Genomic DNA, 190,770 nt, shown 5'->3' on the forward strand with positions numbered 1-190,770 from the left:
CTGGTTGTTCCACTGATTCACCATATCCAGAAGCTGACTGAAAGAGTTGATGAACTTGAGTCAGAATTAAAGTTGTTATCCGTTTCCCGAAGCGATATCGGATAAAGGAGGAGTAATGGATATAACACCTTTCCTTCATGCACTTTGTGCTGTGGCTGCGCAGGTACTGATTGGCCTTTTTACCGGAAACTGGGTTTACGGTGCGATAGCTGGTTGTACGTTCTTCATTGCGCGGGAACACACCCAGGCAGAATATCGCTGGATTGAAATGTTCGGGTATGGCAAGCGCATGAATATGCCGTGGTGGGGCGGTTTTGATCCACGCGTGTGGGATGTGGGAAGTTTGTTGGATTTTTCTTTCCCAATTATCGGATGCTTATTGGTATGGATTCTTGCATCGTAGCGAACACATAATTACCGATGAGACAAAACTGAGGCACACAAATCTTTGCACTGGATTGCAAGGCTTTGTGCTTCTCTGGAGTGCGACATGTTTGATAACAAAAAATTAGCGCAAGAAGACAAAAATCACCTTGCGCTAATGCTCTGTCTCAGGTCACTAATACTATCTAAGTAGTTGATTCATAGTGACTGGATATGTTGTGTTTTGTAGCATCATGTAGTCTATTTTTTAGACTAAAGATATTGTAACACATTGATATTAATGGTTTTTAATGTTTCGCGTTCAGCTTTTTTATACTAACTTGAGCGAAACGGGAAGGTAAAAAGACAAAAAGTTGTTTTTAATACCTTTAAGTGATACCAGATGGCATAGCGCCATCTGGCAGAGTGATTAACTAAACATCGCAGTAATCGAGGCGCTTGCCAGAGAATGGAAATGGACGTTAAACCCGACCATCGCGCCGCTGGCACCTTCATCGACATCAATACGTTCTACATCCAGCGCGTGAACGGTAAAAATGTAGCGATGGGTTTCGCCTTTCGGCGGCGCTGCACCATCGTACCCGGTTTTACCAAAGTCGGTACGCGTCTGCAAAACGCCGTCTGGCATTGCTACCAGACCAGAGCCAAACCCTTGCGGTAATACGCGGGTATCCGCGGGTAAATTAACAACTACCCAGTGCCACCAGCCGGAGCCAGTTGGCGCATCCGGGTCGTAGCAGGTGACAACAAAACTTTTCGTTCCCACAGGAACATCATCCCACGCCAGATGCGGTGAAATATTATCGCCATCGTAACCCATGCCGTTAAAGACATGACGATGCGGCAACTTATCGCCATCGCGCAGATCATTACTGATGAGTTTCATGAACCCTCCTTTCTAGTTTGCAGAAAGTGTAGCCAGAAACCCTCACGCTGACTTCCCGTTATTGGCATAAAAATGTTTCATCCTGCACCGCACGATTAACCGCTGCGGTCAGACGCTGCAACTGTTGCGGGAGAATAATATAGGGCGGCATCAGGTAAATCAGTTTGCCAAAAGGCCGGATCCAGACACCCTGTTCGACAAAGAATTTTTGCAGCGCTGCCATATTCACCGGACGAGTGGTTTCGACCACGCCGATTGCCCCCAGTACGCGCACATCGGCAACCATTTCGGCGTCACAGGCGGGGGCAAGTTGCTCGCGTAGCTGCCCTTCAATAGCCGCCACCTGATGCTGCCAGTCGCCAGATTCGAGAATCGCCAGGCTGGCGTTTGCTGCTGCGCAGGCCAGCGGATTGCCCATAAAAGTTGGCCCATGCATAAAGCAGCCGGCTTCGCCGTTACTGATGGTTTCCGCAACCTCGCGCGTGGTGAGCGTGGCGGAAAGGGTCATTGTGCCGCCGGTTAAGGCTTTACCGAGACATAAAATATCCGGCGCGATTTCTGCATGTTCACAGGCAAACAGTTTGCCGGTACGACCAAATCCGGTGGCGATCTCGTCGGCAATCAGCAAGATACCTTCGCGATCGCACATTTTGCGGATTCGTTTTAACCATTCCGGATGGTACATGCGCATCCCGCCTGCGCCCTGGACAATCGGTTCAATGATCACCGCCGCGATTTCATGACGATGCGCCGCCATCAGGCGGGCAAAGCCCACCATATCGCGCTCATCCCATTCGCCATCCATGCGGCTTTGCGGGGCGGGAGCAAACAAGTTTTCTGGCAGATAGCCTTTCCACAGGCTGTGCATTGAGTTGTCCGGATCGCACACCGACATCGCGCCAAAGGTATCGCCATGATAACCATTGCGGAAGGTCAGAAAACGCTGGCGCGCTTCGCCTTTGGCCTGCCAGTACTGCAACGCCATTTTCATCGCCACTTCTACCGCTACGGAGCCGGAGTCCGCGAGAAAAACGCATTCCAGCGGTTGCGGCGTCATCGCCACCAGTTTGCGGCACAGCTCAATGGCTGGCGCATGAGTGATACCGCCAAACATCACATGCGACATGGCATCAATTTGCGACTTCATCGCCGCATTAAGCTGCGGGTGATTGTAACCGTGGATCGCCGCCCACCAGGACGACATACCGTCAACCAGGCGTCTGCCGTCAGACAAAATTAGCTCGCAACCTTCGGCGCTCGCCACCGGATAAACCGGTAGCGGGGAGGTCATGGATGTGTATGGGTGCCAGATATGGCGTTGGTCAAAGGCAAGATCGTCCGTTGTCATAATCGACTTGTAAACCAAATTGAAAAGATTTAGGTTTACGAGTCTACACCGAATTAACAACAAAAAACACGTTTTGGAGAAGCCCCATGGCTCACCGCCCACGCTGGACATTGTCGCAAGTCACAGAATTATTTGAAAAACCGTTGCTGGATCTGCTGTTTGAAGCGCAGCAGGTGCATCGTCAGCATTTCGATCCACGTCAGGTGCAGGTCAGCACGTTGCTGTCAATTAAGACCGGAGCTTGTCCGGAAGATTGCAAATACTGCCCGCAAAGCTCGCGCTACAAAACCGGGCTGGAAGCCGAGCGGTTGATGGAAGTTGAACAGGTGCTGGAGTCGGCGCGCAAAGCGAAAGCGGCGGGATCGACGCGTTTCTGTATGGGCGCGGCGTGGAAGAATCCCCACGAACGCGATATGCCGTACCTGGAACAAATGGTGCAGGGAGTAAAAGCGATGGGGCTGGAGGCGTGTATGACGCTGGGTACGTTGAGTGAATCTCAGGCGCAGCGCCTTGCGAATGCCGGGCTGGATTACTACAACCATAACCTCGACACCTCGCCGGAGTTTTACGGCAATATCATCACCACACGTACTTATCAGGAACGCCTTGATACGCTGGAAAAAGTGCGCGATGCCGGGATCAAAGTCTGCTCAGGTGGCATTGTGGGTTTAGGCGAAACGGTAAAAGATCGCGCCGGATTATTACTGCAACTGGCAAACCTGCCGACGCCGCCGGAAAGCGTGCCAATCAACATGCTCGTGAAGGTGAAAGGTACTCCACTGGCAGATAACGATGATGTCGATGCCTTTGATTTTATTCGCACCATTGCCGTAGCGCGGATCATGATGCCGACCTCTTACGTGCGCCTTTCTGCCGGACGCGAGCAGATGAACGAACAGACTCAGGCGATGTGCTTTATGGCCGGGGCTAACTCAATTTTCTACGGTTGCAAACTGCTAACCACGCCGAATCCGGAAGAAGATAAAGACCTGCAACTGTTCCGCAAACTGGGGCTAAATCCGCAGCAAACTGCCGTGCTGGCAGGGGATAACGAACAACAGCAGCGTCTGGAGCAGGCACTGATGACCCCGGACACTGACGAATATTACAACGCGGCAGCGCTATGAGCTGGCAGGATAAAATCAACGCGGCGCTCGATGCGCGGCGTGCTGCCGACGCCCTGCGTCGCCGTTATCCAGTGGCGCAAGGAGCCGGACGCTGGCTGGTGGCGGACGATCGCCAGTATCTGAACTTTTCCAGTAACGATTATTTAGGTTTAAGCCATCATCCGCAAATTATCCGTGCCTGGAAGCAGAGTGCGGAGCAATTTGGCGTCGGTAGCGGCGGCTCCGGTCACGTCAGCGGTTATAGCGTGGCACATCAGGCGCTGGAAGAAGAACTGGCCGAGTGGCTGGGCTATTCGCGGGCACTGCTGTTTATCTCTGGTTTTGCCGCTAATCAGGCAGTCATTGCCGCGATGATGGCGAAAGAGGACCGTATTGTTGCCGATCGGCTGAGTCACGCCTCATTGCTGGAAGCTGCCAGTTTAAGCCCGGCGCAGCTTCGCCGTTTTACCCATAACGATGTCACTCATCTGGCGCGACTGCTTGCTTCCCCCTGTCCGGGGCAGCAACTGGTGGTGACAGAAGGCGTGTTCAGCATGGACGGCGATAGTGCGCCACTGGCGGAAATCCAGAAAGTAACGCAACAGCACAATGGCTGGTTGATGGTCGATGATGCCCACGGCACGGGCGTTATCGGGGAGCAGGGGCGTGGCAGCTGCTGGCTGCAAAAGGTAAAACCAGAATTGCTGGTGGTGACTTTTGGCAAAGGATTTGGCGTCAGTGGGGCAGCGGTGCTTTGCTCCGATACGGTGGCGGATTATCTGCTGCAATTCGCCCGCCATCTTATCTACAGCACCAGTATGCCGCCCGCTCAGGCGCAGGCATTACGTGCATCGCTGGCGGTCATTCGCAGTGATGAGGGTGATGCACGGCGCGAAAAACTGGCGGCACTCATTACGCGTTTTCGTGCCGGAGTACAGGATTTGCCGTTTACGCTGGCTGATTCATGCAGCGCCATCCAGCCATTGATTGTTGGTGATAACAGCCGTGCGTTACAACTGGCAGAAAAACTGCGCCAGCAAGGCTGCTGGGTCACGGCGATTCGCCCGCCAACCGTACCTGCTGGTACTGCGCGACTGCGCTTAACACTAACCGCCGCGCATGAAATGCAGGATATCGACCGTCTGCTGGAGGTGCTGCATGGCAACGGTTAATAAACAAGCCATTGCAGCGGCATTTGGTCGGGCAGCCGCGCACTATGAGCAACATGCGGATCTACAGCGCCAGAGTGCTGACGTCTTACTGGCAATGCTCCCACAGCGTAAATACACCCACGTACTGGACGCGGGTTGTGGACCTGGCTGGATGAGCCGCCACTGGCGGGAACGTCACGCGCAGGTGACGGCGTTAGATCTCTCGCCGCCAATGCTTGTTCAGGCACGCCAGAAGGATGCCGCAGACCATTATCTGGCGGGAGATATCGAATCCCTGCCGTTAGCGACTGCAACCTTCGATCTTGCATGGAGCAATCTCGCGGTACAGTGGTGCGGTAATTTATCCACGGCACTCCGCGAGCTATACAGGGTGGTGCGCCCCGGAGGCGTGGTCGCGTTTACCACGCTGGTGCAGGGATCGCTCTCTGAATTACATCAGGCGTGGCAGGCGGTGGACGAGCGCCCGCATGCTAATCGCTTTTTACCGCCAGATGAAATCGAACAGTCGCTGAACGGCGTGCATTATCAACATCATATTCAGCCCATCACGCTGTGGTTTGATGATGCGCTCAGTGCCATGCGTTCGCTGAAAGGCATCGGTGCCACGCATCTTCATGAAGGGCGCGACCCGCGAATATTAACGCGTTCGCAGTTGCAGCGATTACAACTGGCCTGGCCGCAACAACAGGGGCGATATCCTCTGACGTATCATCTTTTTTTGGGAGTAATTGCTCGTGAGTAAACGTTATTTTGTCACCGGAACGGATACCGAAGTGGGGAAAACTGTCGCCAGTTGTGCACTTTTACAAGCCGCGAAGGCAGCAGGTTATCGGACGGCAGGTTATAAACCGGTCGCCTCTGGCAGCGAAAAGACCCCGGAAGGCTTACGTAATAGTGACGCGCTGGCGTTACAGCACAACAGCAGCCTGCAGCTGGATTACGCAACGGTAAATCCTTACACCTTCGCAGAACCCACTTCGCCGCACATCATCAGCGCACAAGAGGGCAGGCCGATAGAATCATTGGTAATGAGTGCCGGATTACGCGCGCTTGAACAACAGGCTGACTGGGTGTTAGTGGAAGGTGCTGGCGGCTGGTTTACGCCGCTTTCTGACACTTTCACTTTTGCGGATTGGGTAACACAGGAACAACTGCCGGTGATACTGGTAGTTGGTGTGAAACTCGGCTGTATTAATCACGCGATGTTGACGGCACAGGCAATACAACACGCCGGACTGACTCTGGCGGGTTGGGTGGCGAATGATGTCACGCCTCCTGGAAAACGTCACGCTGAATATATGACCACGCTCACCCGCATGATTCCCGCGCCGCTGGTGGGCGAAATTCCCTGGCTTGCAGAAAATCCAGAAAATGCGGCAACCGGAAAGTACATAAACCTTGCCTTGTTGTAGCCATCCTGTATTTGGTTAAATTGCGAGCGAGATCGCGTCTTCGATTGACTGCAATTTAACCAATTAAATTCTAAAATAATCACGAAAAAAATTTTACTTCCGCATCATGCGATGAATGTGGGAATTGCCCAGGCGGCGGGGGATAGGGGCTGCAGACAGTTATCCACTATTCCTGTGGATAACCATGTGTATTAGAGTTAGAAAACACGAGGCAAGCGAGAGAATACGCGGCTTGCACGCGAATTGGCGTTAAAGACGGCTCAAAGAAATATCTTTTATTTTTTAACTGGTTAGATAATTGCAATGGCAGTCACTGAAGAGGCATCTCTTGCCATAAAACTGTCATCACTCATCTTGACAAATGTTAAAAAAGCCGTTGCTTTGGGGATAACCCGGTAAGGCCGGAGTTTTATCTCGCCACAGAGTAAATTTTGCTCATGATTGACAGCGGAGTTTACGCTGTAACAGAAATATTATGGTGAGGAACTGTTTTTTTATCCAGTATAATTTGTTGGCATAATTAAGTACGACGAGTAAAATTACATACCTGCCCGCCCAACTCCTTCAGGTAGCGACTCATGAATAAACCGTTCAAACTGAATTCCGCTTTTAAACCTTCTGGCGATCAGCCAGAGGCGATTCGACGTCTCGAAGAGGGGCTGGAAGATGGCCTGGCGCACCAGACGTTACTTGGCGTGACTGGCTCCGGGAAAACCTTCACCATTGCCAATGTCATTGCTGACCTTCAGCGCCCAACCATGGTACTTGCGCCCAACAAAACTCTGGCGGCCCAGCTGTATGGCGAAATGAAAGAGTTCTTCCCGGAAAACGCGGTGGAGTATTTCGTCTCCTACTACGACTACTATCAGCCGGAAGCCTATGTACCGAGTTCCGACACCTTCATTGAGAAAGATGCCTCGGTTAACGAACATATTGAGCAGATGCGTTTGTCCGCTACCAAAGCGATGCTGGAGCGGCGTGATGTGGTTGTGGTGGCGTCTGTTTCCGCGATTTATGGTCTGGGCGATCCTGATTTATATCTCAAAATGATGCTCCATCTCACGGTCGGTATGATTATCGATCAGCGCGCGATCCTGCGCCGACTGGCGGAGCTGCAATACGCTCGTAATGATCAAGCATTCCAGCGTGGTACTTTCCGCGTTCGTGGTGAGGTGATTGATATCTTCCCGGCAGAATCGGATGACATTGCACTTCGCGTGGAGCTGTTTGACGAGGAAGTGGAACGATTGTCGTTATTTGACCCGCTCACCGGGCAGATTGTTTCCACTATTCCACGTTTTACCATCTATCCGAAAACGCACTACGTCACGCCGCGCGAGCGCATCGTACAGGCGATGGAAGAGATCAAAGAAGAACTGGCCGCCAGACGCAAAGTGCTGTTGGAGAATAACAAACTGCTGGAAGAGCAGCGGCTGACCCAGCGTACCCAGTTTGATCTGGAGATGATGAACGAGCTGGGCTACTGTTCCGGGATTGAGAATTACTCGCGCTTCCTCTCCGGTCGTGGACCGGGTGAGCCACCGCCGACGCTGTTTGATTACCTGCCTGCCGATGGGCTGCTGGTGGTTGATGAATCTCACGTTACCATTCCGCAAATTGGCGGCATGTATCGCGGTGACCGGGCGCGTAAAGAGACGCTGGTGGAGTACGGCTTCCGCCTGCCATCAGCGCTGGATAACCGTCCGCTGAAATTTGAAGAGTTCGAAGCATTAGCGCCGCAAACCATCTATGTTTCGGCGACGCCGGGTAATTACGAGCTGGAAAAATCCGGCGGCGATGTGGTGGATCAGGTGGTGCGTCCAACCGGATTGCTTGATCCGATTATCGAAGTGCGGCCAGTGGCGACACAGGTCGATGATCTTCTATCGGAGATTCGTCAGCGAGCGGCAATTAACGAACGCGTACTGGTCACCACACTGACCAAGCGAATGGCGGAAGATCTCACGGAATATCTCGAAGAACACGGCGAGCGCGTGCGTTATCTTCACTCAGATATCGACACCGTCGAACGTATGGAGATTATCCGCGACTTGCGTCTGGGCGAGTTCGACGTGCTGGTGGGGATCAACTTACTGCGCGAAGGTCTGGATATGCCGGAAGTGTCGCTGGTGGCGATCCTCGACGCTGACAAAGAAGGCTTCCTGCGTTCCGAACGTTCGTTGATCCAGACTATTGGTCGTGCGGCGCGTAACGTTAACGGTAAAGCGATTCTCTACGGCGATAAGATCACCCCGTCAATGGCGAAAGCGATTGGCGAAACCGAACGTCGTCGCGAGAAACAGCAGAAGTACAACGAGGAACACGGTATTACGCCGCAAGGCTTGAACAAGAAAGTGGTCGATATCCTGGCGCTGGGGCAGAACATTGCTAAAACCAAAGCGAAGGGCAGAGGAAAATCGCGCCCGATTGTTGAGCCGGATAATGTGCCGATGGATATGTCGCCTAAAGCGTTGCAGCAGAAGATCCATGAACTCGAAGGGTTGATGATGCAACACGCGCAGAATCTGGAGTTCGAAGAAGCGGCACAAATTCGTGACCAGTTGCATCAGCTGCGTGAGCTGTTTATTGCCGCGTCGTGACAAGATGAAAAAGCCGGAATGTTCTTCCGGTTCAGATTAACGATCAAGTCAAAAAAGTGCTCGAACGTTCCCCTCGCCCCTCCGGGGAGAGGGTGAGGGGAACAGGTCGCATTGCACCAGAAGCCTGGTCAGCAATCTCGGCCACATTAACCCAGTGCCTGTAACGCCTTTTCCAGTGCGTTATGTAACAACTGGCGATCATGACGATACGGAATATCGCTGGCCTCCAGTACCTCCTGAATCACAATCCGCTCTTTAACCGCCGAGACATCCACTTTTGGCCCGACGATGACCGCATCAATGACCTTTTTACCGACATACTGCTCCATAATTGCCAGCTTGCTTTCCAGCTTCAAATTAGCCGCAGGTAAACTCAACTCACGCCCCAGATTGCCGATATAGACCATCGGCGCTGGCGTGCGGCGTAATGCCTGTGCGATTTCCTTCAGCAGCAGAATTGGCATCAGGCTGGTGTAAAAACTGCCAGGCCCAATAATGATGAGATCCGCTTCACTGATAGCGTGAACCGCCTCACGCGTTGCGGGTACATTCGGCGTTAACAGTAACTCCTGAATCGGCGTAGTTAACTGGTCGATATTGACCTCGCCGTAAACTTCATGCCCCTGATCGTCAATCGCCATCAGATCAACAGGATGCTCCGACATCGGAATCAAATGTGCGTCCACTTTCAGCAGATTGCGAATCAGATTGATCGCTTCAAGAGGTCGCACGCTAAGGTGATCCAGTGCCTTCAACATCAGGTTTCCAAGGTTATGCCCGGAAAGTTCGCCATTACCGCCGAAACGATATTCAAACATTGCGGAAGCGACGCTGGGTTCAGTTATCAGCTGGTTGAGGCAGTTTCGCATATCGCCCCAGGCAATGCCGCCTTCTGAGCGGCGAATACGCCCCGTCGATCCGCCATTATCCGTGGTGGTGACGATACCCGTTAAACGAGAACCCAAAGACGAAAGTGATGAGAGAACGCGTCCCAGTCCATGCCCTCCGCCGAGAGCAACGACACGATCAAGATCAGCCAGCGTACGATTGCGCATATAGTTTCCTGGAGTCAGATTATCCGCGCTACAGTAGCGCAAATTGCGGGGAAACAGCAATTAACCTGCCAATATTGAGGATACAAACTATTTTCTTCTACCTCTAAAGGACGATGTACGCTATGCCTCTCTGATGATGTATATCAAAGTAAAACCGCCATTTTCCCTTATTCTGTAGCGAAATAGCACGATCATGACGCTATATACATGATTACATAGCGAAAGTGTGGATGGTAAAAATCTCATTTACACGCTAGTATCGGCTTAACCACTAAACACTCTAGCCTCTGCACCTGGGTCAACTGATACGGTGCTTTGGCCGTGACAATGCTCGTAAAGATTGCCACCAGGGCGAAGAAAGAAATGACTTCGCCTCCCGTATCTGGAAAGGTGTACATGGCTTCACAACTGACTGATGCATTTGCGCGTAAGTTTTACTACTTGCGCCTGTCGATTACCGATGTGTGTAACTTTCGTTGCACCTACTGCCTGCCGGATGGCTACAAACCGAGCGGCGTCACCAATAAAGGCTTTCTTACCGTCGATGAAATTCGCCGGGTTACGCGCGCCTTCGCCAGTCTGGGCACCGAAAAAGTCCGTCTGACGGGCGGTGAGCCATCTTTACGCCGCGACTTTACCGATATCATCGCCGCTGTGCGGGAAAACGACGCTATCCGCCAGATTGCGGTCACCACCAATGGTTACCGTCTGGAACGCGATGTGGCGAACTGGCGCGATGCGGGACTTACTGGCATCAACGTCAGCGTTGATAGCCTTGACGCTCGCCAGTTTCATGCCATTACCGGGCAGGATAAATTCAACCAGGTCATGGCAGGGATCGATGCTGCATTTGAGGCCGGTTTTGAGAAGGTCAAAGTCAATACCGTGCTGATGCGTGATGTTAATCATCATCAGCTCGACACCTTTCTGAACTGGATCCAGCATCGCCCTATCCAGCTGCGTTTCATCGAATTGATGGAAACGGGTGAGGGCAGCGAGCTCTTCCGTAAGCATCACATCTCTGGTCAGGTTCTGCGTGACGAGCTACTGCGTCGCGGCTGGATCCACCAATTACGTCAACGCAGCGACGGTCCCGCGCAAGTCTTTTGTCATCCGGATTACGCCGGAGAGATTGGCCTTATCATGCCGTATGAAAAAGACTTCTGCGCCACTTGCAACCGCCTGCGCGTTTCCTCCATTGGTAAACTCCATCTCTGCCTGTTTGGTGAAGGCGGCGTTAACCTGCGCGATCTGCTGGAAGACGATACCCAGCAACAGGCGCTGGAAGCGCGTATTTCAGCGGCGCTGCGGGAGAAGAAACAGACCCATTTCCTGCATCAAAACAACACCGGTATTACGCAAAACTTATCGTACATTGGCGGCTAAAACGTCAAAAGGAGAGATCAGATGAGTCAGGTAAGCACTGAATTTATCCCGACCCGTATTGCTATTCTTACGGTTTCTAATCGTCGTGGTGAAGAAGACGATACCTCCGGTCACTATCTGCGCGATTCGGCGCAGGAAGCGGGCCATCACGTTGTCGATAAAGCCATTGTGAAAGAAAACCGCTACGCTATTCGCGCTCAGGTATCTGCGTGGATCGCCAGCGACGATGTACAAGTGGTATTGATTACGGGGGGTACTGGCCTGACGGAAGGTGATCAGGCTCCCGAAGCGCTGCTACCGTTGTTCGACCGTGAAGTTGAAGGTTTTGGTGAAGTGTTCCGGATGTTGTCGTTTGAAGAGATTGGCACCTCAACGTTGCAATCTCGTGCGGTAGCGGGCGTCGCTAACAAAACGCTGATTTTCGCCATGCCGGGTTCGACCAAAGCGTGCCGCACCGCGTGGGAAAATATCATCGCGCCGCAGCTCGATGCCCGTACACGTCCATGCAATTTCCATCCACATTTGAAGAAATAAGTATGTCGCAACTGACCCATATCAACGCCGCTGGCGAAGCACACATGGTGGATGTCTCCGCCAAAGCGGAAACCGTGCGTGAAGCGCGGGCGGAAGCCTTTGTCACCATGCGCAGCGAGACGCTGGCGATGATTATTGATGGTCGCCACCACAAAGGCGACGTATTTGCCACTGCGCGTATCGCCGGTATTCAGGCGGCAAAACGCACCTGGGATCTGATCCCGCTCTGTCACCCGCTGATGCTCAGCAAAGTTGAAGTCAATTTACAGGCCGAGCCGGAGCACAATCGGGTACGTATAGAAACCTTATGCCGCCTGACCGGGAAAACCGGTGTCGAAATGGAAGCGTTAACCGCGGCCTCCGTGGCGGCGCTGACCATTTATGACATGTGCAAAGCGGTGCAAAAAGATATGGTAATTGGTCCGGTACGTTTGCTGGCGAAGAGCGGCGGCAAGTCGGGTGACTTTAAGGTGGAAGCGGATGATTAAAGTTCTTTTTTTCGCCCAGGTGCGCGAGTTGGTGGGAACAGATGCAACCGAAGTGGCTGCGGATTTCCCAACCGTTGAAGCGTTACGCCAGCACCTGGCTGCGCAGAGCGATCGCTGGGCGCTGGCGCTGGAAGATGGCAAATTGCTGGCTGCCGTCAACCAGACGCTGGTGAGTCTTGACCATCCGCTGACTGACGGCGACGAAGTGGCTTTCTTCCCGCCGGTAACCGGAGGTTAAGATGGCAGAAACCAAAATTGTTGTCGGCCCGCAGCCATTCAGCGTAGGAGAAGAGTATCCGTGGCTGGCGGAGCGTGATGAAGACGGTGCGGTAGTCACCTTTACCGGTAAGGTGCGCAACCATAACCTTGGCGACAGCGTCAAAGCATTAACCCTCGAACACTATCCGGGGATGACTGAAAAAGCACTGGCAGAAATTGTCGATGAAGCGCGTAACCGCTGGCCGCTGGGGCGCGTCACGGTGATTCACCGCATCGGGGAATTATGGCCGGGAGATGAAATCGTTTTTGTCGGTGTCACCAGTGCGCATCGCAGCAGTGCGTTTGAAGCCGGGCAGTTTATTATGGATTATCTCAAAACCCGCGCACCGTTCTGGAAGCGTGAAGCCACGCCGGAAGGCGACCGCTGGGTTGAAGCTCGGGAGAGCGATCAGCAGGCGGCAAAACGCTGGTAGTTTTTTGTTAGCCGGATAAGGCACCGCTGCGTCCGGCAATTTCACCGCTCAGTACATGCGTTTACGCTGCGTCGATGCACAGCCTCATCATTTTGCAGTATCCTTAAGATATTCCTTATATCTTCAGGAGATCGTCATGGACAGATTCCCACGTTCTGATTCAATTGTACACCCCCGGGCTGGCTTGCAAACTTATATGGCGCAAGTCTATGGCTGGATGACCGTTGGCTTGTTGCTGACCGCATTTGTTGCCTGGTATGCGGCTAATTCCGCGGCCGTGATGGAGCTGTTGTTCACTAACCGTGTCTTTTTAATCGGTCTGATCATCGCGCAATTAGCATTGGTTATTGTGTTATCAGCGATGATTCAAAAGCTGAGCGCAGGTGTAACGACGATGCTCTTTATGCTTTATTCGGCGCTGACGGGTCTTACGCTTTCCAGTATTTTCATTGTCTATACCGCTGCTTCTATCGCCAGTACTTTCGTCGTTACTGCCGGGATGTTTGGCGCAATGAGCCTGTACGGTTACACCACGAAGCGCGATCTAAGCGGCTTTGGCAATATGCTGTTTATGGCGTTAATCGGCATTGTGCTGGCATCGCTGGTCAACTTCTGGCTGAAAAGCGAAGCATTGATGTGGGCAGTTACCTACATCGGCGTGATTGTCTTTGTCGGATTGACGGCGTATGACACTCAGAAATTGAAAAATATGGGTGAGCAGATTGATACCCGCGACACGTCGAACCTGCGCAAATATTCCATTCTTGGCGCGTTAACCTTGTATCTGGACTTCATCAACTTGTTCCTGATGTTGTTGCGGATCTTCGGCAACCGCCGTTAATTCTTTTTCACCATCAATATCCCGGCCATGTGTCGGGATTTTTTTCTTACTAAAAACGACACTTAACAAGTACCAGGTATAAAATATGCCTTATGGCCGAGCGGAAGTGTTTTCCGTATCCATAAATACAAAAATATTTTGTATGCGTGGTTTTAAATTTATTGATGGTGAATATTAATATTTTTTCTAAGGACAACTAAAAGAATGGAATCATACTCGCAAAACAGCAATAAATTAGATTTTCAGCACGAGGCCAGGATATTAAACGGTATATGGCTCATTACCGCTTTGGGTATGGTGGCAACCGCAGAGCTGGCCCTGGTGATCATCATGGATGCCGCATTAATGAGTGAACGACCCGTTTGGGTAATAAGTTGCTTAATGATTGTGTTATGGTCAGGCATTATCTCGCATGGACGAAATAAGCTCCTTGAACTGGCAGGAAAATGCCATAGCGAAGAGTTGTGGAGTCCGGTTCGTTGCGCTTTTACAGGTGCATTAACACTCTATTACTATTTTATCGGCTTCTTTGGGATACTTGCCGCGATAGCTATAACGCTTGTCTGGCAAAGGCATACGCGTTTTTTTCATTAGTCGTAAATGCACATACTAAAGAACTTAACTAAACTTCACATCGCCGCTTCATTTTTCGCTCGTAGCTTCTTCGCCTGGCTTTCCAGTAGCAGGTAACAGATCAGCGCCAGCAGCAGTGGGATAAAGTAATACAGCACACGGTAAGCGAGTAGGGCGGCGATAATTGTACCTTTGGAGGTATGCTCCCCAGCCAGTAGCGCGATAAATACCGCTTCCAGCACACCAATTCCCGCCGGAATATGCACGATGACGCCAGCAATACTACTAACCAGTAACACGCCCAGTACAAAGAAATAGTTTACGCTTTGACCGAGTAACAGCCAGATAATCGCTCCCATTACCATCCAGTTAACGCTGGAAATCAGCATCTGGGCGAGGGCAAATTTCCATGAAGGCAGCACCAGTTTTTGTCCTTTGATGGTCATATGGCGGTGCTTCGCGAAAGCGCAAAACCACAAATAAACCGCGATAATCATCAGTAAGCCAATGCCGAGAATGCGCAGCGTGGTTTGATCGACATACCAGTGGTCCGGCAGCTCCACCACGCCTGCGGTAAAGATAATCCCGGCCAGCAAAATATAGCCCAGCCAGTTGGTGGTAATACTGAGCGAGAAAATCCGCGTAATAGTGCTGCCCGGTAACCCTAGCCGGGAGTACAAACGATAGCGCATACCAATGCCGCCGACCCAGGTACTAAGCGTCAGGTTGAAGGCGTAGCAGATAAACGACACCAGCATCACCTGGCGCTTCGCCAGTTTGTGACCGCAGTAAAAGCGGGCGAGCAGATCATAGCAGCCGTAAATCAGATAACTGACGACCACCAGCCCGACCGCACTGAGCAACGCAACGCGATTGTAGTCGCGGATGACCTTCCAGACCTCTTCCCAGTCCACCTTTTTGGCGTAGACCACCAGCAACACTATCACCGCGATAAAAAACAGCCAGGTGAGGATCTTCTTTGCTAAGCGCCAGCGTGGGTGTGATTTACTCATCAGGGTTTTACCCCCGTGTTTTCAGTTTCTACCCGATCCTGCGTTTCCATTGTCGGCTGAGCGGGCGGGTCAACCTGCGCCAGACGTGGCGTGTGTGCCGGAAGCCAGCCGACCAGCGCCGGGAAGTGGCGTAAAAAGTGGAAGGCCAGCACGCTTTTGGTCAGATTCCACCAGGTGCGTTTGGGCAGCATGGTTTCATCCACCTGCTGGCAGTCTGCGGCGATAATGCCGTTTAGATTATCGCGCAGCGTCTGGTTAAAATGACGATCGTGGATGATGACATTTGCTTCGAGATTCAGTGACAAACTGAGCGGATCGAGATTACTGGACCCTACTGTCGCCCAGTGATCGTCCATCAATGCTACTTTGCCGTGGAGCGGGCGGCGGCGGTACTCAAAAACCTGAACGCCACCTTTAACCAGATAGTTATACAGCAAGCGTGCACCGACTCTGACAATCGGCATATCCGGTTCGCCCTGAATGATCAGTTTGATCCGCACCCCGCGCCGTGCCGCTTTACGCAAGGCGTGTAAAAATCGATAGCCGGGGAAGAAGTAGGCGTTGGCGATAATCACTTCCCGCCGCGCCTGAGTGAGCATTTTCAGATAGTGGCGTTCGATATCATCGCGATGTTCTTCGTTATCGCGCCAGACCAGCAATACCTGCGCTTCTCCCGGCTGGCGATTTTCTTCCGCTTTGTGATGACGTCGCCACCAGCGTCGCGCCGCGCTCTGTCCTGGCAGGTTTTCCAGCTCAAACTGGAGAATATCTTCGACAATCGGCCCTTCGAGGCGTACCGCGTAATCCTGTTTGGCCTCCGGGCCGTAGCTGGACATATGCTCGGCGGAGTAATTCAGCCCGCCAATAAAGGCGATACGCGCGTCGATCACCACAATTTTGCGATGCATCCGGCGAAACACATTGGTGCGCATACCAAAAAGGCGAGGGCGGGGATCGTAGTAGCGAAATACCACGCCAGCTGCCGTCAATTCATTGACAAACTCATCGCTGAGATCCGGCGAACCGTAGCCATCCAGCAAGACTTCCGCTTTCACCCCGCGTTGCGCTGCTGCCAGTAGTGCCGCATGCAGTTGTTTGCCGACGTCATCCTCAAACCAGATAAACGTTTCAAGAATGATGCGTTCTTGTGCCTCGCCAATCGCCTTAAACACCGCGGGATAATATTGCTCGCCGTTTTCCAGCAACTGGATCTTATTGCCTTCGCGCCAGCTACATTTCATAAATGAATCTCCGCACTTAAAGGGGCATGATCAGAAAGGTGTCGCCATGTCCGCAGCGGCAACGCGGTTGGCGCGCTGGCGCTGGCATTTTTGACGTAGATCCTGTCCAGTCGTAGTAGAGGAAATTGCACCGGAAACGTGCGCGCCGGGCGTCCGTGGGCGCGGGTAAATATCTCATCCAGCCCGGCCTGCACTTTTAACGGATGATTAGCTTTTTGCCGCCAGTCATTGAAATCACCCGCCACCAATACCGGTTCGCCGTCCGGTAGCTCATTCACCCATTCGGCGAGCATCGCAAGCTGCGCCTGACGGTGCGCCTCACGCAGGCCCAGATGTACGCACATCACATGAATCGCTTTTCCGGTCATCGGCGGCACAATGCGGCAGTAGAGCACGCCGCGCTTTTCCGCACCATCGACCGAAACATCGCGATTCTCATAATGTTCAATGGGATAACGTGAAAGAACCGCGTTACCGTGATGCCCTTCCGGGTATACGGCATTGCGACCGTAGGCAAAATCGCTCCACATCGTGTCGGCGAGAAACTCGTAGTGCGAAGTATCTGGCCAGTTTTCCACATGCAGCGGATGAACTTCGTGCGCGCCCATCACTTCCTGCAGGCAAACAATATCGGCGCTGACGGTACGCACGGCGTCGCGAAGTTCCGGCAAAATGAAGCGTCGGTTAAACGCGGTAAAGCCTTTGTGAATATTGATGGTGAGCACCTTGAACGAAAATTGTTGTGTTTGATCGGGCATAATTTTCCTGTATTTGCCTCTTATCTCATTGAAATAGTGTAGTCGGCGTCACAAAAAGGTGCGGTCTTACGGAATTTTCCGTAAAGTTCGGTACTCTGAGTAAGTAGAGATAAATTCTTCAGGAGAGAAGCCATGAAGTGGCAACAACGTGTTCGTGTCGCAACTGGTCTAAGTTGCTGGCAGATTATGTTGCATTTACTGGTAGTGGCGCTGCTGGTGGTGGGCTGGATGAGTAAGACTCTGGTTCACGTCGGCGTGGGATTATGCGCACTGTATTGTGTCACGGTAGTGATGATGCTGGTGTTTCAGCGCCACCCCGAGCAACGCTGGCGTGAGGTGGCAGACGTCCTGGAAGAGCTGACCACGACCTGGTATTTTGGCGCAGCGCTGATTGTGCTGTGGCTATTGTCCCGTGTACTGGAAAACAACTTTTTGCTGGCAATTGCAGGGCTGGCAATCCTTGCCGGCCCGGCGGTAGTGTCTTTGCTGGCGAAAGATAAGAAGTTACATCACCTTACGTCTAAACATCGCGTACGCCGCTGACCCTGTCGTGGCCGTTATCACCAGTAGCGGCCACAAACTATTCCACACAATATCCAGACTCGCATCCTTCAAATAAATCTGCTTGGTAATGTCCGTAAAGTGGCGAATAGGGTTAATCCACGTCAGGTTTTGCAGCCATACTGGCATGTTTTCCACCGGCGAAACGTAACCGGAAAGGAGAATGGCGGGCATCATAAAAACAAACACGCCGATAAACGCCTGCTGTTGTGTCGAGCAGAGTGATGAAATCAACAGACCGAATCCCACCAGCGATAAACCGTAAATCACCATCGTAAAGTAGAACAGCGCCAGCGATCCGGCGAAGGGGATTTGATACGCCCAGATACCAATCGCCAGCACAATGGTGGCCTGGAAGGTGGCGACAATTAATGCCGGTACGGCCTTGCCGATGAATATCTGCCAGGTTGTGAGCGGCGAAACCAGTAACTGATCGAGCGTACCTTGTTCACGTTCGCGGGCAACAGAAAGTGAAGTGACGATCATCACGCCAATAGTGGTGATCATGGCGATCAGCGACGGCACCACAAACCATTTGTAGTCGAGATTCGGGTTATACCAGTTGCGTACCACCAGCTCGCTGTTGTTGGGTTTCGGTTTTCCTTCCAGCAGCTCCTGTTGATAATTTTTGACGATCTGTTGCAGGTAGTTGGCGGCGATTTGCGCACTGTTGGAGTTACGCCCGTCGAGGATCAACTGCAACGGCGCGGTCTGGAAGGTATCCAGTTTGCGCGAGAAGTCAGCCGGGAAACGCACCAGGAGTAACGCCTTTTGTGTGTCGATGGTTGGGCGGATCTCCTGCGGGCTTTTCAGCAGCAGCACATGGGTAAAGGCGCTGGCGCGGGCAAAACGTTGGGTCAGCTCCACCGAATGCTCGCCGTTATCTTCATCGTAGATGGCGATGGTGGCGTTGGTCACTTCCAGCGTGGCGGCGAACGGGAACAGGATCACCTGAATCAGCACGGGTAAAATCAGAATCGCGCGGGTTTGCGGTTCGCGCAGCAGCGACTGCAACTCTTTGCGGATTAACGTCCATAAGCGATGAAACATGCTCTTCTCCCTAATCCAGCCGACGTTTGGTTTTCAGCCACGTCAGGCCGATAAACATCACCGCCGAAGCGATCAAAAACAGTACGTTCACCACCAGCACTACTGGAATATTCCCGGCGAGGAACAGGCTTTGCAGGGTGCTGACGAAATAACGTGCGGGAATAATGTACGTCACCGCGCGGATCACCGCGGGCATACTGTCTATCTGAAATATAAAGCCGGAAAGCATAATCGACGGCAGAAAAGCCGCGTTCAGAGCGACCTGAGCGGCATTGAACTGGTTGCGGGTAATCGTGGAAATCAGTAGCCCCATCCCCAGGGTACTGAGTAAAAACAGGCTGGAGATAAAAAACAGAATCAGCAGTGACCCGCGATACGGCACGCCGAGAATAAACACTGACACCAGCATACACAGCAGCATCGCCAGCATCCCGAGAAAATAATAAGGGATCAGCTTACACAGTAGCAGTTCCGTGCGGGTAATCTCCGTAGAGAGCAGAGCCTCCATGGTGCCGCGTTCCCATTCTCGCGCCACCACCAGCGAGGTGAGAATCGCGCCGATGACCGTCATGATAATGGTCACCGCACCGGGGATAATAAAGTGCTGGCTAATCGCCGCCGGGTTAAACCAGTAGCGGGTTTGTACATCAATAAGCGGTTCAAAAGTCTGCCCGTTATCCTCCGCTCGCTGCATTTGCCAGATCTGCCAGATCCCTTCGACATACCCCTGCACAAAGTTAGCGGTATTCGGCTCACTGCCGTCGGTGATCACCTGAATCGGTGCGGTGGCGTTGGCGCGCTCCATCTGTTCGGCGAAATCCACCGGAATAACCACCAGACCGCGAATTTTCCCCGCCTGCATTTTGGCGATCAGTTCCTGACGGTTATCGCTGATGGTGGCGTCGATGTAGGGCGAACCGGTCATAGTGTGGGTGAAATCCAGCGCCGCTTCGCTACGCTGTTCCAGCAATATCCCGACCCGCAGCTTGCTGGAGTCGAGGTTAATGCCGTAACCAAAAATAAACAGCAGTAGCAGTGGGATCACTACCGCAATCAGCCAGCTACTCGGATCGCGAACGATCTGCCGTGTCTCTTTGACGCACAGCGCCCGCACGCGACGCCAGGACAGGATCGGATTACTCATTGCCATGCTCCTTATCCCAGTCGTGGATCAACTGAATAAAGGCTTGCTCCATGGTGGGATCGGGTTGCTCATCGTTGGCCGACTGCGCTTTCAAATCGTCTGGTGTGCCGCTGGCGATTAATTTCCCACGGTACACCAGGCCGATGCGGTCGCAATATTCCGCTTCATCCATAAAGTGGGTGGTGACCATCACCGTGACGCCTTTCTCTACCATGCTATTGATGTGCAGCCAGAATTCACGGCGGGTGAGGGGATCAACGCCGGACGTCGGTTCGTCGAGAAACAGAATGTCCGGTTCATGCATCAGCGAGCAGGCCAGCGCCAGCCGCTGTTTAAAACCTAATGGCAGTTCATCGGTCGCGTGGGAGGCGATACTTTTCAGGCCGAACGCCTCGCTCATACGGGAGATTTTTTCGTTCTGCGCCCGACCGCGTAAGCCATACACGCCAGAGAAAAAGCGTAAATTCTGTTCGACCGTCAGGTTGCCGTAGAGCGAAAATTTTTGCGCCATATAGCCGAGATGCTGGCGCGCTTTCCCAGAACTCTCTTTCAGATCCATCCCCAGCACCAGCGCCTGGCCGGAAGTCGGCACCAGCAAACCGCACATCATCTTAAAGGTGGTCGATTTGCCCGCGCCGTTTGGCCCCAGCAAACCAAAAATCTCCCCGCGTTTGACGGCAAAGTTGACGTGATCGGTGGCGGCAAAATCACCAAATTTCTTGGTCAGTTCTTTCGCTTCGATCACCGTCTCGCCAGGTGTACCTTCCACCGTATGCAATATTGCACCCAGCGGCGATTCTGAGGTTCCGGCACCGCCCAGCAAATCAATAAACGCATCTTCAAAACGCGGCGTAGTTTCGTTGATGTTGATTTCCGGCATCCCGTCCGCATGGCGAATATCGTCTGGTGTGGCCTCTTTTTTGAGGATCAGACGTACCGATTTCCCCTGAATCATGCCGTCGCTGACCTGCGGTAGTTTCAATGCCCGTTGCAACAGTTTGCGGTTGCCCTCGTGTGGACTGGTCATCAGAAAGCTGCGTCCGGCCATGGTTTGTGTCAGGGCCGTCGGTTCTCCCTGGTACAACAATTCGCCTTCGTTCATCAGTAACACGTCACGGCACTGCTCGGCTTCGTCGAGATACGATGTGCTCCAGAGGATTAACATCCCTTCGCCCGCCAGCTCATGCACCATCTGCCACAGTTCGCGCCGTGAGATAGGGTCAACACCGACGCCGGGTTCATCGAGCAGCAACACTTTCGGTTCGCCCACCAGGGTACAGGCCAGGCCAAGTTTTTGTTTCATCCCACCGGAGAGCTTGCCCGCCAGGCGTCCGGTAAACGGGCCAAGAGACGTAAACTCCAGCAGGCGAGCAAAAGTTTGCTTCCGTGCCTCGCCGGTGACGCTGCGCAAATCTGCGTACAGATTGAGATTCTCCATCACCGTGAGATCTTCATACAGACCGAATTTCTGCGGCATATAGCCGAGCACGGCGTGCAGCGCGCCGTCGTTTTTGATCGGATCAAAGCCAATCACCGTGGCATTGCCGCTGTCGGGTTTCAGTAATCCCGCCAGCATCCGCATTAGCGTGGTTTTACCTGCACCATCCGGCCCCACCAGCCCCGTCACATAACCGGCGTGAATGGTGCAGTCGAGCGGTGCGACGGCGGGCTTGTCCATGCCCGGAAAGCGTTTTTCCAGGCCGTTCAGCGTGATAACGGCATCATTCATGTCCTGCCTCGTCACCGAATTGCACCGTTACCGGCATTCCCTGGCGTAACGCATCATCGGCGTCGGTCACCACAATACGCAGGCGATAGACGAGGTCGGTACGCAGATCCGGTGTTTCGACGGTTTTCGGGGTAAATTCAGCAGTCGGCGAAACGAAACCAATCTGCCCGTGATACGGCTTGTCCGGGCGACCATCGGTATAAAGCAACACTTTGCGCCCCGGCTGGGCCTGGTCAAGATTACGTTCATCAACATAAGCGCGCACCCACACCGGACGCGTTAGTGAAACGGTAAACACTGTGCCACCTTCATTGAGAACCGTGCCTGGCTCCACCGCGCGCGTTAACAGCGTGCCATCAGACGGTGCTATCAACGTTGAGTCCTGTAAATTCAGCTCCGCCTGCGCCAGTTGCGCCTGCGCCTGTTCGAGGCTGGCTTTCGCCTGAGCGATGTCCTGTTCACGGTTACCGGAACGGTACTGACGCAATTTATCCTGTGCTGATTTCAGCGTTGCCTGTGCCTGGTCGCGCGAGGAGCGGGCATTTTCCAGGTCATTTGCCGAAATGGTGCGGCTTTTCCACAGTCCTTGCTGGCGGTTATAGAAGTTCTGCGCATAGTCATAGGCAGCTTGCGCCTGTTTCACCGCTGCGGCGGCCTGAGCGATTTCTTCATCGCGATACCCGGCAAGCATCAGGTCATACTGCGCCTGCGCCACCGAAACACCCGCTTTCGCCTGCATCAGGGCAATCTCATACGGCTTGTGATCCAGTTCGCCCAGTACCTGGCCCGCTTTGATCGCATCACCTTCGTCCACCGCCAGCGACTCAACGCGCCCCCCAACACGGAAACTAAGATTCACCGTACGAATATCCACGTTGCCATACAGCGTCAGGCCGTTATCCTGGCGGCTTTGATACCACCAGTAGCCTCCGGCAACCACGGCGGCAAGTACCACTACCGCCAGTCCGATCACGACAGGTTTTTTCATCACTACAAACTCCTTTGCGATAATCCTTGCAAAATCAGGTCAATATGACAGGTCACCGTCTGGTTGATCAGTTCGGTCTTTTCTTCATCGAACGCGGTCCAGCCGGTACGTAACAAAATGGTTTCTTTGCCAAGACGAAACGCCAGAATCTCACCAATCAACGCATGGGTATGAAGGATCATGCGGGTATCGCTAGCGTCGCAGCCGGTCCAGGCGGCAATCAGGCGTGTAAGGTGGCTGTGTAGCGGACTAATCACCTGTTCGTGCACCAGGTGGTAGGCTGCCGTGGGAGAGAGCTGCTCACGGGAGATAAATTTGCTGAGGTTGACGGTGTCATCCTGGGTGAGCAGCTTAATCATGTTTCTGCAGGCGCGAAGGATCAGTTCACGGATGGCAGCCCGATCTGGCTGTGGTTGTGCGAACAAGCGTTCGGCCTCTTCGGCGTGCGGACGGAACTGCTCGCCAATAAAATCGGCAATCCACTGGGCGCAGGCGAGGTACAAATCCTCTTTCGAACCGAAGTAGTAGGTGATGGCTGCGATATTCTGCCCGGCCTGGGCGGCTATCTCGCGGGTGGTGGCGTTCATTCCATATTCACCAAACTGCGCCAGTGCGGCAGCAATCAGCTGTTTTTTCGCCTGTTCACCCTTGATTGTCATGGCAGGATTATTCATCGCACAGTCCATTCTTAATCAAATGATTGATTAAGATTATGACTCCATATGGGAGTTGTCCAGTATGACCAGGAATTTTAGCAACGCCAGTCACAGGGATAATTTATGCGCTGCGTCACAAAAACTGCTACACTCCGCTCCCTCATGACATTGTGGTTTTTGTCATTTTCCTTTTCAGTATCTCCCTGAAAACTACACCGGTAACGGTCGGGGCGGTTCGGAGTAGTTATGTCTTTCGATTCTTTGGGTTTAAGCCCTGATATCCTGCGCGCCGTTGCCGAGCAGGGTTACCGTGAACCCACCCCTATTCAGCAGCAGGCGATCCCTGCGGTGCTGGAAGGCCGCGACCTGATGGCCAGTGCCCAGACCGGCACCGGAAAAACAGCGGGCTTTACGCTGCCGCTGTTGCAACACCTGATCACTCGCCAGCCGCACGCCAAAGGGCGTCGTCCGGTACGTGCGCTCATTCTTACCCCGACCCGTGAACTGGCGGCGCAGATTGGCGAAAACGTCCGTGATTACAGCAAATACCTGAACATTCGTTCGCTGGTGGTGTTTGGCGGTGTCAGCATTAACCCGCAGATGATGAAGCTGCGCGGCGGCGTTGATGTGCTGGTGGCAACGCCGGGACGTCTGCTGGACCTGGAACATCAGAACGCGGTGAAGCTGGATCAGGTTGAAATCCTCGTCCTCGATGAAGCTGACCGCATGCTCGACATGGGCTTTATCCACGATATCCGTCGCGTGTTAACAAAACTACCTGCGAAGCGCCAGAACCTGTTGTTCTCCGCGACCTTCTCTGACGATATTAAAGCTCTGGCGGAAAAACTGTTGCACAACCCGCTGGAAATCGAAGTGGCACGCCGCAATACCGCGTCTGATCAGGTGACCCAGCATGTTCACTTTGTTGATAAGAAACGCAAACGCGAATTGCTGTCGCATATGATTGGGAAAGGGAACTGGCAGCAGGTGCTGGTGTTTACCCGTACCAAACATGGCGCTAACCATCTGGCTGAACAGCTCAATAAAGATGGCATCCGCAGTGCGGCGATCCACGGGAATAAATCGCAAGGTGCGCGTACCCGTGCGCTGGCTGATTTTAAATCGGGTGACATTCGCGTACTGGTGGCGACCGATATCGCTGCGCGCGGTCTGGATATCGAAGAGTTGCCGCACGTCGTCAACTATGAACTGCCAAATGTACCGGAAGATTATGTCCACCGTATCGGGCGTACCGGTCGTGCGGCTGCTACCGGTGAAGCGTTGTCGCTGGTGTGTGTTGATGAACACAAACTGCTGCGTGATATCGAAAAACTGCTGAAAAAAGAGATCCCGCGCATTGCGATTCCGGGCTATGAGCCGGACCCGTCAATCAAAGCCGAACCGATCCAGAACGGTCGCCAGCAACGTGGCGGCGGCGGTCGTGGGCAAGGTGGTGGTCGCGGTCAACAGCAACCACGCCGTGGGGAAGGTGGCGCAAAATCTGCAAGCGCGAAACCTGCAGAAAAACCGTCTCGCCGCCTCGGCGATGCCAAACCGGCAGGCGAACAACAACGTCGCCGCCGTCCGCGTAAACCTGCTGCTGCGCAGTAATACCATGTAAGGGCAAAAGAGTATCACAGGCTTTTGCCCATTATTCAGGTAACACGGTCAGACATGCATGACATGTCTGATTTTATTGTTTTAATAAATTTGCTTTATGATCTATCTAGTGTATCTAAAATGGCAATGAAATTATTTCTTCTTGCAATCTGAATTATTGTTAATAACATTGGTTGATATTCATAAACAAATTCTGGGAAAGTCTGGAATAAACATGCTATTGCATAAAGAGTTTGTTCATCATCTGGGAAATTATTATGAGATATGTGATTCAGTATTAGCTTGATTCTGTCCCTGATTTTATTATTTTCATTGTCTATAGTGTATCCGACTATCTCCCTAAGCAAAATAAAGTGTGCAGTCGTTTCATTACCGTATATTTTTAGTAGTTCTAATAAACTATCAAATTCTGACGCCTGAATATTTTTGGCACATAACTTTAACACTTTATCGAGTAACTCCAGATGCCCCGGTTCATAAACTGTTTTTTGTAGAATATTAAGCAATGTTGGCAATGATGAATATGCATAAGGAATATCTGTATTCAATAACAATTTCAAAGATTGAGCGGCAATTTTAGGTTGATACAAATGCCGGGATTCAATTCTGCTAATTAAAAAAGCAGTTGTATTCTTTTTAGTTTCATTATCAGTAATCTCTATCATCTCAAAAAGTCTGCTAAAATATCCTCTCAGATCGTACTGAGTAACAATAGAAATACAATCCGTGAATAAGTCATTACATTCAGTGATTAAATTTGGATAGCTATCAAAAAGTGTATAACACATCTCCATATAATTATGCAGTTTTAATATTTGCGAAGAGGTTTTAATTGTCGTGTCGTTAATGCTGGTTGTTTTTATCGATTCAATAGCGAAAATAAGTGGGCTGATACATTTCGATAAATCATCATGTTGTAACTTCAACACTAAAACTATATCTTTTATCCATTTTATTTTTAAGTCAATATCTGTTTGTTTTGAGATGATGTTAATCAGTGCGTGTTGGACGCAGCGATGCCTGATTAAACTATGTTGATTTAAATATCCTCTGTAAACGGAGTTATGTGCAATATCCAGTATAGCATCAAAGAGCAAACCATCAGGATTTGAATTTGTGGATGTAAAGATGTTCGTTATAAGATAATTTAATATCAATATTTTATTTCCGTCGTTATTTATATAGCGTAGTGGTGCCACTAACTTGTTATAGAATTCTTTCTTTTCCGCAGTTTTGTATTTGCTATTTGCCTCATTAATATGATTAAGAAATTTAACCAAAAGGATGATTATTTTGTTCTTATAATCGAGTAAATCTGGCTGAACATGATACGTCGAGAGGTATCCCTGGGTATCAAAAATAGAAGATGCATCGGGACTATCAAAAATCATTAAATCTTCCGGAGTATTTATATCGAAAAGTTCGATATTTTTTATAAATAATTGTGAAAAAAACAAAATGCTTTCTTTATGAAATACGTCAGAGTTATCATATAAAATATTAATTATTGGTAAGGCTATCTGCTCATTCGAGATTTTTTGCGGTTCTAAATGATAAGGATTGTTTAATACCTTGTTATTATATAAGGTTGATGTTAAATGCTGAATGAACATTTGCTTTTGTTCATGGTTCGTGGTTTTTTTAATAACATCTAACAGTTTTTTGGCATTGTTATCGAACCAGAAAACCATATCTGTAATAGATAAGTTGTCAGGGAAATAGTTGGAATTGCCTGGTGTGTTAGGTTTAAATAATGGCCACTGCTCAAACAAATTATGCATATTAACTCCTTTAATACGTCAAATTGAAATTGATAAAAATAATAAGTAATCATTATGTGCAAGCTATAGATAATCAAAGTATTACAATGAAGTAATTTAAATTAACTATCAAAAATCGCTCATTTCTGCTTATTGATAGAAAGATTGATTGCCAGCCTGTTTAGATCCGTACAGCAGCAGACTTTCATAACCCGGTTGATCCTGAGCTTGCAGTACGAAAAGTTAAAAATGAGCGATTTCTGTAAGATTCCCCATTTTGCCAGGCTTATGATTCGCAGATCATTCAAGTGCAAAGGAGCGGTGTATGGATTGTTCAAAATGCAATGGTTATGCGACGATGTTATTAAATATGGTGCAGGGTTCTGACCCGGTTAATTTACTGGAATTACATGGTTTCCTTGAACATTTCGCATATTATGTTTCATTTGGCAAATTTAATGCTGGCCACCAGCGCTATAATGCATTTAAAAAATTCGTCAGTGAGATTTCGGAGATCAGCGCAAACGATATCAATATGACGATTAAAACCGGGCAATCCAGACATGAAAATGTTATCTCTATAAATATGAATGATGCAATTCCTCATGATGAAAAAGGGATCACCGTCCGAATAGATAATATTAATGGAAAGAAAAGCAACTCTACTTTGTCAGATGTTTTTATTCCCTATGTAAATACATTTTCCGATCTCAAAAATAAAATACTCAGGATGAAAATTGAACTGACTGAAGGTAGTGGTTTTTCTAAAAGTCTTTCTGACAGTCAGATTGAGATGCATATTCTGAGGAATGTTAATTCGCTAAACGTTGGCGAGAAATTGAATGATGATAATCTTGTATATCATTCTATATTCACTAACGAATTCTCTGTTATTATTCCGCCATCCTATTATGATGCGACTTCTGCAGTAAACGCCAATAATGGTGTGAGAGAAAAACTATTTGAAAGTGATAGTAAAGTTAAAGATATCGTCGATGAAATGTCTAATCATGATGTGGAGAGCGAAAAAGATATATTTGTTATCGGAGGAATGATAGAAAAACTGGATTCTCTGGTAGACGAATCTTTCAATGAAAATACTGATAACATACAAACAGTAAAAGATTTGTTAACGCAATTAACTGATGGCATGGAACTCTTCGCGCTGCGGGACATAGTGGCATTCCCATCGTCCATAATAGCAAAATTATTAAAATCCCCACTTAATAGCGATCATGAACTTGTTATGCGCGCATTGGATACGTATCTGTGCTACTTCAGAAATAAAAATCTGAGTAACGATGCGGAAATAATTAACTTTTTCCATGCTCTCTTTTTAAAGAAACCAGAGTTGATGGTTTCTGAAAATTATAGATTTATTCAATTTATTGATTTGCTTTTTGAAAACGGAAGTGTTGAAGAGAAAAACTTAGCATTTGACCTTTATCACAATTATCTTGTATTACCTGAAATAAAACAATTCGTTACTGAAGAAATAAAATTGAATTTCAATGAGCAGCAAGGATTGTTAGACAAAGATAATAAATGTTATATCCTGTTATCATCCGATAACTCTGGGCGAGTAATGCGCTTATCGCACCAGGCGTTAATCTCAATGCTTGAGCCAGAGGTTAAGAAAAAGACTATCTGGAATAATTACTCTATATATCCATCTTTGCAGGATACCCATGAAGATGTCAGAGATGATCCAGAAACGATTTGTACGCGTGCATTTCCTTTATTTGCAAAAGGATGGGAATATGCGCAGAAAAATAAGAAACACCAATTGATTCTCAATGCTCTTGGATTGAAAGGTTATATTCGTGATGTATTTATGTCAGCAATAATGCGAAAAACAGACTTTGTGCCAGAATCGGATAATCAACCGACAGAATTTAAATCATTATTTTCCTCTTTGATGACCGATTCAGACCAATGGCAAAAGCATACTCTGAAAGATAAACATTACGCTAATCTATTAACGATGCTGGATCTCAAAGAGGCCAGTGAAAGTGATAAGTCTAAAATATTTTTCTGCCTGTCTGCCGTATTTGCAAATATTTCTCACAGTAATGTCTTTAACGGTATTCCTGATGCGTCAAAAACTTTAAAACGTTATGCATTTTCTTTATTGGCGAAAGCTCATTCTTTAGATGAAAGTATGATAAGCAGTCAAACTTTTAATACATACAAAGCGGTGTTGCTTGATTTCAATAATCTGTCTAATGAAGAGGCCAACCAGTTGCGTATAAGTTCGTTATATCGTGATATGGTCCGCTACGCACAATATCGTTTTTCTAAAGTTTTATCCGAGTGGACGCCAGACGCATGGCTGTAAAGATCGCAACTGAATAATGGCATTGAGGGTCCTGGCTCAGGCCATGGCGGGCAATACCGGTCCCTGCGAAGCGATGACGGCAGCAAGTGTAACCACGAAATGCGGTATCACTTGCTGTTTTCTGCCCTGAATACTGGCGCTCACCGTGCCGTCGAACTTTCAATCAAATATATTGCGAGAGGGCGTGTTTGCGAGCCGCTTTCCAGAAACAGAAAAACCATTACCCCTGAAAACCGAAAAATGCCACAATATTGGCTGTTTATACAGTATTTCAGGTTTTCTCATGGCATTAACCGCCGCGCTTAAAGCGCAAATTGCCGCCTGGTATAAGGCGCTTCAGGAACAGATCCCCGACTTTATTCCCCGTGCGCCGCAGCGGCAGATGATTGCGGACGTCGCCAAAACGCTGGCCGGAGAAGAAGGGCGGCATCTGGCGATTGAAGCACCCACCGGCGTTGGGAAAACGCTCTCCTATTTGATTCCCGGCATCGCCATTGCCCGCGAAGAGCAAAAAACGTTGGTGGTGAGTACCGCCAACGTGGCGTTGCAGGATCAGATCTACAGCAAAGATTTACCATTGCTGAAAAAGATCATTCCCGATCTTAAATTCACCGCTGCTTTTGGGCGTGGGCGCTACGTTTGCCCGCGTAATCTGACAGCGCTTGCCAGTACTGAACCCACGCAACAGGATCTGCTGGCGTTTCTTGACGACGAGCTGACGCCGAACAATCAGGAAGAGCAAAAGCGTTGTGCAAAGTTGAAGGGCGATCTCGACACTTATAAATGGGATGGTCTGCGCGATCATACGGATATCGCCATTGATGATGATCTCTGGCGTCGGTTGAGTACCGACAAAGCCAGCTGCCTCAACCGCAACTGTTATTACTATCGCGAATGCCCGTTTTTTGTCGCTCGTCGGGAAATTCAGGAAGCGGAAGTGGTGGTGGCAAACCATGCGCTGGTGATGGCGGCGATGGAAAGCGAAGCCGTATTGCCTGACCCGAAAAATTTACTGCTGGTGCTGGACGAAGGTCATCACCTGCCAGATGTGGCGCGGGATGCGCTGGAGATGAGCGCCGAAATCACCGCGCCCTGGTATCGGCTACAGCTGGACTTGTTCACGAAACTGGTCGCTACCTGTATGGAGCAGTTTCGCCCGAAGACCATCCCACCGCTGGCGATCCCCGAGCGTTTAAATGCCCATTGTGAAGAGTTGTATGAGCTTATCGCCTCGTTAAACAACATTCTCAACCTCTACATGCCTGCCGGGCAGGAGGCAGAGCACCGTTTTGCGATGGGCGAACTGCCTGATGAAGTGCTGGAGATCTGCCAGCGGCTGGCAAAACTCACCGAGATGCTGCGTGGTCTGGCGGAGTTATTTCTTAACGATTTAAGTGAGAAAACCGGCAGCCATGACATTGTACGCCTGCATCGGTTGATTTTGCAGATGAACCGCGCGTTGGGGATGTTCGAGGCGCAAAGCAAACTCTGGCGGCTGGCGTCTCTGGCGCAATCTTCCGGTGCGCCGGTGACCAAATGGGCGACGCGGGAAGAGCGCGAAGGGCAGCTGCATCTCTGGTTTCACTGCGTGGGAATACGTGTCAGCGATCAGCTGGAAAGGCTGCTGTGGCGCAGTATTCCGCACATTATTGTCACCTCCGCAACCTTGCGTTCGCTGAACAGTTTTTCGCGTTTGCAGGAGATGAGCGGGCTGAAAGAGAAAGCGGGCGACCGTTTTGTGGCGCTGGATTCCCCCTTCAACCATTGCGAACAGGGCAAAATTGTTATTCCCCGGATGCGCTTTGAGCCTTCCATCGACAACGAAGAGCAGCATATTGCCGAAATGGCGGCCTTTTTCCGTGAGCAGGTGGAGAGCAAAAAACATCTCGGTATGTTGGTACTGTTTGCCAGCGGACGGGCGATGCAGCGCTTTCTCGATTATGTGACGGATTTACGTCTGATGTTGCTGGTGCAGGGCGATCAGCCGCGTTACCGTTTAGTTGAACTGCACCGCAAACGCGTCGCCAACGGTGAGCGCAGCGTGCTGGTGGGCTTACAGTCATTTGCCGAAGGGCTTGATCTGAAAGGCGATCTGCTCAGCCAGGTGCATATCCACAAAATCGCTTTTCCGCCCATCGACAGCCCGGTGGTGATCACCGAAGGGGAATGGCTGAAAAGCCTCAACCGCTATCCGTTTGAGGTGCAAAGCCTGCCGAGCGCCTCGTTTAACCTGATTCAGCAGGTTGGGCGACTGATTCGAAGCCACGGTTGCTGGGGCGAAGTGGTGATTTACGATAAACGCTTGCTCACCAAAAACTACGGCAAGCGGCTACTGGATGCATTACCGGTATTTCCGATAGAGCAACCGGAAGTCCCTGAAGGTATAGTTAAAAAGAAAGAAAAAACGAAATCCCCACGCCGTCGGCGGCGTTAATGATGTGAGTCAGGTAAGGAGTCGTAAATGGACTATCGCAAAATCATTAAAGAGATCGGGCGCGGGAAAAACCACGCGCGCGATTTAGACCGGGATACTGCGCGCGGTCTGTATGCCCATATGCTCAATGGTGAAGTCCCTGACCTTGAGTTGGGCGGCGTATTGATTGCGCTGCGTATCAAAGGGGAAGGGGAAGCAGAGATGCTCGGCTTTTACGAAGCCATGCAAAATCACACCATCAAGCTGACGCCGCCTGCAGACAAGCCGATGCCGATTGTCATCCCCAGTTACAACGGCGCGCGTAAACAGGCCAACCTGACGCCGTTGTTGGCGATTCTCCTGCATAAACTCGGTTTTCCTGTGGTGGTTCACGGGGTTAGCGAAGATCCAACCCGCGTGCTGACAGAAACCATTTTCGAACTGATGGGTATTACGCCAACGTTGCACGGCGGGCAGGCGCAGGCGAAGCTCGACGAACATCAACCGGTGTTTATGCCTGTCGGCGCGTTTTGCCCGCCGCTGGAAAAACAACTGGCGATGCGCTGGCGGATGGGCGTGCGTAACAGTGCACATACCCTGGCGAAACTGGCGACGCCATTTGCCGAAGGTGAGGCACTGCGTCTTTCCAGCGTTTCGCATCCGGAATACATTGGACGCGTCGCGAAGTTCTTTAGCGATATCGGCGGGCGGGCGCTACTAATGCATGGTACTGAAGGCGAAGTGTATGCTAATCCGCAGCGCTGCCCGCAGATCAATCTCATTGACCGTGAAGGGATGCGGGTGCTGTATGAAAAACAGGACCCTGCTGGTAGCGAGTTACTGCCACAAGCAAAAGACCCAGAAACCACGGCGCAGTGGATTGAGCGTTGCCTTGCTGGCTGCGAACCGATTCCCGAATCGCTGAAAATCCAGATGGCTTGCTGCCTGGTGGCTACGGGTGAAGCGGCAACTATCAGCGACGGCCTGGCGCGCGTTAATCAGGCATTTTAATTTTCATCTCAGCCGGATGAGCCATGTCATCCGGCTTTTACCCCACCGCAATATGAAATTCCTGCATCTTTATTGACCTTCCCGCGCCCGGCGTGCAGCATAAAAAAACAACAAACACATAACATAAACAGGAGTTAACCATGGAAAGTGGTCATCGCTTTGATGCTCAGACGCTGCACAGTTTTATTCAGGCTGTATTTCGTCAGATGGGTAGCGAGGAACAAGAAGCGAAATTAGTTGCCGATCATTTAATCGCGGCAAACCTGGCAGGGCATGATTCACATGGTATTGGCATGATCCCAAGCTATGTGCGTTCCTGGAGTCAGGGGCATCTGCAAATTAACCACCATGCCAAAATCGTTAAAGAAGCGGGCGCGGTGGTTACGCTTGATGGCGATCGCGCATTTGGTCAGGTCGCGGCACACGAAGCGATGGCGCTGGGGATTGAGAAAGCGCATCAGCACGGTATTGCTGCCGTGGCGCTACATAACTCGCATCATATCGGCCGTATCGGTTACTGGGCGGAGCAGTGTGCAGCGGCGGGGTTTGTCTCTATCCACTTTGTTAGCGTGGTCGGTATTCCAATGGTCGCGCCGTTCCACGGTCGCGACAGCCGCTTTGGCACCAATCCGTTCTGTGTGGTTTTCCCTCGTAAAGATAATTTCCCGCTGTTGCTTGATTACGCCACCAGCGCCATCGCATTTGGCAAAACCCGCGTCGCCTGGCATAAAGGTATCCCCGTGCCGCCAGGTTGCCTGATTGACGTTAACGGCGTGCCGACGACCAATCCGGCGGTAATGCAGGAGTCGCCGTTGGGTTCGCTGTTGACCTTTGCCGAACATAAAGGCTACGCCCTTGCAGCAATGTGTGAAATTCTTGGTGGGGCGCTTTCTGGCGGTAAAACGACGCATCAGGAAACGTTACAAACCAGTCCCGATGCCATTCTTAACTGCATGACCACTATCATCATCAACCCGGAACTGTTCGGCGCGCCGGATTGTAGCGCGCAGACCGAAGCCTTTGCCGAGTGGGTGAAAGCCTCGCCGCATGATGACGATAAGCCGATTTTGCTACCGGGCGAGTGGGAAGTTAACACGCGTCGCGAACGGCAGGAGCAGGGGATTCCATTGGATGCGGGAAGCTGGCAGGCCATTTGTGATGCGGCGCGGCAGATTGGTATGCCGGAAGAGACGTTGCAGGCTTTCTGTCAGCAGTTAGCCAGCTAAAAAAAAGCCCGTCCAGTGGCGGACGGGCAAACAAGGGTAACATAGGATCAATGAGGGTTAGAGCATATGCGTCTGTCGGCAAACAGACAGGGAAATACTTGTGCTGGACGTAGCGTAAACGCCTGATCCGGCTTACGAATTACTTATAAATTACCGCAGTACCGCTTAATTTATTGTTGTTGGTGGCAGAAGTGATGCTGTATCCACTCGCCCCAGCTGCCGCAGCTTTCTCAGCCAGTTTCGCTTCCAGGGCATCGAGGGTGGATGCACCATCGGCAGAAACCACGCCGATTTTATTCATGTTCTGTGCCTGGGATGCCGTTACCGGTTCCGCGGCAAACACACCAAATGACAGAGTTGAAAGAGCCATAGCAGCAACAACAGTATTGATAGTTTTCATAATTAATCTCTCGCAGGTGATTTTTGTATAAGTGACGTTGTTTCGTCGATGTGATGAGTATCACGTTTTTTTTCGAGAGATAAAATCGAAGAGAATTGACCGCCTTGTTCAAATAAATTGATTGATATCTAACATACTGATAATCCATTTATTTGTTGAACTTATGGACTTGTTTTATGCAGCGTGGCAGTCACGACAGCGTTAAAGGCACGGAATGCCACGCAAAATACAAATTATACTCGCTATACATCCCGCCAGTTGTAGTTAACGTAACTGGCTGTCTTTCGAACCTCTGCGATTATATCCTGTATAAGCTGGTTTTTGTAAATCTTTCTCCTGCTGACAATGAATGCATAAGCGCACGCCAGGAATGGCTTCCCGACGGGCCTGCGGGATGGGGGCTCCGCACTCTTCACATTCATACAGGCTTTCACCACGCGGAATTTCACCCCGAGCGCGGGCAATCGCATCTTCAATTGTACTGTTGATCTGTTCGTTGACGGCGTCATCGTTAGCCCAACCGGATGCCATATCGTCCTCCCCATATCAATACTTGTACAGTTAAGTGTAGCTAATATAGGGACGAACTCGGGCAGTTCAAGCGTCAGATCTCCGACCATTCCCGCAGCAGATTATGATAAAGATTGAGCAGCGACAGGATCTCTTCACTTTCGCCGTAGCGGCTTTTCAGCGACTGAATATTGTTGTCCAGTTCAAACAGCATGGCGCGCTTTTTATCATCACGGATCATCGACTGGATCCACATAAATGATGCCACTCGTACGCCGCGGGTTACGGGTGTCACGCAATGCAAGCTGCTGGAGGGATACAACACCAGATCGCCTGCCGGGAGTTTTACCCGATGTTGTCCGAAGGTGTCATTAACGACCAGTTCGCCGCCGTCGTAGCTTTGTGGATCGCTTAAAAACAGCGTGGCAGAAAGGTCAGTGCGCATCCAGCCGTTTTGTGGGTGACTGCGTACTGCGCCATCCACATGAAAACCATAGGTTTCATTGTTCTGATAGCGATTAAACAGCGGCGTGGAAAGGGTACGCGGCAAGGCCGCGGCAAAGAACAAAGCATGTTGGTTAACCGCGTTCAGCACCTCATTTTGCAGGGCGGCGTATAACGTGCTGCGGGTGTCTACCTGTTGATTGTTCTTAACTTGCGCACCTTGTGCGCCGGTGGTGACGCGTCCATCCACCCATTCGGCTTGTTCCAGTTGTTCGCGAAAACGGGCGACGTCCTTTGGCGATAGCACGCCGGGAATGTGGTACATCATACAAGTTCTCCAAAAAGTGGGGCCTGCGCCCCACATCTGAATCAGAAATGCATATTGGCCGTGAGCAAGAAGGTTCTTGGCTCGCCCGGGTGATAACGGTAGCCGCTCTTGTTGATTGAGGCGACGTAATCGGTATCAAACAGGTTGTAGACGTTTAGCTGGAAGTCGAGATTGCGATTAACCCGATACCCCAGTTTAGCGTCGGCGACCCAATAACCTTCGGTAAACGCTGGCGTTCCCACCGCGCCGTCAGAACCTTTATGCATACTGCCGATATAGCGTGCGCCCGCACCAACGGAAATATCATCGGTTGCCTGATACTGGCTCCATAAGGTAAAGGCGTGCTCCGGGGTATACGGCAGCGATGAGGAACCATCCTGGGCAACATCTTTGCCGTTTTTGATGGTTGCTTTTTGCTGGGTATAGCCGCCAATCACCTGCCACGCGGGAGTGATATTCCCGGCCACGGATATCTCATAGCCTTCGACGCGTTTCTTACCGTATTGCGAGTAAGTTCCGTCATCATTTTGCTCAACTTCATTTTCGATATCAGTACGGAACAGCGCGGCGGTGAGCAACAGGCGTTTATCCAGAACCTGCCATTTGGTGCCAATCTCGCTGGTGTTGGCTTTTTGCGGTTTAAAATCGGTGCGGTTGGCACTGTTACCGCTGCCAGACTGCGCAAGGGCGAAGTTGTTGCCGCCCGGAGGCTGCTGGGAAACGGCATAGTTAATATAGACATTGCCGTTTTCCGTCAGGTGATACAGCGCCCCGGCTTTCCAGTTCACCAGATTGCCCGACTTGGCGGTGTCGACGGTGGTGACCGGAGAACCTTTTGCCACGCCAGCAGGGCAGGTGATGGCACCGCGCCCGCTGCCGCCGCAGGCGGTGGCACTGTCATATTCAGTATGATAATTATCCAGACGGATCCCGCCGTTCAGCTCAAAATCACGGGTGATTTGCAGCGTATCGAAGGCGTAAATTGCGAAGGTATCCGTCTGACCATTGGCGTTTGCGCCGTTGCGCGTCAGGCCGCCGGGATGAATGCTGCTGTCAGGATGATAAATATTTACCGCAGGTAACGTCACCGGATTAACGCCGTAGTTAGTCTGCGTTTCACGGGTAAATTCCACGCCGGTACTGACATCATGACCGATAGAACCGGTATAGAACGTCGAGGTCAGGTTGGTCTGGTTGGTGAGAATTTTATTACTTACATCTTTAGTATTCGCCGTGCGTGACCAGGTCCAGCTATTCACATCGCTGGTGGGCTGGGTAATATTCGACGCCCCGCCCATAATCGCCGTCATCAGGTAATCCTGCTTCACGCGCGACCAACGAGTAGTATTGCGAATGGTGGTGTTATCGTTGATGTCGTGCTCAAAACGCATGGTAGCGGTGTCGGTGGTCGAATCGTCGTAATCGGAATCCGTGCCGTAAAAGTGATGAGTATCAACTTTTCCGGAATGATTCAGGGCCGCCGTTCCCGCAGATGGGGCAGAATAACCCGGTAAACCGATAGTCGGAATGCCACCGTCTGGCGTGTTGTGCTGGGTGACATGCAGATAATTAAGATACAAACGATTCGCTGTACCAAGGCCAAAAGCGACAGAAGGGGCGACGCCGTAACGCTCATTTTTGACTTTGTCGCGTCCGGCATCGTGCGTTTTTTCGCCCATTACATTCAGGCGCACCGCAGTGGTATCACCAATGACCTGATTGACGTCCAGCGTGCCGCGGCGGAACCAGGCGCTGCCAATACTGGCGGAGGCGTCAATGCCCGAATCATTGCGCGGCTGTTTGCTGATCATATTGATCGAGCCTGTCGGCGCGCTGCGCCCGTAGTCGGTGCCGGACGGCCCTTTAATTACTTCGACCTGCTCGGTATTGAAGGTGTCGCGCGAGACGCTGCCGATATCGCGAATGCCATCAATATAAATACTGTTAGAGGTATCGGCACCACGCATATAAATGGCGTCGCCAGTGGTGGAGTTACCGTTCTCACCCGCAAAAAACGCACCCACGCCGGGGACGTTTTTGAGCGCGTCGGTAAGGTTGGTTGCGCCCTGATCTTTAATCACTTGTTCAGAAATCACCGTCATCGTGCGGGTAGTATCCGCTACCGGACGCGAGAATTTCGGATCAGCAGATTGTTGTGGCGCATAAAGCGAAGGCGTTGATGCTTCGACAACCAGCGTGTCATCCGCGTTAGCTTGCCCTTCGGCGGCGAGTGCCTGTGCCACAGGCGTAATACCAATACAAAGACCGGCAAAGAACGTGAGCGAATGAAATTGTCTGGCAGGGAAATTGCGATTGTTTTCCATTTTGCAGGTGACTTTTTCTTATATGTTGAAATTTTCACTGCCACGAGAAAGCATCTCTGCGGATGCGATGCCACTGTTAATCCCGTGATAGCGTTCGTGCAAGTGATAATAATTTTGATAAGCATTATCACTTGGCGCGATTTTCTATCACCCATTGCGCGAAAAAGAAATACATTTATTTACATTGCGTTCATATTTGATGTTTTTTGATTACAAAACAGGCGAAAACTGCATCCAGAGGCGAATGCAGTTACGTTGGTGGGGTTATTTGTAGATGGTTGCAGTACCGAACATCTGGTCATTTCCGCCTGCGGAATTAATGACATAACCTTTCGCGCCTTGTTCGCGCGCTTTTTCTGCCAGTTTATCCTCCAGATCGCTTAGGTTTGATGCGCCAGTTGCCGAAACGGTACCGGCGGGCCGTAGCTGACCGCTGTCCAGGTTACTCATCGGTTGCGCGGCATAAGCCGTGAGAGAGATTCCGCTCAGGACGGTGGCAATCAGTAGTGTGAGGCACTTTTTCATAATGACATCCTCATAAATACAACGGGTAGTGCCTGATAAGTGTAGGTCGCCTGGACGATGAAAATGACGCAAAAAATTGACAGAGATGTGCTTGTTTTTTGAACGATATATTTTTACAAAATAAGACAAATCAATAACATGCATGATGATGATTTTTATGATGAATTGCCATAAACCATAGCCATGTGAAGGTTTATAGAAATGATAAACGCAGCCAGATATTTACCCTGTCGCGTTATGCGGGTATCTTACGCCGCTGCTTAAAGGAGAATGCTATGTCCGCCCAGAAACCGGGGTTGCATCCGCGCAACCGTCATCACAGCCGCTACGATCTCGCCACGCTTTGTCAGGTCAATCCTGAACTCAGTCAATTCCTCACGCTTACACCCGCCGGGGAGCAAAGCGTAGACTTTGCCAATCCGCTGGCGGTGAAGGCGCTCAATAAGGCGTTGCTGGCCCATTTTTACGCCGTAGCGAACTGGGATATCCCGGACGGTTTTCTCTGCCCGCCAGTACCGGGCCGGGCGGATTATATTCATCACCTTGCCGATTTACTGGCTGAAGCAAGCGGAACAATTCCAGCGAATGCCAGCATTCTGGATATCGGCGTTGGTGCGAACTGTATTTATCCGCTGATTGGCGTACATGAATATGGCTGGCGTTTTACTGGTAGTGAAACCAGCAGCCAGGCGTTAAGCAGTGCGCAGGCGATCATCAGTGCTAATCCGGGGCTTAACCGCGCCATTCGTCTGCGTCGGCAAAAAGAGAGTGGGGCGATTTTTAACGGCATCATCCATAAAAACGAGCAATACGACGCGACCTTGTGTAACCCGCCATTCCACGATTCCGCCGCTGCGGCACGGGCAGGTAGTGAACGTAAACGCCGTAACTTGGGGCTGAACAAAGACGATGTACTGAACTTTGGTGGTCAGCAACAGGAGTTGTGGTGTGAAGGCGGTGAAGTCGCTTTTATCAAAAAGATGATTGAAGAGAGCAAAGGCTTCGCGAAGCAGGTGATGTGGTTTACCTCGCTGGTATCTCGTGGCGAAAACTTGCCGCCGTTGTATCGTGCTCTGACGGACGTGGGCGCGGTGAAAGTGGTTAAAAAAGAGATGGCCCAGGGGCAAAAGCAGAGTCGCTTTATTGCCTGGACCTTTATGAACGACGAGCAGCGCCGCCGTTTTGTCAATCGCCAGCGTTAAAGCGTTGGCTCCCCCGGCGGCAGCGGTTCAGCCGGGGCCGCGCCCGGAGCAGGCAGCACCTGATAAGTCTGTACCGGCGCGCGAACGCCCGCCAGGTCGAAATGTTTTTTCACCTGGCTGTCGAGGGCAAAGCGTACCGTCCACTGTTTGAGTGGCAGCGTGGTGAACGAAACACGCAGTGTAAACGCGGTATTGCTTAAGCCGACAATCCCGGCAAAATTCGGTTCACCAATAATCAGCCCACGAATTTCTTCGTTTTCCATTAATTCCGCTACCGCATCTTTCAGTGCCTGATTGGCTTTATCAGCATCTTCATGGCGATCAACATCATAATTTGCCACTACCGAACCAATGCCGCGGACAAAGTTAGCAAAGGTGGTTATCGAAGACCACGGAATGATGTGATACGCCCCGGTATCCTGGCGTACGCCCACGGAGCGAATCGACATCCGTTCCACAGTGCCGGTCAACGGCCCGATAGTCACCAAATCTCCAGTGTTCATGCCGTTTTCAAACTGAATAAATACCCCGGTGATAATATCTTTCACCAGCGTTTGCGAACCAAAAGAGATAGCCAGACCTAATGCCCCGGCACCTGCCAGCAATGGCGCGATATTAACGCCGATTTCCGACAACACAATCATGATGGTGATGGTACTGATAATCACCGCCAGCGCGTTACGAAACAGCGTCAGCAGGGTACGCGTACGGGCGCTGGGTAGCGGGCGGCCATGAATATCCGAAGCCAGCCGGTTTTCGATCAAACTGGCGAGCACTGTCCAGCCAACCGCCGAGAAGAAAAGAATGAGTGCGATACGGATCAGGATATCTACGGTTTTCTGCCCCGCACCGTTTTGCAGCCAGTTCCAGAAATCGAACAATCCCCATGCGCTCAACAGCAGCATTACCGCCACGCAGACTGTCAGAATACGCGCCGTTTTCAGCGCCGCCGACAGCCAGCCATTCAACCGTTTTTGTAGCTCCGGATAGTTACGCTGAGTATGTGGCGAGAGGGTGATGGTTTTCGCCAGCCAGCGGGAAAACATACCGGAAACAAATGCTGCGATACCAATAATCGCCAGGCTGCGCACCGTTGCACCCATCATAAATTTCAGGCTGTTGCCCGGATCGAACAACGAAAAGAAAAACAGCACGATAAAATAGGCACTTGCCAGCCAGTGCCACACCAGCGCAAAGGCGCGGATAAACAGGCTGAAAAAGGCCAGCGAATGCTCCGCGAAGTTGAGCAAATGCTGGGTAATCTCTTTTTTATTACGAAAGATCAGGTACAACGCCCAGACGGTCATGCACAGCATAATGATGACGTTCGCCAGCGCACCTATCTGTACATTCACCTGATTAGAGATAATCGGCACGGCGACAATCAGGCCATAGCCAATCAGGCTGCTTAACCAGCTCAGGCGACGACTCCAGTAACGGGCGGTCTCGTCATGAATCGTGAACGGGCGCAGTTCCGCCACGTTTGGGCAAAAAATCAGGCGTAGTACGGCTTTGAAAAATTCAATCAGGGCAAAGGCGCTGAGAAACAAACTTTGTTGGAAAGCGATGGTGCGACTGCCCGCATTCAGGTTGTCGCTTAAAACCTGACCGACAAATAATGTCAGTGCCAGTAATAGCAGGTCGATAATAAACGCCCCGATAATCATCGCCGGAAGCTGCAACCAGTTACTGCGCTCACGATTTTTTTGCCGCGCCCACTGGCCCATTTTGCGATACAGCGGAAGTGCGCACAGGCGAATCAGCCAGTAAAAACCAAACACTAATACCGCTAACATTGAAAAATGGGTCAACGCATTGCTGAAGGTTTGTGGATTAAACGGCTTATGCGGGGAGCCGGTGATATTGCGATAAAGTTGTCCGAAGCGGGCGGAAAGGGCTTCACCATAATGGCGGCTGACTTCGGTGACTTTTTGCAGCACGGTTTGCTCTTCAACCAGCGTCGGCGGCACGATCTTCGGTACGGGTTCCGCAGGGGGCGTCGCGGCGACGGTGCGCAACTGGTCGATCAACTCTTTACGCGAGGTGTCATTATCCAGCACATCCGCCAGTGCGCCATAGGCCGCTTTTTTTTGTTCGATATCCGGTTCCGGGGCCGGTTCAGTCGTTGAGTCCGTTGTCGTTGTGGTTGTAACGCCGGGTATGGATACCGCGTGGGCAGGTGCGCCCAGCAGGCAGAAGAGGATGAACAGGATCCACCGCATGACTCCTCCAGTGAGAAAACAGAGCAAAAAGATAAGTATAGATGCTGGGGGAGGGGCGATTTTAAATGAGAGGAATCTGGTGTGCCTCCCTTTCGGGGGAAAGGGAGGCTGAGAAGTTAAGAGACGTGCTGCAAAAATTCCTGCAAGCGCTGGCTCGGTGGGTTCTTGATCAACACCTGCGGATCGCCATCTTCCGCAATCCGGCCTTTGTCGATAAAGATCAGGCGCGAAGCTACTTTCTCGGCAAAACCGATTTCGTGTGTCACGATCACCATCGTCATCCCTTCTTCAGCCAGATCCTGCATAACCTTCAGCACTTCATGGCGCAGTTCCGGGTCAAGAGCGGAAGTCGGTTCATCAAACAGCATCATTTTCGGCTTCACCGCCAGCGCGCGGGCGATGGCCACACGCTGCTGTTGACCACCAGAAAGTTCGGAAGGGTAGTGATGTGCACGTTCTGCCAGACCGACTTTCGCCAGCAGCTCACGTGCCAGTTTTTCCGCCTCTTCTTTGTTCGCGCCACGCACGCGTAGCGGACCAAACATGACGTTTTCCAGCGCCGTCAGATGCGGGAAGAGGTAAAACTGCTGGAACACCATACCTGCTTCCTGGCGAATCAGGCGCTCGTCAACTTTCGGATCGTTAACCTTCAGGCCATCGACAATCAGATCGCCGGAGGTGATTTCTTCCAGTTTGTTGATGCAGCGCAGCAGGGTCGATTTACCGGAACCGGACGGCCCGATAATCACCACGACTTCGCCCTGAGCAATGTTCAAATCGATATTGTGCAGCACCTGGGTTGGACCAAAATGCTTGGAGACGTTTTTAAATTCAATCACAGGATTTTCATCCTTCTTTCCAGACGACGCAGAATAAAGCTCAGCACCAGGGTAATAATCAGATAGAACACCGCCACGGCGCTCCAGATCTCAAGGGCGCGGAAGTTACCGGCAATAATTTCTTGCCCCTGACGGGTCAGTTCCGCCACGCCGATAACAATAAACAGCGAGGTGTCTTTAATGCTGATGATCCACTGGTTACCCAGCGGCGGCAGCATACGACGCAGTGCCAGCGGTAAAATGACGTAGCGAATGGTTTCCCAACGTGAAAGACCGAGCGCCAGTCCTGCTTCACGAAAACCTTTGTGAATAGACAGCACCGCACCACGCGTGATTTCCGCAATGTACGCGCCGGAGTTGATCATGATGGTGACCACCGCCGCAGTAAACGGGTCGATGCGTAAGTCGTTAAACGCCATCGGCAGGGCGAAATAGATAAACATCACCTGGACGACGATAGGTGTGCCGCGGATCACTTCAATAAAGACCAGCGCGACGTGGTTGGCTATCCAACCACCGAAGGTGCGTGCAAAACCTGCCAGCAATCCGATCACCAGACCGCCAGCCAAACCGAGGACCGAAATCCACAGGGTCATTTTGGCACCTTCAATCAGAAGCGGAATGGCAGGCCAGATGGCACTCCAGTCAAACTGCATATGTTGTTCCTGTTACCGTGGTGTAAATAATCAAATTCAGGGTAATTAATGGCCTCGGAGCGGGTTTGCGCCCCTCACCCTAATCCTCTCCCCGGCGGGGAGAGGGAACTGCCAGTGCGCTTTACAGGCGTAGCGTTATTATTTCGGTTCAGTACCGAACCATTTTTTGTAGATTTCGTTGTAAGTTCCGTTCTCGCGCAGGGTTTTCAACGCGCCGTTGACTTTGTCACGCAGCTCGTCGCTACCTTTCGGGAACGCAATACCGTATTGCTGTGCTTCCAGAGAGTCACCTACCGCTTTGAACTGACCGTTACCGGCGGTTTTGATGAAGTACAGAATGTTTGGCGTATCGTGCAGAACGGCATCTGCGCGGTTGGTGCCCAGTTCCATATAGGCGTTATCAATGTTCGGGAACTGACGCAGATCTTTAGTTTTGATGTTTGCTTTCGCGTAATCAACGGAGCCAGTGCCGCTCTTCACTGCAACCACTTTCCCGTCGAGATCTTTCACGCTTTTCACATCGTTATTGTTAGCTTTCACCATCACTAACAGGCCGCTTTTGTAGTAGCCGTCAGAGAAATCGATCGCTTTTTTACGCTCGTCGGTAATGGTGATGCCCGCCAGCGCCAGATCGACGTTTTTGGTTTGCAGTGCCGGAATGATCCCACTGAAATCCATCGGCTTCAGTTCGTAATCCAGCTTCAGCTCTTTAGCGATGGCAGCCCACAGATCAACGTCAAAGCCCACGTATTTATCGCCCTGTTTAAATTCAAACGGAACGAAGGCGGTATCCGTCGCGACAACTAATTTTTTATCCGCGGCATGAGAAGAAACCGCAAAAGCCAGGGTCAGTGCAGCCAGTGAAACTTTTAATACAGACTTCATAGCATTTCCTTTTTTCTATCCACGGGACGATCCCCTGCGTGACATTCACATATATGAAAAAATCGTGCCAGTTTTGCAACTCATTGATTTATCGAGATGCGGTAAAAACGTGATGCACGATTTATAGGGCAATACCCTGAAGATGCACCATTCTGGGGCACCAAACTGGTGCGCTAAAATTGTGCACTCAACACAGTGATTATTTAGCGTAAAACCTGATGAAAAAACAATCTTTATGTAACGATTGTGTGATGATGTGGATACAAAAAATTTACTTAATCAGCTGGAGATAGCAGATGGATGCACTAAATAAGTGCGTTGAGGCGGGCTGCAAAACAAAACGGCCTCCTGTCAGGAAGCCGCTTTTATCGGGTACTAAAGTTCTGCACCATCAGCGATGGATTTATTCGATGTTAGACTCGATAAACCACAGGAATTTATCCAGGTCGCGAGACGCGGCGGTCAGGATATCTGCGGTGTCGTCATCTTTCGCTTCGCCAATCGCTTTGCGTACGTCATTAGCGACGATTGCGTAACGGTCAGCCAGCTCTTTCAGGTGATCCTGAACGTTGTGGATGTCCAGCGGGTAACTTTTCAGCGGAGTTTTGCTGTTGATAACTTGAGTGGTCCCCAGAGCTACACCGCCCAGCTGCACTGCACGTTCTGCCATGGTATCCAGATGATCGATCAGTGCGGTGCGGAAGCCATCCAGCATTTCATGTACGGCAATGAAGTTAGCGCCGCGCATGTTCCAGTGCGCTTGTTTGGTAATCAAAGAAAGATCAATAAACTGGATAACCTGGCGATTCAGCAACTCTACTGTTGCTTTTTTCTCGCTGTCGGAGACATCGTTGCGGGTATAAAGCAGATTGGTCGCTTTTGATTTAACTAATTTAGCGGTACTCATAATTTCATATCCTCTTGATGTTATGTCCCAGTAATTAACGAGACTAAGTATAGCACCGGCTATGTGTTCCGCTATTCTGGCTGTTCCTATCACACTAATAGTGGTAACAAGCGTGAAAAACAAAACTAATAAAAATTCAATGGGTTAGTTATATTGATAAGAACAATTCTTATTTATTGGCTCGCCAGGAATTTTCGGAATAAATATGCTTTTGCATAATTCGATATATAAAGACGGTGTAGAGGAAAAGTAGCGAGAAATTCTGCATGGTTATGCATAACCATGCAGAAATGTAAATTTAATTAATGTCTAATTCTTTTATTTTGCTCTCTTTGCGTACTGTCAGCGTAGACCCCATTGAAGCGGCGATGATAGCGCCGAGCGCCAGCAGCTGTATGGGTGTCAGTGTTTCTCCGAGGAAAATCATCCCGGAAACGGCAGCCAGCGCCGGTTCCATGCTCATCAGCGTACCAAATGTCCGTGTTGGCAAACGGGTGAGGGCAATCATTTCCAGCGAATAAGGCAGAGCGGTCGAGAGAATAGCGACCGCCAGACCCAATGGAATAACCGACCAGTGCCAGAGTGCTTCACCAGCCTGAAGCGCTCCAATTGGCACGAAAATTAACGCTGCAATCAACGAACCAATTGCCACCGTCGCAGGGCCATGTTCCGCTCCTGCGCGTTGCCCACTTAAAATGTAAATAGCCCAACAAGCCCCGGCCCCCAGAGCCAGCGCACAGCCGGTTAAATCGACATGGGAAACGTCTTGCCCCAGCGGTAGCAGGAACCACAGACCAAGAACCGCCAGAACAACCCAGACGAAATCTACCGGGCGACGAGAAGAGAACAGCGCCACCGCCAGTGGTCCGGTGAACTCCAGCGCCACCGCAATACCCAGCGGTACCGTCTGAATAGAAAGATAAAAAAGATAATTCATCCCCCCCAGCGAAACGCCGTAAAACAATAGCGGTAACCGCTGCTCTTTGGCAAAGCGCAGTCGCCATGGCTTAAAGAACGCGATGAGGATCAGCGTTCCTAATGCCAGACGCAGCGCAGTGACACCCGGTGCGCCCACCAGAGGAAAAAGTGACTTAGCTAACGAGGCTCCACCCTGAATAGACGCCATGGCAACGAGCAATATGACTATTGGTAACCAGACCGGCATTTTACGTAATGAACCAGGCATCCTTTCTCCCACAAATATCTAAACCTAAGTAAAGCGTGGAGTGTACTGGATATACCCAATGCTGGTTGAGCATTTGTTGAAAAAATTTTCCCCCGTTTTGACTAAAATGCGCCAGGATTGATGGAATCATTAGTCTGGTGATTAGGAATAATCTGGATGAATGACAGGGAAAACATGCGTAATACTTACGCAGTTCTCTGAAAAAGTGATTTAAATTTAGATGGATAGCGGTGTATGGAAACGTTCTGTTACATGAAATGGCCCGTTAGACATCACAAATCGCGAAGAGTTTCCCATTAATTTTTGATATATTTAAAACTTAGGACTTATTTGAATCACATTTGAGGTGGTTATGAAAAAAATTGCATGTCTTTCAGCACTGGCCGCAGTTCTGGCTTTCACCGCAGGTACTTCCGTAGCTGCGACTTCTACCGTAACTGGCGGTTACGCACAGAGCGACGCTCAGGGCCAAATGAACAAAATGGGCGGTTTCAACCTGAAATACCGCTATGAAGAAGACAACAGCCCGCTGGGTGTGATCGGTTCTTTCACTTACACCGAGAAAAGCCGTACTGCAAGCTCTGGTGACTACAACAAAAACCAGTACTACGGCATCACTGCTGGTCCGGCTTACCGCATTAACGACTGGGCAAGCATCTACGGTGTAGTGGGTGTGGGTTATGGTAAATTCCAGACCACTGAATACCCGACCTACAAACACGACACCAGCGACTACGGTTTCTCCTACGGTGCTGGTCTGCAGTTCAACCCGATGGAAAACGTTGCTCTGGACTTCTCTTACGAGCAGAGCCGTATTCGTAGCGTTGACGTAGGCACCTGGATTGCCGGTGTTGGTTACCGCTTCTAATCACTTCGGTGATATAAAAAATCCGCCTCTCGGGGCGGATTTTTGTTTTTAAGGTTTCGGGTCGAAAATATCGGTTCCGAGATGGTTGTAATCCACCTTCTGTAACTGGAAGTTGGTGATGTATATCGGCCCGGCTTTCTTCTCAGATATAAACGGGTATTTGATGTTAATTTCCTTCGCTTTAATTCCCGTCCACTGGGAGAAAAAGCCTAAGAAGTCATTGGCAGAGCGGCGGGCTTTAATCACCCGATGCGCTTTATCGTCGCTCGAAATGACCATAAAAGGCACCTGGAAATTCTGCTGATATTTATCATCATGGGCAAGGTATTGCACGTCTTTGCCGCGCTCTTTAAAGGCCAGACCGTGGTCAGAAAAGTAAACCAGCGAGAAGCTGCTGCCGCTGTTGCGTAACTGATCGTACAGCTTACGCAGTAAATCGTCCGTTTGCGTCATGGTATAGAGATAGCACGACGTTTCTTTCGATTGCACAAAGGTTTCGTATTTGCCTTGTGTCCTGTCGCAGGCCTGCGGATGCGAGCCCATCAGATGCAGAACAATCAGCTGCGGTTGCGAGTGCTCTTGCGCCAGCACTTGAGCGGTCATATCCAGTAACGCTTCGTCTTTCGTATTTTTATCTGCTTCAAAATTACCTTCTTTCAGGAAGTACACTTCATCTGCTCGTTTGGCGATGCTGGCGATGGCGGTATCGTATTCGCCGATTTGGCCCTGGTTGGAAAACCACCAGGTCTGGAAGCCCGCGCGATTTGCCAGGGTGACAAAGTTATCCTGAAACTGTGGTTTGCCATCGACTACGCGATTGAGCGTTAAGCCAAGCGATTTCTGCGTGGAGCCACTGGCGGCAATGTAGTCAGCAAATATCAAACCGTTAACACTGCTGGCAAACGGGGTATTGTCCCAGTGACCGCCAAAGGCACCGAGGGCATCGCGACGCGCGCTTTCACCGATCACCACCACATAGGTCTGATATTTCGGCTTAACGGCAGTGACCGTCCAGGTATCTTTCATTCCGGAAAGTTTTGCCATCCGTTCTTGCTCTTCAATCACCTCGTTATTATTGACGATGACATCCTTAGCAAAACGAAATACCGGATAGCCGGTATCTTTCAGTTTAAATACGCCGCCCCAGGCCAGGTTTTGCATGGGAGCAACAAAAAATGTCGCCACACTGAATACCAGACACAGGCTGTCGAAGGTATTCCAGCGCGCTTTTTCACTCTCTTTTTTCCGCCTTATTGCTATTACGCCGAGCGCAAAAATAAATAAGCCGACCAGGTAGCTGTACCACGGAAAAATCGTCAGGATTTCGGTCGACTCTTCCATATTGGTGGAGTGCAATGCCAGCAATGTATTGAAATTAGGCGCGCCGTAGGCCTGAGCAAAAGGGAAATAACAAGCCGCCACCAGCGAACTGACACCGACCAGAACTTTTTGTACGCGAGGCAATGTTCGCCATAGCAAAAGCAAAATAGCCGTAAACGCAGCGGTGTAGAGCAAACTGAAGGGATAACCTAAGCCGAGGTTAATTAATAGCGACTGTAAAAAGTAGAACGCAGTCCACGGGCTAAATACCCGGCTACGGGTAACAAGCGATTCTTTGAGGGTTAAATTCATATGCCACTATCGTAACAAACGCCATGTGCTTACCCTGGCGTCAAGGGTCAATACCTGCAAGAGTGCGTGAAGAGGGGAAAGGGGTCCGCATCCGCGAGCCGCAATATACGCAGGGCTGCAAGAAGATAGAGCGAGCCGCCGTTCAGGTCAACTACTGACGAACAAATCTTTTGCGAAGGGGATTGCAAATCCGACAAAAAGTGGGGTTTTTCAGACCAAAACGCGTTGTGCCTGCATAAAAGCAGGAGTGAAGCGGCGTACCGCGACGCCGCTATTTATCGGAAGGTTTATCTTGCTGCGGTTTGTTGTTGACCATATCGCACAACATAGAGAGCAGCATTAACCGTACTTTAAAGGGAGAATGACTAAACACGCGCATACACCTCTTGAACTCATTCATAAGACCTCCTGACTTGCTAATCCCGTCGATCCTTGAGGGATGATTGCATTACATACAGATATAGCACAGGCTATATTATATAGCTATTGCTAAAACGTTAATTTTTTGTACCTTCGCAACTCTGGTTTACAATGTGCGCACGAAATGAGAACGCTAGGTATGCGTCACCATAATGAGGAAGCACAATGAGTCGTCGCGCAGGTACGCCAACAGCAAAAAAAGTGACGCAGTTAGTGAACGTGGAAGAGCACGTTGAAGGGTTCCGCCAGGTCAGAGAGGCGCATCGGCGCGAGCTTATTGATGATTACGTTGAGCTGATTTCTGACTTGATCAGGGAAGTGGGGGAAGCTCGTCAGGTGGACATGGCTGCTCGTCTGGGGGTTTCGCAACCGACGGTGGCGAAAATGCTTAAGCGGCTGGCAACCATGGGGCTGATTGAAATGATCCCCTGGCGTGGCGTGTTTTTAACGGCAGAAGGAGAGAAACTGGCGCAGGAAAGCCGCGAGCGACATCAGATAGTCGAAAATTTCTTGTTGGTGTTGGGCGTCAGTCCGGAAATCGCCCGTCGCGACGCGGAAGGCATGGAGCACCATGTTAGTGAAGAGACGCTGGATGCCTTTCGTTTGTTTACCCAGAAACACGGTGCCAAATGAGCCTGCCTTTTTTACGCACGCTGCAAGGCGATCGTTTTTTTCAGTTATTAATTCTTGTTGGCATCGGATTAAGTTTTTTTGTTCCCTTTGCACCGAAATCCTGGCCTGCTGCTATCGACTGGCACACCATCATCACCTTAAGCGGCCTGATGCTGCTGACTAAAGGTGTGGAGCTAAGCGGTTATTTTGATGTGCTGGGGCGCAAAATGGTGCGCCGCTTTGCTACGGAGCGTCGGCTGGCGATGTTTATGGTGCTGGCGGCGGCGCTGCTTTCTACCTTTCTGACCAACGATGTCGCGCTGTTTATTGTTGTTCCGCTGACTATCACGCTAAAAAGACTGTGTGAGATCCCGGTTAATCGGCTGATTATTTTTGAAGCGCTGGCAGTCAACGCTGGTTCGCTACTGACGCCAATTGGCAACCCGCAAAATATTCTTATCTGGGGACGTTCTGGTCTTTCGTTTGCCGGATTTATTGCCCAAATGGCACCACTGGCTGGCGCAATGATGCTGACGCTCCTGCTCCTGTGCTGGTGTTGTTTCCCTGGAAAGGCGCTGCAATACCATACGGGGGCGCAAACGCCGGAGTGGAAACCGCGGCTGGTGTGGAGTTGTCTGGGGCTGTATATCGTCTTTCTGATGGCGCTGGAGTTAAAACAAGAGCTGTGGGGACTGGTGATTGTGGCGGTGGGCTTTGCGCTGCTGGCACGTCGCGTGTTGCTCAGTGTGGACTGGACGCTGCTGCTGGTGTTTATGGCGATGTTTATCGACGTCCATTTACTAACCCAACTGCCAGCTTTGCAGGGGGTGTTAAGTAACGTGAGTCATTTATCCGAACCCGGATTATGGTTAACGGCAATCGGTTTATCGCAGGTGATCAGTAACGTGCCGAGCACGATTTTGCTGCTCAATTATGTGCCGCCGTCTTTATTACTGGCATGGGCGGTAAACGTGGGTGGCTTTGGTTTATTACCCGGATCGCTGGCAAATTTGATTGCGTTACGGATGGCGAACGATCGCCGTATCTGGTGGCGTTTCCATCTCTATTCAATACCGATGCTGTTGTGGGCGGCGCTGGTGGGATATGTTTTGTTGGTTATGATCCCGGCGGGATAAGGTCTGGCAAATTAAAAAGGCGGATTATGAGTCCGCCTTTGTTTTACGTTTTGACGATTAATTCAGACGAACCGGCATCCCGGAACGATTTTTGATCGCTTCATCAAGAACAACCTGGTCAACATCTGGCTGACCGGTCACTGTCTGCACGCTCTTCGTCAGGGTAATTGGCACAATTTCCTGACCTTCAAACTGGGCTTCGGTGGTAGACAGCGGGTTATGGACTTCAATGTAACGGCTGCCGTCTGGTTCGGTAGTCGCTTTTACCGGCTCATCAATAAACTGTACGCGGGTACCGACTGGTACTTTCTCGAACAGGAATTTGATGTCTTCGTTACGCAGACGCACACAACCATGACTTACACGCAGGCCGATACCGAAGTTGGCGTTGGTGCCATGGATTGCGTACAGGCGACCGATGTAGAGTGCATACAGACCCATCGGGTTATCCGGACCTGCCGGAACGACAGCCGGAAGCGGTTCGCCCGCAGCGCGGTACTCTGCGTGCATTTTAGCGGTTGGCGTCCAGGTCGGGCCTGCTTTTTTACGCTCAACTTTGGTGGTCCAGTTGATAGGCGTGTCTTTGCCTAACTGACCAATGCCGATCGGCAGCACGATAACGGTGTTGGTTCCTTTCGGATAGTAATACAGACGCATCTCTGCACTGTTAATGACGATGCCTTCATGAACGGTATCCGGCAGGATCAGCTGCTGCGGAATGTTCAGTACAGTACCGCCTTTCGGCAGGAAGGTATCCACACCGGGGTTCGCTTCCATCATATTGGAAAGCCCCATCTGGTACTCGGCGGCAAAATACTCCAGCGGCTGAGTGTTACCTTCAGGAATGGTGATCACCTGATTCTGACCAACCAGGCGACTCCCGTCGGTTGGCAGAGGATAAGTTACCGCAGAGGCGGTACTGCAAAAGCCGACAACAGCGAAGGCCGCTGCGAATAATGTTTTCAATTTCATATTCATGTTAAGCGAGATTTTGTGCCTGGCAGGCCATTGGGTTGAGAATATTAGAGTATTGGAAGCGCATTATAAGTTCATTCCAGCTCACAGTGAAATCAGATGTGTAGGAAATCACATTTTTTGCCTTTGGCTTGAGTGTAGACCTTAAGCGAGGAGCAGGATCTTCTTTCAGACTTATGGCATAATGCGCGGTTTGTCATATCTCTTTTCAGGATACGCCTGTGTTAGTTTCCAGTAACGTCACCATGCAGTTCGGCAGTAAGCCGTTGTTTGAAAACATTTCCGTCAAATTCGGCGGCGGCAACCGTTACGGCCTGATTGGCGCGAACGGTAGTGGTAAATCCACCTTTATGAAGATCCTCGGCGGCGACTTAGAGCCGACGTTGGGTAACGTTTCCCTCGATCCCAACGAGCGCATTGGTAAGCTGCGTCAGGATCAGTTTGCCTTTGAAGAGTTCACTGTGCTGGATACGGTGATCATGGGGCATAAAGAGTTGTGGGAAGTGAAGCAGGAGCGTGACCGCATCTATGCTTTGCCGGAAATGAGTGAAGAAGACGGCTATAAAGTGGCCGATCTGGAAGTGAAATACGGCGAAATGGACGGTTACTCTGCGGAAGCTCGCGCCGGTGAACTGTTGCTTGGCGTGGGAATTCCAGTGGAACAGCACTACGGCCCGATGAGTGAAGTTGCTCCTGGCTGGAAGCTGCGTGTGCTGCTGGCGCAGGCGCTGTTTGCTGATCCGGACATTCTCCTGCTCGACGAACCGACCAACAACCTCGACATCGACACCATTCGTTGGCTGGAACAGGTGCTGAACGAGCGTGACAGCACCATGATCATCATCTCGCACGACCGTCACTTCCTTAACATGGTTTGTACCCACATGGCGGATCTGGATTACGGCGAGCTGCGCGTTTATCCGGGTAACTACGATGAGTACATGACGGCGGCGACCCAGGCGCGTGAACGTCTGCTGGCCGATAACGCCAAGAAGAAAGCGCAGATTGCTGAGCTGCAATCTTTCGTTAGCCGCTTTAGCGCCAACGCCTCGAAATCTCGCCAGGCAACTTCGCGCGCGCGCCAGATTGATAAAATCAAACTGGAAGAGGTGAAAGCCTCCAGCCGTCAGAATCCGTTCATCCGTTTTGAACAGGATAAGAAACTGTTCCGTAACGCGCTGGAAGTGGAAGGTCTGACCAAAGGGTTTGATAACGGTCCACTGTTTAAAAATCTCAACCTGCTGCTGGAAGTCGGTGAAAAACTGGCGGTACTGGGTACCAACGGCGTCGGTAAATCAACGCTGCTGAAAACGCTGGTGGGCGATCTGCAACCGGACAGCGGCACCGTAAAATGGTCTGAAAACGCGCGCATTGGTTACTACGCCCAGGACCACGAATATGAGTTCGAAAATGATCTGACCGTGTTCGAATGGATGAGTCAGTGGAAGCAGGAAGGCGATGACGAGCAGGCGGTACGCAGCATTCTCGGTCGTTTGCTGTTCAGCCAGGACGACATCAAAAAGCCAGCGAAAGTGCTTTCCGGTGGAGAAAAAGGGCGGATGCTGTTTGGTAAGTTAATGATGCAGAAGCCGAACATTCTGATCATGGACGAACCGACCAACCACCTGGATATGGAATCCATTGAGTCGCTGAACATGGCGCTGGAACTGTATCAGGGCACGCTGATCTTTGTTTCACACGACCGTGAGTTTGTAAGCTCCCTGGCGACCCGCATTCTGGAAATCACCCCGGAACGCGTTATTGACTTTAGCGGTAATTACGAAGATTACCTGCGTAGTAAAGGGATCGAGTAAGTTATTATCCGTCACCCCGATACTGTCGGGGTGACGGCGGCTGATGACAAATGCAAAATAGCCTGATGCGCTACGCTTATCAGGCATTAAGAAAGCGCACTTGTCAGCAATCTGAGTAACGTCGAATCGATTTTCTTAATCCCACATCAATTCACTTCCATTAACTCTCAAACATCCATGCCCAACGCTCGCTTACCGTGAATGTTCAGATCCTCCAGCTTAAAGCGGCCTTCCCAGTTTGCTTCATAATCTTCCCGCGGGAAGTCGCCAGGTGATGCGCCTTTTTCCAGCGCCATTTTGACTTTGTGTGCATAAGCCCGATTTTTCTCGCACATTGGCGCAGCAGGGATGTACATCACGTTGCCCCAACCCTGTTGATTGTCTACTGGCGCGACGGAGTGAATCACATCGCAGTGCCACCAGACGGAATCCCCTGCTGTTATCGCGGGAATGGAAGTCAGCGCTTTAAGCAGTAGTGGATGCCATTTCTCTGAAATGGGCAGAACTTTGCCAGGTGCAACCCCGCACAGTTCATCGTCCGGTACGTCATCCAGCAGCGGGCGCAATAAAACATACGCCATCGCTTCCGGGATAGGCACCACATGTAACAATCCCTGACCCGATAACATATCAGAGAGCGCCGTCCAGCCTTGAAACGTGCGGAACACCGAACATTTTGTAGTGTTATCTACCGTGTACTCTTCGACATCGGTCCGGTGTGCAGCATCCCAGGGATCGTAATCATCGAAATTACCATTAAACACATTGGCAAAAACGCGCTGATAAGCGGGTAATAACCACCGTTCCAGCGCACCAGAATCGGTATGCGCGCCTAGGCCTTTAGATGTAGTACCTGGAGGGCGGCGGCGGATCCTGTCTGGATAAATCACACTGATATCAGGATTAAACCACTGTTTGCCGTTGCTTTCAGACGTCCACAGTCGGTTTAGAAAAGATTGCACAGCAGCCATGTTTTCGCTCTGCCGCGCCTGCATCTGTGCTTGCGACCAGTAAATGGGATAGATTTCGGGACGAGAAGCCTCCAGCGAGCCGAAAAAACTGTCGCCAGGGCCTTTATAAACATCATCAAAATGATTGATATCAAGATAATCGAGCATGGCACGATCCCACGCCATCGCCTGCTCGCGAGGGAAATGGCCTTTTATGACTGCACAGCCGCGACGTTTAATTTCATTGCGAGTGGCATCGCTTACTGTACCTGCGGCAATATCACTATAAGAAACTTCCGGCCAAACCGGCAGCCCTTGCGCTTTTAGGGCATCGATTTCAGCAACACGCGTTTCGATTTTTGCAGAGAGTGTATCGAAAACCTGTTGCACATCACTGAGCTGTTCCCGCAGCGCAGCTTTCATCTCTCGGATAGCTGCTTTCGCATCTGTGGGCAGCGTCTCACAGGAAAAAGTCATATCAACCTCGCTTCTTTCATTCGAAAGTAAAATGATTACGATTGATACATTAAGTTAAAAATAAGTTAACGCAAGATAAAAATCTTGAGTCAGTGCACAAAGCGAGCAAAAAGGAGAGAGGCCGAAGTGGTCACTTCGGCCAGGGGGAAGATCAACTATTGAAAGGAGCGATATTATCCAACACCGCCTGAATCACATTCAGCGCGCCTTCATGATTATTATCATCGGTAGCGTAACGGGCGATTTGTTTAATGTTTTCCGCAGCATTGCCCATCGCAAAGGAATAACGCGCCATTTTCAGCATCTCCGCATCGTTACCGCTGTCGCCAATCGCTACCACATTTTGCGGTGACAGATCCCAGCGTTTCAGTAACCGCGAAATACCATTCGCTTTATGCAGGCCAGGAATAATCAGGTCGATAAAGCCAAAACCACTGGTAACCGGCTTCATAATGCCGTCGAGCGCTACGTGCAGTTTGTCGATCACTAACGGGATTTGTTCATCCGGCAGGTTGAGCGAAAACTTGAACAGTACGTCGTCAATCTCCTGATAATCTTTTACAGGTTTCAGGCGATGGTAGTGTTTTGCCATCAGTGCGACGAATGCTTCGGGGGCGTTTTCGCTGACATATGCACTTTGCAGACCGCAGGCGACAAAATTGAGTTGCTTATCTTTTAGCAACTCGCCAATAACAATCCGCGATTCATGTCGGGTCAGTTCGCCGTGGAACAGTTGCTTGCCATGTTCGTAAACCAGTGCGCCGTTTTCCGCGACAAAAGAGATCTCATCCTTTAGCTCAGGAAAGAACGAAATAAGCTGGTAATACTGATTACCGCTGGCGACAACGAACTTAATGCCGCGCTTTTTCAGTTCCTGATATTGCGCCATAAAACGTGGTTGGTTGTACGTTTTGGCGTCGTTAAGAAAAGTACCGTCCATGTCTGTGACGATAACTTTTACGCTCATAGGTGTGCTCCTGGCTCGAAAATGAAACCGTAACAGTGTAATAACAATGTGACGTAGAGCACAAATTATATTTCGAATGAAAGTAAGGATGAAATTGATGATGTGAATGATTTAGCCCGGCGACGACGCCGCCGGGCTGAGGAGATTACAGCATATGTTCAGTACGGGCGATGATATCGTCCTGTGCGTCTGGAGAGAGCGCAGTGAAGAAGGCGGAATAACCCGCGACACGCACTACCAGATCGCGGTACTGATCCGGATGTTTTTTCGCTTCCAGCAGCGTTTCGCGGGAAACGATGTTGTACTGAATATGCCAGCCTTTATGCACCTCGAAGAAGGTGCGCAGCAGGATCATCAGTTTCTGCTTGTCAGATTCGTTCTCCAGTGTTGCTGGATTCAGTTTCTGGTTGAGCAACACGCCGCCGAGAATCGCTGCCGTAGGCAGTTTACCCACCGAGCCAATGACCGCAGTAGGGCCAAGATGATCAGTACCGGAAGCCGGGCTTGCGCCTTCTGCCAGCGGGCTGTGGGCTTTACGCCCGTCCGGCGTTGCCATAGTCTGCGCGCCAAACGGTACGTTAGCGGAGATAGACGACGTACCCGCGTAATAGTTGCCGCCAACCGGACCACGACCGTAGCGCGGGTTATGGTACTGTTTCAGTTCGTCGATATAGGTCTGATAAGCGCGAGCCAGCAGCGTATCGACGGTATCATCGTCGTTGCCGTACTTCGGCGCACCGTTAATCAGCCGCTGACGCAGCTGCTCATGAGTCAGGCCGTCGAAGTCATTCGCCAGTGCGGCAGCCAGCTGTTGCTGACCAATCGCGCCCTGTTCAAATACCAGTTTCTTCACTGCCGCCAGGCTGTTGCCGAGGTTGGCAATGCCAACCTGCAGGCCAGAAACCCAGTCATATTTCGCGCCGCCTTGCTTGATACTTTTCGCTCGCTCAATACAGTCATCCACCAGCGCCGAGCAGAGAATATCGTGTACGTTCTCTTCCAGCATGGTGTCGACGACATACTCAATTTCGATTGATTTGCGGGTGTAGTAACGGATTTGCGTATCCCACGCGTCCATCACTTCATCGAAGTTGTTGAAGTTACCTGCCGACAACGCTTTTTCTTGTGGCAGGAACACTTTGCCGCTGGTGGCATCACGACCGCCTTCCAGCGCCGCCAGCATCACACGGGCGAAGTTGATAAAGCTCATGCCGGTACAGCGATAGCCCCATTTGCCACCGACGGCGGTTTCGATACAACCAATCGCTGCATAGTCGTAAGCGTCCTGCGGTTCAATACCGAGTTTAATAAATTCCGGGATGACGATTTCGTCGTTGTTGAACGCCGGCATCCCGAAGCCGCAACGGATCACCTGTACGCAGGCGTCGAGGAAATCGTTGCTCATTCCTGCATGGTAACGCACGCTGAGGTTAGGCTGAGTGGAACGCAGGCGACCGCAGGATTCGAGGATCGCGTAAGAGAGTGGATTCACCGCGTCCATTGGTTGACCATCAACCAGATTTTGTCCGCCAATGGTGACGTTCTGATACAGCGGACTTCCCGCAGAGGCTTTCGAGTGCGAGCCGGAGCGGATTTTGTTCACTTCCAGCAATTTTAACCAGCAGCTATGCAGCATCTCGATGGCGTGTTCACGATCCAGTGTCTGGTTCAGTTCAACGTCGCGGCGATAGTACGGGTAGAGATACTGGTCCATACGACCAAACGATACCGAGTGACCGTTAGATTCGATCTGCAATATCAACTGGATGAAGTAACACAGTTGCAGCGCCTGCCAGAAAGTCTGCGGCGGTTGGTGGGCGATAAGATCGCAGTTTTCTGCCATCGCCAGCAGTTCATCGCGACGGCTTTCGCGGGTTTCGGTCGTGGCCATTTCACGCGCCAGGGCAGCGAAACGTTCAATGTGTTCACTGACTGCCACCAGCACGATATCAATCGCTTTCAGGAACTGCTCTCCGTGTAAATCTTCCAGCACCGTCAGGTTGATGCGCGAGCGACGTTCCGCTACTTTCTCGCGCAGACCATCAAGCCCTTTTTCCAGCAGCAGCGGGAAATTGACCGCCAGGTGCGCATCACCGGAGGTCATATTGCCTTCCGCTTTAATGATGCCGGTCGCCAGCAGACCTTTTTGCTCATCGGTAAACATGCCGTAGCAGCGATCCTGTACGGTCTGACCGCGCCACCACGGGCACACTTCATGCAGAACGCGTTTGTTCTCTTCGCTCACCGCAAAACCAGCACCGGGACGATCTGCCAGATCATCAATCTCTTTTTCGATCCAGGAGACGGTATATTCCGGGAAGATCGGCGCGGCGCGAACTTCGCTTGCCTGGTTGCCAATGATCAACTCATCGTGCTTGATCCAGATGGTGCGATTCGCCAGGTGATGCGCCAGCGCCAGCGCGCGACGTACCGGGATCGGCTTATCGAGATGTTGTTGATACATCTCAGTATAGTGCTGCGCGCGCTCGGTACAGACCGGCGGTTTCACAATATGCACCAGCGCATTTTTGTGCGCTTTAATGCGGTCGCTGAGCGTGTCCAGTTTCAGTGTGGTCATGGTTGTTATCCTCGTAAGGTCGCGGTTAACCCTTTCTGGCAGGCATACTGCTGGGCAAAGTCGAGCAGTTCTGGCGCATCAAGCGGTTTTTCCGGGGCGTCATAGGGCAGATTAAGTAAGTAATATTTGTTGATGCCCAGCGTGTGGTAGGGCAGGAAATGAATTTCGCCAACGTGCAGCTCGTCGGCGGCAAAATCGGTAATGGCTTTTACAGAGGTTTCGTCGGCATTAAAGCCCTGAATCAGCGGCACGCGGATAATGATTTTTTTGCCTGCAGCGGCGAGTTTTTTCAGGTTATCCAGCACCCTGGCGGCGTTACCGTCGGTCCACTGTTTAAACGGTGCGTCGGCAACGTGTTTTAAATCGGCAAGAAACAGATCGATATAGGGCAGAGAAGGGGCGATATATTTCCACGGCACATGCAGACAGGTTTCTACCGCAGTATGAATGCCTGCCTCGTGGCTGGCTTGCAGTAGCGCCGTCGCCATTTCCGGCTGCATAAACGGTTCACCGCCAGAAAGCGTTAAGCCGCCGCCGCTGCGATCGTAAAACGGTTTATCGCGCAGAACGGTCGCCATGATCTCCTCAACGCTTTTCACTTCACCACACACGGTTAACGCCTGTGTCGGGCAGCAGTCGGTTAACGCCGTTAGATGCTCCGGGGTTAACTTTTCCCGATGAATAAGCAAACCATTCAGCGCGCGCTCAATCACTTCCGGCGCGGCCTTAGCGCACAGCTCGCAGCCTTCCAGACACAGTCGTGCGTCATACAGCAGATCCTGCGTGCGGGCGCGGCTTTCCGGGTTCTGACACCAGCGGCAGCCCAGCGAACAGCCTTTAAGAAATACGACCGTGCGGATACCGGGGCCATCATGGGTCGAGTAGCGCTGAATATTGAAAATCATAGTTGTCTCTCTGTTTCGTTCAAACATTAAAATACTTTCGAATGAAAGTTAGATTGATGTGCGTCAACTGTTCAGAGAGTTTTCCCGTGATAGTCTACATTCAGACAAAAAGTACATTTTGAGGATGGTTATGGAACTGTATCTGGATACTTCAGACGTTGTTGCGGTGAAGGCGCTGTCACGTATTTTTCCGCTGGCGGGTGTGACCACTAACCCAAGCATTATCGCCGCGGGTAAAAAACCGCTGGAGGTTGTGCTTCCGGAACTTCATGAAGCGATGGGCGGTCAGGGGCGTCTGTTTGCCCAGGTAATGGCTACCACTGCTGAAGGGATGGTGAATGACGCACGTAAATTGCGTTCTATTATTGCGGATATCGTGGTGAAAGTTCCGGTGACCGCCGAGGGGCTGGCAGCTATTAAGATGTTAAAAGCGGAAGGGATTCCGACGCTGGGAACCGCGGTATATGGCGCAGCACAAGGGCTGCTGTCGGCGCTGGCAGGTGCGGAATATGTTGCGCCTTACGTTAATCGTATTGATGCTCAGGGCGGTAGCGGCATTCAGACTGTGACCGACTTACACCAGTTATTGAAAATGCATGCGCCGCAGGCGAAAGTGCTGGCAGCGAGTTTCAAAACCCCGCGTCAGGCGCTGGACTGCTTACTGGCAGGATGTGAATCAATTACTCTGCCACTGGATGTGGCACAACAGATGATTAGCTATCCGGCGGTTGATGCCGCTGTGGCGAAGTTTGAGCAGGACTGGCAGGGAGCGTTTGGCAGAACGTCGATTTAACCGGACGTTCTGCATCCTCATAAATTGCTGATGACGTGGCGGAGTGCCGCGTCTTATCAGGCCTGGAGGTGGCAATTACTGCCCGCACACTTCACACCCCGGATTGCGCATCAGTTTCATTTCACGAAACTGGCAGGTCATCGCATCGTACATGACGATTTTCCCGCTGGTCGGTTTACCATAACCTGCCAGCAGTTTGATCGCTTCCATTGCCTGCAACGAACCAATTACGCCGATCAACGGTGCCATCACGCCTGCTTCTACGCAGGTTAACGCGTTCTCGCCAAACAAACGGCTAAGGCAGCGATAGCACGGTTCGCCGTCCTGATAAGTGAAGACCGTGATTTGACCTTCCATACGAATTGCCGCGCCGGAAACCAGCGGCACCTTCGCGGCAAAACAGCCTGCGTTCAGTTGATTACGTACTGCAACGTTATCCGTACAGTCGAGCACCAGATCGTGTTTTGCAATCATCGCAGCAAGTTCAGCGTCATCAAGCAGCGCATTGACTGGCGTAATCGCGATATGTGGGTTGATCCGCGTCAGGGCGTCACGGGCGGATTCCACTTTCGGTTGCCCGACCGTGGCATCACTGTGCAGCGTCTGGCGTTGCAGATTGGAGAGCGAAACCGTGTCGAAGTCGAGCAGCGTCAGGTTGCCGACACCGGCGCTTGCCAGATACTGCGAAGCTGCGCAGCCGAGTCCACCGAGGCCGACGATCAGCACTCGAGAATCTTTTAGCGCCTCCTGACCGTCAAAATCAAAACCGCGCAGAATGATTTGCCGGTTGTAGCGCAGCATCTCCTGATCGCTGAGTTCCGCCATTACAGGCCTCCGAACAACGCGTTAAACGGTTCTACTTCCACCCATTCGCCCACTTCCACATTGCCGCGCTCGCGCTCCAGTACGATAAAGCAGTTGCCGAGGCTAAAGGAGCTAAATATATGTGAACCCTGATGTCCGGTGGTCGTCACTTCCAGTTCGCCATCGGCGTTGCGTTGCAGCACGCCGCGCTGGAAATCAAGGCGTCCTGGCGATTTCTTCAGAGGCGATGCCGTGCGCACACGCTGGCGCGCGGGCAGGCCGCTGGCGGTGTTGCCGCTTAGTTTTGCCAGCAATGGCTGTACCAGTTGATAGAAGGTCAGCGTTGCTGAAACCGGGTTGCCCGGCAGGCCGCAGAACCAACTATTGCTGAGTTTTCCGAACGCGAAAGGTTTACCTGGTTTAATCGCCAGCTTCCAGAAGGCGATCTCCCCCAGCTCTTCAAGAATGGTTTTGGTGTAATCCGCTTCCCCCACTGAAACACCGCCGGAACTGATCACCACATCCGCCTGGCTATCGGCTTCAATAAATGCGGCGCGCAAGGCATGGGGATCGTCGCGGATAATCCCTAAGTTGATTACCTCGCATCCCAGCTGTTCTAACATCAGGTGTACGGCGAGACGGTTGGTATCGTAGATTTGGCCGTCGCCCAGCGGCTGGCCTGGCAACTGGAGTTCATCACCGGTAGAAAACAGCGCTACACGCACTTTACGAATCACCGGAACTTCGGCAATTCCCAGTGAAGCAATTACTGGCAGCTCTGCGGTAGTCAGGCGTGTTCCCGCCGGGAAAACAACCGCATCCGCAGAGATATCTTCACCGCGACGGCGAATATTTTGCCCGCTACGCACTTCAGCAGTAAAACGCACGCCAGCGTCAGTCTGTTCGGTCTGTTCCTGCATCACCACCGCTTCGTAGCCTTCCGGCACCGGCGCACCGGTCATAATACGAATGCAGGTACCCGCAGGCCATTCACCATGGTACGGCTGACCGGCAAAGGATTTACCGGCAACGGGCAGCGGTTGCCCGGAGGCAATATCGGCTAAACGCACCGCGTAGCCGTCCATAGCGGAGTTATCAAACCCCGGGACATCCAGTGGCGAAACGACATCGCTCGCCAGAATACGACCAAAACACTGTACCAGTGGCAGCGTTTCCTGGGCGGTCAGTGGGGTGACGCGAGAAAGCATCTCATTAAGCGCGGTGTCGAGCGACATCAATCCGGTGGTAAATTCCATGAAAACACTCCTGCGGAGGCAAAATCGAATTTGCCTATTATGTCAGAAAAACGCCACAGACTGTATGCCACCTCGGGCGTAGCGCTGGCTCCTGCCTTTACATGCCATATCCATCTTTCTATATTCAAAAATTGAATGAGTAATTCATAAAAATTCTGATATTTATAGCAAAAGTGGCGAGCCACCCTTAATGGACGAATACTATGGGCAAAGCAGTCATTGCAATTCATGGCGGCGCAGGTGCAATTAGCCGCGCGCAGATGAGTCTGCAACAGGAATTACGCTACATCGAGGCGCTGTCTGCCATTGTTGAAACCGGGCAGAAAATGCTGGAAGCGGGCGAAAGTGCGCTGGATGTGGTGACGGAAGCGGTGCGTCTGCTGGAAGAGTGTCCACTGTTTAACGCCGGAATTGGCGCTGTCTTTACGCGTGATGAAACCCATGAACTGGACGCCTGTGTGATGGATGGTAACACCCTGAAAGCCGGTGCGGTGGCGGGCGTTAGTCATCTGCGTAATCCGGTTCTTGCCGCCCGGCTGGTGATGGAGCAAAGCCCGCATGTGATGATGATTGGCGAAGGGGCAGAAAATTTTGCGTTTGCTCATGGCATGGAGCGCGTCTCGCCGGAGATTTTCTCCACGCCTTTGCGTTATGAACAACTACTGGCAGCGCGCGAGGAAGGGGAAATGGTCCTCGACCATAGCGGTGCGCCACTGGATGAAAAACAGAAAATGGGCACCGTGGGGGCCGTGGCGTTGGATTTAGACGGCAATCTGGCGGCAGCCACGTCCACAGGCGGAATGACCAATAAATTACCCGGACGAGTTGGCGATAGTCCCTTAGTGGGGGCCGGATGCTACGCCAATAACGCCAGTGTGGCGGTTTCATGTACCGGCACGGGCGAAGTCTTCATCCGCGCGCTGGCGGCATATGACATCGCCGCGTTAATGGATTACGGCGGATTAAGTCTCGCGGAAGCCTGCGAGCGGGTAGTAATGGAAAAACTCCCTGCGCTTGGCGGTAGCGGTGGCTTAATCGCTATCGACCATGAAGGTAACGTCGCGCTACTGTTTAACACCGAAGGAATGTATCGCGCCTGGGGCTACGCAGGCGATACGCCAACCACCGGTATCTACCGTGAAAAAGGGGACACCGTTGCCACACAGTGATGAACTTAATGCCGGTGATGTGCTGGCGGTTGAAAATCTGAATATTGCCTTTATGCAGGACCAGCAGAAAATAGCTGTGGTCCGCAATCTCTCTTTTAGCCTGCAACGCGGTGAGACGCTGGCAATTGTTGGCGAATCCGGCTCCGGTAAGTCAGTGACTGCGCTGGCATTGATGCGTCTGTTGGAACAGGCGGGCGGTTTAGTACAGTGCGATAAAATGCTGTTGCGGCGGCGCAGTCGCGAAGTGATTGAACTTAGCGAGCAGAGCGCTGCACAAATGCGCCATGTGCGCGGTGCGGATATGGCGATGATATTTCAGGAGCCGATGACATCGCTGAACCCGGTATTTACTGTGGGTGAACAGATTGCTGAATCTATTCGTCTGCATCAAAACGCCAGTCGTGAAGAAGCAATGGTCGAGGCGAAGCGGATGCTGGATCAGGTACGCATTCCGGAGGCACAAACCATTCTTTCACGTTATCCGCATCAACTCTCTGGCGGGATGCGCCAGCGAGTGATGATTGCGATGGCACTGTCATGCCGCCCGGCGGTGCTGATTGCCGATGAGCCAACCACCGCGCTGGATGTCACTATTCAGGCGCAGATCCTGCAATTAATCAAAGTATTGCAAAAAGAGATGTCGATGGGCGTTATCTTTATCACGCACGATATGGGCGTGGTGGCAGAGATTGCCGATCGGGTACTGGTGATGTATCAGGGCGAGGCGGTGGAAACGGGTAGCGTCGAACAGATTTTTCATGCGCCGCATCATCCTTACACCCGTGCGCTGTTAGCTGCTGTTCCGCAACTTGGTGCGATGAAAGGGTTAGATTATCCCCGACGTTTCCCGTTGATATCGCTTGAACATCCAGCGAAACAGGAACCCCCCATCGAGCAGAAAACGGTGGTGGATGGCGAACCTGTTTTACGGGTGCGTAATCTGGTCACCCGTTTCCCTTTGCGCAGCGGTTTGTTGAATCGCGTAACGCGGGAAGTGCATGCCGTTGAGAAAGTCAGTTTTGATCTCTGGCCTGGCGAAACGCTATCGCTGGTGGGCGAGTCTGGCAGCGGTAAATCCACTACCGGGCGGGCGTTGCTGCGCCTGGTCGAATCGCAGGGCGGCGAAATTATCTTTAACGGTCAGCGAATCGATACCTTGTCACCCGGCAAACTTCAGGCATTGCGCCGGGATATTCAGTTTATTTTTCAGGACCCTTACGCTTCGCTGGACCCACGTCAGACCATCGGTGATTCGATTATCGAACCGCTGCGCGTACACGGTTTATTGCCAGGTAAAGAAGCGGCTGCCCGCGTTGCGTGGTTGCTGGAGCGCGTGGGCCTGTTACCTGAACATGCCTGGCGTTACCCGCATGAGTTTTCCGGCGGTCAGCGCCAGCGCATCTGCATTGCTCGCGCGTTGGCATTGAATCCGAAAGTGATCATTGCCGACGAAGCCGTCTCGGCGCTGGATGTTTCTATTCGCGGGCAGATTATCAACTTGTTGCTCGATCTCCAGCGTGATTTCGGCATTGCGTATCTGTTTATCTCCCACGATATGGCCGTGGTAGAGCGGATTAGTCATCGTGTGGCGGTGATGTATCTCGGACAAATTGTTGAAATTGGTCCACGGCGCGCGGTCTTCGAAAACCCGAAGCATCCTTATACGCGTAAATTACTGGCGGCAGTTCCGGTCGCGGAACCGTCCCGACAACGACCGCAGCGTGTACTGCTGTCGGACGATCTTCCCAGCAATATTCATCTGCGTGGCGAAGAGGTTGCAGCCGTCTCGTTGCAATGCGTCGGGCCGGGGCATTACGTCGCACAACCACAATCAGAATACGCATTCATGCGTAGATAACATTCAGGCGGAGAATAAAATGGCAAGAGCTGTACACCGTAGTGGGTTAGTGGCGCTGGGCATTGCGACAGCGTTGATGGCATCTTGTGCATTCGCTGCCAAAGATGTGGTGGTGGCTGTAGGATCGAACTTCACCACGCTCGATCCATATGACGCGAATGACACGTTATCTCAGGCCGTAGCGAAATCGTTTTACCAGGGGCTGTTCGGTCTCGATAAAGAGATGAAACTGAAAAACGTGCTGGCGGAGAGTTATACCGTTTCCGATGACGGCCTTACTTACACCGTGAAATTGCGGGAAGGAATTAAATTCCAGGATGGCACCGACTTCAACGCAGCGGCGGTAAAAGCGAATCTGGACCGGGCCAGCGATCCGGCGAATCATCTTAAACGCTACAACCTGTATAAGAATATTGCCAAAACGGAAGCGATCGATCCAACAACGGTAAAGATTACCCTCAAACAGCCGTTCTCAGCGTTTATTAATATTCTTGCCCATCCGGCGACCGCGATGATTTCGCCGGCAGCGCTGGAAAAATATGGCAAGGAGATTGGTTTTCATCCAGTGGGAACCGGGCCGTATGAACTGGATACCTGGAATCAGACTGATTTTGTGAAGGTGAAAAAATTCGCGGGTTACTGGCAGCCAGGATTGCCCAAACTGGACAGCATAACCTGGCGTCCGGTGGCGGATAACAACACCCGCGCGGCAATGCTGCAAACCGGTGAAGCGCAGTTTGCTTTCCCCATTCCCTACGAGCAGGCCGCACTGCTGGAGAAAAACAAAAATATCGAGTTGATGGCCAGTCCGTCAATTATGCAGCGTTATATCAGTATGAACGTGACGCAAAAGCCGTTCGATAACCCGAAGGTCCGTGAGGCGCTGAATTACGCCATTAACCGCCCGGCGCTGGTGAAAGTAGCCTTCGCGGGCTATGCAACGCCAGCTACTGGTGTGGTACCGCCGAGTATCGCCTACGCGCAAAGTTATAAACCGTGGCCTTACGATCCAGTGAAAGCGCGCGAATTACTGAAAGAGGCGGGATATCCCAACGGTTTCAGTACCACGCTGTGGTCGTCACATAACCACAGCACCGCGCAGAAAGTGCTGCAATTTACCCAGCAGCAGTTAGCGCAGGTCGGGATTAAAGCCCAGGTGACTGCGATGGATGCCGGACAGCGGGCGGCAGAAGTTGAAGGTAAAGGGCAAAAAGAGAGCGGCGTGCGGATGTTCTACACTGGCTGGTCGGCTTCAACCGGCGAAGCGGACTGGGCACTATCGCCGCTGTTTGCCTCGCAAAACTGGCCACCGACGCTGTTTAATACCGCGTTTTACAGCAATAAACAGGTGGATGACTTCCTGGCTCAGGCACTGAAAACTAATGATCCGGCGGAAAAGACCCGCTTATATAAGGCGGCGCAGGATATCATCTGGCAAGAGTCGCCGTGGATCCCGCTGGTGGTAGAAAAACTGGTGTCGGCACACAGTAAAAACCTGACCGGTTTTTGGATCATGCCAGACACCGGCTTCAGCTTTGAAGACGCGGATTTGCAATAAGCAACGCAGGGAGTGGAATGCTTAATTACGTTATCAAACGCTTGCTGGGGTTGATTCCGACGCTGTTTATCGTCTCGGTGCTGGTGTTTTTATTTGTCCATATGCTGCCCGGCGATCCGGCGCGATTGATTGCCGGGCCCGAAGCTGATGCGCAGGTTATAGAACTGGTGCGTCAGCAGCTGGGGTTGGATCAGCCGCTGTATCACCAGTTCTGGCACTATATCAGCAATGCTGTGCAGGGGGATTTTGGCCTGTCGATGGTGTCGCGTCGTCCGGTTGCCGATGAGATTGCCAGCCGCTTTATGCCAACGCTGTGGCTGACCATAACCAGTATGGTCTGGGCGGTGATATTTGGTATGGCGGCGGGAATTATCGCCGCCGTCTGGCGTAATCGTTGGCCGGATCGATTGAGTATGACCATTGCGGTGTCGGGGATCTCGTTTCCGGCATTTGCTCTGGGGATGCTTTTAATTCAGGTATTCTCCGTTGAACTGGGCTGGCTGCCTACCGTGGGAGCAGACAGTTGGCAGCACTACATTTTACCCTCCCTGACGCTCGGCGCGGCAGTGGCAGCCGTGATGGCGCGCTTTACCCGCGCGTCGTTTGTCGATGTTTTAAGCGAAGATTATATGCGTACCGCGAGGGCGAAAGGGGTGAGCGAAACCTGGGTTGTCCTCAAACACGGGCTACGTAACGCGATGATCCCGGTAGTGACCATGATGGGCTTACAGTTTGGCTTTTTGCTCGGTGGTTCCATCGTGGTGGAGAAAGTTTTCAACTGGCCCGGACTTGGACGCTTACTCGTTGACTCCGTAGAAATGCGCGATTACCCGGTGATTCAGGCGGAAATTCTGCTTTTCTCGCTGGAATTTATTCTTATCAACTTAGTGGTGGATGTGCTTTACGCCGCCATTAACCCGGCTATCAGGTACAAGTAAGGATGCGACTATTTAACTGGCGACGTCAGGCGGTGTTAAACGCCATGCCACTGGTCAAACCTGACCAGGTACGTACACCGTGGCATGAATTCTGGCGACGATTTCGCCGTCAGCATATGGCGATGACCGCCGCATTATTCGTTATTTTATTGATTGTAGTGGCCATTTTTGCACGCTGGATCGCTCCCTATGACGCCGAAAATTATTTTGATTATGACAATCTGAATAACGGACCTTCTTTGCAGCACTGGTTTGGCGTCGATTCACTGGGGCGCGACATTTTCAGCCGTGTCCTGGTTGGTGCGCAAATCTCACTGGCGGCGGGTGTGTTTGCCGTGTTTATCGGTGCGGCGATCGGGACGTTGCTGGGCTTGCTTGCTGGATATTATGAAGGCTGGTGGGATCGGCTAATCATGCGCATTTGCGATGTGCTGTTTGCCTTCCCGGGTATTTTACTGGCGATCGCTGTTGTTGCGGTGTTGGGAAGCGGCATTGCTAACGTGATTATCGCTGTCGCCATTTTTTCCATCCCCGCGTTTGCCCGCCTGGTGCGCGGCAACACGCTGGTGTTGAAACAGCAAACCTTTATTGAGTCAGCACGCAGTATTGGTGCCAGCGATATGACCATTTTATTGCGTCATATCTTGCCTGGGACCGTCTCTTCTATCGTGGTGTTTTTCACCATGCGCATCGGCACCTCGATTATCTCTGCCGCCAGCCTGTCATTTCTCGGCCTCGGTGCGCAGCCGCCGACACCAGAGTGGGGAGCAATGCTCAATGAGGCACGAGCGGATATGGTTATCGCACCGCATGTCGCTGTTTTTCCGGCCCTGGCTATTTTTCTGACCGTACTGGCGTTCAATTTGTTGGGCGATGGTTTACGCGATGCGCTGGATCCGAAAATTAAAGGATAGTTACGTTTGAATATTGCTTGAAAGGGTAATCACCTCACAGGAAATTATTGCCCTAAGCAAGTGTTGTAACTTTCTGCTGATTTTGTAGAATCGGGTAATTTGGTTAAAAAGCCGCAGCAAGGGACAATTTTTGCAGCGGCACAGCGTTCAGATAGTTATTTTGTTAAATGTATTAACATGCTGAGTTTATACGAAAAGATAAAGATAAGGCTGATAATTTTATTTTTATTGGCAGCACTGTCATTTATTGGTCTTTTTTTCATCATTAACTATCAACTGGTATCGGAGCGCGCGGTAAAACGTGCCGATAGCCGCTTTGAACTTATTCAGAAAAACGTTGGCTATTTCTTTAAAGATATTGAACGTTCGGCCCTGACATTAAAGGACTCACTGTATTTATTAAAAAATACAGAGGAGATTCAACGCGCCGTGATTCTTAAAATGGAAATGATGCCATTTTTAGACTCGGTGGGACTGGTACTTGATGATAATAAATATTATCTTTTTTCGCGGAGGGCGAATGATAAAATCGTTGTTTATCATCAGGAACAAGTAAATGGACCGCTTGTCGACGAGTCAGGGCGGGTTATTTTTGCCGATTTTAACCCATCGAAACGACCGTGGTCGATGGCTTCAGATGACTCTAACAACAGCTGGAATCCGGCATACAATTGCTTTGATCGTCCGGGTAAAAAATGTATCTCTTTTACGCTACACATCAACGGCAAAGATCACGATTTGTTAGCGGTGGATAAAATTCATGTCGATTTGAACTGGCGATATCTGAACGAGTATCTTGATCAAATCAGCGCTAATGATGAAGTTCTATTTTTAAAACAAGGCCATGAGATCATTGCCAAGAATCAACTCGCTCGTGAAAAACTAATTATTTATAATAGCGAAGGCAATTATAATATTATTGATTCTGTCGATACTGAATATATCGAAAAAACATCAGCGGTGCCAAACAACGCATTATTCGAAATCTATTTTTATTATCCTGGTGGTAATTTATTGAACGCATCAGATAAACTTTTTTATCTGCCGTTTGCTTTCATTATTATCGTATTGCTGGTGGTTTATTTAATGACCACTCGTGTGTTCCGTCGGCAATTTTCTGAAATGACAGAGCTGGTTAATACGCTGGCATTTTTGCCTGACTCCACGGATCAAATCGAGGCTCTAAAAATTCGCGAAGGCGATGCGAAAGAGATTATCAGCATCAAAAATTCGATCGCGGAAATGAAAGATGCCGAAATTGAACGGTCAAATAAATTGCTCTCACTGATCTCTTACGATCAGGAAAGCGGTTTTATTAAAAATATGGCGATTATTGAGTCCAACAATAATCAGTATCTGGCTGTGGGGATCATCAAACTGTGTGGTCTGGAAGCCGTGGAAGCGGTGTTTGGTGTTGATGAACGCAATAAAATCGTCAGGAAATTGTGTCAGCGAATTGCCGAGAAATATGCGCAATGCTGCGATATCGTGACATTTAATGCCGATCTCTATTTACTTCTGTGCCGGGAAAATGTACAGACATTTACCCGTAAAATAGCGATGGTAAACGATTTTGACAGCAGCTTTGGCTACCGCAATCTGCGCATCCATAAGTCTGCCATTTGTGAACCTTTGCAGGGGGAAAACGCCTGGAGTTACGCAGAAAAACTGAAACTGGCGATTTCCAGCATCCGTGACCATATGTTCTCAGAGTTTATTTTCTGTGATGACGCGAAACTCAACGAAATAGAAGAGAATATCTGGATTGCGCGTAATATTCGCCATGCAATGGAAATTGGCGAACTATTCCTGGTCTATCAGCCGATCGTTGATATTAACACCCGCACCATTCTGGGCGCGGAGGCGTTGTGCCGTTGGGTGTCTGCGGAGCGGGGGATCATTTCACCGCTAAAGTTCATTACCATTGCTGAAGATATCGGGTTTATCAATGAGCTGGGTTATCAGATTATTAAAACGGCAATGGGTGAATTCAGACATTTTAGTCAGCGTGCGTCGCTGAAGGATGATTTCTTACTGCATATTAATGTTTCGCCCTGGCAGTTAAACGAACCACACTTTCATGAGCGTTTTACCACCATCATGAAAGAAAATGGCCTGAAGGAGAACAGCCTCTGTGTTGAGATCACTGAAACCGTGATCGAGCGAATTAATGAACATTTTTATCTCAATATTGAACAACTGCGTAAACAAGGGGTACGGATATCGATTGATGACTTTGGCACCGGTTTGTCAAACCTGAAACGTTTTTATGAAATTAATCCAGATAGCATAAAAGTGGACTCACAATTTACCGGCGATATTTTCGGTACTGCGGGAAAAATTGTGCGCATTATTTTCGATCTGGCACGCTATAACCGGATCCCGGTGATTGCGGAAGGCGTAGAGAGCGAAGACGTTGCGCGCGAATTAATCAAATTAGGATGTGTTCAGGCTCAGGGGTATCTGTACCAGAAACCCATGCCATTCTCCGCCTGGGATAAAAGTGGAAAATTAGTAAAAGAGTAGTTTACGTATGTCCAGAATCAATAAGTTCGTACTTACAGTCAGTCTGCTGATTTTTATCATGATTTCAGCAGTTGCCTGCGGGATCTACACTCAAATGGTAAAGGAACGGGTGTATGGCCTGAAACAGTCCGTTATTGATACTGCTTTTGCGGTGGCAAATATTGCTGAATATCGGCGTAGCGTGGCAATTGATCTCATCAACACGCTAAACCCCACGGAGGAACAGCTGTTGGTTGGTTTGCGCACAGCTTACGCCGACTCGGTTTCACCCTCTTATTTGTACGATGTCGGTCCTTATCTGATTTCCAGTGACGAATGTATTCAGGTAAAGGAGTTCGAGAAAAATTATTGTGCAGATATTATGCAGATTGTGAAGTATCGACATGTCAAAAATACAGGGTTTATCTCTTTTGACGGTAAAACCTTCGTCTATTACCTCTATCCGGTAACTCACAATCGCAGTCTGATATTTTTGCTTGGTCTGGAGCGTTTTTCTTTACTGTCAAAATCGCTGGCGATGGATAGCGAGAACCTGATGTTCTCTCTGTTTAAGAACGGTAAACCGGTGACCGGTGATGAATTTAATGCTAAAAACGCCATCTTCACCGTTTCGGAAGCGATGGAGCACTTCGCCTATTTGCCGACCGGATTGTACGTATTTGCGTATAAAAAAGATGTTTATTTGCGGGTCTGTACATTGATTATTTTCTTTGCCGCATTGGTGGCAGTGATATCGGGTGTCAGTTGCCTCTATCTGGTACGCAGAGTGATTAATCGTGGTATTGTGGAGAAAGAAGCCATCATTAATAACCATTTTGAACGCGTACTGGATGGCGGGCTTTTCTTTTCGGCTGCCGATGTCAAAAAACTCTACAGTCTGTATAACTCGGCGTTCCTGGATGACCTGACCAAAGCAATGGGCAGAAAATCCTTTGACGAAGATTTAAAAGCGCTGCCGGAAAAAGGCGGTTATTTGTGCCTGTTTGACGTCGATAAATTCAAAAACATCAACGACACCTTCGGTCATTTGCTGGGCGATGAAGTGTTGATGAAAGTGGTGAAAATCCTTAAATCACAGATCCCCGTAGATAAAGGTAAAGTCTACCGCTTCGGCGGTGACGAATTTGCGGTGATTTATACGGGTGGAACGCTGGAAGAGTTGCTATCGATTCTAAAAGAAATTGTTCATTTCCAGGTGGGAAGCATTAATTTAAGCACCAGTATCGGTGTAGCGCATTCAAATGAATGTACTACCGTCGAACGCTTGAAAATGCTGGCGGATGAGCGACTGTATAAGAGTAAGAAAAACGGCAGGGCGCAGATTAGCTGGCAGTAATCATTATTCGCAGGCCGGACAAATGATTTTGCCCGGCCTGAATTAATTAAACCCGGCTACCCCACAAATCGTACTCATCGGCGTGCTCGACTTTCACACGCAGGATATCACCCGGCTTAACGTTGGTTTCACCATTGAGATAAACCGCACCGTCGATTTCCGGTGCATCTGCCATGCTGCGACCAATCGCGCCTTCTTCGTCCACTTCGTCGATAATCACCAGAATTTCACGGCCCACTTTCTCTTGCAGGCGCTCGGCGGAAATCTGCTGCTGCAGCTGCATGAAACGGTTCCAGCGTTCTTCTTTCACTTCTTCCGGAACCTGGTCAGGCAGGGCATTGGCGTCTGCACCTTCAACCGGGCTGTATTTAAAGCAGCCAACGCGATCCAGACGCGCTTCTTTCAGGAAGTCGAGTAGCATCTGGAAATCTTCTTCTGTCTCGCCAGGGAAGCCGACAATAAAGGTTGAGCGTAGGGTCAGTTCCGGGCAGATTTCGCGCCACTGTTTGATGCGCGCGAGTTGGCGATCTACAGAACCCGGACGCTTCATCAGTTTGAGAATGCGCGGGCTGGCGTGCTGCAACGGAATGTCCAGATAGGGCAGGATTTTGCCTTCTGCCATCAGTGGGATGACGTCGTCCACATGCGGATAAGGGTAAACGTAGTGCAGACGTGTCCAGATCCCCAGTTTCGATAACTGTTCGCACAGGCTGACCATGCTGGTTTTTACCGGCTCGCCGTTGTGGAAGCCAGTACGATGTTTAACATCGACGCCATAGGCGGAAGTATCCTGCGAGATCACCAGAATCTCTTTAACGCCCGCATCAACCAGACGTTTCGCTTCACTTAACACTTCGCCAATCGGACGGCTCACCAGGTCGCCGCGCATAGACGGAATAATGCAGAAGGTGCAGCGGTGATTACATCCTTCAGAAATTTTCAGATAGGCATAATGACGCGGCGTCAGTTTCACGCCTTGTTCTGGCACCAGGCTCAGGAATGGGTTGTGTTTCGGTTTTGGCACGTAGTGATGAACGTGCTCCAGAACCTGCTCATAGCTATGAGGCCCGGTGATTTCCAGCACTTTCGGGTGGACTTCGCGGATCTGATCTTCTTTTGCCCCCAGACAACCGGTCACAATTACCTTGCCGTTTTCATTCAACGCTTCACCAATGGCTTCCAGTGATTCTTGTACCGCGCTGTCAATAAAGCCGCAGGTGTTGACGATCACCATGTCCGCATCGTCATAGCTCGGTACCACGTCATAACCTTCAGTGCGTAGTTCGGTGAGAATACGCTCTGAATCGACAAGGTTTTTCGGGCAGCCAAGGGAAACAAAGCCGATTTTCGGCTGGGGAGTTACTTTGCTCATAGCTTAAAAAATATTCAGTTACAGGAAAGGTCAGGGCAGGGATTCTACAGAGTTCTGGATAAAATTTGTATCGCAATCTCATTCGCAGGCGGAGGCGAAGGAAATGTAAATTTTGTTAATTCGGCGTGAAGAATTGATCCTGGACAGCATCTCGCTCAAAAAATAGCCATACTATTTAATTGCAACAAGGCTGGAAAGAGGAGGATCGAAGTATGTTCGTTGACAGACAGCGAATCGATCTGCTGAACCGGTTGATCGACGCACGCGTTGACCTCGCCGCATACGTGCAACTGAGGAAGGCAAAAGGATACATGTCCGTCAGCGAAAGCAATCATCTACGAGATAACTTTTTTAAACTGAATCGCGAACTGCACGATAAATCGCTGCGGTTGAATCTTCATCTGGATCAGGAAGAGTGGAGTGCTCTTCATCATGCTGAAGAAGCATTAGCGACAGCCGCAGTATGTTTGATGAGTGGGCACCATGATTGCCCGACTGTTATTACCGTCAACGCCGATAAGCTTGAAAATTGTCTGATGAGCTTAACGCTGAGTATCCAGAGCCTGCAGAAGCACGCCATGCTTGAGAAGGCCTGAAAACTAAGGGGGAGAAAGCGTCTCCCCCTTCATGTTTAAGTTTTTGTAAAAATGAATTTGTTATCTCCTCCACTGACTACGCTTTAAGCCAGAGTCAATCCGGAGGCGTTATGCATCGACAATCCTTTTTCCTTGTGCCCCTTATTTGTCTTTCTTCCGCTCTCTGGGCGGCTCCTGCAACGGTAAATGTCGAAGTACTGCAAGACAAACTCGACCATCCCTGGGCGCTGGCCTTTTTACCCGACAATCACGGTATGTTAATCACTCTGCGCGGCGGCGAGTTGCGTCACTGGCAAGCAGGAAAAGGATTATCTGCGCCGCTTTCCGGAGTGCCGGACGTTTGGGCGCACGGGCAGGGTGGCCTGCTGGATGTGGTTTTAGCGCCTGATTTTGCTCAGTCTCGCCGCATCTGGTTAAGTTATTCCGAAGTTGGCGATGATGGCAAAGCCGGAACTGCTGTGGGTTATGGCCGCTTAAGTGATGATCTCTCAAAGGTGACCGACTTCCGCACCGTCTTTCGCCAGATGCCAAAACTGTCTACCGGCAACCATTTTGGCGGGCGGCTGGTATTCGACGGTAAAGGTTATCTTTTTATTGCTCTGGGCGAAAACAATCAGCGCCCGACGGCGCAGGATCTGGATAAATTACAGGGCAAACTGGTGCGTCTGACCGACCAGGGCGAAATCCCGGATGATAATCCTTTTATAAAGGAATCCGGTGCGCGCGCCGAGATCTGGTCTTATGGCATTCGTAATCCGCAAGGAATGGCGATGAATCCGTGGAGTAATGCACTATGGCTGAATGAACATGGCCCGCGCGGTGGCGATGAAATTAATATCCCGCAAAAAGGCAAAAACTACGGCTGGCCGCTGGCAACCTGGGGAATCAACTATTCAGGCTTTAAGATACCGGAAGCGAAAGGGGAGATCGTCGCCGGGACCGAGCAACCTGTTTTTTACTGGAAAGATTCGCCCGCCGTGAGCGGCATGGCCTTCTATAACAGCGATAAATTCCCCCAGTGGCAGCAAAAATTATTTATTGGCGCGCTGAAAGATAAAGATATCATTGTGATGAGCGTCAACGGCGACAAAGTGACAGAAGATGGCCGTATTTTAACGGACAGAGGGCAGCGAATTCGTGATGTTCGCACTGGACCCGACGGTTATTTATACGTTCTCACCGACGAGTCCAGTGGGGAATTACTTAAAGTTAGCCCACGCAATTAGCTAACGGGAATCATCACCACTTTGCGCACTGCTGGGCGTTCAGTGAGTTGCTGATACCAGCGTTGCAGATTTGGACGCGGTGTCCAGGCCAGGCCAACGTTAAACAAATTGTAGATGAACGGTGCGATAGCGATATCGCCCACACCAAACTCGTCGCCGGAGAACCATTTTACTTTTGCCAGTTCCGCATCGAGCAGGGCAAACAGGGCGTCGCACTCTTTACAACTGGCATCAATGGCGGCCTGATCGCGCTCTTCCGGTGGTGTTCTGACTAATCCCATCAGGATCCCGCGATGGGCATTACTGAGCGTCTGGTTTGCCCAGTCCATCCATTTTTCTGCTTCCGCACGACGTGCCGGTGAGTCGATCCACAGGCGTTTTTGCCCGTACTGTGCCGCCAGATAGCGGACAATGGCGTTTGATTCCCAAAGAATGAGATCACTTTCGTCGTCACGCAACAACGGCACCAGCCCGTTAGGGTTCATCGCCAGAAAATCAGCATCGTGATTTATCCCAAACTCACGGCCCGCGAGAATTTGCTCATAAGGTAGTTCCAGTTCTTCGAGCGTCAGCAATACTTTTTTTACGTTGGTTGAATTATTCCGACCCCACAGCGTAATCATACTCACCCCTTTTCCGACAGGCAGCCACAGGCTGAACAGGACTCCGATGGTGAAGTAAAGTTAACTTTTAAGCAACAGCTGGCAAAAAAATGACACCAGAAGCAGCGAAGCGGCAGGATATTGCATAAACTTTAAAAACTTTACCAACTTACGGTTTCTTTAAGTTTGTGTGTGCGTTATTAATCACCGAACTTATCATACGGCGATATAACGTATTTTTTTTGAATGGATACTCGGGTGGCATTTATGACGCAATACTCCTCTCTCCTTCGTGGTCTTGCAGCGGGTTCTGCATTTTTATTCCTTTTTGCCCCAACGGCATTCGCGGCGGAACAAACCGTTGAAGCGCCGAGCGTGGATGCGCGTGCATGGATTTTAATGGATTACGCCAGCGGTAAAGTGCTGGCAGAAGGCAATGCGGATGAAAAACTGGACCCCGCGAGCCTGACTAAAATCATGACCAGCTATGTGGTTGGGCAGGCGCTTAAGGCCGATAAGATTAAACTCACCGATATGGTGACGGTCGGTAAAGATGCCTGGGCGACGGGAAATCCGGCACTGCGTGGTTCATCGGTAATGTTCCTTAAACCGGGCGATCAGGTTTCGGTGGCAGACCTGAACAAAGGTGTGATTATCCAGTCCGGTAATGACGCCTGTATTGCGCTGGCCGATTACGTTGCCGGGAGCCAGGAGTCATTTATTGGTCTGATGAATGGTTATGCCAAAAAACTGGGCCTGACCAACACTACCTTCCAGACGGTGCACGGTCTGGATGCGCCGGGGCAGTTCAGTACCGCGCGCGACATGGCATTGCTGGGTAAAGCATTGATCCACGATGTGCCGGAAGAGTATGCCATTCATAAAGAGAAAGAGTTCACCTTCAACAAAATTCGTCAGCCTAACCGTAACCGTCTGCTGTGGAGCAGCAATCTGAATGTTGATGGCATGAAGACAGGAACCACTGCAGGCGCGGGATATAATCTGGTTGCTTCGGCTACCCAGGGTGATATGCGTTTAATCTCCGTAGTGCTGGGGGCGAAAACTGACCGTATCCGTTTTAATGAGTCTGAGAAATTATTGACCTGGGGTTTCCGCTTCTTTGAAACCGTGACGCCAATTGTACCTGATGCCACCTTTGTGACTCAGCGCGTCTGGTTTGGTGATAAGAGCGAAGTGAATCTCGGGGCAGGCGAAGCGGGCTCAGTGACCATACCACGTGGGCAGCTGAAAAACCTGAAGGCGAGTTATACGTTAACGGAACCGCAGCTTACCGCACCGCTGAAAAAAGGTCAGGTTGTCGGCACCATTGATTTCCAGCTTAACGGTAAATCCATTGAGCAGCGTCCGCTGATCGTGATGGAAAATGTGGAAGAGGGCGGATTCTTTGGTCGGATGTGGGATTTCGTGATGATGAAATTCCATCAGTGGTTCGGCAGCTGGTTCTCTTAATCTTCTGATAACCGGATGGCGCGAAACGTCATCCGGTTATACGTCATTAATACATCAACTTAATACGCTGCGTCTGCGCGTACTTCACATACTCATCTTCCGGGCAACAATCGCTCACAACAATATCAAAGCGTTTCAGGTCACCCATGCGCGCCGGACGCACCTTGCCAAATTTACTGTGGTCGACAACCAGCACATGCTTTTGCGCCATCGACATGGCCCAGTGTTTTACCGGCAACTCTTCAAGATTAAAACAGGTAGCGCCTTTACTGACATGCACCCCCGCCGCGGAATAAAAAGCGATATCCGGGCAAAAATTATTCAGCGTTTGCTGAAAATCGATGGGTTTGAAAATGGCGTTGCTGGCGTGAAATTCACCACCACACAGAAACGCGCGGCAATGGGGTTTCTCTTTCAGTGCCAGAAAGGTATTTAGCGAATAACAAACGGCGGTGAAAGGGATTTCATTATCAATCGCTTCAATAATCCACGGTGTGGTGGTGCCACAGTCAAAAAAGAGGGTCTGATCGGGTTCTACCAGCGTCGCAGCCAGTTTTGCCGCCCGGCGTTTTTCTTCCACCAGGCGGGATTTTTGATCGCTTAACAGGTAATGGCTGGCGCTGCGCGGTTCCAGAACAATATAGCCGCCGAGCAAAACGACGGGCGCACTGTGGTTGTTCAGATCGCGACGAATCGTCATCTCCGAAACCCCAAGCAAGGCGGCGGCGTCTTTAAGATGTAACTTATCGCTGCGTTTTAATTCTTGCAGCAGCTGCCCGATACGCTCTTCGCGACGTGTTTCCATAATCCCTCTGAATAGTTATTGAAGCGAGCCGCTCAATACTACACTTTTTAGCAGAGATCAGTCACGCACCCAGCCTTTGCGGATCGGTAATGCAAAACAGAAACGATACCACGATTGCAGACGTTGATAGAGTTTATGCCCCATCGCTTGCCAGATAATCTGGGCGCTAAGGCAGCCAATCATACCTGCCAGCAATCCACCGAGCATATCCAGCGGCCAGTGGACGCCAAGATAAACGCGCGACCAGGCAATGACAACGGCCAGCACCATTAAAAGTGAGCCGGACCACAGGCGATGCCAGCATAAAAATGCCAGTGCAAAGGTGAAAATCACCGTACCGTGATCGCTCGGGAATGAGTCATCCGCCGCATGATGCAGGAAGTTATAGCCGATATTTTCGACAAAGGGTCGGTCGTGCGGAAAAAGATGCCCCATCGTCCAGGACACAAACAGGCTGACCGCCAGCGCGATAGCGATTTTTATCACCAGTTGCCGTTGTGCTGTAAGCCCCCACAACCAAAGTACTGCGGCCAGCAGCGGTACCACGGTAATCAAATCTTTAGCAATAAAAATCGCCAACGAGATCATCCACGGCGCAGAGTCTGGCGTCGCGTTAATAAGAGAGAATAGAGAGAGATTCAAATTTTCCAGCATAACTTCCCGACGCAAAGTGATTAAAAGGGAGCCAATACAGGCAAGTCGTTGAGAATAAAGTGCAGGTTAAACTGGGTAAAGCGGCATCGTCTTATTTCCCTCAAGCGGCCTGTTTACGGTGGGTGATTGTAACGGGCATAGGTTAAATAAAACTTAAAGAAAGCGTAGCTATACTCGCAATAATGTAAGAATGTGCTTAACCGTGGTTTCAGCTACAAAATTTGCTTTCTCGTTAGCTGCGCTTTTATTAAACTTTGCGCGATTATTATTGGCGAAGAAATTGCATGCAAAATAAATTAGCTTCCGGTGCCAGGCTTGGACGTCAGGCGTTACTTTTCCCTCTCTGTCTTGTGCTTTACGAATTTTCAACCTATATCGGCAACGATATGATTCAACCCGGTATGTTGGCCGTGGTGGAACAATATCAGGCGGGCATTGATTGGGTTCCTACTTCGATGACCGCTTATCTGGCGGGCGGGATGTTTTTACAATGGCTCCTGGGGCCGCTGTCGGATCGTATTGGTCGCCGTCCGGTGATGCTGGCGGGGGTGGTGTGGTTTATCATCACCTGTCTGGCAATATTACTGGCGCAAAACATTGAACAATTCACTCTGTTGCGCTTCTTGCAGGGCATAAGCCTCTGTTTCATTGGCGCTGTGGGATACGCCGCAATTCAGGAATCCTTCGAAGAGGCGGTTTGTATCAAGATCACCGCGCTGATGGCGAACGTGGCGCTGATTGCTCCGCTACTTGGTCCGCTGGTGGGCGCGGCGTGGATCCATGTGCTGCCCTGGGAAGGGATGTTCGTCTTGTTTGCCGCATTGGCAGCGATCTCCTTTCTCGGTCTGCAACGAGCCATGCCTGAAACCGCCACGCGTATAGGCGAGAAACTGTCACTGAAAGAACTCGGTCGTGACTATAAGCTGGTGCTGAAGAACGGTCGCTTTGTTGCGGGGGCGCTGGCGCTGGGATTCGTTAGCCTGCCGTTGCTGGCGTGGATCGCCCAGTCGCCGATTATCATCATTACCGGTGAGCAGTTGAGCAGCTATGAATATGGCTTGCTGCAAGTGCCTATTTTCGGGGCGTTAATTGCGGGTAACTTGCTGCTAGCGCGTCTGACCTCGCGCCGCACCGTACGTTCGCTGATTATTATGGGCGGCTGGCCGATTATGATTGGTCTGTTGGTCGCTGCTGCGGCAACGGTTATCTCATCGCACGCGTATTTATGGATGACCGCCGGGTTAAGTATTTATGCTTTCGGTATTGGTCTGGCGAATGCGGGACTGGTGCGATTAACCCTGTTTGCCAGCGATATGAGTAAAGGTACGGTTTCTGCGGCGATGGGGATGCTGCAAATGCTGATCTTTACCGTCGGTATTGAAATCAGCAAACATGCCTGGCTGAACGGGGGCAACGGACTGTTTAATCTCTTCAACCTTGTCAACGGAATTTTGTGGCTGTTGCTGATGGTTATCTTTTTAAAAGATAAACAGATGGGAAATTCGCACGAAGGATAAAAAAATGCCTGATTGCTTTGTGCGATCAGGCATTCTCAAATTAATGGTGATGGTCGTCAATCTGGTGTTCGATAACCATCCCTTCACCTACGCTGGCAAGATGGCGAACATAAGGATGCGGGCGGTAAGCCGGAGCTGGCGCAGGAGCCACATAGACGGTTTGCGGCACAGTCGTGACGCTGACCGCTTGTGGAACGCTGACTGAATCAGGAACCACAACCACTTTGTATCCACTCGGCACATCGACGGTGACACTTTGCGCCATCGCCACACCAGTAAAGCCCATTAAAAGCGCGCCCAACAGTAGACAATTTTTCATAATCATTTCGCCTGAAATAATGCAGCGGGTTAATTTCCGCGAATTATGCAGCCTTCATTCAGGCATTGTGTTGCCGGGCGTGCTGCCGTTTTTATTGGTTAAATGGCGCTTCGTGTTTAAGAACTTTATCGATCACATCCAGTACGCCTTCACGGTTATTGGAGCCTGCCCGGTATTTTGCTGCTGCGACGACCGCGCTGCCGGCATTTTCCATTGCAAAACTAAAGCCTGCCTGTCGCAGCATCTCAATATCGTTACCGCCATCGCCAAAGACCACCACTTCGCTGTCGTCTATTCCCCATAATTTCTGCAGTTGGCGAAGGCCATTGGCTTTATGTACGCCGGGGATAATCAGATCGATACTGCCGTTGCCGGTGTGGACCGGCACCATAATATCGCCGATGGCCTCATGTAATGCTTTTTGTACTTGTGGAATCAGTTCATCGGAAAGATTCAGGCCAAACTTAAAGAAGATATCTTCTAAGTTGTCAAAGTTATCGACGTATTCCAGACGGTGATAATACATTTCCGCCACCGTTTTCATGGCATCGTCATATTTTTTGAGTGTATAGGCACTATTTTTTCCGCAGGCAATAATTTCCACTTCCGGGCGCGTCAGCAAATGTTCCACGACAGTAGCAAACGCATCCTTCGACAGCTCGCCATTAAAAACATCTTTGCCTTCGCTCACTACCCAGCCGCCGTTTTCAGCCACAAAGGCAATTTCATTAGCAATTTCAGGGAAGAAAGAGATCAACTGATAATATTGATTCCCGCTGGCGACCACAAAGCGAATGCCTTGTGCTTTCATTTGCTGATACTGAGCCATAAACCGCTCACGGTTATAGGTTTTTTGATCGCTTAAGAAAGTACCATCCATGTCTACCGCAATTAATTTAATGCTCATCAACTATTCTCCATCGCCGTCTGCGTTTTGGTATCGTGTTTGGCGACGGCTTTCGCGACAATAGCCGCGAGAATAACCAGCGCCAGTACAACCAGCATTGCACTACGTAATCCATAATGTTCGCCGAGATAGCCCAGCAGCGGCGGCCCAACGAGGAAAGCCAGATAACCGGTCGTTGCTACCACGCTGACGCGGGTCGGTGCATCGGGGCCGGTATCGCTGGCGGCAGAAATGGTCAGCGGGAAGCCCAGCGAGGCACCCAGTCCCCAGAGTACAACAGACACCCCAGCGACCCAGGCGCTATCGACAAAAATAATCAGCCCAATACCCAACGCCCCCATTAGCGCACTGGCCCGAACCACGGCAACGCGACTGTAACGGTCGATGAACCAACCGCCGGTGAAGCGTCCAACGGTCATCCCCAGGGTAAAACCGGCATAAATCAGCGAGCCGGAAGTAGGGCTAAAACCGTGACCGTCAACCATTAATAAGGGTAACCAGTCGTTGGCAGAACCTTCGGCAAAGGCCATCGCCAGCACCACAACACCAATCAACAGCAACTGGATATCGCGATAAAAAGGTACGCCTTTTTCGCCATGCTGGGTGCCATCGGCAGCATTTTTGCCCGTACCGTCAGGGATTGCCTGAATGGCGATATAAATAGGTGCGATGCCTACCAGCGCCGCCAATAAAATATGCACCGTTGCCGGAACGCCAAAGGCCGTCAGTGCCATCCCGACACCAGCGCCTGCCAGCGTGCCCAGGCTATAAAAACCGTGCATCATCGGCAAAACCGTTTTATTCATTTCTCGCTCAACGGCGGCACCTTCAACGTTTATCGCCACTTCCGCAGAACCAAAACTTGCCCCAAAGACGCCGAGACCAACGGCAAAGAGCAGGGGCGATGTCAGCCAGAGTGCCAGACTTAATATCATCATCCCGATCAATGCGCAGGACATCGTGACCAGGATGACATTACGTGTCCCAAAGCGTTTCACTAACCACGCCGAGCAGAGAATACCGCTCATCGAACCGATCGACAGACCAAAGAGGACTCCGCCCATTTCAGCGATCGAAACAGAAAGAATATCGCGGATAGCAGGCGTACGGGTTGCCCAGGACGCCATTAACAGGCCCGGCAAAAAGAAGAACATAAACAGCGCCCAGGTTCGGCGTTTCAATGCATTACGTGAAGAATTTACGGTCATAGATCACGTCAAAATAAGAAGAGGGAAGACAACATTAGCAAGGTTGTGTACATTTGTACACAATTGCAGAGAGAGGAAATGACATGCGTCGCGCTAACGATCCGCAACGGCGAGAAAAAATTATCCAGGCCACGCTGGAGGCGGTGAAACTTTATGGAATACATGCTGTTACGCACCGCAAAATTGCTACCCTTGCCGGGGTACCGTTGGGATCGATGACCTACTATTTTTCAGGAATTGATGAGTTGTTGCTGGAGGCGTTCAGCAGTTTTACTGAGATCATGTCCCGGCAATATCAGGCATTTTTTAGCGATGTTAGTGATGCTCCGGGCGCATGCCAGGCTATCACCGATATGATCTACAGCTCACAGGTTGCAACGCCGGATAATATGGAGCTGATGTACCAGCTCTACGCGCTGGCTAGCCGAAAACCGCTATTAAAAACGGTAATGCAAAACTGGATGCAGCGCAGTCAGCAAACGCTCGAACAATGGTTTGAACCCGGAACCGCCCGCGCGCTTGATGCGTTTATTGAGGGGATGACGCTGCATTTTGTCACCGACCGTAAGCCGCTATCGCGCGAGGAGATTTTGAGGATGGTTGAGAGGGTTGCAGGGTAGTAGATAAATTTTAGGCAACAAAAAACCCACCAACCTTGAACCGAAATGGCGGGGTTGATGGGCTCCACAAAATGGGGACATCAAAGAAAAGCAGTGGCACTAATTAAGACTGATGCCCTGCGGAAAAGTTCTGCGGTTGTGCAAAAAAATTTCATTTTCAGGGCAACTTCAGTTTTATCCTAATCCTGGCCATACCATGACGATGATTGTCCCTGCCAGCGTCAGCAGGACGTTGGCGATTGCGTAGGTGCCCGCATAGCCCAGCGCCGGGATGTTACTGCGAGCTGTATCACTGATGATCTCCATTGCCGGCGCGCAGGTGCGTGCGCCCATCATTGCGCCGAACAACAGTGCGCGGTTCATTCGCAATACATAAGCACCGAACAAGAAACAGATAACCACGGGCACCAGACTGACAATCAATCCGGCAATCAACATTTGACCGCCAATCGCGCCCAGGCCGTTATTAATACCGCTACCAGCGCTCAGACCAACGCCTGCCATAAACACCATCAAGCCGAACTCCTTCACCATGCTTAATGCACCCTGCGGAATGTAACCGAAGGTCGGGTGGTTAGCACGCATAAAGCCCAGCATAATTCCGGCGAATAACAACCCGGCAGCGTTCCCCATACCGAAACTGAATGTGCTGAACTGGAAGGTGATCATCCCGATCATTAGCCCAATCACAAAGAAGGCGCAGAATGCCAGCAAGTCAGTGACCTGGCTGTGAATCGAGATAAAGCCGATGCGATCGGCGATGGTTTTTACGCGGCGGGCATCGCCGCTGACTTGTAAAACGTCACCTTTGTTAAGCACGACGTTGTCATCAATCGGCATCTCAATCTGGCTACGTATGACGCGGTTAAGGAAGCAACCGTGATCGGTCAACTTCAGTTGTGCCAGGCGTTTGCCAACAGCGTTATGGTTTTTAACGACCACTTCTTCAGTGACGATACGCATGTCGAGAAGGTCACGATCGAAAACTTCTTTACCGTTACGGAAGCTGGGATCGAGTCGGGCGTGGGCGTCGGGGTAGCCTACCAACGCTATTTCATCGCCCATTTGTAGCACGGCATCACCGTCTGGATTTGCCAGAATCCCGTTACGCCGAATACGTTCAATGTAGCAGCCGGTTTGTCGATAAATACCCAGTTCACGCAGATTTTTGCCGTCGGTCCAGGCTACCAGCTCCGGGCCGACGCGGTAGGCGCGGATCACCGGCAAATAAACTTTACGGTTGGCATTTGTGTCCAGGCCACGTTCGCGGGCGATTTGCTGGGCGCTGGTCTGTAAGTCCTGATGCTGCAATTTCGGCAAGTAACGCGCACCAACAATCAAACTCACCAGACCGATTAAATAGGTTAAGGCATACCCGAGGCTCAGATTATCCAGTGCCAGTGAGAGCTGCCTGCTTTCCATGCCGGAATGACGCAGTGTATCGCCAGCACCGACCAAAACCGGTGTTGACGTCATAGAGCCTGCTAACATACCGGCCGTCAGGCCAATATCCCAGCCAAACAGCTTACCTAACCCTAAGGCGATCACCAGCGCACTGCCAACCATCACCAGTGCTAACATTAGGTAATTTTTCCCATCGCGAAAAAAAATGGAAAAAAAGTTCGGTCCGGCTTCGACCCCGACGCAGAAAATAAACAGCATAAAGCCAAGATTAAGCGCGTCGGTGTTAATGCTGAAATGTTGTTGGCCTAATAACAGCGATACGACTAAAACGCCAATGGAATTACCCAGTTGGATCGAACCAAGTCGTAATTTCCCGAGACATAGCCCAAGCGCGAGGACCACAAATAATAACAGAATGTAATTCCCATTTAACAATTCGGCGACGTTTATATTCACGGAGGCTAACTTCTTGTTTACTAGTAAGCTGTTGAAAGAAATGGTAATTTACGATAATGTTTTTTACCAGAATTCAGGGCGCAGATTCATTCAGCGCACCTAAACGATAGTAAAGTAACAATATATTTTACTAGTGTAATCACATTAGGTATCAACGGCTATATGAATTGCGTTGGCCTATATTAGCATGGAATGCGAAGCGGCTTTATCTTACTGAACGCCACACTGGCGAAAAATGTGTTCGATAGACGCAGTGTCAGGAGGAACGAGTGAAACATAAACAACGTTGGGCGGGGGCAATCTGCTGTTTTGTCCTCTTCATTGTGGTGTGCCTTTTTCTGGCGACGCACATGAAAGGCGCTTTTCGGGCTGCCGGGCATCCTGAAATCGGCTTGCTGTTTTTCATTCTTCCTGGAGCAGTTGCCAGCTTCTTTTCACAGCGTAGAGAAGTCCTGAAACCTCTGTTTGGCGCAATGCTGGCGGCACCCTGTTCAATGCTTATTATGCGGCTGTTTTTTTCACCGACGCGCTCATTCTGGCAAGAGCTGGCATGGTTATTAAGTGCGGTGTTCTGGTGTGCGCTGGGGGCACTGTGTTTCTTATTTATCAGTAGTTTGTTTAAACCACAGCACAGAAAAAATCAATAAAGCCCTCAACGCGAGGGCTTGTCAGACGATCAGGCGTCCAGATTCTCTTTCACCCATGCAGCAAAATCGGTATAGCCGCCGATATGTTGCTGATCGACAAAAATCTGCGGCACGGTTTCTACGGGTTTACCTGCCTTTTGTTGTAGATCTTCTTTAGTGATCCCTTCCGCACGAATATCAACATACTGATACTGAAAATCATCGCGTTCATTGCTCAATTTCTCAGCCAGATCTTTTGCACGCACACAGTAAGGGCAACCCGGACGACCAAAAATAACGGTTTGCATTATTTCTCTCCTCATAGATTTATGCCTGTAATGATCACGCTAAAATGTATTCGCTGAAAGTAGGTTTAACCTGTTGCATTAATTGCTAAAAGCTATAACTGTTAAACACAATACAGTGAAAAGTTTTAGACTGAAGGCTCACTTTGCAGAGGGAAGCGTATGCGCGCGATCGGTAAATTGCCTAAAAGCGTGTTGATACTGGAATTTATCGGAATGATGTTGCTGGCGGTGGCGCTGCTGTCGGTAAGCGGCTCCCTGTCGCTGCCTGAGCCATTTTCTCGGCCAGAAGTGCAGATTCTGATGATTTTTCTCGGTGTTTTGCTCATGCTTCCCGCTGCGGTGGTGGTTATTCTTCAGGTGGCAAAACGTCTTGCCCCACAGCTGATGAACCGTCCACCGCAATATTCACGTTCAGAAAGAGAAAAAGATAATGACGCCAACCATTGAACTTATTTGTGGCCATCGCTCCATTCGCCATTTCACTGATGAACCCATTTCCGAAGCGCAGCGTGAGGCGATTATTAACAGCGCCCGTGCGACGTCCAGTTCCAGTTTTTTGCAGTGCAGTAGCATTATTCGCATTACCGACAAAGCGTTACGTGATGAACTGGTGACGCTGACCGGCGGGCAAAAACACGTAGCGCAAGCGGCGGAATTCTGGGTGTTCTGTGCCGACTTTAACCGCCATTTACAGATCTGTCCGGATGCACAACTTGGCCTGGCGGAACAACTGTTGCTCGGTGTCGTTGATACGGCAATGATGGCGCAGAATGCGTTAACCGCAGCGGAATCGCTGGGATTGGGCGGGGTATATATCGGCGGCCTGCGCAATAATATTGAAGCGGTGACGGAGCTGCTGAAATTACCGCAGCATGTTCTGCCGCTGTTTGGGCTGTGCCTTGGCTGGCCTGCGGATAATCCGGATCTTAAGCCGCGTTTACCGGCCTCCATTTTGGTGCATGAAAACAACTATCAACCGCTGGATAAAGACGCACTGGCGCAGTATGACGAGCAACTGGCGGAATATTACCTCACCCGTGGCAGCAATAATCGCCGGGATACCTGGAGCGATCATATCCGCCGAACAATCATTAAAGAAAGCCGCCCATTTATTCTGGATTATTTGCACAAACAGGGTTGGGCGACGCGCTAAAACCGCCACATCGATGTATGATACGCGGGCTTTTGACCAGGTCTGACAGAGAGGTGCAGGGTGAAAATTGCCATATTGTCCCGGGATGGAACGCTCTATTCGTGTAAGCGGCTGCGTGAAGCCGCTATACAGCGCGGTCACCTGGTTGAAATTCTTGATCCGCTTTCTTGCTACATGAACATAAATCCTGCGGCGTCTTCTATTCACTACAAAGGCCGCAAGTTACCCCATTTTGACGCAGTGATCCCGCGTATTGGCACCGCCATTACCTTTTATGGGACGGCGGCACTGCGCCAGTTCGAGATGCTGGGGAGCTATCCGCTCAATGAGTCGGTCGCCATTGCCCGGGCGCGTGACAAATTGCGTTCCATGCAACTGCTGGCGCGTCAGGGCATCGACCTGCCTGTCACGGGCATTGCGCATTCGCCGGATGATACCAGCGATTTAATCGACATGGTCGGTGGTGCGCCGCTGGTGGTCAAGCTGGTTGAAGGCACGCAGGGAATTGGCGTCGTGCTGGCGGAGACGCGTCAGGCGGCGGAAAGCGTGATTGACGCTTTCCGCGGTCTGAACGCGCATATTCTGGTGCAGGAATATATCAAAGAGGCGCAAGGGTGCGATATCCGCTGTCTGGTTGTTGGCGATGAAGTAGTCGCTGCGATTGAACGGCGGGCGAAAGAGGGCGATTTTCGTTCCAATTTGCATCGTGGCGGCGCGGCAAGCGTCGCCAGTATCACACCACAGGAGCGTGAAATCGCGATAAAAGCCGCGCGAACGATGGCGCTGGACGTTGCTGGTGTGGATATTCTGCGTGCTAATCGCGGGCCGTTGGTGATGGAAGTGAATGCGTCGCCGGGGCTGGAAGGAATAGAAAAAACCACCGGTATCGACATCGCGGGTAAAATGATCCGCTGGATCGAACGCCACGCTACGACAGAATATTGCCTGAAAACGGGTGGTTAGTCGCAATCACATTACTGATCATGGTTTTGCCTGCGCTTTTTGCGTAAGCTGTGCCGGTCTTTTTATCGAAAGAGGTTGTACAAAATTATGACATCGCTGGTCGTTCCTGGTCTGGATACGCTGCGTCAATGGCTCGATGACCTGGGGATGAGTTTTTTTGAATGTGATAACTGTCAGGCTCTGCATCTGCCCCATATGCAGAATTTCGACGGTGTCTTTGATGCCAAAATCGATCTGATCGATAACACGATCCTGTTTTCTGCCATGGCGGAAGTCCGACCTTCAGCCGTATTGCCGCTGGCGGCGGATTTATCTGCCATCAATGCCAGTTCGCTGACCGTGAAAGCATTTCTTGATATGCAGGATGATAATCTGCCAAAGCTGGTGGTTTGCCAGTCTTTATCCGTTATGCAGGGCGTAACCTATGAGCAGTTTGCATGGTTCGTGCGTCAGAGCGAAGAGCAGATTTCGATGGTCATTCTTGAAGCTAATGCCCATCAACTGCTGTTACCGACTGACGATGAAGGGCAAAACAACGTTACCGAAAACTATTTCCTCCACTGATAACTCCTTTCGAGTACGCAGTCGCTGCCGCAGTGACTGCGTGCTGCAAAATTATCTGCTGTTTTTAACCTTTTCTTAAAGATTATTTCACTTCTCTTGTGCCGATTTGGCTTTATCACATAGAGCAAATACGCATAAAAATTTGTTAAATACCGTTTTTTAATCCGAGCTATAGTCTCAAACCCTGGCTAAAGTTATTCTTGCGATGCTTTTATATAGCGAGCAGTGCTGGCCGGGAGAGAGTTCTCTTTTCTTACACCGCGCCGATAAAAAATATGCACGTTTATTGCATATCTTTCAGTGTGACAACTTTTGTTCGTTTGTTAACGAACTTTCAGAAGGAAAGAGATATGACCGCCTTAAATAAAAAATGGCTATCGGGTCTGGTTGCGGGTGCTCTGATGGCCGTCTCTGTCGGCACGCTCGCGGCTGAACAAAAAACACTCCACATTTATAACTGGTCTGATTATATCGCCCCGGACACGGTGGCCAATTTTGAAAAAGAAACCGGTATTAAAGTCGTCTACGATGTTTTCGACTCTAACGAAGTACTGGAAGGCAAATTAATGGCGGGTAGCACCGGCTTTGACCTGGTGGTGCCGTCAGCAAGCTTTCTTGAACGCCAGTTGACTGCGGGAGTTTTCCAGCCGCTGGATAAAAGCAAATTGCCGGAGTGGAAGAATCTCGACCCGGAACTGCTGAAGTTGGTTGCCAAACACGACCCGGATAATAAATTTGCTATGCCCTATATGTGGGCGACAACCGGGATTGGCTATAACGTCGATAAAGTCAAAGCGGTGCTGGGCGAAAACGCGCCCGTCGATAGCTGGGACTTGATCCTCAAACCTGAAAATCTGGAAAAACTGAAAAGCTGCGGCGTCTCTTTCCTTGATGCACCGGAAGAAGTGTTTGCTACCGTGCTGAATTATCTCGGCAAAGATCCCAACAGCACTAAAGCGGATGATTACACCGGACCGGCAACCGATCTGCTGTTAAAGCTGCGCCCGAACATTCGTTATTTCCATTCATCTCAATACATTAACGACCTGGCGAACGGCGATATCTGCGTCGCTATTGGCTGGGCGGGCGATGTCTGGCAGGCGTCAAACCGCGCGAAGGAAGCGAAGAATGGCGTTAATGTCTCGTTCTCGATTCCGAAAGAAGGGGCGATGGCGTTCTTTGATGTCTTCGCCATGCCTGCGGATGCCAAAAATAAAGACGAAGCCTATCAATTCCTGAATTACCTGCTGCGCCCGGATGTGGTGGCGCATATTTCTGACCATGTGTTCTATGCCAATGCGAACAAAGAAGCTACGCCGCTGGTAAGCGCGGAAGTCCGTGATAATCCAGGGATTTATCCTCCGGCGGACGTTCGTGCGAAGTTGTTCACTCTGAAAGTGCAGGATCCAAAAATAGACCGTGTGCGCACCCGCGCGTGGACCAAAGTGAAGAGCGGAAAATAATCCGCAGTCGTAGATGCCGGACGGGCGCACCACGCCCGCCGGCAATTCGCACCATTATGGTGCGCTTGCACACATTCAATGCCGGAGAGCAGCCGTGAATGACGCTATCCCTCGCCCGCAGGCGAAAACCCGTAAGGCGCTGACGCCGCTATTAGAAATCCGTAATCTGACTAAATCTTACGATGGTCAGCATGCGGTCGATGATGTCAGCCTGACCATCTATAAAGGCGAAATCTTCGCGCTGCTGGGCGCATCCGGCTGTGGCAAGTCCACGCTGCTGCGTATGCTGGCAGGTTTCGAACAACCTTCTGCCGGGCAGATTATGCTCGATGGCGTCGATTTGTCACAGGTTCCGCCTTACCTGCGCCCCATCAATATGATGTTTCAGTCTTACGCGCTGTTTCCGCATATGACCGTGGAACAGAACATCGCTTTTGGCCTGAAACAGGACAAACTACCGAAAGCGGAAATTGCCAGCCGGGTCAATGAGATGCTCGGCCTGGTGCATATGCAGGAGTTCGCCAAACGCAAACCGCATCAGCTTTCCGGCGGTCAGCGACAGCGTGTGGCACTGGCCCGAAGCCTTGCCAAGCGCCCGAAACTATTACTGCTCGATGAGCCTATGGGCGCGCTGGATAAAAAGCTGCGTGACCGGATGCAGCTTGAAGTGGTGGATATTCTGGAGCGTGTCGGTGTGACCTGCGTGATGGTTACTCACGATCAGGAAGAGGCGATGACCATGGCGGGGCGCATCGCCATTATGAATCGTGGGAAATTTGTCCAGATTGGCGAACCGGAAGAGATCTATGAGCATCCGACCACCCGCTATAGCGCTGAATTTATTGGCTCGGTTAATGTCTTTGAATGTGTACTCAAAGAGCGCCAGGAAGATGGTCTGGTGCTTTATTCGCCGGGGCTGGTGCATCCACTGAAAGTCGATGTAGATGCTTCGGTGGTCGATAACGTGCCGGTGCATGTGGCGCTTCGCCCGGAAAAAATCATGCTTTGCGATCAACCGCCTGCTGACGGCTACAATTTTGCGGTGGGGGAGGTGATACACATTGCCTATCTCGGCGATCTTTCGGTGTATCACGTTCGTCTGAAAAGTGGGCAAATGATTAGCGCCCAGCTACAAAACGCCCATCGTCATCGTAAAGGGTTACCGACCTGGGGCGATGAAGTGCGTTTGTGCTGGGAAGTGGACAGCTGTGTGGTGCTGACGGTTTAAGGAGCAAAAATGAGTACACTTGAACCTGCTGCCCAGTCGAAACCGCCGGGCGGATTTAAGCTGTGGTTGTCGCAGCTGCAAATGAAGCATGGGCGCAAACTGGTGATTGCGCTGCCGTATATCTGGCTAATCCTGCTGTTTCTGCTGCCATTTCTGATTGTCTTTAAAATAAGCCTGGCGGAGATGGCGCGCGCTATTCCACCTTATACCGAACTGATGGAGTGGGCTGACGGGCAACTTTCCATCACTCTTAATCTCGGTAATTTTCTGCAACTGACTGACGATCCGCTCTATTTCGATGCTTATCTCCAGTCGTTACAGGTGGCGGCGATTTCGACTATTTGCTGTTTACTGATCGGCTATCCGCTGGCGTGGGCGGTGGCGCACAGTAAGCCTTCGACCCGTAATATCTTATTACTACTGGTGATCCTGCCGTCGTGGACCTCGTTTCTGATTCGTGTCTACGCCTGGATGGGAATATTAAAAAATAACGGCGTGCTGAATAACTTTCTGCTGTGGCTGGGGGTTATCGATCAACCGCTGACAATTCTTCATACCAATCTGGCAGTTTATATTGGCATTGTTTACGCCTACGTGCCGTTTATGGTGCTGCCGATTTATACCGCGTTGATTCGTATTGATTATTCGCTGGTGGAAGCAGCACTGGATCTCGGTGCACGACCGCTGAAAACGTTCTTTACTGTGATCGTGCCGCTGACCAAAGGGGGGATTATTGCCGGATCGATGCTGGTATTTATCCCGGCTGTGGGCGAGTTTGTGATCCCGGAACTGCTCGGTGGCCCGGACAGCATCATGATAGGGCGCGTGCTATGGCAAGAGTTTTTCAATAATCGCGACTGGCCGGTGGCCTCGGCAGTGGCGATCATCATGTTGCTGCTGCTAATTGTGCCGATAATGTGGTTCCACAAACACCAGCAAAAAAGCGTGGGAGAACACGGATGAATAATTTACCGGTAGTTCGTTCGCCCTGGCGGATTGTGATTTTGCTGCTGGGCTTCACCTTTCTCTACGCGCCAATGCTGATGCTGGTGATCTATTCATTCAACAGCTCGAAGCTGGTGACGGTGTGGGCCGGCTGGTCAACGCGCTGGTATGGCGAATTATTGCGCGATGACGCGATGATGAGTGCGGTTGGTTTAAGCCTGACAATTGCGGCCTGTGCGGCGACGGCGGCGGCGATCCTCGGGACGATTGCGGCGGTGGTGCTGGTGCGCTTTGGCAGGTTTCGCGGATCAAATGGTTTTGCCTTTATGATCACCGCGCCGCTGGTGATGCCAGATGTCATCACGGGCTTGTCGCTATTGTTGTTATTCGTCGCGCTTGCTCATGCCATTGGCTGGCCTGCGGACCGCGGTATGCTCACCATCTGGCTGGCGCATGTCACTTTCTGTACGGCTTATGTGGCAGTCGTTATTTCGTCGCGTCTGCGGGAACTGGATAGCTCGATAGAAGAAGCAGCGATGGATCTTGGTGCGACGCCACTGAAAGTGTTTTTCGTCATTACGCTACCGATGATCATGCCCGCGATCATTTCTGGCTGGTTACTGGCTTTTACTTTGTCGCTTGATGATCTGGTTATCGCCAGCTTTGTTTCCGGGCCGGGAGCCACCACGTTACCGATGCTGGTCTTTTCTAGCGTGCGGATGGGGGTGAATCCGGAAATCAACGCCCTGGCAACATTGATCCTCGGTGCGGTCGGAATTGTCGGATTTATCGCCTGGTATTTGATGGCTCGCGCAGAAAAACAGCGGATACGCGACATCCAGCGTGCAAGACGTGGCTGAAGACACTAAAATTTGCCAACCTGGCTACATAATGCCGCGCATGTCGCGGCATTGTTTTCATGGAAGACGAAACGTTGGGATTTTTTAAGAAAACATCTTCATCTCATGCTCGCCTGAATGTGCCTGCGCTGGTGCAGGTGGCGGCGCTCGCCATTATTATGATCCGTGGCCTCGACGTGCTGATGATTTTCAATACGCTGGGCGTGCGCGGTATTGGCGAGTTCATTCATCGCAGCGTACAAACCTGGAGTCTAACGCTGGTCTTTTTAAGCAGTCTGGTGTTGGTTTTTATTGAGATCTGGTGTGCGTTTTCACTGGTGAAAGGGCGTCGCTGGGCGCGCTGGCTGTATCTGTTGACACAAATCACGGCCGCAAGTTACTTGTGGGCGGCTTCGCTGGGGTATGGTTATCCGGAGCTGTTCAGCATTCCCGGTGAATCAAAACGTGAAATCTTCCATAGCCTGATGCTGCAGAAGCTGCCGGATATGCTCATCCTGATGCTGCTGTTCGTTCCCTCGACCAGTCGGCGGTTCTTCCAGTTGCAATAATGTGTATAATCGTCGCCCCTGATGATGTGAAGGTCAATGTATGCAGTGCGCACTTTACGACGCGGGTCGCTGTCGTTCCTGTCAGTGGATAACGCAGCCGATTCCTGAGCAACTCTCCGCTAAAACCGCCGATCTTAAAAATCTGCTCGCCGATTTTCCGGTTGGGGAATGGTGTGCGCCAGTGTCAGGCCCGGAACAAGGGTTTCGTAATAAAGCCAAAATGGTGGTGAGTGGTAGCGTTGAAAAACCACTGCTCGGTATGCTGCATCGAGACGGCACACCGGAAGACCTTTGTGACTGCCCGCTTTATCCTGCCTCATTTGCGCCCGTTTTTGCGGCGCTAAAACCGTTTATCGCCCGAGCGGGGTTAACGCCCTACAACGTGGCGCGTAAGCGTGGCGAACTGAAATACATTCTGCTGACTGAAAGCCAGAGCGATGGCGGCATGATGCTGCGCTTTGTACTGCGTTCTGATACCAAGCTGGCGCAACTGCGTAAGGCGCTGCCGTGGTTACAGGAACAACTACCGCAGCTGAAAGTTATTACCGTCAATATTCAGCCGGTACATATGGCGATTATGGAAGGGGAGACGGAGATCTACCTGACTGAACAACAGGCGCTGGCAGAGCGTTTTAATGACGTACCGCTGTGGATCCGTCCGCAAAGTTTCTTCCAGACTAATCCGGCGGTCGCCAGCCAGCTGTACGCTACCGCGCGCGACTGGGTACGGCAGCTGCCAGTTAAACATATGTGGGATCTGTTCTGTGGCGTGGGGGGCTTTGGTTTACACTGCGCGACGCCTGACATGCAGTTAACCGGGATCGAAATTGCACCAGAGGCCATTGCCTGTGCGAAGCAGTCAGCCGCTGAACTGGGCTTAACGCGTTTGCAATTTCAGGCGCTGGACTCCACTCAGTTTGCCACCGCCCAGGGGGAAGTGCCTGAGCTGGTGCTGGTTAACCCGCCGCGCCGCGGCATTGGTAAACCGCTATGTGATTATCTCTCAACGATGGCACCGCGTTTTATTATCTACTCCAGCTGTAACGCCCAAACCATGGCGAAAGATATCCGCGAACTGCCAGGTTACCGCATCGAACGGGTACAGCTTTTTGATATGTTCCCGCACACCGCGCACTATGAAGTGCTGACGCTGCTGGTGAAGCAATAAAAAAGCCGCAGGTGCGGCTTTCTGAATCTTACTGCGGGAACCACTGGTCATTGATTTTCTGATATGTACCGTCAGCTTTAATTGCTGCCAGCGCATTATTCAGTTTTTCCAGCAGAGCTTTGTTATCCGGACGTACAGCGATACCCAGGCCGGTGCCGAAGTACTGCGGATCGGTCACTTTCTCAGTCGCAACGCCCAGTTGTGGATTGGTTTTCAGCCATTCGTTTACCACCGCTGTGTCACCAAATACCCCATCAATACGACCATTTTTCAGGTCGATAAAGGCATTCTGATAACTGTCATAGGAGACAGTTTTCACTTCCGGGTGCTGATCCTGAATATATTTCTGGTGCGTGGTGCCGTTTTCCATCCCAATACGTTTGCCTTTCAGATCGGCAAACGTTTTGTAGGTATCTTTTTTGGCAATCACGACGGCTGAGTTTTCATAGTAGGGCGTGGTAAACGATACCTGTTTGCTACGCTCCGGCGTGATATCCATACCGGAGATTACGGCGTCATATTTTCTGAATTTCAGTGACGGGATCAGGCTGTCGAACGCGTGATTAGTAAAAGTACATTCTGCCTGCATTTGTTTGCACAAGGCTTTTGCCAGGTCGATATCAAAGCCGACAATCTCATTATTAGCACCTATAGATTCAAAGGGTGGATAGGTGGCTGAAACGCCAAAATTGATTTTCTCTGCGGCAGAAGCACCGAAAGTAAAGGAAGCAAGTAATGCGGCAAGAACTAACTTTTTCATGATGGAACTCCCGTCTGTCAATCTTATGATTTTTGGCCGTGTCTGCGGCATGGGATAACAATGCCATCAAGTGAATTTATATGCAATAAATATGATTAAATAATTTGCATGGAATTAAAAAAGACGGACAACTTAGTTGGTTGCCCGTCTTCATTATAAGATCTTATGCATTATGCAGGTCGGGTAAGACGTCCACGACGCATCCGGCATCAGCACGCAGCCACATTAATTCCGCCGTTCGAATGCCAGCGCTTTACGCTCGATCAGACGCATCATCAGCGTCAGCAGGCCGTTAACGACCAGGTAAATAATCCCTGCCGCACCGAACACCATTACATCGTAGGTGCGTCCGTACAACAACTGGCTGTAGCCCATCACTTCCATCAGCGTAATGGTGTAAGCCAGAGAGGTACTTTTGAACACCAGCACCACTTCGTTGGAATAAGAAGAGAGCGAGCGTTTAAAGGCATACGGCAGCAGGATCGCCAGCGTATCTTTTTTGCTCATTCCCAGAGCGCTACAGGACTGCCACTGACCTTCCGGGATCGCACGAATTGCACCGTAAAACAGCTGCGTGGTATACGCCGCACTGTTCAGCGACAACGCAATCAGCGCACACAGCCACGGTTCTGACAGCAAATGCCACAGTGCCGGATACTCCTGCAACGTCGGGAACTGGCCCGGCCCGTAATAAATCAGGAAGATCTGCACCAGCAGCGGCGTACCGGTAAACAGCGTAATATAACCCCGCACCAGCCACACCAGTACCGGCGTTTTCAGCGTCAGGATGATGGTAAAAATCAATGCCAGAATCAGTGCCACAATCAGCGAGGCAACGGTTAGCGTCAGGCTGGTGTGCAGCCCTTTCATCAGTTCGGGTAAATACTCAAACATTAGCTGGGCCTCCGCTCAAAACGTGTCGCGCGCAGGTCAATGCGTTTGAGAATGTACTGACTGAGCAGGGTGATCACCAGGTAAATCGCCGCCGCCACAATATACCAGGTAAATGGTTCCTGGGTACGAGTAGCAATGCTTTTAGTTTGTAGCATTAAATCATTCACACTAATCAAACTGACCAGCGCGGTATCTTTCAGCAGCACCAGCCACTGGTTACCGAGGCCAGGCAGCGCATGACGCCACATCTGCGGCATCACCAGACGGAAAAAGATAGCCGATTTCGACAGCCCCAGCGCCTGGCCGGATTCCCACTGACCCATCGGCACCGCTTTCAACGCGCCGCGCAGCGTTTGCGAGGCATAGGCGGCATACAGCAGCGACAGAGCGATGACACCACAAAGGAACGGGCTAACGTCGAAGTTCTCAATGTCCATCTGCACCGGGATCTGCACGAACCCAAGATTGATAGTGAAGCCATCCGAAAGCGTCAGCAGCAGCTGCGAGGAGCCAAAATAGATAAACAGCACCACCAGAATTTCTGGCAGGCCACGCAGAATGGTTACCAGCGCTGAACCTGCCCACGCGACAGGACGCCATTTTGCAGACTCCCATACCGCAAAGAACATCGCCAGCGCCAGCCCGACAATCAATGCACAAACGGCAAGGCCGACGGTCATCCCGGCGGCGCTTGCTAAAGGAAAAAATTCATTCATCAGGAATTACTTCTGGAACCATTTGTTATAGATGGTTTCGTAAGTGCCATCTTTCTTCACTTTTTCCAGCGCAGTGTTGAGTTTCTGCTGCAGTTCAGTGTTGCCCTGACGTACCGCGATGCCGAGGCCAGTACCGAAATAATCTTTATCGGTCACTTTATCGCCCACTGCCGCCAGTTTCGGGTTGTCTTTCAGCCACTCGGTGACCACTGCAGTGTCACCGAATACGCTGTCGATACGACCGTTTTGCAGATCCAGTTTTGCGTTCTGGTAGCTGTCATACGGAACGGTGGTGATTTCCGGGTGCTTATCCATAATGAACTTCTGGTGTGTCGTCCCGTTCTGAACGCCGACTTTTTTGCCTTTCAGCTGATCAACACTGGTGTATTTGCCTTGCTGACCCACAAACAGGGCAGAGTTGTCATAGTACGGCGTGGTAAACAGCACCTGCTTTTCACGCTCCGGAGTGATATCCATGCCCGCCATCACTGCTTCTACGCGACGGAATTTCAGGCTTGGGATCAGGCTGTCAAACGCCTGGTTAGAGAAAGTACAGGTTGCATCAATCTCTTTACACAGTGCCTGTGCCAGGTCGACGTCAAAACCAACGATCTGGTTGTTTGCATCAATCGATTCAAACGGAGGATAGGAGGCTTCGGTAGCAAAACGAATAGTTTCGGCAGCTGTGGCGGAAAGACTAAAACCTGCAATTAACGCGGCAATCAGAACTTTTTTCATTGTTGTTATCCCGAATATTAGTGAGAGAGATAGTTTTTAAATGCTTCGGTTTGCGGCTCGGTAAAGCAGCTCGCGTCGCCTTGTTCTACTATATGACCGTTTTCCATATACACTACTCGGCTGGCGGTTTTACGCGCCACTTCAACTTCGTGGGTGACGATCACCTGGGTAATATTCGTTTCTGCCAACTCACGAATGATGCTGACGATTTGTGCCGTAATTTCCGGGTCCAGTGCGGCGGTCGGTTCATCGAACAGCAGTACCTGCGGTTCCATCATCAACGCACGGGCAATAGCAACACGCTGCTGCTGACCACCAGAAAGATGCAGCGGGTAACGATCGCTATAAGGTTTGAGACGCAGACGTTCCAGCAGTTTTTCTGCACGGGTCAGCGCCTGATCTTTGCTCAACCCCAGTACACGGCAGGGCGCTTCAATCAGGTTTTGCTGCACGGTCAGATGCGGCCACAGGTTGTATTGCTGAAACACCATGCCAACGTTACGACGCAAATCGCGAATCGCTTTGTCAGAGGGTGTTTTGGTGAAATCGAAATGGTTGCCTGCAATGTTGAGCGTACCGGAGCGCGGCATCTCAAGCAGATTGAGTACACGCAGCAGCGAGCTTTTACCCGCGCCGCTGGGGCCAAGTAACACCAGCGTTTCGCCCTGTGGGCAATCCAGCGTGATATCGAACAGCGCCTGATGCGCGCCGTAGAAGCAATTAATGCCGTTTAATTGAATACTCATTGACACTCGTATACTGGCAGTCTGATAGCTATTGAGGTCGAAGATAGTACCTTTGACAGAATAATTATGCAATATTTCTGCTTTAAAAGTTAAAAGCAAAGCGCATTATTCAATAAACATAGCACAAAATAACGGGGGCGGTGGTCGGCGAGCATAAATGTCGGCATTCCTCACGAAATGCCGGACAATTTACGGGGTTTATTGGTTGATCAAGGCGTTAGCGATTCTCGATGGACTGACGGAGCGTACCCGATGTGGCATGAACGCTACCGCCTAAGTAGCGCACATCGTCGATGACCCAACACTGGCCTTCCTGAATCATTAACACTTCATCCTGCCAGCCCTGGTCACCCTGTTTGAGATCCACGCGCAATGGAATGTTACGGGCATCACGATTAGGGATAGTCGATGCACTGGCAACGTGGGCGCTGTCTGGCAAGGTGGTTCGACTGGAGAACGGATCGCTGCTTAACAATTCACGATGACTGTTATTGCGGCTGGCATCGCTAAGTAGGGTTGCCAGTTTGTCACTCAAATAGGGGCGCAGGGCGGTAATGTCATTGCTGCGATGTTGAATGCGGTAGTCATAGAATTGTTGAGCCACGCTGTCAGGGCCACCCTGGACACAGGAACCGGTGCGGAGGCCGTTATCTTTATAAGCTGGCGTGACGGTGGTACAGGCACTCAGCAGCAGTGCACATGGAATAAGTAGAGATAGTGAACGGTAGCGCATAATCATTTCCTTATTAGCTTGCTGTCTGCGTCACACTACGACCAAACGTTATCAGATTATTTAATACATTGTTTTTAATACAATTCTGAAACAATCTGAACACCTGATTGGGTTTGAGTCCATTGCTGGCTACCCACTCAAGGTTGCTCGTAGCTGACTTACTTAAATTACCCAAACAATAGACAGTGTAAACCATTTGTGAGGTTGAGCGTGTTATATGGCTGAAATGATCATTTAAGGTAAATATGATAGTTCTGAAATGGCGGGATAAATCCTCCTGTAGAGGTTAAGAGCATCTGCAAGAAGCCAGTTTCACATTTATAACGCGTGATAAATGAACGCGGTTATTGTCTAATCATTACAGAATTTTTCACATGCAATAAGAGATCCTGCGATTAAGATGATTGCTAAAATCACATTGTATTTTTGAAAATGAGCGAAATTTGATAGTCCCAGCTTTGACTTTTGATAATATTATATATGCTACAGTTGTGGGTAAAGAATTTAAGCTAATGAGTTTGAGCGAAGAATAAATCAAACTGTATCAGTGTTTCGTTAATTAATATGAGTATAAATGCGTTGTGCTTTTATAATAATAAAGCACGAGGAGTTCAGTGGAATATCTTTTCCCTTGGGTGATTTTTAATATGATAAACAATATATCTGATCAAGCATCATCATTTCCAGGCACACAACTGAATCAAAGTGATAATTTCCTCGATTCACTGAAGGAATTTTTCGCGATATTAAATTCCAGTCGTAAGGGTGAGTTGTCTACATGGGACACCATCTACTTGCATCTGATATTAGCAATAAATGCTGATAGTGATCTCATAAAAAATGATGAGTTGCTAGCGGAAAATATTCCATCAGCGAATTATCAATTTAATATATTTTTTAGTAATGCTTTCGAGATTGATGTTAAAAAATATCTTGGCAAATCAGAAGATAACGAAGTTGAAATAAAAGTGGGTAATGAAAGAATTACCATTGGAATACGTAATGTATCGAATGGGAAACTTGAAAGACAAAAATTTCTTTTCCCACTAGACTATGAGAATAAATTACAACATCAATTAGACAAGTATTTTACGATTGAATCGCACCCATTATTATACAGGCATACTATGGGTAGTAAGATTGCGAATGTGATTTTTGAAAAATTATACAGTCGTATTGACTTTAACAAAGAGCAATATATATCCTTTATAAAGGATGCGTTTATTCATTTTTATGATTATAGCAGGCGATATGTAATTAGTGAGAATATCGAAAAAGACGCTGTAACAAACAATATCGCATTGATGGGTACTTTTTATGACAGTGAAAATACGTCAGGTGAGGTTTTAAATAATGATTTTACAGAAGAAGAGTCATTTGAAACTGCGTTAGATGTAGAGCATGCAATAGTGCTTGGATTTGCTGATGATAATTTTGAAACAAGACCTGTTCATTATCAGGATTTATTAACACGATTTAGTGCCTTTCAAGATACCGTGTTTAATCTGTTTCCTGAAATGCACTCTGCGCATTACAACGATATTTGTAGCGTAAGTGTGGATATGACAAAGGGAACGCAATGCATGATCCACTTGATGGTGAATGAAGAAGTTTTCATGTCGTTGCCTGTTCCAGTTGCCACGATGGTATGTGAAGATGCAACTAATTTAGTCAATCTTAAAACACTACTCAATGATGGTTGCTTTATTAAATATAGTCATTTTAATGATGTGGCATTAATAAAGCAAAACATAAGTAATCTCTATTTATCACACACTGTTGTGAATGAAAGCATATTGAAAAAATGTTGTTTTGAAAACGGCAGTTTAGGTGATGTTAAAATAACAAATAGCAATATAGTAAACAATGTATTCAAAAACGTTTCGTTTAGAACCGTTAAAATTAACAATGTGAATACTCATTCTTTAAAATTTATTAACTGCCATTTTTTCAATGTTGATATGATAAGAGTTAATTTCAGTAAATGTCTTTTTCATGACTGTAGTATGCATGGTGTCAAGATAAAACCATGGTTGCCAGTAAAATGGACAAAAGAATTAATAAATGATTATTTGTATGGCTGTTTACTATCTCTGTACTCTATCTGTGCAAGAGATATATATAATATGATCGCCGGTAATAACGTGAAGGTTGCTGCGGATGCTTTTCTTGAAATACTTTATTCTCTTAAAAATAAATATTGTATTAAACTATTAAGCGCTCAGGATCGGGCGTTTATATACGAATTTGCAAGAATGATCTTCGCTTATATTAATGACAAAAGCATTGAGATCTTATTACTTTCTTGTTTTGCGGCGGCTGACCAAAAAGCAATCCAGAGATATATACCTCAGGCGCAAGATGGGGAAGACTTTAGGAATCATTTACAATATAAGTTGACTCTTCCCACTCATTAATGTTGCTGGTACTACATAATACGACAGGTAAGCGGTGCTCCATAATAAAACTAATATCGGGTTATGCAACGGATAATTGTACAGGCTTATGTACCTGTTTTTGACACAATGAGATGATTTCCTAAACTGATCAAAACCTTCTTCCCAACATGGCATATCAGTCCGATAATGCTTTAGAGATCGAAGGCTTAACAAACAAGGAGATCGATCATGCAATTTTCTACAACCCCAACTCTGGAAGGCCAGACCATCGTCGAATATTGCGGTGTGGTGACCGGCGAAGCGATTTTAGGTGCCAATATTTTCCGTGATTTCTTTGCCGGTATCCGCGATATCGTTGGCGGACGCTCCGGGGCTTATGAAAAAGAATTGCGTAAAGCGCGGGAGATTGCCTTTGAGGAGCTCGGCGATCAGGCCCGGGCGCTGGGGGCTGATGCCGTAGTCGGTATTGATATCGACTACGAAACGGTCGGGCAAAATGGCAGTATGCTGATGGTTAGCGTCAGCGGTACGGCGGTGAAAACGCGTCGATGAGAAGAGTCTTCTGGCTGGTCGCCGCCGCTCTGTTACTGGCAGGGTGTGCCGGCGAAAAGGGCATTGTCGAGAAAGAGGGATATCAGCTTGATACCCGACGCCAGGCGCAGGCGGCGTATCCGCGCATTAAAGTGCTGGTTATCCACTACACCGCAGATGATTTTGATAGCTCGCTGGCGACACTGACCGATAAGCAGGTCAGTTCGCATTATCTGGTGCCTGCTGTGCCACCGCGATACAACGGTAAACCGCGCATCTGGCAACTGGTGCCGGAACAGGAGCTGGCCTGGCATGCGGGGATTAGCGCCTGGCGCGGGGCAACGCGCCTTAACGACACCTCTATTGGCATTGAGCTGGAAAACCGTGGCTGGCAGAAATCATCCGGAGTGAAATATTTTGCCCCGTTTGAACAGGCACAGATTCAGGCGCTTATTCCGCTGGCGAAAGATATTATTGCCCGTTATCACATCAAGCCGGAAAACGTAGTAGCGCATGCGGATATTGCGCCGCAGCGCAAAGACGATCCGGGGCCGTTATTCCCCTGGCAACAACTGGCGCAGCAGGGGATTGGTGCCTGGCCGGATGCGCAGCGGGTGAACTTTTACCTTGCCGGGCGCGCGCCGCACACACCGGTAGATACCGCGTCATTGCTGGAGCTTTTGGCGCGCTACGGTTATGACGTTAAACCTGATATGACACCGCGCGAGCAGCGGCGCGTGATTATGGCGTTCCAGATGCATTTCCGCCCGACGTTATACAACGGCGAAGCGGATGCAGAAACTCAGGCGATTGCCGAAGCGTTGCTGGAGAAATACGGGCAGGATTAGCGCGGCAGTTTTCCGTGGTCGCGTAGCCAGGCGGCAGTTTTCTCGATACCTTCATCCAGGGTGAGGACTGGTTGATAACCTAACTCTTCCTGCGCACGCGTAATATCCAGCGTAAAGTCAAAATTCAACTTGGAGACGCCGTAGTGGGTCAGCGGCGGCTCTTTTGCTGACTTGCGGCCTAAACGCTCCATGCTGCGGGCGATCATATCCAGCATCGGGTAGGGGACGGAACGAATACGACAGTCAATATTCAACTCGTCGATCAGCTTCTGCACGATGCTGCGCAGTGTGCGATGCTCGCCATTGGTGATGTTGTACACACGCCCGGAAGGTAGCTTATCGCAGGCTTCCTGGCTTGCCAGCCACATGGCGTGCACGGCATTTTCATAGTAGGTCATATCCACCAGCGCACTGCCGCCGTGCGGTAACAGAATGCTGCCGTAGTGGTGCATCATATGCGCCAGACGGGGAATAAAGACTTTATCGTGCGGTCCGAACAGACTTTGTGGGCGCAGAATAGTAAAGCGCGTTTGTGGATTCGCCTGCGAAAGCATATTGATCACCTCTTCGCTGGCTGCTTTGCTGCGGGCAAACTCGTTGGCGAAGCGGTGAGGGCGAAAATCTTCTTTAATATCGCGATGGTGGTGATAATCGAAGTACAGGGAGGGGGAAGAGATATGAATAAAGTTACGCACACCCCAGGCGACAGCCCATTCACCCAGGCGGCGAGTGGCGCGAACGTTAGCCAGATCGAAAGCCTGTTGTGTCCCCCAGGGCGAGGTAAAGCTGGAGCAGTGCCACAGCGTATCAATGCCCGCGAGCATCACTTTAGCTTGTGATGAGACCAGCTCGGTCAGATCCGCCGGAACAAACTCTGCGCCCATTTTTTCCAGCAATTTACCCATTGCCTCGTTGCGACCGGTCGCTCGCACGCTGATGCCTTTCTGGCATAAAAACTCTACCGCGTTTCGACCTAAGCCGCTGGTGGCGCCGGTAACCAGTACCTTCATATCAATCCACTGTTGTTGAGAAAATGACGTGCGCATTCTTCCGTGATTTCCCCCATGATGCAATGGGAAACATGAAAGAATAACGTAGGTTTTGTCGATTAATCTGTGCTTTGTTCTGCCAGTCTGGCGATTTGTTTTGCCATTCCGCGAAAAATAAACAGATGCGCGGGGATCATCAATAACCAGTAAAACAGCCCCGGCATACCGTGCGGATGCCAGAATGCGCGAACATCGATAGTACGATAGTCGCCTTTATCTTCCAGGGTAAAACACAGTCGTCCCAGCCCCGGCGCTTTCATGCCAAATAACAGCGTAAGTTGTTTTTCCGGTTCAACGACAATCACTTTCCAGCTATCCACCGCATCGCCGGTCTGCAAATATTCACGCTCCGGGCGGCCTTTCGCTAACTTATGACCGATCGCAAGGTCCATCAACGCCCGTGTCTGCCACAAAATATTGCCAAAGAAATAACGCTCTTTACCGCCGATTTGATTCACCACCTGCCATAAAGCCGCAAGGCTGGCGGACGTTTTAACGGTAAACCCCGCCTGTTTGGCGAAATAACCGTACTCCGGTCGCCAGCGGGCAAAGGCCTGAGCGTCGTATCCCCAGTCGCTGGAGTTGACCAGCTTTTCTTCCTCTTTCAGGGTGCGACGTACCGCGTCATCGAAAGCAATCAGCCGTTGTGGGATGAGTGCACGTAACGCGGTGTCATCTGCCAGCAGATCGTGTTTCAGCCCCTGAATCAACGCTTTGGCGGTGGTGGGCGGTACGGAAGTAATCACATTGAGAAACCACACCGAAATCCAGCGGGTCGGAAAGGGGATGGGGATCAACCAGCGGCGCTTACCGCTCACCGCCATAAAATGTTCAAACTGTTGCTGATAACTGAGCACTTCTGGTCCGGCGGCTTCGAAGATGCGATGTTCGCTGGCCGGATGATCTAACAGCGCCACCAGATAGTGCAGCAAGTTTTCCAGCGCGATGGGCGTGGTGCGTGAACGAACCCAGCGTGGCGGCGTTAACACTGGTAGGTTGTAGACCATATCGCGCATGACTTCGAACGCCGCTGAACCTGCGCCAACGATTATTCCGGCACGCAATTCGGTCACCGGGACACCCGCTTCACGAAGAATATCCGCCGTAGCCTGACGGGCGCGCAGATGGTCAGACTGCTCATGTGGCGGGGCCTGCAACGAACTGAGGAAGATTAATTGCTTAACAGGGACTTCGCGTAGCGCATCGCGGACGTTGAGAGCCACCTGGCGCTCCTGAGCGATAAAATCGCCGCCTTCGCCCATGCTGTGCACCAGAAAATAGACGGTATCGATATCCTGCAACAGGGCCGGAAGGTTATCCGGCCAGCTGAGATCGACTTTATGGCAACTGACGTTTGCCAGTTGCAGCTTTGCAAGCCTGTTGACATGACGTGCCGCCGCCAGGATCTGATGCCCTTGCTGGCTGAGTGTGCGCACCAGATGCTGACCAATGTAGCCACTGGCACCGAGAACTAAAATGCGTTGCGGCACGTCTCCCTCCTTAACGCGCCAGGAATGCGCGCCAGTGGGCGGCGACTTCCGCCAGTTGTGCACGCGAGACGTCAAGATGGGTCACCAGGCGGACAATCGGCGAGGCGTTAATCAGCACGTTTCTCGCTTTCATGTATTCGCCTAACGCGGCAGCATTTTCTTCCCCGACGCGAACAAACAGCATATTGGTGTCCTGACGCATCACATCCGCGCCTGCTTCACGCAACTGCTCCGCCATCCAGTCGGCGTTGTCGTGGTCTTCCTGTAAGCGCGCGACGTTATTTTTCAGGGCATACATCCCGGCGGCAGCCAGAATGCCGGACTGGCGCATCCCGCCGCCGGTCATTTTCCGCCAGCGGATGGCGCGTTTAATGTAATCACGATTACCGACGAGTAATGAACCGACTGGCGTCCCAAGACCTTTCGACAGGCAAATGGTGAACGAATCACAATATTGCGTGATCTCTTTCAGTTCGCAGCCGTAAGCCACCACGGCATTAAAGATGCGTGCACCGTCAACATGCAGCGCCAGATTGCGCTCGCGAGTAAATTCCCATGCTTCTTTCAGGTATTCCCGCGGCAGCACTTTGCCGTTGTGGGTGTTTTCCAGACTGAGTAATTTGGTGCGGGCGAAATGGATATCGTCGGGTTTGATTTTCATCGCCACTTTATCCAGCGGTAGCGTGCCGTCGGCAGCAGCGTCGATGGGTTGCGGCTGAATACTGCCCAGCACCGCTGCGCCACCGGCTTCAAACAGATAATTATGCGCGGCCTGACCGACGATATACTCTTCGCCGCGTTCGCAGTGACTGAGCAGAGCGACCAGGTTAGCCTGGGTGCCGGTCGGCAGAAAAATGGCGGCTTCTTTACCGGAAAGCTCTGCTGCATAGTCCTGCAGAGCATTAACGGTAGGGTCGTCTCCGTAAACGTCGTCCCCAACCGGGGCGGCCATCATTGCTTCGAGCATGGCGCGGCTCGGTCGGGTAACGGTATCACTGCGTAAATCAATCATGGCATGTCCTTATTATGACGGGAAATGCCACCCTTTTTACCTTAGCCAGTTCGTTTTCGCCAGTTCGATCACTTCATCACCGCGTCCGCTGATGATTGCGCGCAACATATACAAGCTAAATCCTTTGGCCTGTTCGAGTTTGATCTGCGGTGGAATGGCTAACTCTTCTTTGGCGACCACCACATCCACCAACACCGGACCGTCGATGGAGAAGGCGCGTTGCAGGGCTTCATCGATTTCAGAGGCTTTTTCTACACGAATACCCGTAATGCCGCACGCTTCGGCAATGCGGGCAAAGTTGGTGTCGTGCAGCTCAGTACCGTCTGTCAGGTAGCCTCCGGCTTTCATCTCCATCGCCACAAAGCCCAGCACGCTGTTATTAAAGACGATAATTTTCACCGGCAGTTTCATCTGCACTACTGAGAGGAAATCGCCCATCAACATGCTAAAACCGCCATCGCCGCACATGGCGACCACCTGACGTTCCGGCTCGGTTGCCTGCGCACCCAACGCCTGCGGCATGGCGTTAGCCATCGAACCGTGGTTAAACGAACCTAACAGGCGACGCTTGCCGTTCATTTTTAGATAACGTGCCGCCCACACCGTTGGCGTACCAACGTCACAGGTGAAAATAGCGTCATCGGCGGCAAAATGACTAATTTGCTGCGCCAGATATTGCGGGTGAATGGCTTTCTCGCTCGGTTTAGCTAAATCGTCCAGCCCTTTGCGGGCGTCGCGGTAATCTTCCAGCGCTTTATCCAGAAACTTGCGATCGGTTTTTTCTTCCACCAGTGGCAGCAATGCACGCAGAGTCGATTTGATATCGCCGACCAGTGCCATATCCACCTTGCTGTGAGCGCCGATGCTGGCTGGGTTGATATCAATCTGAATGATTTTGGCATCGGTCGGGTAGAACGCGCGGTATGGAAATTGTGTGCCGAGCAGCACTAAGGTGTCGGCATTCATCATAGTGTGAAAACCTGACGAGAAGCCGATTAATCCCGTCATTCCGACATCATACGGATTATCGTATTCGACATGTTCTTTACCGCGCAGGGCATGAACAATAGGTGCTTTAATTTTCCCGGCAAACTCAACTAACTCTTTATGCGCCCCCGCGCAGCCGCTACCACACATCAGGGCGATATTGCTGGAATAACGCAGCAGTTGCGCCAGTTTGCGTAACTCTTCTTCTTCCGGCGTCACGACTGGCTGTGGCGCATGATACCAGTGCGAGGTTGCCCCTTCTGGCGCAGGTTTTAACGCCACGTCGCCCGGTAATACGACAACGGAAACGCCACGGTTAAGCACCGCTTTGCGCATGGCAATCGCCAGCACTTGTGGGATTTGCTCCGGGCTGGAAACCAGCTCGCAATAGTGACTACATTCGCGGAATAGCTCTTGTGGGTGGGTTTCCTGGAAATAGCCGCTGCCAATTTCGCTGGAAGGGATATGAGCGGCAATCGCCAGTACCGGAACGTGATTGCGGTGGCAATCGAACAGGCCGTTGATTAAGTGCAGGTTGCCGGGGCCGCACGATCCGGCACAGACCGCCAGTTCTCCTGAAAGTTGTGCTTCAGCGCCAGCGGCAAAGGCCGCCACTTCTTCATGGCGGGTGGACATCCACTCGATGGTGCCCATGCGATTAAGACTGTCACTAAGACCGTTCAGAGAGTCGCCCGTGACTCCCCAGATGCGTTTCACGCCTGCCGATTCGAGTGTTTTGGCGATATAAGCTGCAACCGTTTGTTTCATGGTTCTCCATCTCCTGAATGTGATAACGGTAACAAGTTTAGTTCATCTGACGGAGGGGGAAGGGATGGGGGAAAAAGGAGGCACTAACGGTTAAATAGCCCGATGAAAGGAATATCATCGGGCATAAGGCGATTATGCGAGAACCAAATCCCCCTGCGGATGGCAGGAGCAGGCCAGTACGTAACCTTCAGCGATTTCGGCGTCGGTCAGCGTCATTGTGCTGCTTACCGTATATTCACCGGAAATCACTTTCGTTTTACAGCAGCCGCAAACACCTGCACGGCAGGCGGCGACAACCGGAACGTTATTGCTTTCCAGCGCCTCCAGTAGCGTGGTGCCAACCGGGGCGTAAAATTCTCGTGCCGGTTGCAGTTTGGTGAATTTCAGACCGCTGGTCGCCGCTTCCGCTACTGGGGTGAAGAATTTCTCTTTAAAGAAACGCGTCACGCCGAGCGCTTTCACTTCCTGCTCTACCCAATCCATATACGGAGCCGGGCCGCAGGTCATCACGGTACGTGAAGCTAAGTCAGGGACACCTGCCAGCAGTTCGCGAGTGAGACGACCAGCGATAAAGCCTTCGGTAACGTTATTTTCTGCCACCAGCGTCACCGGATAGTTGCGCCACTCGTCGGCGAAAATAACATCCTGCGGCGAACGCACGTTGTAGATCACCTGCACATCGGCCTGCGGACGGTTCTTCGCCAGCCAGCGACGCATCGACATAATCGGCGTGACGCCGCAGCCTGCCGCCAGCAACAGGAATTTATCTTCTGCTTTATCGTCGCAGGTAAATTCCCCCATCGCGTCCGAAAGCCAGAGATAATCACCGCGTTTTACATCGCGCGTCAGCCACTGGGAGCCGACACCGTCATCAATCCGCCGCACAGTCAGGGTGATGTATTCACTCACGCCTGGCGTGGAGGAAATGGTGTAAGCACGCAGCGTTTCCGCTGAGTTACGCACGCTGACCAGTGCATATTGCCCGGCGCGATATGGGTAGTAATCGTGGCAAATCAGGGAAATCGTCCATACATCCGGCGTTTCTTGCGTAATGTGATGAACCTGCATCCGCCACGGGCATTGATTCGTTGGCATCGTCATCGACAAACTCCTTACGCGCTCAACAGTTGCTTCATGTCTTCTTCAACAGTGGTGATAGAACGCAGGCCGAATTTCTCGTTCAGCACCGCCAGCAGATCTGGTGTCAGGAAACCTGGTGCAGTCGGGCCGGTGACGATATTTTTCACACCCAGAGAAAGCAGTGTCAGCAGAATGACAATCGCTTTCTGTTCAAACCACGAGAGCACCAGCGACAGCGGCAGATCGTTGACACCGCAGCCCAGTTTTTCTGCCAGCGTTACCGCCAGAATAATCGCTGAGTAAGCATCGTTACACTGACCAGCATCTACCAGACGCGGCAGACCTTCGATATCGCCAAACTCGAGTTTGTTAAAGCGATATTTACCACAGGCGAGAGTCAGGATCAGACAGTCATCCGGCACGTTGGTGGCGAAATCGGTGAAGTAGTGACGCTCGCCGCGTGCGCCGTCACAGCCGCCAAGCAGGAAGATATGACGCAGTTTTTCACGGCTTACCAGATCAATCAGCGTATCCGCTGCGCCAAGCAGCGTTTGACGACCAAAGCCTACGGTGATCAGGTGCGGAATTTCGCTGTACGGGAAGCCCGCCATTTGTTGCGCCTGGGCGATGACCGCAGAGAAATCTTCGCCATCCAGATGACGCACACCCGGCCAGCCAACGATGCTGCGGGTCCAGATACGATCGTCATAAGCGCCTACGGTTGGGTCGATGATGCAGTTCGAAGTCATCACGATGGGGCCAGGGAAACGAGCGAACTCCACTTGCTGATTCTGCCAGCCGCTGCCGTAGTTACCGACCAGATGCTTGAATTTACGCAGCTCCGGGTAGCCATGCGCAGGCAGCATTTCGCCGTGGGTGTAGACATTAACGCCCGTGCCTTCGGTCTGTTCCAGCAGGTTGTAGAGATCTTTGAGATCGTGACCGGAAATCAGAATGCATTTACCCGCCGTCGCTTTGACGTTGACCTGGGTTGGCGTCGGGTGACCGTATTTACCGGTTTCGCCTGCATCCAGAATGCTCATCACTTTGAAGTTCATCTGGCCGATTTCCATTGAACACTCAAGAAGCGCGTTCATATCGGCAGGCCAGGTCCCCAGCCACGCCATGATTTTATGATACTGGGCATAAATATCGTTGTCGTATTGACCGAGAACATGCGCGTGTTCCATATAGGCCGCCGCACCTTTCAGGCCATACAGGCACAGCAGACGCAGGCCAAGAATGTTTTCGCCAATCGCCGCTTTATCTTTGTTAGGGGTAAATTCTGCTGCCTGACGTTGCAGCTCGCCGAGATCATCGCTCACCAGTTGCAGGTCAGCCATCGGGTTATCGACGCGCGCGTTGGCATCTACAGCCAGGCATTGTGCTTTCAGCACCTCGCGCAGGGCAATCGCTTCACGAGCGTAGCCGACTATACGCGGAGAATCGAAGTTAACGTTGGTCAGGGTTGAGAAAAATGCGCGTGGCGCAAAGCTGTCTACATCGTGGTTGATGATGCCGTATTCACGCGCTTTTACCGCCCAGGCCGAAAGCCCTTGCAGCGCCGCGATGAGTAAATCCTGAAGGTCAGAGGTTTCCGCCGTTTTACCACACATCCCCTGCGCGTATGAGCAGCCGTTTCCTGCCGGAGTACGGATAGTTTGTTCACATTGCACACAAAACATGATCACACCTTTTAAAGTTATATTTAATATACATGTTTAAGGTTAAGACGCTTAACGCGGGGATAAAAGGGATTTTTCATGCAACTTTAAGGGAGATTGATTTAGCGCAATTTTGGCGGCAGGGATCTACCGCCAGAGAGGTATTATGCAGAGAAAAAGGCGATGAGGATCGGCACTAACAGGCTAAGAATAAAACCGTGAACAATCGCCGCCGGGACCATATCCAGCCCGCCAGTACGTTGAAGAACGGGCAGGGTGAAATCCATTGATGTGGCACCGCATAAGCCCAGTGCAGTCGAGCGGCTGCGGCGAATCAGCCCAGGGATCAACATAATAGCAATCAGCTCACGGGCCAGATCATTAAAAAACGCCGCGCTCCCGATTACCGGACCAAAAGATTCGGTCAATAAAATACCGGAAAGAGAATACCAGCCGAAACCGGAGGCCATTGCCAGCGCGGTATTGATGGGAAGATCAAGAATAAAGGCGTTAATTAAACCACCAATTAATGAACTGGCAACCACCACCACGGCGACAATCATTCCCCGGCGATTAAGGACAATCTGCTTTAAGGTCATGCCATTATTGCGCAACTGAATACCGACGAGGAAAAGTAGCAGAATTAAGGTGTATTCACTGGCTTCGGTCGCATGTTGTAAGAAAGCCAGTCCACTCAGGCCAATGGCAAAACCAATCACTACTACGCCGCACAGTTTTAGCGACTCCAGCGCCATCGCAATACGCGACGGGAGTTTTTCTTGCTGGTGGTGGTTGCGCCACGGCAGACCGCGCTCCAGCCACAACAACGCAATAATATTGCAGAGTAAAATAATGGTAATGCTGACGGCGGAATAATGCAGAATTGCCAACAGGTTACTGGCGAGGTTATCGAGAAACGCCAGACTGATACCCATAAAAAAGAGAATAAGGTAAACCATCCAGCTTAAGAGCTGATTAATAACTCTTAATGCAGCTTTTTGGCGAAGAGGAATGAGGTAACCCACAATCAGGGGAACCAGAATGATTAACAGCCCAGAAAACATGAAAACCCAGTCCTTGCAAAGATGAAGTCGAAATGCGCGATGACACACTACTGAAAGCGGAAGGACGAGTAAAGTTGCAATTAAAAGGAAATGTTATGCATAAGGATCGGTAGGGTATTCATTTTCATTTAAAGATATTCTTGCGCTTTAATTACAAACCGCACCGGTGTTGGTGGCGTCAAAATCGCCGAGGCGTTCCCTGAAGGCCGGGGCAGCCCACATGGATGTGGGCTGAGGGCGCGTTTTACAGGGATGTTACCTCGCGCCCGACCCGGTAGCCGCAAGGGATAAGTCGAGGGCACCGCGCAGCGGCGATTTTGTTCGCCAGAGCCCGGGGGGGCAGGGGGCGGCGGCGATTGGCCGCCCCCTGCGCGCTCCCTGCGCCAGTGACTATATGTGGCTTAACACATCAAGGAGCGCAACAGGAAGATGAATCAATATATTTAAAAAAGGCCTGACATTGCGCCAGGCCTTCTGCGTTAATTAATTACGTTTTTCCAGTAGAGTCCGGTAAATCAGACCACCGATAATACCGCCGACAATTGGCACCACCCAGAAGAACCACAGTTGTTCTAACGCCCAGCCGCCCTGGAAGATAGCAACCGCGGTGCTGCGCGCCGGGTTAACAGAAGTGTTAGTCACCGGAATACTGATTAAGTGAATCAGGGTTAAGGCCAGACCAATAGCGATCGGCGCAAAACCAGCAGGAGCGAATTTGTCGGTTGCGCCGTGGATCACCAGCAGGAAACCTGCACTCAATACCAGTTCAACTACCAGCGCGGAAAGCATGGAATAACCGCCTGGCGAATGCTCGCCATAACCGTTAGAAGCAAAACCGCTGGCTGCCGCGTCAAAACCCGTTTTACCACTGGCAATTAAATACAGCAGCGCTGCCGCAACAATACCGCCGACAACCTGGGCAATTACGTAGCCAACGACTTCTTTTGCCGGAAAACGTCCGCCAGCCCATAAACCAATAGTGACCGCCGGGTTAAAATGACCACCAGAAATATGACCAACAGCAAAGGCCATCGTCAGAACGGTCAGACCGAATGCCAGCGCCACGCCGGCAAAACCAATGCCTAATTCCGGGAAGCCTGCGGCCAGTACGGCACTACCACAGCCACCAAAAACAAGCCAGAAAGTACCAAAACATTCAGCTGCTAATTTTCTGAACATATCCACCTCAATTAAAAATTGACCCTGTGAAAAATATGGTCGTTTTATAGGGTCGTCGTAAAAAAGTGACGACGGAAATAATGCGCGGCTATTTTAAAAACGAAGGCGAGTCATTCACCAGATAAATAAATCCAGTAAATTTGATTTAGGGCAACAGCGGGTTGCCCCATATAGTCATTTGTCTGATTGACAGTGTAGTGCAAGCAAAAGATTTAATCCTTTAGGCGTAATAAAAAATAATTTATCATGCTAATTATTTGATTTTGTTGTTTTTGCAGGCTTATCAGCAAGAGGGAGTATAACGCGATTATTCGCTCATTTTTCAGACATTTGCCATGCTTAAATGTGATGTCATCACGTATTAGCATGGCCTTTCCCGTTATACTGCCAGCGTAAAGGATAAGTCACATATTTCTGGAGGGGATATGATTCTTGAGCGCGTTGAAATTGTGGGTTTTCGCGGTATCAACCGTTTGTCGTTGATGCTGGAACAAAACAACGTCCTGATTGGGGAGAACGCGTGGGGTAAATCCAGCTTGCTGGACGCCTTAACTCTGCTGCTATCGCCAGAATCAGATCTCTACCATTTTGAGCGCGACGATTTCTGGTTCCCGCCGGGAGATATCAACGGGCGAGAACATCATCTGCATATTATTTTGACCTTCCGCGAATCGCTGCCAGGCCGACATCGGGTTCGCCGCTATCGGCCGCTGGAAGCGTGCTGGACGCCATGCACCGATGGCTATCACCGTATTTTTTATCGTCTGGAAGGGGAGAGTGCGGAAGACGGCAGCGTGATGACACTGCGCAGTTTTCTCGATAAAGACGGACATCCGATTGATGTCGAGGATATTAACGACCAGGCACGCCATCTGGTGCGTTTAATGCCGGTGCTGCGCTTGCGTGATGCCCGTTTTATGCGCCGTATTCGTAACGGCACGGTGCCAAATGTCCCTAATGTGGAAGTCACCGCGCGCCAGCTCGATTTCCTCGCCCGTGAGCTATCCTCACATCCGCAAAATCTCTCTGATGGGCAGATTCGTCAGGGACTTTCCGCAATGGTACAGCTGCTTGAGCATTATTTCTCTGAGCAGGGGGCCGGACAGGCGCGATATCGTTTAATGCGGCGGCGAGCCAGCAATGAGCAACGAAGCTGGCGCTATCTGGATATCATCAACAGGATGATTGACCGACCAGGAGGGCGCTCGTATCGGGTTATTTTGCTCGGCCTGTTTGCTACTTTATTGCAGGCAAAAGGCACATTGCGACTGGATAAAGACGCCCGTCCATTGTTGCTGATCGAAGATCCAGAAACCCGTTTACACCCCATTATGCTTTCAGTTGCCTGGCATCTGTTGAATCTTCTGCCATTGCAGCGCATTGCCACCACCAACTCGGGTGAGCTGCTTTCGTTAACGCCGGTAGAGCATGTTTGCCGACTGGTACGTGAGTCCTCGCGCGTTGCCGCCTGGCGTCTGGGGCCGAGTGGTTTGAGTACCGAAGACAGCCGACGCATCTCTTTCCACATTCGTTTTAATCGTCCGTCATCGCTGTTTGCACGCTGCTGGCTGCTGGTGGAAGGCGAAACGGAAACCTGGGTTATCAATGAACTGGCGCGTCAGTGCGGACATCATTTTGATGCCGAAGGGATCAAGGTCATTGAGTTTGCCCAGTCCGGGCTAAAGCCACTGGTTAAATTTGCCCGGCGAATGGGGATTGAATGGCATGTACTGGTCGATGGCGATGAAGCAGGGAAGAAATATGCCGCTACGGTACGCAGCCTGTTGAATAACGATCGGGAAGCCGAACGAGAACATTTAACGGCGTTACCGGCGCTGGATATGGAACATTTTATGTATCGCCAGGGATTTTCCGATGTGTTCCACCGCGTGGCGCAAACCCCGGAAAATGTACCGATGAATCTGCGCAAAATTATCTCGAAAGCGATCCATCGCTCTTCCAAACCCGATCTTGCCATTGAAGTGGCAATGGAGGCAGGACGTCGTGGTGTGGATTCCGTACCGACGCTGCTGAAAAAAATGTTCTCACGCGTGCTGTGGCTGGCGCGCGGTCGCGCGGATTAACCGCGAAACATCGTGGCCATTTGTGGCTGAATAGCGTCGAGCATCTCATAGCGCCGACGGTATTCAGCCCGTTTTTTACTGGCGATTTCGGCAATCTCTTTTCGTGCTATCTGTGCTGGAAGGCGGTAATGGCGTTCAGCATCACATACGCCGCCAACCGACTCCCAGAACGCGTTGTAATCAGCATGGATCTTGCCTTCTTTATCGCGATAACGCAGGCTGCGGTAAATATGTGTTTCATTGCTGACGGCAATGATCTGCTCTACCTGCAAACGTTGGGCAAACAGACAGGCTGCTTCCATCACAAGGCGTTTGGGAAATAGCCCGTGGCAGGCTTTCGTCGCATTCTGGATTTCCTGATGTGGAATTTCCCATTTTGCGCCTTGCAGTCCGCCAATAAACATTGTTCTTTTCCCCTGATATTCACACAGGGTAAACGTGATCTCTGCCAGAGGAATACCTTCGCTGTTGCGGAACAGGATTGTGCTGTCACCTTCTTTATCCATTGAGATCATCATGGTCAGCTCAAGTGTGAACTGCTCGCCGTTTTTGCCTTCCAGCTTCGCCAGTTGCAGCCCGGGGGTATTCAAATATAAGCTGAATTCTTCCGCCGACATACACCCGCGGAGTAACGCATAATGGTAACGTAACGCCTCCAGCAATTGCTTACGGCTAAGATTCGCCGCAAGGTAAGGGCGATGCAGACGCACAGGCAGTCGCGGCTGGCGCGTTAACAACACATTGAGATTAGGCCAGTGGGAAAGTTCGTTCATCCACTCAACGCTTAAACGCGGCATAATCAACGAGCGCAGCAAAAATTTCTGGCGAAAACTACGGCGATGCCAGAATTTACCCGGCCGACACTGTCCACGTGCCAGACTAAGAAAAAGTGACAGGCTGCTGAGAGATTCAGATGGCGTAAAGGTCCGTTCAGTTAGCTGCGACATATTCATGAAATCAATGGTTATACATGACGTCGATTTCACCATTGCGTATCTTAACCAAACATCAATAGTGTGATTACTAACGTAAATTTTAGGGTTTTGTTGATATTTCGTTGAAGTTAATGACCCGGATTGGCATATGGAGTATTCAGAATATTTATGAAAAAGCGGAAAACCGTGAAGAAGCGTTACGTTATTGCGCTGGTGATAGTCATTGCCGGGCTGATTACGTTATGGAGAATTCTTAACGCACCCGTGCCGACTTATCAGACGCTGATTGTGCGCCCCGGTGATTTACAGCAAAGCGTGCTGGCGACCGGAAAGCTGGACGCGCTGCGTAAGGTTGATGTGGGCGCGCAGGTCAGCGGTCAGTTGAAAACGCTGTCGGTGGCGATTGGCGATAAAGTAAAAAAAGACCAGCTTTTAGGGGTTATTGATCCTGAACAGGCTGAAAACCAGATTAAGGAGGTGGAAGCAACGCTGATGGAGCTACGCGCGCAGCGGCAGCAGGCGGAAGCGGAGCTGAAACTGGCGCGGGTGACGTATTCCCGTCAGCAACGTCTTGCACAAACGCAAGCGGTTTCACAGCAGGATCTTGATACCGCCGCGACGGAGATGGCTGTGAAACAGGCGCAAATTGGCACCATTGACGCGCAAATCAAGCGCAATCAGGCCTCTCTCGATACGGCTAAAACCAATCTCGATTACACCCGCATCGTTGCTCCGATGGCCGGGGAAGTCACGCAAATCACCACTCTGCAAGGCCAGACGGTGATTGCCGCACAACAAGCACCGAACATTCTGACGCTGGCAGATATGAGCACCATGCTGGTAAAAGCGCAGGTTTCTGAAGCGGATGTAATCCACCTGAAGCCGGGGCAAAAAGCCTGGTTTACGGTACTTGGCGATCCACTGACGCGCTACGAGGGGCAAATCAAGGATGTACTACCGACGCCGGAAAAGGTTAACGACGCTATTTTCTATTACGCCCGTTTTGAAGTCCCCAACCCCAATGGTTTGCTGCGGCTGGATATGACTGCGCAAGTGCATATTCAGCTCACCGATGTGAAAAATGTGCTGACGATCCCTCTGTCGGCGTTAGGCGATCCGGTTGGCGATAATCGTTATAAAGTCAAATTGTTGCGTAATGGTGAAACACGCGAGCGTGAAGTGACGATTGGCGCACGTAACGATACCGATGTTGAGATTGTCAAAGGGCTGGAAGCGGGCGATGAAGTGGTGATTGGTGAGGCCAAACCAGGAGCTGCACAATGACGCCCTTGCTCGAATTAAAGGATATTCGTCGCAGCTATCCTGCCGGTGATGAGCAGGTTGAGGTGCTGAAGGGCATCAGCCTCGATATTTATGCGGGTGAGATGGTGGCGATTGTTGGCGCTTCGGGTTCCGGCAAATCGACCCTGATGAATATTCTCGGCTGTCTGGATAAGGCCACCAGCGGCACCTATCGCGTCGCCGGTCAGGATGTTGCCACGCTGGACGCCGATGCGCTGGCGCAACTGCGCCGCGAGCATTTCGGCTTTATTTTCCAGCGTTACCATTTGCTTTCGCATTTAACCGCCGAGCAGAACGTTGAAGTACCCGCCGTCTATGCCGGTCTTGAGCGGAAACAGCGGCTGCTTCGCGCCCAGGAGTTGCTGCAACGGCTGGGGCTGGAAGACCGTACAGAGTATTATCCGGCACAGCTTTCGGGTGGTCAGCAACAGCGCGTCAGCATCGCGCGGGCATTGATGAACGGCGGTCAGGTAATTCTTGCCGATGAACCAACCGGCGCACTGGACAGCCATTCTGGCGAAGAGGTGATGGCGATCCTGCATCAGCTGCGCGATCGCGGGCATACGGTGATTATCGTCACCCACGATCCGCAGGTCGCTGCTCAGGCCGAGCGGGTGATCGAAATTCGCGACGGCGAAATTGTGCGCAATCCTCCCGCCATTGAAAAAGTGAATGTTGCTGGCGGGACGGAGCCTGTTGTCAACACGGTGTCTGGCTGGCGGCAGTTTGTCAGCGGTTTTAACGAGGCGCTGACGATGGCATGGCGGGCGCTGGCAGCGAATAAAATGCGTACTTTACTGACCATGCTGGGGATTATTATCGGTATTGCGTCGGTGGTTTCCATTGTCGTGGTGGGCGACGCCGCCAAACAAATGGTGCTGGCGGATATTCGTTCTATTGGTACGAATACTATTGATGTCTATCCCGGGAAAGATTTTGGCGATGACGATCCGCAATATCAGCAGGCGCTGAAGTACGACGACTTAATCGCCATCCAAAAACAACCGTGGGTCGCCTCAGCCACACCTGCCGTCTCGCAAAACCTGCGCCTGCGTTATAACAATGTTGATGTTGCTGCCAGTGCCAATGGCGTGAGCGGCGATTATTTTAATGTCTATGGCATGACCTTCAGTGAAGGGAACACCTTTAATCAGGAGCAGCTGAACGGTCGTGCGCAGGTGGTGGTGCTCGACAGTAATACTCGCCGCCAGCTTTTCCCCCATAAAGCAGATGTGGTTGGCGAGGTGATTCTGGTCGGAAACATGCCCGCCAGAGTCATTGGTGTGGCGGAAGAAAAACAGTCGATGTTTGGTAGCAGTAAAGTGCTGCGTGTCTGGCTACCTTACAGCACGATGTCCGGGCGAGTTATGGGCCAGTCGTGGCTCAACTCCATAACTGTCAGGGTGAAAGAAGGATTTGACAGCGCCGAGGCGGAACAGCAACTCATGCGTTTACTTTCACTGCGCCACGGAAAGAAGGATTTCTTTACCTGGAACATGGACGGCGTCTTGAAAACCGTTGAAAAGACCACACGTACTTTACAACTGTTTCTGACGCTGGTGGCGGTGATTTCGCTGGTGGTGGGCGGTATTGGTGTAATGAATATTATGCTGGTGTCAGTGACCGAGCGGACGCGGGAAATTGGCATTCGCATGGCTGTAGGTGCGCGAGCAAGCGATGTTTTGCAACAGTTTCTGATCGAAGCCGTACTGGTTTGCCTGGTCGGTGGCGCGTTGGGAATAACACTGTCACTGTTAATTGCTTTCACCTTACAGCTTTTCTTACCCGGCTGGGAGATTGGTTTTTCACCGTTGGCGCTGCTGCTGGCGTTTCTCTGCTCGACGGTCACCGGGATTTTATTTGGCTGGTTACCCGCACGAAATGCGGCACGATTGGATCCAGTAGATGCTCTGGCACGAGAGTAATTTTTGAGATAAAAATGCCAGCCGATCGGGCTGGCATTTTGCCTTTAGGATGTACACAATGAGACAGAAGAGCTATGCGACTGCCGCTTCTACTTCGACGGGCACAATAACACTGGCGTGATTGCCTTTTGGCCCCTGGTGGACATCAAACTGAACGGATTGTCCAGCTTTTAGCGTTCTGTAACCATCCATCTGAATGGTGGAATAATGAGCGAAAATATCTTCGCCGCCGCCTTCAGGGCAGATGAAACCAAACCCTTTGGCATTGTTGAACCACTTAACAGTACCCTTTTCCATGCTTCGACATCCTTCGCAAATCTTATACAAGTAAGATGGAATAAACCGGGGTCAGAGAGGGGGCTGTTCAAAACCTCGCCAACTCTAGAAATACAATTTAGAGAATTAGGGCGAGCCGTCAAGCATTTGACAGGGGCCAGGGGGCAGGTATGAATCAAAAATTTGAAGCAGTTAACGCTATTGACAGGAATGTGACAGATGTCGCTGATGCCAACGATAGATGATAGTTATCTATCATGTGGAGTAGATTGGTCAGGCAAATAAGCTCTTGTCAGCGGCAGGGCGTTCTGCCGATAACCGTAACCGAAGATGATAACTGACAATGGGTAAAACGAACGACTGGCTGGACTTTGATCAACTGGCGGAAGAAAAAGTTCGCGACGCGCTAAAACCGCCATCTATGTATAAAGTGATATTAGTCAATGATGATTACACTCCGATGGAGTTTGTTATTGACGTGTTACAAAAATTCTTTTCTTATGATGTAGAACGTGCAACGCAATTGATGCTCGCTGTTCACTACCAGGGGAAGGCCATTTGCGGAGTCTTTACCGCCGAGGTTGCAGAAACCAAAGTGGCGATGGTGAACAAGTACGCGAGGGAGAATGAGCATCCATTGCTGTGTACGCTAGAAAAAGCCTGAATGCAGGCATAAAAATTGGGGGAGGTGCCTATGCTCAATCAAGAACTGGAACTCAGTTTAAATATGGCTTTCGCCAGAGCGCGCGAGCACCGTCATGAGTTTATGACCGTCGAGCACTTGTTACTGGCGCTGCTCAGTAACCCATCTGCCCGGGAGGCGCTGGAAGCGTGTTCTGTGGATTTGGTTGCGCTCCGTCAGGAACTGGAAGCCTTTATTGAACAAACCACACCCGTTCTGCCTGCCAGTGAAGAGGAGCGCGACACACAGCCAACGCTGAGTTTTCAGCGTGTACTGCAACGTGCAGTCTTCCATGTTCAGTCCTCCGGTCGCAATGAGGTTACCGGTGCAAACGTTCTGGTCGCTATCTTTAGCGAACAGGAGTCGCAGGCGGCATATCTGTTGCGTAAACATGAAGTCAGCCGTCTCGATGTGGTGAACTTTATCTCTCATGGCACGCGTAAAGACGAGCCGACACAGTCTTCTGATCCTGGCAGCCAGCCAAACAGCGAAGAACAAGCTGGTGGGGAGGAACGTATGGAGAATTTCACGACGAACCTGAATCAGCTTGCGCGCGTGGGCGGAATCGACCCACTGATTGGTCGTGAGAAGGAGCTGGAGCGTGCTATTCAGGTTCTCTGCCGTCGCCGTAAAAACAACCCGCTGCTGGTGGGGGAATCTGGTGTCGGTAAAACCGCGATTGCGGAAGGTCTTGCCTGGCGAATTGTTCAGGGCGATGTGCCGGAAGTGATGGCTGACTGTACAATTTACTCTCTCGATATCGGTTCTCTGTTAGCGGGCACAAAATATCGCGGCGACTTTGAAAAACGTTTTAAAGCGTTGCTCAAGCAGCTGGAGCAGGATACTAACAGCATCCTGTTTATTGATGAGATCCACACCATTATCGGTGCGGGTGCAGCCTCTGGTGGCCAGGTCGATGCGGCTAACCTGATCAAACCGCTGCTCTCCAGCGGTAAAATTCGCGTAATTGGTTCGACAACCTATCAGGAGTTCAGCAACATTTTCGAGAAAGACCGTGCTCTGGCGCGTCGCTTCCAGAAAATTGATATTACTGAACCGTCGATCGAAGAAACTGTTCAAATCATCAACGGCCTGAAACCGAAGTATGAAGCGCACCACGACGTGCGTTATACCGCAAAAGCGGTGCGTGCAGCGGTAGAGCTGGCGGTGAAATACATTAACGATCGTCATCTGCCGGATAAAGCCATTGACGTTATCGACGAAGCGGGCGCTCGCGCACGCCTGATGCCGGTAAGCAAACGCAAGAAAACCGTTAATGTGGCGGATATTGAGTCCGTGGTGGCCCGTATTGCGCGCATTCCAGAGAAGAGTGTTTCTCAGAGTGACCGCGATACCCTGAAAAACCTCGGCGATCGCCTGAAAATGCTGGTCTTCGGTCAGGATAAAGCCATTGAGGCGCTGACTGAAGCCATTAAGATGGCGCGTGCAGGTTTAGGTCACGAACATAAACCGGTCGGTTCGTTCCTGTTTGCCGGCCCTACCGGGGTCGGGAAAACAGAGGTGACGGTACAGCTTTCGAAAGCTTTGGGCATTGAGCTTCTGCGCTTTGATATGTCCGAGTATATGGAACGCCATACCGTCAGCCGTCTGATTGGTGCGCCTCCGGGATACGTTGGTTTTGATCAGGGCGGTTTGCTGACTGATGCGGTCATCAAGCATCCACATGCGGTGCTGCTGCTGGACGAAATCGAGAAAGCGCACCCGGACGTGTTCAATATTCTGTTGCAGGTGATGGACAACGGTACGCTGACCGATAACAACGGACGCAAAGCGGACTTCCGTAACGTGGTATTGGTGATGACCACCAACGCTGGGGTACGAGAAACTGAGCGTAAATCGATTGGTCTTATCCACCAGGACAACAGCACCGATGCGATGGAAGAGATCAAGAAGATCTTTACGCCGGAGTTTCGTAACCGTCTCGACAACATTATCTGGTTCGATCATCTCTCCACCGACGTGATCCATCAGGTAGTGGATAAATTCATCGTCGAGTTGCAGGTTCAGTTGGATCAGAAAGGTGTTTCTCTGGAAGTGAGCCAGGAAGCGCGTAACTGGCTGGCCGAGAAAGGTTACGACCGGGCAATGGGCGCACGTCCGATGGCGCGTGTCATCCAGGACAACCTGAAAAAACCGCTCGCCAACGAATTGCTGTTTGGTTCGCTGGTGGACGGCGGTCAGGTCACCGTCGCGCTGGATAAAGAGAAAAATGAGCTGACTTACGGATTCCAGAGTGCACAAAAGCACAAGGCGGAAGCAGCGCATTAATCTAATTGTTAGGTAGGTTGGTGAAGTCCGTAATCTCGAAAGAGGTTACGGACTTTTTGTTTGTAGGCTGGGGCGGTGAAAACCCTATTTTGGGAGGTGAAGGTAATTTGTTGATAATTAATGGTGCTGGAAGGTAAGAATAAAAAAGGGTGGCAGCAGGAAAATGAGATGATTTTGCTTTATTAACAACGAGCTAAACGTGTAGTATTTGAGTTCACTGCCGTACAGGCAGCTTAGAAAGCCAACCGAAAGAAAAACTCGATTTTTATACCGTTCACTGCCGTACAGGCAGATAAAATGCGAAAAAAAACTCGTACTTTCGTACGAGCTTTTCTTTAAATATGGCGGTGAGGGGGGATTGACTCGCTTCGCTCGCCCTGCGGGCAGCCCACTCACTGCGTTCGTGGTCTGTCCAACTGGCTGCGCCAGTTGTCGAACCCCGGTCGGGGCTTCTCATCCCCCCTGGAGTGCAATATGCGAAAAAAAAGCTCGCACTTTCGTACGAGCTCTTCTTTGAATATGGCGGTGAGGGGGGGATTCGAACCCCCGATACGTTGCCGTATACACACTTTCCAGGCGTGCTCCTTCAGCCACTCGGACACCTCACCAAATTGTTTTGCTACCAAACCTCATGGGTGGCAACGGGGCGCTACTATAGGGAGTTGGAGTAAAACGGTCAAGAAGAATTTTAATGATAATTATTGTTTGCTCATACTGTAAACAAGTTGTGCAGTATATCTACATCGAGACAAGTTATGGACTTATACTTCCAAAGTACTTCATACATATCACAAAATAAAAAGGTCGGTTAAACCGACCTTTTACTCGTTCTTTCTCTTCGCCCATCAGGCGGTAAAACAATCAGCGACTACGGAAGACAATGCGGCCTTTGCTCAGGTCGTACGGGGTCAGTTCAACAGTCACTTTGTCGCCCGTCAGGATGCGGATGTAGTTTTTGCGCATTTTACCGGAGATGTGTGCAGTAACCACGTGACCGTTTTCTAACTCTACGCGGAACATGGTATTAGGCAACGTTTCAAGAACGGTACCTTGCATTTCAATATTGTCTTCTTTGGCCATCTAATCCTCTGGGGTATCACTACCGTAATTTGAACCGGCAAGATAATGCCGAAGTTCTGTAAATAAGTAAAGATTTGCGCGCTAAATCGCAACAAACAGGTTCGGCACATTACTCCGAAAACACACGGCTAAGCCGCACCAAAAGCGCAACGTATAAGGGAGCGGTGAGATAAACGATGGGCGTTACCTGACGCGAAAAATTCCTTATCGGCAGCGGGGTAATGAGCGTAACCAACTCTGCGACCGCAATTATAACACTCTGGGGAGAAATGTGCCGAAAACATTCATTCTTGTGGTGAAAACAAGCACCGTGGTACCCAGAAATTATTCGGCAATCGTCCGAGGCGCATTTGATTGAGATAATTGAGGTAATCCCGGCGGGGAATTTCGCAGGCACCAAGCGACGCTGTGTGATCGTTAAGGACCTGGCAGTCGATAAGTTTACCGCCATGACCAATAAATTCCTCACAGAATACCAGAAGCGCCGTTTTAGACGCATTTTCCATCCGGCTGAACATGGACTCGCCACAAAATAGCGTTCCCTGGGCCACGCCGTACATACCGCCGACAAGCTCATCTTCACGCCAGACTTCAATAGAGTGGGCATGACCGAGTTCGTGAAGGCGATGGTAGGCTTCGACCACGCCACGCGTGATCCAGGTTCCTTCTTCGCGATCGCTGGCACAGCCTTCAATGACCTGACCAAAAGCGTAATTCATCGTGACTCGATAGGGCGAGCGTTTATGAAATCGCTTCATACTACGGCTGATATGCAGTGATTCAGGCCAAAGCACCGCGCGAGGATCGGGCGACCACCAGAGGATGGGGTCGCCTGGAGAAAACCACGGAAAAATACCACGCTGGTAAGCCATTAACAGGCGCGCAGGGCTAAGATCGCCCCCCAGTGCCAGCAGGCCGTTAGGCTCACGTAATGCGCCTTCCGGGGAAGGGAAGGCTATTGAATGGCGAGAAAGCTGAACCAGGCGCATGACCGCAAAACTCCACGCTAGTCGGATCGTTCAATAATAGCTTACAAACCCTGCTTAAACTGGTAATAACGCCCCTGTCTGGCAAGCAGTTCTGCGTGAGTACCTTGCTCAATAATTTGCCCGTTGTCCATCACTATTAATTGTTGGAAACGAGAGAGTCCGCGAAGTCGATGGGTGACCATTAACACCGTTTTCTCATGCATCATTTCTGCAAGCAATTCAAGGATCTGACTTTCGGTTGTGGCATCTAAGCCTTCTGTAGGTTCATCCAGCAATACCAGAGGCGCATCATGTAACAGCGCACGGGCGATAGCCAGACGGCGCAGTTCACCACCGGAGAGCTGGCGTCCGCCTTCACCTAACCAACTGTTGAGACCTGCATCCTCGAGCAGCTTCTCCAGACCAACGCGACGTAAGATCTCCGCCAGAGCCTCATCACTACTGCCAGGTGAGGCGAGTAACAGATTATCACGCAGCGTGGCGCTAAACAGATGCACTCGCTGAGGAACAACGCTGATGGTCTGTCGTAGAGTCGCTTCATTCAGGCTGGCTATGGGGCTATCGTTAAGCAAAATCTTGCCTTGTTGCGGGTCCCATGCGCGGGTCAGCAGTTGTAACAGTGTTGATTTGCCGCATCCGGTTCGCCCGAGAATCGCTATATGTTCCCCGGCGTTTACCTGAAGAGAAATCCCTTTAAGTGCCTGTTGGGATTGCTCCGGATAAGTGAATTGAACATCCCGTAACGTCAGCGAAACGCGATCGGCAACACGAGTTTGGGTATCAGGGAAGGTGACTTCCGGTTTTTGATCCGTTAAGTCAGTGATCCGAACGGCAGAGGCAATGACTTGCCCCAGATGCTGAAATGCACCTGTTACTGGTGCCAGTGCTTCAAACGCGGCTAACGCGCAGAAGACAAACAGGGCAATTAACGCGCCGGGTTCAGCATTGCCGCCAACGCCGCCAGACGCCATCCACAGCATCAGGATCACCGCTAACGCGCCAATGAGCAGCATTATCGCTTGCGATAATGCGGTGAGTTCAGATTGACGACGTTGCGCTTCCAGCCACTGAATTTCGGTATTCTCTAACTGCGTGCGATAACGATCGCTGGCACCAAAAATGGTCAGCTCAGCTTGCCCTTGCAGCCAGGCCGTCAGTTGTTGGCGATACTGCCCGCGAAGATGAGTCAGATTTTGCCCGGTGCTTTTTCCCGCACGATAAAACAGTGGTGGCATCAGGAAAAGCGTCAGTAACATAATGCCGCCCAGCGTAAAGGCGAGGGTGAAATCAAGGAAACTTAACCCGATTGTCACCACCATAATCACCACAAAAGCGCCCACCAGCGGCGAGATAACGCGCAGGTAAAGATGATCGAGCGTATCAACATCCGCCACCACGCGGTTGAGCAATTCGCCCTGACGATAGCGCGCCAGTCCGGCAGGGGATAGGGGCAGCAATTTGCTGAAGGTGTAAATGCGCAGATGCTGCAACACGCGGAAAGTCGCGTCGTGACTTACCAGACGTTCAAAATAGCGCCCGGCAGTACGGGTGATTGCTGCGCCACGCACGCCCGCAGCGGGTAGCATATAGTTGAAGCTGTACAGTCCGGCAACCCCCGCTACCGCTGAGGCGGAGAGGAACCAGCCGGAAAGTGTCAACAGACCGATACTGGCGAGCAGTGTGACAATTGCCAGCGCAATACCAAGACTTAACATCCATTTATGACGTTTATACAGTGCCAGATAGGGTAGCAAAGCGCGCATTTAAATCTCCTCCTGACGATGGGCCAGCAATGTGGAGAAAGGACCACCAGCCACGCTTAATTCCGCGTAACGTCCTTGCTCAATAATCTGACCATCCTGCATTACCCAAATGACATCCCAGTCAGCAAGATCTTCTAACTGGTGGGTGACCATTAACGTTGTCTGGCGCAGAGAGGCGGCATTAAGCGCCTCCATTACGCGCTGTTCACTGTGAGCATCAAGGCTGGCAGCGGGTTCATCCAACAGTAATAGCGAACAGGGATTTAGTAATGCTCGGGCCACCGCCACGCGCTGTGCCTGCCCCACGGAAAGGCGGGCAGCCTGGTCGCCAACAGGCGTATCAACGCCTTGTGGCAGGAGCGGTAGAAACTCACTGACCCAGGCGTTATTCAGCGCTGTTTGTAACTCGTGTTCGCTGGCATCAGGTCGTGCCAGTAGTACGTTATCCCGTAGTGTTGCTGCCGGTAATTGTGGGTTTTGCCCAACCCAGGAGAGATGTTTACGCCATGATTCTGGTGATAAATCGCGTAATTCTATCCCGTTGATTCGTAGCGATCCCTGATATGAGAGAAAACCAGAAAGCGTGTTCAGCAGTGAGCTTTTACCTGAACCGCTGCGACCAACCAACACCGCACATTGGCCTGCTGGCAAAGTAAAGTTCAGCGGTCCGGCCAGCGTTTTACCTTCCGGCGACGTGATAAACAGCTCCTCGGCCTCAATGGTCACCGGATCGGTCGATGCTAATTCCGCATCACCACGTTGCGGATGGGCGAGCGGGGTTTCCATAAACGTTTTCAGACTGTCAGCTGCGCCAACAGCCTGGGCTTTAGCATGATAAAACGTACCGAGATCGCGTAATGGCTGGAAAAACTCCGGCGCAAGGATCAGGGCCAGAAAACCCGCAGCCAGCGTCACGCCAGTATCGTAGTGACCAAAATCCAGCTCGCCGAGATAGGAAAAACCAAAGTAGACCGCCACCAGAGCAATTGACAGCGAGGTAAAAAATTCGAGAATGCCGGAGGATAAAAACGCCAGCCGTAGCACTTCCATTGTCCGTTGGCGGAAATCTTCCGAAGCAGAACGAATACTTTCAATTTCAGCTTCACCACGACCAAAAATACGCAATGTTTCCATGCCGCGCAGGCGATCGAGAAAATGCCCACTTAAGCGAGCAAGAGCGAGAAAGTTGCGTCGGTTAGCATCGGCAGCCCCCATTCCAACCAGCGCCATAAATAACGGAATTAACGGAGCAGTGCCCAGCAGAATGAGCGCCGCAGCCCAGTTAGAGGGGAAGATAGCCACCACAATCAGCAACGGCACCGACACTGCCAGCGCCATTTGCGGCAGGTAGCGTGCATAGTAATCATGCATATCGTCAATTTGCTCGAGTACCAGCGTCGCCCAGCTCCCCGCCGGTTTACCCTGAATCCACGCTGGCCCTGCTTGTTGCAGACGGTCGAGAACCTGACGGCGGATGGCAAAGCGGATATGCTGCCCGGCGTGATAACCCACCCGTTCGCGTAACCAGACCACCCATGCGCGCAGTACAAAGGTCAGAACCAGTAACGTAAAGGGAAGCAGCAGGGCTTCACGGGGAATATTCTCCATAATCATATGTTGCAGAATTCGCGCCATGAACCAGGCCTGGGCAATGATCAATATGCCGCTTACAAAGCCCAGCAGACGAGAAATATTCAGCCAACGTTGGGAGATGACGCTTTGCTGTTTTAACCAGCGGGTTAACTCTTTTTGACGGGATTTATTCATTGCACGCTTAGCAGGTGAGTTATCAGAATTATTTGCAGAGCAATGTTACAACGAGGAAAAAATAAAGGCGACCCATAGTCGCATGGTGTCGCCTTCTTTACTTTTGTTACTGATTTGTAAAATTATTTTGCGTCAGCTAAACCATCGAGGTAGCGTTCCGCATCAAGTGCTGCCATGCAGCCTGTACCAGCAGATGTAATAGCCTGGCGATAAATGTGATCCATCACGTCGCCTGCGGCAAAGACGCCAGGGATGCTGGTCTGGGTGGCATTACCATGAATACCCGACTGTACTTTGATGTAGCCGTTTTCCAGTTCCAGCTGCCCTTCGAAAATAGCCGTATTCGGGCTGTGACCGATAGCAACAAACAGACCGGCAACGTCGAGTGACTCGATATTATCGCTGTTTTGCGTATCGCGCAGACGAACGCCAGTGACGCCCATCTGATCGCCGGTCACCTCTTCCAGCGTACGGTTGGTGTGTAGAATGATGTTGCCGTTCTCCACTTTATCCATCAGACGCTTAATAAGGATTTTTTCCGCGCGGAAACCGTCACGGCGGTGAATCAGATGCACTTCCGAAGCGATGTTAGACAGATACAGCGCCTCTTCAACCGCGGTATTGCCGCCGCCGATGACCGCAACTTTCTGGTTGCGATAGAAGAAACCGTCGCAGGTTGCACAAGCAGAAACCCCACGGCCTTTAAACGCTTCCTCAGAAGGAAGGCCGAGATAGCGTGCAGAAGCTCCGGTGGCAATAATTAGCGCGTCGCAAGTGTATTCGCCGCTATCGCCAGTCAGACGGAACGGACGATTCTGCAAATCAACTTTGTTGATGTGATCAAAGATGATTTCAGTTTCAAATTTGGTGGCATGTTCGTGCATGCGCTCCATTAATAACGGACCGGTCAGATCGTTTGGATCGCCAGGCCAGTTTTCCACTTCCGTGGTGGTGGTCAGTTGGCCGCCTTTTTCCATGCCGGTAATCAGCACAGGTTGCAGGTTGGCGCGCGCCGCGTAGACAGCAGCGGTGTATCCCGCCGGGCCTGAACCCAGGATAAGCAGTTTACTGTGTTTGGTCGTGCCCATGAGATCCCCATAGTTGTTGGCAGACAATGGGCAGGATTGTAGGGAATTTACAGACGTAAAAAAAGAGTATGACGATTTTGTTAACAATTTGTGCAATCGGCAGCATCGATAAGCCGGTCAAACTCTCCCGTCATTATCACCTCTGCTACTTAAATTTCCCGCTTTATAAGCCGATTAAATGATGAATAAACGCCTCTGGTAATGAATATCTGGCATGTTGTACTAAAAATCGATGTTTTGCTTTGACAATCCCCTGGTGTTTTGCGAAAACATTCGAGGAAGAAAAAAAACAGTATTCTTATATGCGCATAACCATGCATGTAAATACCATGTTTACCGTGCTAGTGAAATCTACGTATGGCGTGGACAGACGCCATTCGTGATGTCGATAGCTGCCACAAGGCAACGGTCTTCTCACCGTAGACCCAGGCATTGCGCGCCGTGAATCTTCATGATTTCGGTCTATCGTGACGGGTAGCGACTCTGAACAGTGATGTATCAGGGTCAGACAGGAGTAGGGAAGGAATACAGAGAGACAATAATAATGGTAGATAGCAAGAAGCGCCCTGGCAAAGATCTCGACCGTATCGATCGTAACATTCTTAATGAGTTGCAAAAGGATGGGCGTATTTCTAACGTCGAGCTTTCTAAACGTGTGGGACTTTCCCCAACGCCGTGCCTTGAGCGTGTGCGTCGGCTGGAAAGACAAGGGTTTATTCAGGGCTATACGGCGCTGCTGAACCCTCATTATCTGGATGCATCACTTCTGGTATTCGTTGAGATTACTCTGAATCGTGGCGCACCGGATGTGTTTGAACAATTCAATACCGCTGTACAAAAACTTGAAGAAATTCAGGAGTGTCATTTAGTATCCGGTGATTTCGACTACCTGTTGAAAACACGCGTGCCGGATATGTCAGCTTACCGTAAGTTGTTGGGGGAAACCCTGCTGCGTCTGCCTGGCGTCAATGACACACGGACATACGTTGTTATGGAAGAAGTCAAGCAGAGTAATCGTCTGGTTATTAAGACGCGCTAACACGGAACAGGTGCAAAATCGGCGTATTTTGATTACACTCCTGTTAATCCATACAGCAACAGTACTGGGGTAACCTGGTACTGTTGTCCGTTTTAGCATCGGGCAGGAAAAGCCTGTAACCTGGAGAGCCTTTCTTGAGCCAGGAATACACTGAAGACAAAGAAGTCACATTGACAAAGTTAAGTAGCGGCCGCCGCCTTCTGGAGGCGTTGCTGATCCTTATTGTCCTGTTTGCCGTCTGGTTGATGGCTGCCTTACTAAGCTTTAACCCTTCGGACCCCAGCTGGTCGCAAACGGCCTGGCATGAACCTATCCATAATTTAGGTGGGATGCCCGGTGCATGGCTGGCAGATACGCTGTTCTTTATTTTTGGCGTGATGGCTTACACCATTCCCGTCATTATTGTCGGCGGTTGTTGGTTTGCCTGGCGTCATCAGTCCAGCGACGAATACATTGATTATTTTGCCGTTTCGCTACGCATCATTGGCGTTTTGGCGCTCATCCTTACCTCCTGTGGTCTGGCGGCAATCAACGCTGACGATATCTGGTATTTTGCCTCCGGTGGCGTCATTGGCAGCTTACTAAGCACTACGCTACAACCACTGCTACACAGTAGCGGGGGAACTATTGCGCTGCTCTGCGTTTGGGCTGCGGGTCTGACGCTGTTCACCGGTTGGTCATGGGTGACCATTGCTGAAAAACTCGGCGGCTGGATTTTAAACATTCTCACCTTCGCCAGTAATCGTACCCGTCGCGATGATACCTGGGTCGATGAAGATGAGTATGAAGATGACGAAGAGTATGAAGATGAAAATCACGGCAAACAGCATGAATCACGCCGTGCTCGTATTCTTCGCGGCGCGCTAGCGCGTCGTAAACGGTTGGCGGAAAAATTCATTAATCCGATGGGGCGGCAAACAGACGCTGCGTTGTTCTCCGGTAAGCGGATGGATGATGACGAAGAGATTACCTACACTGCACGCGGTGTGGCTGCCGACCCTGACGACGTCCTCTTTTCGGGCAATCGTGCAACGCAGCCAGAATATGACGAGTACGATCCATTATTAAACGGTGCGCCAATTACCGAACCTGTTGCTGTAGCAGCTGCTGCTACCACGGCGACGCAAAGCTGGGCTGCACCGGTTGAACCTGTGACTCAGACGCCACCTGTTGCCTCTGTTGATGTTGCACCTGCACAACCTACAGTAGCCTGGCAGCCTGTACCGGGGCCACAAACGGGAGAGCCGGTGATTGCTCCTGCACCGGAAGGTTACCCACAGCAGCCACAATATGCGCAGCCTGCAGTGCAATATAATGAGCCGCTGCAACAACCTGTACAGCCACAGCAGCCGTATTATGCGCCTGCGGCGGAACAACCTGTTCAGCAACCGTATTACGCAACTGCGCCGGAACAGTCTGCGCAACAGTCGTATTACGCCCCTGCGCCGGAACAGTCTGCGCAACAGCCGTATTACGCCCCTGCGCCAGAACAATCGGTGGCAGGTAACGCCTGGCAAGCCGAAGAGCAGCAATCCACTTTTGCTCCACAGTCTACATACCAGACTGAGCAAACTTATCAGCAGCCAGTCGCTCAGGAGCCGTTGTACCAACAGCCGCAACCTGTTGAACAGCAGCCTGTTGTGGAGCCTGAACCCGTTGTAGAAGAGACAAAACCCGCGCGTCCGCCGCTTTACTACTTTGAAGAAGTGGAAGAGAAGCGAGCCCGTGAACGTGAACAACTTGCGGCCTGGTATCAACCGATTCCAGAACCGGTTAAAGAACCAGAACCGATCAAATCTTCGCTGAAAGCACCTTCTGTTGCAGCAGTACCTCCAGTAGAAGCCGCTGCCGCTGTTTCTCCGCTGGCATCTGGCGTGAAAAAAGCGACACTGGCGACGGGGGCTGCCGCAACCGTTGCCGCGCCAGTCTTCAGTCTGGCAAATAGCGGTGGACCGCGTCCGCAGGTCAAAGAGGGGATTGGCCCGCAGTTGCCACGACCGAAACGTATCCGCGTGCCAACTCGTCGTGAATTGGCGTCTTACGGTATTAAGCTGCCCTCACAGCGTGCGGCGGAAGAAAAAGCCCGTGAAGCCCAGCGCAATCAGTACGATTCTGGCGATCAGTACAACGATGATGAAATCGATGCGATGCAGCAGGATGAACTGGCACGTCAGTTCGCCCAGACACAGCAGCAACGCTATGGCGAACAGTATCAACATGATGTGCCCGTAAACGCAGAAGATGCAGATGCTGCGGCAGAGGCTGAACTGGCTCGTCAGTTTGCGCAAACTCAACAACAACGTTATTCCGGCGAACAACCGGCTGGGGCGAATCCGTTCTCGCTGGATGATTTTGAATTTTCGCCAATGAAAGTGTTGCTGGATGATGGTCCACACGAACCGTTGTTTACGCCAATTGTTGAACCTGTACAGCAGCCGCAACAACCGGTTGCACCGCAGCAGCAGTATCAGCAGCCACAACAGCCGGTTGCGCCACAGCAGCAATATCAGCAGCCGCAACAGCCGGTTGCGCCGCAGCAGCAGTATCAGCAGCCACAACAGCAGGTTGCGCCGCAGCCACAATATCAGCAGCCGCAACAACCGGTTGCGCCACAGCAGCAATATCAGCAGCCGCAACAGCAGGTTGCGCCGCAGCAGCAGTATCAACAGCCGCAACAACCGGTTGCACCGCAGCCGCAGTATCAGCAGCCACAACAGCCAGTTGCGCCACAGCCGCAGGATACCCTGCTTCATCCGCTGTTGATGCGTAATGGTGACAGCCGTCCGTTGCATAAACCGACGACGCCGCTGCCTTCTCTAGATTTGCTGACACCGCCGCCGAGCGAAGTGGAGCCGGTAGATACCTTTGCGCTTGAACAAATGGCGCGTCTGGTGGAAGCGCGTCTGGCTGATTTCCGTATTAAAGCCGATGTCGTCAATTACTCTCCGGGGCCGGTTATCACTCGCTTTGAACTTAACCTGGCACCGGGCGTAAAAGCGGCGCGCATTTCTAACTTGTCACGGGACCTTGCCCGTTCACTTTCGACGGTTGCGGTGCGTGTCGTTGAAGTTATTCCTGGCAAACCCTATGTAGGTCTGGAGTTACCGAATAAAAAACGACAAACCGTTTATCTGCGCGAAGTATTGGATAACGCCAAATTCCGTGATAATCCGTCGCCATTAACCGTGGTGCTGGGTAAAGATATCGCCGGTGAGCCGGTGGTTGCCGATCTGGCGAAAATGCCGCACTTGTTGGTTGCGGGGACTACCGGTTCCGGTAAGTCTGTCGGTGTGAACGCGATGATCCTGAGCATGCTTTATAAAGCGCAGCCAGAAGATGTGCGTTTCATCATGATCGACCCGAAAATGCTGGAGCTTTCGGTTTATGAAGGCATTCCGCATCTGTTAACGGAAGTCGTTACTGATATGAAAGATGCCGCCAACGCGCTGCGCTGGTGTGTTAACGAGATGGAGCGTCGTTATAAACTGATGTCTGCGCTGGGTGTGCGTAATCTGGCGGGTTATAACGAAAAAATTGCTGAAGCCGATCGCATGATGCGTCCGATTCCAGACCCGTACTGGAAGCCGGGTGACAGTATGGATGCTCAGCATCCGGTGCTGAAAAAAGAACCATACATTGTGGTGCTGGTGGATGAATTTGCCGACCTGATGATGACGGTAGGTAAAAAAGTGGAAGAGCTTATAGCACGTCTGGCGCAAAAAGCCCGTGCCGCGGGTATCCACCTCGTACTGGCAACGCAGCGTCCATCGGTTGATGTTATTACTGGTCTGATTAAAGCGAATATTCCGACCCGTATCGCCTTTACCGTATCCAGTAAGATTGACTCACGTACCATTCTTGATCAGGCTGGCGCGGAATCACTACTGGGTATGGGGGATATGCTTTACTCTGGGCCGAACTCCACGTTGCCGGTACGTGTTCATGGTGCTTTTGTTCGCGATCAGGAAGTTCATGCCGTGGTGCAGGACTGGAAAGCGCGTGGTCGCCCACAGTATGTTGATGGCATCACCTCCGACAGCGAAAGCGAAGGTGGCGCGGGCGGTTTCGATGGCGCTGAAGAGCTGGATCCGTTGTTCGATCAGGCGGTGCAGTTTGTCACTGAAAAACGCAAAGCATCAATTTCTGGCGTACAGCGTCAGTTCCGCATTGGTTATAACCGTGCAGCGCGTATTATCGAACAGATGGAAGCGCAGGGGATTGTCAGCGAACAGGGGCACAACGGTAATCGTGAAGTGCTGGCCCCACCGCCGTTTGACTAATTAATGCATCGTAGGCCGGATAAGGCGCGGTAGCGTCGCATCCGGCAATCTGGTAACTGAAAATTCAGTATTTTCTTCTTTCCTCAAGCTGATTATTAGCCTGGAATAGAGAGTAGAGGGAGCTCCCGGTCGGGAGTGACGTAATTTGAGGAATAATGATGAAAAAAATTGCCATCACCTGTGCATTACTCTCAAGCTTAGTAGCAAGCAGCGTTTGGGCTGATGCCGCAAGCGATCTGAAAAGCCGCCTGGATAAAGTCAGCAGCTTCCACGCCAGCTTCACACAAAAAGTGACTGACGGTAGCGGCGCGGCGGTGCAGGAAGGTCAGGGCGATCTGTGGGTGAAACGTCCAAACTTATTCAACTGGCATATGACTCAACCTGATGAAAGCATTCTGGTTTCTGACGGTAAAACACTGTGGTTCTATAATCCGTTCGTTGAGCAAGCTACGGCGACCTGGCTGAAAGACGCCACCGGTAATACGCCGTTTATGCTGATTGCCCGCAACCAGTCCAGCGACTGGCAGCAGTACAATATCAAACAGAATGGCGATGACTTTGTCCTGACGCCGAAAGCCAGCAATGGCAATCTGAAGCAATTCACCATTAACGTGGGACGTGATGGCACAATCCATCAGTTTAGCGCGGTGGAGCAGGATGATCAGCGCAGTAGTTATCAACTGAAATCCCAGCAAAATGGGGCTGTGGAAGCAGCGAAATTTACCTTCACCCCGCCGCAAGGCGTCACGGTAGATGATCAACGTAAGTAGAGGCACCTGAGTGAGCAATCTGTCGCTCGATTTTTCGGATAATACTTTTCAACCTCTGGCCGCGCGTATGCGGCCAGAAAATTTAGCACAGTATATCGGCCAGCAACATTTGCTGGCTGCGGGGAAGCCGTTGCCGCGCGCTATCGAAGCCGGGCATTTGCATTCTATGATCCTCTGGGGGCCACCGGGTACCGGCAAAACAACCCTCGCTGAAGTGATTGCCCGCTATGCGAACGCTGATGTGGAACGTATTTCTGCCGTCACCTCTGGCGTGAAAGAGATTCGCGAGGCGATCGAGCGCGCACGGCAAAACCGTAATGCTGGTCGGCGGACCATTCTGTTTGTTGACGAAGTTCACCGTTTCAACAAAAGCCAGCAGGATGCATTTCTGCCGCATATTGAAGACGGCACCATCACTTTTATTGGCGCAACCACTGAAAACCCGTCGTTTGAGCTTAATTCGGCACTGCTTTCCCGTGCCCGTGTCTATCTGTTGAAATCCCTGAGTACAGAGGATATTGAGCAAGTACTAACTCAGGCGATGGAAGACAAAACCCGTGGCTATGGTGGTCAGGATATTGTTCTGCCAGATGAAACACGACGTGCCATTGCTGAACTGGTGAATGGCGACGCGCGCCGGGCGTTAAATACGCTGGAAATGATGGCGGATATGGCCGAAGTCGATGATAGCGGTAAGCGGGTCCTGAAGCCTGAATTACTGACCGAAATCGCCGGTGAACGTAGCGCCCGCTTTGATAACAAAGGCGATCGCTTTTACGATCTCATTTCCGCACTGCATAAGTCGGTACGTGGTAGCGCACCCGATGCGGCGCTGTACTGGTATGCGCGAATTATTACTGCCGGTGGCGATCCGTTATATGTCGCGCGTCGCTGTCTGGCGATAGCGTCGGAAGATGTGGGTAATGCTGATCCACGAGCGATGCAGGTGGCAATTGCGGCCTGGGATTGCTTTACCCGAGTTGGCCCGGCGGAAGGTGAACGCGCCATTGCTCAGGCGATTGTTTACCTGGCCTGCGCGCCAAAAAGCAACGCTGTCTACACTGCGTTTAAAGCCGCGCTGGCGGATGCTCGCGAACGTCCGGATTATGACGTGCCGGTTCATTTGCGTAATGCGCCGACGAAATTAATGAAGGAAATGGGCTACGGGCAGGAATATCGTTACGCTCATGATGAAGCAAACGCTTATGCTGCCGGTGAGGTTTATTTCCCGCCGGAAATAGCACAAACACGCTATTATTTCCCGACAAACAGGGGCCTTGAAGGCAAGATTGGCGAAAAGCTCGCCTGGCTGGCTGAACAGGATCAAAATAGCCCCATAAAACGCTACCGTTAATGTTATCGTTGCGGTAATGTTGTTACTGTATCTCTGTGGTCGCAGGCTGTGGCCACATCTCCCATTTAATTCGATAAGCACAGGATAAGCATGCTCGATCCCAATCTGCTGCGTAATGAGCCAGACGCAGTCGCTGAAAAACTGGCACGCCGGGGCTTTAAGCTGGATGTAGATAAGCTGGGCGCTCTTGAAGAGCGTCGTAAAGTATTGCAGGTCAAAACGGAAAACCTGCAAGCGGAGCGTAACTCCCGATCGAAATCCATTGGCCAGGCGAAAGCGCGCGGGGAAGATATCGAGCCTTTACGTCTGGAAGTGAACAAACTGGGCGAAGAGCTGGATGCAGCAAAAGCCGAGCTGGATGCTTTACAGGCTGAAATTCGCGATATCGCGCTGACCATCCCTAACCTGCCTGCAGATGAAGTGCCGGTAGGTAAAGACGAAAATGACAACGTTGAAGTCAGCCGCTGGGGTACCCCGCGTGAGTTTGACTTTGAAGTTCGTGACCATGTGACGCTGGGGGAAATGCACTCTGGCCTCGACTTTGCAGCCGCAGTTAAGTTGACCGGTTCCCGCTTTGTGGTAATGAAAGGGCAGATTGCTCGCATGCACCGCGCACTGTCGCAGTTTATGCTGGATCTGCATACCGAACAGCATGGCTACAGTGAGAACTATGTTCCGTACCTGGTTAACCAGGACACGCTGTACGGTACGGGTCAGCTGCCGAAATTTGCTGGCGATCTGTTCCATACTCGTCCGCTGGAAGAAGAAGCAGACACCAGTAACTATGCGCTGATCCCAACGGCAGAAGTTCCGCTGACCAACCTGGTACGCGGTGAAATCATTGATGAAGATGATCTGCCAATTAAGATGACCGCCCACACCCCATGCTTCCGTTCTGAAGCCGGTTCATATGGTCGTGACACCCGTGGTCTGATCCGTATGCATCAGTTCGACAAAGTTGAAATGGTGCAGATCGTGCGTCCGGAAGACTCAATGGCGGCGCTGGAAGAGATGACCGGTCATGCGGAAAAAGTCCTGCAGCTGCTGGGACTGCCGTACCGTAAAATCATCCTTTGTACCGGCGACATGGGTTTTGGTGCTTGCAAAACTTACGACCTGGAAGTATGGATCCCGGCACAGAACACCTACCGCGAGATCTCTTCCTGCTCCAACGTCTGGGATTTCCAGGCGCGTCGTATGCAGGCACGTTGCCGCAGCAAGTCGGACAAGAAAACCCGTCTGGTTCATACCCTGAACGGTTCTGGTCTGGCTGTTGGTCGTACGCTGGTTGCAGTAATGGAAAACTATCAGCAGGCTGATGGTCGTATTGAAGTACCAGAAGTTCTGCGTCCGTATATGAACGGACTGGAATATATTGGCTAATACCCAATTTTTCTGAATCTAAAAAGCGCCTGCGGGCGCTTTTTTTGTCTCCCTTTGATACCGAACAATAATTACTCCTCACTTACACGTAATACTACTTTCGAGCGAAAATCTACCTATCTCTTTGATTTTCAAATTATTCGATGTATACAAGCCTATATAGCGAACTGCTATAGAAATAATTACACAATACGGTTTGTTACTGGAATCAATCGTGAGCAAGCTTGAGTGAGCCATTATGAAAACGAAAATCCCTGATGCGGTATTGGCTGCTGAGGTGAGTCGCCGTGGTTTGGTAAAAACGACAGCGATCGGCGGCCTGGCAATGGCCAGCAGCGCATTAACATTACCTTTTAGTCGGATTGCGCACGCTGTCGATAGCGCCATTCCAACAAAATCAGACGAAAAGGTTATCTGGAGCGCCTGTACAGTTAACTGTGGTAGTCGCTGCCCGCTACGTATGCACGTCGTGGACGGTGAAATCAAATATGTCGAAACGGACAATACCGGCGATGACAATTACGACGGCCTGCACCAGGTTCGCGCCTGTTTGCGTGGGCGTTCCATGCGTCGCCGTGTCTATAATCCGGACCGCCTGAAATATCCGATGAAACGAGTCGGGGCGCGCGGTGAAGGCAAATTCGAGCGCATTAGCTGGGAAGAAGCCTACGACATCATCGCGACCAATATGCAGCGCCTGATCAAAGAGTACGGCAACGAGTCTATCTATCTGAACTATGGTACCGGTACGCTGGGCGGCACCATGACCCGCTCCTGGCCGCCGGGAAATACCCTGGTCGCGCGCCTGATGAACTGCTGCGGCGGTTATCTGAACCATTACGGTGACTACTCTTCCGCGCAAATTGCGGAAGGTTTGAACTATACCTACGGCGGCTGGGCAGATGGTAACAGCCCGTCGGATATCGAAAACAGTAAACTGGTAGTGCTGTTTGGTAATAACCCTGGCGAAACGCGAATGAGTGGCGGTGGGGTGACTTACTATCTTGAACAGGCGCGCCAGAAATCTAATGCTCGCATGATCATCATCGATCCGCGCTATACCGACACCGGTGCCGGGCGCGAAGATGAGTGGATCCCTATTCGTCCGGGAACAGATGCCGCACTGGTTAACGGTCTGGCGTATGTCATGATCACCGAAAACCTGGTGGATCAGGCATTCCTCGATAAATATTGCGTTGGCTACGACGAGAAAACACTGCCAGCCAGTGCGCCGAAAAATGGTCACTATAAAGCTTATATTCTGGGTGAAGGGCCAGATGGCGTGGCTAAAACGCCGGAATGGGCCTCGCAAATCACCGGTGTTCCGGCAGACAAAATCATCAAATTGGCTCGTGAAATCGGTAGTACCAAACCGGCGTTTATCAGCCAGGGATGGGGCCCGCAGCGTCACGCTAACGGTGAAATCGCAACCCGTGCTATCTCGATGCTGGCGATTCTGACCGGTAACGTTGGTATTAACGGGGGCAACAGCGGCGCGCGTGAAGGTTCATACAGCTTACCGTTTGTCCGTATGCCGACCCTCGAAAACCCGATCCAGACCAGCATTTCTATGTTTATGTGGACCGATGCCATTGAACGTGGCCCGGAAATGACGGCGCTGCGTGATGGGGTGCGCGGGAAAGATAAGCTGGATGTGCCGATCAAAATGATCTGGAACTATGCTGGTAACTGCCTGATTAACCAGCATTCTGAAATCAACCGTACCCATGAAATCCTTCAGGATGATAAGAAGTGCGAGCTGATTGTGGTTATCGACTGCCACATGACTTCATCGGCGAAATATGCTGACATCCTGCTGCCTGACTGCCCGCTTCCGAACAGATGGACTTTGCACTGGATGCATCCTGCGGGAATATGTCTTACGTGATTTTCAACGATCAGGTGATTAAACCGCGCTTTGAATGTAAGACCATCTATGAGATGACCAGCGAACTGGCAAAACGTCTTGGCGTTGAGCAACAGTTCACTGAAGGCCGTACACAGGAAGAGTGGATGCGGCATCTGTATGCCCAGTCGCGGGAAGCGATTCCTGAACTGCCAACGTTTGAAGAGTTCCGCAAGCAGGGGATCTTTAAAAAGCGCGACCCACAAGGGCATCACGTTGCTTATAAAGCCTTCCGTGAAGATCCGCAGGCAAATCCACTGACCACGCCATCGGGTAAAATTGAGATTTATTCGCAGGCGCTGGCTGACATTGCCGCTACCTGGGAATTGCCAGAAGGCGATGTGATCGATCCACTGCCGATCTATACGCCGGGCTTTGAAAGTTATCAGGATCCGCTGAACAAACAATATCCGCTGCAGCTTACTGGCTTCCACTACAAATCTCGCGTTCACTCAACTTACGGCAACGTTGATGTGCTGAAAGCAGCTTGCCGTCAGGAAATGTGGATCAACCCGCTTGATGCACAAAAACGCGGTATCAACAACGGCGATAAGGTCAGGATCTTTAACGACCGTGGTGAAGTTCATATTGAGGCGAAAGTGACGCCACGAATGATGCCGGGTGTGGTCGCACTGGGTGAAGGTGCCTGGTATGACCCGGATGCAAAACGTGTCGATAAGGGCGGTTGTATTAACGTACTGACCACTCAACGTCCGTCTCCTCTCGCTAAGGGGAATCCGTCACATACAAACCTGGTTCAGGTTGAAAAGGTGTAAGGAGTAACCGATGACAACCCAGTATGGATTTTTTATTGATTCCAGCCGTTGCACCGGTTGCAAAACCTGCGAGCTGGCCTGTAAAGACTATAAAGATCTGACGCCGGAAGTCAGCTTCCGCCGCATTTATGAATATGCTGGTGGTGACTGGCAGGAAGATAACGGTGTCTGGCATCAGAACGTGTTTGCCTACTATCTGTCGATTTCATGTAACCACTGCGAAGATCCGGCTTGTACTAAAGTCTGCCCGAGCGGTGCGATGCATAAACGTGAAGATGGTTTTGTTGTGGTCGATGAAGATGTGTGCATTGGCTGCCGCTACTGCCATATGGCTTGCCCGTATGGCGCACCGCAATATAACGAAACGAAAGGCCATATGACCAAATGCGATGGTTGTTATGACCGTATTGCGGAGGGGAAAAAGCCGATCTGTGTTGAATCTTGCCCGCTGCGGGCGCTGGATTTCGGCCCTATCGACGAGCTGCGTAAAAAACATGGCGATCTGGCGGCCGTTGCGCCGTTGCCGCGAGCTCACTTTACCAAACCGAATATTGTGATCAAACCCAATGCCAACAGCCGCCCAACCGGGGATACCACTGGCTATCTGGCAAACCCGAAGGAGGTGTGAGATGGGAAGTGGATGGCATGAATGGCCGCTGATGATCTTCACGGTCTTCGGGCAATGTGTAGCAGGTGGTTTTATCGTTCTGGCTTTGGCGCTGCTCAAAGGCGACCTGCGAGCAGAAGCACAGCAGCGTGTTATTGCCTGCATGTTTGGTTTATGGGTGCTGATGGGCATTGGCTTTATCGCCTCTATGCTTCATCTTGGTTCACCGATGCGCGCCTTTAACTCGCTCAACCGGGTAGGGGCTTCAGCACTCAGTAACGAAATCGCCAGCGGTTCGATCTTTTTTGCTGTTGGTGGCATCGGCTGGTTACTGGCAATGCTGAAAAAGCTGTCACCGGCATTGCGTACGCTGTGGCTGGTGGTGACAATGGTTCTCGGCATAGTCTTTGTCTGGATGATGGTGCGTGTCTATAACAGCATTGATACCGTTCCGACCTGGTACAGCATCTGGACGCCGGTGGGCTTCTTCCTGACGATGTTCATGGGCGGCCCGTTACTGGGTTACCTGTTGCTGAGTCTGGCTGGCGTCGATGGCTGGGCGATGCGTCTGCTGCCAGCCATTTCTGTACTGGCACTGGTAGTGAGTGGTGTGATGTCAGTGATGCAGGGCGCAGAGCTGGCAACTATTCATAGCTCTGTGCAGCAGGCCGCAGCGCTGGTGCCGGACTATGGTGCGCTGATGTCCTGGCGGATCGTGCTTTTGGCTGTTGCCCTGTGCTTGTGGATTGCACCACAGCGAAAAGGTTATCAGCCTGCGGTTCCGCTACTTTCCGTATCATTCATTCTGCTTCTGGCAGGGGAATTAATCGGTCGTGGCGTATTCTATGGTTTGCATATGACCGTGGGGATGGCCGTCGCAAGCTAATCATAACAACCGGGGTTTCGGCCCCGGTTCTCTTTTATTTCTGCTTCGTTAACGTGTCATAACTGGTCATCAAATTACGATAATCAGGAATATGGTTAGAGAACAACGTCGCCAGTCCTTCAATATCATTACGCCAGTCACGATGCAGCTCGCACGCCACGCCGAACCATGTCATCAATTGCGCACCAGCTTGCGACATGCGATCCCATGCCGAATGCCGGGTAATTTCATTAAAGGTCCCTGACGCGTCAGTCACGACAAAGACGTCAAACCCTTCTTCAATGGCTGAAAGCGCCGGGAATGCCACGCAAACTTCGGTTACCACACCGGCAATAATTAACTGTTTTTTACCTGTCGCTTTGACAGCTTTTACAAAATCTTCGTTATCCCAGGCGTTAATATTTCCCGGGCGAGCAATGTAAGGTGCATCGGGAAACTGTGCTTTCAGTTCTGGAACTAATGGGCCGTTAGGACCGGTTTCAAAACTGGTGGTAAGAATAGTAGGTAAGTTGAAATACTTAGCCAGGTCGCCCAGCGCCAGCACGTTATTTTTAAACTTATCGGGTTCGATATCCCGTACAAGGGAAAGTAAACCAGCCTGGTGATCAACAAGCAAAACGGCAGCATCATTTTTATCAAGACGAACATACGGTTTGGTCATCCTCTTCTCCTTTCGAGAGTCAGTGGTACGTCTGAAATCGGTCAGACGCGATGCATTGCTCTGAAAGCATAGACGGGAAATATGAGTTTGCTTTGACCATGAAATTTTTCGACTGAACGAAGCGTATGAAATTTGTGTTAGATCAATAAAAACAATCAGATGAGATTAATCGTCTCTCCAGCATTAGCGTTATGAATGAGTAATATAAATCGATAATACCTCCGCTGCGATATGCGCGTATTTTCACCCATTGACAATGTTTTTGGCGGTGGCATGATGCGCATGAAATTTGAACTTCCTCACGGTTTTAATTCATGTCCACGTATACCCGGCCTGTCATGCTTTTGCTGTCTGGCCTGCTTTTGTTGACTCTGGCGATCGCAGTGTTAAATACACTCGTGCCGCTTTGGCTCGCCCAGGAACACATGTCCACATGGCAGGTAGGCGTCGTCAGCTCATCCTATTTTACCGGCAACCTGGTCGGTACATTGCTGACAGGGTATGTCATTAAGCGCATTGGCTTTAACCGCAGCTATTATCTGGCCTCCTTCATTTTTGCCGCTGGCTGTGCCGGCCTTGGCCTGATGATTGGATTCTGGAGCTGGTTGGCTTGGCGTTTTGTCGCCGGCGTCGGCTGTGCCATGATTTGGGTGGTTGTTGAGAGCGCGCTGATGTGCAGTGGGACGTCACGTAACCGTGGGCGTTTGCTTGCTGCGTATATGATGATTTATTACGTGGGAACGTTTTTAGGCCAGTTACTGGTCAGCAAAGTTTCAACCGAGCTGATGAGCGTATTGCCGTGGGTTACAGGTTTGACATTGGCAGGGATCTTACCGCTGTTGTTTACGCGTGTCCTGAATCAGGAGGCTGAAAATCATGATTCGACGTCAATTACGGCAATGCTAAAACTCCGTCAGGCGCGGCTTGGCGTGAATGGCTGCATTATCTCAGGAATCGTTCTGGGATCTCTATATGGCCTGATGCCGCTGTACCTCAATCACAAAGGGGTGAGCAATGCCAGCATTGGTTTCTGGATGGCGGTACTGGTCAGTGCGGGTATCCTCGGACAATGGCCGATTGGACGTCTGGCGGATAAGTTTGGTCGACTGCTGGTGTTGCGTGTTCAGGTCTTTGTCGTCATTCTCGGCAGTATCGCGATGCTTAGCCAGGCGGCGATGGCCCCTGCGTTATTCATCCTCGGTGCCGCTGGCTTTACGCTATATCCGGTGGCGATGGCCTGGGCTTGTGAGAAAGTTGAACATCATCAACTGGTGGCGATGAACCAGGCCTTACTGTTGAGCTATACCGTGGGAAGTCTGCTTGGCCCGTCATTTACCGCTATGCTAATGCAGAATTTCTCCGATAATTTATTGTTTATCATGATCGCCAGCGTATCGTTTATCTATTTGCTGATGCTGCTTCGCAACGCCGGTCATACGCCGAAACCCGTTGCTCACGTGTAAATGAATTAACGCAGAGTGTGAACTTACTGTTTCACACTCTGCTTTTTTGTTTCTTCTATCTGACTTGCTTTTTTCAAAATTTTATTCGTTTCAAAATAAAATGTGCAGCAGGTTATAATTTTGCATTTCGCTATTTCCGCACTTCTTATTTGCCGCGCATAATCCCTCGTTTTACAGATGCCCCTTTAATTTTGGCGAAGGATTTGTCTATGGCTGGGAATGTTCAGGAAAAACAGCTGCGATGGTACAACATTGCGCTGATGTCTTTTATCACTGTCTGGGGTTTTGGCAACGTTGTTAATAACTACGCCAACCAGGGGCTGGTGGTTGTTTTTTCATGGGTGTTTATCTTTGCGCTCTATTTCACACCTTATGCGCTAATTGTTGGTCAGTTAGGCTCGACCTTCAAAGATGGGAAGGGCGGGGTCAGTACCTGGATTAAACACACGATGGGACCCGGACTGGCTTACCTCGCCGCGTGGACCTACTGGGTAGTGCATATTCCCTATCTGGCACAAAAACCCCAGGCAATACTGATTGCGCTCGGTTGGGCGATGAAAGGCGACGGTTCGCTAATCAAAGAATATTCAGTCGTAGCGTTACAGGGGTTAACGCTGGTGCTGTTTGTCTTCTTTATGTGGGTTGCTTCACGCGGTATGAAATCGCTGAAAATCGTCGGTTCTGTGGCAGGGATTGCGATGTTTGTTATGTCGCTCCTGTATGTGGCGATGGCGCTAACCGCGCCTGCGATTACTGAAGTGCATATTGCGACCACAAACATTACCTGGGAAACGTTCATTCCTCATATCGACTTTACCTACATTACCACTATTTCAATGCTGGTTTTCGCGGTTGGCGGAGCAGAGAAGATTTCTCCTTACGTTAATCAAACGCGCAACCCAGGAAAAGAATTTCCAAAAGGGATGTTATGCCTGGCGGTGATGGTTGCGGTTTGTGCCATTCTGGGCTCACTGGCGATGGGGATGATGTTTGACTCGCGTAATATCCCGGATGACTTAATGACTAACGGTCAGTATTACGCCTTTCAGAAGCTGGGCGAGTATTACAACATGGGTAATACTTTAATGGTGATTTATGCCATTGCGAATACCCTGGGACAAGTAGCTGCGCTGGTATTCTCGATTGATGCGCCGCTTAAAGTGTTATTAGGCGATGCTGACAGCAAATATATTCCAGCCAGTTTATGTCGTACCAACGCTTCTGGTACGCCCGTTAATGGCTATTTTCTGACCCTGGCGCTGGTGGCGATCCTGATAATGCTACCGACTCTCGGCATTGGTGATATGAACAATCTCTATAAATGGCTGTTGAATCTTAACTCGGTAGTGATGCCGCTGCGTTATTTATGGGTATTTGTTGCATTTATTGCAGTTGTTCGCCTGGCGCAGAAATATAAGCCGGAATATGTCTTTATTCGTAATAAGCCGCTGGCAATGACCGTCGGAATTTGGTGTTTTGCCTTTACCGCTTTTGCCTGCCTGACTGGTATTTTCCCGAAAATGGAAGCCTTCACCGCAGAGTGGACATTCCAGTTGGCGCTGAATGTTGCAACGCCGTTTGTGCTGGTAGGATTAGGGCTGATATTCCCGCTGCTGGCGCGTAAAGCGAATAGCAAATAATTATTGTGGTCGGTGACGCTGACTCTGGCAGATCTGACCCGTTTTTACATAATCGAGAAATGCGCGCAAGCCGCAGGACATATACTGGCGGTTTGGGTAATACATTTGGAAGCTGTGCTGTAAGGGCGTTAGAAATAGAGCTCTGAATTATTTATGCAGCGCGGAATAAAAAGGCGGCAACTCAAAAAAGTTGCCGCTTTACGGGGAAATTAGAACATTACCTTATGACCGTACTGCTCAAGAATGCCTTTCACGCGTTCCATGGTCTCTTTCTTCGGTGGTTTAACACCATCGAGTTTGTATTCTTCACCCATCGCCACCCATTTGTGTTTGCCCAGTTCGTGGTAGGGGAGAAGCTCGATTTTCTCAACGTTGCCCATATCACGGGTAAATTCACCGAGGCGATGCGCTGAATCGTCATCGTCAGACCAGCCTGGGACAACAACGTAGCGGATCCACACCTTCACATTTTTATTCGCCAGATATTTAGCAAACTCCAGCGTGCGGTGGTTGGAAACTCCAACCAGATTTTGGTGGATCTCGTCGTTCATCTGTTTGAGATCGAGCATTACCAGGTCGGTTACTTCCAGCAGTTCATCAATCACCGGATCGTAACGACGAACAAAACCGTTGGTATCCAGACAGGTATGAATGCCTTCTTTTTTGCAGGCGCGGAACCAGTCACGAACAAACTCAGCTTGCAGGATTGCTTCACCGCCGGATGCGGTAACGCCGCCGCCGGAAGCGTTCATAAAGTGGCGATAGGTCACCACCTCTTTCATCAAATCTTCAACGGTAACTTCTTTACCGCCATGCGTGTCCCAGGTGTCGCGGTTATGACAATACAGGCAGCGCATCAGGCAGCCCTGGAAAAAGGTGATAAAGCGAATACCCGGGCCGTCTACGGTTCCACAGGATTCAAAGGAGTGAATGCGACCAATAACTGACATTGCGGTGTTTCTCCAGATGTGGCCCATCTGAGGCCGTGTTGGTGCGCAGCTCGAAGGCTACGTCGAGTCTGTTTTGGCAGTCACCTTAAAGTATAGATAGCTGACAAAAAAGGCTCTCGTGCTAAAAAAGGCCCCACTTTCGTGGAGCCTTTATTGTACGCTTTTTACTGTACGATTTCAGTCAAATCTAATTACATAGATTGAGTGAAGGTACGAGTAATAACGTCCTGCTGCTGTTCTTTAGTCAGCGAGTTGAAACGTACTGCGTAGCCAGATACACGGATGGTCAGCTGCGGATATTTTTCCGGGTTTTCCATCGCGTCGAGCAGCATTTCACGGTTCATCACGTTAACGTTCAGGTGCTGACCACCTTCGATGGATGCTTCGTGGTGGAAGTAACCATCCATCAGACCAGCCAGGTTGGTCTTACGAACTTCGTCGTCTTTACCCAGTGCGTTCGGAACGATAGAGAAGGTGTAGGAGATACCATCTTTAGCGTAAGCAAACGGCAGTTTAGCAACGGAAGTCAGAGAGGCTACTGCACCTTTCTGGTCACGACCGTGCATCGGGTTAGCACCCGGTCCGAACGGCGCGCCAGCACGACGACCGTCTGGGGTGTTACCAGTTTTCTTACCATACACAACGTTAGAAGTGATGGTCAGAACAGACTGAGTCGGGATAGCGTCACGGTAGGTGTGCAGTTTCTGAATTTTCTTCATGAAACGTTCTACCAGGTCAACAGCCAGGTCATCTACACGCGGATCGTTGTTACCAAACTGCGGGTATTCGCCTTCGATTTCGAAGTCGATAGCCAGACCGTCTTCGTCACGAATCGGTTTAACTTTCGCATATTTGATTGCAGACAGGGAGTCAGCAGCAACGGACAGACCAGCGATACCACACGCCATGGTGCGGATAACGTCACGGTCGTGCAGCGCCATCAGAGAGGCTTCGTAGCTGTACTTGTCGTGCATGTAGTGGATGATGTTCAGTGCAGTGATGTACTGTTTAGCCAGCCAGTCCATGAAGTGATCCATGCGCTCCATCACTTCATCGTAGTTCAGGAGATCGCCTTTGATCGGCTCAGACTTCGGACCAACCTGCATTTTCAGTTTTTCGTCAACGCCGCCGTTGATTGCGTACAGCATGGTTTTCGCCAGGTTTGCACGCGCACCGAAGAACTGCATTTGTTTACCAACGATCATCGGGCTTACGCAGCAAGCGATAGCGTAGTCATCGTTGTTGAAGTCCGGACGCATCAGGTCATCGTTCTCATACTGCAGAGAAGAGGTGTCGATGGACACTTTAGCGGCGAATTTCTTGAAGTTCAGCGGCAGTTTTTCAGACCACAGAATGGTCATGTTCGGTTCCGGAGACGGACCCATGGTGTACAGGGTGTTCAGGAAACGGAAGCTGTTTTTGGTAACCAGGGTACGACCGTCGAGGCCCATACCACCGATAGATTCGGTTGCCCAGATCGGGTCGCCAGAGAACAGTTCATCGTATTCCGGAGTACGCAGGAAGCGAACCATACGCAGTTTCATGACCAGGTGGTCAACCATTTCCTGCGCTTCTTGTTCGGTGATCTTGCCAGCTTTCAGGTCACGTTCGATGTACACATCCAGGAAGGTGGAGGTACGACCGAAGGACATTGCAGCACCGTTCTGAGACTTAACAGCAGCCAGGTAGCCAAAGTAAGTCCACTGGATAGCTTCCTGAGCGTTGGTAGCCGGACCAGAGATGTCGTAGCCGTATTTCGCAGCCATTTCTTTCATCTGACCCAGAGCGCGGTGCTGTTCAGCGATTTCTTCGCGCAGACGGATAGTCTGTTCCAGGTTTACGCCGTTTTCCAGATCAGCCTGCAGAGAGGTGAACTGTGCAAGTTTGTCTTTCATCAGGTAGTCGATACCGTACAGCGCAACGCGACGGTAGTCACCGATGATACGACCACGGCCATAAGCATCTGGCAGACCGGTCAGAACACCGGATTTACGGCAACGCAGGATGTCCGGAGTGTAAACGTCGAACACGCCCTGGTTGTGAGTTTTACGGTATTCAGTGAAGATTTTTTTGATCATCGGGTCCAGTTCGCGGTTGTACGCTTTGCAGGAACCTTCGATCATTTTGATACCACCGAACGGGATAAGAGCACGTTTCAGCGGAGCTTCAGTCTGCAGACCAACAACTTTTTCCAACGCTTTGTTGATGTAGCCAGCGTCGTGAGAGGTGATGGTGGAAGCAACAGCGGTGTCAAAGTCAACTGGCGCGTGAGTGCGGTTTTCCAGTTTAACGCCTTCCATTACTTTGTCCCACAGGGTGGTGGTCGCTTCAGTAGCGCCAGCCAGGAAGGACTCGTCACCCTCGTACGGAGTGTAGTTTTTCTGAATGAAGTCACGGACGTTTACTTCATTCTGCCAGTCACCTTTGGTAAAACCTTCCCAGGCTGTGGCTAACTTTTCATTAAGCTCGGACATGTAACACCTACCTTCTTAAGTGGATTTTTTATTTACTGCGTACTTCGACAACCATTAATGGTGATCGTTTTCACGCAGATAAATGACCCAGTATGTCAACCCAACCAACAAACCACCGCCGATAATATTACCGATCGTAACCGGAATCAGGTTATCAGTGATGAAGTTCATCACGGTCAGGTGAGAAAAATTTTCCGGTGCAGAACCGACAGCGGTCCAGAATTCCGGAGATGCGAAGTCGCGGATTACAATACCCATCGGGATCATAAACATGTTTGCGATACTGTGCTCAAAACCGCTGGCAACAAACATCGCGACCGGCAGCACCATAATGAACGCTTTATCCATCAGGCTGCGGCCAGAATAACTCATCCATACTGCCAGACATACCATCAGGTTTGCCAGGATACCAAGACAGACGGCCTCAATAAAAGTATGGTGCACTTTGTGGTCGGCGGTTTGTAGGACGTTTAGTCCCCATTGACCATTCGCGGTCATATACTCGCCGGAAAGCCACATTAAAAGTACAAACAGCAGTGCGCCGACCAGGTTGCCAAAATAGACATTTAGCCAGTTTTTCGCCAACTGACCCCAGGTGATGCGCCCACTCGCCTTAGCAACAACAATCAACACTGTGGAAGTAAAGAGATCGGCTCCGCAGACAACACAAAGAATCAGCCCCAGAGAGAAGCAAATGCCGCCAACCAGTTTTGCCATGCCGAAGGGCATTGTTCCTGTGCCAGTGGTTGCTGTGATATAGAAGACGAATGCGATTGAGATGAAAACACCGGCGGTAATCGCCAGATAGAAAGTCTTAAGCGGATGTTTCGTTGCTTTATAGACACCTGCCTCTTCGGCCACTTTGGCCATTGCTGCAGGAAGTAAAAGATCAAAAGGGTTGTCAGCTTTCACACTAACTCTCTCTTTATTAAGTCGGCGACGAGATACTAACAAAGCATTATAGATGAGAAATTGATATAGATCATATCTCGCCTGGCTTATAGGCCCGTAACTCGCATGGTTTTTATGCAAATACGGAGTAAATATTTGATTATCCAAATAAAAATAAATTTTAAAAATTAACAAATGAGTTGAATTTTTTCCGTATCCTCCGCTAAAACAGTTAATTAAAAGGGAGCACCAGGAGAATAAAGTAACAATATCGATCGTATTTATTAAATACAAATTACCGATATTTAACTTTATAATTACAATTATTTTATTAATGCAAATATATGTAAAGCGGGGCATTAAAAAAACGCCCCGTAATATAACTCAGACGAATCATTAAGCCTACATTGCGTAGGCTATTTGATTTTATTTTGCCCAGAATGCTGCTTTGGCGCGCTGCAGCTTTTCGTAGGCCTTCAACAACGACTGATGTGCAGCAAACGCGTGCAGATCGCTATCTACTGGTTGCAAGCCATAAAACGCCGCTTCGCCGCTCATTGCCGCACTGGCGGCTTCCACGGCATCTGCGCCGTACATGCGAACAAACGCATTCAAATATTGCAGCGGCTGGCGATCTTCTTCCTGCGCCAGTAATAACAACGTTTGCAGGCAGCGATAATAGTTGGCGCGTTCCGGACTAAATACTGATGAGTTAAACTCCATCGTCCATTCGGTCCAGACCAGAGCCTGTTCCAGATCGCCACCAGCCAGCGCCAGCATGGCTTTTAATTCACCGATACGCAGGGTGTACCAACCGTTATCCGACCCGGTCGCCAGACCCAACAGCTCACGCACGCGGGTAAAGTCATCAAAACCTTCTTCATCCAGTTGCTCGATGAGGTTCAGGTAATCTTCTTTTTCCCACTCGCTGCCTGGTAACGAAAGAATCGTTTCACGTAAATGGCTGCCCATACTGTTATTCGCCAGCCACAGATCTTCAGCCGGATAAATATCGGACATGCCAGGCACGATAATTCGGCAAGCATAAACGCCCAGATGCTCGTAATCGGCAATATAAACTTCTTTATCTTCTTTGTTGAAGATAGCCATCAGCGTAGCAAACTCTTCTTCCGTAGTGCCGGAGAAATTCCAGTCCACAAACGGATAATCGGCATCCTGCTTGAACAGGTCCCAGGAGATTAAACCGCTGGAATCGATAAAGTGCGTTTCGAGGTTGGTATGTTCAGCAACTTCTTCATCATCGAAGGTTGGCGGAGTAAACACATCCAAATCTTTCAGGCCACGACCTTGCAGCAGCTCGGTCACGGTACGTTCCAGTGCTACGCCAAAATCAGGATGCGCACCGAAAGAGGCAAAGCAGGTACCGTTAGCAGGATTGAACAGTACCACGCAAATCACCGGATACTGGCCGCCAAGCGAACCATCATAAGCAAAGATTGGGAAACCTTCTGCTTCCAGCGTTTCGATGGCTTCAACCACCGCTGGGTAACGCGCCAGCACGTCTGCCGGGATTTCCGGCAAGCTGATGCTTTCAGCAATAATGCGGTTTTTCACGTAGCGTTCGAAAACTTCGGACAACCCCTGAACGCGTGCTTCGTTTCGGGTATTGCCAGCGGACATACCGTTAGAAACGTACAGGTTACCAATGATATTCATCGGAATATAAACGATCTGATTGTCGGACTGACGCGTAAACGGCAGACCGCAAATACCACGATCTTCGTTACCGGATTGCAGGTCAATCAGCATGCTGCCGGTCAGTTCATTCTCCGGATCGTAAAATGCGCGCAGACGGTCATCGAGCAGCCCTTCTGGTACATCGTCGTTTTCGGTCAGTGGGAACCATTTTTCGTTGGGATAATGCACGAATGGACTGTTGGCGATGGTTTCGCCCAGCCAGAAGTCAGCAAAAAAGTAGTTGGTAGACAGACGCTCGAAATATTCACCGAGTGCAGAAGCCAGCGCCGCTTTTTTGGTTGCGCCTTTACCGTTGGTAAAACACAGTGCGCACTCTTTGTCGCGAATATGTACAGACCAGACGTTAGGCACGGGATTCAGCCAGGAGGCCTCTTCAATCTGAAAGCCGAGGTCTGAAAGTTTTTGCTGGAAGCGAGCGATGGAATCTTCCAGAGCGGCATCTTTGCCGGGGATAAATGTTTGCGTCATGAAAATCACTTTAGTCGTACGGAAAGCGCGCAATAATACGGGTTTTATCTCAAAGGCGCTATCACCGCCGCCATGCCGATGAACTGTTGACTATGCTTTTAGCGGATAAACCACGTTAAGAGCATAAAAATGAAGGCGTTCGATCTCCACCGTATGGCATTTGATAAAGTGCCTTTTGATTTCCTTGGCGAAGTTGCACTACGTAGTCTTTATACCTTTGTACTGGTCTTTTTGTTCCTCAAAATGACCGGAAGACGCGGTGTGCGGCAGATGTCGCTGTTTGAAGTTTTAATCATTCTGACGCTAGGATCAGCGGCGGGAGATGTGGCGTTTTATGATGATGTGCCGATGGTCCCGGTACTTATCGTCTTTATTACTCTGGCGTTGTTATACCGCCTGGTAATGTGGTTGATGGCGCACAGTGAAAAACTGGAAGATCTTCTGGAAGGCAAGCCAGTTGTCATTATTGAAGATGGCGAGCTGGCCTGGTCGAAACTCAATAACTCCAACATGACGGAATTTGAGTTCTTTATGGAGCTACGATTGCGTGGCGTGGAGCAGCTGGGGCAGGTACGTCTGGCGATTCTCGAAACCAACGGGCAAATCAGTGTCTATTTCTTTGAAGATGACAAGGTGAAACCGGGTTTACTTATTTTACCCAGTGATTGTACGCAGCGTTACAAAGTGGTACCCGAGTCGGCGGACTATGCCTGTATTCGTTGTAGTGAAATCATTCATATGAAAGCGGGGGAAAAACAATTATGTCCGCGCTGTGCAAATCCAGAATGGACGAAGGCAAGTCGGGCAAAACGGGTGACCTGACAGTAAAAACATCGGCTTTTTGCTAATAATCCGAGAGATTCTTTTGTGTGATGCAAGCCACATTTTTGCCCTCAACGGTTTTACTCATTGCGATGTGTGTCACTGAATGATAAAACCGATAGCCACAGGAATAATGTATTACCTGTGGTCGCAATCGATTGACCGCGGGTTAATAGCAACGCAACGTGGTGAGGGGAAATGGCTCAAATCTTCAATTTTAGTTCTGGTCCGGCAATGCTACCGGCAGAGGTGCTTAAACAGGCTCAACAGGAACTGCGCGACTGGAACGGTCTTGGTACGTCGGTGATGGAAGTGAGTCACCGTGGCAAAGAGTTCATTCAGGTTGCAGAGGAAGCCGAGAAGGATTTTCGCGATCTTCTTAACATCCCCTCCAACTACAAAGTATTGTTCTGCCATGGCGGCGGTCGCGGTCAGTTTGCTGCTGTTCCGCTGAATATTCTCGGTGATAAAACCACCGCAGATTATGTTGATGCCGGTTACTGGGCGGCAAGTGCCATTAAAGAAGCGAAAAAATACTGCACGCCTAATGTCTTCGACGCCAAAGTGACTGTTGATGGTCTGCGCGCGGTTAAGCCAATGCGCGAATGGCAACTCTCTGATAATGCTGCTTATATGCATTACTGCCCGAATGAAACCATCGACGGTATCGCTATCGACGAAACGCCAGACTTCGGCAAAGATGTGGTGGTCGCCGCCGACTTCTCTTCAACCATTCTTTCCCGTCCGATTGACGTCAGCCGTTATGGTGTAATTTACGCTGGCGCGCAGAAAAATATCGGCCCGGCTGGCCTGACAATCGTCATCGTTCGTGAAGATTTGCTGGGCAAAGCGAATATCGCGTGTCCGTCGATTCTGGATTATTCCATTCTCAACGATAACGACTCCATGTTTAACACGCCGCCGACATTTGCCTGGTATCTGTCTGGTCTGGTCTTTAAATGGCTGAAAGCGAACGGCGGTGTAGCTGCAATGGATAAAATCAATCAGCAAAAAGCAGAACTGCTGTATGGGGTGATTGATAACAGCGATTTCTACCGCAATGACGTGGCGAAAGCTAACCGTTCGCGGATGAACGTGCCGTTCCAGTTGGCGGACAGTGCGCTTGACAAATTGTTCCTTGAAGAGTCTTTTGCTGCTGGCCTTCATGCGCTGAAAGGTCACCGTGTGGTCGGCGGAATGCGCGCGTCTATTTATAACGCCATGCCGCTGGAAGGCGTTAAAGCGCTGACAGACTTCATGGTTGAGTTCGAACGCCGTCACGGCTAATGCCGAAATTTTGCTTAATCCCCACAGCCAGCCTGTGGGGTTTTTATTTCTGTTGTAGAGAGTTGAGTTCATGGAATCCCTGACGTTACAACCCATCGCTCGTGTCGATGGCACTATTAATCTGCCCGGTTCCAAGAGCGTTTCTAACCGCGCTTTATTGCTGGCGGCATTAGCACACGGCAAAACAGTATTAACCAATCTGCTGGATAGCGATGACGTGCGCCATATGCTGAATGCATTAGCAGCGTTAGGGGTAAGCTATACGCTTTCAGCTGATCGTACGCGTTGCGAAATCATCGGTAACGGCGGTCCATTACACGCAGAAGGTGCCCTGGAGTTGTTCCTCGGTAACGCCGGAACGGCAATGCGTCCGCTGGCGGCAGCTCTTTGTCTGGGTAGCAATGATATTGTGCTGACCGGTGAACCGCGTATGAAAGAACGCCCCATTGGTCATCTGGTGGATGCGCTGCGCCTGGGCGGGGCGAAGATCACTTACCTGGAACAAGAAAATTATCCACCATTGCGTTTACAGGGCGGCTTTACTGGCGGCAACGTTGAAGTTGATGGCTCCGTTTCCAGCCAGTTCCTCACCGCACTGTTAATGACTGCGCCTCTTGCGCCGGAAGATACGGTGATTCGTATTAAAGGCGATCTGGTTTCTAAACCTTACATCGACATCACACTCAATCTGATGAAGACGTTTGGTGTTGAAATTGAATATCAGCACTATCAACAATTTGTCGTTAAAGGCGGGCAGTCTTATCAGTCTCCGGGTACTTATTTGGTCGAAGGCGATGCATCTTCCGCTTCTTACTTTCTGGCAGCAGCAGCAATCAAAGGCGGCACTGTAAAAGTGACCGGTATTGGACGTAACAGTATGCAGGGTGATATTCGCTTTGCTGATGTGCTGGAAAAAATGGGCGCGATCATTTGCTGGGGCGACGATTATATTTCCTGCACGCGTGGTGAACTGAACGCTATTGATATGGATATGAACCATATTCCCGATGCGGCGATGACCATTGCCACGGCGGCGTTATTTGCAAAAGGCACCACCACGCTGCGCAATATCTATAACTGGCGTGTTAAAGAGACCGATCGCCTGTTTGCGATGGCAACAGAACTGCGTAAAGTTGGTGCGGAAGTAGAAGAGGGGCACGATTACATTCGTATCACTCCACCGGAAAAACTGAACTTTGCCGAGATCGCGACATACAATGATCACCGGATGGCGATGTGTTTCTCGCTGGTGGCGTTGTCAGATACACCAGTGACGATTCTTGATCCCAAATGCACGGCCAAAACATTTCCGGATTATTTTGAGCAGCTGGCGCGGATTAGCCAGGCAGCCTGAATGAACAACGTGCAATAAATAGCCAAATCTTTCTTTATCAAAACGTCGGTACATTGCCGGCGTTTTTTTTCGGACCTTGTGAGTCATTTTGATTAATGGTAGCGTCGTTTGTCAATGTAAGCTATTGATACATAATATTTATATATGATTAATCAACGGATGATTCACATGAAGAATACTAAATTACTGCTGGCGATTGCGGCCTCTGCAGCATTACTGACAGGGTGTCAAAATACCCACGGTATTGATACCAATATGGCTATCAGCTCAGGTTTAAATGCCTATAAAGCAGCAACGTTAAGCGATGCTGATGCAAAAGCGATTGCCAATCAGGGCTGTGCCGAAATGGACAGCGGCAATCAAGTCGCAAGTAAATCCAGCAAGTACGGTAAACGTCTGGCAAAAATCGCCAAAGCATTGGGTAACAATATTAATGGCACGCCGGTCAACTATAAGGTTTATATGACCAGCGACGTCAACGCATGGGCGATGGCGAACGGCTGTGTTCGTGTCTACAGTGGCCTGATGGACATGATGAACGACAACGAAATTGAAGGCGTTCTGGGTCATGAACTGGGCCACGTCGCGTTGGGTCACTCGCTGGCTGAAATGAAAGCTTCTTATGCGATCGTTGCCGCACGTGATGCGATTTCCGCTACCAGCGGTGTGGCTTCCCAGCTTTCTCGCTCACAATTAGGTGATATCGCAGAAGGCGCGATCAATGCTAAATACTCCCGCGATAAAGAGTCCGAAGCAGATGATTTCTCCTTTGATCTGTTGAAGAAACGTGGCATCAGCACCCAGGGGCTGGTTGGCAGCTTTGAAAAATTGGCCAGCCTGGATGGCGGTCGTACCCAGTCCATGTTTGACTCTCACCCACCATCAACAGAGCGTGCGCAACACATACGTGATCGTATCGCCTCTGGTAAGTAAATCATTGTCATCTTTCGGGCTGGTCTTCTGCCAGCCCGCTATAATTGCGCAATAAATCCCCATCTGAATACAGACAAAACTGGTTTTTGCACACAACGTTAACGATTTGTGGCGTCGGCGCGTATAATGCGCGCGGTTATGTTAACGGTACGCCTGTTTTAAGGAGATAAAGATGACGGCAATTGCCCCGGTTATTACCATTGATGGCCCAAGCGGTGCAGGGAAAGGCACCTTGTGTAAGGCTATGGCGGAAGCGTTGCAATGGCATCTGCTGGATTCGGGTGCAATTTATCGCGTACTGGCACTGGCGGCATTACATCACCATGTTGATGTTGCTTCGGAAGATGCGCTGGTGCCGCTGGCATCCCATCTGGATGTACGTTTTGTGTCGACCAATGGCAATCTGGAAGTGATCCTCGAAGGGGAAGATGTCAGCGGCGAAATTCGTACTCAGGAAGTGGCGAATGCTGCTTCACAAGTCGCGGCATTCCCACGCGTTCGTGAAGCATTATTGCGTCGCCAACGCGCGTTTCGCGAATTACCAGGCCTGATTGCCGATGGCCGCGACATGGGAACGGTGGTATTCCCTGATGCGCCAGTGAAAATTTTCCTTGACGCCTCCTCGGAAGAACGTGCGCATCGCCGCATGCTACAGTTGCAGGAGAAGGGCTTTAGTGTTAACTTTGAGCGCCTTTTGGCCGAGATCAAAGAACGCGACGACCGCGATCGTAACCGAGCGGTAGCGCCACTGGTTCCGGCAGCCGATGCTTTAGTGTTGGATTCCACCACCTTAAGCATTGAGCAAGTGATTGAAAAAGCGCTACAATACGCGCGCCAGAAATTGGCTCTCGCATAAGCGACCGAATTTGCAGTACCCCCGTTGCAATGGAATGACAGCGGGTATGTTAAACAACCCCATCCGGCATGGAGCCAGGTGGACGTTAAATATAAACCTGAAGATTAAACATGACTGAATCTTTTGCTCAACTCTTTGAAGAGTCCTTAAAAGAAATCGAAACCCGCCCGGGTTCTATCGTTCGTGGCGTTGTTGTTGCTATCGACAAAGACGTAGTACTGGTTGACGCTGGTCTGAAATCTGAGTCCGCCATCCCGGCTGAGCAGTTCAAAAACGCCCAGGGCGAGCTGGAAATCCAGGTAGGTGACGAAGTTGACGTTGCTCTGGACGCAGTAGAAGACGGCTTCGGTGAAACTCTGCTGTCCCGTGAGAAAGCTAAACGTCACGAAGCCTGGATCACGCTGGAAAAAGCTTACGAAGATGCTGAAACTGTTACCGGTGTTATCAACGGCAAAGTTAAGGGCGGCTTCACTGTTGAGCTGAACGGTATTCGTGCGTTCCTGCCAGGTTCTCTGGTAGACGTTCGTCCGGTGCGTGACACTCTGCACCTGGAAGGCAAAGAGCTTGAATTCAAAGTAATCAAGCTGGATCAGAAGCGCAACAACGTTGTTGTTTCTCGTCGTGCCGTTATCGAATCCGAAAACAGCGCAGAGCGCGATCAGCTGCTGGAAAACCTGCAGGAAGGCATGGAAGTTAAAGGTATCGTTAAGAACCTCACTGACTACGGTGCATTCGTTGATCTGGGCGGCGTTGACGGCCTGCTGCACATCACTGACATGGCCTGGAAACGCGTTAAGCATCCGAGCGAAATCGTCAACGTGGGCGACGAAATCACTGTTAAAGTGCTGAAGTTCGACCGCGAACGTACCCGTGTATCCCTGGGCCTGAAACAACTGGGCGAAGATCCGTGGGTAGCTATCGCTAAACGTTATCCGGAAGGTACCAAACTGACTGGTCGCGTGACCAACCTGACCGACTACGGCTGCTTCGTTGAAATCGAAGAAGGCGTTGAAGGCCTGGTACACGTTTCCGAAATGGATTGGACCAACAAAAACATCCACCCGTCCAAAGTTGTTAACGTTGGCGATGTAGTGGAAGTTATGGTTCTGGATATCGACGAAGAACGTCGTCGTATCTCCCTGGGTCTGAAACAGTGCAAAGCTAACCCGTGGCAGCAGTTCGCGGAAACCCACAACAAGGGTGACCGTGTTGAAGGTAAAATCAAGTCTATCACTGACTTCGGTATCTTCATCGGCCTGGACGGCGGCATCGACGGCCTGGTTCACCTGTCTGACATCTCCTGGAACGTTGCAGGCGAAGAAGCAGTTCGTGAATACAAAAAAGGCGACGAAATCGCTGCAGTTGTTCTGCAGGTTGACGCAGAACGTGAACGTATCTCCCTGGGCGTTAAACAGCTCGCAGAAGATCCGTTCAACAACTGGGTTGCTCTGAACAAGAAAGGCGCTATCGTAACCGGTAAAGTAACTGCAGTTGACGCTAAAGGCGCAACCGTAGAACTGGCTGACGGCGTTGAAGGTTACCTGCGTGCTTCTGAAGCATCCCGTGACCGCGTTGAAGACGCTACCCTGGTTCTGAGCGTTGGCGACGAAGTTGAAGCTAAATTCACCGGCGTTGATCGTAAAAACCGCGCAATCAGCCTGTCTGTTCGTGCGAAAGACGAAGCTGACGAGAAAGATGCAATCGCAACTGTTAACAAACAGGAAGATGCAAACTTCTCCAACAACGCAATGGCTGAAGCTTTCAAAGCAGCTAAAGGCGAGTAATTCTCTGACTCTTCGGGATTTTTATTCCGAAGTTTGTTGAGTTTACTTGACAGATTGCAGGTTTCGTCCTGTAATCAAGCACTAAGGGCGGCTACGGCCGCCCTTAATCAATGCAGCAACAGCAGCCGCTAAATTTGCCTTTAAGGAACCGGAGGAATCATGACCAAGTCAGAATTGATAGAAAGACTTGCCACCCAGCAATCGCACATTCCCGCCAAGACGGTTGAAGATGCAGTAAAAGAGATGCTGGAGCATATGGCCTCGACTCTTGCGCAGGGCGAGCGTATTGAAATCCGCGGTTTCGGCAGTTTCTCTTTGCACTACCGCGCACCACGTACCGGACGTAATCCGAAGACTGGCGATAAAGTAGAACTGGAAGGAAAATACGTTCCTCACTTTAAACCAGGTAAAGAACTGCGCGATCGCGCCAATATTTACGGTTAAGTTTTTACTCAAACTTGAACGCGAGAAAAGCACCTGTCGGGTGCTTTTTTCATTTCTCTAATCTGGAACTGGAAGCAGCCTCGCAGAGTTTTGAACAGTTTTCACCCTCTCGTTAAATTCTTCTGAACGTGCCTCGGGGAACGCAAAACTCCCACCAGACAACCGCTCAACAAAGTTGCACATTTTCCATAAACAGGGGAGGGGTGCATGAAAATAACGACAGTCGGCGTATGCATAATTTGCGGAATTTTTCCGTTGCTGGTTTTGCCCCAATTGCCTGGGACATTAACCCTTGCGTTTCTGACTGTCTTCGCCTGCGTACTGGTATTTATCCCTTTTAAAGCCGTCCGTTATATCGCGCTGACGTTGCTGTTTTTTCTTTGGGGCATATCAGCGGCAAAGCAAATTTTGTGGGCAGGAGAAACCTTAACTGGCGCGACGCAGGATGCAATAGTTGAGATCACTGCTACTGACGGCATGACCACTCATTACGGTCAAATCACTCATCTACAAAGTCGACGTATATTCCCTGCGCCAGGCCTTGTGCTGTATGGCGAATATCTCCCGCAAGCGGTTTGTGCCGGACAACTATGGTCAATGAAACTCAAAGTTCGTGCAGTTCATGGCCAACTTAATGATGGCAGCTTTGATAGCCAGCGTTATGCCATTGCCCAGCATCAGCCGCTGACCGGTCGCTTTCTGCAGGCAAGTGTCATTGAACCGAATTGTAGCCTGCGTGCACAGTATCTGGCGTCATTACAAACAACGCTGCAACCCTATCCGTGGAATGCAGTTATTCTTGGTTTAGGTATGGGGGAACGGTTATCCGTTCCCAAAGAAATCAAAAATATCATGCGCGATACTGGAACGGCGCATTTAATGGCGATATCGGGATTGCATATCGCTTTTGCGGCGTTGCTGGCTGCCGGACTCATTCGCGGTGGGCAAGTTTTTCTGCCTGGGCGCTGGATCCACTGGCAAATGCCATTAATTGGCGGAATCTGCTGTGCTGCTTTTTATGCCTGGCTGACTGGGATGCAACCTCCTGCATTGCGTACCGTGGTGGCGCTTGCCATGTGGGGAATGCTTAAGTTAAGTGGGCGACAATGGAGTGGCTGGGATGTATGGATATGTTGTCTGGCGGCAATTTTGCTGATGGATCCTGTTGCCATTCTCTCGCAAAGTTTATGGCTCTCTGCCGCTGCGGTCGCGGCACTGATTTTTTGGTATCAGTGGTTTCCCTGTCCTGAGTGGCAACTGCCGCCGGTATTGCGTGCAGTTGTTTCCCTCATCCATCTGCAACTGGGAATCACACTTCTGCTTATGCCCGTGCAAATCGTCATATTTCATGGCATTAGTCTGACCTCGTTTATTGCAAATCTATTTGCAATTCCCTTGGTGACATTTATAACGGTTCCGTTGATCCTCGCTGCGATGGTTGTGCATTTAAGCGGGCCGTTAATCCTGGAGCAAGGGTTATGGTTTCTTGCCGACCGGTCTTTGGCTCTACTTTTCTGGGGGTTAAAGAGTTTGCCTGAAGGGTGGATCAACATTGCTGAACGTTGGCAATGGTTAACATTTTCCCCATGGTTCTTACTGGTGGTATGGCGATTAAACGCCTGGCGAACGTTGCCAGCAATGTGTGTGGCTGGAGGCTTGCTGATGTGCTGGCCGCTGTGGCAAAAACCTCGACCTGACGAGTGACAGGTGTACATGCTTGATGTCGGGCAAGGGCTGGCAATGGTGATAGCCAGAAACGGCAAAGCGATTCTCTATGACACGGGACTGGCCTGGCCTGAAGGAGATAGTGGGCAACAACTGATTATCCCCTGGCTCCACTGGCATAATCTTGAACCGGAAGGCGTTATTCTGAGCCATGAACATCTGGATCACCGGGGAGGGCTGGATTCAATATTGCATATATGGCCGATGTTATGGATCAGAAGTCCGTTAAACTGGGAACATCATCAGCCCTGTGTGCGTGGCGAAGCGTGGCAATGGCAAGGATTGCGTTTCAGCGCGCACTGGCCTTTACAAGGTAGCAACGATAAAGGAAATAACCATTCCTGTGTGGTTAAGATTGATGACGGGACGAATAGCATTCTTCTAACCGGTGATATTGAAGCCCCCGCTGAACAAAAGATGCTAAGCCGTTACTGGCAGCAAGTGCAAGCAACATTACTTCAGGTACCTCACCATGGCAGTAATACCTCATCATCGTTGCCATTAATTCAGCGAGTGAATGGAAAAGTGGCACTCGCATCGGCATCGCGCTATAACGCATGGCGATTGCCCTCAAGCAAAGTTAAACATCGCTATCAACAACAGGGTTATAAGTGGCTTGATACTCCTCATCAGGGGCAAATAACGGTCAATTTTTCAGCACAAGGCTGGCGGATTAGCAGCCTCAGGGAGCAAATTTTACCTCGTTGGTATCATCAGTGGTTTGGCGTGCCAGTGGATAACGGGTAGAATATGCGGCTATTTCAACAAATGCTGGTTTTTTGAATGCATAACGACAAAGATCTCTCTACGTGGCAGACATTCCGCCGACTGTGGCCAACCATTGCGCCTTTTAAAGCGGGTCTGATCGTGGCGGGCGTAGCGTTAATCCTCAACGCAGCCAGCGATACCTTCATGTTATCGCTCCTTAAGCCACTTCTTGATGATGGCTTTGGTAAAACAGATCGCTCCGTGCTGGTGTGGATGCCGCTGGTGGTGATCGGGCTGATGATTTTACGTGGTATCACCAGCTATGTCTCCAGCTACTGTATCTCCTGGGTATCAGGAAAGGTGGTAATGACTATGCGTCGCCGCCTGTTTGGTCACATGATGGGAATGCCTGTTTCATTTTTTGACAAACAGTCAACGGGTACGCTGTTGTCACGTATCACCTACGATTCCGAACAGGTTGCTTCTTCTTCTTCCGGCGCACTGATTACTGTTGTGCGTGAAGGTGCGTCGATCATCGGCCTGTTCATCATGATGTTTTATTACAGTTGGCAACTGTCGATCATTTTGATTGTGCTGGCACCGATTGTTTCGATTGCGATTCGCGTTGTATCGAAGCGTTTTCGCAACATCAGTAAAAACATGCAGAACACCATGGGGCAGGTGACCACCAGCGCAGAACAAATGCTGAAGGGCCACAAAGAAGTATTGATTTTCGGTGGTCAGGAAGTGGAAACGAAACGCTTCGATAAAGTCAGTAACCGAATGCGTCTTCAGGGGATGAAAATGGTTTCAGCCTCTTCCATCTCTGATCCGATCATTCAGCTGATCGCCTCTTTGGCGCTGGCGTTTGTTCTGTATGCGGCGAGCTTCCCAAGTGTTATGGATAACCTGACTGCCGGTACGATTACCGTTGTTTTCTCTTCAATGATTGCACTGATGCGTCCACTGAAATCGCTGACCAACGTTAACGCCCAGTTCCAGCGCGGTATGGCGGCTTGTCAGACGCTGTTTACCATTCTGGACAGTGAGCAGGAGAAAGACGAAGGTAAGCGCGTGATCGAGCGTGCGACTGGCGACGTGGAATTCCGCAATGTCACCTTTACTTATCCGGGACGTGACGTGCCCGCATTGCGTAACATCAACCTGAAAATTCCGGCAGGGAAGACGGTTGCTCTGGTTGGACGCTCTGGTTCAGGTAAATCAACCATCGCCAGCCTAATCACACGTTTTTACGATATTGATGAAGGCGAAATCCTGATGGATGGTCACGATCTGCGCGAGTATACCCTGGCGTCGTTACGTAACCAGGTTGCTCTGGTGTCGCAGAATGTCCATCTGTTTAACGATACGGTTGCCAACAACATTGCTTACGCACGGACTGAACAGTACAGCCGTGAGCAAATTGAAGAAGCGGCGCGTATGGCCTACGCCATGGACTTCATCAATAAGATGGATAACGGTCTCGATACAGTGATTGGTGAAAACGGCGTGCTGCTCTCTGGCGGTCAGCGTCAGCGTATTGCCATCGCTCGAGCCTTGTTGCGTGATAGCCCGATTCTGATTCTGGACGAAGCTACCTCGGCGCTGGATACCGAATCTGAACGTGCGATTCAGGCGGCACTGGATGAGTTGCAGAAAAACCGTACCTCTCTGGTGATTGCCCACCGCTTGTCTACCATTGAAAAGGCAGACGAAATCGTGGTCGTCGAGGATGGTGTCATTGTGGAACGCGGTACGCATAACGATTTGCTTGAGCACCGTGGCGTTTACGCGCAACTTCACAAAATGCAGTTTGGCCAATGATCGAAAAAATCTGGTCTGGTGAATCCCCTTTGTGGCGGCTATTGCTGCCACTCTCCTGGTTGTATGGCCTGGTGAGTGGCGCGATCCGTCTTTGCTATAAACTAAAACTGAAGCGCGCCTGGCGTGCCCCCGTACCGGTTGTCGTGGTTGGTAATCTCACCGCAGGCGGCAACGGAAAAACCCCGGTCGTTGTCTGGCTGGTGGAACAGTTGCAACAGCGCGGTATTCGCGTGGGGGTCGTATCGCGGGGATATGGTGGTAAGGCTGAATCTTATCCGCTGTTATTGTCGGCAGATACCACCACAGCACAGGCGGGTGATGAACCTGTGTTGATTTATCAACGCACTGGCGCGCCCGTTGCGGTTTCTCCCGTGCGTTCTGATGCGGTAAAAGCCATTCTGGCGCAACACCCTGATGTGCAGATCATCGTAACCGACGACGGTTTACAGCATTACCGTCTGGCGCGTGATGTGGAAATTGTCGTTATTGATGGTGTGCGTCGCTTTGGCAATGGTTGGTGGTTGCCGGCGGGGCCAATGCGTGAGCGAGCGGGGCGCTTAAAGTCGGTTGATGCGGTAATCGTCAACGGCGGTGTCCCCCGCAGCGGTGAAATCCCCATGCATCTGCTGCCGGGTCAGGCGGTGAATTTACGTACCGGTACGCGTTGTGAAGTTGCTCAGCTTGAACATGTAGTGGCGATGGCGGGGATTGGACATCCGCCGCGCTTTTTTGCCACGCTGAAGATGTGTGGCGTACAACCGGAAAAATGTGTACCGCTGGCCGATCATCAGTCTTTGAATCATGCGGATGTCAGCGCGTTGGTAAGCGCCGGGCAAACGCTGGTAATGACTGAAAAAGATGCGGTGAAATGCCGGGCCTTTGCAGAAGAAAATTGGTGGTATTTGCCTGTAGACGCACAGCTTTCAGGTGATGAACCAGCGAAACTGCTTGCGCAACTAACCTCGCTGGCTTCTGGCAACTAGTTACGCCGCGGCAGCGTTCGATTGATGGAGTCATGAATGTCGCTGCCGCACCTCTCTCTTGCTGATGCGCGTAATCTTCACCTCGCCGCGCAAGGCCTGTTAAACAAACCCCGCCGTCGAGCGTCGTTGGAGGATATTCCGGCAACGATCTCCCGCATGTCCTTGCTGCAAATCGATACCATTAATATTGTTGCCCGTAGTCCATATCTGGTGCTTTTCAGTCGTCTGGGAAATTATCCTGCGCAATGGCTGGATGAGTCTCTGGCGCGTGGCGAATTAATGGAATACTGGGCGCATGAAGCCTGCTTTATGCCGCGTAGCGACTTTCGTCTTATTCGCCACCGCATGCTGGCACCTGAAAAAATGGGCTGGAAATACAAAGACGCCTGGATGCAGGAACATGAGGCGGAAATTGCACAGTTAATTCAGCATATTCATGATAAGGGGCCGGTACGTTCAGCCGATTTTGAGCATCCTCGTAAAGGTGCAAGCGGCTGGTGGGAGTGGAAGCCGCATAAACGGCATCTGGAAGGTTTATTTACAGCCGGGAAAGTGATGGTGATTGAACGGCGCAACTTCCAGCGCGTTTATGATTTAACCTACCGTGTCATGCCTGACTGGGATGATGAGCGCGATCTCGTTTCGCAAACAGAAGCAGAAATCATCATGCTGGATAACAGTGCGCGTAGCCTGGGAATATTCCGCGAACAGTGGCTGGCAGATTACTATCGGCTGAAACGTCCGGCACTGGCAGCGTGGCGCGAAGCGAGGGCTGAACAGCGGCAAATCATTGCTGTGCATGTTGAAAAATTGGGCAATCTTTGGCTGCATGCTGATTTGCTGCCGCTACTCGAGCGTGCGCTGGCCGGAAAGCTCACTGCAACGCACAGCGCGGTACTTTCGCCTTTTGATCCTGTTGTCTGGGATCGTAAACGCGCAGAGCAGCTTTTTGATTTTAGCTACCGGCTGGAGTGCTATACCCCAGCGCCGAAACGCCAGTATGGCTATTTTGTTCTGCCGTTATTACATCGTGGGCAATTAGTTGGGCGAATGGATGCCAAAATGCATCGCCAGACAGGCATCCTTGAAGTTATCTCTCTGTGGTTACAGGAAGGCATTAAACCAACGACAACGCTGCAAAAAGGGTTACGTCAGGCGATTACTGATTTCGCTAACTGGCAGCAGGCAACGCGGGTGACATTAGGACGCTGCCCGCAAGGCCTCTTTACTGATTGCCGCACCGGCTGGGAAATAGACCCCGTCGCATAAATGATTATGATAAGATTTATGCATTCATAACCCGATCCATCTGGAGGAACTATGGATCATCGTCTGCTTGAAATCATTGCCTGCCCGGTTTGCAACGGAAAACTTTGGTATAACCAGGAAAAACAAGAACTTATTTGCAAACTGGACAACCTGGCTTTCCCGCTGCGCGATGGCATTCCAGTGTTGCTGGAAACGGAAGCCCGCGTGCTGACTGCTGATGAGAGTAAATCATGAGTTTTGTGGTCATTATTCCCGCGCGCTACGCGTCCACGCGTCTGCCCGGTAAACCATTGGTTGATATTAACGGCAAACCCATGATTGTTCATGTTCTTGAACGCGCGCGCGAATCAGGTGCCGAGCGCATCATCGTGGCAACCGATCATGAGGATGTTGCCCGCGCTGTTGAAGCCGCTGGCGGCGAAGTATGTATGACGCGCGCCGATCATCAGTCAGGTACAGAACGTCTGGCGGAAGTTGTCGAAAAATGTGCATTCAGCGACGACACGGTGATCGTTAATGTGCAGGGGGATGAACCGATGATCCCTGCGACAATCATTCGTCAGGTTGCTGATAATCTCGCCCAGCGTCAGGTGGGTATGGCGACTCTGGCGGTGCCAATCCACAATGCAGAGGAAGCGTTTAACCCGAATGCGGTGAAAGTGGTCCTCGACGCTGAAGGGTATGCACTGTACTTCTCTCGCGCCACCATTCCTTGGGATCGTGATCGTTTTGCAAAAGGCCTTGAAACCGTTGGCGATAACTTCCTGCGTCATCTTGGTATTTATGGCTACCGTGCAGGCTTTATCCGTCGTTACGTCAACTGGCAGCCAAGTCCGTTAGAACACATCGAAATGTTAGAGCAGCTTCGTGTTCTGTGGTACGGCGAAAAAATCCATGTTGCTGTCGCCCAGGAAGTTCCTGGCACAGGTGTGGATACCCCTGAAGATCTCGAGCGCGTTCGCGCTGAAATGCGCTAATTTCACTTCACGACACTCCAGCCAATTTTGGGAGGAGTGTCGTACCGTTACGATTTTCCTCAATTTTTCTTTTCAACAATTGATCTCATTCAGGTGACACCTTTTATATTGGCGCTCATTATGAAAGCAGTAGCTTTTATGAGGGTAATCTGAATGGAACAGCTGCGTGCCGAATTAAGCCATTTACTGGGCGAAAAACTCAGTCGTATTGAGTGCGTCAATGAAAAAGCGGATACGGCGTTGTGGGCTTTGTATGACAGCCAGGGAAACCCAATGCCGTTAATGGCAAGAAGCTTTAGTACGCCCGGAAAAGCCCGACAACTGGCATGGAAAACCACCATGCTGGCAAGAAGTGGGACTGTCCGTATGCCGACTATTTATGGTGTGATGACGCATGAAGAACACCCCGGCCCCGATGTCCTGCTACTGGAGCGGATGCGTGGTGTTTCGGTGGAGGCACCAGCCCGAACACCAGAACGCTGGGAACAACTCAAAGATCAAATCGTTGAAGCCTTACTGGCCTGGCACCGTCAGGACAGTCGCGGTTGCGTCGGCGCGGTCGACAATACTCAGGAAAATTTCTGGCCCTCATGGTACCGGCAACATGTTGAAGTGCTATGGACCACGCTCAATCAGTTCAATAACACCGGTCTAACGATGCAGGATAAGCGGATCCTGTTTCGTACTCGCGAATGTCTCCCGGCATTATTTGAAGGCTTTAACGACAATTGTGTGCTGATTCACGGTAACTTCTGTTTACGCAGCATGCTGAAAGATTCGCGCAGCGATCAGTTACTGGCGATGGTCGGGCCGGGACTAATGCTTTGGGCACCGCGAGAATACGAACTGTTCCGACTAATGGATAATTCTCTGGCGGAAGATTTGCTCTGGAGTTACCTGCAACGCGCGCCAGTGGCGGAGTCATTCATCTGGCGGCGTTGGTTGTATGTGTTATGGGATGAAGTTGCGCAACTGGTTAATACCGGACGATTTAGTCGGCGCAACTTCGATCTGGCATCAAAATCACTCTTGCCGTGGCTCGCCTGACTAACCTTTTAGCCACTGCCAGATGCGGCCAAGCGTTTCATAGCCAACACGATCGCTATGCATCAACCAAACCGGAGAAGGGATTGCCCGTTCCCACGGATTAAGCGGCGAGTCGATGGCCAACTGATTCGCCGGGGCTGGCAGCGGATTTAGCCCTTCCTGCTGAAAAAAGATCATCGCCCGCGGCAGATGTGATGCGGAGGTCACCAGCAGGAAAGGGGCGTCACCAATTGCCTGTTTCACTGCCGCAGCTTCTTCTTCGGTATCTTTTGGCAAATCCAGAGTGATAATTTGCTCGCGCGGCACGCCCAGCGATTGCGCAACTCGGGCACCTACTTCGGCTGTACTCACCGTATTGGTTTTTGCTACGCCTCCCGTGAAGATCAGTTTTGATCCCGGATTTTCGCGCCATAAGCGAATACCTTCATTCAGGCGGGGCAGACTGTTATTGATTAAATTCGAGCTTGGTGCCCACTGCGGGTTCCAGGTATAACCACCTCCGAGCACCACGATATAGTCCACTTTTTGCGAATTATTCCATGTCGGATAGGTGCTTTCGATGGGACGCAGCAGGCGGTCGGCTACCGGTTGCAAACTCAATAACAAGAGCGCCAGCCACCCAATGCTAATAAAAATCTTCCCGGTTTTTTGAAAACGGCTAAACCACAGCAGCGCCAGGCCAGCGCCAATAATCAACAACATCAGCGGAAGTGGCAGCAACATATTGCCAATCACTTTTTTCAGTGTAAAAAGCATCCTTTCTGGTTCCTTTTTTAACCATATAGCAAGGGATCGCCAGCGATATTACACCAGACGGGTTCATTCTCGCCGTGGCTGTGACAAAATAGCGTCTTTATCAGAAAACGTCTTAGCCAACCGGTGGAGAAAGCAATGCAGGATCGCAATTTTGATGATATTGCGGAAAAGTTTTCCCGTAACATTTACGGCACCACCAAAGGGCAGCTTCGACAGGCTATTCTGTGGCAGGATCTCGATCGCTTGCTGGCGGAAATAGGCCCGCAAAAACTGCGTGTGCTGGATGCTGGCGGTGGAGAAGGGCAGACCGCAATCAAAATGGCCGAGCGTGGGCATCAGGTCATTTTATGCGATCTTTCTGCGCAGATGATCGACCGCGCAAAACAGGCGGCAGAAGCAAAAGGTGTGAGCGACAACATGCAATTTATACATTGCGCCGCTCAGGATGTTGCTTCGCATTTGGAAACGCCCGTTGATCTGATATTGTTCCATGCGGTGCTCGAGTGGGTGGCCGATCCCCGCAGCGTATTACAGACCCTGTGGTCAGTGTTGCGTCCAGGCGGTGTGTTGTCGTTAATGTTCTACAATGCGCATGGCTTGCTGATGCATAACATGGTCGCCGGGAATTTTGATTACGTGCAGGCGGGAATGCCGAAAAAGAAAAAACGGACGCTTTCGCCAGATTATCCACGCGACCCGGCGCAGGTTTATCTGTGGCTGGAAGAAGCTGGTTGGCAAATTATGGGTAAGACAGGCGTTCGTGTGTTTCATGATTATCTGCGCGAGAAGCACCAGCAGCGCGACTGCTATGAAGCATTACTTGAATTAGAAACGCGTTATTGCCGTCAGGAACCGTATATTACCCTGGGGCGTTATATTCATGTCACCGCGCGCAAACCGCAGAGCAAGGATAAAGTATGAGTGAATTTTCCCAGACAGTCCCCGAACTGGTTGCCTGGGCCAGAAAAAATGACTTCTCCATCTCGCTGCCGGTAGACCGACTCTCTTTTCTGCTGGCGGTTGCCACGCTGAACGGCGAGCGTCTGGATGGTGAGATGAGTGAAGGCGAGCTGGTGGATGCATTCCGCCATGTGAGTGATGCGTTTGAGCAAACCAGCGAAACCATCGGCGTGCGCGCCAACAACGCGATCAACGACATGGTGCGTCAACGTCTGCTGAACCGCTTTACCAGCGAGCAGGCGGAAGGGAACGCAATTTACCGTCTGACGCCGCTCGGCATCGGCATTACTGACTATTACATCCGTCAGCGCGAGTTTTCTACGCTGCGCCTTTCTATGCAGTTGTCGATTGTGGCGGGTGAACTCAAACGCGCAGCTGATGCCGCCGAAGAGGGCGGAGATGAATTTCACTGGCACCGTAATGTCTATGCGCCACTGAAATATTCGGTAGCAGAAATTTTCGACAGTATCGACCTGACGCAACGTCTGATGGACGAACAGCAGCAGCAGGTGAAGGACGATATCGCCCAGTTGCTGAACAAAGACTGGCGGGCAGCGATTTCCAGCTGTGAATTGTTGCTTTCAGAAACTTCCGGCACGCTGCGTGAATTGCAGGATACGCTGGAAGCGGCAGGCGACAAATTGCAGGCTAATCTGTTGCGCATTCAGGATGCGACGATGACCCATGACGATCTGCACTTTGTCGATCGTTTGGTGTTCGATCTGCAGAGCAAACTCGACCGTATTATCAGCTGGGGCCAGCAATCCATCGACTTGTGGATTGGCTACGACCGCCACGTACACAAATTTATTCGTACTGCGATCGATATGGATAAAAACCGCGTCTTTGCTCAGCGGTTACGTCAGTCGGTACAAACCTATTTTGATGAGCCGTGGGCGCTAACTTATGCCAATGCCGATCGTCTGCTGGATATGCGTGACGAAGAGATGGCACTGCGCGATGAAGAAGTGACTGGGGAACTTCCTGAGGATCTGGAGTACGAAGAGTTTAACGAGATCCGCGAACAGCTGGCGGCTATCATCGAAGAACAACTTGCCGTGTACAAAACCAGACAAGTGCCGCTGGATCTTGGTCTGGTGGTACGCGAATATCTGTCACAGTATCCGCGTGCACGTCACTTTGACGTTGCGCGCATTGTTATTGATCAGGCGGTACGTCTTGGCGTAGCGCAAGCAGATTTCACCGGACTGCCAGCGAAATGGCAGCCGATTAATGATTACGGAGCCAAGGTACAGGCGCATGTCATCGACAAATATTGAACAAGTGATGCCGGTTAAGCTGGCGCAGGCGCTGGCGAATCCGTTATTTCCGGCGCTGGATAGCGCCTTACGTTCAGGCCGCCATATTGGCCTCGACGAACTGGATAATCATGCATTCCTGATGGATTTTCAGGAATATCTGGAAGAGTTTTACGCGCGTTATAACGTTGAGCTTATTCGCGCACCGGAAGGGTTCTTCTATTTACGCCCACGTTCCACCACTCTTATCCCGCGTTCCGTCTTGTCGGAACTGGATATGATGGTCGGGAAAATCCTCTGTTATCTCTATCTCAGCCCGGAACGGCTGGCGAATGAGGGGATTTTTACTCAACAGGAACTGTACGACGAACTGCTCACCCTGGCCGATGAAGCGAAACTGCTGAAACTGGTGAACAACCGTTCAACCGGTTCAGACGTTGACCGTCAGAAGTTGCAGGAAAAAGTACGTTCTTCGCTCAACCGTCTGCGTCGTTTAGGCATGGTGTGGTTTATGGGCCACGACAGCAGCAAGTTCCGCATTACCGAATCGGTGTTCCGCTTCGGAGCCGATGTGCGTGCTGGCGACGATCCCCGTGAAGCACAGCGTCGCCTGATTCGTGATGGCGAAGCAATGCCGATTGAAAATCATCTGCAACTCAACGATGAAACCGAAGAGAGTCAGCCAGATAGCGGAGAGGAAGAATAATGATTGAACGCGGTAAATTTCGCTCACTGACGCTGATTAACTGGAACGGCTTTTTTGCCCGAACTTTTGACCTTGACGAGCTGGTCACGACGCTTTCTGGCGGTAACGGGGCGGGTAAATCCACCACCATGGCGGCGTTCGTTACGGCGCTGATCCCCGACCTGACCCTGCTGCATTTCCGTAACACTACGGAAGCCGGGGCCACCAGCGGTTCGCGTGATAAAGGTCTGCACGGTAAGCTGAAAGCGGGTGTCTGTTATTCGATGCTCGACACCATTAACTCGCGCCACCAGCGCGTGGTGGTCGGTGTGCGTCTGCAACAGGTTGCCGGACGCGATCGTAAAGTGGATATCAAACCATTTGCCATTCAGGGCCTGCCGATGTCGGTGCTGCCGACGCAGTTGGTGACCGAAACCCTGAACGAACGCCAGGCGCGCGTGCTGCCGCTTAACGAGCTGAAAGACAAGCTCGAGGCGATGGAAGGCGTGCAGTTTAAACAGTTCAACTCCATTACCGATTACCACTCGCTGATGTTCGATCTGGGCATCATCGCGCGTCGTCTGCGCTCCGCATCTGACCGTAGCAAATTCTATCGTCTGATCGAAGCCTCGCTGTATGGCGGGATCTCCAGCGCCATTACTCGTTCTCTGCGCGACTACCTGTTGCCGGAAAACAGCGGGGTGCGTAAAGCGTTCCAGGACATGGAAGCGGCACTGCGTGAAAATCGCATGACGCTGGAAGCGATTCGTGTCACCCAGTCGGACCGTGACCTGTTTAAGCATCTGATCAGCGAAGCCACCAACTACGTGGCGGCGGACTACATGCGTCACGCCAACGAGCGCCGTGTCCATCTCGACAAAGCCCTGGAATTTCGTCGCGAGCTACATACTTCGCGTCAGCAACTGGCGGCTGAGCAGTACAAACACGTCGATATGGCGCGTGAGCTGGCAGAGCACAACGGTGCCGAAGGCGATCTGGAAGCGGATTATCAGGCGGCCAGCGATCACCTGAACCTGGTGCAAACCGCACTGCGTCAGCAGGAGAAGATCGAACGTTACGAAGCGGATCTCGATGAGCTGCAGATCCGTCTGGAAGAGCAAAACGAAGTGGTGGCAGAAGCCATCGAACGCCAGGAAGAGAACGAGGCTCGTGCGGAAGCTGCCGAACTGGAAGTGGACGAGCTGAAAAGCCAGCTTGCTGACTATCAGCAGGCGCTGGACGTCCAGCAAACGCGCGCGATCCAGTATAACCAGGCGATTGCTGCGCTTAATCGTGCCAAAGAACTGTGCCATCTGCCGGACTTAACCGCCGACAGCGCCGCCGAATGGCTGGAAACCTTCCAGGCGAAAGAGCTGGAAGCGACTGAAAAAATGCTCTCTCTTGAGCAGAAAATGAGCATGGCGCAAACCGCGCACAGCCAGTTTGAGCAGGCTTATCAGCTGGTGGTGGCAATCAACGGCCCGCTGGCGCGTAACGAGGCGTGGGATGTCGCTCGCGAACTGCTGCGCGAAGGGGTCGATCAGCGTCACCTGGCAGAGCAGGTTCAGCCGTTGCGGATGCGCTTAAGCGAACTGGAACAGCGTCTGCGTGAGCAGCAAGAAGCTGAGCGTCTGCTGGCAGATTTCTGCAAACGTCAGGGCAAGAATTTTGATATTGATGAACTGGAAGCTCTGCATCAGGAGCTGGAAGCACGCATTGCCTCTCTTTCCGATAGCGTCTCTAACGCCCGCGAAGAGCGCATGGCACTGCGCCAGGAACAGGAACAGCTGCAGTCTCGCATTCAGAGTTTGATGCAGCGTGCGCCGGTTTGGCTGGCAGCGCAAAACAGTCTCAACCAGTTGAGCGAACAGTGCGGCGAAGAGTTCACCTCCAGCCAGGACGTCACTGAATATCTGCAACAGTTGCTGGAGCGTGAGCGCGAGGCGATTGTTGAACGCGATGAAGTAGGCGCGCGTAAAAACGCCGTCGATGAAGAGATCGAACGTTTAAGCCAGCCTGGCGGCTCTGAAGATCAGCGTCTGAACGCGCTGGCGGAGCGTTTTGGCGGCGTGCTGCTGTCAGAAATTTATGATGACGTTAGCCTGGAAGATGCGCCGTACTTCTCGGCGCTGTATGGCCCGTCACGCCACGCCATCGTGGTGCCAGATCTGTCACAGGTAACCGAGCACCTGGAAGGCTTGACCGATTGCCCGGAAGATCTCTATCTGATCGAAGGGGATCCGCAGTCATTCGATGACAGCGTGTTCAGCGTTGATGAGCTGGAAAAAGCGGTGGTGGTGAAAATCGCCGATCGTCAGTGGCGTTATTCACGTTTCCCGGAAGTGCCGCTGTTTGGTCGTGCTGCGCGTGAAAGCCGTATTGAAAGCCTCCATGCCGAGCGTGAAGTGCTTTCCGAACGCTTCGCCACGCTCTCCTTTGATGTACAGAAAACCCAGCGTCTGCATCAGGCGTTCAGCCGCTTTATCGGCAGTCATCTGGCGGTGGCGTTTGAGTCTGATCCGGAAGCAGAAATCCGTCAACTGAACAGCCGTCGCGTCGAACTGGAGCGGGCGCTGAGTAATCATGAAAATGATAACCAGCAGCAGCGTATTCAATTTGAGCAGGCGAAAGAGGGCGTTACGGCGCTGAACCGCATTCTGCCGCGTCTCAACCTGTTGGCTGATGACAGCCTGGCAGATCGCGTCGATGAAATCCGCGAACGTCTGGATGAAGCCCAGGAAGCCGCGCGTTTTGTTCAGCAGTTCGGTAATCAACTGGCGAAACTGGAACCGATCGTTTCGGTATTGCAGAGTGACCCGGAACAGTTCGAACAGTTAAAAGAAGATTACGCGTACTCTCAGCAGATGCAGCGCGATGCCCGTCAGCAGGCGTTTGCCCTGACGGAAGTGGTGCAGCGTCGTGCGCACTTTAGCTACTCTGACTCGGCAGAAATGCTTAGCGGTAACAGCGATCTCAACGAAAAACTGCGTGAACGTCTGGAACAGGCGGAAGCGGAGCGTACCCGCGCGCGTGAAGCGTTGCGCGGACACGCAGCGCAGTTGAGTCAGTACAACCAGGTGCTGGCTTCGCTGAAAAGTTCGTATGACACCAAAAAAGAGCTACTTAACGATCTGCAACGTGAATTGCAGGATATAGGCGTGCGTGCTGATAGCGGGGCAGAAGAGCGGGCACGTATTCGCCGTGACGAGCTGCATGCGCAACTGAGCAATAACCGTTCGCGCCGCAATCAACTGGAAAAAGCGCTCACCTTCTGCGAAGCGGAGATGGACAACCTGACCCGCAAACTGCGCAAGCTGGAGCGTGATTACTTTGAGATGCGCGAGCAGGTAGTGACCGCGAAAGCGGGCTGGTGTGCAGTCATGCGCATGGTGAAAGATAACGGCGTTGAACGCCGCTTACACCGTCGTGAGCTGGCTTATCTCTCCGCTGATGATTTGCGTTCCATGTCGGATAAGGCGTTAGGTGCGCTGCGTCTGGCAGTGGCAGATAACGAACATCTGCGCGATGTGCTGCGCATGTCGGAAGATCCAAAACGTCCGGAACGTAAAATTCAGTTCTTCGTGGCGGTTTATCAGCATCTGCGTGAACGTATTCGTCAGGATATTATTCGTACCGATGATCCGGTGGAAGCTATCGAACAGATGGAGATCGAACTTAGCCGTCTGACCGAAGAATTAACCTCCCGTGAACAGAAACTGGCGATCAGTTCCCGCAGCGTGGCGAACATCATTCGCAAAACCATTCAGCGCGAGCAGAACCGTATCCGTATGCTCAACCAGGGGTTGCAGAACGTATCGTTTGGTCAGGTGAACAGCGTGCGCCTCAACGTGAACGTGCGTGAAACGCACGCCATGCTGCTGGATGTGCTCTCTGAACAGCATGAGCAGCATCAGGATCTGTTTAACAGCAACCGTCTGACCTTCTCGGAAGCGCTGGCGAAATTGTATCAGCGTCTTAATCCGCAGATTGATATGGGGCAGCGCACGCCGCAGACCATTGGCGAAGAACTGCTGGATTACCGCAACTATCTGGAAATGGAAGTTGAGGTTAACCGTGGTTCTGATGGCTGGTTGCGCGCAGAGTCTGGTGCATTGTCGACCGGTGAGGCGATTGGTACCGGTATGTCGATTCTGGTGATGGTGGTACAAAGCTGGGAAGATGAATCTCGCCGCCTGCGCGGTAAAGATATCTCTCCTTGCCGCCTGCTGTTCCTCGATGAAGCAGCGCGACTGGATGCTCGTTCTATCGCCACGCTGTTTGAATTGTGTGAACGTTTGCAAATGCAGCTCATCATCGCAGCGCCGGAAAATATCAGTCCGGAAAAAGGCACCACCTATAAACTGGTGCGTAAAGTCTTCCAGAATACCGAACACGTTCACGTCGTCGGCCTGCGAGGATTTGCGCCGCAACTCCCTGAAACGCTTCCAGGAAGTGACGAAGCGCCTTCCCAGGCGAGTTAAAATGAAGGCGGCAGCAATGCCGCCTTTTCTTTTTCCGAAAACTCCGTTTCTGCACTAAAAAAGTGGCACATTACGGCGCGCTTTTCTTTAAACTTCTTTACATTAGGTTATGTAAAAACGTATCGGCGTTTATATACTGAAGATAAGCCTGATGAGTAACAGGCTTGCTCGTCATACTTTCGTGAGTATTGGCGTTGTACAGGCAAGTCGTAAAATAACAGCCTGGCTATTCAGAGTATGATAAAAACAGGGGGCAAGGGATGTTGCTTAATATGATGTGTGGTCGTCGGCTGTCGGCAATCAGTTTGTGCCTGGCCGTAACATTCGCTCCACTGTTCAATGCGCAGGCCGATGAGCCTGAAGTAATCCCTGGCGACAGCCCGGTGGCTGTCAGTGAACAGGGCGAGGCACTGCCGCAGGCGCAAGCCACGGCAATAATGGCGGGGATCCAGCCATTGCCTGAAGGTGCGGCAGAAAAAGCCCGCACGCAAATCGAATCTCAATTACCCGCAGGTTATAAGCCGGTTTATCTTAACCAGCTTCAACTGTTGTATGCCGCACGCGATATGCAACCCATGTGGGAAAACCGTGATGCTGTTAAAGCCTTCCAGCAACAGCTGGCAGAGGTGGCGATTGCCGGTTTCCAGCCGCAGTTTAATAAATGGGTAGAGTTACTGACCGATCCTGGTGTTAACGGGATGGCACGCGACGTCGTGCTCTCTGATGCGATGATGGGCTATCTCCATTTCATTGCAAATATTCCGGCCAAAGGCACTCGCTGGCTATATAGCAGTAAACCTTATGCGCTTGCAACGCCGCCGCTTTCGGTGATTAACCAATGGCAGCTGGCGCTGGATAAAGGTCAATTGCCGACGTTTGTTGCAGGACTGGCGCCGCAGCATCCGCAATATGCGGCGATGCATGAATCGTTACTGGCCTTACTCAGTGACACCAAACCGTGGCCTCAACTGACCGGTAAAGCAACGTTGCGCCCAGGGCAGTGGAGTAACGACGTACCGGCGTTGCGCGAAATATTGCAACGCACAGGCATGTTGGACGGGGGGCCAAAAATTACTCTCCCTGGCGATGACACGCCAACTGACGCAGTAGTCAGCCCATCCGCTGTTACTGTTGAAACAGCAGAAACTAAGCCGATGGACAAGCAAACGACGTCTCGTAGTAAACCTGCGCCTGCCGTTCGTGCCGCCTACGATAATGAACTGGTGGAAGCCGTAAAACGTTTTCAGGCATGGCAAGGATTGGGGGCAGATGGTGCTATTGGCCCGGCAACGCGTGACTGGTTAAACGTAACGCCCGCCCAGCGTGCTGGCGTGTTGGCACTCAACATCCAGCGATTGCGCTTGCTGCCAACAGAGCTTTCTACCGGGATCATGGTTAACATTCCGGCCTATTCGCTGGTCTACTATCAGAACGGCAATCAGGTGCTGGATTCGCGAGTCATTGTCGGTCGCCCCGATCGCAAAACGCCGATGATGAGCAGTGCACTTAACAACGTAGTGGTAAACCCGCCGTGGAACGTACCACCAACTCTGGCACGCAAAGATATTCTGCCGAAAGTGCGCAACGATCCGGGATATCTCGAAAGCCATGGCTATACGGTGATGCGCGGCTGGAACAGCAGAGAAGCGATTGACCCATGGCAGGTTGACTGGTCTACAATCACGGCCTCGAATTTACCGTTTCGCTTCCAGCAGGCTCCAGGCCCACGGAACTCGCTGGGGCGCTATAAATTCAATATGCCGAGTTCAGAGGCCATTTATTTGCATGACACGCCGAACCACAATCTGTTCAAGCGTGATACACGCGCATTGAGCTCAGGCTGTGTACGAGTGAATAAAGCTTCCGATCTGGCGAATATGCTGTTGCAGGATGCAGGATGGAATGACAAACGTATTTCTGATGCGCTGAAGCAGGGCGATACGCGTTACGTCAATATTCGGCAGTCGATTCCGGTGAATCTCTACTACCTGACTGCCTTTGTTGGTGCAGATGGTCGTACCCAGTATCGTACAGATATTTACAATTATGATCTGCCTGCGCGATCCAGCTCGCAAATCGTATCGAAAGCGGAACAATTAATCAGGTAAATGAAGCAGTTCGGGGAAATCAGTTGTCGTAATAATTAGCATGATCGGGGGCGATTCTCTGCAGCCCCCGTCACTGCTGGGGTTGAGTCATCTTGACGTCTGCTTTACGGGCGGTTAAGGTGCCTCTTGTGCGCCAGAAGTGCATATAAACGATAACATTGACCTGTAGACTTGATTATCATGGACAAATTCGACGCTAATCGCCGCAAACTGCTGGCGCTTGGTGGCGTTGCACTCGGTGCCGCCATCCTGCCGACCCCTGCGTTTGCAACACTCTCTACCCCACGCCCGCGCATTTTGACACTCAATAATCTTCATACCGGAGAGTCAATCAAAGCGGAGTTTTTCGATGGCAGAGGCTATATTCAGGAAGAATTGGCAAAACTTAACCATTTTTTCCGCGATTACCGCGCGAACAAAATAAAGTCCATCGACCCAAGATTGTTCGATCAGTTGTATCGCCTGCAAGGGTTATTAGGTACCCGCAAACCGGTGCAACTCATTTCCGGTTATCGTTCCATTGATACCAACAATGAACTACGCGCCCGCAGCCGTGGAGTAGCGAAGAAAAGCTATCACACGAAAGGGCAGGCGATGGATTTCCATATTGAAGGTATCGCGTTAAGCAATATTCGCAAAGCCGCGTTATCTATGCGCGCAGGTGGTGTAGGATATTACCCACGTAGTAACTTTGTGCATATTGATACCGGGCCAGCACGGCACTGGTAGCAATCGCTTAACGAAACAGGGGCAGTATGAACTATCGTATTATTCCGGTCACCGCATTCTCCCAGAACTGTTCATTGATCTGGTGTGAACAAACCCGTCTGGCCGCACTGGTCGATCCTGGCGGCGATGCGGAAAAAATCAAACAGGAAGTTGACGCCAGCGGCCTGACACTGATGCAGATCCTGCTGACGCATGGTCATCTGGACCACGTTGGTGCAGCGGCGGAACTGGCGCAACATTACGGCGTGCCGGTTTTTGGCCCGGAAAAAGAAGATGAGTTCTGGCTGCAAGGCTTGCCTGCGCAAAGTCGTATGTTTGGTCTGGAAGAGTGCCAGCCGCTGACGCCGGATCGTTGGCTGAACGAAGGCGATACCATCAGCATAGGGAATGTGGCTTTACAGGTGTTACATTGCCCTGGGCATACGCCGGGTCATGTCGTGTTTTTTGATGATCGGGCAAAGCTGCTGATTTCTGGCGACGTTATTTTCAAAGGCGGAGTAGGGCGCAGTGACTTCCCGCGTGGCGATCATAATCAACTGATTTCTTCAATCAAAGATAAGTTGCTGCCACTGGGGGATGACGTGACATTTATTCCGGGTCACGGACCATTATCCACACTTGGTTGTGAGCGCCTGCATAATCCCTTCCTGCAAGACGAAATGCCCGTCTGGTAAAGGCGCATAAAAAAGCCCGCTTTTTAAGCGGGCTTCATTGTTTTTAACGCTTACAGCACTGCCACAATCGCTTCGCACAGCGGAGCCATGTTATCTGGTGTCATCCCGGCTACGTTCACACGACCAGAAGCAACAGCATACACGCCAAACTCTTCGCGCAGACGCAGCACTTGTTCTTTTGTCAGACCACTGAAGGAGAACATGCCGTTCTGTTTGATGATAAAGCTGAAGTCGCGGTTTGCGCCTTTTTCCTGCAGCGTATTGACGAACAACTGACGCATACGCTGAATACGCTGGCGCATATCAGTCAGCTCTTGTTCCCAAATCGCACGTAATGCATCGTTGCTCAGGATGGTGGCAACAACAGAAGCGCCGTGTGCTGGTGGGTTAGAGTAGTTAGCGCGAATCGCCGCTTTCATTTGGCTGAATGCGCGATCAACGGTTTCACTGTCGGCAGCAACCAGAGTACAAGCGCCAACACGCTCGTTGTACAGGCCAAAGTTTTTAGAGTAGGAACTGGCAACAATCAGCTCTTTATGCATAGCCGCGAAAGCGCGCAGTCCTTCAGCATCTTCTTCCAGACCACGGGCAAAACCCTGGTAAGCGAAGTCAAACAGCGGTAACCAGCCTTTCTCAACGGAAAGTTGTGCCAGTGTCTGCCATTGTTCCAGCGTAGGGTCGATACCGGTTGGGTTATGGCAGCAGCCATGGAACAGCACTACGTCGCCAGCCTGAGCTTCGTTCAGGCTGTTAATCAGTGCATCGAAGTCAAGGGTGTGATTTTCCGCATCATAATAAGCGTATTCACGAACTTCCAGACCTGCAGAGTTAAAGACGCTCTTATGGTTCGGCCAGCTTGGGTTGCTCACCCACACACGCTTAACGCTGGTATTTTTTGCCAGGAAATCGGCAGCCACGCGTAGTGCGCCAGTGCCACCCGGAGTCTGTGCCGTGCGAGCACGTTTGTCATTGATCAGGGCGCTACCTTTACCAAACAGCAGCTCCTGAGTGCAGCGACCAAATTCAGGGATGCCGTCAATGCCGAGGTAATTTTTGGTGGTTTCATTTTCGAGCAGATACTGTTCAGCCTTTTTCACACTGGTCAGTACCGGGGTTTTGCCCGTCTCATCTTTATAGACACCAATCCCGAGGTTAATTTTGCCGGGACGTTCATCGGCACGAAACAGATCGGCCAGGCCCAGAATCGGGTCGGCAGGAGCGGCGGTAATGTTCTCAAACATGACGAGGTTCCATTATGGTTACAGAAGGGAAGTCCGCTATCAGGGTAACGGGAGATTTACAAAATTCCAACTATTACTGATGAAAACGCAGGCTGTTTTTGCAAGACGTGAGATTGCTCTGGAAGGCATAAAAAAAACAGGACCAAAGTCCTGTTTTTTCGGCATTTAACAAAGAGGTGTGCTATTAGAACTGGTAAACGATACCCACAGCAACGGTGTCGTCTGAACCTACGCCCAGTTTGTTGTCAGAATCGATCTGGTTGATGATGTAGTCAACATAGGTGGACATGTTTTTGTTGAAGTAGTAGGTTGCGCCCACTTCAAAGTAGTTCACCAGATCAACATCACCGATACCTTCTACGTCTTTCGCTTTAGATTTGGTGTAAGCGATGGACGGACGCAGACCGAAATCGAACTGGTATTGCGCAACTAACAGAACGTCTTGCGTTTTGTTGGCGAAGCCGCTGATGTTTGTAAATTTATTAGTGATCGGCGTAGCGTTACGGGTTTCACCGTAGTTCGCTGCCAGGTAGATGTTGTTCGCGTCATACTTCAGACCAGTAGCCCACTGTTCAGCTTTTTTACCGTTGCCAAGAGGTTGAGCTTCTTGCAGGTTGGTACGGTCAGCGGCGCCATAAGCACCAACGATACCAAAGCCTTCGTATTCGTAGCTGATAGAACCGCCAACACCGTCGCCGTTAGAGCGGCGTGCAGTGTCACGCTCGTTTTTACCCAGGTACTGAACAGCGAAGTTCAGGCCATCAACCAGACCAAAGAAGTTGGAGTTACGATAGGTAGCAACGCCGCCAACACGACCAACGAAGAAGTCATCGCTGTATGCAGTATCACCACCAAATTCTGGCAGCATATCGGTGTAACCCAGTGCATCATAAACCACACCGTAGTTACGGCCGTAATCGAAAGAACCAACGTCAGCGTATTTAAGACCCGCGAATGCCAGACGCGTTTTGTTACCAGTTTGAGCGTCAGCGCCTTCAGAGTTGTTACCCTGGAAGTTATATTCCCACTGACCATAACCGGTCAGATCGGAATTGATTTGAGTTTCCCCTTTAAAACCAAGACGGGCATAGGTCATGTCGCCATTGCCACCGTAACTGTTTTCACCGTTACCCTTGGAGAAATAATGCAGACCGACAGCTTTACCGTACAGATCTACTTTGTTGCCATCTTTGTTATAGATTTCTGCAGCGTTTGCAGTACCTGCTACTAACAGAGCAGGGACGATCACTGCCAGAATATTGCGCTTCATCATTATTTATTACCCTCATGGTTTTTTTATGACACCTGCCACTGCCGTCAATAAGTTCTGTCAATAAAAATTTACGGAACTATTGATGAGAGTTTGGTGTCTTTATGTGTCTGCAGGCATCTTTCCATTCAAACTAACGTTTCGCTACCGTGAAAGTGCTACAAAGATAAAGATTTGGTTTCAAAAAGAAAAAATATGTAACTAAAAGTAAAAACTAAGGAACTTTGTGAACACCGTCATATTTCCATAGAGGCGTGATGATATTTACAGCAATTTTTATCTATTTATATGATTTCCTTATATTTAAATTAACTAAACGGAAATTTTGTTTCTGATGGAAACTTTATCGACCTGGCACTAAATCCTCATTCAGACATCCAGAATGCCAAAAAATAGTATGAAAATTGTGCTATCAGCTAAGAAAAAACTAATCCGCAATAAGAATGCTGGTTATTTTTTGTGCGTAAATGTTGCAATGTAATATTACGTAACAGAATGATCGTTATGGCGGGGTTGTAAATAGATTGCTTGACTTAACAAACAGATAACTTGACAGAAAGGATAAAAAAAGAGCCAGCGGGTGCTGGCTCTTGAAGACGCTAAATTAGAAGCTGGCGTTACGCGGAGTACGTGGGAACGGAATCACATCACGCACGTTTTGCACACCAGTTACGTAAGCAATCAGGCGTTCAAAACCAAGACCGAAACCTGAATGCGGAACAGTACCGTAGCGACGCAGATCGCGATACCACCAGTAATCTTCTTTATTCAGGCCCATTTCCAGCATACGCACGTCCAGCACGTCCAGACGTTCTTCACGCTGGGAGCCACCAATGATCTCACCGATGCCCGGAGCCAGAACGTCCATAGCCGCAACGGTTTTACCGTCTTCGTTAAGGCGCATATAGAACGCTTTAATATCTTTCGGATAGTTTTTAACCACTACCGGTGCTTTAAAGTGTTCTTCCGCCAGATAACGCTCATGCTCAGAAGAGAGATCAACGCCCCAGTAAACTGGGTTTTCAAACTTCCTGCCGCAGTTTTCGAGAATAGTCACTGCGTCGGTGTAATCCACCTGCGCAAAATCGGCTTCAATGAAGCGTTCCAGACGTGAAACGGCATCTTTATCTACGCGTTCAGCGAAGAATTTCATGTCGTCAGCGCGTTCTTCGAGAACCGCTTTGAAGACATATTTCAGCATGGCTTCAGCCAGACCCGCGATATCGTTCAGGTTAGCAAACGCCACTTCCGGCTCCAGCATCCAGAATTCCGCCAGGTGACGGCTGGTGTTGGAGTTTTCAGCACGGAAAGTCGGGCCGAAGGTATAAATTTTGGACAATGCGCAAGCGTAGGTTTCGCCGTTCAACTGGCCAGATACGGTCAGGAAAGACTCTTTACCAAAGAAGTCTTTGTCGAAATCCACTTTGCCCTGATCGTTACGCGGCAGGTTTTCCAGATCCAGCGTAGAAACGCGGAACATTTCGCCAGCCCCTTCGGTATCAGACGCAGTAATCAGTGGCGTTGAAACCCAGAAGAATCCCTGCTCGTTAAAGAAGCGATGCAGCGCCTGCGCCAGCGTATGGCGAACGCGCGCGACGGCACCAATCAGGTTTGTGCGCGGACGCAGGTGAGCGACTTCACGCAGATACTCAATGCTGTGGCGTTTTGCCGCCATCGGGTAAGTGTCTGGATCTTCAACCCAACCAGCAACTTCAACCTTGCTGGCCTGAATTTCAAATTGTTGCCCCTGGCCCGGCGATGCCACGACTTTACCCGTCACAATGACCGAGCAACCGGTGGTCAGACGCAGGACGTCTTCATTGTAATTGGGCAGAGAATTATTGATGACAGCCTGTACAGGATCAAAGCAGGAACCGTCATAAACGGCGAGGAAGGAGATGCCAGCTTTTGAATCTCGGCGGGTACGTACCCATCCGCGTACGGTGACTTCGCTGTCAACGGCTACGCGGCCCTGGAGTACGTCGGCTACAGGCACAACGCTCATAATATTCTCTCTGTTAATAGTCGGAAAAAATAAACACTTGTCCACCCGTAAATGGGGGGGATACCTATGTTACCTGGCATCTGCAATCAGACAAGCAGAATTCGCAAATGCAGCGAAAGATTTCGGAATTAAAGGTAAAAAAAGGGAGCCGATTAGCTCCCTGATGATATTAACTGGCTTTTTTAATATGCGGAAGGTCGAACGCTTTGCGCAGCGCCCGAACAAACGCTTTATCGTGGCAGATAGTTTTGCCAGGGCTGTCAGAAAGTTTCGCCACCGGTTTACCGTTACACTCAACCAACTTAATGACAATATTCAGGGGTTTTACCTGGGGGATATCGCAGGTCAGGCGAGTCCCAATACCAAAACTTAATTGCACGCGGGAAGAGAAGTGGCGGTATAGCTCAACCGCTTTGCGTAAATCCAGATTGTCAGAGAAAACCAGCGTTTTACTCTGTGGATCAATTCCCAGCTTCTCATAATGTGCAATGGCTTTTTCACCCCATTCAACCGGGTCGCCGGAGTCATGACGCAGGCCCTGATAGCGACTGGCGAACTCGACACCGAAATCACGCAGGAAAGCATCCATAGTGATGCAGTCGGTTAATGCAATGCCAAGTTGGTCGGGATATTCTTCCAGCCAGGCAGCAAGTGCAGCTCGCTGGCTGTTGGCAAGATCCGGACTGATTTGCTGATGCGCCTGGAACCATTCGTGTGCTTGTGTTCCCATTGGCGTGAGGGAAAGCCGACGCGCCAGATCGTAGTTGCTGGTGCCCACGAACCAGGATTCCTGTTGCAGACGTTTCACGATGGTTTCTTGTACTTCACGAGAAAAACGTCGGCGGGTGCCAAAATCCATCAGATGGAAGCGCGACATATCAAGACCGGCGGTTAATGCCGAGAAGTCGGCTAATTTGCTTTCCAGCGTGTCGAGGGCTTGCGCAACGTCGGCCTGCGGTGAGCGATAGCGATGTACCATTTCACTGATAACCGCCAGCAAAGGAACTTCCCAGAGGATGACTTCACGCCACGGGCCGCTTAAACGAATATCCAGCTTGCCATTATCGTTGGACACGGTGACTTGTTCCGGGTTAAAGCGGAACTCGCGTAGCCAGTTAAGATAGTCGGCCTTAAAGAAAGGCAGGGCTGAGAGCCATTGATATTCATCATCCTGCAGGCGCAGGTGCTGCATCGCCTGAACCTGTTCACGAATAGCATCGGCATAAATACCCAGCAGATCGTCACCTCGGCAACGAAACTCCGCCGCGACATGCACATCGTAATAGTGATGAAACACGGCTTGCTGCATATGCAACTTATAAGCATCTGTATCCAGCAACGAGTGCAGAACAGGAGAAGCGAATTGTGTCATAGGTGCGCAGTAGCGTCCTCGTACAGGAGCGTTTAGTACAATAAACATCTTCAGGAACTGCTGGAGTATACCTTGTTTCGCAATTTATTGAACCCCGATCACACCATATGCCACCTTTCTGGTCGATGGCATTACGCGGTGTATGTTATAAAAATGTAGCAATAAAGGCGTTTGTACCTGAAAAGATGAAGATTCTGCATAGCGCGATTTACGCAACAGGAATAGACTGAACACCAGACTCTATAAAAGATGCTAAAGGTTATTTATGACTCAACAGCCACAAGCCAAATACCGTCACGATTATCGTGCGCCGGATTACCAGATTACTGATATTGACTTGACCTTTGACCTGGACGCGCAAAAGACGGTCGTTACCGCGGTCAGCCAGGCTGTCCGTCATGGTGCATCAGATGCTCCGCTTCGTCTTGATGGCGAAGATCTTAAACTGGTTTCTGTTCATATTAATGATGAGCCGTGGACCGCCTGGAAAGAAGAAGAGGGCGCACTGGTCATCAGTAATTTGCCGGAGCGTTTTACGCTTAAGATCGTTAATGAAATTAGCCCGGCGACGAATACCGCGCTGGAAGGGCTTTATCAGTCAGGCGATGCGCTTTGCACTCAGTGTGAAGCCGAAGGTTTCCGCCATATTACGTATTATCTTGACCGCCCGGACGTGCTGGCGCGTTTTACCACCAAAATTATTGCCGATAAAACCAAATATCCCTTCCTGCTTTCCAACGGTAACCGCGTTGCGCAAGGCGAACTGGAAAACGGACGTCACTGGGTACAGTGGCAGGACCCGTTCCCGAAACCGTGCTACCTGTTTGCGCTGGTGGCAGGCGACTTCGACGTGCTGCGCGACACCTTCACCACGCGTTCTGGTCGCGAAGTTGCGCTGGAGCTGTACGTCGATCGCGGCAACCTTGATCGTGCGCCGTGGGCGATGACCTCGCTGAAAAACTCCATGAAATGGGATGAAGAACGCTTCGGCCTGGAGTATGACCTCGACATCTATATGATCGTCGCGGTGGATTTCTTCAATATGGGCGCAATGGAGAATAAAGGTCTGAATATCTTTAACTCCAAATATGTGCTGGCCCGTACCGACACCGCCACCGATAAAGATTACCTCGATATTGAGCGTGTTATCGGCCATGAATATTTCCATAACTGGACCGGTAACCGTGTGACCTGCCGCGACTGGTTCCAGCTCAGCCTGAAAGAAGGTTTAACCGTCTTCCGCGATCAGGAATTCAGCTCTGACCTTGGTTCCCGCGCGGTAAACCGTATCAACAACGTGCGCACCATGCGCGGATTGCAGTTTGCGGAAGACGCCAGCCCGATGGCGCACCCGATCCGCCCGGATATGGTCATTGAGATGAACAACTTCTACACCCTGACCGTTTACGAGAAGGGCGCGGAAGTGATTCGCATGATCCACACCCTGCTGGGCGAAGAAAACTTCCAGAAAGGGATGCAGCTCTATTTCGAGCGCCATGATGGCAGCGCGGCAACCTGCGACGACTTTGTTCAGGCGATGGAAGATGCGTCGAATGTCGATCTCTCTCATTTCCGCCGTTGGTACAGCCAGTCCGGTACGCCGGTTGTGACCGTCAAAGACGACTATAATCCGGAAACCGAGCAGTACACCCTGACCATCAGCCAGCGCACGCCTGCTACGCCGGATCAGGCAGAAAAACAGCCGCTGCATATTCCGTTTGCCATCGAACTGTATGACAACGAAGGCAAAGTGATCCCGTTGCAGAAAGGCGGTCACCCGGTGAATTCGGTGCTGAACGTCACCCAGGCGGAACAGACCTTTGTCTTTGATAATGTCTACTTTCAGCCGGTGCCTGCGCTGCTGTGCGAATTCTCTGCGCCAGTGAAACTGGAATATAAGTGGAGCGATCAGCAACTGACCTTCCTGATGCGCCATGCGCGTAATGATTTCTCCCGCTGGGATGCGGCGCAAAGCCTGCTGGCAACCTACATCAAGCTCAACGTCGCCCGTCATCAGCAAGGGCAGCCGCTGTCTCTGCCGGTGCATGTGGCTGATGCTTTCCGCTCGGTACTGCTTGATGAGAAGATTGATCCGGCACTGGCGGCAGAAATCCTGACGCTGCCTTCCGTCAATGAAATGGCAGAACTGTTCGATATCATCGACCCGATTGCTATTGCTGAAGTACGCGAAGCACTCACTCGTACTCTGGCGACTGAACTGGCGGATGAGCTACTGGCTATTTACAACGCGAATTACCAGAGCGAGTACCGTGTTGAGCATGAAGATATTGCAAAACGCACTCTGCGAAATGCCTGCCTGCGTTTCCTCGCTTTTGGTGAAACGCATCTGGCTGACGTGCTGGTGAGCAAGCAGTTCCATGAAGCAAACAATATGACCGATGCGCTGGCCGCGCTTTCTGCGGCGGTTGCTGCACAGCTGCCATGCCGTGACGCGCTGATGCAGGAGTACGACGACAAGTGGCATCAGGACGGTCTGGTGATGGATAAATGGTTTATCCTGCAAGCCACCAGCCCGGCGGCAAATGTGCTGGAGACGGTGCGTGGTCTGTTGCAGCATCGCTCATTTACCATGAGCAACCCGAACCGCATTCGTTCGTTGATTGGCGCGTTTGCGGGCAGCAACCCGGCAGCGTTCCATGCCGAAGATGGCAGCGGTTACCAGTTCCTGGTGGAAATGCTTACCGACCTCAACAGCCGTAACCCGCAGGTGGCTTCGCGCCTGATTGAGCCGCTGATTCGCCTGAAGCGTTACGATGCCAAACGTCAGGAGAAAATGCGCGCGGCGCTGGAGCAGTTGAAAGGGCTGGAAAATCTCTCTGGCGATCTGTACGAGAAGATAACTAAAGCACTGGCTTGATACTTTTGAGCCAAAATGCCGGATGCGACGCTTGATGAACTGAACCCCAAAACCTGGACAGTTTCAGTTAACCGGCTTTTTGATGCTCAGTCCGGTATTCTACCGGACTGAGTCCCCCAAGACTGAGTTTTATTCTTTTTTGATTCCAGTAAGTTATGTATTCGTTAACGGCATTTTCCAGCTCTTCTACATTTCTGTAGTCCCGGCGATAGTACATTTCTTCTTTCAGGTGACCAAAGAAGTTCTCCATTACCGCATTATCAAGGCAGTTGCCCTTGCGCGACATGCTCTGCACTAACCCTTTGTCTGCCAGGGCAGACTGATAACTTTTTATCCGGTAATGCCACCCTTGA

General features: G+C 50.9%; 161 protein-coding genes, 1 tRNA gene, 1 other RNA gene, 7 pseudogenes and 1 riboswitch. Of the genes and pseudogenes, 92 read left to right on the plus strand and 78 right to left on the minus strand.

What is annotated here, in order from left to right:
• Together ACJHX3_RS10630 and ACJHX3_RS10635 are read left to right on the plus strand one after the other, a co-directional pair.
• A pseudogene (locus ACJHX3_RS10630) lies at positions 1-105 on the plus strand (tail fiber domain-containing protein); the annotation flags it as partial.
• 10 nt (positions 106-115) lie between these two features.
• Positions 116-403 (plus strand): hypothetical protein, encoded by a 288-nt coding sequence (locus ACJHX3_RS10635; protein ID WP_094321736.1) that lies wholly within the window; start codon positions 116-118, stop codon positions 401-403.
• Between the two features lie 390 nt (positions 404-793).
• Here the strand turns inward: ACJHX3_RS10635 and ACJHX3_RS10640 are convergent, their stop codons facing one another.
• Both ACJHX3_RS10640 and bioA read right to left on the minus strand, forming a co-directional pair.
• On the minus strand, positions 794-1,270 hold the full coding sequence (locus tag ACJHX3_RS10640) for a kinase inhibitor (RefSeq protein WP_000767411.1): 477 nt from the start codon (positions 1,268-1,270) through the stop codon (positions 794-796).
• 58 nt (positions 1,271-1,328) lie between these two features.
• The gene (gene bioA, locus ACJHX3_RS10645) at positions 1,329-2,618 is read right to left on the minus strand and encodes an adenosylmethionine--8-amino-7-oxononanoate transaminase (protein ID WP_094308410.1); all 1,290 of its coding nucleotides are present in this window, start codon (positions 2,616-2,618) and stop codon (positions 1,329-1,331) included.
• A gap of 86 nt (positions 2,619-2,704) precedes the next feature.
• Between bioA and bioB the strand changes: the two genes are divergently transcribed.
• From bioB to uvrB, 5 genes are all read left to right on the plus strand, one after another.
• Positions 2,705-3,745, plus strand: coding sequence for a biotin synthase BioB (bioB, locus tag ACJHX3_RS10650; protein ID WP_000951213.1), 1,041 nt, complete (start codon positions 2,705-2,707; stop codon positions 3,743-3,745).
• Complete coding sequence (gene bioF / locus ACJHX3_RS10655) at positions 3,742-4,896, plus strand: 8-amino-7-oxononanoate synthase (RefSeq protein WP_000118793.1); 1,155 nt, start codon at positions 3,742-3,744, stop codon at positions 4,894-4,896. Before bioB ends, bioF begins: the two co-directional genes overlap by 4 nt.
• Positions 4,883-5,638, plus strand: a complete 756-nt coding sequence (gene bioC / locus ACJHX3_RS10660) for a malonyl-ACP O-methyltransferase BioC (RefSeq protein ID WP_094321735.1) — start codon at positions 4,883-4,885, stop codon at positions 5,636-5,638. Before bioF ends, bioC begins: the two co-directional genes overlap by 14 nt.
• A complete protein-coding gene (bioD, locus tag ACJHX3_RS10665) occupies positions 5,631-6,308 on the plus strand; it encodes a dethiobiotin synthase (RefSeq protein WP_000044832.1) in 678 nt (225 codons plus the stop codon). The genes bioC and bioD overlap by 8 nt, the downstream gene beginning before the upstream one ends.
• A 578-nt stretch (positions 6,309-6,886) precedes the next feature.
• Complete coding sequence (gene uvrB / locus ACJHX3_RS10670) at positions 6,887-8,908, plus strand: excinuclease ABC subunit UvrB (RefSeq protein WP_410236138.1); 2,022 nt, start codon at positions 6,887-6,889, stop codon at positions 8,906-8,908.
• Between the two features lie 146 nt (positions 8,909-9,054).
• On the opposite strand, the gene yvcK is transcribed toward uvrB, so the two are convergent.
• Positions 9,055-9,963 (minus strand): uridine diphosphate-N-acetylglucosamine-binding protein YvcK, encoded by a 909-nt coding sequence (gene yvcK / locus ACJHX3_RS10675; protein ID WP_001308507.1) that lies wholly within the window; start codon positions 9,961-9,963, stop codon positions 9,055-9,057.
• 264 nt (positions 9,964-10,227) lie between these two features.
• Positions 10,228-10,372: riboswitch (molybdenum cofactor riboswitch) on the plus strand.
• Between yvcK and moaA the strand changes: the two genes are divergently transcribed.
• The 7 genes from moaA (at position 10,360) to ACJHX3_RS10710 (ending at position 14,498) form a co-directional block, all read left to right on the plus strand.
• The gene (moaA, locus tag ACJHX3_RS10680) at positions 10,360-11,349 is read left to right on the plus strand and encodes a GTP 3',8-cyclase MoaA (RefSeq protein ID WP_001295301.1); all 990 of its coding nucleotides are present in this window, start codon (positions 10,360-10,362) and stop codon (positions 11,347-11,349) included. (Overlaps the previous riboswitch by 13 nt.)
• 21 nt (positions 11,350-11,370) lie before the next feature.
• Positions 11,371-11,883, plus strand: a complete 513-nt coding sequence (moaB, locus tag ACJHX3_RS10685) for a molybdenum cofactor biosynthesis protein B (RefSeq protein ID WP_000084639.1) — start codon at positions 11,371-11,373, stop codon at positions 11,881-11,883.
• Between the two features lie 2 nt (positions 11,884-11,885).
• Entirely contained in the window at positions 11,886-12,371 is a 486-nt protein-coding gene (gene moaC, locus ACJHX3_RS10690; protein WP_000080885.1) for a cyclic pyranopterin monophosphate synthase MoaC, read from the plus strand.
• Complete coding sequence (gene moaD / locus ACJHX3_RS10695; RefSeq protein WP_000598614.1) at positions 12,364-12,609, plus strand: molybdopterin synthase sulfur carrier subunit; 246 nt, start codon at positions 12,364-12,366, stop codon at positions 12,607-12,609. The genes moaC and moaD overlap by 8 nt, the downstream gene beginning before the upstream one ends.
• A gap of 1 nt (position 12,610) precedes the next feature.
• Positions 12,611-13,063 (plus strand): molybdopterin synthase catalytic subunit MoaE, encoded by a 453-nt coding sequence (gene moaE, locus ACJHX3_RS10700; RefSeq protein WP_000852287.1) that lies wholly within the window; start codon positions 12,611-12,613, stop codon positions 13,061-13,063.
• 136 nt (positions 13,064-13,199) lie between these two features.
• Positions 13,200-13,904: a Bax inhibitor-1/YccA family protein gene (locus tag ACJHX3_RS10705; RefSeq protein WP_001469073.1), complete on the plus strand. Its 705-nt coding sequence runs from the start codon at positions 13,200-13,202 to the stop codon at positions 13,902-13,904.
• A gap of 204 nt (positions 13,905-14,108) precedes the next feature.
• The gene (locus ACJHX3_RS10710; RefSeq protein WP_000446922.1) at positions 14,109-14,498 is read left to right on the plus strand and encodes a hypothetical protein; all 390 of its coding nucleotides are present in this window, start codon (positions 14,109-14,111) and stop codon (positions 14,496-14,498) included.
• A 35-nt stretch (positions 14,499-14,533) separates the two neighbouring features.
• Here the strand turns inward: ACJHX3_RS10710 and ACJHX3_RS10715 are convergent, their stop codons facing one another.
• The 3 genes from ACJHX3_RS10715 to ACJHX3_RS10725 are packed head-to-tail and all read right to left on the minus strand — an operon-like array spanning position 14,534 to position 17,489.
• On the minus strand, positions 14,534-15,490 hold the full coding sequence (locus ACJHX3_RS10715) for a YbhN family protein (protein WP_000045450.1): 957 nt from the start codon (positions 15,488-15,490) through the stop codon (positions 14,534-14,536).
• Positions 15,490-16,731 carry a cardiolipin synthase ClsB gene (gene clsB / locus ACJHX3_RS10720; RefSeq protein ID WP_000650337.1) on the minus strand — a complete coding sequence of 414 codons (1,242 nt, stop codon included), beginning with the start codon at positions 16,729-16,731 and terminating at the stop codon, positions 15,490-15,492. The genes ACJHX3_RS10715 and clsB overlap by 1 nt, the downstream gene beginning before the upstream one ends.
• Positions 16,728-17,489, minus strand: a complete 762-nt coding sequence (locus ACJHX3_RS10725; protein WP_001113348.1) for an endonuclease/exonuclease/phosphatase family protein — start codon at positions 17,487-17,489, stop codon at positions 16,728-16,730. Before ACJHX3_RS10725 ends, clsB begins: the two co-directional genes overlap by 4 nt.
• 132 nt (positions 17,490-17,621) lie before the next feature.
• Here ACJHX3_RS10725 and ACJHX3_RS10730 point away from each other — a divergent pair, with 132 nt between their 5' ends.
• Complete coding sequence (locus tag ACJHX3_RS10730; RefSeq protein WP_000871982.1) at positions 17,622-18,032, plus strand: YbhQ family protein; 411 nt, start codon at positions 17,622-17,624, stop codon at positions 18,030-18,032.
• Here the strand turns inward: ACJHX3_RS10730 and ACJHX3_RS10735 are convergent.
• Genes ACJHX3_RS10735 through cecR form a run of 5 tightly spaced genes read right to left on the minus strand, consistent with a single transcriptional unit; the run spans position 17,994 to position 23,635 of the window.
• Positions 17,994-19,100, minus strand: a complete 1,107-nt coding sequence (locus ACJHX3_RS10735; RefSeq protein ID WP_000469031.1) for an ABC transporter permease — start codon at positions 19,098-19,100, stop codon at positions 17,994-17,996. The genes ACJHX3_RS10730 and ACJHX3_RS10735 overlap by 39 nt on opposite strands.
• A 10-nt stretch (positions 19,101-19,110) precedes the next feature.
• Entirely contained in the window at positions 19,111-20,244 is a 1,134-nt protein-coding gene (locus ACJHX3_RS10740) for an ABC transporter permease (protein ID WP_000070131.1), read from the minus strand.
• The gene (locus ACJHX3_RS10745; RefSeq protein ID WP_001469071.1) at positions 20,237-21,973 is read right to left on the minus strand and encodes an ATP-binding cassette domain-containing protein; all 1,737 of its coding nucleotides are present in this window, start codon (positions 21,971-21,973) and stop codon (positions 20,237-20,239) included. The genes ACJHX3_RS10740 and ACJHX3_RS10745 overlap by 8 nt, the downstream gene beginning before the upstream one ends.
• A complete protein-coding gene (gene hlyD / locus ACJHX3_RS10750; RefSeq protein WP_000743444.1) occupies positions 21,966-22,961 on the minus strand; it encodes a secretion protein HlyD in 996 nt (331 codons plus the stop codon). Before hlyD ends, ACJHX3_RS10745 begins: the two co-directional genes overlap by 8 nt.
• A gap of 2 nt (positions 22,962-22,963) precedes the next feature.
• Complete coding sequence (cecR, locus tag ACJHX3_RS10755; RefSeq protein ID WP_001295890.1) at positions 22,964-23,635, minus strand: DNA-binding transcriptional regulator CecR; 672 nt, start codon at positions 23,633-23,635, stop codon at positions 22,964-22,966.
• A 228-nt stretch (positions 23,636-23,863) separates the two neighbouring features.
• Here cecR and rhlE point away from each other — a divergent pair, with 228 nt between their 5' ends.
• Complete coding sequence (gene rhlE, locus ACJHX3_RS10760; RefSeq protein ID WP_000007101.1) at positions 23,864-25,228, plus strand: ATP-dependent RNA helicase RhlE; 1,365 nt, start codon at positions 23,864-23,866, stop codon at positions 25,226-25,228.
• Between the two features lie 104 nt (positions 25,229-25,332).
• Here the strand turns inward: rhlE and ACJHX3_RS10765 are convergent, their stop codons facing one another.
• A complete protein-coding gene (locus ACJHX3_RS10765) occupies positions 25,333-27,018 on the minus strand; it encodes a hypothetical protein (protein ID WP_000551719.1) in 1,686 nt (561 codons plus the stop codon).
• Between the two features lie 304 nt (positions 27,019-27,322).
• Here ACJHX3_RS10765 and ACJHX3_RS10770 point away from each other — a divergent pair, with 304 nt between their 5' ends.
• The 5 genes from ACJHX3_RS10770 (at position 27,323) to ybiE (ending at position 34,111) form a co-directional block, all read left to right on the plus strand.
• Entirely contained in the window at positions 27,323-29,335 is a 2,013-nt protein-coding gene (locus tag ACJHX3_RS10770) for a Non-LEE-encoded type III secreted effector (protein WP_024044703.1), read from the plus strand.
• A 283-nt stretch (positions 29,336-29,618) separates the two neighbouring features.
• A complete protein-coding gene (gene dinG / locus ACJHX3_RS10775) occupies positions 29,619-31,769 on the plus strand; it encodes an ATP-dependent DNA helicase DinG (RefSeq protein ID WP_001218654.1) in 2,151 nt (716 codons plus the stop codon).
• A 27-nt stretch (positions 31,770-31,796) separates the two neighbouring features.
• Positions 31,797-32,759, plus strand: a complete 963-nt coding sequence (ybiB, locus tag ACJHX3_RS10780; RefSeq protein WP_024216621.1) for a DNA-binding protein YbiB — start codon at positions 31,797-31,799, stop codon at positions 32,757-32,759.
• A gap of 140 nt (positions 32,760-32,899) precedes the next feature.
• A complete protein-coding gene (gene hcxB, locus ACJHX3_RS10785) occupies positions 32,900-33,985 on the plus strand; it encodes a hydroxycarboxylate dehydrogenase HcXB (RefSeq protein ID WP_024216622.1) in 1,086 nt (361 codons plus the stop codon).
• Positions 33,986-34,051: 66 nt separating this feature from the next.
• Positions 34,052-34,111: a protein YbiE gene (gene ybiE, locus ACJHX3_RS10790; protein ID WP_211180490.1), complete on the plus strand. Its 60-nt coding sequence runs from the start codon at positions 34,052-34,054 to the stop codon at positions 34,109-34,111.
• 13 nt (positions 34,112-34,124) lie between these two features.
• On the opposite strand, the gene ybiJ is transcribed toward ybiE, so the two are convergent.
• The 5 genes from ybiJ to mcbA form a co-directional block, all read right to left on the minus strand.
• Positions 34,125-34,385, minus strand: coding sequence for a DUF1471 family protein YbiJ (gene ybiJ / locus ACJHX3_RS10795; protein WP_000849301.1), 261 nt, complete (start codon positions 34,383-34,385; stop codon positions 34,125-34,127).
• A gap of 264 nt (positions 34,386-34,649) precedes the next feature.
• The gene (gene ybiI, locus ACJHX3_RS10800; RefSeq protein ID WP_000146357.1) at positions 34,650-34,916 is read right to left on the minus strand and encodes a C4-type zinc finger protein YbiI; all 267 of its coding nucleotides are present in this window, start codon (positions 34,914-34,916) and stop codon (positions 34,650-34,652) included.
• 73 nt (positions 34,917-34,989) lie between these two features.
• The gene (gene ybiX / locus ACJHX3_RS10805) at positions 34,990-35,667 is read right to left on the minus strand and encodes a PKHD-type hydroxylase YbiX (RefSeq protein WP_000990146.1); all 678 of its coding nucleotides are present in this window, start codon (positions 35,665-35,667) and stop codon (positions 34,990-34,992) included.
• Between the two features lie 41 nt (positions 35,668-35,708).
• Positions 35,709-37,991: a catecholate siderophore receptor Fiu gene (locus ACJHX3_RS10810; RefSeq protein ID WP_000430002.1), complete on the minus strand. Its 2,283-nt coding sequence runs from the start codon at positions 37,989-37,991 to the stop codon at positions 35,709-35,711.
• 264 nt (positions 37,992-38,255) lie between these two features.
• Positions 38,256-38,516: a DUF1471 family periplasmic protein McbA gene (mcbA, locus tag ACJHX3_RS10815; protein ID WP_000710619.1), complete on the minus strand. Its 261-nt coding sequence runs from the start codon at positions 38,514-38,516 to the stop codon at positions 38,256-38,258.
• 275 nt (positions 38,517-38,791) lie between these two features.
• Between mcbA and rlmF the strand changes: the two genes are divergently transcribed.
• Positions 38,792-39,718: a 23S rRNA (adenine(1618)-N(6))-methyltransferase RlmF gene (gene rlmF, locus ACJHX3_RS10820; RefSeq protein WP_024043945.1), complete on the plus strand. Its 927-nt coding sequence runs from the start codon at positions 38,792-38,794 to the stop codon at positions 39,716-39,718.
• Here the strand turns inward: rlmF and ybiO are convergent.
• From ybiO to rhtA, 6 genes are all read right to left on the minus strand, one after another.
• On the minus strand, positions 39,715-41,940 hold the full coding sequence (gene ybiO, locus ACJHX3_RS10825; RefSeq protein WP_001522669.1) for a mechanosensitive channel protein: 2,226 nt from the start codon (positions 41,938-41,940) through the stop codon (positions 39,715-39,717). The genes rlmF and ybiO overlap by 4 nt on opposite strands.
• Before the next feature lie 116 nt (positions 41,941-42,056).
• Complete coding sequence (gene glnQ, locus ACJHX3_RS10830; protein ID WP_000569080.1) at positions 42,057-42,779, minus strand: glutamine ABC transporter ATP-binding protein GlnQ; 723 nt, start codon at positions 42,777-42,779, stop codon at positions 42,057-42,059.
• Positions 42,776-43,435, minus strand: coding sequence for a glutamine ABC transporter permease GlnP (gene glnP / locus ACJHX3_RS10835; RefSeq protein ID WP_001159065.1), 660 nt, complete (start codon positions 43,433-43,435; stop codon positions 42,776-42,778). Before glnP ends, glnQ begins: the two co-directional genes overlap by 4 nt.
• A gap of 138 nt (positions 43,436-43,573) precedes the next feature.
• The gene (gene glnH / locus ACJHX3_RS10840; RefSeq protein ID WP_000843866.1) at positions 43,574-44,320 is read right to left on the minus strand and encodes a glutamine ABC transporter substrate-binding protein GlnH; all 747 of its coding nucleotides are present in this window, start codon (positions 44,318-44,320) and stop codon (positions 43,574-43,576) included.
• A gap of 403 nt (positions 44,321-44,723) precedes the next feature.
• Entirely contained in the window at positions 44,724-45,227 is a 504-nt protein-coding gene (gene dps / locus ACJHX3_RS10845; protein WP_000100800.1) for a DNA starvation/stationary phase protection protein Dps, read from the minus strand.
• 298 nt (positions 45,228-45,525) lie between these two features.
• Positions 45,526-46,413, minus strand: a complete 888-nt coding sequence (gene rhtA, locus ACJHX3_RS10850) for a threonine/homoserine exporter RhtA (protein WP_001295297.1) — start codon at positions 46,411-46,413, stop codon at positions 45,526-45,528.
• A gap of 234 nt (positions 46,414-46,647) precedes the next feature.
• On the opposite strand from rhtA, the gene ACJHX3_RS10855 reads away from it, so the two are divergent.
• Positions 46,648-46,713 carry a protein YliM gene (locus ACJHX3_RS10855; protein WP_120795379.1) on the plus strand — a complete coding sequence of 22 codons (66 nt, stop codon included), beginning with the start codon at positions 46,648-46,650 and terminating at the stop codon, positions 46,711-46,713.
• A 52-nt stretch (positions 46,714-46,765) separates the two neighbouring features.
• Positions 46,766-47,281 carry an outer membrane protein OmpX gene (ompX, locus tag ACJHX3_RS10860; RefSeq protein WP_001295296.1) on the plus strand — a complete coding sequence of 172 codons (516 nt, stop codon included), beginning with the start codon at positions 46,766-46,768 and terminating at the stop codon, positions 47,279-47,281.
• A 48-nt stretch (positions 47,282-47,329) separates the two neighbouring features.
• Here the strand turns inward: ompX and opgE are convergent, their stop codons facing one another.
• Together opgE and mntS are read right to left on the minus strand one after the other, a co-directional pair.
• The gene (gene opgE, locus ACJHX3_RS10865) at positions 47,330-48,913 is read right to left on the minus strand and encodes a phosphoethanolamine transferase (protein WP_001054690.1); all 1,584 of its coding nucleotides are present in this window, start codon (positions 48,911-48,913) and stop codon (positions 47,330-47,332) included.
• 271 nt (positions 48,914-49,184) lie between these two features.
• The gene (gene mntS / locus ACJHX3_RS10870) at positions 49,185-49,313 is read right to left on the minus strand and encodes a manganase accumulation protein MntS (RefSeq protein ID WP_001001761.1); all 129 of its coding nucleotides are present in this window, start codon (positions 49,311-49,313) and stop codon (positions 49,185-49,187) included.
• Positions 49,314-49,498: 185 nt separating this feature from the next.
• Between mntS and mntR the strand changes: the two genes are divergently transcribed.
• Both mntR and ACJHX3_RS10880 read left to right on the plus strand, forming a co-directional pair.
• Positions 49,499-49,966, plus strand: coding sequence for a manganese-binding transcriptional regulator MntR (gene mntR / locus ACJHX3_RS10875; RefSeq protein WP_000091016.1), 468 nt, complete (start codon positions 49,499-49,501; stop codon positions 49,964-49,966).
• Positions 49,963-51,081, plus strand: coding sequence for an anion transporter (locus ACJHX3_RS10880; protein WP_000056420.1), 1,119 nt, complete (start codon positions 49,963-49,965; stop codon positions 51,079-51,081). Before mntR ends, ACJHX3_RS10880 begins: the two co-directional genes overlap by 4 nt.
• Positions 51,082-51,138: 57 nt before the next feature.
• On the opposite strand, the gene ldtB is transcribed toward ACJHX3_RS10880, so the two are convergent.
• Positions 51,139-52,059, minus strand: a complete 921-nt coding sequence (gene ldtB, locus ACJHX3_RS10885) for a L,D-transpeptidase (RefSeq protein ID WP_001056384.1) — start codon at positions 52,057-52,059, stop codon at positions 51,139-51,141.
• Between the two features lie 218 nt (positions 52,060-52,277).
• On the opposite strand from ldtB, the gene ACJHX3_RS10890 reads away from it, so the two are divergent.
• Positions 52,278-53,870 (plus strand): ABC-F family ATPase, encoded by a 1,593-nt coding sequence (locus ACJHX3_RS10890; RefSeq protein WP_000961458.1) that lies wholly within the window; start codon positions 52,278-52,280, stop codon positions 53,868-53,870.
• Between the two features lie 167 nt (positions 53,871-54,037).
• Here ACJHX3_RS10890 and ACJHX3_RS10895 read toward each other — a convergent pair whose 3' ends face one another.
• The 4 genes from ACJHX3_RS10895 to ACJHX3_RS10910 form a co-directional block, all read right to left on the minus strand.
• Positions 54,038-55,297: a DUF1479 domain-containing protein gene (locus ACJHX3_RS10895; protein WP_024043944.1), complete on the minus strand. Its 1,260-nt coding sequence runs from the start codon at positions 55,295-55,297 to the stop codon at positions 54,038-54,040.
• A 151-nt stretch (positions 55,298-55,448) separates the two neighbouring features.
• Positions 55,449-56,264 (minus strand): sugar-phosphatase YbiV, encoded by an 816-nt coding sequence (ybiV, locus tag ACJHX3_RS10900; protein WP_000114271.1) that lies wholly within the window; start codon positions 56,262-56,264, stop codon positions 55,449-55,451.
• A gap of 145 nt (positions 56,265-56,409) precedes the next feature.
• The gene (locus ACJHX3_RS10905; protein WP_024216624.1) at positions 56,410-58,842 is read right to left on the minus strand and encodes a glycyl radical protein; all 2,433 of its coding nucleotides are present in this window, start codon (positions 58,840-58,842) and stop codon (positions 56,410-56,412) included.
• 5 nt (positions 58,843-58,847) lie between these two features.
• Positions 58,848-59,747, minus strand: a complete 900-nt coding sequence (locus ACJHX3_RS10910) for a glycyl-radical enzyme activating protein (RefSeq protein WP_001469062.1) — start codon at positions 59,745-59,747, stop codon at positions 58,848-58,850.
• A gap of 130 nt (positions 59,748-59,877) precedes the next feature.
• Here ACJHX3_RS10910 and fsa point away from each other — a divergent pair, with 130 nt between their 5' ends.
• Positions 59,878-60,540, plus strand: coding sequence for a fructose-6-phosphate aldolase (gene fsa / locus ACJHX3_RS10915; RefSeq protein ID WP_001305948.1), 663 nt, complete (start codon positions 59,878-59,880; stop codon positions 60,538-60,540).
• A gap of 75 nt (positions 60,541-60,615) precedes the next feature.
• Here the strand turns inward: fsa and moeB are convergent, their stop codons facing one another.
• The gene (moeB, locus tag ACJHX3_RS10920; protein ID WP_000829222.1) at positions 60,616-61,365 is read right to left on the minus strand and encodes a molybdopterin-synthase adenylyltransferase MoeB; all 750 of its coding nucleotides are present in this window, start codon (positions 61,363-61,365) and stop codon (positions 60,616-60,618) included.
• The gene (moeA, locus tag ACJHX3_RS10925; protein ID WP_094321734.1) at positions 61,365-62,600 is read right to left on the minus strand and encodes a molybdopterin molybdotransferase MoeA; all 1,236 of its coding nucleotides are present in this window, start codon (positions 62,598-62,600) and stop codon (positions 61,365-61,367) included. The genes moeB and moeA overlap by 1 nt, the downstream gene beginning before the upstream one ends.
• Positions 62,601-62,803: 203 nt before the next feature.
• On the opposite strand from moeA, the gene iaaA reads away from it, so the two are divergent.
• From iaaA to ACJHX3_RS10960, 7 genes are all read left to right on the plus strand, one after another.
• A complete protein-coding gene (gene iaaA, locus ACJHX3_RS10930; RefSeq protein ID WP_000513764.1) occupies positions 62,804-63,769 on the plus strand; it encodes a beta-aspartyl-peptidase in 966 nt (321 codons plus the stop codon).
• A complete protein-coding gene (gene gsiA / locus ACJHX3_RS10935) occupies positions 63,756-65,627 on the plus strand; it encodes a glutathione ABC transporter ATP-binding protein GsiA (RefSeq protein ID WP_001469058.1) in 1,872 nt (623 codons plus the stop codon). The genes iaaA and gsiA overlap by 14 nt, the downstream gene beginning before the upstream one ends.
• Positions 65,628-65,646: 19 nt before the next feature.
• On the plus strand, positions 65,647-67,185 hold the full coding sequence (gsiB, locus tag ACJHX3_RS10940; RefSeq protein ID WP_000090158.1) for a glutathione ABC transporter substrate-binding protein GsiB: 1,539 nt from the start codon (positions 65,647-65,649) through the stop codon (positions 67,183-67,185).
• Positions 67,186-67,202: 17 nt separating this feature from the next.
• Positions 67,203-68,123 (plus strand): glutathione ABC transporter permease GsiC, encoded by a 921-nt coding sequence (gene gsiC, locus ACJHX3_RS10945; protein WP_000936043.1) that lies wholly within the window; start codon positions 67,203-67,205, stop codon positions 68,121-68,123.
• 2 nt (positions 68,124-68,125) lie between these two features.
• Positions 68,126-69,037 (plus strand): glutathione ABC transporter permease GsiD, encoded by a 912-nt coding sequence (gene gsiD, locus ACJHX3_RS10950; RefSeq protein ID WP_001236044.1) that lies wholly within the window; start codon positions 68,126-68,128, stop codon positions 69,035-69,037.
• A gap of 177 nt (positions 69,038-69,214) precedes the next feature.
• Positions 69,215-71,563: an EAL domain-containing protein gene (locus ACJHX3_RS10955; protein ID WP_024185216.1), complete on the plus strand. Its 2,349-nt coding sequence runs from the start codon at positions 69,215-69,217 to the stop codon at positions 71,561-71,563.
• A 7-nt stretch (positions 71,564-71,570) separates the two neighbouring features.
• Entirely contained in the window at positions 71,571-72,899 is a 1,329-nt protein-coding gene (locus tag ACJHX3_RS10960; RefSeq protein ID WP_000086873.1) for a GGDEF domain-containing protein, read from the plus strand.
• Between the two features lie 46 nt (positions 72,900-72,945).
• Here the strand turns inward: ACJHX3_RS10960 and rimO are convergent, their stop codons facing one another.
• Complete coding sequence (rimO, locus tag ACJHX3_RS10965) at positions 72,946-74,271, minus strand: 30S ribosomal protein S12 methylthiotransferase RimO (protein WP_000049367.1); 1,326 nt, start codon at positions 74,269-74,271, stop codon at positions 72,946-72,948.
• 212 nt (positions 74,272-74,483) lie between these two features.
• On the opposite strand from rimO, the gene bssR reads away from it, so the two are divergent.
• Positions 74,484-74,867 (plus strand): biofilm formation regulator BssR, encoded by a 384-nt coding sequence (bssR, locus tag ACJHX3_RS10970; RefSeq protein WP_000497137.1) that lies wholly within the window; start codon positions 74,484-74,486, stop codon positions 74,865-74,867.
• Positions 74,868-74,977: 110 nt separating this feature from the next.
• Entirely contained in the window at positions 74,978-76,093 is a 1,116-nt protein-coding gene (yliI, locus tag ACJHX3_RS10975; protein WP_024043954.1) for an aldose sugar dehydrogenase YliI, read from the plus strand.
• Here the strand turns inward: yliI and gstB are convergent.
• Positions 76,090-76,716 (minus strand): glutathione S-transferase GstB, encoded by a 627-nt coding sequence (gene gstB / locus ACJHX3_RS10980; protein ID WP_001469056.1) that lies wholly within the window; start codon positions 76,714-76,716, stop codon positions 76,090-76,092. The genes yliI and gstB overlap by 4 nt on opposite strands.
• A gap of 246 nt (positions 76,717-76,962) precedes the next feature.
• Between gstB and dacC the strand changes: the two genes are divergently transcribed.
• A complete protein-coding gene (dacC, locus tag ACJHX3_RS10985; RefSeq protein WP_094308422.1) occupies positions 76,963-78,165 on the plus strand; it encodes a serine-type D-Ala-D-Ala carboxypeptidase in 1,203 nt (400 codons plus the stop codon).
• A gap of 46 nt (positions 78,166-78,211) precedes the next feature.
• Here dacC and deoR read toward each other — a convergent pair whose 3' ends face one another.
• Positions 78,212-78,970, minus strand: coding sequence for a DNA-binding transcriptional repressor DeoR (gene deoR / locus ACJHX3_RS10990; protein WP_000450121.1), 759 nt, complete (start codon positions 78,968-78,970; stop codon positions 78,212-78,214).
• Between the two features lie 57 nt (positions 78,971-79,027).
• Positions 79,028-79,624: an undecaprenyl-diphosphate phosphatase gene (gene ybjG / locus ACJHX3_RS10995; protein WP_000892317.1), complete on the minus strand. Its 597-nt coding sequence runs from the start codon at positions 79,622-79,624 to the stop codon at positions 79,028-79,030.
• 284 nt (positions 79,625-79,908) lie between these two features.
• On the opposite strand from ybjG, the gene mdfA reads away from it, so the two are divergent.
• Positions 79,909-81,141 carry a multidrug efflux MFS transporter MdfA gene (gene mdfA, locus ACJHX3_RS11000; protein ID WP_001469053.1) on the plus strand — a complete coding sequence of 411 codons (1,233 nt, stop codon included), beginning with the start codon at positions 79,909-79,911 and terminating at the stop codon, positions 81,139-81,141.
• Positions 81,142-81,181: 40 nt separating this feature from the next.
• On the opposite strand, the gene ybjH is transcribed toward mdfA, so the two are convergent.
• The 3 genes from ybjH to ACJHX3_RS11015 form a co-directional block, all read right to left on the minus strand.
• A complete protein-coding gene (ybjH, locus tag ACJHX3_RS11005) occupies positions 81,182-81,466 on the minus strand; it encodes a protein YbjH (RefSeq protein ID WP_000605485.1) in 285 nt (94 codons plus the stop codon).
• An 85-nt stretch (positions 81,467-81,551) separates the two neighbouring features.
• Entirely contained in the window at positions 81,552-82,367 is an 816-nt protein-coding gene (gene ybjI, locus ACJHX3_RS11010; protein ID WP_001305939.1) for a 5-amino-6-(5-phospho-D-ribitylamino)uracil phosphatase, read from the minus strand.
• On the minus strand, positions 82,367-83,575 hold the full coding sequence (locus ACJHX3_RS11015) for an MFS transporter (protein WP_000217858.1): 1,209 nt from the start codon (positions 83,573-83,575) through the stop codon (positions 82,367-82,369). Before ACJHX3_RS11015 ends, ybjI begins: the two co-directional genes overlap by 1 nt.
• An 83-nt stretch (positions 83,576-83,658) precedes the next feature.
• Between ACJHX3_RS11015 and rcdA the strand changes: the two genes are divergently transcribed.
• Positions 83,659-84,195 (plus strand): DNA-binding transcriptional regulator RcdA, encoded by a 537-nt coding sequence (rcdA, locus tag ACJHX3_RS11020; RefSeq protein ID WP_001295289.1) that lies wholly within the window; start codon positions 83,659-83,661, stop codon positions 84,193-84,195.
• A gap of 174 nt (positions 84,196-84,369) precedes the next feature.
• Here rcdA and ACJHX3_RS11025 read toward each other — a convergent pair whose 3' ends face one another.
• Entirely contained in the window at positions 84,370-86,055 is a 1,686-nt protein-coding gene (locus tag ACJHX3_RS11025) for an aspartate:alanine antiporter (protein ID WP_001024885.1), read from the minus strand.
• 269 nt (positions 86,056-86,324) lie between these two features.
• Between ACJHX3_RS11025 and ACJHX3_RS11030 the strand changes: the two genes are divergently transcribed.
• A complete protein-coding gene (locus ACJHX3_RS11030) occupies positions 86,325-86,702 on the plus strand; it encodes an inner membrane protein YbjM (RefSeq protein WP_000681108.1) in 378 nt (125 codons plus the stop codon).
• Positions 86,703-86,731: 29 nt separating this feature from the next.
• Here the strand turns inward: ACJHX3_RS11030 and grxA are convergent, their stop codons facing one another.
• Positions 86,732-86,989 (minus strand): glutaredoxin 1, encoded by a 258-nt coding sequence (gene grxA / locus ACJHX3_RS11035; RefSeq protein WP_001195231.1) that lies wholly within the window; start codon positions 86,987-86,989, stop codon positions 86,732-86,734.
• Positions 86,990-87,148: 159 nt separating this feature from the next.
• Here grxA and ACJHX3_RS11040 point away from each other — a divergent pair, with 159 nt between their 5' ends.
• The 10 genes from ACJHX3_RS11040 (at position 87,149) to rlmC (ending at position 95,881) form a co-directional block, all read left to right on the plus strand.
• The gene (locus tag ACJHX3_RS11040; protein ID WP_001201580.1) at positions 87,149-87,436 is read left to right on the plus strand and encodes a DUF1418 family protein; all 288 of its coding nucleotides are present in this window, start codon (positions 87,149-87,151) and stop codon (positions 87,434-87,436) included.
• Positions 87,420-88,142 (plus strand): nitroreductase NfsA, encoded by a 723-nt coding sequence (nfsA, locus tag ACJHX3_RS11045; protein ID WP_000189139.1) that lies wholly within the window; start codon positions 87,420-87,422, stop codon positions 88,140-88,142. Before ACJHX3_RS11040 ends, nfsA begins: the two co-directional genes overlap by 17 nt.
• A gap of 60 nt (positions 88,143-88,202) precedes the next feature.
• Positions 88,203-89,105 carry a 30S ribosomal protein S6--L-glutamate ligase gene (gene rimK, locus ACJHX3_RS11050; protein WP_000684321.1) on the plus strand — a complete coding sequence of 301 codons (903 nt, stop codon included), beginning with the start codon at positions 88,203-88,205 and terminating at the stop codon, positions 89,103-89,105.
• An 87-nt stretch (positions 89,106-89,192) separates the two neighbouring features.
• Positions 89,193-89,669 (plus strand): YbjN domain-containing protein, encoded by a 477-nt coding sequence (locus ACJHX3_RS11055; RefSeq protein WP_000203025.1) that lies wholly within the window; start codon positions 89,193-89,195, stop codon positions 89,667-89,669.
• A 350-nt stretch (positions 89,670-90,019) separates the two neighbouring features.
• Positions 90,020-91,132: a spermidine/putrescine ABC transporter substrate-binding protein PotF gene (gene potF, locus ACJHX3_RS11060; protein ID WP_000126075.1), complete on the plus strand. Its 1,113-nt coding sequence runs from the start codon at positions 90,020-90,022 to the stop codon at positions 91,130-91,132.
• Positions 91,133-91,226: 94 nt separating this feature from the next.
• Entirely contained in the window at positions 91,227-92,360 is a 1,134-nt protein-coding gene (gene potG / locus ACJHX3_RS11065; RefSeq protein ID WP_000996002.1) for a putrescine ABC transporter ATP-binding subunit PotG, read from the plus strand.
• A 9-nt stretch (positions 92,361-92,369) separates the two neighbouring features.
• The gene (potH, locus tag ACJHX3_RS11070; protein ID WP_000105436.1) at positions 92,370-93,323 is read left to right on the plus strand and encodes a putrescine ABC transporter permease PotH; all 954 of its coding nucleotides are present in this window, start codon (positions 92,370-92,372) and stop codon (positions 93,321-93,323) included.
• Positions 93,320-94,165 (plus strand): putrescine ABC transporter permease PotI, encoded by an 846-nt coding sequence (potI, locus tag ACJHX3_RS11075; protein ID WP_001061665.1) that lies wholly within the window; start codon positions 93,320-93,322, stop codon positions 94,163-94,165. Before potH ends, potI begins: the two co-directional genes overlap by 4 nt.
• A gap of 59 nt (positions 94,166-94,224) precedes the next feature.
• Positions 94,225-94,713, plus strand: coding sequence for a YbjO family protein (locus tag ACJHX3_RS11080; RefSeq protein ID WP_000389260.1), 489 nt, complete (start codon positions 94,225-94,227; stop codon positions 94,711-94,713).
• A gap of 40 nt (positions 94,714-94,753) precedes the next feature.
• Positions 94,754-95,881: a 23S rRNA (uracil(747)-C(5))-methyltransferase RlmC gene (gene rlmC / locus ACJHX3_RS11085; RefSeq protein ID WP_025210341.1), complete on the plus strand. Its 1,128-nt coding sequence runs from the start codon at positions 94,754-94,756 to the stop codon at positions 95,879-95,881.
• A 28-nt stretch (positions 95,882-95,909) separates the two neighbouring features.
• On the opposite strand, the gene artJ is transcribed toward rlmC, so the two are convergent.
• The 6 genes from artJ to ACJHX3_RS11115 form a co-directional block, all read right to left on the minus strand.
• Positions 95,910-96,641 carry an arginine ABC transporter substrate-binding protein ArtJ gene (gene artJ, locus ACJHX3_RS11090; protein WP_001295905.1) on the minus strand — a complete coding sequence of 244 codons (732 nt, stop codon included), beginning with the start codon at positions 96,639-96,641 and terminating at the stop codon, positions 95,910-95,912.
• 225 nt (positions 96,642-96,866) lie between these two features.
• Positions 96,867-97,535, minus strand: a complete 669-nt coding sequence (artM, locus tag ACJHX3_RS11095) for an arginine ABC transporter permease ArtM (RefSeq protein ID WP_000464491.1) — start codon at positions 97,533-97,535, stop codon at positions 96,867-96,869.
• On the minus strand, positions 97,535-98,251 hold the full coding sequence (gene artQ / locus ACJHX3_RS11100; protein ID WP_001001688.1) for an arginine ABC transporter permease ArtQ: 717 nt from the start codon (positions 98,249-98,251) through the stop codon (positions 97,535-97,537). Before artQ ends, artM begins: the two co-directional genes overlap by 1 nt.
• Before the next feature lie 6 nt (positions 98,252-98,257).
• On the minus strand, positions 98,258-98,989 hold the full coding sequence (gene artI, locus ACJHX3_RS11105; RefSeq protein ID WP_000756575.1) for an arginine ABC transporter substrate-binding protein ArtI: 732 nt from the start codon (positions 98,987-98,989) through the stop codon (positions 98,258-98,260).
• A 17-nt stretch (positions 98,990-99,006) separates the two neighbouring features.
• Positions 99,007-99,735, minus strand: a complete 729-nt coding sequence (gene artP / locus ACJHX3_RS11110) for an arginine ABC transporter ATP-binding protein ArtP (protein ID WP_000027208.1) — start codon at positions 99,733-99,735, stop codon at positions 99,007-99,009.
• 217 nt (positions 99,736-99,952) lie between these two features.
• The gene (locus ACJHX3_RS11115; RefSeq protein WP_001578049.1) at positions 99,953-100,468 is read right to left on the minus strand and encodes a lipoprotein; all 516 of its coding nucleotides are present in this window, start codon (positions 100,466-100,468) and stop codon (positions 99,953-99,955) included.
• A gap of 614 nt (positions 100,469-101,082) precedes the next feature.
• Here ACJHX3_RS11115 and ACJHX3_RS11120 point away from each other — a divergent pair.
• The 3 genes and pseudogenes from ACJHX3_RS11120 to amiD form a co-directional block, all read left to right on the plus strand.
• Positions 101,083-102,321, plus strand: a pseudogene (locus ACJHX3_RS11120) (pentapeptide repeat-containing protein); the annotation flags it as partial.
• 774 nt (positions 102,322-103,095) lie between these two features.
• Complete coding sequence (locus ACJHX3_RS11125; protein ID WP_001160731.1) at positions 103,096-103,419, plus strand: heavy metal-binding domain-containing protein; 324 nt, start codon at positions 103,096-103,098, stop codon at positions 103,417-103,419.
• On the plus strand, positions 103,416-104,246 hold the full coding sequence (gene amiD, locus ACJHX3_RS11130) for an N-acetylmuramoyl-L-alanine amidase AmiD (protein WP_001550894.1): 831 nt from the start codon (positions 103,416-103,418) through the stop codon (positions 104,244-104,246). Before ACJHX3_RS11125 ends, amiD begins: the two co-directional genes overlap by 4 nt.
• On the opposite strand, the gene ACJHX3_RS11135 is transcribed toward amiD, so the two are convergent.
• From ACJHX3_RS11135 to aqpZ, 8 genes are all read right to left on the minus strand, one after another.
• Complete coding sequence (locus tag ACJHX3_RS11135) at positions 104,243-105,256, minus strand: NAD-dependent epimerase/dehydratase family protein (protein WP_001305933.1); 1,014 nt, start codon at positions 105,254-105,256, stop codon at positions 104,243-104,245. The two genes, amiD and ACJHX3_RS11135, sit on opposite strands and share 4 nt — an antisense overlap.
• A 98-nt stretch (positions 105,257-105,354) precedes the next feature.
• Positions 105,355-106,785 carry an SDR family oxidoreductase gene (locus ACJHX3_RS11140; protein WP_094308415.1) on the minus strand — a complete coding sequence of 477 codons (1,431 nt, stop codon included), beginning with the start codon at positions 106,783-106,785 and terminating at the stop codon, positions 105,355-105,357.
• A 10-nt stretch (positions 106,786-106,795) separates the two neighbouring features.
• Positions 106,796-107,797, minus strand: coding sequence for a low-specificity L-threonine aldolase (gene ltaE / locus ACJHX3_RS11145; protein ID WP_000566385.1), 1,002 nt, complete (start codon positions 107,795-107,797; stop codon positions 106,796-106,798).
• 36 nt (positions 107,798-107,833) lie between these two features.
• Complete coding sequence (gene poxB, locus ACJHX3_RS11150) at positions 107,834-109,552, minus strand: ubiquinone-dependent pyruvate dehydrogenase (protein ID WP_000815341.1); 1,719 nt, start codon at positions 109,550-109,552, stop codon at positions 107,834-107,836.
• 132 nt (positions 109,553-109,684) lie between these two features.
• Complete coding sequence (gene hcr / locus ACJHX3_RS11155) at positions 109,685-110,653, minus strand: NADH oxidoreductase (RefSeq protein ID WP_001578062.1); 969 nt, start codon at positions 110,651-110,653, stop codon at positions 109,685-109,687.
• Positions 110,654-110,664: 11 nt separating this feature from the next.
• A complete protein-coding gene (gene hcp, locus ACJHX3_RS11160; protein WP_024042197.1) occupies positions 110,665-112,317 on the minus strand; it encodes a hydroxylamine reductase in 1,653 nt (550 codons plus the stop codon).
• Positions 112,318-112,460: 143 nt separating this feature from the next.
• The gene (lysO, locus tag ACJHX3_RS11165) at positions 112,461-113,360 is read right to left on the minus strand and encodes an L-lysine exporter LysO (RefSeq protein ID WP_000491132.1); all 900 of its coding nucleotides are present in this window, start codon (positions 113,358-113,360) and stop codon (positions 112,461-112,463) included.
• Between the two features lie 483 nt (positions 113,361-113,843).
• Positions 113,844-114,539: an aquaporin Z gene (aqpZ, locus tag ACJHX3_RS11170; RefSeq protein WP_000488716.1), complete on the minus strand. Its 696-nt coding sequence runs from the start codon at positions 114,537-114,539 to the stop codon at positions 113,844-113,846.
• Between the two features lie 425 nt (positions 114,540-114,964).
• Between aqpZ and ACJHX3_RS11175 the strand changes: the two genes are divergently transcribed.
• Positions 114,965-116,623: an ATP-dependent endonuclease gene (locus ACJHX3_RS11175; protein WP_094308416.1), complete on the plus strand. Its 1,659-nt coding sequence runs from the start codon at positions 114,965-114,967 to the stop codon at positions 116,621-116,623.
• Here the strand turns inward: ACJHX3_RS11175 and ACJHX3_RS11180 are convergent.
• Positions 116,620-117,576, minus strand: coding sequence for a VirK/YbjX family protein (locus ACJHX3_RS11180; RefSeq protein ID WP_001355621.1), 957 nt, complete (start codon positions 117,574-117,576; stop codon positions 116,620-116,622). The genes ACJHX3_RS11175 and ACJHX3_RS11180 overlap by 4 nt on opposite strands.
• A gap of 150 nt (positions 117,577-117,726) precedes the next feature.
• Between ACJHX3_RS11180 and macA the strand changes: the two genes are divergently transcribed.
• Together macA and macB are read left to right on the plus strand one after the other, a co-directional pair.
• Positions 117,727-118,842, plus strand: a complete 1,116-nt coding sequence (gene macA / locus ACJHX3_RS11185; RefSeq protein WP_000746460.1) for a macrolide transporter subunit MacA — start codon at positions 117,727-117,729, stop codon at positions 118,840-118,842.
• Positions 118,839-120,785 (plus strand): macrolide ABC transporter ATP-binding protein/permease MacB, encoded by a 1,947-nt coding sequence (gene macB, locus ACJHX3_RS11190; RefSeq protein ID WP_042064477.1) that lies wholly within the window; start codon positions 118,839-118,841, stop codon positions 120,783-120,785. Before macA ends, macB begins: the two co-directional genes overlap by 4 nt.
• Positions 120,786-120,857: 72 nt before the next feature.
• Here macB and cspD read toward each other — a convergent pair whose 3' ends face one another.
• A complete protein-coding gene (cspD, locus tag ACJHX3_RS11195) occupies positions 120,858-121,082 on the minus strand; it encodes a cold shock-like protein CspD (RefSeq protein WP_000410785.1) in 225 nt (74 codons plus the stop codon).
• Positions 121,083-121,231: 149 nt separating this feature from the next.
• Here cspD and yljB point away from each other — a divergent pair, with 149 nt between their 5' ends.
• From yljB to clpA, 3 genes are all read left to right on the plus strand, one after another.
• Positions 121,232-121,306 (plus strand): protein YljB, encoded by a 75-nt coding sequence (yljB, locus tag ACJHX3_RS11200; RefSeq protein ID WP_001406719.1) that lies wholly within the window; start codon positions 121,232-121,234, stop codon positions 121,304-121,306.
• 98 nt (positions 121,307-121,404) lie between these two features.
• On the plus strand, positions 121,405-121,725 hold the full coding sequence (gene clpS, locus ACJHX3_RS11205) for an ATP-dependent Clp protease adapter ClpS (protein ID WP_000520781.1): 321 nt from the start codon (positions 121,405-121,407) through the stop codon (positions 121,723-121,725).
• 30 nt (positions 121,726-121,755) lie between these two features.
• Positions 121,756-124,032 carry an ATP-dependent Clp protease ATP-binding subunit ClpA gene (gene clpA / locus ACJHX3_RS11210; protein WP_000934041.1) on the plus strand — a complete coding sequence of 759 codons (2,277 nt, stop codon included), beginning with the start codon at positions 121,756-121,758 and terminating at the stop codon, positions 124,030-124,032.
• A gap of 342 nt (positions 124,033-124,374) precedes the next feature.
• Here clpA and ACJHX3_RS11215 read toward each other — a convergent pair.
• The 9 genes and pseudogenes from ACJHX3_RS11215 to trxB all read right to left on the minus strand — a co-directional run bounded on the left by ACJHX3_RS11215 (position 124,375) and on the right by trxB (position 130,719).
• A non-coding RNA gene (locus ACJHX3_RS11215) (RtT sRNA) lies at positions 124,375-124,509 on the minus strand.
• 43 nt (positions 124,510-124,552) lie between these two features.
• Positions 124,553-124,640, minus strand: a tRNA-Ser gene (locus ACJHX3_RS11220).
• A 253-nt stretch (positions 124,641-124,893) separates the two neighbouring features.
• Complete coding sequence (gene infA, locus ACJHX3_RS11225) at positions 124,894-125,112, minus strand: translation initiation factor IF-1 (protein WP_001040187.1); 219 nt, start codon at positions 125,110-125,112, stop codon at positions 124,894-124,896.
• A pseudogene (locus tag ACJHX3_RS11230) lies at positions 125,040-125,192 on the minus strand (hypothetical protein); the annotation flags it as partial. The pseudogene ACJHX3_RS11230 and the gene infA, both read right to left, overlap by 73 nt.
• 59 nt (positions 125,193-125,251) lie before the next feature.
• A pseudogene (locus ACJHX3_RS11235) lies at positions 125,252-125,396 on the minus strand (hypothetical protein); the annotation flags it as partial.
• Positions 125,397-126,101, minus strand: coding sequence for a leucyl/phenylalanyl-tRNA--protein transferase (gene aat, locus ACJHX3_RS11240; RefSeq protein ID WP_001241678.1), 705 nt, complete (start codon positions 126,099-126,101; stop codon positions 125,397-125,399).
• A 41-nt stretch (positions 126,102-126,142) separates the two neighbouring features.
• Positions 126,143-127,864: a heme ABC transporter ATP-binding protein/permease CydC gene (gene cydC, locus ACJHX3_RS11245; RefSeq protein WP_001202144.1), complete on the minus strand. Its 1,722-nt coding sequence runs from the start codon at positions 127,862-127,864 to the stop codon at positions 126,143-126,145.
• Positions 127,865-129,631, minus strand: a complete 1,767-nt coding sequence (gene cydD / locus ACJHX3_RS11250; RefSeq protein WP_094308417.1) for a heme ABC transporter permease/ATP-binding protein CydD — start codon at positions 129,629-129,631, stop codon at positions 127,865-127,867.
• Between the two features lie 122 nt (positions 129,632-129,753).
• Positions 129,754-130,719 carry a thioredoxin-disulfide reductase gene (gene trxB, locus ACJHX3_RS11255; RefSeq protein ID WP_000537432.1) on the minus strand — a complete coding sequence of 322 codons (966 nt, stop codon included), beginning with the start codon at positions 130,717-130,719 and terminating at the stop codon, positions 129,754-129,756.
• 544 nt (positions 130,720-131,263) lie between these two features.
• On the opposite strand from trxB, the gene lrp reads away from it, so the two are divergent.
• From lrp to dmsC, 8 genes and pseudogenes are all read left to right on the plus strand, one after another.
• Positions 131,264-131,758 carry a leucine-responsive transcriptional regulator Lrp gene (gene lrp, locus ACJHX3_RS11260; protein ID WP_000228473.1) on the plus strand — a complete coding sequence of 165 codons (495 nt, stop codon included), beginning with the start codon at positions 131,264-131,266 and terminating at the stop codon, positions 131,756-131,758.
• 134 nt (positions 131,759-131,892) lie between these two features.
• Positions 131,893-136,038 carry a DNA translocase FtsK gene (ftsK, locus tag ACJHX3_RS11265; protein ID WP_000077031.1) on the plus strand — a complete coding sequence of 1,382 codons (4,146 nt, stop codon included), beginning with the start codon at positions 131,893-131,895 and terminating at the stop codon, positions 136,036-136,038.
• Between the two features lie 158 nt (positions 136,039-136,196).
• The gene (gene lolA, locus ACJHX3_RS11270; RefSeq protein WP_001305929.1) at positions 136,197-136,808 is read left to right on the plus strand and encodes an outer membrane lipoprotein chaperone LolA; all 612 of its coding nucleotides are present in this window, start codon (positions 136,197-136,199) and stop codon (positions 136,806-136,808) included.
• Positions 136,809-136,818: 10 nt separating this feature from the next.
• Positions 136,819-138,162, plus strand: coding sequence for a replication-associated recombination protein RarA (gene rarA / locus ACJHX3_RS11275; RefSeq protein ID WP_000067755.1), 1,344 nt, complete (start codon positions 136,819-136,821; stop codon positions 138,160-138,162).
• Between the two features lie 90 nt (positions 138,163-138,252).
• Complete coding sequence (gene serS, locus ACJHX3_RS11280; protein ID WP_000886683.1) at positions 138,253-139,545, plus strand: serine--tRNA ligase; 1,293 nt, start codon at positions 138,253-138,255, stop codon at positions 139,543-139,545.
• Positions 139,546-139,783: 238 nt separating this feature from the next.
• Positions 139,784-142,227, plus strand: a pseudogene (gene dmsA / locus ACJHX3_RS11285) (dimethylsulfoxide reductase subunit A).
• A 10-nt stretch (positions 142,228-142,237) separates the two neighbouring features.
• The gene (dmsB, locus tag ACJHX3_RS11290; RefSeq protein WP_000213096.1) at positions 142,238-142,855 is read left to right on the plus strand and encodes a dimethylsulfoxide reductase iron-sulfur subunit DmsB; all 618 of its coding nucleotides are present in this window, start codon (positions 142,238-142,240) and stop codon (positions 142,853-142,855) included.
• A gap of 1 nt (position 142,856) precedes the next feature.
• Positions 142,857-143,720, plus strand: coding sequence for a dimethyl sulfoxide reductase anchor subunit DmsC (gene dmsC, locus ACJHX3_RS11295; RefSeq protein WP_094321733.1), 864 nt, complete (start codon positions 142,857-142,859; stop codon positions 143,718-143,720).
• Between the two features lie 34 nt (positions 143,721-143,754).
• Here dmsC and ycaC read toward each other — a convergent pair whose 3' ends face one another.
• Positions 143,755-144,381: an isochorismate family cysteine hydrolase YcaC gene (ycaC, locus tag ACJHX3_RS11300; protein WP_000165876.1), complete on the minus strand. Its 627-nt coding sequence runs from the start codon at positions 144,379-144,381 to the stop codon at positions 143,755-143,757.
• Between the two features lie 314 nt (positions 144,382-144,695).
• On the opposite strand from ycaC, the gene ACJHX3_RS11305 reads away from it, so the two are divergent.
• Positions 144,696-145,844 carry an MFS transporter gene (locus ACJHX3_RS11305; protein ID WP_000109286.1) on the plus strand — a complete coding sequence of 383 codons (1,149 nt, stop codon included), beginning with the start codon at positions 144,696-144,698 and terminating at the stop codon, positions 145,842-145,844.
• 209 nt (positions 145,845-146,053) lie between these two features.
• The gene (locus tag ACJHX3_RS11310) at positions 146,054-147,484 is read left to right on the plus strand and encodes an APC family permease (protein ID WP_094321732.1); all 1,431 of its coding nucleotides are present in this window, start codon (positions 146,054-146,056) and stop codon (positions 147,482-147,484) included.
• Here the strand turns inward: ACJHX3_RS11310 and ACJHX3_RS11315 are convergent.
• The 5 genes and pseudogenes from ACJHX3_RS11315 to ycaO all read right to left on the minus strand — a co-directional run.
• Positions 147,485-147,595 (minus strand): annotated as a pseudogene (locus ACJHX3_RS11315) (LysR family transcriptional regulator); the annotation flags it as partial.
• Positions 147,596-147,693: 98 nt separating this feature from the next.
• Positions 147,694-148,434: a pyruvate formate lyase 1-activating protein gene (gene pflA / locus ACJHX3_RS11320; RefSeq protein ID WP_000111043.1), complete on the minus strand. Its 741-nt coding sequence runs from the start codon at positions 148,432-148,434 to the stop codon at positions 147,694-147,696.
• Between the two features lie 191 nt (positions 148,435-148,625).
• Entirely contained in the window at positions 148,626-150,908 is a 2,283-nt protein-coding gene (pflB, locus tag ACJHX3_RS11325; RefSeq protein ID WP_001292809.1) for a formate C-acetyltransferase, read from the minus strand.
• A gap of 54 nt (positions 150,909-150,962) precedes the next feature.
• Positions 150,963-151,820 carry a formate transporter FocA gene (focA, locus tag ACJHX3_RS11330; protein ID WP_000642546.1) on the minus strand — a complete coding sequence of 286 codons (858 nt, stop codon included), beginning with the start codon at positions 151,818-151,820 and terminating at the stop codon, positions 150,963-150,965.
• Positions 151,821-152,225: 405 nt separating this feature from the next.
• On the minus strand, positions 152,226-153,986 hold the full coding sequence (ycaO, locus tag ACJHX3_RS11335) for a 30S ribosomal protein S12 methylthiotransferase accessory factor YcaO (protein ID WP_001375852.1): 1,761 nt from the start codon (positions 153,984-153,986) through the stop codon (positions 152,226-152,228).
• 129 nt (positions 153,987-154,115) lie between these two features.
• Here ycaO and ACJHX3_RS11340 point away from each other — a divergent pair, with 129 nt between their 5' ends.
• From ACJHX3_RS11340 to ACJHX3_RS11405, 14 genes and pseudogenes are all read left to right on the plus strand, one after another.
• Positions 154,116-154,808 (plus strand): DUF421 domain-containing protein, encoded by a 693-nt coding sequence (locus ACJHX3_RS11340; protein ID WP_000642849.1) that lies wholly within the window; start codon positions 154,116-154,118, stop codon positions 154,806-154,808.
• 198 nt (positions 154,809-155,006) lie between these two features.
• On the plus strand, positions 155,007-156,095 hold the full coding sequence (gene serC, locus ACJHX3_RS11345; RefSeq protein WP_000057132.1) for a 3-phosphoserine/phosphohydroxythreonine transaminase: 1,089 nt from the start codon (positions 155,007-155,009) through the stop codon (positions 156,093-156,095).
• Positions 156,096-156,165: 70 nt separating this feature from the next.
• Positions 156,166-157,449, plus strand: coding sequence for a 3-phosphoshikimate 1-carboxyvinyltransferase (gene aroA / locus ACJHX3_RS11350; protein WP_094321731.1), 1,284 nt, complete (start codon positions 156,166-156,168; stop codon positions 157,447-157,449).
• Positions 157,450-157,617: 168 nt separating this feature from the next.
• A complete protein-coding gene (ycaL, locus tag ACJHX3_RS11355) occupies positions 157,618-158,382 on the plus strand; it encodes a metallopeptidase YcaL (RefSeq protein ID WP_001353317.1) in 765 nt (254 codons plus the stop codon).
• A 172-nt stretch (positions 158,383-158,554) separates the two neighbouring features.
• Positions 158,555-159,238 carry a (d)CMP kinase gene (gene cmk, locus ACJHX3_RS11360; RefSeq protein WP_000125016.1) on the plus strand — a complete coding sequence of 228 codons (684 nt, stop codon included), beginning with the start codon at positions 158,555-158,557 and terminating at the stop codon, positions 159,236-159,238.
• A gap of 110 nt (positions 159,239-159,348) precedes the next feature.
• Entirely contained in the window at positions 159,349-161,022 is a 1,674-nt protein-coding gene (gene rpsA, locus ACJHX3_RS11365) for a 30S ribosomal protein S1 (protein WP_000140327.1), read from the plus strand.
• A gap of 159 nt (positions 161,023-161,181) precedes the next feature.
• Positions 161,182-161,466, plus strand: a complete 285-nt coding sequence (ihfB, locus tag ACJHX3_RS11370; RefSeq protein ID WP_000167336.1) for an integration host factor subunit beta — start codon at positions 161,182-161,184, stop codon at positions 161,464-161,466.
• A 207-nt stretch (positions 161,467-161,673) separates the two neighbouring features.
• Positions 161,674-163,938 (plus strand): annotated as a pseudogene (locus ACJHX3_RS11375) (ComEC family protein).
• A 36-nt stretch (positions 163,939-163,974) separates the two neighbouring features.
• Positions 163,975-165,723, plus strand: a complete 1,749-nt coding sequence (gene msbA, locus ACJHX3_RS11380; protein ID WP_000551266.1) for a lipid A ABC transporter ATP-binding protein/permease MsbA — start codon at positions 163,975-163,977, stop codon at positions 165,721-165,723.
• A complete protein-coding gene (gene lpxK, locus ACJHX3_RS11385; RefSeq protein WP_000570552.1) occupies positions 165,720-166,706 on the plus strand; it encodes a tetraacyldisaccharide 4'-kinase in 987 nt (328 codons plus the stop codon). Before msbA ends, lpxK begins: the two co-directional genes overlap by 4 nt.
• A gap of 36 nt (positions 166,707-166,742) precedes the next feature.
• The gene (gene ycaQ / locus ACJHX3_RS11390) at positions 166,743-167,975 is read left to right on the plus strand and encodes a crosslink repair DNA glycosylase YcaQ (RefSeq protein ID WP_000056542.1); all 1,233 of its coding nucleotides are present in this window, start codon (positions 166,743-166,745) and stop codon (positions 167,973-167,975) included.
• 51 nt (positions 167,976-168,026) lie between these two features.
• Positions 168,027-168,209 carry a protein YcaR gene (gene ycaR, locus ACJHX3_RS11395; RefSeq protein ID WP_000350058.1) on the plus strand — a complete coding sequence of 61 codons (183 nt, stop codon included), beginning with the start codon at positions 168,027-168,029 and terminating at the stop codon, positions 168,207-168,209.
• The gene (kdsB, locus tag ACJHX3_RS11400) at positions 168,206-168,952 is read left to right on the plus strand and encodes a 3-deoxy-manno-octulosonate cytidylyltransferase (RefSeq protein WP_000011612.1); all 747 of its coding nucleotides are present in this window, start codon (positions 168,206-168,208) and stop codon (positions 168,950-168,952) included. Before ycaR ends, kdsB begins: the two co-directional genes overlap by 4 nt.
• A 153-nt stretch (positions 168,953-169,105) precedes the next feature.
• A complete protein-coding gene (locus ACJHX3_RS11405) occupies positions 169,106-169,999 on the plus strand; it encodes a YcbJ family phosphotransferase (protein ID WP_000436922.1) in 894 nt (297 codons plus the stop codon).
• On the opposite strand, the gene elyC is transcribed toward ACJHX3_RS11405, so the two are convergent.
• Complete coding sequence (gene elyC, locus ACJHX3_RS11410; protein ID WP_000899598.1) at positions 170,000-170,755, minus strand: envelope biogenesis factor ElyC; 756 nt, start codon at positions 170,753-170,755, stop codon at positions 170,000-170,002. It abuts the gene before it with no gap.
• A gap of 135 nt (positions 170,756-170,890) precedes the next feature.
• On the opposite strand from elyC, the gene cmoM reads away from it, so the two are divergent.
• The 7 genes from cmoM to gloC all read left to right on the plus strand — a co-directional run bounded on the left by cmoM (position 170,891) and on the right by gloC (position 181,651).
• The gene (gene cmoM, locus ACJHX3_RS11415; protein ID WP_001469538.1) at positions 170,891-171,676 is read left to right on the plus strand and encodes a tRNA uridine 5-oxyacetic acid(34) methyltransferase CmoM; all 786 of its coding nucleotides are present in this window, start codon (positions 170,891-170,893) and stop codon (positions 171,674-171,676) included.
• Complete coding sequence (gene mukF / locus ACJHX3_RS11420; protein ID WP_001288850.1) at positions 171,673-172,995, plus strand: chromosome partition protein MukF; 1,323 nt, start codon at positions 171,673-171,675, stop codon at positions 172,993-172,995. The genes cmoM and mukF overlap by 4 nt, the downstream gene beginning before the upstream one ends.
• Positions 172,976-173,680 carry a chromosome partition protein MukE gene (gene mukE / locus ACJHX3_RS11425; protein ID WP_001295931.1) on the plus strand — a complete coding sequence of 235 codons (705 nt, stop codon included), beginning with the start codon at positions 172,976-172,978 and terminating at the stop codon, positions 173,678-173,680. The genes mukF and mukE overlap by 20 nt, the downstream gene beginning before the upstream one ends.
• Positions 173,680-178,140 carry a chromosome partition protein MukB gene (gene mukB / locus ACJHX3_RS11430; protein ID WP_000572620.1) on the plus strand — a complete coding sequence of 1,487 codons (4,461 nt, stop codon included), beginning with the start codon at positions 173,680-173,682 and terminating at the stop codon, positions 178,138-178,140. The genes mukE and mukB overlap by 1 nt, the downstream gene beginning before the upstream one ends.
• Positions 178,141-178,400: 260 nt before the next feature.
• Entirely contained in the window at positions 178,401-180,248 is a 1,848-nt protein-coding gene (ldtD, locus tag ACJHX3_RS11435) for a L,D-transpeptidase (protein ID WP_094308420.1), read from the plus strand.
• 180 nt (positions 180,249-180,428) lie between these two features.
• On the plus strand, positions 180,429-180,977 hold the full coding sequence (locus ACJHX3_RS11440) for a YcbK family protein (protein ID WP_001605195.1): 549 nt from the start codon (positions 180,429-180,431) through the stop codon (positions 180,975-180,977).
• A gap of 26 nt (positions 180,978-181,003) precedes the next feature.
• Positions 181,004-181,651 carry a hydroxyacylglutathione hydrolase GloC gene (gloC, locus tag ACJHX3_RS11445; RefSeq protein ID WP_024216638.1) on the plus strand — a complete coding sequence of 216 codons (648 nt, stop codon included), beginning with the start codon at positions 181,004-181,006 and terminating at the stop codon, positions 181,649-181,651.
• Between the two features lie 50 nt (positions 181,652-181,701).
• On the opposite strand, the gene aspC is transcribed toward gloC, so the two are convergent.
• From aspC to pncB, 4 genes are all read right to left on the minus strand, one after another.
• Positions 181,702-182,892 (minus strand): aspartate transaminase, encoded by a 1,191-nt coding sequence (gene aspC / locus ACJHX3_RS11450; protein WP_000462687.1) that lies wholly within the window; start codon positions 182,890-182,892, stop codon positions 181,702-181,704.
• A 184-nt stretch (positions 182,893-183,076) separates the two neighbouring features.
• Complete coding sequence (gene ompF, locus ACJHX3_RS11455) at positions 183,077-184,165, minus strand: porin OmpF (protein WP_000977917.1); 1,089 nt, start codon at positions 184,163-184,165, stop codon at positions 183,077-183,079.
• 601 nt (positions 184,166-184,766) lie between these two features.
• Entirely contained in the window at positions 184,767-186,167 is a 1,401-nt protein-coding gene (gene asnS / locus ACJHX3_RS11460) for an asparagine--tRNA ligase (RefSeq protein ID WP_000117883.1), read from the minus strand.
• A gap of 169 nt (positions 186,168-186,336) precedes the next feature.
• Positions 186,337-187,539, minus strand: a complete 1,203-nt coding sequence (gene pncB, locus ACJHX3_RS11465) for a nicotinate phosphoribosyltransferase (protein ID WP_001305916.1) — start codon at positions 187,537-187,539, stop codon at positions 186,337-186,339.
• Between the two features lie 265 nt (positions 187,540-187,804).
• On the opposite strand from pncB, the gene pepN reads away from it, so the two are divergent.
• Complete coding sequence (pepN, locus tag ACJHX3_RS11470) at positions 187,805-190,417, plus strand: aminopeptidase N (protein ID WP_094308421.1); 2,613 nt, start codon at positions 187,805-187,807, stop codon at positions 190,415-190,417.
• Positions 190,418-190,484: 67 nt separating this feature from the next.
• Here the strand turns inward: pepN and ACJHX3_RS11475 are convergent.
• The coding region (locus tag ACJHX3_RS11475; protein WP_410236140.1) for a transposase at positions 190,485-190,770 on the minus strand (286 nt) is incomplete at its 5' end.

The organism is Escherichia sp. WS1265 (assembly GCF_046487585.1).
GTDB lineage: Bacteria > Pseudomonadota > Gammaproteobacteria > Enterobacterales > Enterobacteriaceae > Escherichia > Escherichia coli.

Excerpts from the sequence above, each read along its gene's own strand:
- ACJHX3_RS10635 (WP_094321736.1), top strand. The coding sequence starts at position 116 with ATGGATATAACACCTTTCCTTCATGCACTTTGTGCTGTGGCTGCGCAG.
- ACJHX3_RS10640 (WP_000767411.1), bottom strand. The coding sequence starts at position 1,270 with ATGAAACTCATCAGTAATGATCTGCGCGATGGCGATAAGTTGCCGCAT.
- bioA (WP_094308410.1), bottom strand. The coding sequence starts at position 2,618 with ATGACAACGGACGATCTTGCCTTTGACCAACGCCATATCTGGCACCCA.
- bioB (WP_000951213.1), top strand. The coding sequence starts at position 2,705 with ATGGCTCACCGCCCACGCTGGACATTGTCGCAAGTCACAGAATTATTT.
- bioF (WP_000118793.1), top strand. The coding sequence starts at position 3,742 with ATGAGCTGGCAGGATAAAATCAACGCGGCGCTCGATGCGCGGCGTGCT.
- bioC (WP_094321735.1), top strand. The coding sequence starts at position 4,883 with ATGGCAACGGTTAATAAACAAGCCATTGCAGCGGCATTTGGTCGGGCA.
- uvrB (WP_410236138.1), top strand. The coding sequence starts at position 6,887 with ATGAATAAACCGTTCAAACTGAATTCCGCTTTTAAACCTTCTGGCGAT.
- yvcK (WP_001308507.1), bottom strand. The coding sequence starts at position 9,963 with ATGCGCAATCGTACGCTGGCTGATCTTGATCGTGTCGTTGCTCTCGGC.
- moaA (WP_001295301.1), top strand. The coding sequence starts at position 10,360 with ATGGCTTCACAACTGACTGATGCATTTGCGCGTAAGTTTTACTACTTG.
- moaB (WP_000084639.1), top strand. The coding sequence starts at position 11,371 with ATGAGTCAGGTAAGCACTGAATTTATCCCGACCCGTATTGCTATTCTT.
- moaC (WP_000080885.1), top strand. The coding sequence starts at position 11,886 with ATGTCGCAACTGACCCATATCAACGCCGCTGGCGAAGCACACATGGTG.
- moaD (WP_000598614.1), top strand. The coding sequence starts at position 12,364 with ATGATTAAAGTTCTTTTTTTCGCCCAGGTGCGCGAGTTGGTGGGAACA.
- moaE (WP_000852287.1), top strand. The coding sequence starts at position 12,611 with ATGGCAGAAACCAAAATTGTTGTCGGCCCGCAGCCATTCAGCGTAGGA.
- ACJHX3_RS10705 (WP_001469073.1), top strand. The coding sequence starts at position 13,200 with ATGGACAGATTCCCACGTTCTGATTCAATTGTACACCCCCGGGCTGGC.
- ACJHX3_RS10710 (WP_000446922.1), top strand. The coding sequence starts at position 14,109 with ATGGAATCATACTCGCAAAACAGCAATAAATTAGATTTTCAGCACGAG.
- ACJHX3_RS10715 (WP_000045450.1), bottom strand. The coding sequence starts at position 15,490 with ATGAGTAAATCACACCCACGCTGGCGCTTAGCAAAGAAGATCCTCACC.
- clsB (WP_000650337.1), bottom strand. The coding sequence starts at position 16,731 with ATGAAATGTAGCTGGCGCGAAGGCAATAAGATCCAGTTGCTGGAAAAC.
- ACJHX3_RS10725 (WP_001113348.1), bottom strand. The coding sequence starts at position 17,489 with ATGCCCGATCAAACACAACAATTTTCGTTCAAGGTGCTCACCATCAAT.
- ACJHX3_RS10730 (WP_000871982.1), top strand. The coding sequence starts at position 17,622 with ATGAAGTGGCAACAACGTGTTCGTGTCGCAACTGGTCTAAGTTGCTGG.
- ACJHX3_RS10735 (WP_000469031.1), bottom strand. The coding sequence starts at position 19,100 with ATGTTTCATCGCTTATGGACGTTAATCCGCAAAGAGTTGCAGTCGCTG.
- ACJHX3_RS10740 (WP_000070131.1), bottom strand. The coding sequence starts at position 20,244 with ATGAGTAATCCGATCCTGTCCTGGCGTCGCGTGCGGGCGCTGTGCGTC.
- ACJHX3_RS10745 (WP_001469071.1), bottom strand. The coding sequence starts at position 21,973 with ATGAATGATGCCGTTATCACGCTGAACGGCCTGGAAAAACGCTTTCCG.
- hlyD (WP_000743444.1), bottom strand. The coding sequence starts at position 22,961 with ATGAAAAAACCTGTCGTGATCGGACTGGCGGTAGTGGTACTTGCCGCC.
- cecR (WP_001295890.1), bottom strand. The coding sequence starts at position 23,635 with ATGAATAATCCTGCCATGACAATCAAGGGTGAACAGGCGAAAAAACAG.
- rhlE (WP_000007101.1), top strand. The coding sequence starts at position 23,864 with ATGTCTTTCGATTCTTTGGGTTTAAGCCCTGATATCCTGCGCGCCGTT.
- ACJHX3_RS10765 (WP_000551719.1), bottom strand. The coding sequence starts at position 27,018 with ATGCATAATTTGTTTGAGCAGTGGCCATTATTTAAACCTAACACACCA.
- ACJHX3_RS10770 (WP_024044703.1), top strand. The coding sequence starts at position 27,323 with ATGGATTGTTCAAAATGCAATGGTTATGCGACGATGTTATTAAATATG.
- dinG (WP_001218654.1), top strand. The coding sequence starts at position 29,619 with ATGGCATTAACCGCCGCGCTTAAAGCGCAAATTGCCGCCTGGTATAAG.
- ybiB (WP_024216621.1), top strand. The coding sequence starts at position 31,797 with ATGGACTATCGCAAAATCATTAAAGAGATCGGGCGCGGGAAAAACCAC.
- hcxB (WP_024216622.1), top strand. The coding sequence starts at position 32,900 with ATGGAAAGTGGTCATCGCTTTGATGCTCAGACGCTGCACAGTTTTATT.
- ybiJ (WP_000849301.1), bottom strand. The coding sequence starts at position 34,385 with ATGAAAACTATCAATACTGTTGTTGCTGCTATGGCTCTTTCAACTCTG.
- ybiI (WP_000146357.1), bottom strand. The coding sequence starts at position 34,916 with ATGGCATCCGGTTGGGCTAACGATGACGCCGTCAACGAACAGATCAAC.
- ybiX (WP_000990146.1), bottom strand. The coding sequence starts at position 35,667 with ATGATGTACCACATTCCCGGCGTGCTATCGCCAAAGGACGTCGCCCGT.
- ACJHX3_RS10810 (WP_000430002.1), bottom strand. The coding sequence starts at position 37,991 with ATGGAAAACAATCGCAATTTCCCTGCCAGACAATTTCATTCGCTCACG.
- mcbA (WP_000710619.1), bottom strand. The coding sequence starts at position 38,516 with ATGAAAAAGTGCCTCACACTACTGATTGCCACCGTCCTGAGCGGAATC.
- rlmF (WP_024043945.1), top strand. The coding sequence starts at position 38,792 with ATGTCCGCCCAGAAACCGGGGTTGCATCCGCGCAACCGTCATCACAGC.
- ybiO (WP_001522669.1), bottom strand. The coding sequence starts at position 41,940 with ATGCGGTGGATCCTGTTCATCCTCTTCTGCCTGCTGGGCGCACCTGCC.
- glnP (WP_001159065.1), bottom strand. The coding sequence starts at position 43,435 with ATGCAGTTTGACTGGAGTGCCATCTGGCCTGCCATTCCGCTTCTGATT.
- glnH (WP_000843866.1), bottom strand. The coding sequence starts at position 44,320 with ATGAAGTCTGTATTAAAAGTTTCACTGGCTGCACTGACCCTGGCTTTT.
- dps (WP_000100800.1), bottom strand. The coding sequence starts at position 45,227 with ATGAGTACCGCTAAATTAGTTAAATCAAAAGCGACCAATCTGCTTTAT.
- rhtA (WP_001295297.1), bottom strand. The coding sequence starts at position 46,413 with ATGCCTGGTTCATTACGTAAAATGCCGGTCTGGTTACCAATAGTCATA.
- ompX (WP_001295296.1), top strand. The coding sequence starts at position 46,766 with ATGAAAAAAATTGCATGTCTTTCAGCACTGGCCGCAGTTCTGGCTTTC.
- opgE (WP_001054690.1), bottom strand. The coding sequence starts at position 48,913 with ATGAATTTAACCCTCAAAGAATCGCTTGTTACCCGTAGCCGGGTATTT.
- mntS (WP_001001761.1), bottom strand. The coding sequence starts at position 49,313 with ATGAATGAGTTCAAGAGGTGTATGCGCGTGTTTAGTCATTCTCCCTTT.
- mntR (WP_000091016.1), top strand. The coding sequence starts at position 49,499 with ATGAGTCGTCGCGCAGGTACGCCAACAGCAAAAAAAGTGACGCAGTTA.
- ACJHX3_RS10880 (WP_000056420.1), top strand. The coding sequence starts at position 49,963 with ATGAGCCTGCCTTTTTTACGCACGCTGCAAGGCGATCGTTTTTTTCAG.
- ldtB (WP_001056384.1), bottom strand. The coding sequence starts at position 52,059 with ATGAATATGAAATTGAAAACATTATTCGCAGCGGCCTTCGCTGTTGTC.
- ACJHX3_RS10895 (WP_024043944.1), bottom strand. The coding sequence starts at position 55,297 with ATGACTTTTTCCTGTGAGACGCTGCCCACAGATGCGAAAGCAGCTATC.
- ybiV (WP_000114271.1), bottom strand. The coding sequence starts at position 56,264 with ATGAGCGTAAAAGTTATCGTCACAGACATGGACGGTACTTTTCTTAAC.
- ACJHX3_RS10905 (WP_024216624.1), bottom strand. The coding sequence starts at position 58,842 with ATGACCACACTGAAACTGGACACGCTCAGCGACCGCATTAAAGCGCAC.
- ACJHX3_RS10910 (WP_001469062.1), bottom strand. The coding sequence starts at position 59,747 with ATGATTTTCAATATTCAGCGCTACTCGACCCATGATGGCCCCGGTATC.
- fsa (WP_001305948.1), top strand. The coding sequence starts at position 59,878 with ATGGAACTGTATCTGGATACTTCAGACGTTGTTGCGGTGAAGGCGCTG.
- moeB (WP_000829222.1), bottom strand. The coding sequence starts at position 61,365 with ATGGCGGAACTCAGCGATCAGGAGATGCTGCGCTACAACCGGCAAATC.
- moeA (WP_094321734.1), bottom strand. The coding sequence starts at position 62,600 with ATGGAATTTACCACCGGATTGATGTCGCTCGACACCGCGCTTAATGAG.
- iaaA (WP_000513764.1), top strand. The coding sequence starts at position 62,804 with ATGGGCAAAGCAGTCATTGCAATTCATGGCGGCGCAGGTGCAATTAGC.
- gsiB (WP_000090158.1), top strand. The coding sequence starts at position 65,647 with ATGGCAAGAGCTGTACACCGTAGTGGGTTAGTGGCGCTGGGCATTGCG.
- gsiC (WP_000936043.1), top strand. The coding sequence starts at position 67,203 with ATGCTTAATTACGTTATCAAACGCTTGCTGGGGTTGATTCCGACGCTG.
- gsiD (WP_001236044.1), top strand. The coding sequence starts at position 68,126 with ATGCGACTATTTAACTGGCGACGTCAGGCGGTGTTAAACGCCATGCCA.
- ACJHX3_RS10955 (WP_024185216.1), top strand. The coding sequence starts at position 69,215 with ATGCTGAGTTTATACGAAAAGATAAAGATAAGGCTGATAATTTTATTT.
- ACJHX3_RS10960 (WP_000086873.1), top strand. The coding sequence starts at position 71,571 with ATGTCCAGAATCAATAAGTTCGTACTTACAGTCAGTCTGCTGATTTTT.
- rimO (WP_000049367.1), bottom strand. The coding sequence starts at position 74,271 with ATGAGCAAAGTAACTCCCCAGCCGAAAATCGGCTTTGTTTCCCTTGGC.
- bssR (WP_000497137.1), top strand. The coding sequence starts at position 74,484 with ATGTTCGTTGACAGACAGCGAATCGATCTGCTGAACCGGTTGATCGAC.
- yliI (WP_024043954.1), top strand. The coding sequence starts at position 74,978 with ATGCATCGACAATCCTTTTTCCTTGTGCCCCTTATTTGTCTTTCTTCC.
- gstB (WP_001469056.1), bottom strand. The coding sequence starts at position 76,716 with ATGATTACGCTGTGGGGTCGGAATAATTCAACCAACGTAAAAAAAGTA.
- dacC (WP_094308422.1), top strand. The coding sequence starts at position 76,963 with ATGACGCAATACTCCTCTCTCCTTCGTGGTCTTGCAGCGGGTTCTGCA.
- deoR (WP_000450121.1), bottom strand. The coding sequence starts at position 78,970 with ATGGAAACACGTCGCGAAGAGCGTATCGGGCAGCTGCTGCAAGAATTA.
- ybjG (WP_000892317.1), bottom strand. The coding sequence starts at position 79,624 with ATGCTGGAAAATTTGAATCTCTCTCTATTCTCTCTTATTAACGCGACG.
- mdfA (WP_001469053.1), top strand. The coding sequence starts at position 79,909 with ATGCAAAATAAATTAGCTTCCGGTGCCAGGCTTGGACGTCAGGCGTTA.
- ybjH (WP_000605485.1), bottom strand. The coding sequence starts at position 81,466 with ATGATTATGAAAAATTGTCTACTGTTGGGCGCGCTTTTAATGGGCTTT.
- ybjI (WP_001305939.1), bottom strand. The coding sequence starts at position 82,367 with ATGAGCATTAAATTAATTGCGGTAGACATGGATGGTACTTTCTTAAGC.
- ACJHX3_RS11015 (WP_000217858.1), bottom strand. The coding sequence starts at position 83,575 with ATGACCGTAAATTCTTCACGTAATGCATTGAAACGCCGAACCTGGGCG.
- rcdA (WP_001295289.1), top strand. The coding sequence starts at position 83,659 with ATGCGTCGCGCTAACGATCCGCAACGGCGAGAAAAAATTATCCAGGCC.
- grxA (WP_001195231.1), bottom strand. The coding sequence starts at position 86,989 with ATGCAAACCGTTATTTTTGGTCGTCCGGGTTGCCCTTACTGTGTGCGT.
- ACJHX3_RS11040 (WP_001201580.1), top strand. The coding sequence starts at position 87,149 with ATGCGCGCGATCGGTAAATTGCCTAAAAGCGTGTTGATACTGGAATTT.
- nfsA (WP_000189139.1), top strand. The coding sequence starts at position 87,420 with ATGACGCCAACCATTGAACTTATTTGTGGCCATCGCTCCATTCGCCAT.
- ACJHX3_RS11055 (WP_000203025.1), top strand. The coding sequence starts at position 89,193 with ATGACATCGCTGGTCGTTCCTGGTCTGGATACGCTGCGTCAATGGCTC.
- potF (WP_000126075.1), top strand. The coding sequence starts at position 90,020 with ATGACCGCCTTAAATAAAAAATGGCTATCGGGTCTGGTTGCGGGTGCT.
- potH (WP_000105436.1), top strand. The coding sequence starts at position 92,370 with ATGAGTACACTTGAACCTGCTGCCCAGTCGAAACCGCCGGGCGGATTT.
- potI (WP_001061665.1), top strand. The coding sequence starts at position 93,320 with ATGAATAATTTACCGGTAGTTCGTTCGCCCTGGCGGATTGTGATTTTG.
- ACJHX3_RS11080 (WP_000389260.1), top strand. The coding sequence starts at position 94,225 with ATGGAAGACGAAACGTTGGGATTTTTTAAGAAAACATCTTCATCTCAT.
- rlmC (WP_025210341.1), top strand. The coding sequence starts at position 94,754 with ATGCAGTGCGCACTTTACGACGCGGGTCGCTGTCGTTCCTGTCAGTGG.
- artJ (WP_001295905.1), bottom strand. The coding sequence starts at position 96,641 with ATGAAAAAGTTAGTTCTTGCCGCATTACTTGCTTCCTTTACTTTCGGT.
- artM (WP_000464491.1), bottom strand. The coding sequence starts at position 97,535 with ATGTTTGAGTATTTACCCGAACTGATGAAAGGGCTGCACACCAGCCTG.
- artQ (WP_001001688.1), bottom strand. The coding sequence starts at position 98,251 with ATGAATGAATTTTTTCCTTTAGCAAGCGCCGCCGGGATGACCGTCGGC.
- artI (WP_000756575.1), bottom strand. The coding sequence starts at position 98,989 with ATGAAAAAAGTTCTGATTGCCGCGTTAATTGCAGGTTTTAGTCTTTCC.
- artP (WP_000027208.1), bottom strand. The coding sequence starts at position 99,735 with ATGAGTATTCAATTAAACGGCATTAATTGCTTCTACGGCGCGCATCAG.
- ACJHX3_RS11115 (WP_001578049.1), bottom strand. The coding sequence starts at position 100,468 with ATGCGCTACCGTTCACTATCTCTACTTATTCCATGTGCACTGCTGCTG.
- ACJHX3_RS11125 (WP_001160731.1), top strand. The coding sequence starts at position 103,096 with ATGCAATTTTCTACAACCCCAACTCTGGAAGGCCAGACCATCGTCGAA.
- amiD (WP_001550894.1), top strand. The coding sequence starts at position 103,416 with ATGAGAAGAGTCTTCTGGCTGGTCGCCGCCGCTCTGTTACTGGCAGGG.
- ACJHX3_RS11135 (WP_001305933.1), bottom strand. The coding sequence starts at position 105,256 with ATGAAGGTACTGGTTACCGGCGCCACCAGCGGCTTAGGTCGAAACGCG.
- ltaE (WP_000566385.1), bottom strand. The coding sequence starts at position 107,797 with ATGATTGATTTACGCAGTGATACCGTTACCCGACCGAGCCGCGCCATG.
- poxB (WP_000815341.1), bottom strand. The coding sequence starts at position 109,552 with ATGAAACAAACGGTTGCAGCTTATATCGCCAAAACACTCGAATCGGCA.
- hcr (WP_001578062.1), bottom strand. The coding sequence starts at position 110,653 with ATGACGATGCCAACGAATCAATGCCCGTGGCGGATGCAGGTTCATCAC.
- hcp (WP_024042197.1), bottom strand. The coding sequence starts at position 112,317 with ATGTTTTGTGTGCAATGTGAACAAACTATCCGTACTCCGGCAGGAAAC.
- lysO (WP_000491132.1), bottom strand. The coding sequence starts at position 113,360 with ATGTTTTCTGGGCTGTTAATCATTCTGGTTCCCCTGATTGTGGGTTAC.
- aqpZ (WP_000488716.1), bottom strand. The coding sequence starts at position 114,539 with ATGTTCAGAAAATTAGCAGCTGAATGTTTTGGTACTTTCTGGCTTGTT.
- ACJHX3_RS11175 (WP_094308416.1), top strand. The coding sequence starts at position 114,965 with ATGATTCTTGAGCGCGTTGAAATTGTGGGTTTTCGCGGTATCAACCGT.
- ACJHX3_RS11180 (WP_001355621.1), bottom strand. The coding sequence starts at position 117,576 with ATGAATATGTCGCAGCTAACTGAACGGACCTTTACGCCATCTGAATCT.
- macA (WP_000746460.1), top strand. The coding sequence starts at position 117,727 with ATGAAAAAGCGGAAAACCGTGAAGAAGCGTTACGTTATTGCGCTGGTG.
- macB (WP_042064477.1), top strand. The coding sequence starts at position 118,839 with ATGACGCCCTTGCTCGAATTAAAGGATATTCGTCGCAGCTATCCTGCC.
- cspD (WP_000410785.1), bottom strand. The coding sequence starts at position 121,082 with ATGGAAAAGGGTACTGTTAAGTGGTTCAACAATGCCAAAGGGTTTGGT.
- clpS (WP_000520781.1), top strand. The coding sequence starts at position 121,405 with ATGGGTAAAACGAACGACTGGCTGGACTTTGATCAACTGGCGGAAGAA.
- clpA (WP_000934041.1), top strand. The coding sequence starts at position 121,756 with ATGCTCAATCAAGAACTGGAACTCAGTTTAAATATGGCTTTCGCCAGA.
- infA (WP_001040187.1), bottom strand. The coding sequence starts at position 125,112 with ATGGCCAAAGAAGACAATATTGAAATGCAAGGTACCGTTCTTGAAACG.
- aat (WP_001241678.1), bottom strand. The coding sequence starts at position 126,101 with ATGCGCCTGGTTCAGCTTTCTCGCCATTCAATAGCCTTCCCTTCCCCG.
- cydC (WP_001202144.1), bottom strand. The coding sequence starts at position 127,864 with ATGCGCGCTTTGCTACCCTATCTGGCACTGTATAAACGTCATAAATGG.
- cydD (WP_094308417.1), bottom strand. The coding sequence starts at position 129,631 with ATGAATAAATCCCGTCAAAAAGAGTTAACCCGCTGGTTAAAACAGCAA.
- trxB (WP_000537432.1), bottom strand. The coding sequence starts at position 130,719 with ATGGGCACGACCAAACACAGTAAACTGCTTATCCTGGGTTCAGGCCCG.
- lrp (WP_000228473.1), top strand. The coding sequence starts at position 131,264 with ATGGTAGATAGCAAGAAGCGCCCTGGCAAAGATCTCGACCGTATCGAT.
- lolA (WP_001305929.1), top strand. The coding sequence starts at position 136,197 with ATGAAAAAAATTGCCATCACCTGTGCATTACTCTCAAGCTTAGTAGCA.
- serS (WP_000886683.1), top strand. The coding sequence starts at position 138,253 with ATGCTCGATCCCAATCTGCTGCGTAATGAGCCAGACGCAGTCGCTGAA.
- dmsB (WP_000213096.1), top strand. The coding sequence starts at position 142,238 with ATGACAACCCAGTATGGATTTTTTATTGATTCCAGCCGTTGCACCGGT.
- dmsC (WP_094321733.1), top strand. The coding sequence starts at position 142,857 with ATGGGAAGTGGATGGCATGAATGGCCGCTGATGATCTTCACGGTCTTC.
- ycaC (WP_000165876.1), bottom strand. The coding sequence starts at position 144,381 with ATGACCAAACCGTATGTTCGTCTTGATAAAAATGATGCTGCCGTTTTG.
- ACJHX3_RS11305 (WP_000109286.1), top strand. The coding sequence starts at position 144,696 with ATGTCCACGTATACCCGGCCTGTCATGCTTTTGCTGTCTGGCCTGCTT.
- ACJHX3_RS11310 (WP_094321732.1), top strand. The coding sequence starts at position 146,054 with ATGGCTGGGAATGTTCAGGAAAAACAGCTGCGATGGTACAACATTGCG.
- pflA (WP_000111043.1), bottom strand. The coding sequence starts at position 148,434 with ATGTCAGTTATTGGTCGCATTCACTCCTTTGAATCCTGTGGAACCGTA.
- pflB (WP_001292809.1), bottom strand. The coding sequence starts at position 150,908 with ATGTCCGAGCTTAATGAAAAGTTAGCCACAGCCTGGGAAGGTTTTACC.
- ycaO (WP_001375852.1), bottom strand. The coding sequence starts at position 153,986 with ATGACGCAAACATTTATCCCCGGCAAAGATGCCGCTCTGGAAGATTCC.
- ACJHX3_RS11340 (WP_000642849.1), top strand. The coding sequence starts at position 154,116 with ATGAAGGCGTTCGATCTCCACCGTATGGCATTTGATAAAGTGCCTTTT.
- serC (WP_000057132.1), top strand. The coding sequence starts at position 155,007 with ATGGCTCAAATCTTCAATTTTAGTTCTGGTCCGGCAATGCTACCGGCA.
- aroA (WP_094321731.1), top strand. The coding sequence starts at position 156,166 with ATGGAATCCCTGACGTTACAACCCATCGCTCGTGTCGATGGCACTATT.
- ycaL (WP_001353317.1), top strand. The coding sequence starts at position 157,618 with ATGAAGAATACTAAATTACTGCTGGCGATTGCGGCCTCTGCAGCATTA.
- cmk (WP_000125016.1), top strand. The coding sequence starts at position 158,555 with ATGACGGCAATTGCCCCGGTTATTACCATTGATGGCCCAAGCGGTGCA.
- rpsA (WP_000140327.1), top strand. The coding sequence starts at position 159,349 with ATGACTGAATCTTTTGCTCAACTCTTTGAAGAGTCCTTAAAAGAAATC.
- ihfB (WP_000167336.1), top strand. The coding sequence starts at position 161,182 with ATGACCAAGTCAGAATTGATAGAAAGACTTGCCACCCAGCAATCGCAC.
- msbA (WP_000551266.1), top strand. The coding sequence starts at position 163,975 with ATGCATAACGACAAAGATCTCTCTACGTGGCAGACATTCCGCCGACTG.
- lpxK (WP_000570552.1), top strand. The coding sequence starts at position 165,720 with ATGATCGAAAAAATCTGGTCTGGTGAATCCCCTTTGTGGCGGCTATTG.
- ycaQ (WP_000056542.1), top strand. The coding sequence starts at position 166,743 with ATGTCGCTGCCGCACCTCTCTCTTGCTGATGCGCGTAATCTTCACCTC.
- ycaR (WP_000350058.1), top strand. The coding sequence starts at position 168,027 with ATGGATCATCGTCTGCTTGAAATCATTGCCTGCCCGGTTTGCAACGGA.
- kdsB (WP_000011612.1), top strand. The coding sequence starts at position 168,206 with ATGAGTTTTGTGGTCATTATTCCCGCGCGCTACGCGTCCACGCGTCTG.
- ACJHX3_RS11405 (WP_000436922.1), top strand. The coding sequence starts at position 169,106 with ATGGAACAGCTGCGTGCCGAATTAAGCCATTTACTGGGCGAAAAACTC.
- elyC (WP_000899598.1), bottom strand. The coding sequence starts at position 170,755 with ATGCTTTTTACACTGAAAAAAGTGATTGGCAATATGTTGCTGCCACTT.
- cmoM (WP_001469538.1), top strand. The coding sequence starts at position 170,891 with ATGCAGGATCGCAATTTTGATGATATTGCGGAAAAGTTTTCCCGTAAC.
- mukF (WP_001288850.1), top strand. The coding sequence starts at position 171,673 with ATGAGTGAATTTTCCCAGACAGTCCCCGAACTGGTTGCCTGGGCCAGA.
- mukE (WP_001295931.1), top strand. The coding sequence starts at position 172,976 with ATGTCATCGACAAATATTGAACAAGTGATGCCGGTTAAGCTGGCGCAG.
- mukB (WP_000572620.1), top strand. The coding sequence starts at position 173,680 with ATGATTGAACGCGGTAAATTTCGCTCACTGACGCTGATTAACTGGAAC.
- ldtD (WP_094308420.1), top strand. The coding sequence starts at position 178,401 with ATGTTGCTTAATATGATGTGTGGTCGTCGGCTGTCGGCAATCAGTTTG.
- ACJHX3_RS11440 (WP_001605195.1), top strand. The coding sequence starts at position 180,429 with ATGGACAAATTCGACGCTAATCGCCGCAAACTGCTGGCGCTTGGTGGC.
- gloC (WP_024216638.1), top strand. The coding sequence starts at position 181,004 with ATGAACTATCGTATTATTCCGGTCACCGCATTCTCCCAGAACTGTTCA.
- aspC (WP_000462687.1), bottom strand. The coding sequence starts at position 182,892 with ATGTTTGAGAACATTACCGCCGCTCCTGCCGACCCGATTCTGGGCCTG.
- ompF (WP_000977917.1), bottom strand. The coding sequence starts at position 184,165 with ATGATGAAGCGCAATATTCTGGCAGTGATCGTCCCTGCTCTGTTAGTA.
- asnS (WP_000117883.1), bottom strand. The coding sequence starts at position 186,167 with ATGAGCGTTGTGCCTGTAGCCGACGTACTCCAGGGCCGCGTAGCCGTT.
- pncB (WP_001305916.1), bottom strand. The coding sequence starts at position 187,539 with ATGACACAATTCGCTTCTCCTGTTCTGCACTCGTTGCTGGATACAGAT.
- pepN (WP_094308421.1), top strand. The coding sequence starts at position 187,805 with ATGACTCAACAGCCACAAGCCAAATACCGTCACGATTATCGTGCGCCG.